This window comes from Flavobacterium bizetiae, assembly GCF_024271895.1.
GTDB lineage: Bacteria > Bacteroidota > Bacteroidia > Flavobacteriales > Flavobacteriaceae > Flavobacterium > Flavobacterium bizetiae.
The window spans coordinates 3,596,102-3,826,787 of sequence record NZ_CP091861.1; the positions used below are offsets into that span (position 1 = coordinate 3,596,102).

A 230,686-nucleotide genomic window follows, 5' to 3' on the forward strand; every position below is an offset into this window, starting at 1 on the left:
GATTTTGCTGCATGAAAAAATACATATCGAGCAAAAACATACTATAGATCTTTTGCTTGCTGAGATCGTTCTTATTTTTCAGTGGTTCAATCCTTTTGCCTGGCAATGGCGAAAAGCACTTGAAATTAATCTTGAATTTTTAACCGATGACCAAATGCTGCAACAGGATACTGTTGAAAGAGAAAGTTATCAGTTTAGCCTGCTAAAAGTAGCAGCACCGCAATTTCCTTTGAGTCTTACAACCAATTATAATCAATCATTACTAAAAAAACGAATCATCATGATGAACTCAAAAAAATCAAACGTAAACACCACGTGGAAATATTTTTTCCTCTTACCATTAATGGTATTGTTTGCCTGCCTTTTTAATCAACCGGCAGCGCAAAGTCAAACGCTGGCATCTTCTACAGAGAAGTCTGCAAAAAAAGCCGCAAAAAAAACGAATCTAAAAAACGGAATACGAACAGAAGGAAATTGGCTGGCGACGATTAAAGGAAATGAAGTATATCTTCAATTAAAAAGCGACGAAAAAGATAATTCTTCAAGCACTTTTCAGTTGAGTGAATTTAAAGATCTGCAAAGAGACAAACAAGGCACCTTTACATTGACACGCGAAGCCGGAACTATGACTTTTACCGGAAAATTTGAAGGCGATAAAGGAACGGGAACGTACAAATTTACCGCCGACAAAAACTATCAGGCAGCGATGCTTAAAGAAGGCATAAAAGTAACAGAAGATGATGACTTAATGGTTTTCTTTATGGTAAATGTCAAACAATCGTATGTGCAAATGGTAAAACAAAAAGGATACAAAAATCCGGACAAAGACCAACTTATTCCACTTGTAGCTTTAGATGTCAATGAAGCCTATATTGCTTCGATGAAACAGGCAATTCCGGATATCGATCTTGATAATCTGGTCCCTTTTAAATCGTTGGGTATCGACAAAGCTTACATCGAAGACATACGCAAATCAGGTTATAAAGACTTGTCTCCGGGAAATATCATAGCATTAAAATCACAAGGAATAGATGGTAAATTTATTGCAGACGTACGCAGTGCTGCAAAGGGAAATAATTCCGGTGACGATACTTCAAACAGCGATGATGACATCCTTGCTTTAAAAGCATTAAATGTTGATAAAGCATTTATTAATTCTTTGAAAGAAGTAGGGTATGACAATCTTTCAAACAGTGATCTTATTGCTATGAAATCATTAAATGTAACAGCAGATTATATTAAAGGTTTTCAAAAAGCGGGTTTTGCAACCATTAAACCTGGTGATATGATTGCATTAAAATCGCAAAATATAACTCCTGCTTTGGTGCAACAATACAAAGACCTTGGTTTTAGTAATCTGGATATGGGCGATGTTGTAGGAGCACAGGCAACAGGGGCTACGCCAACTTTCATTAAATCGATGAAAGAAAAAGGACACGATTTTAAAAATCTTGAAAAGTATATCGAATTAAAAGCGGTGCTACATAATTAAGACAAAGATCAATCACTTTGTCAGTTAGGATTTTTAAAAATCAAACTAGATTGTAAGACTTACAAAAGCCCATTCCTAAAGGAATGGGCTTTTTTTGTTCTTTTGTTTTTGTTCTTTTGTTTTTGGCTATTGGTGGGGATAATTGGAGATATAATTATAGCTTTTCAAAATGACTCTTCAGAAACAGGAAGTTTTTTCGTGCCTTGATATTTAGTACTAGAAAATGAAAAAACTAAAAATGATTTATTTTTCTTACAATTAGATAAAGATTATTATATTTGATTTTATTATTTGTAAATAAATATTTATTTATAAATAATGCGTTTTTATTGTTAATTAAAACAAATCACTATGTCTAGAACAAGAATTGTAAAGGGTAAAGTTACAGAAATAACTGGAGGAACTTATAGAATTTATGGAAACAGAATTATAATTAATTCAGGTGGGCGCATTGACTATTTTGCTAAAAATTATACTTATGGAGATCCTGGGGAACCTCCCGTATCAAAGTATGCAGACTTTGATATTCACTTTGAAATTGATAAAGAAGAAAAAACAATAGTCCCTTTTGGTATAGTAGATTTTGAAAATAAAGCAGAGAACCAATTCTTTAGATTCAAATACACCCTTGAAAAATCTGATATAGATGAGTTTTATTTTGAAATAATAACCGAAAGAGGAGATCAATTGTATGAATATAATTGCCTTAAACCCGCTGTTATTGACAATGAATACAAAGAACCCTTATTTAAAAGCGAAAAAACCTCAAAAATCCCAATGAATTCCGCCCTGATACCTGAAGGAAGTCCTGATTTTGAGCCTAAAGATTATACTGCTATGGGAAGCTACACTTTGAGTTGGGATGGTTTTGATAAAGACGGTATTTACGACAGTACCCGATTTAACAACAAGGACTTAAAAGCCAGGATTACAGCAATAAAAAACGGAAGGCGAAAAAGTATTGTTGTAGATTTCTCTACAAAATACGACCAAGTGGAATGGACAGATGTCAAAATCGATAAAAACACAAAGCGAATTGATTTAAGTTTAAGAGTAAACCTTACGGATGGAGGAGAAAATGGATTAACATGTCAAGCCATAAACGCAAGTGATATATACGGTATGCCAGCAAGGACTGTTTGTGATTGGGATAAGATACCTAAATCTGAGATTAATTCAAATAACCCAATTATTAAAATCAGAACCAGAAGTTTTGAAGAGCTAAAACAATTAGCATTTGCTGGGTTAGAACATTATTGGGGAAGAAACAAATCGAGAGTTATTGGTAATTATGTTAAAATTAATGATAATTACGAAGTTTTCATAAATGCAATTAATAGCAATAAAAATGCCTTAAACTCTTTACCACTAATATATAATACCAATGGAGACTGGATGCGTTCAGGTAATCCAGGAGGTAATTATTTTGATGAAAGTTTAGCAGACAATATAATTGATTCATTTCCTGATGCTGGTGTAATACAAAGATTGTCTTATAATGTTGGATATATAGAATATTCGAATGGTTGGGGATATAGCTTTGAAAAGGATGAAGATGAAGAATTCAAAGAAACTGCTAGCCATGAGTTAGGTCATGAGTTATTGCAAGCTTATAGTGGAACGGCTTTTTCTTATCAACATAAAGGAAGTTCTTACTATTTCCCTCAAGATACTAAACCAACAAAAGGTAATGAAACTGTATGGGATATAATAAAAAGGGATAAAATGCCTGAAAGTTCAGGTGAAAACTATCCTTTAAAAGGTGAAGTTGATTTAATGAAGTATTATAATAATGATAGAATAAAGGATAAATCAAGAACTATTGCAGCAGAAAAAGATGTATTGGGTTTAATATGGCTTACTAAAATAAAAGTGAAATGAGAAAATTTGTTTACTTATTTATTTTTTTACTTACTATATCATGTAATAATTCAAAATATTATGGATATGTATATAATTTCGAAAAGAGAAAACCTTTAGAAGGGGTAAAGGTTTATGATGTGTGTAATAAAAGAGTAATTATAACAGATAAAGATGGATATTTTGAAATTGATCAAACAAAAAATTGCTCAGGCACTTTAGTGTTTCAAAAAACAAAATTTCATAGTGATACTATTCGTTCAATTTCTATTCAAAGTGGAGAGTTTATGAGAGAAGTTTTTAAAGGGGATACTATCTATTTAAGGTTGATAAAGAATTAAAAGCTAAGATTACCACCCCAGCTGGTACGAGATTCTTGCTCGTGAACACAAAGTTATATTTTCAAATTTAATATAAATTCTTTTTAAGATGATTTTTAAAGTGATCATAAACCGCCATGTTCTTACTTTAAATTATGTTTTTCTTTATATACAATCAACAAATAATCCATTATCTTTGATAGAGAATCAAGCATTAAAACTGGATTTTTTTAATGCATTGATTCAATAAAACTTAAGGACTAAAACTAAGTAGACTTTAAGTTTTAAAATGATTTTTAAAAACAAATAGTATGGAAAATTTAAAGAAAGCGTATATAGCCGGAGGTTGTTTTTGGGGTATGGAAGACCTTTTTCGTGTTCGTCCCGGTGTAACTGATACTGAAGTAGGTTACATTGGCGGAGAAAATGATAATCCCACTTATCAAAATCATCCCGGACATGCAGAAGGAATAGAGATTACTTACGATGCCAACATCACTTCTTTTAAGGAATTATTGGATTACTTTTTCAGAATGCACGACCCAACTACGGTAGACAGACAAGGTAATGACAAAGGATCAAGTTACAGATCGGCTATATTTATTCAGAATGAGGAAGAGGAAGAAGCCGCAAAAGAAGTAATTCAACTCGTGGATGATTCAGGAAAATGGCCTGGAAAAGTGGTTACAACGCTTGAACCTATTGCTAAATTTTGGGTAGCCGAAGGTTATCATCAGGATTATCTGGTCAAAAATCCAAACGGGTACACTTGTCATTTTGAACGATTTAATACTTCGTTTTTATAAATGTTATAACAATTCGTTTAAAACATTAAAAATAGAAACCTCTAAAGTCATTGATTTTAGAGGTTTTTTTATGCTAAAGATTTAATGATCTTATCTCAAGTCCAATTAATATCAGAATGATAAAAATCATATCATTTTGATAAGAATATCAATTGATTAAAGTTGTATGTTTTTCGCTTAAGTTGTTGATATATTGGTTTTAATAATTGAAATAAAGAGATCTTAAAGAATTGGTACATAAATTGAAAATTCAGTTTCGTATTTCCAAATGCATTAAAGATTGTATTATTAATAAAATAGGGAATACATCCAACTAAATATGAAAACCCTACAACGTACTATAGAATTTACAGGCAAAGATTTTGTAATGCCTGATCCATTCCCCAATAAACCAGTTCTGGTAAACGATAGCCTAATTGATGAAGCGATACCTAATTTTACGGTTGAAATTGCAAACTCTAAACATGTTTTTTGGGTAAAAGAAATTTGCGACGTTACGCTATCTTCTGCCATAGCACGCGGAACAGGAATTTCAGGTCGTTCGCCTGAATTGCTGGAATCAAAAATACGTAAAGGCGAAGCTATTATCGCCTTTACATCAGAAGGTAAGTGGGCAGGATTCTCTTTTATCTCTTCCTGGGAAAATGGCCAGTATGTTTCTAATTCCGGATTAATTGTAGCGCCTGAATTCAGACATACAGGTTTGGCAAAAACAATCAAAAGAAAAATCTTCGAATTGAGCCGCCAAAAATATCCTGATGCTAAAATATTCAGTCTTACGACTGGTTTGGCGGTAATGAAAATGAATCATGAATTGGGTTTTGAGCCCGTCACATATTCTGAATTAACAAGTGATGATGTTTTCTGGGAGAATTGTAAATCGTGTGTCAATTGCCCAATATTAATGAGTAAAGAAAGAAAAAACTGCTTTTGTACAGCCATGCTTTACGATCCTAAAAACAATAGATCCTTAAACATTAAATAAAAAAAATCAAATTATTTTGAAAATATAGAAGTAAATAATACCCGATATTTGCAACATAAAAAACACTTCAATTTTTATGATAAAAATAAACGAAAACCATTCATATCCTTTCAAAGAGGTACTTTTTACATTTGCCTTAGCTTCTGAAGCAGCCGAAGTGTTTAAAGATCATACAGCGCTTATTACCGGAATTGGAAAAGTCAATGCAGCCTACGAATTGACTAAGGCGATACAATTAAAAAGGCCTTCGGTAATTGTAAATCTGGGTTCGGCGGGAAGTACTCATTTTAAGAAAGGTGATGTAGTTTGCTGTACAAAATTTGTTCAAAGAGATATGGACGTTAGAGGACTTGGTTTTGCTTTATATGAAACACCTTTGTCTGGTTTACCACCAGTTTTGGAATATGGTTTAGAAATGGACGGTCTGCTCTTAGGTATTTGCGGTACGGGAGATAGTTTCGAAATGCAGCATTCTGAAACGATTTATGACGTGGTAGATATGGAATCTTATGCTTTGGCGATGATTGCCATGAAAGAAAATATTCCGTTTTTGTGTTTAAAATACATATCAGATGGTGCCGATGATAATGCAGCTGAAGACTGGAGCGTTCAGGTTCATAAAGCTGCTGTTGCGTATGGCGCTATTTTAAAATTGAATATCAACGAAGCTGCGGCTAATTCTTAGAAGATAACGAATAATATTTATTCTCTCGCAGATTTAGCAGATTTTTTGATAAAGTTTGACAAAGAATAATCCGCTTAATCTGCTAAATCTGCGAGAGTTATTATATCAGCGTATTTTTCAAAATCATTTTAATTTTTTATCCCGATAGCTATCGGGAGTGGCAGAATAAAACTTTACCACTGAGACTTTGAAATAAAAAAAAGGCTGCCTGAATAGATTTCAGACAGCCTCTTATAACTGCAGTTTTTAAGTACTAATTCAAAAATTTACGACCAATTAGTAACTTTAAGATTAATTAATTCCTCCTCCTAAAGCCTTGTACAATAATACCTGCGACTCTGCATTTTTCAATTGAATGTCAACAAAGTCCAGTTCGGCCTGCAGTTTATTTTTCTGAGCATTAATAATTTCCAGGTAATTGGCATAACCGCTCAAATACAAATCATTTGAAACGTTTACGGCGATTTCGAGATGCTCAATTTCCTTCGATTTATATTTTAAAACGTCTACAAAAGATTCCGTTCTGTGCAATAAAGCACTTAATTCATTATACGCCGTTGTAATCGTATTTTGATATTGCAAAAACGAAATTTGCTGTCTTTTATTCGATACAAAAAATTCTTGTTTAATTTGTCCTTTATTGAAAACAGGAGCCGTTAAACCGCCAAGCAATTGCCAGGCAAACGAACCATTATCAAAAAAAGTAGAGAAAGAAAACGAATTAAAACCAGCATAACCTCCCAAATTTAAAGTTGGGAAAAAGGCTGCGCGTGCTGCTTTTGCATCGGCATTTGTGGCACGCAGTTCGTGATAGGCTTCGGAGACATCGGGTCTTTTATGAATAATCGAATCCACGCTAATTTTTTGATTTAAAACCTCCAGATGACCCGAAAGGAAATCAGCGCTTCTTTCGATTTTGCCGCCATATTCACCTAAAAGATTCAATAACGCTTTTTCTGTTTGATCGATGCTTAAGTTTAGTTGTTCGGCTTCCGCCAAAATATTATTATTCTGCGCATTAAACTGCTGAACCGCTAATTCCGTAGCTTTTCCCACAGATCGCTGTGCTGCCACAATATCAAGTGCTTTTTGCTGTGTTTTCAGGTTGTTTTTGTAAATCTCAGCTTGTTTATCTAAAGCAATGAGTTTGTAATACAAGTCAGCAACATCACTTAACAATCGGGTTTGCAGTAATCGCATTCCTTGCTGAGAAGCAAAGAATCGTTCGCGTGCTGCTTTTTTACGATTGCTCAGTTTTCCCCAGATATCGGCTTCCCAGGAAACTTTACCACCTAAAAAAAGGTTGGGAGAAACTTTTTCGTTTATCCTTTGTTTCTCATTAATATTTTGAGAAAAATTAGTGTCAAAATTCCCTACGCCATCCATAGTATATTTTCCATAATGCGTTCCGGAAGCATCTGCAACAAGATCTAAAGACGGAAGCAAAGCCAGTTTTGCCACTTTTAAATGAGAATTGGCTATTAAAATTCTTTCTTGCATAATTAAATAATCAGGATTTTGTGCAATAGCTTTCTTTAAAAGATTTTCGAGTTTGGCATCTTTAAAATACGTTTCTGTTTTTAACGGAATAAAAGTCTGCAGATTATCAGACGTTTTTTTTCTTTTTAAGTCAAAATTTTCAGGCAGTTGTTTTGCAGCCAGATTATCATTGATTTTAGGAGCAGAGCAGGCGGTAAGAAGTACAATACCGCCCAGAATTATATATTGATTTATTTGTTTCATGTTTTATTTTTTATTCATTGCTTTTTCTAATTTGGCAAACAGGATGTAAAGTCCCGGAATTATGATAAGTCCGAAAACAGTTCCTATAAGCATTCCTCCCGCAGCAGCAGTACCAATAGAACGGTTTCCTACTGCTCCGGCTCCGGTTGCAATACACAACGGAATCAATCCTGAGATAAAAGCAAATGAGGTCATAAGAATAGGCCTGAAACGAAGTCTTGCGCCTTGAATCGCAGCCTCGGTAATGTCTCGTCCTAATTTGTTTTGCGCCATGGCAAACTCTACAATCAGGATGGCATTTTTGGCGAGCAGACCAATCAGCATGACGAGTGCCACCTGAGCGTAAATATTATTGTCTAAACCAACCATCAAAAGGGCAAGGTAAGAACCAAAAACACCCACAGGAAGACTTAATAATACCGGAAACGGAAGCAGCAAACTCTCGTACTGCGCCGCAAGGAGCAAATAGACAAACAAAATACACAAGGCAAAAATGTAAATGGTTTGGTTTCCGGACAGGATTTCTTCACGTGTCATTCCCGACCATTCGAGTTCAAAACGGCTTGGGAGTTTTTCTGCGGCAATTTTTTCTACGGCAGCAATGGCATCTCCGGAACTGTAACCTTCGGCAGGTTCTCCGTTAATCATCGCCGACATATACATATTATATCGCGTTAAAACTTCTGGTCCGTAAACGCGTTCCAGTTTTATAAAAGTCGAAAACGGAACCATTTCGCCTGCATCATTTTTCAAGTACATATCCAGAATACTTTCGGGATTTTTTCTAAACTGCGGACTTGCCTGAACCATTACTTTATACATTTGAGAGAAACGAATAAAGTTGGTTGCATAAAACGAACCTAACATGGTCTGTAAAGTTGCCATGGCATTGTCTACAGAAATTCCTTTTTTAGCCGCAAGATCATAATCAATGTGGACTAAATACTGCGGGAAAGTAGCATCAAAACTGGTAAAGGAGTTTTGTATTTCCGGGGAAGCGTTAAGTTCCTTGATAAAGTTTTTAGTTACTTCATCGGTATTATTAATGGTTCCGCCTGATTTGTCGAGCAAACGAAGCTCAAAACCGCTGGTATTACCAAATCCGGGAACCGTTGGTGGCGCGAAAATTTCGATCTGCGCATCGCTAATCCCTCTTGTTTTCTCAGTTAGTTTAGCAATAAATTCGTTTACCGAAATATCACGTTCTTTCCAATCCTTTAAGTTGATCATTCCCATTCCGTAGGATGCTCCCGCGATTTCGGTTACAATACTGTATCCGGCAAGTGTTGTTACGTTGTCAACTCCTTTAATTTCTTTGGCAAGACGCGTTACTTCATCTAATGCTTTTTCGGTACGCTCTACCGTTGCTCCTTGTGGTGTAGTTACGTTTACATACACCATTCCCTGATCTTCAGACGGAATAAATCCGGAAGGTAAAAACTTGCTCGTTCCCCAGGTAAATACGCAGAATAAAACCAATAATCCTACCGTAATCCACGTACGATCGGCAAATTTTACCAATACTTTAATGTATTTAGAAGTGATATTATCAAACCATTTATTGAAGCTGTGGAAGAATTTATCCAATAAAGAAGTCTTTTGTTTATTAGGATCGTGCGCTTTTAGCATAATGGCACATAAAGCCGGAGTAAGCGTAAGAGCGTTGATTCCGGAAATAACAATACTAATCGCCATTGTTAGCGAAAACTGCCTATAGAAAACTCCAACCGGACCGCTAAGAAAAGCTACAGGAATAAATACAGCGGCCATAACAACTGTAATAGCAATAACGGCTCCGGTAATTTCTTTCATGGCGCTGATCGTGGCGGGCAGAGGCTCCATGTGTTCTTCGGAAATTTTTACGTGAACGGCCTCGACGACGACAATAGCGTTATCAACGACAATTCCGATAGAGAGTACTAAAGCAAAAAGCGTTAACAAGTTGATGGAGAATCCCATCATCGACATAAAAGTAAACGAACCAATTAAGGCTACAGGAACGGCCAATACCGGAATTAAAGTCGAACGCCAGTCTTGAAGGAAGATAAAAACCACAAAGGCAACCAGAATAAAGGCTTCGATAAGGGTTTTTAAAACCTCGTCGATAGATGCGTCAAGAAAACGCGAAACGTCATACGCAATATTATAATCCATTCCCGGAGGAAAAGACGTTCCTTTTAGTTCTGCCATTTTTTCTTTTACGCTGGCAATAACTTCAGAAGCATTAGAACCCGGACGTTGTTTCAACATGATTGAAGCCGAAGGTTTTCCATCGGTTTTAGAAACCATTCCGTAGCTCATCGAACCAAATTCAATGTTCGAAATGTCTTTTAATCGTAAGATGGTTCCATCTGAATTGGCTCTCAGCGGAATTTCCTCATATTGTTTTGGCTCAAAGAATTTTCCGCCATATTTAATAACATATTGCAGCTGATTGTCAAGCTGTCCGGATCCTTCGCCCACTTTTCCGGGAGCGGCAGAAATATTTTGTTTTTGAAGAGAATTGATGACTTCATTTGCCGAAATATTATACGAAAGCATCTTTTGCGGATCCAGCCAGACACGCATCGAATATTCTTTCTGACCCATAATTTCAGCACGCCCTACACCATCAATACGTTTTAATTCCTGAAGAATATTAATATCCGTAAAGTTGAAGATAAACTGTTCATCCTGAGTTTTATCGGTACTGGTAATATTCAGGTACATCAGCATACTGTTTACCTCTTTTTCTGTGGTAACTCCGGCACGAATTACTTCTTCGGGAAGCTCGTCGAGTATGGTCGTTACACGGTTCTGAACGTTTACGGCCGCTAAATCGGGATCGGTTCCTACTTCAAAGAAAACCTGAATCAGCGTTAAACCATCGTTAGAAGTTACGGTCGACATATACGTCATTCCGGGAACACCGTTTATGGCACGTTCTAAAGGAAGCGCCACGGCATTGGCAGAAACCTCTGCATTGGCTCCTGTATATTTTGCTGTAACCGTTACAGATGGCGGTACAATATCCGGAAACTGGGTAATAGGAAGCTGAAACAAAGCCAGTAATCCTAAAAGTACTATCATAACCGAGATGATTAATGATAATATTTTTCTTTTGATAAACATTTCTATCATTGTGAAATCTTTTAAATATGTATACTAATTACAAGGTTGCGTTTTGGTTTTCTTTTACATTGATTTTATCTCCGTCACGCAAAGACTGAATGCCTTCCTGAACGATTAAATCGTTGTTTTTTAGCCCTTTGTTTAAAATGTATACATCGTCAAGAGTGCTTTCGATAGTTACGTTGGTCATTTTTACAACGCCTTCTTTGTCTACCAGAAATACGAATTGTTTGTCCTGAATCGAAAAAACGGCTTTTTGCGGAATGATAATCGCATCGGTTTTAGCTTCTGAAATAATCAGTTTTCCTGAAGTTCCGTGTTTGATAAATCCCTGCGGATTATGAAATTTTGCTTTGTATTGAATAGAACCTGTTTGTCTGTCGATATCTCCGTCAGCGGTTTTTAATTCACCTTTTTGGTCGTAAACCATTCCGTTGGGCAATACCAGTTTGATATCGCCTTGTGTATGAAGGGTTTTGTCTTCCATCATCTGGAAATAAGTATTTTCAGGAATAGAGAAATAAGCGTAAACATCGTCTAATTGCGAAACGGTGGTAAGCAACGATCCGTTTTCTACCAGACTTCCTTCCTTAAAAGGAATTCTATCCACAGTACCGTCAAATGGCGCACGGATTGTGGCAAAACTAATTTGTTGGTTGATCGCTTTTCTTTCCGCGGAAGCGTGAGCAACTTTGGCAGAAGCCGCATCATGTTTTGCTTTCGATAATTCTAATTCCTTATCGGCAATTACTTTTTTATTAAAAAGAGTTTGAGCCTGTTCCAGCTCTACGGTTGCGATTCTTAAATCGGCCATACTGCTTTTGTAAACAGCCTGAGCTTTTAAGAGTTGTATTTGAAGTTCTACATCGCTTATCTGAAATAAAATCTGGCCTTTTTTTACTTTTTGGCCTTCACTTACATATACTTTGTCGAGTAATCCGGGAATACGAACGTGAATTTCGACATTGTTTTTGGCGTGTACATCGGCAACAAACCGGTTAGAAACGATGGTATCTTTTAGGGTTACCTTATAAACGGGAAGTGTTTTTATTTTGTCTGCATTCTTTTGGGTTTTATCTCCGCACGAGACTAAAACGAATAAGGATAAAATGGCGATAAAAAATAAATTGTTTTTAATGTTCATGATTAATTTTTAAAAAATGTGTATAAATAGGTTCTCTCCCTGATCATTAACAGACAGGAAGACAAGGGAATAAATAAGGAAAAAGAAAAATGCGCCGGCAGAAGTCACAATGAGCTTTGCCGTGTTTTTTGAGAAATATTTTTATACGTAATGTGTCCTTTATTAAAAATAAAAGACAATAGAACAGTAGTTCTTTACATCAAAAATAAATTGAAATCTAGAAAAGTTGGTACAAATGCAGATGGGTATGACACTGAATTTGATAAAACGTCTTAATACTATAAATGAGTTTATTTTCTAAAATTTTAAAGTGTAAAAGCTTAGAAAAAAAAGGCGTTTTTAATATCGTGCTGTCAGAAGTTACAGCCCTGTGTTTTATTTTGTTTTTTACTATGAAATGAATTTCCAGATTTTTGGATATCGAGAAATAATCTGAAGATAAATATGGAATTTCGTCAGCAGAAACATTATCCGGAGTACAATAATCACTAAGTTCAGGCTGATATCTATTAGGCTCGGTACTTCTTACAAAAGAAAGCGAGAGTAATAAAATAAGACAAAAAAACTTAAAGTGTTTCATTAACAGTATTGTAAACCTGTCGAAAGGCTTTTATTTAAAAAAAAGTATAGAATATAAATTTGATAGTGCGCCAAATATAGTAATTTGAAAAATAAGCAATTCTTAATTTTTTCTAAAAACATTAAAATTTAAAATTTTAGTAACATTAAACAGAGGTTTATTTTTAGGCTTTATAAGACATTCAAAATTATTCTTTTGCAGTTTGGAAACTAAAATTTCGAAAAAAGTTTACGAACATAAATTAAAATCCTGTTCTTTGTCCCGTAAAATTTTATTAAAAAAAGGTAACGAAATCCAAGTCTTGGCGACCAACTTAAAAATACAATATAATTAGATATTTTAAGTTAAGACTAATCATCGTATTTGCGTTTATGGACAACAAGAAGTTTATATTAAGTTTAAAAAAAGGTAATGAGGCTTCTTTCAAAGAAGCTTATCTAAATTACTATGATAAACTAATAAACATTGCCAGACGTTTTGATTTTACGGTTCTTACTCCGCAGGATTTTGTTCAGGAAACTTTTATACGATTATACAATAAAAGAGAACTTCTTAATGAAGAGGTTTTATTCGATAAACAATTGTTTACCATTTGCAAGAATATTATTCTGAATCATGTAAACAGGGAAAATAAAATAATTCAGCTTGATCCGAACTTCGAAAAGATGGAAACTGAGGATACAGAAACCATAATTTTTGAAGAAAGAAGAGAAAAACTGCATAATTTTATAAATCTTCTTCCGGAGCAGCAACAAAAAATATTTACTTTACATAAACTGGAAAACCTTAGCTATAAGGAGATTGCAGCAATTACAGACCTTTCTGAAAAAACAATTGCCAATCATATTTACCTCGCCAGTAAATTTATTCGAAAAAAAATCGAAGAGCATTAGGAACTTTTGTGTTCTCGTTTGTTATACTAATAAACAAGAACATAAAATGCATATCGAATCTTATAAAACAGATGTTACAAGCAAAGAAGATGCAAGCTTTATTGTAGTGCTTCTGCAGTTTATTATTTCTGATTGTATCATGAATTTCGATTTAGAAAATAACAATCATATTCTAAGAATCGAAACCAACAGAGACATAAAAGAAATGGTTTACGGTGTTTTTAATAAACAAGGATTTTATTGTCAAAAAATATAACGCCCCAAAGCAATGGATGAAAAGAAACTAGAAGAAGAATTAAAAAAAATCTGGGACGAAACCCCCATTTCGCATTCTGATACCGAAAAAGAACTTTCCTGGCAGCAATTTCAGGAAAAGGCATTTGCTCCAAAAAAGCAAAAAAATAAGTGGTGGCGTCATTATGCAGCAGCAGCGGCCATTCTGCTTTTTGTTTTGATTGGCAGCGGACTTTATTTTAATAATTCTTCTTTATTAAATAATAGTACTATAAGTATTGCCGGAAATACGATAGAAAATACGAGTTCTATCATCAAAAGTATTGTTTTGCCCGATAGTTCGAAAGTAGAGTTGAGTCCGAATTCTAAAATTGTATACGCCGATAATTTTGCCGTGAACAGAAAAGTAGAAGTTTCCGGAGAAGCTTATTTTAAAGTTAAAAAAGATAAGCAACATCCTTTTCAGGTAATTTGTAACGAAACGACCACTACAGTTTTAGGAACCTCTTTTACCGTTACAGGATACGAGAAAAAAGGAGTAGAGGTAGCTCTTTTTGAAGGAAGTGTCGAGATGAGCGTAAAAGACCAGTCAAAAAAATGGATATTAAAACCGGGAGAAAAATTTACCTACGGAAACGAAACTGCCGTAGTAGCCGAGTTTAACAGATTTGTTGATTTTGATGACGAAAAACTAAGCAACGTAAGCACTTATATAGAGTCGAATTATGGCTATAAAGTAATGCTTCCGGAAGAATATAAAAATCAGAAAATAACAGTGAGAATCAATAAAAAAGAAGAGCTAAAAACGATTCTCGAATTAATATCAGAAATGTATAACCTAAACTTTGAAGTAAATGAAAATTTAAAACAGATTACTTTTCAATAGAAAAGAAAAGGATGCCCTAGCCGCGAAACTAAACATCCTCCTCAGTGTCAGGACAGTATAAAACGATCCTATTTAATAATATTCAAAAATACAAAATTTCATGAAGCATATAATTTCAGCATGCTTTTTTTTATTCAGTTGGTGTATGTTTTCCCAAAACGTAACCGTAACGGTAGACCAGACTGTAACATTAAAAGAATTTTTTAAGCAGATAGAAAATCAAACCGACTTTAAATTTGCCTTTACAGATCAGATTAATACGAGTCAAAAGTATTTTACCCAAAAACGAACATTTAATAATACTGATATAAAAGAATTAATCAGCGAAATCAATAAAAGCGCATCGGTTCAGTTCTCGATTGTAGGCAATAATATCTTTGTAAAACAAAAAGCTACAAAAGGAACATCAGCTAAAAAAAAAAACAAGCTAACAGGTCAGGTTCTCGATGATAACAGAGAGCCGGTTATTGGCGCTAATGTTTATATTAAAGAAACAGCTGCCGGAGCTACGACCGATGCTAATGGTTATTTTTCGATAGAACTAGACAACGGTAGTTATACGGTTCAGATCAGTTATCTTGGTTTAAAAAACAAAGAAAAGCGTATTACGATTTCTGATGATGAAAAAATGAAATTCAATATGGAATCTGACAGTCAGGAGTTAGAGCAGGTTGTGATTACGACCAGCAAGGCAGTTGACGTAAAGAATACTCAAATGAGTGTGAATAAGCTTTCGATGGCCGAGATTAAAAGACTGCCAACTGCTATGGGGGAGGCCGATCCTTTAAAATCATTACTGACTTTGCCGGGAGTTACAAATGCCGGCGAAGCTTCATCAGGATTTAATGTACGTGGAGGTGCCGCTGATCAGAATTTAATTCTTTTAGATGGTGCTCCTGTATATGGCGACTCGCATATGTTTGGTTTCTTTTCTATTTTTAATGCCGATATCGTAAGCGGATTAGATTTATACAAAGGAGGAATTCCGTCTAAATTTGGAGGACGCGTTTCTTCAGTTCTTGATGTAAGTCAGCAAACCGGAGATCTTAATGATTATAAAGTAAACGGAGGTATTGGTCTTATTTCAAGCCGACTTTTAGTACAAGGTCCTTTAAAAAAGGATGTGGGTTCGTTTATTATTGCAGGTCGTGCTTCGTATGCGCATTTGTTTTTAAAACTTACCGATATTAAGAGTTCTGTAATGTTTTATGATATCAACGCCAAGCTTAATTACCGTTTGGGAGCCAATAATACCATTTCGTTTTCAGGATATTTAGGAAATGATTTGTTCGATATTAATAATTTCTTTGCCAGTACATACGGAAATACGATGGGAACGTTTAGCTGGAAACATAAATTTTCAGACAATTTAAACACCAATCTTTCTGTTTTTTACAGTGATTATAAATTCAATCTGCAAATACCATTTCAAAAATTCGAATGGAACAGTAAAATTACCAACTACGGTCTTAAATACAACTGGAACCATACGATATCAGACAATTTTAAACTGAACTATGGTATAGACGGTTTATTTTATGATTTTAATCCGGGAACTGTAAAACCTTATGGTATCGATTCACAGTACAATTATAATCAATTAGATAAAAAATATGCTTTAGAAACTTCTGCCTATTTGGATATTGAGAATCAAATTACAGATAAACTGAATCTTCGTTACGGACTTCGTTATAGTATGTTCAATCGTTTAGGCGGTGAAACTATTAGCACTTACGCAAATGATGAAGCGGTGGTTTATAATCCGTTGTATCACATTTATGAAGAAGCAACGCCAATTGGAAGTACGTATTACGGAAAAGGAAAAACCATCAGCACTTTTACTAATTTTGAGCCAAGACTAGCATTGTCCTACGCTTTTACCGATGAAACTTCTGTAAAAGCAAGTTATAACAGAATGGCACAATATATTCATATGTTGTCGAATACACGTGCGCCATTGCCTATGACGATCTGGACACCAAGCGGACCTTTTACAAAACCGCAAATGTTGGATCAGTACGCGGTAGGATATTTCAAGAATTTTAAAGAACGCGAATACTCTTTTGAAGGAGAATTATTTTATAAAAAAATCAAAAACCGTATTGATTATATCGATGGTGCAAATTTATTGGGTAACAATAATATCGAACAGGATATCCTGAACGGACAAGCCAGATCTTACGGTATGGAGTTATTATTCAGAAAAAATACAGGTCGTTTTACAGGATGGGTAGCTTATACCTTATCTAAAGCAGAACAAAAAACACCGGGAAGAACGCCAAATGAACCAGGGATTGCCAATGGCGATTGGTATTTATCAGGATATGATAAACTGCACAACTTAAATGTTACTGCAAATTACGAATTCAATCCTAAATGGTCTTTTAATGCTAATTTTAGTTTACAATCAGGTCAGCCGGTAACGTATCCAAACGGTTATTATGAATTTGGAGGAAGAAATGTACCCAACTATACCTTGAGAAATTCAGACAGACTTCCTGCATATCATCACCTGGATATTGGTGCAACGTACACACCTAAACCGGACAAAAAGAATGGATGGCAAAGCTATTGGGTATTTAGTATTTATAATCTTTATAATAGACAAAATGCTGCATCGATCACGTTCTCACAAAATGATAATACAGGAGCAAACGAGTCTAAACAATTATCTATTTACGGTTTAGTACCTGGAGTTTCTTATAATTTTAAATTTTAATTAGTATGCTGAGTTTAAAAAAATACAATTTAAAAAGTAAAGCATTTACTTTATTTAGTCTTCTTTTTGTTTTACTTTTTTTGTCTTGCGACAAAGTGGTTGAACTTGATCTAGAAAACGGAGATCCAAAAATTGTGATCGACGCCGAGATCATTTGGGAAAAAGGAACTAGTGGAAACGAACAGACCATAAAAATTACCCGAATGGCGCCTTATTACAGTCCGACTACACCAAAGGTTTCAGGAGCTCAGGTAAGAGTTGAAAATAGTAAAGGAGATATTTTTACATTTAATGAATCTGCACCGGGTTTATATAAGTGTACTAATTTTGTGCCTGAAATTGATATGGAGTACAAATTATTTATGCAAGTTGATGGACAAACTTTAACGGCTACAGAGAAATTAATTCCTGTACCGAAAGTTGAAAGAATAGATCAGGAATTTATGGCCAATCCCACAGGAAAGGAAGATTTTATTGTAGTAACATTTTATTATAAAGATCCAGCCGATCAGGTCAATTATTATTTAACAGATTATAAAACAGATATTTTGCCTTATCCGGAATACACCTCTACAAGTGATGAGTTTGTAAATGGAAACGAAATAAATGAAAAATTTACAGATGAGGATTTAAAACCGGGAAAAGTGCTTGATATCACACATCGCGGTATTTCTAAGAATTTTTATAATTATATGAATTTAATTTTAGAAGTAACAAATTCAAATCCTTTTGGTGCGGTACCGGGCAATATAAGAGGAAATATTATCAATACAACTGATGTGAACAATTTTGCATTAGGTTACTTCAGAGTTTGCGAAGCAAATCGCATGTCGTATACCGTAAAATAAGAATTTAATTGGAGGTTGATTTGTAAATACATCTGGCATATACTAATTATGTCAGATGTATATTTTTTTTATATAAAGAGGAATTTACTCTTTCTTTAAACTCATAATTTCTTCAGCAGAAACCTTTATCACCGTACCATGGCGCGTTCCCGAAGGAAAACTAACCTGATCTGAAATATCCTGCCAGCCTTTTGAAGTTTCTTTTACAGCACCGTATTTTTTCAAGGTATATTTATCAAAATACACCACCCATTGATTGTCTATTTGAATTGCAGTTGGTCCTTCGGCCCAATAATTTCCTGTAATCGGTTCGCTTGCTTTGCCGTAAGGCCCAGTCAGATTTTTGCTGAAAGCAGTTTTTAGATTTTTCTGCACAGGATTACGCGTTTCATCTTTAAGATACATCACATATCCATTACATTGTTTTACAATAGAAGCATCGATAACATTAAAACCCGGTTCATACAATAATTTAGTTTTTTCGAACTTTTTAAAATCCTTTGTTGTCGTATAGTAAATTCGGTGATTGTATCCTTTTTCTTCCTCAGATTTGGTTTCAGGAAACTTCTCGTCAATTGTCGAAGCCCAATAAATCATATAGGTTTTATTTTTTTCGTCGAAAGTAATTTCGGGAGCCCATGTATTTCGTGCTTTTTCTTCATGTGCCATAACCGGAATAAATTCTTGTTTCGACCAATGAATTAAATCCTTTGATGAAGCATATCCAATTCCCTTATCTGTCCAGCTTACCGTCCAGACCATATGATACAAGCCGTCGCCGCCTTTTATAACGCAGGGATCTCTCATCAATTTATCTTTACCAACTTCAGGCGTTAAAAATGAAGTATCATTTTTTAAAGCATACCATTGATAACCATCTTCGCTGTACGCCATATGCAGGCCGTCTTCGCCATTTCCTTTAAAATAAGTAAACACATACCCATCTGATTTTAAAGTGTAATTATTTGCATTAAGCCATTTTTCACAAGCTTTTGGCCATGACGCGTTTGTTCCTTTTACACCTAAACCAAAACCGTGACCGCCATTTTCATACAAATGCATCTCTGCAGATACTTTTTCCTTCTTTAATGCCAGATAGTAATTAATGCTATTCTCAACAGGAACAGCTTTATCATCAGTAGCATGAACCAGAAAAGCTTTAGGTGTTGCAGCATTTATTTGTTTTTCATTCGAATATTTGTCAATGGATTCGCTGTTGGCATTTTTACCTAATAAATTATCTCTTGATCCTTCATGCGTGATGCCGTTTTGCATAGAAATAACCGGATAAATTAAAATAGAAAAATTAGGTTTTGCACTAGTAGTATCAGTTGGCGTATAGACTTTATCATTATAATGCGTACTTAATGTCGCTGCCAAATGACCTCCGGCAGAAAAACCCATAATGCCTATTTTATTAGGATTCAGTTTCCATTGTACTGCATTGCGACGTACCAATCGTACTGCTTCCTGAGCATCCTGCAAAGGTCCGACCGTTTTATTTTTCATAATCAGATCACTTGGCAATCTGTATTTTAAAACAAAAGCAGTAACTCCCAAACTATTAAACCATTCCGCCACTTTATAACCTTCTTTATTAATCGCCAGCATTCCATAACCACCGCCGGGACAAATGATAACAGAAGTTCCGTTCGATTTTTCTGGCGATGCAAAATAAGCCGTAAGAGTGGGTAAAGTAACCATTCGGACACCTTCTGAAATATCACCTTTTCTGTCTGTTACCTCAGAATAACCAGCAGATTGAAGCTGATCAGGAATTTTATCCCACAGCGGAATTTCTTTTTTTTGTGCGAATGTTGCAATGCTCATCCAAAAGGATATAAAAAAGAATAAGGCTTTTGATGGTCTCAAAGTATTTTGTTTTCTCATGAATATAAATCTAACTTCTTTGGATTGAATGATATAATTCTGAATCAAATCCCACGGTTTAAAACAGCATTTTTTATTTCTAGTAAAAGTACCATCAAAAAGCCAAATTGCCATCCTGTAGCATCCTGTTTTGCAGAATTAAATATGCAGTGAATTGTAGTCTTTGTTTTTCAATTCTTAATTTTTTGTATAAATAAATAAGAATAGTAAAAAAATAAATAAATATTTTTTTTGATCTGATATTTCAGTGCATTCCCTTTTAAATATTGGTTGTAAATCAGGTGATTGGAGCATTTTTATATTGAGTTCAATTTGAAAAATTTTATAAGATATTGAAAGCTAACAGGATACTACAGGATACAGAGCAATCGTGTTCTCGATAAATTTGGATTAACTAAATAATTAACCAAATTTTAACTTTTATGAAAAACAAGCTTAATTTTTTGCTGATTTTTGCTCTGTTTGCTTTATTGCATGCTACAGCTTACTCGCAAAACAAAGTGGTAAAAGGAACCATTACAGATATGTCTGGTTTACCAATACCGGGTGCAAATGTACTTGTTAAAGGAACCAAAACAGGAACTACAACTGATTTTGATGGCAAGTTCTCTGTAAATGCAACTCAGGGCCAGGTGTTGATTTTTTCTTCAACAGGTTCTAAAACTCAGGAAATAGCAGTTGGCACAAATTCAGTAATCAATGTAAAACTTGCAGATGATATAGCACAACTTAATGAAGTAGTGGTAGTAGGTTACGGTACGCAGAAGAAATCTGATGTAACAGGAGCCGTGGCAAGTGTAAGTGCAGAGCAATTAATGAACAGGCCTGTTGCTAATGCACTTGAGGCATTGCAAGGAAAAGCTGCCGGAGTTGATATTACCAGCAACGAGCGTCCGGGATCTATTGGTACAGTACGTATTCGTGGGACACGTTCGTTAACAGCAAGTAACAATCCGTTATATGTTGTTGATGGAGTGCCTTTGTTGTCTGATTCATCAATTGAAACGCTGAATCCAAGAGATATTGCGTCTATTGATGTGCTAAAGGATGCATCTGCAACCGCTATTTATGGTTCTCGTGGAGCAAACGGAGTTATCATTGTTACAACCAAACAAGGAAAATCCGGAGTTTTTAGTTTGAACTATGCAGGAACCTTAACAGCTTCTCAAATTGTAGATCGTGCTCCCTCAATGAATGCGGCTGATTTTATCCAGTTCAGACGTTGGGCAGCATACAATCTTAATTCTACAACTTATGCGCATCCGGATTCTCCGACTTTTGCAAATGACAAATTGATTTTTGATAGCGCATTAGATGGCCAGACATCTAGAGATAATGTATTGAAGGGATGGCAGAGTGGTACCTGGGATGCTTCAAAAGTAACTAATACAGACTGGGTTGATCTTGTAACACAAGCAGGAATAAGTAAAGAACACGTTTTAAGTGCCAGTGGCGGATCTGAAAAAGTAAATGCTTACGGATCACTTGGATATCTTGATCAGGAAGGGACTCAAAAAGGACAATGGTACAAACGTTATACGGCGAAATTGAGTACAAACATCAATCCTGTAGAATGGCTTAAATTCAATGCATCGTTAAATGCTTCATGGAGTGAGCAGGATTTTGGTATGTCGACTTTGCAGGCAAGAAGCGGAACAGCGCCTAATGCCATCTTAGGAGCCGCTAAAAGTATTTATAACATTGCAGTTCCTTATGATGCAAATGGTAAATTGATTATTAACCCGGGAGGTGAGTCAGCGATATATACCGTGATGGACGAATGGGATAAAAGCACGCAAAGATCACAGACAATGCGTCTTTTAGGAAATTTTTCAGCCACAATTGATTTAGGTAAATTCGCTTCTCCTTTGGAAGGATTAAGCTATAAAATAAATTTTGGACCGGATTTTCGTCATTGGAGAGAAGGTGTTTATGTTGATGGAACTTCTTCACTTAAAATTAATGCAGACGGAAGTGCCGGTGTAAATTATGCGCGTTTGCAAAACCGTAGAGACCTTTCATGGACTTTAGACAATATGATTACCTATGATCGTACTTTTGCTACTAAACATAAAATAGGAGCAACCCTGCTTCAGACAGCTTCATCGTGGAATGTTGAAAATTCTTCTATGAACGCCAATAATATCCCAAACAAATCTTTTTTATGGAATGCCATGGGAACAGTCGATCTTACCAATCCGGCTAATAATGGCCGTATGAGTTCAGGTCTTACAGAACGTCAGTTAAGTTCTTATATGATCCGTGCTAACTATGGTTTCGATAACCGTTACTTGCTAACGATGTCAGGACGTTGGGATGGTGCATCGCAATTGGCAGAAGGGTATAAATGGGATTTCTTTCCTTCAGCTGCTTTAGCATGGAGAATTAATAATGAAGAATTCCTTAAAGGAGTAAACTGGATCGAAAATCTTAAACTTCGTTTAGGATTCGGTACAACAGGTAACTCATCTGTAGACCCTTATAAAACAAAAGGACTTATCTCTTCTATTTACCTTCCTTTCAATGGAATGAGCAACCAGATTGGTTACACTACAAATGAACCGTATTATACAGATACTCAATTGTCATTGGCTAATAAAGCACTAGGATGGGAAAAAACTACGCAATACAATCTTGGTATCGATTTTAGTTTCTTTAAAAACAGAATTAGTGGAGCTATAGATGTTTATCAATCGTATACAAACGACTTATTAATGTCGGTTAAAATCCCTACGCTAACAGGGTTTCCTTCGACTTTTGCAAATGTGGGAAAAACAAGTAACCGTGGTGTAGAGGTAACGCTTAATTTAATTCCGATTCAGACAAGTGGCGGATTTACCTGGGAAACAAATTTAAATGCGGCCTGGCAGAAAGATAAAATTGAAGAGTTAGCCTATGGTAAAAATGATATGCCGGACAATACATGGTTTATTGGTGAGCAAATCGCTGTTCGTTATGGTTACGATAATTTGGGCTTATGGCAAAACACGCCGGAAGATCTTGCTGAAATGGCAAAATGGGGCGCGAGTTACAACTTTACTCCCGGAAATGTACGTCCGAAAGATCAAAATGGTGACTACAAAATGGATGCTGCAGACCGTGTAGTATTAGGGAACAGTAATCCAACCTGGACAATGGGATGGAATAATAACTTTACCTACAAAGGAATTGAGTTAGGAATCAATATTTACGGACGTGCGGGTTATTTAACTGAGAAAGTAGAAGAAGCTCTAACGTCACATAGTAATCAAAGAGAAATTGATTACTGGAGACCAGACAACACAGGTGCTCAATATCAAAAACCTATTCTGGGTCAGGCATCATCAGGATCAGCAGATAAATTTTCGGGACTTCTTGGTTTTCCAAAAGCCTCTTTTGTAAAAATTCGTAACATTTCATTAGGATATAATTTCTCCAGAGATTTTACAAAAAGTATTGGTTTATCAAACTTTAAACTTTATGTGCAGGCAGTAAATCCAGGTAACATTTACCAATCGCTAGACTTTTATGACTTAGATACAAATTCAACATATTCTAATCGAAGTTTTGTTATGGGTCTTGAAGTTGGATTTTAAAAATAAATGTGTTGTAACGAACGAAGTATAACAAAAAAAGTAAAAAAATGAATACTATAAAAAATATAGGAATAGGACTTTTGATAATGATAGGATTATCTATTTCCTCTTGTTCGAAAGACTTTCTTGACGAAGAACAGAATAGCCAATATTCAACTGATTATTTCGAAACATCAGAAGGTCTTCAAGCCCTGACAGTATCGCTTTACGGAAATATAAGATGGCATTTTGGGTTTGAATGGTCGTATGCCAATACATTGTACGGTACAGATGAGTTTACCAATGCAAACGATCTGACCAACGAAATGTGGAATACTTACGATAATCGTTTTGGACCAATTGGTGCTACGGCAGCTACAGGAGCAGCAAACGGAAATGCAACCAATCCTGCAGCACTTTGGGACGAGATGTACTACGGAATTGCTTCTTGTAATACCATTATTGCCAATGCAGCAAAAATTGATGACATTGCTATTCGTAATCGCTGTCTGGCGCACGCCTATTTTTTACGCGGCTATAATTATTATCGTCTTACGGCTCAATATGGTGGTGTTGTACTGCAAACTGTACCTGCAACAGGAGTAGTGCGTAATTTTACACGTGCTACCGAAGAGCAATGCTGGGAGCAGGTAATATCAGATTTACGTAACTCTTATAATCTTTTTGCAGGTGAAGTTTTTACTTATGGAAAAGGAATTACCTGGACAAAAGCTACTGCAGCGCATTTTCTTGCAAAAGCATTATTGTTCCGTGCTTCAGAACGTAACGATAAATGGAATTCAGCTTATAAAGCAAAAGATCTTGACGAAGCAATTCAGGCTTGTAGTTATGCAATTTCTGCCCGCGGACCATTAACAAACAATTATAGTGATTTGTATGCCAACTGGACAGGAATCGACTGCCCGAACGAACAATTAAGCGAAATTTTAATGGCTGCCGGACACAACGGAGACGCAGCGACAGTAGGTCGTTTTGGAAACCGTACCTACAGTTATTTTGCCCCACAATTTTCTAGTTTTTCAGGCGGATGGGTAAAACGTGGTGTATGGATTGGAAGTATGGATTTTCAGCGTTGTCGCCCAACGGAATATGCTTATGCCGTTTACGATCACGTGAACGATGCCCGTATGTGGAAAACGTTTAGAACGGTTTACGGCGCCAATACAGTGGTAACGGCCAATGCAGGAGTAAAAATTGGAGATCCGGGTATTGTAATGATTTTAAATACTAAAGATGACAATACATATAACAGTGCTAAATTTGGAGCAAGCGTTCAGGCGCCTACATGGACAGATGTAAATGGCCGTTTAGCAGAATGGGCAACAGGAAAAAGACAAACAGCAACGGCAGGAACTTTAGCTGCTGTAAAAGGGCAATACGTTCCTAATTCTTCAGTGTTGTACCAAAACGGAACTTACGTTGCACCTACATTCAAAAATCAGCCTATTTGTAATTTCTTTGCCGGAATCAATAAAACCGAAGACGGTTCAAGAACTGCCGAAAGAGGAGATGCACACCGTGATGTAATTATGGCACGTTTAGGCGAAACTTATTTGATACGCGCAGAATGTTATGCCCGTTTACAGCAATACGGTAATGCAATGCAGGATATCAACGTGATTAGAGCAAGAGCACAATGGAAAAGCGGAGAAAACAGATCGTATTATAACGACGGTTCTCAGGCATTTAAAGCAAATGCTCTGAATACAGGAACAGCTGCAACAAACTTTGCCGCATCAAATTTAGATATGAACACGTATTATTTATCTAATCCAACACTTGCGGTTACAACAGCAGCATCTGATTTAAGATTAACCTCATTTCCTGCTAACCTTCCGGCAGAAGATGAAGCAATTATTGCTAAAGTTGGAGCCGGAAGCGACTACGAACGTGCATTAAACTTTATTCTTAACGAATATACACGTGAATTGTTAGGAGAATGGCAACGTTGGGAAACACTTTCCCGTACAGGAATGTTAATCAAACGTGCTAAAGCTTTTAATGCAGAAGCGGCACCAAATATTACAGTTAACAAACACGAACTTCGTCCAATTCCGCAATCATTTATTGATGGATTATTGAATGATGATGGTTCAAATTTATCGGATGCCCAAAAGAAAGAATGGCAGAATCCCGGATATTAATATTTTTTAATTTTTTGTTTTTGAAACCGTCTCAAAAGAGGCGGTTTTTTTTAGAACAAGCTTTTTTTACTTCTTTAAACAGGAAAGCACAGGATGCCAAAACCGTCTTAGTTTTTTAATTTTAAAAATCTATCATTAGATATTACGTTTTTAATTGTAAATAATTGAATTATAGTGTATTTAATGAAAATTACTTTGATTGATAGTTGAAGAATTAATATGTGATGAAAAAGAAAAAAATCAGCGTCATTTACGGATGTAATCAAATAGAAAAAATGTCACAAGACCATCTCAAAAAGCTTTTATTAAACCTGATAATAATGCTGTTTTCTCTGTCTGTTTTCTCTCAAAACAATTCAGAAAAAGAGAAAAGCCATATTGCAGCTAAACCTTTATATCGGGATCCAATTTTTGATGGAGCTGCCGATCCAACCATTATTTATAATGCTAAAGAAAAAAAATGGTTCATGTTTTATACCAATCGTAGGGCAAAAGATACCACAGCCAAAGGAATAACCTGGGTACACGGAACCCGAATTGGCATCGCTGAATCTGTTGATGGCGCAACCTGGAAATACAGAGGTACCTGCAATATCAACTATAAAATAAAAGACATTACGCATTGGGCACCCGATGTAATTCAACACAAAAAGTTATATCATATGTACCTCACCATAGTTCCCGGAATTTTTAATGATTGGTACCATCCGAGATCTATTGTTCATTTGACCAGTAAGAATTTAATCGACTGGAAATTCGAATCTGAATTGAAACTGGCCTCAGACAGGTGTATCGATGCTTCTGTATTTCGATTGCCAAATGGTACATGGAGAATGTTCTATAATAATGAAAACGACGGAAAATCGATTTATTACGCTGATAGCAAAGATCTTTACAATTGGGTTGACGGCGGAAAGAAAATTGTAAAAGACAGAGGCGAGGGCCCGAAAGTATTTCAGTGGAAAGGTAAAAACTGGATGATATCAGATTCATGGAGAGGGTTGAATGTGTATTCTTCGGATGATTTCCTGAACTGGAATCGTCAGGAAAAAAGTATTCTCCAAATTCCCGGAACAGGAGAAGATGATAAAGTAATAGGAGGACATCCTGATGTTATAGTGAATAACGACAGAGCCTATATTTTTTATTTTACACACCCCGGAAGAACACCGGAAAATAAAGGTATCGATAGTTACAAAACCAAAAGAAGTTCTCTACAAGTAGCTGAATTAGAATACATAAATGGTGAAATTATCTGTAATAGAGATAAGTCAGTTTATATTAATTTAAAGCATTAACTAGATTTGTTTAAATGTCTTGTTTTTAAATATTTAAAAGTTTATAATAGAAAATATCTATCGGGAAAAATTATTAAAAAATAGTCTTAAAATTGAATTTTTACAGTACCTAAAAAAAACAACTATGAACTACAACCTAACCAAAATTATAACAGTTTTCGCTATCGGAATTTGTACCAATATTAATGCCCAGACAAATGATGTGACAACCCCATTACATTTAATGCAACCGGATTATACAACGCCATATATTATTCCTGAAAAAAATAATATCGAAAGTGTATTGAGCAGAGTATATTCTTTTCTTGAAGAGAATACAGCTTCAAAAGCGGTATATGCCAGCGATAACTCAGAAGTAAAAGATTTCAAAAAAGCAAAAGGTAAAATTGCGTTTTCTCCCGGTGCTTTTAGATTAACAAGTTACGAATGGGGCGTTACCTATGCTGGAATGCTTTTGGTAGCCGATGCTACAGGGAAAAAAGAATATGCAGAATACGCCAATAAACGCTTAAAATTAATCGCAGACATTGCCGCTAATTATAAAACCGACAACATCAAAGATTCCCCGGTTCACAGCGTTTTACGGCCAAAAGCTTTAGACGATGCGGGTGCTTTATGTGCGGCGTTTATAAAAGCAAAAAAGAAAGACCCAAATGCTGCTTATGATCCTGTTATTAATAATTTCATTCAATACATCAGTGAAAAGGAACATCGCTTAAAAGACGGAACCCTGGCAAGAAACCGTCCGCAGGACAATTCGCTTTGGTTAGACGATATGTTTATGAGCGTTCCTGCTTTGGCACAAATGGGAAATTATACAGGTGATGTCAAGTATTTTGATGATGCTGTAAAGCAAGTCAATCAGTTTTCTCAGCGAATGTTCAACTCTCAAAACGGACTTTACATGCACGGCTGGGTTGAAGCGATGCAGGTGCATCCGCAGTTTCATTGGGCAAGGGCAAATGGCTGGGCAGTAATGACAATGGTCGAATTACTTGAAGTATTGCCTAAAGATCATCCCGGGTATCCTCAGGTTTTATCCCAACTGCAAAAACACATTGCCGGATTACTGCAATATCAGGATGGTACCGGTTTCTGGCATCAGTTAATAGATCGAAACGATACGTATTTAGAAACTTCGGCTACAGCCATTTATACCTATTCAATTGCCAGAGCAATCAATCGCGGCTATGTAGATAAACTTGCTTATACACCCGCAGTTCTATTGGCGTGGAATGCCGTAGCTTCAAAAGTAAATGCAAAAGGTCAGGTCGAAGGAACCTGTGTTGGAACCGGAATGGGCTTTGATCCCGCTTTTTATTATTATCGTCCCATAAATTTATACGCTGCTCACGGTTATGGTCCTGTTTTATTGGCTGGAGCCGAAATAATTCTGCTGCTGAAAAACAATCAATTCGAAATTAATGACAGTTCGATACAATTGAAGGTTAAGGGTTAGGGTTTATGAGTTATGAATTATGAATTATGAGTGATAAGCTAAATATTTATTCCTCGCAAAGGCGCAGAGTCGCAAAGGAATATTAAAAGCTATAGTAATAAAACTTTGCGGCTCTGCGCCTTTGCGCGATTAATAGACAAAGTGTATAATTAAAAAAACTTAGCGCCTTAGCGGCAAATAAACCAACAGCATATGAAATTAAAACCAACAATAAACACACTTTTCCTGTTATGCACCATAACAGCTTTCAGCCAGATTGGAACGCGATTTCCATCGGAAAAAAAGATTATAAAAGATCCCGTTACAGGTCAGGAATTAATCTTCTTGACCACGAAATCAGCGGGAGATTCTAAAACCTACCCAACACATCCGCAATGGACATCTGATGGGGAATGGCTTATTTTTAGAACTAAAAGAGCCAATGGAGAAGCAGTAGCTGTCCATGAAAAATCGGGTGTAATGGTTCAGGTTACTGAGGGTGGTTATACCGGAACGTTATGCATGGCGCAAAAATCGATGAAATTGTATTTCATGCGCAAAGCACCTGAAGATAAAATGCAAATTATGGAAGTCAATTTAGCCGATGTTTTTAAAGACAGTCAGGCCGGAAAAATGAAATCGGTTTCAGCCTACGAACGCATTTGCGGAATAACGAATCCAGAAATGGGCGCTTCGGGAGATATGGCATTGGATGCGGATGAAGAAAGAATTTATTTTAGAATTGGGAAAGAAGAAGCAGCAAGACATCTGGATCCGAATATTAAAATTGAAAAAAGTTTTGGACCAAGAAACATGGGCGCAGGGCCAGGCGGAATTGGAAGTATGAATTTAAAAACAGGCGAATTCAAACATGTGATTTCTGTGCCTTTTCAGGTAGGACATATTCAGTCGAACATATGGAATCCCGGAGAACTTGTTTTTTGCTGGGAAACGGGCGGAAAATCACCTCAAAGAACGTGGACGGTTATGGCTGACGGATCAGGGCTAAGACCTTTGTATCCAGAATCGGATTATGAATGGGTAACGCATGAAGCTGTAATTTCTAAAGATGAGGTAGCCATGGCTATTATGGGACATCGTAAAATCGATATTCATAAAGAAAAACCTGTAGAAGTTACCACTAGCACTGAAGTACGAAATCCTGAAAATCCAGGGCAGGAAAGCAATTGGGGAAATTCAGGAACGCGTGAAAAACCAACAGGGCTTGCCATTGTAAATCTAAGAACCAGAGAAATGATTATTGCCGGACAAACCAAAAGTGGCAGTGGTTTATGGCATGTACACGGTTCCTCCGACGGAAGATGGGCTGTAGGCGATGATTTCTCAAGAAGTCTGTATTTGATCGACCGAAAAACAAATGAAATGATCATGCTAACCACAGGCCATAAAGAAACAGCCGCAGACCATATTCATCCCACTTTCAACAGAGACGGAACAAAAATTCAGATTCAGTCGGCGATGCTTTCTAAGGATAATCGAACCTTGAATATTTGTATTGTGAATGTGCCTAAGGATTGGCTTAAAAGGATTTAGGGAGGTTCAAAGGTTCAGAGGATTTTCTTTAAAGGTACTAAGTTTCTAAGATGCTGAGGTTCTGAGTTTTTTTTTAAGCTCAACGCGAATTGTAGAGACGCACAGCAGTGCGTCTCCTCGTGAGACATAATAATCTCGCGAAGACGCAAAGGCGCAAAGTTTTTTATGTAAAATCTAATTTGGCTAAAGCCAATCATTTTGCGCTTATTTTATCTCCAGCTAAAGCTGGAGCTTATTCAAAACTTAGCGACTTAGCTCCCGATAGCTATCGGGATTGCGAGATTAAAAGACAACGCAAAACAAAAAAAAAACTTCGTGTCTTAGCGCCTTCGTGGCAAAAGAAACCAGCGTAAATCAGCCAAATCTGTTCCATCCGTGGGCCATTAAAATAATTCAATATGAAGAAAATAACAACATTAATTCTCACCATTTCAACTTTAGTTTCTTATTGCCAAAGTAAGGATAGGGTTGATTTTTCTATTGTAGAGGCTAATAAAACATCTTCAATTCATATCGATAAAAATAACAATGCTATTTATTCCGGAGTTCCCTGGATGGATCAAAACGGAAATGTGGTAAATGCCCATGGCGCCTGTATTATTAAAGAGAAAGATGTTTTCTATCTTTTTGGTGAAGCGCACAGTGATACCAGTAATGCATTTGGCGGTTTTAATTGTTACTCTTCCAAAGATTTGTACAATTGGAAATTTGAGAGCGTCGCACTTCCGGTGCAAAAATCAGGTAAATTAGGACCTAATCGGGTTGGAGAAAGGGTCAAAGTAATGAAAAATCCAAAAACTGGAGAATATGTTATGTACATGCATGCTGATACTTTAACCTATAAAGATCAGTTTGTAGGTTACGCTGTTTCAAAAAAAATAAAAGGTCCTTATGAATTCAAAGGTCCGCTTTTATTTCAGGGAAAACCCATAAAAAAGTGGGATATGGGGACTTTTCAGGATAATGAAGGTTCTGGTTATATATTGGTTCATGGCGGTGAAATTTACAAATTGAATGATGATTATAAATCGGTTACAGAGAAAGTAAACGAAAATATTACAACAGGATTTGAGTCGCCAACAATGTTTAAAAAAGAGGGTTTATATTATTTTATAGGCTCACATCTTACTAGCTGGGAGAAAAACGATAATTATTATTATACTTCAAATTCATTAAAAGGACCGTGGACATCCAGAGGATTAATAGCACCTGAAGGGAGTTTAACGTGGAATTCGCAATCAACATTTGTACTTCCTGTAAAAGGAACAAAAGAAACTGCCTATATATTTATGGGAGATCGTTGGTCTTATCCCAAACAAGGCTCTTCAGCAACTTATGTCTGGCAGCCGCTTTTAATTTCCGGGACATCTGTCTCAATACCAAATTATCAGGAAGTATGGAAAATCAATACATCTACGGGAGTTGTATCGAAAAAAGAAATTGAAGGAACAAGCATAAAGAATTCAGATAGTCAAATTGAATATACAGGAATTTGGGAACATACAACAACGGAAAGTAAATCAAATGAAAAAGAAGCTTCTTTTTCGATTCAATTTACCGGAAAGCAAATTGCACTTTATAGCATTGTAGGGCCTGAAAATGGTTATGCAAAAGTTGTTTTGAACGATGAAAAAAAACATGAAATTATAACAATGGTGATCGATATGTACAGCAAGAATCCTGTTATCACACAAGTATTCAGATCTCCAAATTTAAAAAAAGGTAATTATATTTTAACCGTTTATAATACAGGAGAAAGACCTAATTGGTCCGATAAGAGAAAGTCGAGTTATGGCAGTACGGGAAATTATATTTCTGTAAGCCAATTAAGAATTGAGTAAGAATAAAGGTTTGAAGGTTTAAAGGTGCAGAGGTTCATAGGGACAAAGGGAATCGTAGAGACGCACAGCAGTGCGTCTCCTTGAGAATCATAATCATCTCGCAAAGACGCAAAGTCGCAAAGTTTTTTATGTAAAATCTTATTTGGCTAAAGCCTAACACTTTGGGCATATTTATCTCCAGCTAAAGCTTATTCAAAACTTAGCGACTTAGCTCCCAATAGCTATCGGGATTGTGAGATTTAAAGACAACGCAAAACAAAAAAAACTTCGTGCCTTAGCGCCTTCGTAGCCAAAAAAACCAGCGTAAATCAGCCAAATCTGTTCCATCCGTGGGCCATTAAAATAATTCAATATGAAGAAAATAACAACATTAATTTTCACCATTTCAACTTTAGTTTCTTATTGTCAAAGTAAGGATGTAGTAGATTTTTCTATTATAGAGACTAATAAAACCACTTCTATTTATATCGAAAAAAATAGCGACCCTTTAATTATCTGGGCGGTAAATGAATTGGCAGATGATGTAAAAGAACTTACGGGAAAACGACCTGAAATTGTGGAGACAAATACCATTTCGAAAAAGGGCATTTACATCGGGCAGGCTTCTTCTGATTTTTTTGAATCGAAAACAATCCGAAAAGAACTTTTCAATCAATGGGAGAAATTTTCAATAAAAAAAGAAAAAGATAACCTTTTAATTGCCGGATCGGATGTTAGGGGAACCGTGTACGCAATTTTTGAAATGACAGAACGATTGGGCGTTTCGCCTTGGAAATGGTGGGCAGATGTTCATTCGATAAAAAAAGAAAACTTGACATTCCAACTTCCCCGAAAGGGAATTAATACAGCACCATCCGTACAATATCGCGGTATTTTTTTAAACGATGAAGACTGGGGATTACAACCCTGGGCAGCTAAAACTTTCGAAAAAGAAACGGGAGATATTGGTCCTAAAACGTACGAAAAGATATTTCAGCTTTTATTACGGTTAAAAGCTAATACCATCTGGCCTGCGATGCATCCTTCTACGAAAGGATTTTTTACGATTTCAGGAAATAAGGAAATGGCTCAAAAATACCATATCGTAATTGGATCTTCTCATGCAGAACCCATGCTTCGCAACAATGTAGACGAATGGAAGCCTAAAATTCATGGTGATTATAATTATTTTACCAATAAAACACAGGTCGATCAATACTGGCAGGATCGTTTGGACGAATTAAAACTGGGGCAAAACGAAACCATCATGACATTAGGCATGCGCGGTGTTCACGATAGTAAAATGGAAGGCGCAAAAGATTTGAAGGAATCAATTGCAATGGTCGAAAAAATCATTGTCAATCAGCGTGAAATGCTTTCGAATACTTTCAAAAAGCCTTTAGAAGCGATTCCGCAAGCCTTTGTTCCTTATAAAGAAGTTTTGGAATTGTACGATAACGGACTTAAAATTCCAGAGGATATTACATTGGTCTGGCCGGATGACAATTACGGATATATTCGGCGTTTGAGCAATATCGAAGAGCAAAAAAGGTCGGGTGGAAGCGGAGTGTATTATCATATCAGTTATTGGGGAAGACCGCACGATTATCTTTGGCTCAGCACGACACAGCCCGGTTTGATTTGGTATGAAATGACAAAAGCTTATGAAAATGGTGCTAAAAAAATGTGGATTGTAAATGTGGGCGATATTAAACCGGCAGAATACGATACGGAGCTTTTTCTGGATTTGGCGTGGAATATCAACAGTATAAAATCAGACGGACTTAATAAATATCTGAAAAATTGGATTTCGAGGGAATTCACGCCTGAAATTGCAACCGATTTAAGTGTTGTTTTTGAAGAATATTACCGATTGGCTTCACTAAGAAAACCGGAATATATGGGATGGAGCCAAACGGAACCGACAACGCCAATACAACTTTCTGATTTTTCGCCAGAAGAATCACTGAACAGAATAAAAGCTTATGATAATTTGATTCAGAACGTGCATAGTTTGGGTGTTTTTGTGCCGAACGAACGAAAAGATGCATGGTTTCAGTTGGTGGTATATCCTGTAAAAGGAGCGGCGTATATGAACCATAAATTTTTGTATTGGAATTTATCTGCCACAACTTCAGATGAAAAGCTAAAGAATCAATATGAATTGCTGGCTTCAGAATCGTACCAAAAAATCAAAGATTTGACTGATTTTTATAATACCAAATTGAGCGATGGCAAATGGAATCATATGATGTCGATGCATCCGCGAAATCTGCCTGTTTTCGATTCGGTTAAAAAGAATCCTTTTTCGAAAGAAACTTCGATTAAAACGGACAGAATTTATATTCAGGCCAATCAGTTTAATGCTAAAGAAGATACGAAAGAATATCAATGGAAAACGATAAACGGTTTAGGATACAGCAATAATGCGATCACTTTATTTCCGTTTCATCAGCATATTTTTAAAAGTAAAAAACCTTCAGTTTCCTATGAATTCGAAATCAAAGAATCTGATAATTATACCGTAGAAGTTCGTTTATTGCCAACTCATGCTAATAATTTCGATCATGAAGTAGGAATACAAATCGACAAAAATGCTATTCAGTACTTTAAAATCAATACAAAAGACAGGGAAAAGGCATGGAAAGAAAATGTGTTGCGAAATAGTGCGATTGTAAAACTTCCGGTTGCGAATGTTTCAAAAGGAAAACATACCGTTACAATAGAAGTCAATCAAACCGGAATTGTTCTGGATCAATTGGCGGTGTATAAAACGGCTGAAGGAAGTAGCTATGAAATTCCTGTTAAGTAGACTGATTTATTATTTAACCGCAAAGAACGCTAAGATTTTACGCAAAGTTCGCAAAGCTTTATAAAAATACAGCTTTGTGAACTCTGTGTTTTTATAAAACCAGCTATAAAACACACAGTCCGCAAAACTATATCAACTTATAGCTTTGCGGACTTTGCGTTTGTATAAAATCCTAAAAGTAAAAAAACCTTGCGTGCTTTGCGGTTAAATATCTTCTACCTAGTTTCTAAAATCGAACCACAAATTCATCTTAATCCCATCATCACCGCTTTTAATACGAATGTTGGTGGGCTGACTTTGCGGGCCTTGTTGTTCTAAAGGCTTGAAATCTCTCATGGCCGGAATTTCATACATAAACGAAATATCACCCTCAGGAAATGCTGGTTGAGGATTACTTCCCGGGAAGGCATTTTTAGGTAAATCGGGTGTAAATAATCTTAGAAATAAATTATCAGATTCACTAAAAACTTTAAACGATGAAGTTCCTGCTTTTAAGTTCGCGCCTAATAAATTCGCATGATATCCTTTGAATTCGGGATAGATAAGATTCTCAAAACTTTCGCCTGTAATCGTATTGTTATAATCTTTCTCCCAAATGCCGTAAGTCGTTCCTTTAATTCTATTTTTCCAAACACGATACGGACCTCTTCCAAACCATTTAATTCCCGTAACTTCCTTTTCAGGAAAACTAAAAGTGATGCCAAACGAATTGATTTTATCTTCAAAATAAGCGCCGTCAAAACCATCAAAACCACCGGAAACCTTTTCATTTTTCAATGCAATTAATTCCATTTTAAATCTTCCGTCAGGTTCCATAATCCATTTTATGGAGGATAATCCACCGGAATATTTTACTGTACAAATGGCTTTATCTCCTTCTTGTGTAAGCTGAACATCCTTTAGTTTTACTTTCATTCCAATTGGGCGAGGACCATTAGTAAGCGGAATCGTTGCTGTTTTGTTTTTAATCGTTACAATTTCTCCGGTTGCAGCATCAATAGTTACGGTTACATCATTTCCTTTTAATGTAATTTCGTTACCGGTTTTTATTCCTGAAGCTTTGGCCTTTGTATTTTGAACGGCTAAAAACTTCTCAGCATAAAATTTGGCTTTATGAATAGGCCATGTCCAGGTATAAATTTCCTTATTGAATTGATCATAAGCCGATATAGATAAAATATCTCCTTCGGCAAAATTACCCGGAACATCAAACTTAATTTTGCGTGTTTCACCCGGATTAATACTCGGAATTTCTATTTTACCCGAACTTATTTCCCTGGCATTTCCATTGGTATAAAGCACATCGTTATCTGATTTTAATACTTTAAAATCCATTTTGGAGGTATTCAGATTGCTAAAAAGATAATCGTTGGTAATCAAAAATGAACCGTCAAAAGTGGGAGTAACCTGTTTGGGCTGAAACTGAATAGGCGCCCAAACTTCTTTTACTGTATAATAACTTCCTTCTCTTTCGCGGTGTGGACCCAAAATTCCATCAGCGGCAAGCGAACCTTTCGAGTCAAATTTTACATCTCCCGTCCAGTCAGAGCGTTTTACGGCCTCGTCGAGCATGGCCCACATAAATCCTCCGGCAAACAACGGACTTTCTTTATAGCGATTCCAGAAATCTTCAAGAGCCGCGCCGTGTCCGTTATCGTAAGTTCCGTGCATGAATTCAGTAGGGAAAAATACATTTTCTCCAGCATTAAAACGGTGCATTCCGGTTAAATAAGTAGGATAGTGGTGCGTGTCCCAACCATTAAAATCAGCCCACGGATGAATGACAATTCTTTTTTGCGGATCATTATCTTCAAAAACTTTATCTACATCATAATTCCAGCCGCCTTCATTACCATTATCCCAAATAATTACTGACGGATGATTGACATCGCGCGTGACCATTTCTTTGACCAGTTTTGTTCCTGTTTCGGTATCATACGAGTTTTGCCAGCCCGCCAATTCATTCAAAACAAAAAGTCCTAACGAATCGCAAACCGCCATAAAGTGATCGTCTGGTGGATAATGACCACGAACGGCATTCATATTCATGTCTTTCAGTAATTTACCATCGAGTTCGCTAATGCGTTTGCTCGTGCTTCGTCCGCCTTCGGGCCAGAAAGAATGACGATTGATTCCTTTCATGACAATTTTAGTACCGTTAACATAGATTCCGTCTTGCTTCTTAAACTCTAAAGTTCTAAAACCAATTCGTTTGTTGTATTGATGAAGAATGGTTCCGTTTTGTTTTAAAACCAATTCCAGATTATATAAATTAGGGTTTTCAGGATCCCACGGTTTTACTTTATTCCATTGTGCTGCAATAGTTTCTTTGGTACTTTTTGCTTTAATTGGGAAGGTGAAAGTTTGAAAATTTTCTCCGTTTGAACCTTTTAGTGAAGCTTCGAGAATAGTGTTTTTAGGAATGTTTTTTAGATTCAGATCTACTGTTATCGAACCGTCCATTTTTGGGTTTACGGCAATATTTTCGATATAAGATTTAGGAGCAACTTCTAACCAAACCGGACGATAAATACCACCAAACAGCCACCAGTCGGCTCTTCGTTCTGCTGCATTCACAGATTTATTGGCAGAATGTTTCCAGACATGAACTTCGAGAATATTTTTAGCACCAAATTTTAATAGTGATGAAATATCATATTTAAACTCATAAAAACCTCCCTGATGAATCGCTCCGGCAAGTTTTCCGTTTATTTTTACTTCGGTATCCGTCATTGCACCGCCAAACGCAATTAGAACCTCTTTATTTTTATAATCTGAAGGAACATCAAATTCATATTTATATAAACCTTCTTCTTTGCTTGGTTCTTTTTGGTTGAGTTCTTTGTACCATCTTCCGTAGGTATATTCGCCAAAACCTTCTAATTCCCATTGCGACGGAACATTTATTTTAGACCAGGTCTTACTGTTATTTCCTTCAGTACAATAAAAATCCCATTGTACAGGATGTTCGAAATCTTTTCCCGAAAGATAGATTTTATCAGTTTGCTGTGCGGTATTATTTTGTGCTGAAAAAAGCGTAAACGCAATAATACTAAGCTTTTGAATGGTTTTGTTGAGCATCATAATTGGTTTGAATTCTTTGGTTAGTTGCCATCCGGTTTCGCAATTTCGAAACGCGCACTCATTGGAAGTGTCCAGCTGGAAATATAATTTGGTTGGTTTGGATTATAGTCAGGAGTTTCTTTTTTGATTTGTTTTTGTAACGGAATATCTAATTCACGAATCCCTTTAATAACGCAAAGCGCAATTTCGTTGGCTCCAAAACTATTAAAATGCGTATTGTCATCCAACGCTTTTTCCTGTCCCGGAAAGGTATTCGCAGGATATTGTACAAAAGCTTTTCTTGAGACTTCGTCGCCCCAGGTTTCGTACAATGTAGTCGTCATTTTGGTAATATCAATAAGCGCAATATTATTTTTTTTAGCCACAGCACGCATCGCATCAGGAAATTCGCCGTGAGTTACTTTTAAAGTGCCATTTTCATTAAAAAACCTGCGCTGTGTTGGCGTAACTAAAACCGGAATCGCACCTTTATCTTTTGCCGATTGCACAAATTCTGTCAGTAAATCCGAATAAGATTCCCAGGGACCATTTCCGGCGCCTTTTATTTTTTCGTCGTTATGTCCAAATTCCACAAACAAATAATCTCCTTTTTTAATTTGCGAAAGGATCTTTTTAAGACGGTTTGCCGTTTTAAAAGAACTCAGCGAAGATCCTGAATAAGCATAATTGGCAACCACAACAGTATCATCAAAATAGTTGGTAATAAATTGTCCCCAGGACGCCCATGGTTCTACATCCTGATCGGTAACGGTTGAATCTCCGGCAAGATAAACCACGGTTAAATTATCTTTTGGAGTAATCTTGATACTTTGAACGGTAACTTCTCCTAAAAATTCTAAAGTCAGTTTATCATCCCAATTAAAAATTTCTTTTTCTCTGTCTTTCAGGCTGATGTTGGTTTTATCATCGATTTTAATGTTTCGTACATTGACATTAAAAGTTTTGGTTACTTTTTGTCCTTTTTCTATTGGAAATTCCCTCAGCATCAATCTTCTTGATTCGGCTTTTATGGTTACGTTTGATGCATTATCAGGGCTTCCTAAAACTACTTCAATCTGATAATTTCCTTCCGGCACTTTTACAGAAAAATAAGCGGGTTTTGTAATCGAAAAAGAATTAGCATTGATGTTGACATTTGAGGCTGAATTCACATCAAAACCATAACCCAGCTTAGAATCGTAGGGTAAAGCATTCTTAATTATGGTTGCTTTTGATGTTTTTACTTTAGAACCAAAATAAAACAACAGGGATTTTGCGTCTTTATCATTCGTTGTCAAATTGACTTTCGATAAAGAATTATGATCGTGTAAAGCAACATTCGACGGCACGGCAAATAAAAAAGCCGGCATACAAAAACAAAATAAGAGTGTTCTAAGTTGGATCAATTTTTCGGGATTTTAATTTATTTGATTTTCAAATCTAAAATTTCCGTTTTGATAAAGTATCCTGTACTATGATGTTATGATGAAATTATGAAATCAATTGTAAAAATGGTTATTCCTGAAATAAACTTTTACAATTTGAAGGTTTATTTGATGTAATCTCTAATTTTTAATAAATAATAAAGGATAGTACAGGACAGTTTTCTTTTTTTCATTGTATTATTTTACAAAATCAAATTATCACAGTAAGCCAAATTGCTTTTGTATAAAAGGTACTTTATCAGTAAAAATTACAGCGCCTTATTTATCAATAGGCCATAAAGATAGATTGTTTAAGTTTTTAAGTTTGTTTAAAGCAAAAGTGGTTTTTTGTGGTCTAACGCCCGATATCCTTCGGGCGTTATATTTTTTAGTAAGTGTGATATTTAATTATTCATGTTGATTTTAAAATTAAATAAACATGTTAAATATTTTTTCTCGCAGATTTTGCAGATTTTAAATTTTAATCCTTTATCGGGATATCAACTATAGTTTTGATTTAATACATAGGACCATAGATTCTATGTGTTTAGACAAATAATTAATTAAAAAAAAATAAAACTCCATCATGAAAAAAATAACGTTTTGTTGCTGTCTTTTATTTTCTCTTATTTTTTTATCCTTCAAAAAAGATCCTACTGCTGTAACTCAAACCGAAGTTGTGGTGAAAACTCCTTTTGAAATGCCGGCAATTAAAATCCCTGATTTTAGCAAATGCAAAGAATTTTCGATTATTGATTTTGGAGCTATTAAAGGCAATAAAGAAAAAACTTCAGAAGCGATTAGTAAGGCTATAGCCAAAGCGAATAAAGCAGGAGGAGGCATTGTTGTAATTCCGGAAGGAGAATGGCTTACCAGGAAAATTCATTTTAAAAGCAATGTGAATCTTCATTTAAAAAAAGGGGCAGTTTTATTATTTTCTGAAGATCCCAACGATTATTTGCCTGCCGTTCGCTCTACGTGGGAAGGATATGAATGCTACAATTATTCGCCTTTGATTTATGCCTACCAATGCAAAAACATAGCCATTACGGGAGAAGGTGAACTAAAAGCAAAAATGGACGTTTGGAAAGAATGGTTTGCCCGCCCAAAACCGCACATGGAAAGCCTGAAACGTTTGTATTATCTGGCTTCGTACAATAAACCTATGAAAGAGAGGCAAATGGTCAATGATTCGGCGCATTTTCGTCCGCAGTTTATTCAGTTCAATCGTTGCGAGAATATTTTGATAGATGGCGTTACGATTACCAACAGTCCGTTCTGGACAATTCATCCTTTTTTGTCTAAAGATGTGGTGCTTAGAAATCTAAAAGTATATGCGCACGGACACAATAACGATGGTGTAGATCCTGAAATGAGTCAGAATGTATTAATTGAAAACTGTGTTTTTGATCAGGGCGATGATGCCATTGCTATAAAATCAGGAAGTAATCAGGATGCGTGGCGATTGAATACGCCTTCTAAAAATATTGTAATGCGCAATTGTGTTGTTAAAAATGGACATCAGCTGGTGGCGATTGGAAGCGAACTTTCGGGCGGAATTGAAAATGTATTTATTGATAATTGCACTGTCGTGGATGGCGCAAAACTGAATCATTTGTTATTTATAAAAACCAACGAGCGAAGAGGCGGTTACGTAAAGAATATTTACATGAGCAACATAACGTCAGGCAAAATAGATGAAGGAATTCTGGGAATCGAAACGGATGTTCTATACCAATGGAGAGATTTAGTCCCAACAATTGAACGCCGATTAACGCCAATAAAAAACGTGTATCTCGAAAATATAAAAGCAACGAATGTAAAATTTGTTTCAAGGATTTTAGGACAAAAAGAACTTCCGATAGAAAATATTTTCCTTGCGAACGTTAATGCCGACAAGGTTTCGGGCGAAAAATCCATCCATGAAAATGTGGTAAATTTTGTCGCTAAAAATTGATTGGGTTAGAATTTATATTTTAATAAAACGCTGGAAAAATGAAAATCAAAAGAAAATTTTCTGTAAAAACAATAATGTTTCTGTGTTGTATTATAAACTTCTGTATTGTTTATAATGTTCAGGCACAACTGTTAAATATTAAAAATGATGTTTTTCGTACTACGAAAGATGGAAAACCAATTAATAGTCAGGGTGGAGGTATCTTTAAATTTCCTGATCCTGTTACGGGAAAACAAAAATACTATTGGTACGGCGTTCATTATGCCGAGGCGGATACGTATCGTAACGATCCATCCATGACTTTGCCCAATGCTACTTTTGAATCGGTTACTTGTTATAGTTCTGTTGATTTAGTGAATTGGGTTTTTGAAGCCGATGTTGTATCGAAAGAAAAAGTAAATCAAAACGGTAAAACCTGGGTTGGTCGTTTGGGAGTGGCCTATATCAAAGAATGGAACAAATATGCCATGTTTGTTCAGCATGACAAAGAGGTATTGATAACGGTTTCAGATTCTCCAACGGGTCAGTTCGAATGGCATCAGAAAATAAATATGGAGAAAATGATCGGCACCAGCAATACAGGCGATCAAACGGTATTTACAGATGAAGATACAGGAAAATCATATCTTATTTATTCGTACGGAAGAGGCAGAAACAAGATCTACGTTTCAGAAATTGGTATTAAAGACGGAAAAATCAATTTGCTAGATTGTACGGAGGTTTTTAAAGGTGAAAGCCGTGAAGGAAATTGCCTTTTCAAGTACAATAACAAATATTATATGTTCGCCTCGAATATTTATGGTTGGGATGCTTCGTTTGCGTATTACCTGACGGCGGATGATATTAGAGGACCTTATTTGCCTGTAAACGATATGTTGGTCATGAACGGCGCTTCTGAGGATTTTGCGCATATTTCGCAAACGGGATTTTTCTTTTCGGTAAAAGGAAGCAAGCAGGAAACTATAGTTTTTTGTGGTGATAGATGGGCTAATTTTGCCGGAAACGGATTAGGATATAACCAGTGGTGTCCGCTTTCATTTGATGGGAAAGTGCCTTATTTCAATTCGGTAAGTTCCTGGAATCTCGAAGAAAAAACGGGTATTTGGAAAGTAGCAGATGATAATAATTACATTAAAAATGGTAGTTTCGAAGCTGATCGCAGACACATTCCGAGTCCTGTAAAACCGGTACAAATACAATTAACAGGCTGGGCAAGTGAAGTTCTGGAAGGAAACCCAATAGGGTTGGACAGCATTAATTCGCCGGTTTTAAATCATTTTAATACGCAAAGCGAACGAAAAATTGTTATTGGCGAAAAGAGCCTGAATATTAGTGATAAAATTAATTTTAAACGAAAAACATTTCAAACTATCACTTCGTCGCCTTACGTAAAACTTGAGAATGGCTTGTACACTTTAACCGCCAAAATAAAAAACAGCGAAGGTTTTGCCAATCTTGAAATGTATGTTGTAAGTAATGGAAAAAAGCTGCCATACACGATCAAAGAGAAAAACGATTCCTGGAAAACCATTAGTATTACAAACATTCCTGTAAAAGGAAGAAAGGTCGAAGTTGGTTTTCTGGCCAAAGGAAAAGCCAATGCCTTTTGTTATGTTGATGATGTGAGTTTGGTAAAAATTAAAAATTAAAAATTAAAAATTAAAAATTAAAAGTTAAAAATTAAAAATTAAAAGTTAAAAATGAAATAGATTGAGGTGATCTTTATTTTAAACACATAGAAACATAGCTTTTGTTTGTCTAAAAAAGGCATTTCATTGATATAAAAAAACATAGTTACTATTTGAAGAATGTATTTCTATTTTCTTTCTTTATAAAGTAATCTATGTTTCTATTTGTTTTAATTAGTATATTTTTTATCCCGGCTTTTGCTCCTCATTAAGCTGTAGTCGCAAACTCCGTTTAAGGCATATTCTATTTTAAATTCGGCGAGAAGTTGTGCAACGACTTCCATTGTAGCGGTTTCGTCAAGTCCAATTTGTGCGCCAAGATCTATTACATTATGATGGCCGTTACTTTTTATTAAAGCGTGCAGAAACCGATCTTTATCTCTCATGATTTTTATCTTTTTATGAAATGTAGTCGTCATTTTGACTAAACTGTACATTAGCTGTTTGCTTTTCATGTTACTTGTTTTGCGTTTTAATTTCCATTTGCTTTTTCGAAAATTAAAGAAGAAAAACTTCTGACTCCTGTTTTGATGCATTCTTCATCAATGGCAAAATTTGGAGCGTGATTCATCGCAATGATTCCTTTTTCGAAGTTAGAACCTCCCAGAAAAAAATAAACACCCGGAATTTTTTGCTGGAAATAAGCGAAATCATCATTAAAATAAGGAACCTGACCGTAATCGTTTACCACGAATCCTTTACCATAAATAGTATTAAGCGTTTTTATGGCGCTTTCGGTTAATTTTTTATTATTAAGAACGGTTGGATTTTCCTGTACAAATGAAACCGAAAGCAATTGTTGCTGTAAATTGGCTGATGTTATTACTTGTTTCACTTTCGGAATGATGTTTTTTACGTTCGAGACATTCGTTTCGTACAAATACGCCTCCCAAATAACTTCATTGTTTTTAGAACGGATAGAAAAATTTCCATCTATAAATGAATAATCTTTAAAGATCGTATTCGGATTAGAAAGTCCAATTTTTGGGTCGAGCATGCCTTGTATTTCCCACGGTTTGGTTCCTGCTGCAAATCGCGATAAAGCATCGTGAATACTTTTTGAGAGTTCTTTGGTTTGCTCTTTTGTGAGTTCTTCTTTAAATTTAATTTGTATCATTTTTTGGTAAGCAAACATTTCATTTGGCTTGACCATTATCTGACCTGTTGGTAATGCGGTGATATGAAATCCGTAAATTTCATCCAGATGTATTTTTGCCAGTAAACCGTTGGTGAGCATGTTTTTTGCTCCCACAAATGTTTCTTCTTCTGGCTGAAATATAAAATAAACGGTTCCTTTTAAGTCTTTTTTGTTTTTTGAAAGTACATCGGCGATTCCCAACGCAATTGCCATATGCACGTCGTGACCACAGCCATGCTGAATGCCTTTTGTTTTAGATTTAAAATCAACATTGTCGGCAAAGTCATTTGGGAGAGCATCCATGTCCGCGCGCCAGGCAATGTTTTTTCCTTTTTTGGCACCTTTCAAAATCCCAATAACACCATGACCATAAGTATTGGTTTCGACTTCAAGTCCAAGATCCAGTAAATATTGTTTGATTTTTTGTTGGGTTCTTATTTCATTTCCGGCCAATTCAGGATTTTCATGTAAGTCTCTTCTAATGTCAACGAGCTTGCTAAAAATCTTATCAGTTTCGATTTTTATCGATTCATGAATGAAAGGGGCTTGTATTTGCTGGCAAAAAGCCTTTTGGCAAAGGGCGAGTATGGTTAATATAATGTATAATATAACTTTTGTTTTCATGAATTGCGGTTGGTTTAGCGCCCGGTTAGGTTTTGGTTAAGAGTACAATAGAAGAGACGACATATTTTTATAAATGTTACATAATTTTACTGATTGTTTTTCAACCACTCTAAACGTCTTTGATCCGGAAGGTGCGTAATTTTAAAATCTTCGAATGTTGCTGTAAAACCTTTTCCGTCAGGACTTGCCGCCATCATACCCACTTGTATTGTTTTATGCTCCGGAAAATATACGGTATTGGTCATCGTATAATTGATACCATCGATAGAATAAAAAATTTCTACAGCATCAAGTTTGCGTACGGCTTTCATCCATACATTTTTTGGTTTTTCTTTTAATCCCAATACACTCCACGAACTTTTATCGATGGTATGTACGGTACTAATGTTATAAATTCCGTCTACATATTCAACACCGGTTTTGATGTAATTGTTTTCGTCAATTCGCAGCATCAGGCAAATCTGATCGAATCTGGTTTTGTAAACGGCGCTCATTTTTACAACAGTTTCAAACTCGCCGCTTCTTTCGGTATATAAAAATGGTCCGTCGTTTACTGTAAATCCGTAGTGACTTTTGTTCCAGTAATCAGACTGGGGCGTAACCTGCATGGTGAGTTTATTGTCCTTTATTTCCCATTCTGTCGGCTCATTCAGCCAGTTCATTGCGCTTAATTTTTGAGCATTTCCCTTTATCGTCATAATACCTATAAGGATAAGAGCCAAGTGCATTCTCTTCATGATTTCTTTAATTTTTTTGAATTTTATTAATAATTTACAAAGAAGGCAATTCGTTATTTGTACAGCAATAGTTATTTATAACCATTTTGAGGTTTAACGAAATAATTTTCTACTTTTAACGCACTATGGTAATGCAATGTTATTAGAAAAAATGAATCACTGTTATGAATCCCATTTCCAAATTAGAAGATCAATTTTCATCTGAATTTATAGACGGCCCGGACAAACGCAAACAAGCTTTGGATGAGGCTGTTCAAACCATGAAAGAGTTTGTCAGAATCGATCATTCGGTAGCCGTGTTGTCAGATCTGGCAGATAACAAAAGTTATATTTTTACGGGCGATTTTGGAAGCTTTTTCGAAATGGATACTTCCGGATATTTAACCATTGATTCTATTTGGGAAGAAGATATTTATCAGCGCATTCATCCGGATGATCTTTTTGAAAGGAATCTTTTGGAATTAGAGTTTTTTAATTTCCTAAAAACGGTCGAACCAGACGAAAGACTGCATTATGCCACTAAATGCAAAATCAGAACCCTGAACAGTAAAAAGGAATATCAGCGTATTTTGCACCGCAGTTTTTATCTTAAAAACAGTTCTGAAGGTGGTTTATGGCTGGCGGTTTGTGTCTATAATTATTTATTTGAGAAAAAAGAAACGGTAACAGGCATCGACGGAAAAATTATTAATACTAAAACGGGAGAAAGTGTTTATGTTGATACGTATGTAAATTGTATCAATTTGCTAACGTCGCGCGAAAAGGAAGTTTTGCTATTAATAGGCAAAGGTGTTATTAGCAAAGAAATTGCCGATCAACTCAATATAAGTATTAATACAGTAAACCGACACCGACAGAATATCCTCGAAAAACTGAATGTTAGTAATTCTATCGAAGCAGTACGAACGGCCGATGCCTTGAATTTGTTGTAGATTTTTATATTAACAGGGAGATTTTATAACTTTTAGCAACGATTGTATAAGCCTTGTGGCTGGTCTTTTAAGTAATTTTATGATAACTTAAAAATGCAGCACATGAAAACAAATAATCAAAATCAGAATACTGCTAAGCAAAGTGGTACTGACAATCGAAGTGATACGAGAAAACATCAATATAAGGATCATGATGAAGTTTTAACAAACGATGAAAATTATGATGTTGATACACACAAATTTAAAGGTGAAAAACCGGATTTCGACGATAAGTTGAATAATGAAGAAAAAAAATAAAAAATAAAAACGTCTCAAACCCTAAATTTGAGACGTTTTTATTTGGATTATATTCTGATTCTTAAAACAATTCGAGTTGATTACCAGGATTTAAAGGTTTCTTTTTTGGAGGTTTTGCATCGCCAAAAACAGTTCTTCCGCCGTATTTGTGCGATTCGTCGCGTTCTCTCTGCACGAGCGCATCAAAATTGGTATTGGGCGTAAAGCTTTCTTCGGCTTTTCGTGAGATTTCAGATAATTTACGAATTGCATCTATTTTATCACTATTGCCAATTTTAGCACGATGAATGGCTCTTTGCAAAGTATCGATTGTTTCGTCGTAGATTTTTACGGGAACAGGAAACGGATGTCCGTCTTTTCCTCCGTGCGCAAATGAAAAACGTGCAGGATCTTCAAATCGGGTAGGAGTGCCGTAAATAACTTCGCTCACCAATGCCAGTGATTGCAAAGCTCTTGGTCCCATTCCTTTTAAAAGCAACAGTTCTTCAAAATCTTCCGGTTTGTTTTCATGAGTAGCCCAAAGCATAGCGCCCAGTCTTTTCATATTCACATCTTCCATCCTTACGTCATGATGTGCGGGCATCGAAAGATATTGCATTTCTTTCATGATTTTAGCCGGAGATTCTTTTGCTAATTCTAAAATACCTTCTCTTGATTTTGCAGCTGTCTGAGCAGTAAGATTTAAAATCGTACCTTGATTTTCGCCATATATAAAAGTGTGAGGTTCTTCTACAAAAGACTTTAAATCCTGCGAATGCCAATGGTATCTTCTGGCAGTTTTAGAATTTGGATTCATTCCTTGCTGAATAACAGCCCATTGTCCTTTATTGTCTACAATAAAATTATGTTGATACAATTGAAATCCGTCCTGAATAGCCGTGTTGTCAACTTTAGCCGTAAGTCTGCTGCAATTGGCAAGATTGATGCCGTCAAGTCCCGTTTTTTCTCCCACAAATAAAAGTTCCTGTGGTGTCATCATCGAATGTTTGCCTTTTCCTCCGCAGATATAAATACCAAGTTCTTTCGAATGCGGATTGACAGATTTCTTTAAGGCTCCGAGTACCGAAGTGGTAATTCCGGAGGAATGCCAGTCCATTCCCATTACGGCGCCAAAGCTCTGAAACCAGAAAGGATTGCTTAGTTTGCTTATGACTTCTGAAGTCGAAAATTCCATTGCGATTGTTTCGACAATGGCAAGACCAAGTTTAGACATGCGTTCGGCAAGCCATAAAGGAACATGTCCATAATGTAATGGAAGATCTGCTGTACCGGAACGTTTCATGGGTTAGGATTGAATTGATACAAAAATACGAAAAAATACACGTAAATTATTGTTCGTTGGAGGGGCAAAGCTTTTCATTGAAAATGATATATTATGTTTTAAAGTACTCTAATTTTTGTCATTTCGACCGAAGGGAGAAATCACACTAGAAATTCCGGAAAGAGAATCGCCAATCTTTGTCGATGTACGAGTGTGATCCTTCCTTCGTCAGGATGACAAGATTGTGGTTATTTTGCGATTATTTTGTCAGGAATGAGACGCGGATAAAACGGATTCGCTATGCGAACGCGGATAAAACCATTCTTCTTAATCAGAATTGCCAATTTTGTCATTTCGAGGAACGAGAAATCTCCGTGAGAAGCTCGACAAAGATTGGCGATTCTCTTTGCGGAGTTACTTGCGGAGATTTCTCGTTCCTCGAAATGACAAACTGTACGAAAATATTATAATGAAAATGATGCTCCTAGCCCCGATAGAAGTGGAAATCCTTTTGTGTCCGCCGCGGCGGACACAAAAGATTGTAACGGATAGCGGGATTAGCTCCTGAAAAAAATATTTATTGATCTATCAAAATAACAAAAGAAGATGAAATAAAAACCACGAAATTACCATGAAATCAGGTATTGTATATGGAATAGAGCGTGAGTAAATTTGTTATTAATCAAAACTTATTATAATGAAAAACAACAGAAACAGCAATCGTTCTTTAAAAAATAAAGCTTCAGGAGTACTACAAAATCTATTTTATATATCGGCATTTATCCTTTTGTTTAGTGCTTGTTCAAGTGATGATAATGGCGGATCAAACAAGCAATCTGATTATTATTTCAGAGCAAGTTTAGATGGTAAAAAGATAGATTTTCGTACTGCAAAATTTCAGGGCGGAGGCAATGACAACCGTTTTGAAATGATTGTACTTGGAGGATTTGACGGACCGCATCCTACTAAAGCTGGTGAGCAATTGCCGCCATCATTAGATTTTGAAATCTGGAAAGTAGGCGGCAACATTACACCAGGTACTTATTCGACGCCGGGTGAGTTGGAAATGATTGCGCGATACGCGATTCAGACTCCAGACGGAACGATACTTTACAATACTGCTATTGGTGATGATGTTTTTACGGCAAAAATTGAATCTATAAGCAAAACGGGTATTAAAGGCACATTTGAAGGAACAGTTCGAAATGTATCTTCAGGAAAGACAATAAGTATTACTGAGGGTTCTTTTAATCTTCCGTACGATCAGATTGTCAATCCGTAATTGATTCTGGCTGAAAGGATTCATTGTTCATAGCAACGGCAATTCGGGCACTTTTTATAAATTCGATTAACTCAAATTTGTTCAATTCAAGAGCCAGAGTATTGATCTCGTCTTCTTGTCCTGTGACTTCAAAAACGGTATAGTCTTTTTCGATGATGATGTATCTGGCGTTGTATTTTTTAAACAACCCATCGATATTTTCCGGGTGCATCATTCCCGAAGTTTTTATCTTAAATAATGCCATTTGTTTCCAGACGATTTGATCGTTTGTGCTGTAATAACATTTAAAAACCTCGATTATTTTTTCGATTTGAAGGGCTATGTTTCTCACGATTTCAAAAGTTTCATTGAGAACAAAGGTAAACCGATACATTTGATCGATTTCGCAGGTAGAAATATTAAGCATTATGAGACTTATTTTTCGTCGGGAAAGGATCACGGCGAGTTGATGTATTAATCCCATTTGATCTTCTGTGTAGGCTGTTAAAGTATATTCTTGTTTCATTTGAAAGCTTATTAATTTATTTGAAATATTGATGATTAGTGGTTTTTAGAAATAAAAAAACCTTCCTCGTTTTGACTGAGAAAGGTTTTTGTTATTGCACAATAAAATCCTGTCCCGTCATAAATGAGGAATAATAATAATTGCGCTAATAATAATTTGTACTGAATTTTTCATATCTGTTTTAAACAAAAAAACCTCCCAAATTGGGAGGTTTTATATTGTATCTGTGTACTTATTTATATAACATCCCTGCTCATTATCTAATGATAATAAGGCTAATAATAGAGATGTTAATTATGTTTTTCATTTTGTTTTTGATGAGCGACAAATGTATTGATTTTTATACAACTAAAAAGTTTTTTTTATGAAATGATTTTCTTTATGAAATAATAGTGTTTAATAATCTAACCACAATTTCAGTAAAGAAGCTTTTGTTCTGCTCACAATAACGGCTTCGTCTTTACTGTGTTTTATTTTGAGTTGTAATTTTCCGTTAAAATAATTATTGACTTTTTCGATAGCATTGATATGGATGATATACTGACGATTGGCCCTGAAAAAACTTTTTGGATTTAGTTCCTGTTCAAGTGCTTCGAGCGTATGCGGTACCACAACTTCTTCGCCATTGAATAAATAAGCGTAATTAATATTCAGGTTGGAGTAAAAACAGGCAATATCTTCGACATCAATTTTTCGAAAACCGTCCCGATAAGGTATTAAAAAACGGTTTCTGTATTCTTTGGGCTGTATATAGGCAAGTAGTTCTTCGATCTGAGATTTAGGACTTGCAGATTGTTGTAATGCGTTTTCTAATTTGAGTATCGCTGCTTCAAGTTCGTCTTTTTCAATGGGTTTGAGCAAATAGTCGACACTATTGTATTTAAAGGCTTTAATGGCATATTCGTCATAAGCGGTGGTAAATATAATAGGGCAGGTAAGATTGGTGAGATTGAAAATTTCAAAGCTCAGTCCATCGGCCAGCTGCACATCCATAAGGATAAGATCCGGAGTCTGATTTTGGGATAACCAGGAAACTGTATTTTTAACACTCGCCAGAACGCCAACAATTTCGACGTCGGGTCTTATTTTGAGTATCAAACGTTTGATTCTTTCCGAGTTGAGTTTTTCGTCCTCAAGGATTAATATTTTGTTTATTGTATTCATTTGATGAGCGGTACTTTTATGGTAAAAGTTTCCTTGTTATTTTCTATAGCTACTTTTCGATCGCTTAATAAAGCATAACGATGGATGATATTTTTTAGTCCAATTTGTGTCGAAGGCGCTTTTTTTATGAGTGGTAAAATAGTATTCGAGACGACTAATTCGTCGTTATCATTAGAATAAATCTGAACGACTAATGGGTTTTCTTCTTCGGTACGGTTATGTTTCAGGGCATTTTCGATAAAAAGCTGAAGTGTAATTGGAGGAATCTGCATGTTCAGTTTCGATTTATCAATATCGATATGAAAAGTACAGCCATCACCCATGCGGTTCTCAATTAGAAAAAGATAAGCGTGAAGAAAATGCAATTCTTCGTGTAAATGAACGAGTTTCTTTTTGGAATTGATTAATAAATAACGGTAGACTTTTGCAAAGTTTTCTGTGTATTCGTGCCCTAACTGCTGATCTTTAAGTATCAGTTCTGAAAGCACGCTAAGGTTATTAAAAACAAAATGCGGATCGAGCTGTAATTTAAGGGCTTGCAGTTCTATTTCGGCTGCTATTTGTTTGCTCTCGGCTGCTTTTACTTTGTATTCTGCGGCTTTTATGGTGGCGTTTTTCCAGTTTTTTAATAAAAAATCACCTGTATTAAGTGCGCTTACCATTAATGCCCACAATATGATCGAAATAATGGTATAAAAAGTTTCCCGCAAACCTATTTTAACTGGAGGAGTCACGGTTAAATATTCTCCGTACATATAATAAATAATACATAAACCAATAATTACGAGCAATGCGCCAAGGCTTTGAAATATTATCTGAATGATGAGTCGTTTTACAGGATTTACCATCCAGGATATTTTCCTGTTTAAAACCCTGTCAATAAAAAGGCTTACAATCAATATGATAGCGCAGAAAATGATATTGGTTAATACATCCAACAGCATTAAATGTGATGGTAAGTTAAAATAATCCCGCCAATACGAAAAAGGGAATAAGATAAATAGGGTCGAGTAAGAGCCTAAAAATAAGAACGTAAAAAGAAGCAGACTCTTTTGGTAGCTTTTTTCTACAGGACCAGTTATTTCTTCGGTATGATTCACAAGATTGTTTTTTATGAGAGATCAAAAGTGGGATGATTTCTTTTTGAGTCTGCAAATAAAAGAATTTTGATGGAGTTTTAGCCGAAATAAAAGTTTTTTTTGACTATTGAGTTTTTATTTTTTGTGATGTAAAGTCGCTGTCTATAAGGGTTTTTGATTTGAAACAAGGTTCGGTTTTTAATTCAACAGATCAAATTGACGGTTCACCCTACAGATTCGTCAGTTCACTTAATAAATCCCCGGAAAAGGCACAGATGGAGAATATTTTTGCACCATAATTATAACAAATAATCTAAAACAATGAAAAAAACAATGGTAATGACACAAGAAGATTTCTGTAATGCAAAAACGAATGCGCAATTACAGCAGTATAAAAAAAATGCAGTAATTTTTCTTTTTATGGTGCTTTTTAGTTCTATGGTTTCTGCACAAAAATCGAAGGTATTAGATGCCTTTTTTAAATACGGAATCGATTCCAGCATTTTGAATCCGGAGAAAACAAAACGACCTGATAATCTTGCTTTCGATTTTAAACAAACCATCATAACGAGTGCAAGCGAAGCCGTAACGATTGCTAAATTCGATCCGTCTGCTTCCGGACCAGAGCAATGGAGCGTGGTTTCTATAGACGGAAAATCGCCTTCTAAATCAGCAACAAATTCTTTTAGAAAGAACCAAAGCAAAACTTCGCCAACGCCTCCTACAGATGAGACTAGTTACAAGATTGAAAAAGAAACTCCTGATCAGTTGGTTATTAGTTATAAAGTAGAAACGGGTTCTCTTACTAAAGAAAATGCTTTTGTAAAAGATTGTCGATTTTATATGACCATCAATCTCAAAACTAAGAAACTGGATCAGATCGAAACGCTGAACGAAAAGCCGGTAAAGGTTAATATTCTTACTGCGGATAAATTTGACATTGTGGTAAAATACAAATGGAACGACGATGCAAGACAATATGTTCCTGTAAATGAAAATCTTAATATGGAGGCTAAATTCATAGGACAGGCAACAAACGTAAAAACGATTACAGAATACTCTAATTACGCAAAGAAATAAGGAGAAATGTCAGGTTATAAATCTGTCGTGGCTACAAAAAAACAATAGTACAGGATCGTATTATTCTAAATTAAAAAAGAGATTAAAAAAATGAAAAAAATTATTACAGCTACCGTTTTGTTCCTATCGGTATTAGGTTACAGCCAGGTTCATGTTGGTGTTAAAGGCGGAGTAAATTTGAATAAATTAGATGGTAAAAATTTTGATAGTGATTTTGAGCTGGGTTATCAGTTGGGTGGTTTCGCTTACTACAATTTTACAGATTTTTTAGGGGTTCAGGGAGAAGTATTATTCAATCAGACGAATACTAAAATCACGGATAATTATAAGGATGTTTTTAATGATGCTTTCAAAAAAGACAAAACGCTTAACTATATTAGTGTGCCGGTATTACTGCGTTTAAACAGCGAAGGATTGATTACTGTTGTTGCGGGTCCGCAGTTTAGTTTTCTTGCCAGCGGTAATGAAACGGTTTTGAATAATAGTAAAAAATTGTTTAAGAAAACTGATTTTGCCTTTGTTGCGGGAGCCGAGGTAAATATAAGACCGGTAACTATTTTTGCCAGATATGTATGGGGCTTTTCTGATGTGAGCGATTTTGGATCTAAAGCAAATAGTCAACAAATTCAGGCAGGATTGTCTCTTCGTTTGCTTTAATACAATGGATTTTTATAAAATACTAAAAGGCCTTCTTGTTACATTGGCAATCCTGTTTATCTCGATATGTGTAGTAATTAGCATTGCCATTACTTTTGTTTTAAAAGCGAGAACAGAATTGAACGAAAAGATTAATAGTAGTTTAGGTATTGAAAAATGATCATTTGGTTCGCCAAAAAAATTATTGGTCGTAAATAAAAGAGCTTGGTTAGTTCGAAACAAAAAGTCCTCGGTAAATTCATTTTACTGAGGACTTTTGATTTATAAAAACAGAGAAATTAGAATGCCTGTGCAAAACTAATAGTCAGGCGTGTACCGTTTTCTTTGACATAATTCATATTATTAGACTGCCATTGCGAAATAACAGAATAATAATCTTTGTTGAATAAGTTTTCGACTCCTAAACGAATGGTGCTTTTTTCTCTGAAAGTATAACTTGACGAAAGATTAAAAGCCGTGAATGATTTTACAGGTCCTGTTCCGTACGTATATGCGCCATTAACAGGTTCGAATTTATCTCTTCCTGATGTATTGATCATTTGCAGAAAAACCGACCAGTCTTTAAGAGGTCTGAAAATGGTATAAGCAGTTAGTTTTGGCGGATTGATACGGTCACCTCCTAAATATACTTTTTTGTCTGCAAGTTCACGTTTTCCTTCTGTATACGAATAATTGGCTCCAATATCGAGTTTTGGATGAAGACGATATTTTGCTGATAATTCAAAACCATAAATCTTTTCAGGCGAACGCGAAATCTGTGGATTTCCGTCAATATAAACATACGAAGCGCCTAGTTTTGAAGTACTGTAATAAACAGCTCCTTCATAAGAAAATTTTTCAAAACCTCCCGAGAATCCAAATTCGTAATTATTGGCCGTAACCGCTTTTATCGAAGTATTGTTTACGGTATTTTCTTTTGCAGCACGCAATACCAAACCTAAATCGGCAACGCTAAAACTTTGAGAAAAACTTACAAAAGGTTTAAATAAAGACCATTTTGTATAACGCAATCCTGCATTGAACATTAACGCATTAAAATCAAGCGCTCCACCATTTACAGCAATTCCGCCGCCAACATAGGTTCCGTTTACGTAATTACGAATACCAATAGTCGTATAATCTGGAACATCAATATTAACATTTTCAAGTCTTAAGCCTGTTTTTAATACCAAATTTGGTCCAAACATGTTTTTAATTTGAAAATACGGAGCCAGATTTGTCATACTCATTTCCGGAATTACCAATCTTCCATCAGTAAGATGCGTGTCTGTTATATCCGAAAGAATATCCAACCCGTACGTTATATTACCTGAAATCAGAGAACTAAATTCATACGGCGTATTTAAATTCAAACGAAAACCCAGTTTTTTACTTTGTGTAGCCGGCTGTCCGTTATTTTCAAAAAAGTCACTATAATTAATTAGCGTAAGGTAATCCTGAAAGTAAAGCGTAGCATTAACATCTGTATTTCCAATTAAATTCTCGCCTGTATAACTCAAACTTGCATTATGATTATAAGGTGTTCCTTCCGGTTCTCCCGGGCGTTGTCCTTTAACACCTGTAGTTGGTGAATCAAAGTTGCCGTAAACTCCCGCTTTTGCGATATAATCGGTATGTTGTGTACTATTAAAATAGTTATACATTAACTCTATGCGGTTTTTGCTATTGATATCATATCCAATTTTAGCAAAAGCATTCCAGTTTCTAAGATCGTTCATTCCGTATTCAGGAGAAAGTACGCGTCCTTTCGCATCGCGATACAATCCCGTTTCTTCATAACGTCCGCTTACCACATAATCAAACTTATTTACTTTTCCGGTAAATAATTGCGATACAAAGAAACCTGCCGTTTGCGAAGGTTTTACAAGAGAAAAAGCTGTTCCTGCTTCGGTAGATCCGCTGATGGCTTTGTCAGGATTTGCTTTTTTGGTAATGTAATTAATCAAACCACCATCTGCACCATTACCATAAATAGCAGTGGCGCCTTTAATTACTTCTACACGATCTAAAACCGTAGGATCAAGAGAACGCATATCTTTGGCACCATCTCTAAGCGGCGTCGATTGAGGAATTCCGTCGATCATGACCAATACACGTCGGCCTCGTAAAGTCTGACCTAAATTTTGAGTTCTGTTCGTCGAAAATCCTAAGCCAGGTACAGAGGCGCCCAGGATATCACTAAGATTAGAACTTATACTAAGTTGTTGTTGTAACTGCTTTTTAGATAATATAGTAACCGAAGAAGGAACTTCGTTTAAAACTTCTGCCTGTCTCGATGCAGAAATTACGATTTCTTTTAATTCATTATCATTTGCCGAATTATCAGGCAGAATACTGTCCTGACTTTTGATGTTTTTATCTTTTGTAGTATTTGTACTCGTTTTTGAAACTTGCTGCGCAGAAAGCGAACTTATCATAAAAAACACGATAAGAAAGGAAGAATATTTTATCATTATTATTTAGACTTAATTTAAATAATGCAAATATAGAAAATGAAACAACAAATAAACCCTGCAAATTATCATGTTGTGTGTTATAAAAACTCAATTATATCTGATCGTATTGATAACTAGTGAGATACAAGTCTAAAATTGTTTTCTTAATTTTTGATTAATTTTTTATTGAAATAAGCCTCTAAAGCAAACAGTAAAAAACAATCTTATAATTTTTGATAAAAGTTAAGAATCAAAAAACAACTATGAGTTGATTTTTTATAGATTTGTAAATCTATATATTCGCCAAAAAATCACTGGGGAAACAATTATAAAATCTAAAGACAATGAAATTAGTTACTTCAACATTTTTATTTTTCATTTTTATTTGTTCGACTTCGCATGCACAATTAAGTTCAGATCAAATTTTTGAAAGTTTTAAACAAGGAGAACGCACCAATTGTTCGTCAATTGCTTTTATTAAGGCTTCTTTGAATGTTTACGGATTAGACAATCTATTTGTAACAGAAAAAATAAACGATAATTTACAAAAGATAACTTTAAAGAATGATGCTTCATTTGATCTTAAAAATGAAGAAATAAATAAAGCCAAAATATCTGCAGGTTTTCTATTTATTAAAGACAATTGCGAGAGCGAAAAAATAAGAGATTACGCTGTATTGACTTATGCAGTAATGGCAAAATACAAGCAAATTATTGATAAGGAATCTACTTTTGATGAAGCCTTAGAAGATTTAGAAGATGGAGCCGTTTACACACCAACCATCTATAAATATTTAGGTTTTAAACTGGGCAAACAAATACAAAAATTAAAGCGTCAATCAGGCAGTGAGTATTGTGGGGTAGTGGCGTGGTCAAAAGCACATGCGGTCTTTGTTTGCGAAGAATTTATGGACTATTACGGCAACAAAAAAAGCATCTGGATTAAGTATCCGGGACGTTTTAGAATAATCAAAACATAAAAAAAACAGAAAATAAGGGTAATTTTTCAGATCTCACAAAAATTAATTAAATAGTTAGAATAGAGGTCGATATAATAAGGAATTACCATCATTAAATAAAAAAAGGAATTAATAAAGTTGCAATTTAAGTTAATTTATATATTTTTGTTTTTATCAACAACCAATTACATTTATACAATGAAGAGCAAAATTACTTTATTATTATGCGTACTTTTCTTCTTGACAACTGGTGCAATTTCTGCACAGGCAAAAAATGCGCCAAGAAGTATTATTAGCACAACAGCCCTAATTCGTAAATACCACGATCAAAAAGAATTAAGTGGTATGCAAAAAGGAGAACTTTTAGAACTATACATCGAACGTATTAAAGTTTTAGTAAAAACTCTCCCTTACATCGCTTTGGTTACTAAACCAGGTGTTACTATGGCGGATTTAGGTATTCCAGACGATGGAGTTCACAAAAAAATATTAGAGAACCAGGCAGTGGGTACTACAACTTTCTTAGATACTACAGTAGAGTTTCAAAGAAAAATGATGCCGTACTCAGACAAAGGAAACCTTGTTGCAGCGATCTTATTTTACGAAAACACTTTAAAATCATTACACGAATTCAACGAATTGAACGAAATGTAATCTTCAAATTAAAGCAAGAAAAAAAAGTTTATACTGAAAAGTATAAACTTTTTTTTTGCCCTAAAACCAATTACTCCATCTGTATTGGTTTCTTTCTTCACAACTAATTATCCTTTTTAGTACGTTTCAGAATCATTAGTTTTTAATTTTTACTTCTTTTAAACAGACTTCATTAATGTCTGTTTTTTTTCAATTTCAAGATCATTTCAGATCAATTTTTTCATCTACAGAAAAACACTTTTTTGGCAATTTTTCGGGTATAAATAATCGTCAGGAATAAGGACTAGAAAAGTTAATTTCTCTGTTTTGATGATTTCTGCTTAGAAAAATTCTTACACGCATCAAAAATCTATTTATTGATTAACTGTTTTGTTTTTAGTGGTTTAAAAAAAAGGCTCCATATAATTAACATTTTTTTTGCAAAAAATTAGGCTAAAATTTTGGAACTAATAATTTTAATTTACCTTTGTTCTATCAAATTAGTAGAACTTATAGTGAATTAAGGGTTTAACAGTAATTTACGTAGTTTTTTTTAGAAATATTAGACCTTAATTTTTGAATTAAAATCTTCTAAATCTGACACAAATAATAGTAATCCAAAAAAAAGTAAAAATGAAAAGACGAATGCATAGCTGAAAAAAAAAGACCATTTCTGTTGCAGCAGAAATGGTGAAGCTTAAAGAAATTGTACATCTCTTATAAGGAAGCAGGAGTGGAGTAAATCTATCCTGGGCTTGCCTTATTTATTAAACTAAAACAAAGTAATGAAAAAAAAATTAAATAGATATGCATATTTATGCATTTTGTTGATTTCCATAGGGGTTAAGGCACAAGAGACCAAGCCATTAATTCAATCAAAACTAGAAGGAATAGTAGTTGATGCTGTTACAAAAGAGCCTGTAATTGGTGCTTCGATAAACATTAAAGGTACTACACACGGAGCTGTAACTGATTTTGATGGAAAATTTTATTTCCAAACCGGACAAAAATTACCTTACACACTTATAGTAAGTTATTTGGGATACAAAAAAACGGAAGTTGTAGTTACTGCAAATCCGGTTACTGTTAGTATTGAGCAGGAACAGAACGCATTGTCTGAAGTAGTGGTTACTGCATTGGGTATTACAAAAGAAAAGAAATCTTTAGGATATACTACGCAGGCACTTAAAGGCAAGGAATTGTCTGAGACAAAAGAAACGAATTTCTTAAACAGTCTTAGCGGTAAATTGGCGGGAGTACGTATTACGAATTCACAAGGAGATATGGGATCTTCACGTATTATTATTCGTGGAGAAACTTCGATTTCAGGAAATAACCAGCCGTTATTTGTGGTTGATGGAGTTCCGGTAGATAACTCACAATTAGGAAGTGTTGGTGGAGCTACTCGTGATTTTAGAAATGCAATTGCCGATTTGAACCCTAACGATATTGAAACATTAACGGTATTAAAAGGACCAAATGCTGCAGCTCTTTACGGATCTCGTGCTGCGCATGGTGTGGTACTTATTACGACAAAATCAGGAAGAAGCCAACAAGGACTTGGTATTACGGTTAGTTCTGGCTTAACAATCTCTCAGGTAGCGACTTTACCAAGTTTTCAAAATTCATACGGACAAGGTTCAAAAGGGAAATTTAGTTTTGTAGATGGTAAAGGTGGCGGAGTTAATGATGGTGTTGATGAAAGTTGGGGACCAAGATTAGACGGACGCCTTATTCCTCAGTTTTATTCTAAAGGTGTTGCTGTACCATTTGTAGCACATCCTGATAATGTGAAAAACTTCTTTAATACAGGTCTTACTTACGACAATAGTATCTCTATCGCCAAATCAGATGATAAATCAGATTTCCGTTTAGGGGTAAACAATCAAAAACAATTAGGAACTGTACCTAATAGTGAAATAAACAAAACAAACTTTACAGTTAATACGAATTACCAAATCTCTAAAAACATTAAAATTGGAGTAACTGCAAATTATATTGTTACAACTGCACCAACGTTGCCAGGTGGGCCATCAGGTAACCGTGCAGCGGGTGTAATGCTTCAGTTTCTTTGGTTCGGACGTCAGGTAGATACGGATGAACTTAGAAATAACAGAGACGTAAACTGGAACAACAGTTACTATAGTAACCCGTACTGGAATGCGTATTATAATACTACAAGTCAACAACGTAACCGTTTTATTGGAGACATTCACTTAGAAGCAAAAATCATAGACGGGCTTTTATTTAAATTCCGTACAGGAGTTGATTATTATAATGATCGCAGAAAATACCAGATTAAATATGGTACAAACGGAACTCCTTTCGGATCGTATGCTGAAGATGCTTACACTGTAGACGAAAGAAATACAGAGGGTATCTTGCAATATACTAAGAAAATAAATGACGATTTTAGTATAGACGCTCTTGCCGGATTCAACGTACGTAACCACAGTGATGCAAACAATTACCAAAAAGCACCACGTTTGGCTGTACCGGATTTATATACATTAACGAATTCACGTGATCCGTTGACTTCATCGAATCTATATTCAGAGTTACAGGTTTATAGTGCATATGCTTCGGCTCAATTAGGATATAAAAACTATGCGTTTTTAAACGTAACAGGACGTAACGACTGGTCATCAACATTACCAAGCAGCAACCGTTCTTATTTCTATCCTTCTGTTAGTGGTAGTTTAGTAGTTTCTGATGCTTTAAATATAAAAAGCAATACACTTGATTTCTTAAAATTACGTGGTGGTTGGTCTGAAGTAGGTAATGATGCAGATCCGTACCAATTGAATACAGTTTATAATTTCCAGGCGGCATTTGACGGAAATCCAATTCAGACTTCTTCTAAAAAGAAACTTAACGAGAACCTGAAACCAGAGACAACACGTTCTACTGAATTAGGTTTAGAATCTTCTTTCTGGAGAAACAGATTGCATTTTGATCTTGCTTATTATAACACAAATAGTTTCGACCAAATTCTTGAAATTAAAACAACTACAGCAAGTGGTTATGATTCTCAATTAATTAATGCCGGAAAAATAAACAACCGCGGTATCGAAATTCAATTGGATGGAACTCCTATTCAAACAGAGGATTTTAAATGGAATGTGGGTGTAAATTATTCAAAGAATAAGAGTAAAGTAGAAGTTCTTGATTATGACAGACTGATTAAAAACTATACTATCGCAAGTTCTGGTGGTGTTGATGTATTGGCTTCTGTAGGGCAGGCTTATGGTGCGCTTTACGGTACGGCTTATTTACGTGATGCAAACGGAAACATTGTTGTAGGTGATAACGGATTACCAAAAGCTGATCCGCAAAAGAAAGTATTAGGACATTATACTCCTGACTTTTTAGGAGGAATCACCAATACTTTGACGTATAAGAATTTTGAATTTTCATTCCTTGTGGATGCTAATGTAGGTGGAGAAATTTTCTCAGGAACAAACAGAACAGGTAATTATACTGGAGTATTAGCGCAAACACTTCCGGGTCGTGGTGCTGAAAACGGAGGATTAAATTACTATTATCCAAACAATGATGATACTAAAACAAAAGTATTACTAACAGGTGCTGCTCCAGGCGGAATCGTAGTTTATGATGATGGTATGATATTTAAAGGGGTACATGAAGACGGAACTCCTAATACACAAGTTTTAAGTGCTCAGGAATATTATAAAGCATCATACAACATTAGTGAAGCTTATATCTACAGTTCGACTTTTGTAAAATTAAGAGAAGTAAAACTGAGCTACAACTTTGATAGAAAATTTGTTAAGAAGCTTGGTTTCCAGGCAGCAAGCATTACAGCTACTGGTCGTAACTTGTTTTTTATCTACAAAGACGTGCCAAATATCGATCCGGAATCGGCTTTTAACACCGGAAACGGACAAGGATTGGAGAGTTTAGCTTTACCAACTACAAGAAGTTTTAGCCTTAATGTTAATCTTAAATTTTAATAAAACGAAATCATGCTAAAAAAACTATCATATATAACGCTATTTGCACTGACATTGGTGTCTTGTAGCGACACTCTGGATGATGTAAATAAAAATCCAAATGCAACCGAGACTCCATTAGCACCTTACCTGTTAACAGGATCATTAAAACAGGGCGCTGACTTATACTGGGGTTCAGATAATAACTTTAACTCGTCTTTGTTGTTTGTACAGCATTGGGCTAAAATTCAATACACTGAACCGGACAGATACGATGTATCAAACACGACTTTCACCTCACTGTGGAATACGGGTTACGCTACTTTAATTACAGATTTAAATACTATAATTAATTTTCCGGCAGCACAGGCCAATTCAAATTATAAAGGAATTGCGCTTACATTACGTTCATGGACATTTTTATTATTGACAGATGCTTACGGAAGTATTCCTTATAAAGAAGCAGGAAAAAAAGTAACGCCTTCTTATGATCCTCAATGGGATGTATATACAGGATTACTTGACGACCTGAAAAATGCGCAGTCATTATTAAGTACATCAAACGGTGCAGTAACTGGTGATTTGGTTTATAAAGGAGACATTACAAAATGGAAAAAGTTCGTAAACTCGCTTCGTTTACGTATTGCATTGAGAATTTCAGATCAGGAACCTGCTTTAGCAAAACAAGCTGCTATTGATGCAACAACTGATGCTGCCGGAGTACTTGGCAGTAATAGCGATACTTTTAAGTTTACTTATATCAGTTCGCCACAACAAAATCCGGCTTCGGCGTGGTTTGAAACTCGTGATGATTTCCGTATTTCAAAAACGATGGTGGATAAATTGTATGAGTTAGCAGATCCGCGTTTACCGGTTTTTGCTCAATTACCATCTGATACAAGTGTAGGTAAATATGTAGGAGGTGGTAACGGATTATCAACCAGCGCAGCTAATGACCAGGGATTTGCTAAAACATCAAAACCAGGTACCTACTTCCTTACTTCGTCATCACCGGCTGTAATTGCATCTTATTCTGAAACGTTATTTAACCTTTCTGAGGCAGTAGCACGTGGTTATATCGCAGGAGATGCAGAGCAATTGTATAAAAATGCCATAACAGCATCTTTAAATCAATTTGGTATTACAGATGCAACAGTGATCGCTAACTATCTTAATCAGCCAACCGTAAAGTATGATGCAACAAATTATGCAAAATCGATAGGTACACAAAAATGGATTGCATTTTTTGGTCAGGGACTTGATGCTTTCGCAGAGTGGAGAAGATTGGATTATCCGGTATTGAAAGCTGGTCCGGCTACCGTTTTAGACGGAAAACTTCCTTTGCGTTTCTTTTATCCGGGTACAGAGCAATCCTTAAACGGTGACAATTATAACGCTGCAGTAGCAGGTCAGGGAAAAGATTTACTTACTTCAAGATTATGGTTTGATAAAAAATAAACCAGATTACAAAAAGTTTTGATAGTTCGAAATTAGCTATCCACAAAGGGCTGTCTCAAAAGTTGAGACAGCCCTTTATTATTTAATGAAAATTAAGCTTTTACTCTTTATACCGTTTTATCATTCCATAGGAATGTTTCATCGGTAGAAAAACCGTCAAGCAGGTCTACGTTCCGTAGGAATGTTTGATATATTAGATAAAAAATGGTGATGTCAAAGCAAACGTTCCTACGGAACGTAAAATAACAATAACAATATAATTTCTACCGATGAAATGTTCCTATGGAACATTTTTAGACAACTTCTTTTTTACGGTTTTTTTTCTGATAATGCAATTCAATACATTATACCAGACAATCTTTTATGCGTTCGGTGATTTCTTCAATTGTTCCAAGACCATCAAAAGTCAATACTTTCATTTTCGATTTCATATATTCAATAGCAGGTCTGGTCATTTCTTCAAAAATTTCTATTCGTTTTAAATGAGTTTGCGGACTCTCGTCATCTTTACGATTAGAAGTTTCAGCTCTTTTTTTGGCTCTGATTAATAATTCAGATTTTGGAACATCAATATTGATTACTTTGCCAATTTCCATATTTTTAGACTTAACAAGTTCAAGTAAATCATCAACCTGAGGTTTCGTTCTTGGATAACCATCTAAAATTATTCCGGCTCTTGATCTATTCTCATCAAGTATTTTACTAAAAAGATCTTTTATTATAGCATCAGGTACTAAATCTCCCTTTTCTTCATATTCCGACATTATTTTTCCTAATGCTGTTCCGTTTTGTTTTTCTTCTCTGCATCGGTCTCCGGTCGAGATGTGTTCAAAACCCAGTAATTCTTTTAGTACATTACATTGTGTTCCTTTTCCTGAATAAGGAGGTCCGGTTATTATTAATATTTCCATTTAAGTGTGTTGTTTTTCAATTCGTTTTTCAGACAAGCGAATATAAGAAATATATGCAGCACAATGAATGGCTATTTTTAATAAAGAAATAGAAAATACTTAGCATCATCCTGTTCTGCCTCAATTTCGAAACAATTATTATAAATTAAAAAACCTCCAAAGTCATTTGATTTTGGAGGTTTTTTTATGAAAATATTATTACTTACGATTTTATAAAATCTAAAATATCTTTATTAATAGTAGCAGCTTCTGTTGTTGGCATACCATGAGGGAATCCCGGATACGAAATTAATTTTCCGTGTTTTAATAACTTGGCGGCCTTAGGCGCTTGATTGTAAGGTACAATCTGATCGTCTTCTCCGTGCAAAACAAGAACCGGAATCTCTAAACTCTTAAGATCTTCAGTAAAATCTGATTCAGAGAAAGCTTTTATACCTTCATAATGAGCCAACACAGAACCCATCATTCCCTGACGCCACCAATTGTGTTTAATTCCTTCCTGAACCGTTTTTCCTTCGCGGTTCCATCCATAAAACGGAATAGGAAAATCGTAAAAATATTGTGCTCTGTTAAAACCTGTACCTTCTCTAATTTCATCAAAAACAGATAATGGTACACCATCAGGATTGGCTTCATTTTTTATCATTATTGGCGTTACAGCACTAATGATAATCGCTTTTGCAACGCGCCCTTTCCCATATTTTGCAGCGTAACATATTACTTCTCCGCCTCCTGTAGAATGACCTACGTGAATCGCATCTTTCAGATCCAGAGCCGCTGTTAGTTCCGCCACATCTGCTGCGTAAGTTTCCATATTGTTTCCTTCTGAGCTTTGACCAGAACGACCATGTCCGCGTCTGTCATGAGCAATAACTCTGTATCCTTGCTTCAGGAAAAACATCATTTGTGCATCCCAATCATCACCTGATAAAGGCCATCCATGATGAAAAACTATTGGTTGTCCAGTTCCCCAATCCTTGTAATAAATTTCTGTTCCGTCTTTTACTGTAATTGTACTCATCTTATTTTGGTTTTAGATTAATATATTTTAATGTAATCTAAGTTTTGGTCTTTTTATTTTGACTTAGATTTCTTGTACAAATTTATATGGGATGTGGGGATCTATGCGTTAACCTAGATTAAGTAATGAAGTTTTGAAAATTAAATTACTTAAAAAGAAGTAAATAGCATAGAAATTTTGTCTTTCAAATTTAATACTATTTTTTGTAATTAGTTGTAAATTAAATTATTACAAAATTATTTAATTGTAATGCTTCTGTTTTAAAGCTATTTGAATATAATAGACGAATGAACTCGGTTTTTATTAATTTTACTCTAACCGAATATTTAATTTATATTTTGAAGTATAACTCAATACAATATATAATGAAGAAAAAGTTTCTTTTACTTATTAGTTGTATCATAATGGCAAGTTGCCAAAATGAGAACAAGAAACCTGCAATTGTCAATCCTCCTTTAAAAGTTGAAAAGGAGTCTCTGGAAAAGACTTTATTAAAATATAAAGTTGATGAAAATGACAAGAAAATTTACGGTCCATCATTGGTAGACTCTTTGCCTAAATATCCGGAAGGTATGGATAAGTATCATATTTTCTTAACCAATACTTATGTAAAAACGCAAGAATCAATTGATAACGAAGCAATGGGTGGAGTTTTTGGAACTATTTTAGTTGAAAAAGACGGAACCTTGTCTGATATACAAATCCTTCATGATTTTGGTTATGGATCAGGGGAAGAACTATTGAGGGTTTTGAAATTATCTCCTAACTGGATTCCTGCAATAAAAAACGGAAAACGAGTAAGATGTTTGTACAGCGTTCATTATTATGTTCGTTAGTTATTTTATTTATTCATGGCAATGTACTCAGATGGTGTCATCGAAAAATGCTTTTGAAAGTTTCTGCCAAAACTCGTTTGCGATTTATAGCCCACTTTTTCAGCAATTTCATACATTTTAAAATTCTCATTCAAAAGCAGTTCTGCGGCTCTTTTTAAACGAACAATATTGATGAGTTCGTTTGGGCTTAAGTTCGAAATATCCTTTATTTTTCGATACAAAGTCGAACGGCTCATATTCATAATTTCTGCCAAAGATTCTACACTTAAATCCGAATCTGTGATGTTTTTTAAAATCTCTTCGTCGAGTTTTTTAAGGAACTTTTCATCCGTTTTATTGTGCGCAATACTTTTGATATGCGAAAGTGGAGAACTCGCATAATAATTCATAATCTGTTTTCGGTTTTCGATCAGATTATTCGCCTGAACCTTTAAATAATCCATCGAAAAAGGTTTTGCGATATAAGCATCTGCACCAGATCCAAGTCCGTCAATTTGAGATTTCAGCGAGTTTTTGGCGGTAAGCAAAATCACCGGAATATGACTCGTTTCGAGATTCGCCTTAATTTCTTTACACAACGTAATTCCATCCATAACAGGCATCGAAACATCACTAATGACAAGTTGAATATTCTCATTATGAATGATTTTCAGTGCGTTTTCTCCGTTATCCGCTTTTAAAACCGTGTAAATCGAAGACAATTCGGTTGAAATAAAGTTCAGTAAATCTTCATTGTCTTCTACAATTAAAAGTTGAGGCTTTTCCTGTTTGTTTTCGGTTTCGATAGTTTCAGATTCTGCTTCATTTGCTTCATTTTCCGGTTCATTATAAAACATGAATTCCTCTTCCTGACGCAACGGTACAACAAGTTCAAAAACATTTAGTTTAGCATCCTGAAGTAACTGTAAACTTCCGTTGTGCAATTGCGTCAGCGAATGCGCGAGCGAAAGTCCAATTCCAGTTCCCGAAGTTGCATCCATATTATCAACCCTGAAAAACGGCTCAAAAATCTTATCCTTTAAGTGAAACGGAATCAAATTTCCGTCATTTTTTACGATCAAGGTCAATTTCTTTTCATCCCTAAAAAGCGAAATCGAAACTTTGTCTTTGGAGTATTTAATCGCATTATTCATCAAATTACTTAACACCTTTTTGAAAGCCTCTTTATCTACAAAAGCAAAAATATCTTTATCACCCAATTCCAGTTCAAACTCAATTTCCTTTTCTTCAATTAATTGACTGAATCTTAAATGAAAATTCCTCACCATCGACGAAATATTCGCCTCAACAAAAGTCAGTTTCAATCCGCCAATTTCGGACTTTCTAAAATCCAGTAATTCATTAACCAGCTTCAATAATCTCGAGGTATTTTTTTTCATTATCGAAAGATTTTGAGGCACTTCCGGCAATTGATGATCCATAACCAAAAGCTTTTCTAACGGGCCTTTTATCAACGTTAATGGCGTTCTTATTTCGTGCGCTACATTCGTAAAGAAATCAATTTTAGCCTGATAGATTTCTTTCTCTTTCTCGTCATTTAGATGTTTTATTTTTCGATTGTTTTTAATCTGAGTCAGGTTTTGCGAATAACGAATGATGTAATAAAACGAACCGCAAATCAGTAAAAAATAGAAAAAATACGCATAAGAACTGGCCCAAAACGGAGGCAGAATCCTGATTTTTAATTCAATTTCTTTACTCCAAACCCCAAAACTATTCAATGATTTTACTTTAAAAACATAATCTCCAGGCGCTAATTCGGTAAAGAAAACTTTATTGTTGCGTTCCAGATATACCCATTCATTATTTACATTTTCGAGTTTATACCAATATTCAGTAAGTTCCGGAGCCGTATAATTTAAAGATGCAAACTCCAGATTAAAAGAAGATTGATTGTTGTTGAGTTCCAGTTCATCAATATGCGAGATAGACTGTTTTATAGGCGAATCATCTCCGTTAGCATAAATATCCTTATTATTGATTTGTAGATTGGTAATAAAAATCGAAGGCGTGTATTTATTTTTGGTAAAATTCTTAGGATTAAAGCTAATCATGCCATTAAGATTTCCAAAATACATATCGCCATTTACATCCTTAAAAGCTGAGGCGTAATTAAACTGATCGCTCAGTAAACCATTTGCCGTGGTGTAAATTTTGATGCTTTTATGATCCGGCCCAAACTTCACCAAACCTTTTGAAGTGGTAAGCCATAAGTTTTTAGCATCATCTTCTAAAATCGAATACACAACATTGCTCGGGAATCCGTTTTTGGTGGTGAATTTTTTAAACGTCCTGCTTTTTTTATCGAATAAATTCAAACCGTTTTCGGTCGCAAACCATAAATGATTCGAACTGTCTTCAAAAATATAATTGATCGAATTATTGCTAATGCCATTCGGGTTTTTGTAATCATAAATAAAAACCTCTTTCTTTTTGGTTTTCGGATTATAATAAAACAAACCATCGCGGTAACTTCCTGCCCATAAATTCCCGTCGCGATCCTCTTTATAATTGGTATAATGTGTTGTTTCAGGAAAGGTTTTTAAGGTGTCGAAATTGTCGTTTTGCTCATTATACAAATAAAGTCCCATGGTTGTAATGACAATGAGTTCGTCTTTTTTTGTTTTATAAAAAGAAAAAATAAAATTACTTCGCAATCCAGAAGATGGATTATTGGCGCTGTAATGTTTGATCACCGTACCGGAATTTCGATCCAGAACATCCAGACCATGCTCAAAAGTTCCTACCCAAATTTTGTCTTTTCGGGGCATTAAAGCATGTATATTGTAATAGGAAACACTGTTTTTGCTTCCGTTAGGCAAATACGAAGTAAATTGCTGCGTTTTAGGATTAAACCGATTCAGGCCTGCATCTTCGGTTCCAATCCAGAGATCGCCCTTATCATCTTTATGAATTTCCCTGACAGCGCTTCCGCTAATGGAATTTTGTCCTTTCTGCGGAAAGTATTTCTTGAATTGCGTGTATTGTTTTTGATGGTAATTGATACCGCCAAAATAAGTCCCGATCCAAATTCCGTTTTCCTTATCAATAGTAATAGAATACGCCGCATTATCTGAAATTGCATACGGATCATTATAATTCTTTCTAAGATTTACACTCACTTTGGTTTTTAGGTTGTAGACATAAACACCAGATTCGCTGGCAATCCAGAGTTCGTCATTGCCTTTCTTTTTAAATTGTCGCACATAAACCGGATTTTTAGACGAAAAAACCAGGCTTGACGTGGTTTTGTTCGGAATATTATAGACTAAAACCCCATCATCCTGAGTACCAATTACAACATTATTTTTATCCAAAGCATAAATTACCGTAATTCTAAAATTTGCAGAACCCGCAGGAGGCGTGATCGGAATGTTTTCGAACGAAAGATTTTCTTCAGAATAACGGTAGATTTTATTTAAAGATGAAGCCCAAATCTGACCGTTCGCATCTTGCGTAATCGAAGTAACAATAAAGTATTTATTAGGGTTAAACGTTTTGGTTTCTTTTTTTACCGTAGAATATTTGTACAGGATATTTCCTGAAATAAACCAGATATTCCCGTTTTTATCGTGTTTTATATCGTTTATCCTGTCGTTAATTGCTTCATTTAGAACAGTAAACTCATCTGTTTTTTTATTGTATTGATACAATCCTTTATCAGTACCCACCCAAATTACACCTTTATATTCATGCAGCGACTGAATATAGTTGCTTCCTAAACTATGAATAGGGTTGCCATTACTGCGATAGGTTTTAAAACGATAGCCATCAAATCGGTTTAAACCATCTTTAGTTCCAAACCACATAAAGCCATCATCATCCTGCAAAGAAGTCAAAACAGTGTTGTTTGAAAGTCCTTCTTCGACCTGAAAATGTTTAAAATAATATTCTTGTGCCTGAATAAAATTTATCGAAAAAATCAATAAAAATAAAAAAAGAAAGAATTTACGCATTGTTGTGTTATTTAAGATAAAATCATGTTTTAATCAAATCGTGTCAATGTTCAACAAAATGATGCAAACCAGTGTTTATTGGGCTTATATTCTACAATTTGACTCATTTAAGATAGAAATTGACACAAATGAATCATTTTATTTTGAATTAAAATCATCTACTTTGACTTTTTAAATAAATGATATTGACAATTTTTAGGCTATAAAAATAGAGCATCAATAAAATTAACTTTAAAAAACAACACCATTAATACTTTTGAATTAAAATGAACAGATTATTATCATGTGCCAATTTAAAATGGCGTGCCGTTCGAATAAAAGACGGCTAAAACTTTACCAATTAATTGTAAAACCAACCAAGAAAGAAAACTATCTAAAATGAAAAATCAATGAAAACCAAACTCACTCAAATTTTAAAGCAGAGATATTACCTCTTGTTTTTCTTTAGTTTATTAGTGCAGCAAACGTATGCGCAACAGCAAATAACCATAACGGGAAAAGTAGCTTCTTCGACAGGAGAACCAATTCCGTTTGCTAACGTTGTCATCAAGAATACCAAAAACGGAGCAGTTACCGATTTCGACGGAAGATATAAAATTACTGCAGCTTCAAATCAAACCCTGATTTTTAGTTCGCAGGGATTTAAAACCATCGAAATCGCGATTAATAATGCTACAACAATAGACGCTTCTTTGCCTGAAGATGCGATGAAACTAGACGAAATTGTAGTTGTAGGTTACGGTTCGCAGCAAAAAAAGGATCTTACAGGAGCTGTTTCTCTTGTAAAAGCCGACGAAATTCAAAAGCGTCAGGTTACAACCGTTGCCGATGGACTTCAGGGTTTAGTGACCGGAGTTAAAGTTCGTGGCGGCGGACGTCCGGGACAAGAGGCCAATATCGAAATTCGTGGTTTAAAAAACCTTCAGAGCACCAATCCATTATATGTAATTGATGGCTTGGTTACATCGGCAAACCGCGATTTTAATCCTAATGATATCGAAACGATTCAGGTTTTAAAAGATGCATCTGCTGCAGCAATTTATGGCTCAAGAGCAGCAAATGGTGTAATCATTATTACCACGAAAAAAGGTAAAAAAGGCCCGCTAAAAGTTGAAGCTTCAGCAAAAACGAGTTTTACCACTATGCCAAGATATGATTTAATGGGAACTGAAGAATTCGCAAAATTCAACAATCAGGCTTATGATAATGCAGGAGCTCCAAGACAAAACTTAAATATGGCTGTAGATACAGACTGGCAGGATGTAGTTTTTCAGAACGGAATGATAAACGACTATAATGTAAGTGTTTCCGGAGGAGGAGATAACTCATCATTTTTTATGTCGGGAAATTATTTTGGAAACAAAGGAACTGTAGTAGGAACTGATTTTGACAGAATTTCATTTAGAGTAAATTCGAGCGGTTCTAAAGGAATTTTCAGCATAGGAGAAAACATTGCCATCAGTAATTCTAAAACCGATGAAATGTCAGGAAACCCAATTATCGATGTGTACAGATTAACTCCAACAATTCCGGTTTACGACGCTGCAAATCCTGGAGGTTATGGTTACGGAAAGCAAGGTGTTGCAGATACTTTTGGTACCAACCCTCTTGCATTGGCTGATTTTGCCAATACGATAAACGAAAATTTCAGAATAAGAGGAAACATCTGGTCTGAACTTAAATTCACACCGTGGCTTAAATACCGCTTCAATTTTGGATATGAAACCAGCTTTGACAGCTATAATTTCATGAGAAAATTAGGAAACTGGACATTAAACCAACCGGTAGAAAAATCATTCATCAACCAAAATAAAGGAAGATCAGAAACATTGCTTTACGAAAACACATTGACTTTCAAAAAAGCATTTGGTAAACATGATTTCACGGTTTTGGTAGGTCAAACATTTCAAAAAGACAATTACAACCAGATTTACGGAACAAAAAGAAATCTTTTAATCAATTCAGGAACAGGTTCGTACTATGATGTTCTGGATTTAGGAGATTCACCGGAAGTAGGAGGATTTAGAAACGAAGCGGCGCTAACTTCTTATTTAGGAAGATTAGAATACAATTACGACAACCGTTATTTGATTAATGCAGTGATACGTCGCGATGGATCATCAAGATTTAGCGATGACAACAAATGGGGGAATTTCCCATCAGTTTCTGCGGGATGGAGAATCAACAACGAATCTTTCTTTAAATCTGAATTTATTAAAGATTTAAAACTAAGAGCAAGTTACGGAGAACTGGGTTCAGGAAATATTGGAAACTACGAATACAAAAGTTTCATCAATACGTTTGGAACTGTAGTTTTAGGTAACGGACAAGGTTTGTATCCTGCTGCAACTCAGGTAAGATTATCAAATGCACAATTGCGTTGGGAAAAATTAAAACAAACCAACTTTGGGTTAGATCTTGGTGTGCTTAACAATGATTTACGCTTTACAGCAGATTATTTTGTGGCACGTACAGAAGATGTATTGTTTGGTTTCCCAATTTTATTAACTACAGGTAACGACGGAGGAAATCCAATTTCGAATGCTGCAACGGTAGAAAATAAAGGTCTTGAACTGGAATTGGCTTACAGCAAAAAAATCAATGATTTCTCTTTTAATGCTTCTATCAATTTCACTAAAGTGAATAATAAACTGGTTTCATTAGGTAACGGACAAAACCAAAACATTCAGGATAATACCATCACTCGTGCCGGAAACGCAGTAGGAATGTGGTATGTTTTGCAAACGGACGGATTATTTCAAAACCAGGCTGAAATTAACAACTACAAAAACGCCGATGGTAAAGTAATTATGCCAAATGCAAAACCGGGAGATATTCGTTTTAAAGATATTAACGGCGACGGAGAAATTACAAACGAAGACAAAGACATCGTAGGAAGCCCTTGGCCGGAATTTGAAATGGGTTTAAATGCAGGAGCTGAATACAAAGGTTTTGATTTTTCTATGAACTGGATCGCGTCTCACGGAGCAACAGTTTATGACGGATTTAGAAGTGTTGTAGATCGTTTTGATGACAATAGTAATTACAGAAGAGGAATTCAGCCATGGACTCCGGAAAACCCAAATACCGATTTTCCTAGAATTGTAAAAGGAACAACCTTAAACTCAAGAGGAGATACAGACAGATTCTTAGAAAGTGGTGATTTTATCCGCCTAAAATACATCGGATTTGGATACAACATTCCGGATAGTGTCTTGAAAACGGCAGGAATTACAAGAGCAAGATTAACGATATCGGCACAAAATGTAATTACAATTTCAAAATACAAAGGTTTAGATCCTGAGTTCAGTAACTCTAATATTTTTCAGAGAGGTGTTGATAATGGCGCTTTCCCAAATTTACAGACGTATTCATTTGGTGTTGAATTTAGCTTCTAATTTAAAAAAAATCGCGTAATGAAAAGAATAATAGTTTTAATAGCAATTTTTTCAGGCCTGTTTTTCACATCATCATGTGAAAACGAACTGGACCTGAACAACCCAAATGCTGTAACAGTAGATCAGTATTGGAAGACAGAAAGTGACGCACAGGCAGGAGTAAACTCTATTTATGCCATGTTTTATAAAGATGGATTATGGGCAAGATGGATTTATTTCCGTTTGGATTTAACGTCTGATGAAGGATTCAGTAATAGCCCGTGGACGGAATTAGCAGACTGGACCAGATTTAATTATATCAATTATAATTTTTGGGAAGGGCAGGTAGTAACCTGGAGAGATACGTACAAAGCCGTTTTTAGATGTAATCAGGTATTAGCAAATGTGCCAAATATTACTTTTCAGAATGAAGACGACAAAAAGAAAATTATAGCACAGGCGAAGTTTTTTAGAGCGCTGCATTACTATTATGCTGCCATTCTTTGGGAGAATATTCCAATCGTTTTAGAGCCTTCTACACCTGCAGATTTGCCGGCACAGAAAAATGTAACCGAAGTTTTTGCACAAGTAGAAAAAGATTTGAATGAGGCTTTCGCCGATTTGCCTTCTTCATGGTCAGCAGATCAAACCGGAAGACCTGACAAAGGAGCTGCAAAGGCTTTTTTAGCAAAAGTATACATGCAACAGCACAAATGGGCCGAAGCAAAAACGGCATTAGAATATTTAATTAGCGGTCCGGGTGCCAAATATAATTTGGTAGCCAATTACAGAGACAACTTTACGGATGTAAATGAAAACAATAAAGAATCCGTATTTGAAATTCAGTTTGGAGATCAAAAAAGCGGAGGAACAGATGAAGGTCAGAGTGCTGCAGTTTCAAGCAACCGTGCGCAGTTTTTTGCACCAAGAGGAATTGGATGGTCAGACGGACAAGCTCGTTTTTGGTTAGTAAATGCCTTTAAACAAGAAAAAAACAAAGACGGAAATCTTGACACCAGATTAAGATATACGTTATACTACCCACAATTACAAGCTGATTTTGGAGACAAAGTATACGGTAAAAACTGGGAGTGGGGCAATGACGAAGCGTGGTTTAGAAAAGGAAGCCGTGATTATTACAGAAACAACGAAGATTATTACAGTCAGGTCAACTACAGACTGGTTCGTTATGCTGATATATTATTGCGTTACGCCGAAGTGCTAAACGAAACGGGAAATACAGCTGATGCCTATCAATATGTTGATTTAGTGAGAGCGCGTGTCAACATGAATACTTTGGCAGCAGCGCATCCTGAAATTGGAAACGATCACGATAAATTCTTAGAAAGATTAAAAACAGAACGTGTTTTAGAATTGGCCGGAGAAAGTGTTCGCTGGGAAGATTTAAAACGTTGGGGAGATTTAAACACTCAGGCTTCTGTAGATAAAATTGCACTTCGTGATCCTGATTTTAAAAACTTTGTGGTAGGAAAAAATCAAAGATTACCTATTCCGCAAGTAGAGGTGCAGAACAACCCGAACTTAAAACAACACGCAGAATATTAAACCATTTTTAAAGGGAATCAGATGTATTTGATCTGATTCCCTTATTAAAAGAACGATCGTTCATAATAACAAAAATTATAATGAAAAAAGTAAAATTGTGTCTGACATTAATGTTGGCAGGACTAGTATTGCTTAGTTGCAACAACAAAAAAAACAACACCGAAGAAAGTAAAAGTGAAACCGCTACAATCGAAAAAAGAGAAATCTGGACAAAAGATCAGGCCAATAAATGGTACGCAGAACAACCTTGGTTAGTAGGCGCAAATTATTATCCTAGCACAGCTATAAATCAGTTAGAGATGTGGCAGGAAGATACATTTGATCCCAAAAGAATCGATCAGGAATTGGGTTGGGCAGAAGGTATTGGCATGAATGTCATGCGCGTTTACCTGCACGATTTATTGCACCAGCAAGATGCGGAAGGACTTTACAAACGAATGGACCAATTTTTGGAAATTGCAGATAAACACCACATTAAAACACTATTTGTTTTATTTGATTCCTGTTGGGATCCGTTTCCTGCTTTAGGAAAACAAAGAGCCCCAAAACCTTACACACACAATTCAGGCTGGGTACAAAGTCCGGGACAAAAAGTACTACAGGATAAAACACAATATCCTCGTTTAGAGAAATATGTAAAAGAAACCGTTGCAAAATTCAAAGACGACCAACGTATTTTGGGTTGGGATGTCTGGAACGAACCGGATAATATGACGGGACCGTCTTACGAAAAAATCGAAATCAAAAACAAAGTCGATTTGATTTTACCCCTTTTAAAAGATGTTTTTGCCTGGGCGAGAGAAAGCAATCCGTCACAACCCTTAACTTCCGGAGTTTGGGTAGGCGACTGGAGCGATGAAGCAAAGATGAAACCAATGCACAAAATGCAAATCGAGCAATCTGATGTAGTTTCTTTTCATAATTACAATACTCCGGCAGATTTCGAAAAAGTAATCAAAGAATTACAGCGTTACGGAAAACCATTATTGTGTACAGAATATATGGCAAGACCCAACGGAAGCACTTTTGAAGGCTTTTTACCAATTGCAAAAAAATACAATGTTGGTATGATCAACTGGGGTTTTGTTGACGGAAAATCACAAACCAAATACGCGTGGGACAGCTGGACTAAAAAATACAATTCAGAGCCAAAACTTTGGTTTCACGAAGTACTTAAAAACGACGGAACGCCATACATAAAAGCAGAAACAGATTTGATTAAGAAAATGACATCTGAGGTAAATAAGAAGTAATTAGATAATTAGATAATGTGTCAATTTGATAATTTAATTAGCCACTGATTTTACGGATTAAACGGGTTTTCGCGGAGTATTTTATAACATAAAAAATTAAAAGAAACTGTGAAAATCCGTTTAATCCGTTTAATCTGCGGGCAATAAATAAAAACGTAATAGCAATGAAAAAATACAGCATGAAACAGTTCTTTTTTCTGGCAGCAATTCTGATTGGTTTTTCTGCGAAAGCGCAACAGCCGGATCCACCGGGACAAGTTAAGGGAAATGAAAAACCTAAAAACGAAGCCTACCTTTTTGCGCACATGACGCACAACGATTACGGCAGATTGTATTATTCCGTGAGTCTTGATGGTTTGCATTGGGAAAATTTAAACAGCGGAAAAAGAGTTTTTGAGGATTATAAAGGACATCCGGATATCTGCAAAGGTCCGGACGGAAAATATTATATCGCCGGAAATACTGGCGACGATGCAAAAACGATCAATATTTGGGTTTCGGATGATTTAATTACCTGGAAAAAGCATTCAGATTATACGCCCGATTTAAAAAGCACGCCCGATTACGCTAATGCTTTACAGCGAATTGGTGCACCAAAATTGTATTACGATCAGGATTCTCAAAAGTTTATCATGACCTGGCATACGCCACATCTTGACGGAACAAAAGAAGATCCGGAACGTTACTGGGCAAGTCAGCGAACTTTGTATGTTTTATCTAAAGATTTAAAAACTTTCGAAGGAACACCAAAACGTTTATTCGATTGGGATATGGGAACTATAGATGTTTTCATTCGTAAAATTGGCGATTCGTATTATGCTGTAATTAAAGATGAAACCTATCCAACATTATACTGGACAACAGGAAAAACCGTTCGAATCGCGAAATCAAAATCATTATTAGGACCTTATTCTTTGCCACAACAATCGATCAGTCCAAATTTTAGAGAAGCGCCTATGTTAATTCCTTCTCCTGATGATAAAATATGGTACATGTATTACGAGCAATATCCGGGAGTTTCTTACGGATTATCAATCGCAGATAACCCAAACGGACCATGGTTTCAAGCTTCAGGTTATACCTTTTTTGCCGATTGGGATAAATATAGTTTTCCTGAAAAAGTACGCCACGGATGCATGATTACCATTTCGAAAAAAGAATACGACGGTTTGGTGAAGAAATTTGGCCTTGTTAAAAAGTTATAAGTTATGAATTATGAGTTATGAATGAAGATTTGAGTCAACTTATAATTCATAACTCAAAACTCATAACTCAAAAAAGGATTGGTTAGTTAAGTTAGTGTTTGAAATTACCAGGCTATGTGGATATAGTCTGGTAATTTATTTAGTAAAGAAGAAAATGAAATGGCAATAATTCTTAGAATCGTTGCACAAAACAAGATATAATGAATAGAAAAACAACTGTTGTATTGGCGCTTTTTTTAAGCTGCCTGGTTCATGCACAATGGAAACCTCAGGGAGATAAAATCAAAACAAAATGGGCAAGTCAGGTTGATCCTGCTAAAACATTACCGGAATATCCCCGTCCGATTATGGAGCGTAGCCAATGGAAAAACCTGAATGGATTATGGAATTATGCCATTCAGGAGTTTGGTAAAACGGCGCCTTCAAAATATGACGGGCAAATTTTGGTTCCGTTTGCGGCTGAATCTAGTTTGTCTGGCGTGATGAAAGAAGTTGGCGCAAAAAATGAACTTTGGTACGAAACCAATTTTTCGATCGAATCGAACTGGAACGGAAAAAACATTCTGCTGCATTTTGGTGCTGTCGACTGGAAAACAGAAGTTTATATTAATAATATCAAAGTTGGTTCGCATACAGGTGGTTACACGCCATTTTCATTTGATATTACACCTTTTATCCAAAAAGGGAAAAGTCAAAAACTAGTGGTAAAAGTTTGGGATCCCTCCAATGATGGACCACAGCCAAGAGGAAAACAAGTTAAAAATCCCGAAGGAATCTGGTACACGCCCGTTACCGGAATCTGGCAAACCGTTTGGATAGAACCTGTAAATGCAAAAAGTATTTCAACCTTAAAAACGACACCTAATATTGACCAAAACACGATTAGCATAAAAGCTGATATTACCGGAGCAACAACTGGAGATTTAGTCGAAATAGCTGTTTTTGATGAAGGAAAAGAAATAGCCAAAGCTAAAGCTGTAGTGGGCGAAAGCAATGATATTGTTTTGAATAATCCAAAATTATGGTCGCCGGAAAGTCCATTTTTATATCAGACAAAAATTCGTTTGATTAGTAATAATAAAGTGGTTGACGAAGTGAAAAGTTATTTTGCAATGCGAAAAATTTCATCAAAAAGAGATGAAAGCGGTATCGTGAGAATGCAGCTTAATAACAAAGATTACTTTCAGTTTGGCCCTTTAGATCAGGGTTGGTGGCCAGACGGATTGTATACGGCACCAACTGATGAAGCTTTAAAATATGATATTATAAAAACCAAAGAGTTAGGTTTTAATATGATTCGTAAACATGTAAAAGTCGAGCCGGAACGTTGGTATACGCATTGTGATCAACTGGGCATTTTAGTTTGGCAGGATATGCCAAGCGGAGACGAACAGCCGCTTTGGCAAAACAGAAAATACTTTGAAGGAACTGAATTGCAGCGTACAGCAAAATCAGAAGAAATTTACAGAAAAGAGTGGCGAGAAATAATGGATCATTTGTATTCGTATCCAAGTATTGTGGTTTGGGTTCCGTTTAACGAAGCCTGGGGACAATTTAAAACTGTTGAAATTACAGAATGGACAAAAAATCACGATCCGAGCCGTTTAACGAATTCTTCAAGCGGAGGAAATCATTTTCAAACCGGAGATATTCTTGATTTACACAATTATCCGGGACCGGAAATGTATTTGTATGATGCAAGACGTGTAACCGTTTTAGGCGAATATGGCGGAATTGGTTTGCCACTTGAAGGTCATTTATGGAGAGCAAATGACAATTGGGGATATATTAAATTCAAAAATGAAAACGAAGTAACGGCAGAATATATTAAGTATGCTCAAATCTTAAAGAATTATGTCAAAACAGGTTTTTCAGCAGCAGTTTATACTCAAACTACGGATGTTGAGGGTGAAGTAAACGGTTTCATGACCTACGACAGAAAAGTAGATAAAATGGATTTTAAAGCTGTAAATAAAATCAATACTGAAGTTATTGATGCTTTGAATCATAAATAAGATTTTTGAATCTGAAGCAACTTTGTCAAAGTTTTAAACTTTGAGAAAGTTTATGTGAGCAAACTAAATAACATTTCAAAAACAATTAAACACATAGAAACATAGATTTTTTTGTTCTGAAAATAAGGAAATAGTAGAAACAAGTTTCTAAACATAGCGATAAAGGATAGCCCAAAGTTTCAACTTTGGGGCAATAATGATAAGTAACTCTGCGCATTTTTTGTCATCCCGAGGAACGAGGGATCTCCACAAGAAACTAACGCAAAGTATTTTATCTACATTGTCGAGCTGCTTGCGAAGATCCCTCGTTCCTCGGGATGACAAAATTGTGGTTACTTTATGTGTTTAAACCTGTTTATTTAATTTTTGATAAACTAAACATTCTTATGAAAACGAATGCCCTAGCCCCGATAGTAGAGGAAATCCTTTTGTGCCGGGGTTCGGCACAAAAGATTGAAACGGATAGCGGGATTAGCTCCTGAAAAAATAAATCAGCTTTGACAAAGTTTTCGATAAAAAACAAGCCCAACAACAAAAAATATAAAATGAAAAAATACCTAATACCTTTTTTATTACTGATGGTTTCAGCTGGATATTCGCAGCAAAAAACATTCACAAATCCTATTTTGCCATCGGGCGCAGATCCTTACAGTACGTATTACAACGGATATTATTACTACACTAATACGTTGCAAAACAGATTAGAACTTTGGAAAACAAAAGACTTATCTGATCTTAAAAATGCGCAAAGCAAAGTTATTTGGGAAGCACCAAAAGGAACGGATTATTCATCGGAAATCTGGGCGCCGGAATTTCATATTATAAACGGAAAATGGTATTGCTATTTTGCGGCGGATAATGGTGACAACAACAATCACAGAATGTATGTTTTAGAAAATAAATCGTCAGATCCGTTTAAAGGAAATTTTGAGTTTAAAGGAAAAATTGCTGCCAAAACAGACAAATGGGCGATTGACGGAAATGTTTTTGAACATAAAAAGCAATTGTACATGATTTGGGCAGGATGGGAAGGCGATACTAACGGACAGCAGAATATTTACATTGCAAAAATGAAGAATCCGCTTGAAATAGAAGGAGATCGGGTTATGATTTCGGCGCCAACAAACGATTGGGAAACGCACGGGGCTTTGCATGACGACAAAAATCCGGCGCAGGTAAATGTAAACGAAGGGCCTCAGTTTTTGTCGAGAAATGGTAAAGTTTTTATTGTGTTTTCGGCTAGTGGCTGCTGGACAGATTTCTACGCTTTAGGGTTATTAACTTTTACCGGTGGGGATAATTTATTGGATGCAGCGGCATGGAAAAAATCTTCGGAACCAATATTCAAACAGTCAGATAAAAACAAAGTGTATGCACCGGGACACAATTCATTTTTTAAATCTCCTGACGGAAAAGAAGACTGGATTTTGTACCATGCCAATTCGAATCCGGGTGAAGGATGTGGAAATAAAAGATCGCCAAGAATGCAGAAAATCAATTGGGATGCAAACGGATTTCCGGTTTTAGGTGAACCGGTAAGTGAAACTACAAAGTTGGCGCTGCCTTCGAAATAGAGGAAAGAGAAAAGATAATAGAATAAAGATAATAGAATAAAGATAATAGAATAAAGATAATAGAATAAAGATAATAGAATAAAGATAATAGAATAAAGATAATAGAATAAAGATAATATTAATTGAGGATGATTGGGTTCGTTCCTCGTAATGATATAAAAGATGAAAAACATTCAAATAGCCGCGGTTGTAATGCTGGCACTTTTTCAATTTAGTTGTAAAGACATTAAAAAGGAGAATGCACCATTAAAAGAGAATGCGGATAAGATTGCAGATTCGGCACAAACAGTTTTGGAAACTAAAAATTTTGATACCATAATCGACGGTAAAAAAGTCAATTTGTATTGGATAGGTAACAAAGATATCAAAGCTTCTTTTACTAATTATGGCGGAAGATTGGTGAGTCTTTTGGTGAAAGATAAAAACGGAAAACCAATTGATGTTGTAGTAGGATTTAATAGCGCAAAAGGCTTTAAAAACTCTACAGAGCCTTATTTTGGAGCGACAATTGGAAGAGTCGGAAACCGAATTGCAAAGGGGAAATTTACCTTAGAGGGAAAACAATATCAGGTGCCGCTTAATAACGGGAAAAACGCTTTGCATGGTGGTGTAAAAGGTTTTCAGGATGTAGTTTGGGATGCTGAAAAAACAAACGAAAACACGTTGGTTTTTAGTTATGTTTCGCCAGACGGAGAACAGGGTTTTCCGGGAAATTTAAAGGTAAAAGTAACGTACACGATTACGGATGATAATTCGATTAAAATGGACTACGAAGCAACAACGGATAAAACTACGATTGTAAACTTAACCAATCATGCCTTTTTTAATTTGAATGGAGAGGGAAGCGGTACGATTTTAAATCATCAATTACAGATTTACGCCAATGAATTTACTCCGGTTGATGAAGGTTTGATTCCGAATGGTGAATTAAAATCAGTTAAAAATACGCCATTTGATTTTACATCTCAACATACTATTGGCGAAAGAATCGAAACGAAAGACGAGCAGCTTAAATTCGGGAAAGGATACGACCATAATTATGTGCTAAACGGAACAAAGAAAAACGGACTGAATCATGCCGCGACAATTTCAGGAGATCAATCCGGAATTACGATGGATATTTTTACACAAGAACCTGGATTACAGTTTTACAGCGGTAATTTTATGCAATCAAAAAACACCATGAAATCAGGATCAAAAGACGATTTCAGGACCGCATTTGCGCTTGAAACACAACATTTTCCGGATGCGCCAAACCAGCCAAAATTTGCACCGATTGTTTTAAAACCAGGACAAAAATATCATACTGTTTCTTATTATCAGTTTTCGGTGAAATAAAAAGAGTTTAACCGCAAAGTACGCTAAGAATTACGCCATGAACGCAAAATTATTAGCATGCTTTGTAGTAAAAAATGAAAGGTGTTCAACCACAGAGATCTCAAAGTTATTTCAAAGTACAGCTTTGCGAACTTTGCGTTTTTCAACATTATCTAAACACAAGCTACAAAAACCTTAGCGTACTTTGCGGTTAAAAAAAAGCAAAAAACTAAAACCCAAAATAAAATGAAAAAAATATTAACCTTAATAACATCACTTTGCGTTTTCGCAGCCTGTTCGCAGGAAAAAAACACAGAGAAACCCAAAGAAGTCAAAACCAGTACAATTTTACTGGCCGATCCTACGATTTTTTATCATAACGGAATGTATTATTTATACGGAACCACATCGGGAGATATCCCAAATGGTGAAGGTTTTCAGGTGTATACTTCATCAGATTTAAAGGACTGGAAAGGTCCGGTTGGGGCTCAAAATGGTCTTGCGCTGAAAAAAGGAGATTCTTTTGGCGATAAAGGTTTTTGGGCGCCGCAGGTTCTTTCGTATAAAAACAAATTTTATATGATTTATACTGCCAACGAAAACATTGCAACAGCGGTTAGCGATAGTCCGCTTGGGCCATTTAAAAGTGAGTCAAAAGAACCTATTATTAAAACCGGAAACCAGATCGATCCGTTTGTTTTTATCGATGAGGATGGAAAAAAATATTTGTATTATGTGAGACTAACAAACGGAAATAGAATTTTTGCTGCCGAAATAAACGATGATCTTCAAAGCATTAAATCAGAAACCTTAATCGAATGTATTTCAGGAACCTTAACTTGGGAAAATACTGAAAATACAAATTGGCCTGTGACAGAAGGACCTACGGTTTTAAAACACAATGGTTTGTATTATCTGATTTATTCGGCAAATGATTTCAGAAATATCGATTATGCCGTGGGATATGCCACCAGTAAAAGTCCGTTAGGGCCTTGGGAAAAATCGAAAAACAGTCCGATCATTAGTCGAAAAAATACGAATCAAAACGGAATTGGTCATGGTGATGTCTTTTGGGATAAGAACCAGAAAATGCGTTATGTGTTACATACGCATTTTAATGAAAGTGCTGTTTCTCCGCGAAAAGCGGGCATTATTGATATTGAGTTTGTGGGCAACGAATTGAAGGCAGTCAATAATAGTTTTAACTTTTTGAAGAATTAAGTCCTGTGCATAAAAAAATCCCCTTTCGTAATAAAAGGGGATTTTTGATTTTATATAATATTAAAAAATGATAAGATGTATTTGATTTTTTATAAATGATCCGGTTCGCTTTCTCCCATTTTAGGATCTGCGACTGAATTTTCAATTTCGTTTGCCTCACTGCAATTGGTTAGTATGGCGTTCTCAGGCAAGTCATCCCAATGTCCCCAATCACCATTATATGATTTTCTGTAGATCAAATCGCAATTATCTTTTCCATAGACCATACTTTGATACGGGCACTTATTAAGATTTCCACTGTTGTTAAGGTTTGATTTTTCCATGACGATTATGTTAGGGGTTTGTAGTCTCAAAATTAGTGCTTTAGCTTTAATTTTTGTTTATATGAAAAGCTAAATTTGTTATAAGATTTACAGTTTAACAAATAGAAATGAATAATAAAGCGTCAATATTTGACTTATTTATTGCTTTTTGTAGTCTCAAGTTCAATTTTGAATTTTCCCCAAAAAGGATTATCAGCCATTTGCGAATGTCCCACCACTATTATATAATTCCCTTTTTGTTTAAGAGGAATATTCAAATCCATTCCAAATGGTCCGTCCGAAGTATTATCGGGAAAAATAATCTGATTAAAACGGATATTTCCTTTTCCGGTAGTAGGAACAAGATTTCCTTTTAATTCGCCCAAATCTTCATTTTTGAATTTCACATATATTCTTGGGTGAATAGAATCTATTGCACCTTCTGCGGTAAAAAGCTCTTTTTCATTTCTAAAATTCATGAAAATGGTATCGCCAATCTGTTTGTTTACTTTTTCTTCTTTTTTAGTGATAACAGGCTCTGAAGTTTCAACAGGAGCAACTTTATTTTCTTTTTGCTGGCATGAAAAACAGAAAACGGATAGTAAAAGTAGCAGAGAATTTTTCATAATAATATTTTTAGATACATCTCAAATCTAGCGCTTTTTTAAAAATGTCCGGTTACATAATAACATTTGTATTTTGTAAAATCCGGATAAACCGGAATATTTTAACAGCTGTAATAATATAATTATTTGTAATTTTAAATTATTGTTTATCAGTAAACTATGTTTTTGTATCATAAAAGTATAATAAAAAAGACGTTTTTAAAATTACATGTTGATTGATTTCTTAGATTTGTATAACGCCACCAAAAACATTTCCTATCATGCCAGTAATTGAGCAATCAGAATATGACTTACCTTCTATTATTCATCGCAACAGGCATGTTTCTACCATTTATGCTGCTTTGTTTAAAAAGTTCGATGCGCCCGGATACACGAGAGAGAAAATTGAATTGAATGACGGAGATTTTATCAATATCGATTTTATCCTCAACGATCCTAAAAAAGCGGTTATTTTATGTCATGGTTTAGAAGGAGATTCGCGCAGAACGTATAACAATAGTTGTGCGGTTTATTTTCAGCAGAAAGATTTTTCGGTTTTTGCCTGGAACAATCGTACTTGTGGCGGAGAAATGAATCGTTTGCCCAGACTTTATCACCACGGTGCCGTTGATGATCTTGACGAAGTGGTACAGTTTGTTCTAAAAAAAGGATTCGAAGAAGTTTATTTGATTGGATATTCGATGGGAGGCGTACAGCTTTTGAATTATTTTGGCTGGACCAAAATCGATGAGCGTATAAAAGCCGGAGTTTGCATATCGGTACCTACACATATTGCGACCAGTGCTGAAGTGCTTAAACAAGGTTTTAACAGAGTTTATTTAAAGAATTTTACCATCGATATCAAAAGAAAGCTGAAATACAAAGCAGCACAATTTCCTGATTTTATCAATCGTGATCAAATTGACAGTATTACTTCTTTTGATGAAGTCGATCATTATTTTACTGCGCCTTTGCATGGTTTTGCCAGTCGTGACGATTATTATCAGCAGGTTTCTCCTGAATTTTCCCTTAAAAATATTACTACTCCGGTTTTAATTATTAATTCTCTTGATGATCCTTTTTTAGGCGAAAGATGTTATCCAAGGGCTATAGCTCAGGAAAGTGCTTATGTGTATCTTGAAACTCCAAAATACGGAGGACATTGTGCTTTTCCGTTGCGTGATTCTACTTATTCTTATGCAGAAAAAAGAGCTTATGGCTTTTTTGAATCCTATAAAAGCTAGAAGAAAGCTTCTAAAATCCGATAATAAATTTTTACTATATTTGACCTGAATATTGGTTGAACCGTAGCATTTAATAAGCTGAATTTAAATGGTTTTATCACTATTTGATGGTGCTTTTTATGCTGAATGTTTTATTTTGAAAGAGTAATTTATTCTATTAAAAAGGAAATCAATTATGAACCCCAAATTTTTAAAATGAAAAAAAATCTAGTAACGCTTTTATTTGTATTTACTGCAATTAATATGTTTGGGCAGGCTCCAAGTAATTCAAAGTCAGGCAAAAATAGCTATTCTAATAATAAAGTTTTAACTGCTAATGATATCGTTACCAACAAAGCCATCAATCCGCTTAAAAAAGTTCCGTTAGATCCGCAATCGATTCTAATTTATGATTATGATGGTTCTCTGATGTCGTTCAATTTAGAATCGGAAGCCTTTAACTGGACAGTGAAAGCTACAGATTCGCATACTGAAATGTGTGCCAATCAACTTACGTTACAAGATGGAGTAGTGTATGTTCCTTTTATAAACGGTGAAATTTTTGCGATCAATAACAAAACCGGACAGATTTTCTGGAAATCGAGGTTAGGTACTATTACCGATCAAATTGTACTAAAAAACCAGGCTCCAATTATTAATGACGGGAAACTATTTATCACGACTCAAAGTCCCAATAATAATATTTATGCCCTTGATATAAAGGACGGTAGTTTAATTTGGAATTACAAATTAGATGCTTCAAACAATGATATTCCGGTGCTCTTTTTTGATAATAAAGTGTTTACGCAAAGTGGAAATAATTTTTATAGTTTTGAAGCCAATACAGGAAAACTTCTTTCGCAGAAAACTTTTGAAGAACCAATACACGGAAAAGCGGTAACTGATGGTGAAAATGTATTTGTAGCCAATGAAAAAAATGTGGTTTTTGCCTTAAATCCTAATACGCTGGATATTGTTTGGCAATTTAAATTGGATGAAAATCAAAGTAATATCAAGGATCGTATTTTTAGCAAAGACAAAAAGCTCTATTTTGCAGCAGAAGGTCCGGAAGTTTCGTCGTTATATGCTGTAGATTCAAAAACAGGAACTCAGATCTGGAAAACGGATTTTAAAAATGATATTATCGAATATGTTGTCGAGGAAAGTGATAATGCATGGGGATATACGCGTAAGGGAAAACTTTTTCAGATAGACTTAGCAAATGGTGAAATGGCATTCGATATGAAGCTATCAACACGACCTATTTCTAATCTTGAGTTTGCCGAAGAGAATTATATGTATTATTATTCTGACGCTGCTTTAATTCAGTTTGAATTTAGTACAAAAGACGAAAACGAAGTTTATCTTCGAACTTCTATCAAGGATGATGCCTATAGTGCATATCTAAAAATCCTTCGATAAGAAATAAAAAAGAAGCTGTTTTGTAAGAGACAGCTTCTTTTTTTATGGCTGAATCCTTCATTATAACGCATATAGGAATTGTGCTTTCAGGTGAGGAAAAATATTTTATAGATCGTGATTTCACTCTTTTATTTCGCTGTACTTAGATCATAATGAGGTCACTAATTTTTCTGCTAAAATAAATTTATTGTTTTTTTTAAATCTAATTTACTCTTTTTCAGTATCGTAATGATAAATGTAGTACATTTATGATCAATAAATAATTAATAAGATGCAAGAAGGTACAGTAAAATTCTTCAATGAAGAAAAAGGATTTGGATTTATTACTCCAAAAAACGGTGGAAGTGAAATTTTTGTTCACGTTTCAGGTTTATCAGAAAATATTCGTGAGAACGACGAAGTGCGTTACGAAATAGCAGAAGGCAAAAAAGGGCCAAACGCTGTAAACGTAGTAGTTGTCTAAATATAGGATGAGAAATGATCTAAAGTACTTGCCATGGCAGGTACTTTTTTTTTATAATAAATTCATAGGATCAGGAAGAGAATGTGGTGAACTTTAGATTTACATAAAGTAACCGCAATTATTGTCATCCCGAGGAACGAGGGATCTCCGCAAGAAACTAACACATAGTAAGTCACCAATCTTTGTAGAGCTACTTGTGGAGATCCCTCGTTCCTCGGGATGACAAACTACACGAAAAGCCTGTTATGAAAATGATTGTCCTAGCCCCGATAGAAGAGGAAATCCTTTTGTGGCGGGGTTCGCCACAAAAGATTGGAACGGATAGCGGGATTAGCTCCTGAAAAAAATAGTTTTATCATAAAAATCGGGATGATAAGAATGCACTTACGAGCTTTGAACTTAAGCTTTTGTCATCGAAGATAATTCTAAGTAATCAGCTTCGTACTTATAGACTTGAATTGTCCTTTATAATTTCACTACAATTTTTCCTTATTTCATTACAGATATTGAATTTTGGGTCTTCATTTTTTTAAATTTTAGAATTTACTACAATATATTAGCTTCTAAAATTAAAATAGAATGATGCAGCCAAACTCAAATTCAGACTCATTATGGGGAAGCACGAGAAAAATTTCACTTTTAGAAAAACTCTTCTGGAGAAATAAAAGAGAAAAGAAAGCACTGACCACGCCCGAAATAATTGAAAAAAAATGTGAAGGTATTTTAATAGGAGAACAAAAACTAAAATCGTTTCTCTTTTCTACTGATATGGCCATTATCGAAAACAATGATGCCGATGCCATTTTGGCTGTTTATCCTTTTGCACCATCTTCAAGAATTATAAAATCATTGGTCGATTTTTGCAGTAAACCCGTAATATGTGGTGTAGGCGGAGGAACAACAAGAGGCAAAAAATCCCTTGAAATGGCGCAATATGCAGAAGAAATGGGCGCGGCGGGAATCATTGTGAATATACCTTTTGAGAATCATGACTTACAAAAAATCAGAAAGAAAATAACCATTCCCATAATTGCCAGTATCGCTTCTTCGGATTATAATTTTTTAAAAAGTAAAATAGATGCCGGCGTTGATATTTTTCATGTAACAGGAGGGAAGTACACCAATAAAATCCTGAAAGATATTACTGTTAATTTTCCCGGTTTTCCCATCATGGCGACCGGAGGCACAAGTTTAGGAAATATCGAAGAATCAATATCCTCAGGCTCTAAAGCCATTGTTTTGTCGCCTCCTTCTAATAAAGATTTATTTAAAGTTATGATGGATAAATACAGAAAAAGCCTAAGCCATTTCTAGCCTCTATTACATCTTAGTAATAATAAACTCGCTTCGTCTGTTCATTTGATGTTGTGCTTCGGTACATGGAACTCCGTTAGAACAGTTATTAATAAGCTGCGTTTCTCCGTAACCAATGGCACTTTCGATTCTTTCCGGAGCAATTCCCTGCGAAATAATATAATCTCGGGTTGCTTTGGCACGTCGGTCAGAAAGTTCCAGATTGTATTGATCATTGGCTCTTGAATCGGTATGAGATTCAATTTTAATGACTACACTTGGATATTGGCTCATTAATAAAACGACTTTATTTAATTCGATTGCAGCATCATAACGAACATTTGATTTATCGAGATCAAAGAAAATAATTCCGATTTTAATTTTCAGCAAGCCGTCTTTTCGTTCTATCAGTAACGGATCGAGACCAATAGGAACCTGAGTTATTCCTGAGTTTTCGGGCGTAACAATGGCTTTGGTGCTTGCGGTAAAATTGTCTTTTACCGCTTCAATTGTATAAGGTGTATTACAATTGATGTTTTCGCTGAATTCAAATTTTCCGTCTATTTTAGAAACGGTTTCATCAACTTTTTGATTATCACTGTTTTTGAGTGTTACAATTGCGCCGGGAATTTTGTTGTTGGATATCGCATCAAAAACATAACCTTCAATAGCTTGTGTACAGCTTCTTTCGAAAGAATAAATATCGTCGTCGCCTTTTCCTGTTTTTCGGTTCGAACATACAAAACCTTTGTTGGTTTCTTCGTTTACGATATAACCAAAATCGTCCCGATTACTGTTTAGTGGTGCGCCCAGATTGTTTGGTGCATCGAAAATTCCGTCATTTAATCGGCTTTCGAAGACATCGAGCCCGCCCAGTCCTAGAAATCCATCTGAAGAAAAATACAGGGCTTTATCGGTTATAAACGGAAACATTTCGCGTCCGCTGGTATTTATTTTTTCGCCTAAATTCTTTGGGTTCGAATATTGGTCTTCGCCTAAAATATCGACTACAAAAATATCTGTAGCACCAATTGTGCCGGGCATGTCTGAAACGAAATACAATTTCTTCCCGTCTTTGCTTACAGAAGGCTGTCCAACCGAATAATTGTCGCTGTTGAACGGCAGTTCTTTTACGTTTTCCCATCGAACGGTTCCGTTGCTATTTTCTGTGGCTTTCGCCGAATATATTTTCAGGTTATTGATGCCTTTGCTGTCTCTTTTTAGTTTTCCGTTATAGTTATTTCGGGTAAAATAAATTGTTTTTTCATCTGGCGAAAAAGCAACACAGGCTTCGTGAAATTGAGTTGTAATTTCTTTTCCAAAACGTTCTTTAAAAGTAACATTGGTCTGCGATGGACTTATTTTTCCCAACTGCATGTTTAAATAAGGCTGATCGTTCCAGCCGTATTTTGCTGTTTTTATATAAGAAGAATCTACGGTTGTAGAATATACCAAGTCGCCTTTGTAAAACATAGGTCCAAAATCTGAATAAGCCGAATTGATTTCGAGATTTTCGAGTACAAACTGTGGTTTTATTTTCTTGATATCTTCGAATGTTACGGTTTTAAGCGAAAAATTCTGCGCTCTTGAATCGGTTGTTTTTTGCTTTTCAGAAAAACTTTTCATCCATTTTTTGGCGAGATCATAATTCTGAATTCCTTGCAACGATTGGGCATATCTAAAATAATATTCGGCAGGAACTTCGTTTGGATAATCCGCAAGCAGTTTGCCGTACCATTTACTGGCACTGGTCATTTGTGTATTAAAATAATGTGCGTCGCCAACACGCTGCAAAATTTCTTTAGAAAGGTCTCCATTTTTTATCGACAATTCATACGATTTTGCGGCTTCTATATAATACATTTTATCAAATAGAGCGTCGGCTGTTTTGTTTTTGGTTTGCGAATATATCATTTGCATTGCCAGCAATACCAGTATAGTAATTCTTTTTTTCATATGATATAGTATTAAAAGAATCTAGGAGATTTTAATCCCTTTTTGCGTGATACTAATTCAAATCGAAGCATAATTTCGTGCGTGCCGCTATTATACGTTTGTAATTCTGTTGTCGTATAATCGTAAGCATAACCTACATTAAACTGAGGCGTAATCTGCAAAGAAGCCAATGCACTTACAGAATCTCCGGTACGATAAGATGCTCCCAATGTAAAAGCATTGTTGAACATAAAATTGGCCGAAAAATCAGCAATAAGTGGTGCTCCGGCAACATATTTGACCAAAACAGCGGGTTTAAATTTTGTATGCGCCGAAAGATCAAAAACGATTCCTCCGATAAGGTAAACGTGCATTCTTTCGTTGACAAGATCATCGGCAATATCATCATAATTATATCTTTCGCGGGTCATAAAGTTAGGAACGGCAATCCCGATATAATCTCTTTCGCCATGCCAGTACAATCCTGCACCTACAACGGGCAGAAACTTATTGGTGATGTTTTCACGAAACTGCACATCAGGTTCTCTGTGGCTTCCTTTTGTCCAGTCTATATTGATTACGCGTCCTCCTCCTTTAATACCAAAAGACAATTTATGCGTTAGTCCGGATTGTATAGTATAAGAGAAGTTGGCATCAACATATTGTTCTTCAGAAGGGCCAATTTCCTCGCTTACTACAGACAAACCCAAACCAAGATTTTTGGCAATTGGAGTGTCTAAAGAAAAAGATTGTGTGTTTGGCGCTCCCTCAAGGCCAACCCATTGTGTTCTGTAAATTCCGGTTATCGCCAAATGCCCTAATGAGCCGGCATACGCAGAGTTAACACTAAGCGTATTATACATATACTGCGTGTATTGCGGATCTTGCTGTGCAGCAACACCAAATACAGAAAGCATCGTAATGATTGTGAAAATCTTTTTTATATTTTTAATCATAGCCAATTCTTATTTTGGTTATCCTATTTTATTTTAAATAAAGCCATCCCGATTTTTTAGCCGAACCGTTTCCGAGATCCAGAACGTAGAAATAAGTGCCTTCAGGAAGTGTTTTGGCAGATCCGTCTGCTTTTCCATCCCAGGTGTTATCGTATCCTTTTTTGAAGTAAACTAAATTACCCCAGCGATTGAATATTTCGATCTGATTATCCGGATATTGGGTTATACAATCAATATAGAATGTATCGTTTTGTCCGTCGTCGTTTGGAGAAAACTCATTATAAATTTTCAGACAGTTTGGCGATATGGTGGCAGTATCCTGATTGTTTGACGAATTGGTATCAATCTGATCCATTTTTACAAGATGAGCTGTATTTACATAATCATTAAAATCCTGTACTTTGGCTTTAATGGTTAAGGTTTGAGAACTTCCCACATTTACGGAAGGAATTGTCCAGATTCCTGTTGCACTATTGTAAACTCCCGATGATGCTGTTGCGCTATTTAATGTATATCCTTTCGGAAGAATATCCTGAACCTCAACATTTGTAGCCGTGAGATTTCCTCGATTTTCTGCAGTTATAGTAAAGGTTACTTCGCTGCCCATAGGAACTTCGGTTTGATCGACATCTTTGTTTATCGCAATATCAGTTGACGGAATATTTACAAATTCTGAATCTTCGTCGTCTTCGCTTTGATCGCCGTTATCATTATTAGGTTTACTGTCCGGATCAAATTGATTACTTGCTGTTATCTGGGCAATGTTCAAATAATCGCTACTGTCCAATCCGTGTGGGCTAGCAACAGTTGCCTGATACGTTAACGTAAGACCTCCAACAGGAACAGTTAAGTCGACCCATTTTATAATGCTTTTGCTAAAGATTCCTCCATTATTGATATTGCTGATATTGGTAAATCCTAACGGAATAAGATCTTCAACGGCAACTCCGGTAGCAATACTCGGACCTTCATTGTTGATTTGTATCGTATAGGTTACTACTTCGTTTACATTTGCATTTCTGTTGCTGACTGTTTTCTCTAAACTTAAATCGGCAACAGCCACTTTAATTTGCAAACTATCATAATCGTCTTCTGTAGTAACGCCGTTATTTGGCGTCGAATCCGGATCGGGCAGGTTACTGGCAATAATCTCGGTTGTGTTGACATATTGATTTGGAGCTCCAGATGGCGGATTTACTGTCGTGTAAATATCCAATGACTGATCTGTTCCGGCAACAATAGATCCCACATTCCAGACTCCGGTTACATAATTATAAAGACCGCTTGTAGGACTGCTTGTAAAATAAGTGAATCCCGGCGGCAACAAATCTTTCACCATTACACCGCTTGCATCTGCCGGACCATCGTTGGTAACAGTTACAGTGAAAATAACGGTTGACCCCACATCATGAACGGCATCTTCATTTAAGGCTGTTTTTTTGATCGATAAATCGGCCATGACAATTACCGGAGTTACTGCGATACTGTCGTAATCGTCTTCTGTTATAACACCATTTCCTGGTGTACTGTCAGGGTCAAACTGATTGGAGTTCATGATTTCGGCACTATTGAGGTATTCATTTGCAGATCCGGTTGGACTTTTTACAAATACATTGATCAATAATGTATGGCTGTTGCCCGGTAAAATAACCCCAGGCGACCATAATCCTGTTGTCTGATCATAAGCTCCTGATGTTGAATTGAAAAATATAAAGTCATATCCTGGCGGAAGAATATCTCTAATCGTTACGCCAGTCGCCATACTTGGGCCTGAATTGGTGACCGTAATCGAGAATGAAATCTGTGAGCCAACTGCCGGAGTCAGATTATTGTTGACTACGTTTTTCTCTATCGAAAGATCTGCAACCGCCGGAACAGGAGAAACCACTACAGAAGAAATATCATCTTCGCCGGCTGCGTTATTATTTGGTGTACTATCAGGATCAAATTCGTTTGAAGCATATACTTCGGCCGTATTATGATAGTCACCACTAATACTAACTTTGGCAGATATAAGCAGCGATTCTGAACCTCCATTTGGAATTGTTCCCACATTCCATATTCCGGTTGAATTGAAATATTGTCCTGTTGTAGAACTGTAAACAATATATTCGTAGCCATTTGGCAGAAAATCTTTTACTTGTACTCCGGTTGCTGCTTGAGGTCCGCTATTTTTTACTGTGATTTCAAAAGTAATCGTTGCTCCAAATATTGGACTCAAATTACCACCAACTACTGCTTTTGTAAGCGATAAATCCGCTGTAGCCTGAGTAGGAGTAACGGTTGCCGTTGCGTAATCGTCTTCGGTTGGAACTCCGTTATTTGGTGTTGAATTTGGATCTGGTAAACTGCTTGCCGTAACCTCAGCAATGTTGGTATAATTACCCGTTGCATTAACAGAAGCCGTTATTTGCAATGTTTGAGAATCTCCATTCAAGAGAGAACCAATATTCCATTTTCCGGTTGTTTTATTGTATGTTCCTTTAGTTGCCGTAAAACTGCTATACGTATATCCGGAAGGCAATAAATCGGTTACTTCGACACCTGTAACATTTTGAGGACCGCTGTTGTTTACGACAATTTCAAAAGTAACTAAAGCGCCCACCAATGGCGTTGGATTGCTAACTGTTTTAGTTAAGGATAAATTAGCAGCCTGATTAATTGGCACCGTAATAGCAGATCCGTAATCGTCTTCTGTGGTAACTCCATTGTTTGGAGTAGAATCCGGATCAGGAAGTGCTGCTGCTGTAATTTCGGCTACATTTAAATAATTTCCGGTAAGGTTTACTGTTGCGGTAATTTGCAATGTTTCTGATTTCCCATTAATTAAATTACCAACGTTCCATATTCCCGTTGTCGGATTGTAAGTTCCGGTAGAAATGGTAAAATTATTATACGTATATCCGTTAGGTAATAAATCCGTAACCTGAACTCCTGTATTATTTTGAGGGCCGTTATTGGTTACTACAACTTCAAAAGTAACTTGAGAACCTACCAACGGAGTCGTATTACTTACCGTTTTAGTTAAGGATAAATCCGATGCCTGATTACCTGGTGTTACGGTGGCAGTCGCATAATCATCTTCTGTAGTAACTCCGTTATTTGGCGTTGAATCCGGATCTGGAAGTCCAGCGGCAGTAACCTCAGCAATATTCAAATAATTTCCTGTGGAATTTACCGTTGCGGTTAATTGCAGCGTTTCTGATTTCCCATTAATTAAATTACCAACAGTCCATATTCCTGTTGTTGGATTGTAAGTTCCGGTAGAAATGGTAAAACTGTTGTATGTATATCCGTTAGGCAATAAATCCGTAACCTGAACTCCTGTATTATTTTGAGGGCCATTATTGGTTACAATTACTTCAAAAGTAACCTGAGATCCCACTAATGGCGTTGTATTATTTACGGTTTTAGTTAAAGATAAATCCGATGATTGATTCGTTGGTGTAACCGTTGCAGTTGCATAATCATCTTCCGTAGTAACCCCGTTATTTGGAGTTGAATCCGGATCCGGAAAGGCACTTGCTGTAACTTCGGCAATATTCAGATAATCTCCGGCAGGATTTACAATTGCTGTTATTTGTAAGGTATGAGGAGCTGCAACAGGCAGTAATCCAACATTCCAAAGCCCTGTTGTTGAATTATAAGTTCCGCTTGTGGCGCTGTAGGAAACATAAGTATATCCGGAAGGCAATACATCGGTTACTGTAACACCGCTCGTTCCTTGTGGTCCTGCATTGCTTACTTCTATGCTGAAGGTAACCTGAGAACCAATTAACGGACTGTTATTGCTTACTGTTTTAATAAGTGATAGATCTGCCGATTCCAGAATTGGAGTAGTAGAAGCCTCTGCATAATCGTCTTCGGTTGTGCTTCCGTTATTTGGTGTTGAATCCGGATCCGGAAGATCGCTGGCGTTGACTTCGGCTATATTTGTGTAAACTCCTGTTGGATTTACAGCAGCAACAATCTGCAAGGTTTCAGAGTCTCCGTTGGCTAAATTTCCAACAGTCCAAATTCCGGTTAATGGATTATAAGTTCCTGTAGAAACCGTAAATCCGATGAAAGTATAACCACTTGGCAATTGATCTTTTACCTGAACTCCTGTATTGTTTTGAGGACCGCTGTTGCTTACGACAACTTCAAAGATAAATTGCGAGCCCACAAGTGGGGTCGGGTTGCTTACCGTTTTGGTCAATGATAAATCAGAAGATTGATTCACCGGAGTCGTAACGGCTGATGCATAATCATCTTCTGTTGTAACTCCATTATTTGGTGTTGAATCCGGATCAGTAACATTTGCTGCTGTTATTTCTGCAGTATTAAGATAAGTACCCGTTGCATTTACAGTTGCAGTAACTTGAAGGGTTTCAAATTTTCCATTAACCAAATTACCAACTGTCCAAACTCCTGTATTTGGGTTATACGCTCCTGTTGAAACAGTATAACTATTAAAGGTATATCCTGATGGCAGTAAATCGGTAACCTGAACTCCTGTATTGTCCTGCGGTCCGCTGTTGGTTACAATTATAGCAAAAGTAACTTGTGTACCTACTAATGGCGTGGCATTGCTTACTGTTTTGGTAAGCGATAAATCAGATGATTGTTGTATCGGAACTGTTGCAACTTCTGCATAATCGTCTTCTGTTATAATGCCGTTGTTTGGAGTGGAATCCGGATCAGCAATATTTGCGGCTGATATCTCGGCTTTATTAAGATAATCTCCCGTTGCATTTACAGTTGCGGTAACTTGCAGCGTTTCAAATTTTCCATTTACTAAATTACCAACTGTCCAAACTCCAGTATTTGGGTTATAAGCACCTGTCGAAACGGTATAACTGTTATACGTATATCCGGATGGCAGTAAATCTGTAACCTGAACGCCTGTATTATCCTGAGGCCCGCTATTGGTTACGATAATAGCAAAAGTAACTTGGGTACCTACTACTGGCGTGGCATTGCTTACTGTTTTGCTAAGAGATAAATCAGAGGATTCCTGAACAGGAACTGTTGCAACTTCTGCGTAATCATCTTCTGTTGTAACGCCATTATTTGGAGTTGAATCCGGATCTGGAAGATCGCTCGCCGTTACTTCTGCTTTATTAAGATAATCGCCTGCTGCATTTACGGTTGCCATAATTTGAAGGGTTTCAAATTTGCCATTTACTAAATTACCAACTGTCCAAACTCCTGTTGATGGAACATAAACTCCCGTTGATACGGTAAAACTATTATAAGTATATCCGTTAGGCAATAAATCGGTAACCTGAACTCCTGTATTATCCTGTGGGCCATTATTGGTCACGATAACTTCAAAAGTAACCTGAGAACCTACTAAAGGCGTTGGATTATTGACTGATTTTGTTAATGATAAATCGGCTGATGGCTGAATAGGAGTAATAACCGCATTGTCTTCGTCATCTTCGCTTTGATCTCCATCGTCGTTATTTGGAGTCGAATCCGGATCCGGAAGATTACTGGCCGTAACTTGCGCCACATTAGTATAAATACCCGTTGGCAGTACTTTTGCATCTATAATAAGAGATTCAGAAACACCAACATCTACCGTACCTACGTTCCATAAACCGGTAATATCATTATAAATACCTGCGGATGAGCTGTAATTTATAAATTGAAAACCGGACGGAAGTAAATCCGTAACCTGAACTCCGGTTGCATTATTCGGGCCGCTGTTGGTAATGACCAATTCAAAAGAAACCTGGCTTCCCACAACCGGACTTGTATTTCCGGCTACTACGTTTTTCACTAAAGATAAATCTGCAGATGGGCCGATAAAAGTAATCTCGGCAGTATCCTGATCGTCTTCTGTAGGTACATTATTATTTGGAGTCGAATCCGGATCCGGTAAATCACTTGCCGTTACCTGAGCGACATTTAAATAACTTCCTAACGGATTTACAAATGCGCTGAAAGTTAAGTTGATATTAGCACCGCTGGCTATAACTAAGTTGTTCCAGTCTATTGAGGCATTGGCAACCTGATACAAACCTCCGTTGGATACAGATCCCGGAATCAGTGTATAACCTACCGGAATAATATCCTGAACACTTACTCCCGTAGCATTTCCGGGGCCTTTATTGACAACATTAATGGTAAAATCGACTTGTTGTCCCGCTGCCGCAGAAGTTGGAGTAACAGATTTGGTCAATTCTAAATCAGCTGCTTTTAGAGTAACATTGGCGCTCGCCATGTCATCTTCCGGAAGACCGTTGCCCGGAGTACTATCAGGATCGACCTGATGTGCGGTTTGAATTTCGGCAGTATTGATATAATTGGCTGCTGTGGCAACATTTACTTTTGCTGTAATTTGTAACGTAAGTGAGTTTCCGTTGTTGAGATTTCCAACATTCCAAATGCCTGTTGTATTGTTGTATTTACCCGCTCCATTATCGCTTACATATGTATAACCCGGAGGAAGCTGATCTGAAACGGTAATCCCCGAAGCATTATTTGGTCCGCTATTCGTTACTCTAATGGTAAATACCACGTTGTCATTAATGCTTACTGTGGATGGTGAAACTGTTTTTTGAAGCGATAAATCGGCAACATCTAATATGAAATCGGCATCGTCCTGATCGTCTTCTGATAAAATATTATTATTTGGAGTACTATCAGGATCAAATTGATCAGAAGCAATGACTTCGGCCATATTTAAATACGATCCGGTTGGGAGCACTACAGCTTTAAACGTTAATGTAATTCGCATTCCGTTAGGAACGGTCAGATTGTACCACGATAAGGTATTGTCGCCAATATTGTACTGTCCGCCAAAATTTGCTGAACCCGGAATTATCGTATAACCCGTCGGGATGTAATCTCTTACTGCAACTCCGGTAGCATCTACCGTTCCGCCAAGAGAGTTATTATTGAAAACCTGTATGCTAAAAGTTACGGTATCGCCCGCACTTCCTGTCATAGGTGTAATAGACTTAGTCAATTCAAGATCGGCAACAGATAAAATAGTTAATGTTACCGTATCGGATGAAATAGCACAATTTCCGTTGGTTACGGTCCATCTTAGAACATAGGTTCCGGCAATAGTACCTGTAACGGCTGTTGTAGGGGAAGTTTCATCGGTAAATCCGACTGTGCTAGGCCCTGACACCTGAGTCCATTCTCCTGTGCCTACAGTTGGAGCTGAAGCATTCATATTTACGGGTGAAAACTGCGGAATTGTCTGATCTGGTCCTGCATTTGCTGTTGAGGGAAGATCATAAATGGTCACTTCTACAGAATCCTCCGAAATACATCCATTAAGGTTTAAAGTTGTAACTGTCCATTTGAACAAGTAAGTTCCCGGAATTAAGCCCAGCATTAAAGAGTTTTCACTGTTTGGCGAAGCGATATTGGCATTATTTGGCCCCGAAGTCATAGTCCAGGTTCCAATACCAGAAGTTACGGCTTGGGCTGCCATTACAGCGGTATCTTCGTCGCACAATTCCTGATCTGGTCCTGCATTTGCAATAGAGGGAGGAATATCGTTAAAGGTTATTTCTACGGTATCCGAAGAAGGCTGACATAACGATGGGTTTGTAAAAGGTCCGTTTGTTACTGTCCAGGTTAATCGATACGTTCCTAAAGTTGTAATATTAGACAGCATTGTTACAGGACTATTAGGATTATTGATAACAACGGCACCTCCGGAGGGATCGTCTCCGGGACTGGCAAAAGACCATGTTCCGATACCTACTACAGGCGGAACGGCGTTGGTTTGATAAGTCGTTTGACAGGCTGCTGTATCATCTGGACCTGCATTTGCAGTACTTGGTGCAGCGTTCATTTCAATTCTTACAATGTCTGATAAGGAGCGGCAGGAAGCATTTTCGAATACCCATTCCAGAATATAAAGTCCCGGAACTGTTAATCCTGTAACTGTCGTTAATGGGGCAGAAGGCGTCGTAATTACAGCAACACTTCCTACGGGCTGGTAAACAAAACGCCATTCGGCAACAGAAACATCAGGTGGCGGTATGTTTCCAGTTAAAGTGGCTGTTCCTCCAACATCAGAAATACATAAAATTTGATCTGGTCCTGCGTTTGGATTGATACTGGCACCGCTGAAAACATCAACATTTACCGAATCTGAAGATCCCGTGCAAGTACTGCCGTCAGGATTCGTTACCGTATTGGTTGTATAAGTAAAAACGTAAGTATTTCCCGGAACAACCGTAGCATTGGCTACATAGTTGCCCGGAGGAGACTGCGTAATCACCACATCACTTACATTTCCTGATGTACTGGTTAACGTCCAGGTTCCTTTAGAATTTTCGTTTCCTTTCAGCTGAATACTGGTTACATCACAAAAACTCTGATCGGTGCCGGCATTTGCTGCAGGAGTAACCACAATAGTTACATCATCCTGAGTTCCGTTACATAAAAAGATACTTTTTGCTGTAATTGTCCATCTAAAAGTATAAGTACCGGCAACTAATCCGTTTATTACCGTATTTGGATTGGAAGGATTTACAATATTAGGCTGATTGGGAGCGCCTGTTAAAACAGACCATTGCCCGCTTTCGAAAAAACTGTCATAAGCACTTCCCGCCATTGTAACGCTTGTGCTGTTACAAATGTTTTGATCCGGTCCTGCATTTGCAACAACAGGAGGAATTCCAATCGTTAAGTTGATATCATCAAAAGCAACACCGCAGACTTCGGCATTTATCGTCCATCTAAAAATGTAATAACCGCTATAAGCAAAAGTAAAAACAGCATTAGGATCATGCTCATCGCTTATAGTATAACCACCGGCTCCTGAAATTCTTGTCCAGGTACCAATTCCGCCGCTGCTTGCTGATGCTGCCATGGTTATAGTAGTACCGCATATTTCCTGATCGGGTCCTGCATTGGCTTCCGGAGGCGTATTTGCAATGGTAACCTTTACAGAATTTTTATTAGGATCACATAATCTTGTTGCGGTTTCAATTGCCCATGTAAAGGTATAAGTACCACTCGCGGGTACATTTACCAAGGTATTTGGATTATTTACATCGGCAATAACAACCCCTGCTGAAGGAGTAACTGACCACGTACCAGTTTCAAAAATACCAGGTGTATTTCCGCTTAAATTAAAAGAAGTTGTGCCTGAAGGATAACAGGCGTCAGGACCAGCATCAGAGGTTGATGCGGCATTTGTATTATTTGTTAGAATTGTTACAGTATCAGAAATAGATGCACTGCAAGACGGGCCGGGATGAAGATACGAAATTGTCCATTGTAATTGATAGGATGCAGAATTAGTAGCAAAACCTGTAACTGTGGCATTTGGATCATTAAGGTCAGAAAAAATAAGTGTATTAGGCCCTGGGGTTTGGCTCCATTCGCCAATTTCACCACTTAAAGCAGGGGTTGCTGCAAGGGTAACTTGCGCATTTGCACAAACTACCTGATCCGGACCGGCATCAGTAATTCCTAAAGTACTCGCTGATACATATATAGTTACTGTAGAAACAGAAAAGCCACATTTTGAACCACCACCTTTCGTAATGTATTCAAAAACATAACTTCCGGGGATTAATCCTGTTACTTGCGTATCTACTGAAAAAATATCGGCAATTACAGCATCATTTGGTCCGCTAAGCTGACTCCAGAAGTGTAACCCTTCATCTGTCATAACTCCGGATAAAACTGTGGCCGTATCTCCGCAAGGCAAGCTTACATTTGAACCTGCATTGGAAGGAGTAGGCTCACCGGAAACTAAAATATTCAAAGTATCAAAGCCATAATCACAGCCAATAGGAAGCGATCCGTCTTGTTTTCGTATAAATTCAACTATATATTCGCCAGAAGTAGTGAGGGTAAGTGTCAAGGAATTTCCGATATCAGTCAGGGCAGTAGGGAATGGACCCAACGGAGAAGTACTCGGACCGCTTACAATTCGATATTGATTGTAACCCGTTCCTGTTACTGTTAGCGGAATTGTAAATACCGTGGCATTACAGCTTCCTACCAAATCATCTCCATTATTGGCTAAAATTGTTCTGGTAGCACTGTTAAATTGTACAACATAATCTTTGGTAAAAACGCAGCCTGTATTACTATTTGTTAGTGTATATCTAAAGCGATAAGGATCTCCTGCATCTGAAATATTAGTAACCAATGTGGTCGGATTATTTGGAGAAACTATTACAGCGCTAGGATCTCCTTCAATTCGTGTCCATTGAACGGTTTCACCTGCGTATAATGGTGTTTGTGCAATAAGCGTAACCTGATTAATAGAGCTGTCGCAGAAGAAAATATTTTCATCACCACCAGGCAGAGTCGTCACATCCTGTGTTGCAGGAGGTACTACAATGGTAACAAGATCATTACCGGAAGCACAAGGTCCTGTAACATTCCATCTTAAAGTATAAGTACCTTCTGTTAGGTTAGAGACCTGTGTGTCATTTGCATTTGGATTTGCAATTGTAGGTGTATTAGGTCCGCTTACAAAAGTCCATTGACCATTTTGTCCGTTAAGGCCACAGCCACCATAGGTTCCTGCAAGCTTTGTCGTTTGTGTAGTCGTATAACAATTGCTAAGTGTTTGATCAGGTCCGGCAGAAATGGGTTTAACTCCTCCGTAATTTGTCACGGTAATCTGCGATGTTGTTCTGCATCGTTGTCCGGCTGCATATTCAGGACCTTCTATAACCCATTGAAGCGTAGTCGTACCACAGCTAGTTTGTGGTAAAGTTATGGTTGAGGTAGGCAAATTGGGAAAATTAATCACAACTCCCGCATTATTAGCCCCCACAATTTCCCAATATGCCGTTTCTCCTGTATTTTGAGGCGTATTTGCCGTAATCGTTAAAGTCCCTGAACTATTAGGACAGCTTGTTATATTACCTCCTGCGTTGGCAATAGTGATAGGCTGAACATTTACTACCTTATCCTGATAAGTAAGTACGCCGTCTCCGCAGGTTGCACTATATCTAAAGATATAAGAGTTTCCTCCTGTATAACCGGAAACCGTAGTGCTAGGGTTGTTGGGAGAATTAATTACCACTGTTGGTCCTGATATCTGTGTCCATAAAACATTTCCAATAATGGGAGATGGATTATTTCCGGTGAGCACCAAAGCATCTGTTTCGCAAATAGTAACATTTAAGATACCGGCATTTACAGAACAATTTTGACCATAAGAAGTAGTTGTATATACGAGTAGTATAAATAGGGTACAAAATAGTTTTTTGAAATAATTCTTAATTTGTATAGATCGTTTCATAGGCTACAGGATTGCTTTTTGAGTTCGAACAATTTAAGTATGACTGCTAATTAGTAAATAATTTATAAGCAGAGATAAACAGCATAATTGCTAAGAGTAATTAGGTAAATATCTCTGTGTTCTATTAGAAGTTATTGTATTATTAAAGAATACTATAGACCCGCTTAGACTTTCAAATCAAAAAATTAAAAGCAGGTCTTTATTAGTATTAATGTTATTTTTTATTAGGTAATAGCAGTTTTCAAAAAAATAAAACGGCTATTGAAATTTTAGAACATTTCTTAAAAAAATAGGTTTAAAAAAAATTATTGTTTTAAATCCACCGTAACCTTTTCAATTTTACCCTGAAAAGTAAAAGGGGCATCGTAAGTTCTGTCTACCGGAGTACCAAAATCTTCTCCAACATCAAGAGTTTCATCAGCAGAGAAACGACTCGGAACTGTTTTAGGAATATCTCCGCTTGCTACTTTTTTTCCGTCGACCAATAAGGTTGCTTTTGCCGCTTTACCAACACCTCCGCCGGCATAATCAAAATTTACTACGATGGTATGTTTACCCGCAGTTAAAGCAGTTGGTGATTGTATACGCCATTTATGATTAGGATAATGAGAGAAAGCGTAGGCAAAAGTTGGTTTTCCTTTTTGAAGCATTAAAGCCAATCCCGCAAAATAACCGCCCTGAGTAATAATCATTCCTTCTTGTCCAGCTTTTACCTCTACATCAGCTGTGATACTAAAGGAGGTGTTTTTCATATTAGGCGCCATTCCTTCTGTGATACGTGATGTTCCCTGATAGAAAGTAAATTTTGTTCTTCCTTTGTTTAAATTTGGACGATTTTCAGGATTTACACGGTCAATATAGCGATCATCAAAAGGGAAAACTTTATATTTCTGAGCTTCTTCCATAAAAGCCTTTTGCATTTCTTTTAGCTTTTCAGGATTTTGTGCCGCAATATCATTCGCCTGGCTATAATCTTTAGTAAGATCGTATAATTCCCATTTATAATCTTTTACAGGATCTTCAGAAGGGATTGGATGTCCTTGCCAAGGCAGATTTTTGGGTGTAGTATTCGCCAGCCATCCATCTTTATAAAAACCTCTATTGGCAATTACTTCAAAATATTGAGTTTTGTGCGTTTCTGGAGCATTTGCATTATCAAACGAATACACCAGACTTTTTCCTGCTATAGGTTCTTGCTCAAAACCATCTACTTTTTTAGGCTGAGGTATATTGGCTGCTTCCAGAATCGTTGGCACAATATCTGTAATATGAGCAAACTGACTGCGTATTTGTCCTATTTGTTTGATTCTTGCTGGCCATGAGATTACCATTCCGGTACGGCTTCCGCCTAAATGTGAAGCAATTTTTTTATCCCATTGAAAAGGCGTATTCATAGCATGTGCCCAGCTTTGTGAATAATGTTCTGCCATCCACGGACCTCCAAAATCGTCGAGATGTTTTAGCATAAATTCTTCGGTATCAACTTCGCCATTTACCATGATTCCTATTTCGCTGGTTAAACCCTGACCGGTGGGATCTTCGGCGCTGGCTCCGTTATCTCCCATGATAAAAATGACCATAGTGTTGTCGTATTGCCCTAAATCTTTGATAGATTGCAATATTCTTCCAATCTGGTTGTCGCAATAGGCGAGCATTGCTGCATAAACTTCCATCTCTCTGGCGGCTACTTTTTTCATTCCGGGAGATAAAGCATCCCATTTTTGATATTCCGGCGGAGTAGCGGCCAATAAAGCATCCGAAGGGATAATACCTAATTTCTTTTGATTTTCGTAAGTAGCGATACGTTGTTTGTCAAATCCCTGATCGAATTTTCCTTTAAATTTTGCAATCCATTCTTTTGGTGCCTGATGAGGTGCGTGTGCGGTTCCCGGTGTGTAATAAGCAAAGAAAGGTTTGTTTGGCGAAACATTTTTTTGCGTTTGTATCCAATGAATGGCATGATCGGCTAAATCTCGGTCTAAAATATAGTCAGGATCTACTTTTTCGTCTTTAAAATAAGGATCTACAGGTTTTGTACCTTCAAACAAGGCTGGTCTGAACTGATGTGCATCGGCACCCAAAAATCCATAAAAATATTCGAAACCTAAACCTGTTGGCCATAAATTAAACGGTCCGGCAGGAGTAGATTGCCAATCTGGTACATTGTGATTTTTTCCAAACCATGAAGTACCATAGCCATTATCAGTCAATATTTTACCAATAGTTGCAACGCTGCGCGGCACTAGACTATTATATCCGGGATAAGGCGTAGAGAATTCCATGATAATTCCTGTTGCTGCCGTATGATGGTTTCGTCCTGTAATAAGGGCGGCTCTCGAAGGAGAACAAACTGCTGTAGTATGAAATCGGTTGTATCGTAATCCGTTTTTGGCAAGAGCATCAAAATTAGGTGTTGGTATTGGGCCCCCAAAAGTAGAACTGGCACCAAAACCGACATCATCGATCATAATTAATAATACGTTGGGAGCTCCTTCTGGCGCACTGATTTCTTTAGGCCATTCTATAGGATCAGAATCTTTGATAGTAGGAGCAACTTTTCCCACCTTTTGGTAAGGCTCTATAGGAAGAACAGTTCTATCCGGCCAATTTTGGGCAGATAAATTTTCCTGAACACAGATTAAAGTAATAAAAAGTAAAAACAGTATTCTCAAGGGTAAAAAATTAATTTTCATAATTATTTTTTTTAGTGATTTTGAAAAAAGAACTGAGGATTATAGATGATAAATGCCAACGGCAGCTGAAAATAAAATTTACTCCAGGAATACCTATTTAAGAGGATATATGGGGTTAAAAACTAAAATGTTAAGAAAGTATTAAAATTAGAAAAAAGGGAATGAAAAGGTAAGGTTGAGGAGTGAAAAATGGTTGCAAGTTATAACTTGCAACATCTTTTTTACGATTTTTTCTTACGATTTCAGGTTTTTGCTTTTACCATTAAAATTAAACTAAAACCAAATTTTTGATAATGAAAAACAGGCGTGAGTTAAGCAATAACGGAGCATTACAGAGAAATATAGAAAAGAGTTGAATACTAAAAAAGAATAAAAAAAAATGCTAAACTTGTTACGTTTAGCATTTTGATGCATTAAAAAGGAATAAAATATTTGAAAAATTGTGCTACTTAAAAATTTAAATCATTTTTTTCGCATTTTGCATTGTTTTTTTACTTCGTTATAAATGCGCGAATGATTTTTATTCGTGCATTTTTTGGTTAAAGTAAATTTTGAATTGGCTGAAGATATAAAATCTGAAAATGTTGCAATTAACCTTTCGAAATTGTTTCAGAAATTTTATCTCCTAATGCTTTTAGTTTCTCAAAGGTTTCTTTAGAAACTAATTCTTTATCTATGCTTGCCTTTAGTTTTCCGTCTCTTAAAACAAAAGAATATGCGGTTTGACCGTCACTGTCTTTTTTCCAGATTTTACTGCCGGATTCATGTGATAATAAATCGTTGTCTAAATTATCAGACAATAAATTTTCTACTTTTTTATTTTTATTAGCATCAAAACTTGCCAGTAAAGAATAATAGTTGTCTGAATCAGAAATAGAAACTGATGAAGAAGATTTTGTTGTTCTTGTTTGTGTCGAAGGGGCTTTTGCAACGGCTGTTGTATTTCCCGCTTTAGCTTCTGCTGTTTGTGCCTGAGCCAAAGTTCCTAAAATTAGCATTGTTATAATTAAAATGATTTTCATGTGTATTATTTTTAAATTTTTATTCGTTTTTAGTATTAAATTTAAATCCCAAACCTCTTACGCTGGGAATAGAGATGTCCGGATCTTCGCTAAAATATTTCCTAAGACGACTGATAAAGACATCCATGCTTCGTCCGGAAAAGAAGTCATCATTGCCCCAGATTTCTTTTAAAATATCTTCACGTTTCACCAGCTTGTTTTTATTGGCATATAAAAACCGAATCAGGTGCGCATCCTTTTCGGTTATTTGGTGTGTAATTTTTTCATGAGAAAGCGTATAATTATCGCCATCAAAAACATACGTTCCAATAGAAAGTACGTTAGGTTCCGGCGCATTCGTTACAACAGGTTTTTGACTGCGTCTCAGGATGTTCTGAATTCGTAAAATCAATTCTTCGACTTCAAAAGGTTTTACGACATAATCATCGGCACCAAGACGTAAGCCTTTTATTTTATCTTCCTTAAAGCTTTTTGCTGTTAAAAAGATAAAAGGAGTCTCCGGATGTTTGTCGATAATATTTTCAGCCAGGGTAAAACCATCCATATGGGGCATCATGACATCCAGAATACAAATGTCCGGTTTCGTATCTGAAAAAATCTTCAACGCCTCTTTTCCGTCTTTTGCCCAGGTAACAGTAAAGCCCGAAAATTCAAGATATTGCTTTAATATAGAAGCATAATCAAAATCATCTTCTGCTAATAATATATGGTGTTTCATACCGGAATTGTAATGGTGAATAATGATCCTTTTTGTTCTTCGCTTTTTACGGTAATGGTTCCTTTATAGGTTTTGACCAATTGTTTGATATAGAATAATCCAAGACCAAGCCCTTTGTTGTTGTGAATGTTTCCTTTATCGACCCGATAAAACTTATCAAAAATCGAAGCCTGTTCCCTGATAGGAATACCTTTTCCGTTGTCTTTTACAGAAAGAATAAAATTCCCTGTTGTTATTTTTAAATCTACCTCAATTTTTCGGGCACCATATTTTACGGCATTATCTAATAAGTTGATTAAAATGGTGTTGAGGTGAAAACGATCCATAGCAATAGTAAAAACTTCTTCCTGACTTGTAAATTTGATTGCTACATCAGGTTTAGAAAGTTTAAAATCCTCGATCATATCTTTAATTTCATCACTCGTAACTTCAATATTTTCTTTATTGGCAATAGGCGTTACAGAAGCTTCTCTTACCTGACGAAATAATTTTTGTAATCGTTCATTTTGCCTGTCGATCATAGCCAGCGTATTTTTATAATGTTCCGGGCTCATTTGCTGGTCTTTTCGCTGCAATGTTTTAATAGCAATATCCATCGTAGCAAGCGGCGTTTGAAATTCGTGTGTAATATTGTTGACAAAATCCGTTTTAATATCGGCAATACGTTTTTGAGTAATTAGGTTTTTCAGCGACATATAATACAAGAAAACTACAAAAGCCATTAATAGTACCGAAAAGATCAGCAGTCCGCTCATTTTAGAAATGATAGTACGCTGCAATTCATCAAAACCATAATAACGCTCGCTTTTTATGAGTAGGGTAAGTTGATTATTGCTGTCTTTACTCTCTGAACGCCCCGTAGCAGAGAGGATTTTATTCTTTTTTAAAGTGTCACTGGCCAGGATCAATATTTTTCCTTTAAATAAAGTATCTATTTTTCCATTATTTAACAATGTAATCGAATTCAGGTAGATAGAATAATCAATATCGTAATCATCAGGTTGCCCCATTTTTTTCATGTAAACTTTCGTGGCTTTCGAAAGTGAATCTTTTTTGGCATTCACGTAAGTGGTAAAATTTTGCTTTGTTACCTTTCCTTCGGCATATTCTTTTGCGTATTTTTTTAAGTTTAGCGACCAGGTATCACTTATTTCTTCCCATTCGTCAGTATCTTCCAGACGGGAAATTTGTTTTTTTATAGAAGTGTTTATTTCCTTTTCGTATAGTTTATAAGTATTGTAGATAAAATAGCCCTGAATTGTAGCCAAAGCGATTACTGTAAAGATACAGGCACCAATTAAAAGCATTATTTTTCTTTTCATTTCTTTCAATATTATAATTCGCAATAAGAGAATTAGTTTGTTTTTGTTAAGGCAAAGCTATTGCATTTTAAGCTTTTTTAAATTAAAAATACAAGCGTTAACCCTACGTTAACCAAATTTATAAACTATAATCAGGACAAACCCGCGTCAGGATTAAAAAGCATTCAATAATTTTTTTCAGGTGTTTACATTCTATTTTTTACCTTTTAGTGTTTAACCCTTCGTTAACCCTGTGTTAACCATTTTTAGAAAATGATTTACTGAGTTTTGCATCAAATAAATCATCAATGAAAAAATTAATTATGTTACTGTTGTTGGGTTCTTTTGCGGGATATTCGCAAGAAGTTTCCCTATCTGGAAAGGTACAAGACGGCTCTCATCAAGCCGTACCTTTTGCAGATGCCGTGCTTTTGCAGGCAAAAGATTCTGTGAGTTACAAACAAACACAAACAGATGAGTCAGGAGAATTTCGCTTTCGCGGAATAACAAAAGGCGAATATTTGCTTCAGATGAAAATGATGGGTTTTGAAGAATATTACAAAACGATTAGTATTCAGAAAGATACAGATTTGGGTATACTTTCTTTAAAAGAAATTTCAAACAATCTTGACGGAGTGACCGTTACTTCAAAAAAGCCTATTGTAAAACGATTGACGGACAGGCTTGAGTTTGCTGTAGAAAACTCCTCATTATCATCTAACAATGCCTGGGAAATTTTAAGCAAAACGCCTAGCGTAACGACAAGTGCTACAGGAGCAATTAGTATTCGCGGAAGCCAAAGTATATTGGTAACCATTAATGATAAAAAAGTCTATTTGAGCGGCGACGAACTAAAGCAGTTTTTAGAAAGCACAAGCGGAGAAGAGGTAAAATCGATAGAAGTCATTACCAATCCGCCTGCAAAATATGAAGCGCAGGGAAGTGCTGTTTTAAACATTAAACTAAAAAAGAATCTTTCGTTAGGATATAAAGGTTCTGTCAATTCGGCTTATGTACAATCGATATACCCAAAAGGAGTTGTATCTACGAATCAATTTTATAAAGGAGAAAAACTATCTCTTGCCGGAAGGTATAGTTTTGGATCTGGTGTATATGTGAATGAAGGGACAGATGTTGCGCATTATCTAAAAGACGATGGTGCTATCGACTCGCGTTGGGAAAGTATCATGAGGCGTAAATCAAAATCATTACAACAACATTCGTATCGACTTCAGGCATCTTACGAAATTGATTCGCTTAATACGATTTCTGCCGGAGGTACCGGATTAATGACGCCTAAACAAGTAGGAGATTTTACAGTGCCAACATTTATTTATGACGGTAATGGTGCTTTGGATTCGCTTTATATAACGCAAAATAACCGCAGAACTCCCTTAAAAAATAATGCTTATAATGTGTCTTTTGACCATTTGTTTAGCGAAAAAGAAAAAGTATCTGTAACGGCAGATTATACAAAATACTGGCGTCAGGAACGTCAGGATATTACTTCTGCATTTTCACTGCCTGAAGAAAGTCCGTATCGAATTACTCGTTTTATAAGCGATAATGTACAGGATATTCAGCTTTTTTCTGCGCAGACAGATTATTCGAACGAAAAAAACGGCGTGCTGGAAGCAGGATTAAAATTTGGAAACGTAAAAGCCCAAAGTAATCTTGATTATAAAGACGAAGTTAATGGCGATTTTGTAAACAATCCAAACAGAACGAGTCTTTTTCTGTATGATGAGTCGATAATGGCAGGATATACAAGTTATAGCAAAGAATTTGGAAAGTGGAGCCTAAAAGCCGGTTTACGCGGTGAATATACAAGCCTAAAAGGAAATTCGGTGACAACGGCTGAAATTAATGAACAGCATTATTTTAAGCTTTTTCCAACATTTTACGGTCTTTATAAACCATCAGAAGGGCATGAGATTGGTATTTCGTACGGAAAGCGAATCACGCGCCCACAATACAGCAGGCTAAATCCGTTTCGTTCTTATTACAACTCGTATTCTTATTTTACGGGCGATCCTAAATTGTTGCCTACCATTAGTCATAATCTTAATTTGCTTTATACATTAAAAAATAAGTACAATTTTGATTTGTTTTATCGTCTGGAAAAAGATCCTTCGATGGAAATTTCGTATCAGGATTATGAAACCAATATGCTGGTGTATCATTTTACCAATATTAAAAAAGACTTTGCTTTTGGACTTGAGTTTAATACCAATCTTACTTTGTATGATTTTTGGGAATCCGGAATTCAGACAGGATTGAGTTATGTTGAAGATAGTTTTCAGGGAAGAGACGGGAATTTATATAAAAACGGAAAACCAACTTATAATACCAGTATTAGCAATCGTTTTGTGCTGAGCAAAAAGAAAGAATTAACGGCAGAACTCAACTTTCAGTACAATTCTTCATCTGTGCAAGGTACTTTTGTTTTCAGTGAGACTTCGAATCTTTCGGCTTCTATTCGAAAGAAAATATGGAAAAGCAATGGCGAAGTATATGCAATCCTGTCGGATATTTATCGTGGAGAAAAAGAAAAGGTGGTGACAGATTATGCCAATCAGTACAATTATTTTAAGTCGTATGGCGATACTCAAAGTTTTAGAATAGGGTTTCGTTATAATTTTGGTAACCAAAATTTGGTCAACAAAAAGAAAGAAGGTCAAACTGAAGAGCAGGGGAGATTGTAGATTTTTTAGAAAAGCAAAAAGACTGTTTGAAATTACTTTTCAGACAGTCTTTTTTTTATTCTAAAGAAGAAAATATTCTAACTAAAACTCCCATCTCACAAACGCTTCCATAGCGGCATAGTGCGCCAAACCAAGCTGATTGTACAATTGAGCTGTTTCGCTGTTTCGGTCTTCAGCTCTCTGCCAAAATTCTCTGGCATCAGTTCCCTGGAAAACAACGCCGTCTTTTTGCGATTGATGTTTGAAGATTCCGTGACGTTTCGCCAAAACCTGATCCGGGCTCATTGGTACAGCCATTTCGACTTCGTCAATTCCCCATTCCTGCCATGCGCCTCGGTATAACCATAACCAGCAATCGTCCATAAATGGTTTTGGTTTTAAGGCTTTAACAGCTTCGAAAATAGCATCCAGACAAACTTTATGTGTTCCGTGCGGATCAGCCAAATCTCCTGCAGCGTATATCTGGTGCGGTTTAATTTCCTCAATTAAATCCATTGTAAGCTGAATATCTTCGTTTCCTAAGGGCTTTTTTTCTATAGCTCCGGTTTCATAAAAAGGGAGTTCCATAAAATGGATCTGCTCATCTGGCAAACCTACAAAGTGACTTGTAGAGCGAGCTTCTCCCTTTCTAATTAAACCTTTTATGTATCGCACTTCCGGAATATCAATTTCGCTGTTTTTTTTGTTCTCTAAAAAAGTTTGTGCTTTTTTGTAAATGTTATCGGCTTCTTCGCTTTTGATTCCGAATTTTTCATTGTAATCAATTACGAATCTGGCAAAACGCAGCGCTTCATCATCCGCTACAGCGATATTTCCTGAGGTTTGGTAGGCAACATGAACTTCATGACCTTGTTGCTGTAAACGCATGAAAGTGCCTCCCATACTAATAATGTCATCATCTGGATGCGGACTGAAAATCAACACACGTTTTTTTGCAGGCTCTGCTCTTTCCGGACGATTTGCATCTTCGGCATTTGGTTTTCCGCCCGGCCAGCCTGTAATCGTATTTTGAAGTTTATTGAATATTTTAATATTGATGTCGTATGCCGGACCAGAATCTGCCAATAAATCGCTCATTCCGTTTTCGATATAATCAGCATCAGTAAGCATTAAAATGGGCTTTTTTAAGTCTAATGCCAATCCTAAAACGGCTTTTCGGATTAATTTATCCGTCCAAATAATTTTTTCTACCAGCCAGGGCCTGTTTATTCTGGTAAGTTTTGAAGAAGCTTCTTTATCTAAAATAAAAACAGCGTTGTTATGTTCCTGCAAAAATGAAGCTGGAACTCGGTTGGTGACTTCATCTTCAACCGATTTTTTGATGATATTTGATTTTCCTTCGCCCCAAGCCATTAAAATAACTTGTTTGGCTTCCATTATTTTTTTCACTCCAAGTGTAATGGCAGTTCTTGGCGTATTGCTCAATCCCGAAAAATCACCGCTTGCCGCCACTCTTGTAATATGATCTAAGGCAACTAAACGGGTTTTAGAATTTTGTAATGAACCTGATTCATTAAAACCGATGTGTCCGTTTCCTCCAATTCCGAGAATCTGAAGATCAATTCCGCCCAACGCTTCGATTTTGGCTTCGTAATTGTGGCAATAATCGGCAATTTCTTCTTTAGATAAAGTTCCGTCTGGAATATGATAATTTTCGGGTAAAATATCGACCTGATCCAAAAGCAGTTCTTTCATAAAACGAACATAACTGTTAATAGAATCCGGTTCCATTGGGTAATATTCGTCTAAGTTGAAAGTGATTACATTTTTAAAACTTAGATTTTCTTCTTTATGTAAACGAACTAATTCTGCGTATAATCCTTTTGGCGAAGAACCTGTTGCCAGTCCTAATATGCAGGGTTTGTTTTCTTTTTGTTTGGATTTGATAAGGGATGCGATTTCTTTTGCAACGGCTTTAGAAGCTTCAGTAGAATTTTCGAAAACAACTGTATTGATGTTTTCAAATCGTTTCTCAAATCCTGTTGCTTTATCTAGGGTACTTTTTATCATTTTAATTTCATTTTTTATCCTTAATACTTTGTGTTTTATTTTTCACGCAGATTTGCTTCGCCTGTTCGCTATCGCTCGGGTGGCAGATTGAGCAGATTTTTTCAAATCGTTTTAATCCTTTATCCCGATAGCTATCGGGAGTGGATTTAATATTAAAGTATTATTCGTTAGATGGTTTTCCTATAGTAGCTAAAATACCGCCATCAACATACACAATATGTCCGTTTACAAAGTCGCTTGCTTTTGAACTTAAGAATATTGCGGCACCTTGCAAATCATCTGGATCTCCCCAACGTCCTGCAGGAGTTCGGCCCATAATAAACTCGTTAAAAGGATGTCCGTTTACGCGAATAGGAGCGGTCTGACTTGTTGCGAAATATCCCGGACCAATTCCGTTTGTCTGAATATTAAATTTAGCCCATTCCGTAGCCATGTTTTTGGTCAGCATTTTTAGTCCGCCTTTTGCCGATGCGTAGGCACTAACAGAATCTCTTCCTAATTCGCTCATCATCGAACACATGTTTATGATTTTTCCGCCTCCGCGTTCTATCATTCCTTTAGCCACATTTTTAGAAACGATAAAAGGACCCGTTAAATTTACTTTTATTACCGCTTCAAAATCTGCGACTTCCATTTCGATAATAGGGGTTCTTTTGATGATTCCGGCATTGTTTATTAAAATATCGATTGGGCCAACTTCGGTTTCTATTTTGTTAATAGCGGCAATTACGGCAGCTTCATCGGTTACATCAAATAGATAGGCGTGTGCTTCGATTCCCTCGGCTTTGTATTCGGAAATGGCATTATCTACAGCTTCCTGCGATGAATGATCGTTTACCACAATTTTTGCACCTGCATGCCCAAGTCCTTTGGCCATTGCCATTCCCAGACCATGAACTCCTCCTGTAATAAGCGCTGTTTTTCCCGTTAAATCAAATAAGTTAATTGACATTTTTTAAGTTTTTGGTTATTAGTAATCTTAATTATTTTTGTGTTTTTGATAGTTCGTTTACACTTATTATCAAAGGATTTTGAAGTTCCTGATTAAAGTGATCTAAGTAATCCTGCCATTGTTTTGAATTAGTAATTTGGCCTGCTTTGTCCCATGCTGCACCCGAATAGTATACAATTGGTTCATTATTTCTAACCGAGGTTTTGGCCAATAACTGCTCTTTGTCGACCCACATTTTATTGGCTGGAGTACTTAATATAGAGCCTACAGCCGTAATTCCGTCTTTTTCAGAAGCTGGTTCCCAGTAACTCATAATTCCCTGCTGTTCGTTTAAACCTATTATATCTTGTTTTTCGCGTCTGATAATTCCAACCACAACCGGCATAGGATTGTTATCGTCGAATGTGTAGATGTTTTCGATTCGGCTTAATTGAGAACCTGCATCAAGTGAAATGATTTTTACGGCTTTAACTTTTATACCGCCGGCATTCCAGGTATCATAACTTAATTGAAAAGTAGATCGAAGCGGACCATTGTCTAAAATTTTCCAATGATGATAATTTCCGGAGTAACGAATGGTATCTTTTACAAACGGAGCCATGTTTCCTGCGCCTAACGTAAACCCAACATGATAATAATCTAAACCATCGCCATGATCGATATGATAATCGTCTCGTTTATAGCGGTCGTTTAAAACTAATTTACTGGTGCGTTTTACCCAGACATCGTACCCGTAAGCGTCTCCTTCGGTTTTTTCAAGCGCTTTTCCGTACGTTCTAAAGGCTATTTTATCGTTTTCCCAGGCAAAATCGTCTTTGCGTTCCGGCACATAACGGCAATACGTTTTGGCTGTAAAAAGTTCCGGTTTTCCTTTTTGAATGAAAAGATGCAGCGAAGATTTTGCTTTAATATCGATTTGCACCAATAGATTCTGAATAGCAGTTTGTCCGTGGTGTTCCAGCTGAAAAGGAATTTGTTTTTTTGTAATGCTGTTGATCACGACAAAATTAGCCGTATCAATTTGCGGAAAGGAGGAAAGCACCGTTTTCCATTTTATGGCCACTACCGATTCTTTTCGGTTTACGATTGAATTGTTTTGAATGGTAATAGTTGCTTTTGTTTGTGCCAAAGCGGCTAAAGGCAAAATAAAAGCGAGTAAAAAGTGAAGTTTCATTAATTTCATGACGTGCAATAATTATTGTTTTTTAATGTAATTTTTCTTGAAATCCGTTCAAAAAAGACATAGTTGTGGCTTCCCGGTGCCAAATGTGTTTTGCATTTGTACGAGTTAAGACTTTTCAGAATAAGAAATCAGGATCGTTTTTAGTCCTTTAAAGACTTGGTTTTAAAAGATGTTCATGGAAAGACGATGTAGTTTTTTCATTGTATGTAGTTTGTGTTGTTTTACGTTTTATTCTTCTTTTGGTTCATCAGTCCTCGCTAAATATTCGCTTGGCATACAGCCATAATGCTGTTTGAATGCAGTCGAGAAATAAGATGGCGAATTGAAGCCACACATGTACGTGATCTGCGCAATTGTATAGCGTTTGCTCTGCATGAGTTCGACTGCTTTTTTAAAGCGTATTCTTTTAATGAAATCCATTGCTGATTCGCCTGTTATAGCCTTTAACTTCAAGTAAAGGTTAGAGCGGCTCATTCCGATTTCTTTGCTGAACTGATCTACCGAAAATTCAGAATCGGCGAGGTGATCTTCGACAATTTGAATGGCTTGTTTTAGAAATTCTTCATCGAGGGTATTAAAGGCAATATTCTCCGGAACCATTTCTTTGCCTACCGAATAATATTCTTTTAATCGTTTACGGGAACGAAGCAGATTTGTAATTTTTGCCGCCAATAACGGAGTCGAAAATGGTTTGGTGATATAATCGTCTGCACCCATTTCGAGGCCTTTTATCTGCTGGCTGGTTTCATTTCGCGCGGTTAAAAGCATTAATGGAATATGTGACGTATTGATGTTCTGTTTCACCTTTTTGCAGAAATGCAAACCGTCGAGTTCCGGCATCATAACATCGCTTATAATAAGATCAAAAGGCTGTATTTCTAAAAGATCCAAGGCCATTTGACCATTGTAAGCGGTTGTAACTTCGTATATTTTGCTAAAATAATCCTGAAGATAATCTAAAATCTCTTTATTATCGTCTACAATAAGCAGTTTAACAGGCTGATCTCTTTCGATAATTTCATTTTCTTCTTCTAATGCAGCATCTTCATCAAGCTCATTATCTGATATAATAGACAATTCGTACAAGGAACTTTCTATTTGCTGATCGTTTTTATAAGCCTGATCTGAGGTTGGAATCGTTACGGTAAAAGTGCTTCCTTTTTCCTGTGCGCTTTCGGCAGTAATCTCGCCATGATGCAATTCGACCAAACGCTTTGTAAAGGCCAAACCAACACCGGAGCCCAAATTCATCTCGCGATTGTTTACCTGATAAAAACGATCAAAAACTTTTGATAGATCATCTTCGCTAATTCCGACACCCGTGTCAGCGACCTTTATTTGTACAGTATCATTTTTCTTTATTAACTCAACATGAATGCTTTGCCCCGTTTTGGTATACTTAAAAGCGTTGGATAAAAGATTAAACAGGATTTTTTCCATCGCGTCTTTATCAAAATAAAACAACAGCTGCGGTTCTTCGGAATGATAAGAATATTGAATGCCGTTTTTCTCTGAAAGCGGTTTAAACGATTCAAAAATTTCTTTTGTAAAGCCTACAATGTCGCCTTTGCCAACTTTAAGCTGACGGGTTCCCATTTCGGTTTTTCTAAACTCAAATAATTGATCGACTAAGTTGTAAAGTCTTTTTGCGTTGATAAACATTAATTCATGTTTCTTTTTCGAAATTTTATCTGCAAAAGGCATTTTTAATAATTCTTCTAAAGGAGCTAAAATCAAGGTTAAAGGTGTTCTTAATTCATGCGATACATTAGTAAAGAAATCCATTTTAATCTGGTTGATATAGCTTACTCTTTCTTTGTCTATACGCTCTAGTTTTAATTGCTGAACGGCATTTATTCTTTCTTTTATAATTTTAAAACCAATATATCCGGCTGTACCAATAATCGTTAAAAGCAATAAAGAAAACCAGACGGTTTTGTACCAAGGCGGTAAAATCACAATCTTTAAATTTCTAACGGCGCTGGTTTCGCCATTTGGGCCAATTGCCTTGATCTGGAAATTGTATTTTCCGGCAGGTAGATTACTGTAACTTACTTTGAGTTCATCTGTTCTCTGCCAGTCTTTGTCAATTCCTTCTAACTTATAATAATAGTAAGTCCTATTCGACGAAATGTAGTTGAAAGTATTAAAAAAGATACTGAACTGCTTGTATTCCGGGCCAATTTCCAGTTCGTTTACCTGATCGATATGTTCTTCAAGAATGCCTGTTTCATCCTCAACGGCAACGTTTTTGTTTAAAACTTCTAAAGCCGTAAAACTTAATTTTAAAGGGAGCGGCTGTTGTTTTATCATCGACGGATAGAAATAAGAGATTCCTTTTATTCCTCCAAAAAGCAGCATTCCGTCTTTTGCTTTATAAAAAGCATAATCGTTAAATTGTTTGTTCTGCAAGCCGTCACTTTCGTCAAAAGTTTGAACAGAGCTTTTATCGGGATTAAATTTGATTAGTCCGCTGTTGGTTGAAATCCAAAGATTTCCATCATCATCCGGAACAATTCCGTAAATGGTTTCTTTAACAAAGTCTTTTCCGGCTTTAAAACCAATGAAGGATTCCTGGGTTTCATCATACAATCGTAAACCTTCTCTTGTGCCAAGCCAAATACGATGTTTTGCGTCTTCGGTAATACAATTTACGATATCGTCGCTTAATTTTCCGTGTCCGATGTTTCCAAATAACTGCGTATCCGGATAAAAAAGTGTTACACCATTTGTAGTTCCAATCCAGATTCGGTTTTTACTGTCTTCAAACAAAAACGTAATATCGTCTGAAGTCAGTCGTTTTCCAGCCTTATCTAAATGAATGTGTGTAAAGGTTTTAGTTTCCGGATGAAACTGATCTAACCCTGATCTTGTACCCACCCAAATTCTTCCTTTAGAATCTTTTAATAAACTGTAAACCAAATCTCCGGCAATTGTGTTCGGATTATTTTCGTCGTGGCGAAAGCGCTGTACAGAACCGCTGTTTGGGTTCAATAAATTCAATCCGCCGTTGTGTGTTCCAATTAAGACATTGCCGCTGTCATCAAATGCAATCGCCTTGATATTGTTAGAACTTAAGCTGTTTGGATTATTCTCGCTGTTGGAATAATAGGTAATCGTATTGGCATTTTTGTTCCAGTAATTCAGTCCTTTATCGTTGCTTCCAATCCAGAAATTTCCTTTTGCATCTTGTTTGATAACACCAATTACTTCATCGTTTAAAGAAGGTTTTCCTGAGTTTTGACTCAACAAATTAAACTTAATATCGTTTTTATGATAGTAGTTTAAACCGCCGTAATACGTTCCAAGCCAAATTCCGTTTTGTTTGTCTTTAAAAAAACAGCGAACCGAATTTTGACTAATCGTATAAGGCTGTGATATTTGATGGTAATAATTGGTAAACGAATTGTTTTTTGGATTAAAAATAGTCAATCCTCTAAAAGTTCCCATCCAGATATTTTCCTCCGTATCTTTTCCTATGCATCTAATATTATTATCGGCAATGCTGTTGGTTCCAGTGCTGTGAAGCAGGGAAGAAGTCTGTCCGTTTTGCGCATTGTATTGTATTACGCCTTCGCCTTCGGTAGCCACCCATAATTTTTTGCCCTCAACATAAACATCATTGATATACGGTTTTTTGGCTCCTAAATTTATTTTTATCAGTTGATGTGTGTTTTGATTGAGTTTAAAAAGACCAACATCGGTTCCTAAAATAATTTGCTGCTGCCAAAGCCCGATGTAAGCTATTTTTTTAATTTCATGTGAAGAGGCATTAAACTTTACAGCGGTAAACTTTTCCTCTTTCGGATTCAGTACAAAAACATCGCCTGCAATAGAACTTGCCCAGATTCTGTGCTGTTTGTCTTCGGTTATAGACGAGATGTACCACTCGCCAATATTTCGCGGCAACGGATAATTGGTGAAACTATCGGTGTTGTAATTGTAAACGCTGATGCCTTGATTACCACCCACCCATAATTGCCCTTTATGATCTGTAAATAAACTGCGTATGTAGTACGACTGCAAGCTATTCTTTATGTTCTTTATTGGGCGGTATACTTTAAAACCTTTGCTGTCATAACGATTTAATCCATCCTGAGTTCCTATCCAGATAAAGCCCAGTGTATCCTGCTGAATGGCAAAAACCGAACTTTGCGACAAGCCTTTATCGACCGAAATATTTCGAAAATATCGATCCTGAACTTGTGCATGACTTTTGGCTGCGAAAAGAAGAATGCAGAAAAAGGAAAGGATAGCAATCTTTTTGTTCATGAAAGTGGTATTATAATTATTTTTTGTCGTTGTTTATTTTCTTGTGATGAAAGGAAATTAACCTCTAAATTAAAGAAAAAGCAAGCATCTTCTATTTTTTAATTTTTGTCGTATTTGGCAGCATCCGGCAATTCGTCTATGGCTTCTTGCTGGTTCACCTTATTGTTTTCTATTTCTAACAATACAGAACTTCCTGTAATTTTAGGCAAATAGGCTTTTCCTTCAAATTGAACAGGCAGATTGCCATAGCTGAATAATGATTTTAGGGTTTTACCCGAAACTTGTAAAGCTGCCGTTTTTTCTCCGTCTAACTGGACCTGAATATTCCATTCTCCAACTTGTAAATTAGCTAAACCATTCTTGTTTGAAATAGTTTTGATGACTTCTGTTTTGCCGTCTTTAATTTGAATAATGGTTAAAAACCTGAATTTTTGTTTCGGTTCAGAAGTGATTCCGGCGTGCCATTGATCTTTGAATTCTTTAATCTGGCCTTCGTCATTCGTCACTTTGTTCCAGTTTACCGCAGCTTCGTAAAATTGATTGTGAACTGCCATTTTTAAAGGAGTATTGGCAAAAATGCTCGCATTTACATTTCCTAAATCGGTTTGTACGGTAAAGTTTTGTTGTTTGGCTTTCGCCGAATTTTCTCCTTTGATGGTGTAGTACGGACAATGAAACTGGGTGGTCCATTTTACCGGAGTTTTGGCTTCTAATTCATCATACAAAACAATATAACCGCCTTCTAGCTGTAACATATGTCTGCGGTACAGTGTTACACCAGATTCTCCGTAACCATTTGCTTTGCTTGGCACGACATTAATTTGTTTGAATCTGTTTAACCAAAAATCACTTTTTATTTCTCCGTAAGCATTACTGGCGTCGCCCAATGCATATTGAATGTGTTTTCCCGAAATGGCTCTCGGAATCCATCCGTAACCTTCTTCACCAATTTTCTGATTTGAACTATCGGCTAAAATCGTGTTGTAAGCTTTTGATGATCTGTAGAATAAAAGGTTGTGTTTGTCGCTGAAATTGCTGTAATAACCTGTTCCGCCAAAGATTACTTTGCCTTTATAATTAACAGTAAAAGCATTCTGAGACGCATGTCCATGTCCAGAAGAACCAAACGGACTACTGAATAAATAACTGCTCAGGGTTTTATCGGCTTTAGCCAAATCTTCGTGCATGGCAACTACACCAACATCACCAAATTTGCGGGTTTTAGGCAGGTTTTCAGGCGAAGTTACCGGCAGATTTCTATTGGGTTTATAATTTAATAATCTAAAGAATAGGAAATCATCTGTGCCATGATAATAAGATGGATAGTCTCTTTTTATTTCGTTTACGTACCAGTTTAAATACGGATTGTTCATTTTGTAGGTCAAAGCATCGGCAAACCAGGCTTCGCCTTTTACGATGTACGGAATATTCTCCCACATATCGCCAATTGCGGTGCTTGCCGCTCCGTTTGGATGTGTGTACAGCATATAATACGGCAGGTTTTCCATCCACGGTAATTTAAAATAATCGACTCCGCTAAAATCACCAAACATTTGCGATAAGTAAATGATGGATTTAAAATTAACTCTGAAATAGCCATTTCCTTCATGCCAGCCACCATCAGTAGTGCCTAGAACCGGAAAACGTGCCGACCAGACTTCGTACATGTAGGTCAGCCATTCTTTGGCTTCGGGAACGTCATTGATTACGGCAACGGTTGCAATTGCAAGATTTCGCAAAGTAATCTGCCAAACGTGGTTATCGCTTACATGCAGTTCAAAACGGTTAGGCAAATGATTGTAAATCCTTTTTGCCCTAATGGTAATTATGTTTTTAAATATTTCTTTTTCCTGTGGCGTCAGGAATTGATATCCTGCATCATAAAACCAGCCTAAGGCTTCGAGTACGGCTCCGCTTGTAAAATCATCTCCTGTTGCTAGTCCGTCTGGATTCATGGTTGCAAGGTTTAAGGCTCTGCGTTTGGCATCCTGAATAAAACGTTCGTCTTTAGTAAGCTGATAGGCAATGCATAAATTGCGAACCGGATTACCTACGGCATCACCAAAACCGTGATACATTCTTTCTATAATGATCTTTTTTTCTAATTTGTTTTTGCCAGTAGTATCAATTACTCTTTGTGGTTTTTCAGTTGGAAGCGGGGCCAGCATTAGTTTTTCCGCGAAAGCGATAAACTTTTTCGCTTCGGGATTATTGAGATTGTTTTTGTAGAAATTTTCGCCAATACGATTCATATCCCATAAAAGCGGATGCGATCCTTCGTTGCGTTTTAAAACTTCGCTTACTGGCGGTGACACTTTTTCGTTTGCATATTTAGCATCGACTACAAAATCATAAACTGGAGACCAGGTCCATTGAGTACTGCCTTTTAATGCGTAACCGTATTTCCAGTACCATTTTCCGGGTTTTAAGGCTTCATGAAGAGGATAAACTGCCCAGCGTTGTTCTGCACTCGCGATTAAATCTTTGCTGAAATTGGTATCGCCTGCGAGCATTACTTTATAGCGGACATTGCCAATATTGGGATCTTCGGGTACTTCGCTGCCACTTTCCATTGGTTTAACCATGTCTTTGCCATTTGTTGCAGGCCAAAGCAGGGCAGGAGCATTGGTAGGAACCGTAACTCCGTTTACAGGATAAGGCCATTCTCGGACTCTTGAATGCAGTTTTTCTGCGGTCAGTTTTATTATGGCCGATTGCTGGCTGAAAACCGAAACAGCGGTGAATGATAAAAATAAGGCAATTATATTTTTCATAAAATTTACTTTAAAACTAAATTATATTCCTGATACGAAAGGATCTCCGTTCTTTTTACACCATTGTTTTAAATAAAGACGCAGGGCATTTAATTGTTTTTTATAGGATGGGTTTACCGCCAGATTGGTGATTTCTCCGGGATCTTTTATGAGATCAAAAAGTTGTTCTTTTAAATCTCCTTTGTTATATACGATATATTTATAATCTTTTGTAATTACGGCACGTCCGCTAATGTCTAAAAGTTCTTCGTTATCAGCAAAATCAGTTTCGATTACCAGCGTATCGCGAAGAGTTTGATTTGGATTTTCTATTTTTTTACTGATGTCGATTCCTTTTAAATAAGCGGGTTTTGGTACTCCTGTAAATCCGCAGATTGTAGGGATAATATCGATGCCGTTGCAAACCAGCATATCATCGGTTCGGGGTTTCCATTCGCCAATTTTTGAAATGATAAAAGGTATTTTGGCCGACTCTTCGTATAATATTTGCTTTTGGTTCCAACTGTGTCCTGCATAACCATCGCCGTGATCTGCGGTAAAAATAATAATGGTGTTTTTTTCGATATTGTATTTTTTTAAAGATGCCAAAACCATTTCGATATAACTGTCTACTTTTTCAACCAGGCGATTATACGCCCAGCGGTATTGACGCCATTGATCTGGTGTCCAGTTAACAGTGGGATAGGTTCTAAAACTTACTTTTTGCTGTTCGCGTACAATTTTGGGTTCGTAATCTGGAATTTTCCAATTAGCGGGCAGAGGCGGACATTGATCTGCCGGAGGTGCTTTTTCCAGAATATCCATTTTTAAATCCTCACCGCGTGCCCATTCGCAAATGTCATGCGGATTTAAAAAGGAAGCGACTAATAAAAAAGGTGTGTTTTTATTTTCTTTGATAAAACGAGCGCAAAATGAAGGGGTTGCAGCATCGTTATAATCCTGGAAGCTGGTGTTTTCGATGTATTCAAAACCATGCTGGCTTTTTTTAGAAGTAGGAACGGGTAAGTGCCATTTGCCTACATAACCGGTTTTGTAACCTCCGTTTTGGAGAATTTTTCCCATCATTAAAATATCATCCGGCCATTGACCGTCTTTTTCGGGTGCGTTTCCTATAAAACCGGTTTCATAAGGCATTTTGCCGCTCATAATAGAAGCACGTGATGGCGTGCACAAAGGCTGTGCGCAATAGGCTTTGGTAAACCGAACTCCGTTTTGGGCCAATTTATCCATTGCGGGTGTATGCAGATTTTTGTTTCCTGCGATACTCATGGCATCAGCCGTCTGCTGATCGGTCATGATGATGAGAATATTAGGTCGGTCAGCAGTTTGGGCATTCCCTAAAAAAGGAATGTGCAATACCACGAAAAGCCATATAAAAAATATGTTTTTTTGAAACATCATCTTTAAGATTATAATTTGTTTTGTGAACGCTCTGAATTACAAAACGAATTTAATGATCAATGTTATAAGAAGGTTTTGAATTTGTGTAAAATGATATTAAATTTATCTAAAAGCCTTTAATTTGGTTGGGTTTGTGGGAATTCCCGATGGATTTAACCGCAAAGGGCGCTAAGCTTTACGCAAAGTTCGCTAAGTTTTTTGTTTGTAAAGCTGCGAAGTTTTTTGCTCGCAGATTTGCTTCGCCTGTTCGCTATCGCTCGGGTAGCAGATTTGGCAGATTTTTTAATCAATTTAATCCTTTAATCTGTGGCTAATAAAACTTTCCGAACTTTGCGTAATTTTTTGCTCCCGATAGCTATCGGGATTGCGGTTAAATTCGCCACGAATTCACGAATCTAATGCAAAAAAAATCTGCTAAATCTGCGAGATACAAAAAAACTTTGCGCTTTTGCGACTTTGCGAGATTAATTTTTAAGCAAAGTTATATTACAATGCGTATTCTGTCTTTTTGAATTTTTGGAAGGCATTCGCGCAAGCACCTAATAAACCGGCTTTATTCCCTAAGCTTGCAGCTACTATTTTTGTGTTGGAGAATGAAACCGGAATTGCGGTCTTTTTTACCCGGTGTGTTAATTCATCTATGTAGAATTGACCTGCTTCGCTGATGCCGCCGCCAATAATTACTTTTTGCGGACTAAATATGTTTACGCAGTTTACGATTCCGGCCGCTAAATAATCAAAGTGATGCAGCATTGCATTTACCGCGTGGTTTTCGCCTTCAAGATATTTTTCGATGATGGTTTTTCCGTCGATATGTTCGTTGGCTGCTTTATTTTGAGTTTTGTAGTATTCGATTAAAGCTGTAACTGAAGCATAACTTTCTAAACAGCCTCGTCCGCCGCAAGCACATTGAATTCCGTTTTGCTGAATCACGGTATGACCCAATTCGGTGCCGCGATTTTTGTAACCGCCAAAAAGTTTTTTATTGATCATGATGGCCCCGCCAATTCCGGTTCCGATAGTTAGAAAAATAGCGTCCTCACTGTCTTTGGCCGCACCGTAGATTACTTCGGCAAGTCCCATTAAGTTGGCATCGTTATCAATTACGATATTGTGTCCGGTTCGATCGTTTAGAATTTTTCCTAAAGGTAATTGTTCAAAACCGGGAAGATTAACACCGCCGCCAACGATTACATCATTTTCGATGAGTCCCGGAAAACCAATCCCGATACCCACAATAGGTTCATTTAATTGATCTGTGCATTGTGTAATAGCCTTAACTATTAAATTTATGATTTCTTCTTCTGTTTTTGCCTCTTTGAGAGATACTAAAAAAGAAAACAGGATTTCTCCAAGTTCATTAACAACACCGCATTTGAGTGAAGTTCCACCAATATCGATTCCAATTGCGTATGATTTTGATATTTGTGTGTCGTTTAAGGTATTCATAATGCTGATTTTATTATTGTTTTACTCATTTAGCCCAATTTTTAAACACATAGAAACATAGTTTTACTAAACTTATAAAAGACGTTTCACTTATTTAAACAAACATAGCTATGTGTGAGAAACTAGTTTCTTTTTTATATTCTTTTTATAGAAATAAAATCTATGTCTCTATGTGTTAAAAATAGCAATTCATTAATTGAGTTAAAGACTTTTTATGTTCTGTTAGAAACAATTAATGCAGAACGGCAAGTTCTGCATTAATGTCCAAAAATCGATTAATTTTCTAAAAAATTGTAGCTTATTTTAATCTGATTGCTATTATGATTTAGGTTTATTTAAAGATTTGGCAAAATCTCTCCATATTTGAAACTGTTCGGGAGTAAGGATTGCTTTTTCTTTTGTTGTGATTTCCTTTTTCCAGGCTTCAATTTTTTCTTGCCTCTGATCATAAAACAAGGCGGGATCGTCTTTAATTGCTTTTTGGGCTTTGCCATTTTCGGCAATTAAATCGTGCATTTTTTGTCGGTTTACTGTGCTCAGTTTCATAACCGTAAAAATGGAATCTCTTAGTGTTTTCATGTCTTTCGGTTTGTTTTGGGCAAATGATGCTAAAGTCATTAATATCAAGCTGCAAACTAATAGTATCTTTTTCATAATTTACTTTAAATTTATAAAATGAATATTTTTATTAAACACATAGGAACATAGGTTTCATTTCTAAAAAAGGATACAAAAAAGAAACTCGTTTCTTTCACATAGCTTGTCTATGTTTGTTGCAAATGAGTGAAGCGCCTTTTTTTAACCAAAATAAACTATGATGCTATGTGTTGAAAATTATATTATGCTATTTAATACTTCGGATTCTGACGTGTAATACTCTTGTTTACATCGGTTTCATTTTGCGGATAAGGATATAATTCGTGTTTTCCTGCCACAAAATTGGTAATAGAAGGATAGAAATAAGTAGAACGAATTGCTTTTACAGCAGTACTTGTTTCTGCTAATTTGTCTCCTAAAATTCCCCATCGTATCAAATCGGCTCTGCGCATTCCTTCGCCCGAAAGCTCCCAGGCTCTTTCTTGTTGTATAGCTTTAAGAAAATTCTCTTTACTTAAACCGGTAGGAAGATTGATTACGGCAGCAGTTGGTTTTGCTAATAATTGCGCCGTAGCGGTTGCTCCAGTACCTTTTCCGTCTGTACTTGTTATAGTCACGGTTGGAGCAGAAGTATAACCATCTCCGGAACGTAACATTCCTATTGTTCCAATTCCGCCGCTTGCAAGAGTTATTACCGCTGCCGCTGCGTCTGTACCGCCACCGCCTGTAATTTGTATCACGACATTTGCTGCATTTGTATATCCTGTACCTTTATTCCCTAAAGTAATTCCAATTCTGCTTCCTTGAATGTCAGCTCCAAAAGCTCTTTTTCTCACCTGATTAATAGCATCATAAGCAATAGCATTTGGACCTTCGTTGAGTTCGTTTTCTACTTCGGCACGCATTAAAAGCAAATCAGAATAACGCATGATTACCCAGTTGATGTGTGTGTAAACACGTTCTGCCGTGGCATTGGTTTGGTATTCACGGCTCCATTTTCCAACCGTCCATCTTTCGTCCTGATTGGTGGTTAAAAGCGGCAATTTATTACCCAGATTATTGATAGAGTAGGTCGCAATCGAAAAATCCCTACGCTGATCGGCAGCATTAAAACTAGTATAAAATGGTTTTGGCACTAAACATCTTGAAATGTTCGAAGGGTAAACTCCGTTTGCTGTAGCGGGACCATTAAAATTTCCAACCCAGGAGGCATTGCCTAAAGTTCCTGCCGGATTGTAAAACGCCACCTGAAAAATGTTTTCTGTAGGTTCTAATACGTGCTGACATTGGTTTTTAAATACTTTAGAATAAGAAGGATTTAATTTATAAGGGTTTTGGGCCATTACATCGTTAATCTCTTTTTGCGCCAATTGGTAATATTCTTTGTAGTTAGAAGGGCGTTTTGTCGTTCCGTCTGCACCTAAAGAATAACCTCCGGCAAACATGGCTACTCTTGCCAGCATTGCTTTTGCTGCCCATTTATTGATGCGTTCATCTTTTGGAGTTTCTTCAGGCAATACCAGAGCAGCTTCCTGCATGTCTTTTATAATTTGTTTGTAAATTTCATAACGATCTACCAAACCTACTTTTAAATTATCTCCTGATTGTGAACTTTTGGTTTTAAAAGGAACATCTCCCCATAGTCGAACCAATTCAGAATAGTAAAAACCACGAAGAAATTTAGCCTCGCCAAGCATTCTGTTCAATTGATCTTTTTGTGTCTGTGTTCCATTAGTAAATAAATCCATATTAGGGATTCTTTCGATCACAACATTGGCTCTGTCAACACCTTCGTATAATTTACTCCATGCGGTATAAAAAGTTGTAGTTTGAGAAATTCCCTGATAATGGGCAATCGTTCTCCAGTCATCGGCACCAATTCCGCTCATTTGTTCAATATCGGTATCGGCATCAAAAATTAAAGAAATATTCCAGCCATAACTATCCAGCGATGACATTGATTCGTAAACGCCTAAAGTTGCCATATAAGCTTCATCTGCATTCGAGAAAAAGTTAGCCGTTGTAAAATAGGAGTATGGCGTTACTTCCAGATCTTTATCACAAGAATTTAAAGGTAATAGAAGACAAGTAAGGCTCGCTGCTATAATGGCTCTGCGGGAAAATATATATTTTTTCATCTTATTAAAATTAAATTATAGTGAAAGACTTAAACCTGTTACAAATGATTTGCTTCTTGGATAAGCACTAAAGTCGACTCCTCTGGTAATAGCATTGTTGTACACATTTACTTCAGGATCATATCCGGAATATTTAGTAAACACGTACAAATTGTAGGCTGTAAAGTAAATTCTCAAATTAGAAATTTTTGATTTTTTCAACCATTCTTTAGGCAAAGTATAGCCCAAACTAATGTTGTTGATTCTTAAAAACGAACCATCTTCTATGATATCGCTGTACAAACGTCCGGTAGTATTTCCGTTAAAAGCCGGATTGGTTTTACCAACATTAAGTGCTGCCAATTCTGTAGGATCAGTTACACGTTGTCCTGCGGCATTTATGGTTGTCCATCTGTCGGCATAAATTGCAAGTGTGTTTAGATTGTCTAAATTCAGTCTTGAATTGTTCAGTACATTGGCATTATAAATATCGTTTCCTACGGTAAAATCAAGAAAAACACTTAGATCAATTCCTTTATAGCTAAAAGTATTATTGAAACCTCCTGTATATTTAGGATTCGCATCTCCAATAACAGTTCTGTCTAAATCGTTGATTACTCCGTCAGGCGTTCCGTTTGGTCCGCTAATGTCTTTAAATTTAATAAATCCGGGTTGCACCACAATATTGTCGGTTACTACACCTGTTTTTAGCGTATAGGCTTTTGTTGTTGGATTATAATCAAAATCACTTACCTGATACAAACCGTCTCGAACATAACCGTACATGGTACCAACTGGTTTTCCTACTTGCAGAATGTAATCACTTTTATCTGTGTAACTGTTCGTTATTAATGAGTTTTCACCTTCACTAAGACCCAATACTTTTGTTTTATTAAAAGCAACATTCAAAGTGGTGTTCCAGGTAAAACTGTTGGTTTTAATATTGGTTGTATTCAATGTAAATTCGATACCACGGTTAGAAGTGGCTCCAATATTCTGAAACTGTTTCTTAAATCCTGAACTCGAAGGTACACGAGTGTTATACAATAAATCTTTAGACTTATTATTGTAGATTTCTGTAGTTAATGATATTCTTTGGTTAAAAAATCCTAAATCAATACCAATATTGGTCGACTTGGTAGCTTCCCATTTTAAAAACGGATTTGGAATATTGTTTTGAAACGCTGTAATATTCGTTTGGTTGTTTAACGGATAAGAACCTGAATTAAATATTCCTAAAGCCACATAATTCTCAATTCGGTTATTTCCTGCTTCACCATAGCTTAAACGGAATTTTAAATCAGAGAAAAAAGGCAGCTTTCTCATAAAATCTTCTTCGATTACTCTCCACGCTGCAGATACAGAAGGGAAATATCCCCATTGATTTTCTGTTCCAAACTTAGACGAACCGTCAGCTCTTATACTGGCCGAAAGCAAATACCTATTTTTATAAGAGTACCCTGCTTTACTAAAGAAAGACAGCATTTTATCATCTTCGGCAAACGTTGTCGGAATTCCGGCAATAGTACCCAATTGTAATTTATCCCAACCCAGATTTACATCAGGAAAAGCCGAAGCTGTTGCTGTAAGTCCTTCAGTATAATTGTAGATATATTCCTGACCAAGAGTAACATCAAGTTTATGTTTTTTATTGAAAGTATTGCTATAAGTTAATACGTTATTATAATTCAAACGAGTCGAAATATTGTTTGTTACACCACCATTTGGACCACCACTTCTAATAGCCTGAATACCTCTGTAATCATTAAAATATTTGCTTTTAACGCTTTTGTCATTGTAACTAATTAAACCATTATACGTTAAATGCGGTGTAATGAAATAACGAAGTTGTAAGCTCATATTGATAGCTCGGTTAATAGCCTCTCTTTTTTGACTGTCAATCGTTATCAACGGACTTTGAAATGTTGGCGAGTCCTGATTGTCTAACGGATCTACTTCAAGATTTTTAAGATCTTCATCAGATCCTGTTTTTCCAATTGTAGGTCGGTATTGCAATAAATTTTGCAACATACTTAATCTCGCATTTCCACCATCGCCTGTAGACAATCCTGTTACTTTTTGATTGGAATAATTTACAATGGCGTTTACTGTAAACTTTTTGCTGATATCGTTAACTACATTTAGTTTTACGATATTTTTTACAGAAGCGCTACCCAACATAATTCCCTGATCGTTGTTTACCGAATAAAAAGCATTGTATTTTGTGTCATTTTCACCACCGCTAATGCTTATTTTATGGTATTGACTTTCTACAGCATTCCCAAAAACTTCATCCTGCCAGTTAATTCCTTTTCTGTTTTTGTACAAACCTTCCAGTTCATCATAAGTACCAAAAGTATTGGTAAACTTTTGTAATCTGGCGTCGTCAGTAGCAGCTTCGTACATTAAATGCGTATAATCATACGGATTCATAACCGGAAGCGTTTTTGCTATTGTTTTTATTCCGCCATAAGCATCGTAAGTAATAGTTAGTTTACCGCCCTTTGCTTTTTTCGTAGTAACCAAAACTACTCCGTTAGCCCCCTGAGCACCGTAGATAGAAGTAGAAGCAGCATCTTTTAACACATCCATAGTTTCAATATCCATAGGATCTAGAAAACCTAATCCTCCGGTTTGTGCTACTCCGTCAACCACATACAAAGGTTCGTTGCTTTGCGTGATCGAAGTTCCGCCTCTAATTCTAAGAGAAGGCTCAGATCCCGGAGTTCCGTCAGACATAGTTACCTGCAAACCTGCAATACGACCTTGTAAAGCCTGCGCAACGTTTTGTACCGGAATTTTTGCAAGTTCGCTTCCTTTTACAGAAGATATTGCACCCGTAAGATCTTTTCTGGCTTTTGTACCGTAACCTACTACGACTACCTCATCAAGATTATTGGTATCATCCAGTAGTTTTGTATCGATAGTTGTTCTGCTTTTTACAGCTTCTTCTTTGGTTTTTGTTCCCATAAACGAAAACACCAATATAGCATTTGCTTTTACTTTTATTTGATAGTCACCATCGATAGAAGTACTGGTAGAATTTTTAGTTCCTTTTTCAGAAACTGTTGCTCCGGGAAGTGGCATACTTTGCGCATCCGTTACTTTACCTTTTACAGTAATGATATCCTGCCCATATGTAATTGTATAAGTTGCCAGCAACAAAAATATAAATATAGTCCTTTTCATAATTTTTTTTTAAATCGGAGTAAGTCGCAGACTTATTTCCTATTGATGTTATTTAAGTTGAGTTTTCATCTTGCTAAATAAATCAGCCACTATTTTTGTTGAGCGAAACTTTAAGAATTATTTTCTTTAAATCAAATGCTCAATTATTGTTTGTGGAGAAAATTATAACAATTAATTAACGTGAGAAAGGGGCTGGGGAATTTTGCGCCTGGTAAATAAAAATAGGTTTTCTGGAAGTTGGTTTGTTTCTTTTGGATTAGTCATGTTTTTTTTGGATTTAATTAAAACAAATATAGAAATCGGGTCTACATCACAGTTTTGAATACGTCCAAAATGCTATTGATTTTGATTAATATAACGTTTTCGTTCCCCGTAAACACAGGAAAAATCAATGTTTTATGGTGTTTTATTGCAAAATACTTTTATAATAAAGCACCGTAAATACTAATCATAATTAAAATGTTTTGTGTTCGATAATCGTTAAGTGAAACAGAGCAAAATGTTAAGCAAAATAGTTGCTTTTTGAGGCGATTTTTATCCATTGATTTATCGGCTTAAATATTTAATTCAGATAAAACTTATGAATTTAAAAACAGGGAAGTAGCAATGCGGAAAAAGTTGGTTTAATGGCACGCGGATGACGCTGAAGTCATTGCGAGAAACGAAGCAATCTCATGAAAAAAAGATTTTAAAACTGGATTTAATGGCACGCGGATGACGCGGGTTAAACGGGTTTATTCTTTTATTTGTAGAACTTTGTCAAAGTTTGGAACCAAGGGTATAAGGAACTTTAGTTTCACTCAAAATAACCACAATCATTGTCATAGATGACAAGGTATTAATTCCTATTTTTAAACATAGCCCGTGGTTTTAACCACGGGAAGAAAATATAAGGCGTGATAATATTGTATCCCGTGGTTGAAACCACGGGCTATATTTGACAAGTCAAAGCTTTAAACCAAGAATGTAAAGAGTTTTTATAAAAACTCAATTAAAAAAGCATTCCATAGGAATGTCTCATCGGTAGAACTAAATTTGAATTACGGGTTTACGTTCCGTAGGAACGTTTGATTAATATAGCGATGTATTTTTTTCGTAAAAACAGGTGTTCCTACGGAACACAACGTAAATCGATGTTTTTTTTCTACCGATGAGATATTCCTATGGAATATTTTTTTACTAAGTTTAGTTGCACTTCGCTATTTTAAAGGAAGTTTAATAATTCTGATATCATCATGATAAGCGATACGACTTAGCACATTATCGGTGGTAATTACATTGCCATTGGCATCTTTTCCGGCTTCGCGGTAAACGCCCCATTTTAGATAACCAACATTTCCAACAGCCGGATTGCCTGTGAATGTTACAAAATTAGTACGTTCTAATAACAATTTATAATCTGATTGGTTGGGAAGTTTGGCGTATATTTTCATATATCCGGTATTGTCAAGTGTCCATTTTACTTCAATACGGAACTTAATCCATTGATTAATATAAGGGCGATAATCCGTAATTAGATTGTCCTGATATTGGTAGTCTCTGGCCACGATCGCATTACGTTTGGTAAGAATCCTTAAAGGCAGTAACTGATTGTTGGACATTTTTAACTGAAAAATATTATCTCCGTAAGCAGGATCTGTACCATTCCATGACTGCCAGTCTTTCAATAAAATACTGACTTCATACCGACGTTCGTCACCCGGAGCATAACGATATTTTACCAAAGAAACAGCATCCGATTCACTGCGATATGAACCATCTGAAAAATAAGCATCGTCGCCAAGGGTAACTTTGTGCGCAACAGCATATTTACCAGTACTTCCGGGCGAGGTCATATAAACGGCATCAGCAGCAGTGGCGTGACTACCGGTTATACCCGTAATTCCTGACGTAAATTCGCCTGTTTCGTAATTTATATTTAGAATCGTATCGTTTACAGCTTGAGCTGGTTCTTCAGGTTTTGAATCGTCGTTGTCTTCTTTACTGCAGGCAGTTCCAATTAGAAATGCCATGCTAACAATAATAAGTTTTAGGGAAATATTATTTTTCATAATGCTTTATGATTTATATATAACCAAGTTTTCTTATTTCTAACCGGAATCAGAAATAAGAAAACGTATTGGCATTATGTTTTTGTTATTGTAAAGTCGTTTTGATTTCACTTTTTTTGCCATCAATTGTAATCGTTAAATTGATGTTTCCTTTTTCAAAATCATTGCCTGCATTGGGTTGAAGGCTAATTTCGGGAGTTTTGTTTCCGTCGTACGGATATACAATGCTTATAAATTGCTGTGTAATCGCATCATTTTTTTGTTTCTCAAAAACAAAAGCCGGTCTTGCTATTTCTTTTGCATAAACATAAGATACTTTTCCTTCTTCTTCTTTTAAAACGATTTTATCTGTATTCAAAGATTGAATCAAAAGATTGTTTCCGTCCTCGTAAGTGGTGTAAACGCTGTTGTTTGTCGTATTATAAACTGGTTTGCTGTCTTCTTTTAATTGAAAATGAACGCCTAAATTTCCGGTTGCTTTTCCAGTTGCTTTATCTATAATTAGAAAATATTTTTCGTTGATAAACAGAATGCTGCGCTGATGTTCTAAATCAGTATAACTTGGGTTTGTATAAGTTAAAATGTCGAGATTTTTGCTGGTTTTCCATTTGTTTTGCTGAGCTTTGGTAATGATCATGTTTTCATTATTCAAAGTCAAAGTATTGTGAACTCTGGTCTGGCGGAACCAGTTTCTCATTTTGGTTATTTCGGCATCACCACTGTATAAATAACAGCCCGTATCCGGCATAAAGTTGCGTCCGTTTACCCAAAGTTCAAAAGTTCCGTTATCCGGCTGTGCATGAAATTCGGCAGGAGGTCCGGCTTTTACAATCATTACAGTCGATTTATCGTTCCAGCCGTTTCTAAAAGTATAGAAACCACCAATAGGCAGTTCGTTTGATAAATTGGGCAATTTTCCGTCTACGCCATCTGTTGCAAAATATTTAATAAGTCCGTTATCCGGAAATAGTTTCGACCAGCCTGCAAATTGTTTTATGCGGGCATTTTTTTCGATAGGCCAAGAATCGCCAAACATTGGATTGTTATAATCTGGGAACGATATATTGGCTGTAGCCACAATCATTTTTTCGATTGTTTTGATGTACGTATCCGGAAATTCTTTTTCTACTCCGGCCATTTTTGCCGAATTGTAAGCTTTAAGAAAAATCTCGATACAGGCAACATGGTAAGTAGGAGAGAGTTCCCATTGTACACCATCTTCAAATACCTGCAGTTTTATTTCTCTGTTTAAGATTTCGATGCCGCTTTTGCGCCATTCTTCGGCTTGTTTTAGTTCCGGAAACGAAGCTCCAGCGCCTAAAACACGCTGTGCTTCAAACAATAAATGGTTTCCTTCTTTGCTGGAATGTTTTGGGATATAATCAGTTTGCTTGCTTAAACTGTTTAAAAAATCCATTAAAAAAGCTGGCGTAAAATGAGGAGAAACCACAAATAAATTGAAGATTCCCGGAAAGATTTGTATGCGTTCTGAGACTTCAAGCGGACGCCATGCAATTTGATCGTTTTCGGCAGAACGTCCCAGATAGTTTTTCTTTTTCCAATCGCGGAATTGAAAAATCCATTCTTTGGCATATTTTTCGTCTCCGCTGCTTCGGTATGCCATTCCCATAGACGACCACCAGGTTACGCGGTGCAATTGCCAACGCACTTCATTGTCTTTTACTGGCCAGTAATCCCAATTGATGTCTTTTCCGTAATCGAAAAAGCCATAGCCTTTTTGGGGTTTAAATAAATGAAGTAAAGCATTATCCGCTTTTTCCTGATTGGCTTTTCCGATATCTTTTCCTCTAAATCTCGCTTCGTCACCGATATTAAAATCAGGGTTTTTAATATTTTTTCGATTGCGATAATAGGTGAGCAATGCCTCAGCAGCATCATTGTATTTCCCTGATTTATAAAGCTGATTTACTTTTTCTAAACCCAGATAACTCAGGTTTACAGCATCAAAACTTTCTTTGTTGATGGCAGTTTCCTGTGCATAGCTAAAACAAACTGTTATTAGCAGAAGAAACAAAGCCATTGTTGTTTTTAAATTGATCATCTTATTTTAATTTAAATAAATTCTAATAATTGTACTTTTTTACAATAAACAAGAAGCTATTTAATTGATGTTTTGAATATCAAAAATAGCTTCTTAAATTTTTATTATGGTATTACTTCGATCAAATTGATTGAAAGAGGTATTAAATTTCAATTTTTTTGATTGAAGCGTATCTTTTTAAAGCTTCCAGATAATAATAATCAGCGTAATCAAGCGGTGTATCGATTTCTGAATTGTATAAGAAAGCACCGACGCTGTGTTTTAAAAGAAAATAACTATTCTCGCCCGGTTTGGCCAAATAAGCATCAGATGATAATGATTTTAAAATGTCTTCGGCATAATCGGCATATTTTTTTCCGTCTTTAATCTGAGTACTTAAATCTAATAAAGCAGAAGCAATAACTGCAGCAGCCGACGCGTCTCTTGGCGCCAAAACTTCGGTATCCATAGCATTGTGAACATCAAAATCCCAAACCGGTATTTTATCTTTTGGCATTCTGGGATGGTTCATGATAAAAGAGGCAATATGTTCTGCCTGCTGTAAAAATTTAGGATTTTTGGTATTGGCATAACACATTGTGTATCCGTATAATCCCCATGCTTGTCCACGAGCCCAAGCCGAATCATCTGTGACGCCCTGATGGGTTCCTTTATGGATTACTTTTCCTGTTTTGGCATCATAATCAACCAAATGGTATGAACTATAATCTTTTCTGAAATGATTTTTTATGGTGGTTAAGGCGTGTGTGCTGGCTGCATTTGCATATTCAGGTTTTTTAAACTCATTAGCACTCCAATATAAATATTCGAGATTCATCATATTATCTATGATTACAGGATAGTGTAACCACGCGAAATCCCAAGAACGAATTGTTCCCACAGTTGGATTAAAACGGGCATAAAGATTGGCAGCACCATCAGCCAAAGCAGGAAGATATATTTTGTCGCCCGTAATTCTGTAGGCATTTCCGTAAGAGCAATACAGCATAAAACCTATATCGTGCGTATTTTTGATGTTTCGGATGGAATCCAGCGCAAGTGTGAAATTTTTAGCTTCATCGGCAAGGGTTTTATCTCCTGTAAGTTCATAGCCATACCAAAGACTTCCGGGGAAAAAACCCGTTGTCCAATCTGTTAAACCTGCCAGTCTAACTGTTCCGTCAGGATTTACAGAACGTGGATTTTTCCCGGGTTTATAAGTTTGAGCGGCTTTGTTTAATTGAAAGTGAATTACCTCTGTAGTCTTTTTAAACCAAAGCAAAGACGGATCATCATTTTGAACTGGTTTTGAAAAAGTGCTCAAAGTAATGGTGAAGAGGAGTAGAATCAGGTTGAAGGTTTTTTTCATAGTTTAATCGTTTATGTCTGTATTCTGTTTGATGGAATATTTTATAAAGCGAAGTTAAACGTGAGCTCCAAAACGGTGTTTCAAATTCTATCATAAATGTTTTGAATTTGTGTAAACATGCATTTTAGAACCATCTTATGCTGAGTTTTACTAAAATGAAGTACCGATATAAATGATTCTGATATTTTGTTGAATTTTGTACATCTCAAAAAAAAATGCTAAACGGTTAAGTTTAGCATTTTTTATTTTAATGATTGCGAACAAGAAATCTGTAAATGGTTTGAGAAGTAAAGGTTTCTTTAGGTCGTAGAACAGTATTTGGGAAATTTGGTGTATTGATTGAGTTGGGATAATGCTGTGTTTCGAGACAGAAGGCGCCATTTTTGGTATAAGGAACTCCGTTGCGGCCTTTTACTTTTTCACTTAACCAATTTCCGGAATAAAATACAACTCCCGGCTCGGTGGTATACACTTCTAATGCTCTGCCACTTAATGGTTCAAAAGCTTTTGCAGCCAAAGCCAGTTTGCCAGTTTGGTTTCGCAAAGCAAAAGTCACATCGTAGCCATTGGTATATTGCTGAACTTTTTCGATGTCCTTACCAATAGTTTTAGGCGTAGTAAAATCGAATGGAGTTTGTTTTACATTCAGGATCTTTCCGGTGACCAGACTTCCATCACCGTATTCTAAATATTGATCGGCGAAAACCGTTAATTCTGTGTCCAGTGCTTTAGTACTTTTTCCGCCCGAAAGGTTAAAATAAGTATGATTGGTCAATACAAGTGGTGTCGCTTTATCTGAAGTTGCTTTATAATCAATAACTAAATCATTGTTTTTGAGTGTAAAAGTTACCGTAACCAATAAATTCCCAGGAAAACCTTCTTCGCCATCTTTACTTAAATAAGTCATTTCAACGGCAAGTTCATTCTTTTTTGAGATTTCTTTGGCTTTCCAAACACGTTTATCAAAACCATTTACACCTCCGTGAATATCAGAAGACAACGTATATTCCTGTCCGTCAATTGTAAATTTTTTGTTTGAAATTCGATTCGCCACACGACCTACCGTAGAGCCCATCAATGAATTGTCACTACCTGCATACTGAGAAAGTGAATCAAAACCAAGTACAACGCTGCTCATTTTGCCCTCTTTATCCGGCGTTACAACATTAGTAATTGCTGCACCATACGTAATGAGCTGAACCTGCATTCCGGTTTTATTTTGCAGCGTATATTCGAAAACATCCTGCTCCTGAACCTGCCCGATTTTCTTTTTAGTAATAAAAGATTTTCTGGATTGATCCGGATTCTGAGAAAATACATTCTCAGTAATCAACATTGCCAAAAATAAAAAGGACAAGCAGGTCGTTAATTGTAATTTGTTCATGAGATTTTATTGTATTTCGTTGCGCATTGTAATGACAAGATTGTATTCTTTTTTAATCCATTATAAGAAAATAAAAACTCACAATATTCTTTATCATCAAATACGATTATCAATAAATTTTTTTTGTTTTGCCAAATTATAATGATCTTCAAGATAAGCGAATCGAGCCAGGATTTCGAGCATTCCGCCATGTTCTACTAAATTATATACACCTTCGTTTCCTGTAAATAATCCTTTTTCGTTTTTGTTTTCTTTTAAAGTATTATCCAGACACTTTTTAAATCCCGAAATGTATTTTAGATCCTTATTGTATTTTAAAAGATGCTGATATCCGCGCAATAAAACGGCATTAAACCAGTAACCGTCTCTAAACTTGTCGCCTCCATAAAAATACAGCAAAGAACTGTCTGCTATTTCAATTGCTTTTTTCAGGTATTTTTTATCGCCTGTTAACTCATATAAATATACATTAGACTGAAGCATCGTTCCTGTATTATAAGAGTATATTGTTTTTCCGATACTTCCGTCGTTGACTTTAATATTGTCATAAAATAAGCCATCTGGTGTTTGCAGTTTTTCATTTGTCCAATTGTAGATTTTTAATGCATTATCAAGATAAACTTTTTGTTTTGTGGCTTTGTACATTTTAAGCGCAACAAGAATTCCAGGGCCGTTAGAACACGTATTTTTCGTTTCATAATCATTTTCTCTCCAGTACAATCCGCCACCTAATTTTGTGTCCGATGCTGTCATCATAAAATCATACATCGATTTTCCTAAATCAAAATAAGATTTTTTCCCTGTTCTTTCATAAATATCTAAACTGGTAATTCCTATCCATTGATTATCATCGTAATATCGTTGTCCTTTACTCAGTTTTACAATATATTCGCCATATCCCGGTTTAGGTGGAGCAGGATCGTAGTAAGGCTGCATACTTTTAACAATACCATCTGTAAGATTAGCATTTTTATCTATTTTTTCGATTTCGTTTGTAGCTTCAAACATAGCACAAAGCGCCCATAACCAACTGTATTCTCTTTTATGTCCAAATTTAGTTTCTCTTTTGGCAGGATCTAAATCAACGAAGTAATAGCCGGAAACACGATCATGAAAATTGTTCTCAATGGCGGTATGGAGTTTTTCCATTTCTTCTTTATAAAAATTACTTTTCGAAATGGTATTCTTTTTTATTAATGAAAAACTTGAAAACAGTACAACTGCTGCAACAAGTATTAAACTCTTTTTTTTGTGATTCATAATGGGTAATTATTTGTGGTTATTTTTTTTGATTTTGTATAAGGTATAGTGGTTTATAAAATTGTAAAGCGAACTACGCAAATCTACTAAAACGTTTTAGTATTTAAAACTAAAAAACACATATAACTGCTATTTTTGCCAATATTATTTAGAAAATGTTGTTTTGGTATTTATCTTTTAAGAAACCAGATGATTGTGAAACAAACATTACACATTTGCAAGTAAAAGAGTTTGAATGGAATTATGCTTTACTGTACTGTTTGGGTTTAACTCCGATATGTGCCGCAAAGACTTTCGAAAAATGGCTTAAATTCGTAAATCCTAATTTGTAGCCCACATCAGAAACGGATAAATTTCCTTGTTTGAGAAGTATGGCAGCTTCTTTCATTCTAAATTCCTGATAATAATTGAAAATGCTATTGCCGAATATTTGCTTAAATAAGTTTTTCAGTTTTGTAGGACTCATATTTGCAGCAATGGCGAGATCATTAATCACAGGCGGAATACTTAGATCTTCCAGCATTTGCTGTTTTACTTTATAAATTTTTTCAATATCGCTACTGTTTAAAGTATAGAGTTGTTTGGTATCTCGCTTTTCTAATTCAATTAATAATCTGCAAATTAGTTCTTCGGCTTTTATTCTTAAAAAGAATAGTTTAAAAGTCTTAGAAATAGATTCAGATATTATTTCATCTGCAATTTTCTGTAAAGAAGGATATAACATTTGTTCAAATAACAAAGGCTGCTTGTTTTGTAGAAGATTGTATAAAATGGTTGATTTCTCAGAAATTTCAAATAGTTCGCTCAAATAATCAGCGTCGATCTCAATATTGATAGTGGCAGTATTGGTATGAATGGGAATAACGGTATCGGTATTCAGACTACTGGTTCCAATTAAAACTGAAGGAGGAGTTTTTGACAGCATTTCTCCAGGCAAAGTTTCTGTTGCAGGAAAGATATTCTGAAACTTAAAGAATAAGGTTTTCTTTGAATGATTGAGATCTAAATTTTCGACAATTATATCTTCATTCAATTCATAATTAGAAATAATCATTCTAATATGGGTATTAAATGTAAATCCCATGCAATATCCTCTTCCAAACTTTTCAGGAATTTCCAGTTTCCAATTTTGTATTTCGGTATTCAGTAAATGAGCAAATGCTTTTAGAACATTTGGCACTGTTTGACTTTGAATCATAGAATGTCTTTTAGGGCTATTTTTATGTCTAATTAGATTATTTTACCTCTAATGTACGGAATAGATTTGTACCGTAATTTAAAAAGTATTTAAAATCATGAAATCTAAGAAATATAAATTGTGGATTATTATAGGAATCGTTCTTTTGAATTCCATTGGGTTTTCTATTGTATTACCGCTTCTGCCTTTTTTGATCAGCCAATATTTACTATCTCAACAAGTGGTTGTAGGTATGAGTTTATTAATGTCGATATTCGCTGCCTGTTCCTTTTTCTCTGCACCGGTTTTTGGAGCATTAAGCGATAGATACGGAAGAAAAAACATCCTTTTGATTAGTTTGTTTGGTTCTGTAATTGGCTATGTTTTATTTGGAATTGGCGGCGCATTGTGGATTCTGTTTCTAGGAAGAATCATCGACGGGCTTACAGCAGGAAATATCAGTATTTTATTCGCTTATATAGCCGATACAACTGAACCTAACGAACGGGCGAAATGGTTCGGTTATATTGGTGCTGTTATGGGAATAGGAAAAATAGGAGGGCCCGCATTGGGTGGATTGTTAGGAAGTATTTCTATTGGGTTGCCATTTTTTGTAACTGCAGTTTTAATATTTCTTTCTGGCGTGGCGGTTTATTTTCTTTTGCCTGAATCATTGGCTGCTGAAAAACGAACCAAACATTTATCGGTTTCGAGTTTCAATACTTTCTCTCATTTTAATGAAATTTTCAAACTAAAAAGACTGAAACCTTTATTGATTTTAGGCGTTTTATTCTATATAGGTTTAAGTATTTTTCAGTTTAATTTTACCCTTTTCTTAAAAGATATTTACCAATGGACACCTGGATTTATTGGCGGAATCTTAACTTTTGTTGGAATTTGCGACATTCTCACCAGAGCCGTTTTATTGCCTTGGTTATTGAAACATTTCAACGAGAAAAGTATTGGAACTACGGGATTAATTATCTTGGGAATTGGTTTAGGATTAATTCTGTTAAGCGTTTATGTATATTCGACAGTACTTATTTCGCTTGCTGTAATTTGTATTATTTCGGGCGAAGGTTTGTTTGATCCCACCTACAATGGTAAATTATCACAATCTGTAGAAGAAAGTAAACAAGGGAAATTGCAGGGAGTAAACCAGAGTTTGCAATCGGCAATTAATGTGTTTATTCCTTTATTGGCGGCGGCTATTTATTATTATAGTCCGAGTATATTGTATGCAACTGCGGCATTTATTGTGTTCTTGGCAGCAGTGATTTATGCGAAGTATAGACCTGAAAATTAAAAATTAGAAATTAGAAATTAGAAATTAAAAATTAAAAATTAAAAATAATAGAGGTAAGTACGACGTTAGAATTAGAAGTAAAAAGCCCATTTCGTTAGAAATGGGCTTTTAATTTTGCTATTCTTACTCAAATCCTAATTTCAGGATGAGAAAAGAAATGGTTAGTATTAATTAAAACTATAAAGCATCCCAAGAAGCGCTAGGATAAGTAATAGAACTTGTTACCGGAGCTTTCCAATATTCCTGACTACCACCACGGAAAGTATGAAGACTTACCGCATTTACATTTCGCTTAGCATCATTGGTTACCCAACGAATGGTCTGATTTAATAATTCAGTTCCATTTACATAATATTTTACATAACCGTTTGTATTTGAACCTGTATTTAACTTAACAGATATCTGGCAATTATAGGTAACGTTTTCTTGTATGAAGTATTTTTTTCCAAAATCATTACCAAATTGTCCTGGCTGATCTCTGTAATACACATAAGGCTGAAGATAAGCGCCGCTTCCTTTGGCAGAGTTAGATCCATTTGGACAATACCACATAAATCTCGCACTACCGCCATTTCCGTCCCATCCAGGATCGCCACCAGTATTCTGATCACCAATTAATATTCCGTATCCGCATTTACCGCCGCGGCTCCAATAAAATCCGGAATTAAATCTCATCTGAAACCAAACGGTGTAAACGCCTTCTGACCAAACACCATACGATGTGCACAAACCACCCGGACATGATAATGTGTTGGTTTGCAATGTAATCGTTCTGGATGCAGCACTTCCAGCTAATGCCGCAACAGCTGAGGCGGCTGCTTTTTGAGTATTTTGCTGTACTTCGTTGTTGATGATTTGCGTCTCGTCTTTGTTAACGCTTTGAGGCTCATTTAAATCTTGTTCCTTTTCGCAGGAGTTAAACATTAATGCTGTAATAAATAGCATACTGGTTAATTTTAAAAATTTTCTCATTGTTAAAATTTTAAGGTTAATAATTAATGGTTAGTAAAGAATAGTTTGCAATTACATCATTGACCTTGAAATAAAAGTTTTTTGTTATTATCAAAATCAGTATCAGGTAATTGACATTACAAAGTTGATTAATAACAATTTAGAGAGGGACTAGAAAAGTACGATTTTGGGTACACAAAAATCCTGTAGATGTGTTTTGTGTATATTTTTTGGGTTAAAAAAACAAGATCGTTAAAAAATATGCAAAATAATTGTTTAGAATTTAAATAATTAAGGATTTGTGTTTTGCATTTCTATTTAATAACTTAATTTTAATTAAATTATATTTTTAGAAAAAGTTATAATTTTTCGTTGGCAAGTTGCTTTGGTAAGTGCATTTAGAAAATTCTGCATTGTATGTTTATTCATTAAATGCTGATAAAAAGAATAAAAAAATCCCATTTCGAAAGAAATGGGATTTTGTTTTGTGAATTTTTGCAGGACAATTTATAAAAATATTTGATTTAATGTAATGGCCTGCAATCACTTTTATTCTACTATTATCTGATGGCTTTCATCAATGCCATTTGCAACTATTTTTAATACATATACTCCTTTAGTTAATCCTGAAACCGAAAGAACTGTTTTATTATCTGTAATTTTTACTTTCGATTTTGACTGTGCATTGAGATCAAAAAGTTCCGCCGCTATTCCATTTTCTTGCAGGATCTGGTTGTCCTGATCACGCAGTTCAATGTTTACAATATCTTTTGCAGGATTTGGATATACCGTAAAAAATTTGCCGGCATTTGGATTAGCAGTTCTTAGTGGATCGGCACCACATTTTACAGGAAGTTTTAGTGGCACATAAGAGTCAAGCACTCTTGCTCCACAGGAATTGGAGGCGCTTACCAAAATAGGAGAATTCGAGCCTGCAAAATTAAAATTATAATGTTCTCCCACAGTCTGTCCACCCCTTACCCAGGAATAAGCTGTTACTCCCTGTTCTTCAAGAGTGGCATCGTATGCTGCGCTTACAATCTGTAAAATCGAATTACAGCTTGACGTTGGAGGTTGATAAACTGTGATTTTCGGTTTTCCTATCCATATGCCTTTTTGTAATGTCATGCCGTTTAGTGTTGCTGTAACTGTTTCTTTTCCGTTTACGGCTGTGTTAATGGCTTGTACCGTAATAGCATAATTAGAAGAACTGATAATTTGAAGATTTGATGAAACGCTCCATGAAACTGGGCTATTCTGGGGATTAATAAGATTATATTGCGCAGAATTTTCTGCACAGATATTTCCTGCACCAGCTAAGTTTGCACAAGATGCACTTAAAACAGTTTGTAAAAGTGGGGAAGAGTTAAGCGCATTCCTCATTCTTAATCCTTGTTGGGGGGTGAAATGATCAAGAGTATAAGATGGGTAGTAGGACATATTATTGGTCATATCGGGATTGTACCCTCCGGTGTTTCCTGTTCCAGCGTCAGCAGGAGTATCACACACTTCATCTCCACATGAGGTGCAATTTGACCCGTTTATAAATTCTGCACATCCATCAGTACCGGCCGCAGTTCCTTTAAATGTATGAATTAAATTTAAGCAATGTCCTAATTCATGAGATGCGACTCCAGTTAAACCATAAGAGTTTACCAGAACCAAATTTTTAGAAAGTATCTTCTCTGCTTTTCCTGCCCAATTAGAAGAGGAATTAACCAGATAAAAGTTTATTGCATTTGCATTATTGTTTGTTGCAATCAAAGGATTAAACGAGCTGTTATTCATATCATAATAGGTGGAATTGTTAATGTAGTCAATGCCAGTTTTATTGATGTATATGCCATGGGGATTAAAGTGGCTGTTTAAAAGATCTGTAATCTGATTTACATAGGATTCGCTAACGCCGCCTGTACCGTTGCTATAACGAACAACATGAAATTGTACATTAATACAGGTGAAAGTGCCACTATAAAATTGGGTGTCAGGGCCGGAGAAATTTTGGACTGGGCTTTCAGGTGTGCCGCAGGAAGTTTGTGGATAAATTTTTGTTGCTACAAGCAGTAAAAGTAAAAGAAGTAATTTTTTGATCATGCTAATTATGATTTAAGATACCTACTTTTTTTGATTGAAATCCACTCGGATAATAATCTTTACCATATTCTGGAAGGCTTTGTTTTTCGGTTATTCGAGCCTTGACTTAAGCATAAAGGTTGCAGAGATGCTGCACAGGCGAATATCTTTGAATTTTAACATCTTGGTTCTAGATGGTGTATGTAGGCGGATACTTTAGGTTAATAAGAAACTTTAATGTATTTTTCTTATTTTTTTATATTCTAAAAATAGGTATTTATTTGATAGGTCTACAAAAAAATATAATTATTTTACTACAATTTATTTTTTTTTAAATAGGCGGTTATATTATTGTTTAAATCTAAGTACTGCAAATGAAGGAAAGTAGAGAAGAATTATCTGCGAGTGTACAATTTATAATTCGTCGCATATAATTCACGAAAAAAGGTATGATAAATATGCAAAGGAATTCTAAAAAACAGCAATCTTACCTGTTTGAATCTCACCTGAATTTGTAATTATTTTATAAATATAAACTCCTGAAGCAGTGTTTTTTAGAATGATATTATTGGTTTTAGAAAGTAGCGGAGCGGTAATCGTATTTTGTCCCGCAATATTGTACAAATAGAAAATAGCACTTTCTTCTTTTTTGGCTTCAATACTTAATCCTTCATTTTTACTTAGTAAAGTGGGGTGTACAAAAAACAAATCATTGCCCAGATAATTAGCATCAAAAATTAGAGAGCTTATTGTATTATTGTTTTCTAAAATGATGTTTATTTTATACTTATTACTGCCTTTTGCGGGAGCAGTATCTAAGAAAGAGAATGTTTTTAAATTAATGTCGTTCATGGTATTGATCACACTTTCGACATTATTATTTATTTTAACTAAGTCAATTTTTTTGATATTATACAAACTAAAAAGACTGGCATCAATTTTTATTTTATTCTCCTCAAAAACTTCGGCAAAAGCCAACTCAAAATAACAATTTGAGTTTTGAGCATATTGCAATGTCGATTCGCTTTTTATTCCCTCAATAGTGTCAAATACAGGAACAAAAGTATAAAATTTTTCATCGGCGTAAGCATAAGTATTGTTGCTTGTTTGCTCTTTAAATTCTAAATGATCTCCCGTAAGTTGATAAATATTAAATGAAGTAACATCCGCAGGTTTATCCCAATTAATTTCTGTTGAGCCATCACAAACTAGACTGGTACTGATATTCAAATCATAAGAGATCGTAAAGCTGTCTGAAATATAATCGGTGTTATCAATCGTCATTTTTAATTTTGCTTTTGAGAATTTTTTCTCAGCAGGGACATAAGTAAATTGTTCATTCTCGAGATTTATATCACTGGCTATAATTTCCCAAGTCTGCCCATCATTGTAGCTTATAGACAATTGTCCGGCAATACCAGAAAATGACGAATTCCATTTGAAAGGAGAAATAGCCTTGCCATCATAAGGGAAATTATCATTAGTAACCGGATAATTCCATTCAAATTGATTTTCGAGTTCATAGTCGTAAGCGATGCTATAGTCTTGAGAAGCATTCGATATATATGAACCCATAACATTGATAGTATAAGATCCGGACGCGGGGTTTTCAACAGTTACTTGTTCTATATTGTTAATTTTATCCTTTCCTCTTACGGCTTGTTGTTCAGGAATATCGGGATTAAGAATCCATGGTAAAAAAGCGGAATTGTCAGCCGAAATAACTCCCAGGTCTAAATCGTTCACCAAACTTATATTACTGTTGATTGCAGCGGGCAAATCATTCCAAACCAATGTGATTTTTAGGTTTTTTGCCTTTAGCGGAAGCGTAATACTATGCGAGTTTGTCTGACCAGATATTAAATTGCCTGATATAAATTTGTTTTCGCTGATTGTTTTTAAGCTTTTATCAGCATTAATATTGCCATAACCATATGTAAAATCAGGGCCTTTGTTGCCCAAATCTTTTGCACTATTAATTAGAATTGCTTTTGCCAACGCATTAGACAAAGAACTATCGTTTAAAGTTTTATAATGTTGTTTCATTAAGGTAATAATTCCTGTAGCAATCGCTGAAGAATTTGAAGTTCCTTGTGTGCTAAAAGCCACTAATTCCGGTTTTATACGGCCATCGTAGGCTGGACCTTTTGATGAAAACGGCATAATAACTTCGTTTTGGTTAATGCAACCCACTACAATACTATTTTTAGATTGTTTGAAATTCCCCGTAATAGATTTATAACCCTGAATTCCCGTATTCCCTGACGAAAAGCAATGCGTTACATCAGGATTTGAAAACAATTGAGCATCATAAGCATTTGCCAGCGAACCATATAAATTTTCAATCACTGTTCCGTAGGAATGATTTTGAGTTGTAGCACCTTGCAAAGTGGCTATTTCATCAGGATAAATATTCAAAAAGTCAGATGAAAGTAGCTTAGTCTTTTGAGCAACTCCTTTTCCTAATGTCGAAGTATTGCCTAATCCGGAAACTATAGTTGCCATCGCTGTGGCGTGACTGGACACAATAGAAGATTCAATTGCAGACGGAATGTGTTTATTTAAGAGATCAATATCATTGACATCAAAAAGATCATCTTTGATCGCAACAACTTGATTTTCGCCATTTAAAAGAGGAAAATTAGCAGAGACTTTATTTATCGAATTGATGCTGAAATTTTGATCTATTATTTTAGATTCAGCTTTGGGCTGTAATGCTTCCTGCGAAACAGAAGATACGCTACTCAAATTTATAATGGCATTAAGAATTTTTTCAGAATCGCTTTTTATTAATATAAGATGATCGTTTACTATTTTAATGTCAGATATGTTTAGTGATTGCAAATCAGCAATAAGCGTTTTGATGGCGTCGGTTGCTATTATATAGGTTTTGCCTTCGGTATGATTTGAAAAGTTGGATGGTAATTTCCATAAATCATTAACGGGAGAATTTTTTCTCGAAATAAGATTTGATCTTAAATTTTCATTTTCGACAATACAAAAAGTAGTGTCCAGTTTTTTTACAACCTTGTATTTATTCTGATGTGCATTTTCTAATGTGGTAAAATAGTATTTCTGTGATTTTATTTCGCTTTCTTTTTTGATGTATTGTTTCCATTTGTCAGCATTCTGCGAGAAACCGATTGTTGTAATCATAAAAAAGAAAAAAGTAATTCGTGTCTTCATTTACTATAGATGTTGGGGCAATGGTAAATACTAATTGTCAATCTTATAAAAAAATGACTTCGGCAACTATTTATTACTTCTTAAGAGATAAAAATTAAAAACAAATTATTGATTAATGAATTTGGTTTAAAATATTTATCCAATGTAGGTAAGTCAAAGTTATTAAAATATTTGTAATAAAATTATGAGCTTTTGTTTCGTTTAAAATCTTCAAAGCTTTTATCAGAATGATTTCTTTTATGATTTGAATGGGATAAACGACAAAAGTTGTTTTTTGACATTAGAATAAACAAAATAGTGTCTAAAATCAAATTATTATGCATAACATATTGATTTGTATTTAATTAGCGTATTTGCTGGGCTTAGCGTAAAAATAGGATAATTACTGCATAATGTTTTATGCGATTATCGGGTAAATAGTGTTAAAATATTAAGTTATAAGTATTTTAATACTAAAATTATCTAAATTTGGTCATCAATATTACAAATATTTTGTGAAGACCCAAATTTATCAACTTATTTAAACAACCAAAGAAAACCTATTATGAAAAAAATTAAATCGATTTTAGCCCTGTCATTTATAGCGCTAACGATTGTGTCTTGTAACAAAGAAGATGTTGCAGACCAATCCAATCAGGAATCACTTAAAGTAACACCAGAAGTGTTGAATAAACTTAGTTCACTTTCACTAAATACATCAGATGTGCAGGTAGTTAAGAACACAAAATTAGATGGTACTACAGAGGATGCATTCCTTATAGAGGGAGATATTATTGTGACACAAGAACAATTAAAGAATATGGATCTTCACGGCGGTATTACCACAGAACAATATCGTACTACAAATTTAGTAACAGCTCCAAAAACTATTAAAGTTGTTGGATTGTCAGGAACTGGTACAACAGCTCTGACTACAAATATGCGTGCCGGATTACAGGCTGCTATCAACAGATACAATAGTTTAGGATTGTCTATCAACTTTACGCTAACCTTTAGTTCAAGTACTACGGGTGCAAACATTGTTGTAAGAAGACAAACCGGATCTGCCGGTGGAGTAGCAGGTTTCCCTTCTGGAGGAAATCCTTATAATTCAGTTACATTATATTCAGGATTAGACACTTATTCAACTGGTGTAAATGCACACGTAGCGGCGCACGAAATTGGTCACTGTATTGGTTTACGCCATACAGACTGGTTTAGCCGTCAAAGTTGTGGACAAAATTCTAATGAAGGAACGGCTGGTGTTGGAGCAATCCAGATACCTGGAACACCTTCAGGGTATGATGCAACATCTTACATGAGAGCTTGTTTCGGTTCAAACGAGACAGGAGCTTTTAATGCTAACGATGTTACAGCTCTGAATTATTTATATTAGAAGTTGATTTAGAGTTGTCTTTACAAAATATATGGGGCTGTTTCAAATTTTTTGAAACAGCCTCTTTTTTATTGGATCATTTGTGCTAAACTTGTATTCTATCTGTAAAGCTTCATTTTGATATTCTTGTTTGCCAGCGAACTGCAGCGTAAATTCTCAAAATCAATTCAGCTTTAATAATACACTTTAGAAACAAAACAGAATTTAATGGTAAACGATTATAAAAAACACGATCTGTACGGTAAAACTCTGATTCAGAAAATTGAATTAACACCACCGTTTAAATTTGATTTTCCGGTTACGGAACAAGCTTGTTTTTTATATGTAAAAGGAGGGGACCTCGAATATCAAATAGATGATGAACCAATAAGCATCGCAACTCATTATTCATTATTATTGAATTGTATAAATTCCGGAAAACAAATTTACAATTCAAAGTCAAATTGTAATTGCGAAATTGTGATCGTGACGTTTTATCCGGAAATCTTAAAAAAAATATACGACAGAGAACTTCCTTTGTTGCTTCAGACACCAAAGAATGTAATATCGAATAAATCGAGTGAAAAAATAAACAACGATTTTTTAATTCAAAAGTACATTGAAGGCTTGTTGTTTTATTTTGAAAATCCCTCTCTTATCAATGAAGATATTTTGGTACTGAAAGTAAAAGAAATCATTCTTTTATTATCTCAAACGCAAAATTCAGAATCGGTACAGTTAATATTATCTCAGCTTTTCTCTCCCGCAACCTACACTTTCAAACAAATAATTGAGGCAAACTTATTTTCACAGCTTTCTGTTGAAGAGCTGGCACAACAAAACAATTTAAGTGTTTCATCGTTTAAGCGAGAATTTGTAAAAATATACCAGGATACACCAGCCAATTATATTAAAACTAAAAAGTTAGAAAAAGCAGCTCAGCTTCTTGAGGTTTCGGATCAACGTATTAATGAAATAGCTTTTGATTGTGGTTTTAATGACCTGGCGAATTTTACCAAAAGTTTTACGGGTAAATACAGTGTTAGTCCAACAAATTACCGACAAAGATCGAAGAATCTGTAGTTAAAAAATAACACTCTTTTAAAATTTTCAAGCATCCTGAGTATTTAGATTCAGGATGCTTTTTTTGTGAACGAAATTGCCAAATAGTTGAACTAATTCCCCAAACAATTTTCCCTGATCTACCCGAAGTTTGCGATGTATTTTCAAATCAATTTAAATCATAAAAAATGGGATTATCAAGTTTAGGAATTTTTCACACCATTATAGGTGTTGCTGCAATTGTAGCCGCAGTAGTAGATTTTATCAAATTCGGTAAAATCAATTTGAATACATTATCCGGTAAAATATATTTTTACGGAACAATTATTACGTCGCTAACGTCATTAGGAATCTCCAAACATGGCGGATTCAATCCGGGTCATGTCTTTGCTGTTTTTATCGTATTTTTCGTATTAGGGGCTTATTTTCTCCATACAAAAAGAAAAATTAGTGGAAGAGCTCGCTATTTTGAAAATTTGGGATTGTCGTTTAGTTTCTTTTTATCTCTTGTTCCTACGGTTAATGAAACGTTTACGAGAGTTCCGCTGGGACATCCGCTGGCTAAGGACATTAAAGATCCGGTAATAGCGAACACGCTTCTTGTTTTATTACTGCTTTTTATCATAGGCTCAGTATATCAGTTTAGAAAACAAAGGGGTATTAATAAAGCCTAAAAGAAAGCTCATTTCTGTAGAAATGGGCTTTTTAGATTTTAATCATTTTATTGCACAAGCTTAGTTATTCGTTTTTAAATATTTTGTCCTAAAGTCAAAAATGAAAATTTCACTAGATCTAAGTTTTATACAGATTTAATAAGATGTCATTTAAATATTTTTATATTAGCTTGGAAAATTTAAAAAGATGAAAAAGAAGAGATCTTTTTAAATCTTACTTATATATCTAAAAACTGCATTGATGCAGAATTAGTACAACAGATAAATTTTAAATCAAAATAATATAAAAATTAAAAATGCATCAAAGAGAAGCTGATATAAATTTAATAAAGAGAATTTTAATTGAAAAGGACAGAAAAGGGGTTTATGAAAATGCATTTCATTTTATTCATGTCTATTCACGAGACGAGGAAATTTTATTACTTCTATGTCAGATATTTGAGTCGGATTGGCATGAAAGCCATGAAGATATGGCCAGAGCTTTTCAGGGCGCTTCAAACCCAGTAACCGTAGAAACGCTGTTTAGAGTTGCATTGACAGAATTTGAATATAGTTGGAATGATAACTATCCATTGCAAAGAAAGTGCACATGGGCACTTGCCGATACTGGTACCGAGGAAGCTAAAAACTTTTTAGAGCAAATAAAACAAAAAGCTAATGAAGAAGTAGCTGAGTTTGCTGATAAAAGATTAAGAAATTGGGATTCTGAATGGAGGAGAAAAGGGCAAATATTAAATTGCTATGAGATGCATAGCTTTTTTATACCACTTGAAAAATATTCGGAAAGTTTAAAAACTTCATCTACCGAAGCACAAAAAATTATAGGGAATCTATTCAATAAAAGAAGCCTTGAATATGGTGATTATTATCCTCGGGAACTTGTTGAAGTAATTAGAGAATATGTTTTATTGTATCAGGTACATAAAAATGAAGTAGCAGAACAATCGCTTAAAGATCAAAAGTTTAGTGCCCCTGATGAAAGCGCTTTAACGATAAACCCAATAAAACTTAGCTTTCTTTCTATGATGAATAGTTGTAATTGGCTAAGAGAAGAAAATCAGGAAAGAATGTTTGCTATTTGGATTAGAAAAGAGGCTTTTGCAGAGATTTTAAATGATGCAGTACTTATTTCTGAAAATGAATCTCAAAAAGAAATTGAAAGTAAAAAAGTAACGATTCAATGGCTTCCTGATAATGATTTTCTGGGAACAAAACTGGAAAGAGAAGCAATACAGCTTGATTTGAATGACGAAGCTTTTGAGAAGCTTGTAAATGAAAAAATTGAAGGGATATCAGATATAACGGATTTTGTCTTAGAACAAAGAAATCATATTGATAATGGCGAATTTGATAGATTGTTTATTCCAAAAGAAGGAATAATTCAAATTTAATTTCAAGATAAATTTTTAGCTAAAAAAGCTCTTAATAAGGATGCTTATCTTTTTCAGTTCATATAATTACCTAATTTTGCAACTCCTGAAGTAACCAGCTTCTTTAATTACATTATGAGCAATATATTTTCTGATAACAGCCAAATAGGAATAGCATCTACTTTTTCTGAACTTGTAAATACCGATTTCAAAGGAGAAATGAATGCCTTATGCTGGTACAGAAATTTGAATGGTGATTTTAATGAGATTGTAACCCAATTATCTTTAAAAGAGAATATAACGGAAATTTGTTCTGAAGATTTAATTGCGCTCCAACTTTCAGAAAAGGGAAATATAGCACGGGAAATAATCTTAAATGATTTGCAATTATTAACGGATTTTGGCGCTTCGCCTTCTCTTAATTTACTCAAGTGTTACGAACGTGATGACGAATTTGATTTTATATCAACAGATGTGTATTCTTTTCATGTTGATCGTTCGCCCATTGCCACAGATACTTTTTTATGCACCTATCACGGAGCAGCGAGTGATATTGTAGCAAACTCTCAAGCCGAACAAAAAATTCTGATTCCGGAAATCCGAACAAAACTACAAGAACTGTATGATGGACCTGAAGAAGGATTTGAAGACTTCCTGAAGGAAAATTATTTTGATTTGCATTATCAGGTAAATCAAAATGCAGAACCCATTAATTTAGGATTAGGACATCTTTGGCGCCTGGCTGTAGATCATCCAAAACAACAAGTATTGCCTTGTGTTCATAGAGCCCCAATAGAAAATGAAGGAGAATATCGATTGTTGTTGATTTGCTAAGAATAATCGGTTGACTATTTTAACACATAAAATCGATGCTTCTATGTGTTTAATTTTTTTTATACATTTCAATAATATCCTATTGATACTTACTTAAATCCAGATTAAGAATAGTACCAACTTTGCTAAACTCTTCATTAATCTTTGCATTCAGGATGAGTGGTTCATTGTGTATTGGATGATCAAAAATCAACTGATGAGCATGAAGCATCATTCCTTTCAGGTCAAAATTTTCAAGCCATAATTTATTTTGTTTGTTACAACCATGTGGCCGACTTCCTAAAATGGGATGAAAAATATGTTTGAAATGTTTTCGTAATTGATGCATACGTCCGGTTTCAGGAATCGCTTCTACCAAACAATATCGTGAAGTTGGTTTATTGTTAAATTCTAATTCTACTTCGGCATTTTGCAAACGATGAAAGTAGGTTATTGCGTTTTGTTTGATGTCATCATCATTAACTAAATCGTAATCAATCGTTAGTTCCTCGGGCGACCAGCCACGTAAAATGGCCAAATATTTTTTTTCGACTTCGCGTGTAGCAAAACGATCGTTCATAATTTTCAAAGTTTCCTTGTCTAACGCAAATAACAAGACACCAGATGTTTTGCGGTCTAACCGATGAATAGGATAAACATGTTGTCCTATTTGGTTTCTCAGTTCCTGAATAGCATACACTTTTGCATCGCGTGCGTAAAATGATTTGTGAACCAATAAGCCACTCGGTTTATTAATGGCTATAATATATTCGTCCTGATAAAGAATTTCTAACATTCGGCAAAAGTAACAGAGATTTCGATTGAAATCCCTTTTATGACCTACTTATTTCGGTGCTTTTTCTTTTTTATTTTAAATTGAAAAAACAAGCCAATATTAGCACGAAGTATAAGTAGTAGTTTCTTTTTTACTTAGCGGAATCTTATAATGATCATTTTGCCGAAATCAATTCTAATTTTCCATTTTTATAGGTATAGAAGCATGTATAGCTATCAGAAATATCTTTTTTATTTTCACTTTCTTTTGCATTAAACCTAACATCAATTAAATCTTCAAAAGTTGATTTATCATTAGAATAAAAATAGACAGTCAATTTATCGAGATTAGTTTTTCCTATATAATGCTGATGTTTAAGTCTTTTTGAAGAAAATAAGCCAATACGAATTTCATGATTCTCTTTCCAAAAAGCTACAGAAACAGTATTGTCTGTATTTTTTACTGTATAATGCTTTGCATCTTCGTTAAACCTGAGTATTTTATCTTTTAGATCTATGTTTTTTATTGTAATGTTATTGTCATTATGAACTTTATCACAGGAATAAAATGCCATTATAAGTAGTAAAACAATTATGTTTTTCATAGATTTTAAATTAGGATTACTTTATTTTTAACGAACTTAAAGCGTTGTAATTATGCTTAAAAACAGCTAATTAGAGATAGTAATTGTTTTAGAATAGAACAATAAAATTATTATTATTTTTTATAGAATTGAGAAAATTACCGCTGAAATTTTAATTGTATATTGATTTATTTACAATTAAGATTATTAACTTATCTTCGCTGCCTATACATTTCTGAGTACATTTAACTCATTTTAAAAAACAAATTTGTGAAAGAAAAACAGGAAGACGTACAAGACAATCAGCTTAAACGCGGGCTGACCAATCGTCACATTCAGTTAATCGCCTTAGGCGGATCGATAGGAACAGGTCTTTTCCTTGGTATTGGTCCAGCGGCTGTACTAGCAGGTCCATCTGTTATTTTAGGATATGCTGTTGCCGGAATCATCGCTTTTTTTATTATGAGACAATTGGGCGAAATGGTTGTCGAAGAGCCTGTTTCAGGTAGTTTTAGTCACTTTGCCTATAAATATTGTGGTTCTTTTGCCGGTTTTGCATCGGGTTGGAATTATTGGATTCTGTATATTCTAGTAAGTATGGCTGAACTTACAGCCATTGGTGTTTACGTGCAGTTTTGGTGGCCTGAAATTCCGCTTTGGGCATCGAGTTTATTTTTCTTTCTGGTTATTAATGCTTTGAATTTTGCCTCTGTAAAGGTTTACGGAGAAACTGAATTCTGGTTTTCGATCATAAAAGTGGCCGCAATTATTGCCATGATCCTTTTTGGTACTTATTTACTAATGAGTGGAACAGGAGGGGAGCACGCGACCATTCATAATTTATACAATGATGGAGGATTTTTCCCAAAAGGGATCTTCGAAAAAACTTCTTCGGGTAGTTTTCAGGGTTTATTATCAGCAATGGCGCTTATTATGTTCTCTTTTGGAGGTTTAGAACTTATCGGGATTACCGCTGCCGAAGCCGAAAATCCGGAAAAAAACATTCCAAAAGCAACCAATCAGGTTATTTATAGAATCCTTATCTTTTATGTGGGTGCATTGGTTATTTTATTTGCCTTGTCGCCTTGGAGACAAATTACTACAGATAGCAGTCCGTTTGTAATGGTTTTTCAAAATCTTAACGGAATGGAATTTGAGTTCTTTGGCAACAAAATATATTTTACAAAGCTTATCGCCAATGTACTTAATTTAATCGTTTTAACTGCCGCTTTATCAGTATACAATAGTAGTGTATACAGCAACTCAAGAATGTTATTTGGTTTAGCAGATCAGGGTAGTGCACCTAAATTTTTAAAGAAGCTAAACAAACAATCGGTGCCGGTTAATGCCATTTTAATTTCTTCTTGCTTTGCAGCGATTTGTATTTTAATCAATAAAATAATGCCAGAAGAAGCTTTTAGTATTTTAATGTCTTTAGTCGTGTCTTGCTTAGTGATTAACTGGGTGATGATTTCGTACACGCATCTACAGTTTCGACTTGCGAAAGACAAAGAAAACACAAAAACTAAGTTTCCGTCAATATTTTATCCGCTAAGTAACTACATCTGTTTTGTATTTCTATTGGGTATTCTATCCATCATGTGGATGACCAATATGAAGTTGTCTGTAGAATTAATTCCTATTTGGTTGGGTATTCTTTTTGTATTTTATAAAGTTTTTAAAACTAAGAAATAGGTAGGTTTTGCTACTATTTATTATTTAAATAGAACTAACAATTTATGGTACCGGATCATTTCTTTAAGCTAATACGCTAATGTTATTTATAAAGAATTACACTGAAAAAGTCAGCAATTGATTTAAATAAAGAATTATTAGATGCACTATATTTCAGAATTACAGGACGGAACTAAAGTAAAATTAGTTATACTACTTATTGTTTTATGTTTTAGTTCTTACTATCTTTTTAAGAATTACAAGACAGCAAACTTACAATTGAAAATACTTTCTTTTATAGGGATAGTAGGTTCGGTTTGGCTTATGTATACTGAAATTAATAAAAATAATAATGTTAACCTGTTAAAGCAAAACTTTGAATTAACTACAGGAAAAATCGAAAAATATATTGTTCCTAATATAAAAGGAGCAATTCCTTCAGTAGGAAAAGCTGCAGATCATAACTACATAAAATATTCATATGATGTAAATAATTATAAGTTGACAAATTCATATGAAGAAAATTATTTCATAAAAATACCAGATGTAAAACCAAATTTAGATTTATCTTATTTAGTAATTTACCAAAAGAATAATCCGTCAAATAGTTTTATTCTTGTCAACTATCCTATTAATAATGAAGACGATTTAGGGAAATATAGAAAAATATTTTCTCAAGGTATTCCAGATAACATATTTGAACAAGAATGATTACGGAATAATGCTCAACTGAAAAAATGCGCAAATGTCTCTGACTTTGCGCATTTTTTTTTATTTAAAGTTTTTAAAAATCTCCCCATTTTTTAAATTATAATGCTAGTTCTAAGCCTAAATAAATCTAAAAATAATACTAAAACACCTTGAATAAAGCCACAATAATAATTTTGGCTATTACAAAATAAATAATCTGATTATCAGTGCATAGTGTTTTAATTGTTAAAGAAATAGCGTAATTTAGGGCTGATAAAAAAAAGTTAAAAGCATTCTTTATTTTAAAGTGGCACAGTTCATGCCTGCAAAAAATCATAAATAATCAGAATGCATAATCGGTATTCTAAAAAATTAAAATGATGAAAAGATTGAAATGTATGTATGTTTTTGTGGTAGTGTTATTGTCAACATTTACATATGGTCAGGAAAGTTTAAAAATGTTTGTAAAAGAAAATAAAGTGCCATGTACGGGTGTTGGCCCTATGGAATGCTTGCAGGTAAAGTACGATAAGGACAAAGAATGGCAGTTTTTTTATGATCATATTGAAGGTTTTAATTTTGAAAAAGGAAATCGATATGAGATAATGGTAACCAGAACAAAAAGACCAGCACCTATTCCGGCTGATGCTTCTGCATACCAATATAAACTGAAAAGTGTTATTTCGAAAACTCCTGTAAATGCCGAAAAAGGAATTTATAATACCAAAATGATTTTAACCCAGTTAAACGGAAAAAAGATCAACAACGGAAAAGCTTTTATTACCATTAATGATGAAACTGGTACCATAAGCGGTAAAAACGGATGTAATAATTTTAATGTAAAGTACACGAAGCTTTCTGCAAAAAATCAAATTAAGACCGATTCTCCAATGGGGACTTTAATGGCTTGCGATAGCGAAAGCATGAAATTAGAACAGGATTTTAGCGCAGCAATAACAAAGAAAAAGTTCAAAATTGTAAAGAAAAACAATACAGTACAGTTTAAAAATGCTAAGAACAAAGTAGTGATGGAATTTTCTATACCAACTCAAAATCAATTGTGGACTTTTATTGGAAAAAATAACTGGAAACTAATCGCACTTGAAAATGTTGGGCAGGATTATGGAAAAGCTTCTATTAAATTTAATGTAGCTGAAAAGAAAGTAAGTGGAAATTCAGGCTGCAACAACTTCTTCGGAACTTATGAAACTAGCGGTGATCGTATTTCTTTTGATAAGCTGGCAACTACAGAAATGGCATGTATTGGCGAAGGAAATAAAACAGAGCAAAAAGTATTGTCGTATTTAAACAGTAAAGACCTGCGTTTTGATGTAGCAGATCAAACTCTTAATTTTTATCTTAACGATAAATTGGTCATGATGTTTGGCATTACAAAATAAACCGATTCTATAAGTCGTCTTACAAATAGCTGATGATTTATAAAAAATAATTAAAAAACCAGTGAAGTTTATTCACTGGTTTTTTTATGGTAATTAGTTTTAAATTTTGAGATCCGATGGTTTAAATATGCACAAAGATTGTGTCGAAATATCTTTCCGCATATGTTTCTAATATTAATAAAACCTAGATTTTCCTTTTTTTAATCTACCAATGTACTGTACGGGCATGGATTACAAATCCGCGTGATCGGAATATTGTTGATTTGTTAAACATTTAAAAATAGTAAGGCTTTGTTTGATAAAGGTAAATTTACCTCTATTTTATTGCTTTTTTAAAATATTTTATTAAATTTGTGGTATATTTACCTTTATAATAATATGATAAACGATATTTTAAATAAGAGTTTTCAATATAACGGCCCATCTCTTGAGGATTTATTTAAAGAGAAACTTGATAACTCTGGATTGACTAAAACTCAATTTGAAAAGTTATCAGGAATGGAGCGAAGAAGTTTAGATGCTATTCTTGATAAAACTTCTAAACAAACTGATATTATTAAACTATTAAAACTCACTGAATTTTTAGAATTAGATTTTAATGAAGCTTTAATTGTACATTTTAAAGATCGACCTGTTGAGGAAATAAAAGAACTTCAATCTTCAATGGATATTACATTTATAAATAAATTTTTCGATCTTAAAACTTTAACAAGCTTAGGGTTTATTAGTAAAAACGATTCATTAGAAGTATTAAAGGAAAGGATTTGTAAATTCTTTGATATCTATAGTATTTATGAATACGATCGAGAACTAAATGAAGCATTTTATAGTAGAACAAAAAAATCATTTAGTGATAAAATGAAAGATTTTTGGATTAAATCCAGCTATAAGTATTTTGAATTAATTGACAATCCTAATGAATACAAAAGACAGAATCTGATTGATTTAATTCCAAAAATCAAACCCTATACTCAAAATGTTGAAACAGGTTTACTTACAGTTTTTCAAGCTTTGTATAATATTGGAATTACCATAGTTTTTCAACCATCATTACCTAAGACGCAAATTCGTGGTGCAACATTTTTAATAAAAGACAAGCCTTGCATTGTAATTACGGATTTCAATAAAAATTATTCTACGATTTGGTTTGCGCTTATTCACGAACTTCATCATGTTTTATTTGACTTAGAAACAATTAAAAAAACAAATTACCATCTATCTGGTGAGCCAGATTTGTTTTTAATTCAAGAAGACAAAGCAAATGAATTTGCTTCAGAATACTTATTATCATCAGAGAAAATGAGATACATCGAAAAAATGATTCATAATAAGTTTATGGTAGAGAAATTTGCAAAGGAATGTCAAATTCATCCTTGCATAATTTATTCTCAATACCAATGGAGACAATCTGAAAAAGGAAATGATTACTGGGGTGCATTTAAGGAACATTTTCCAAATATTAAAAGTATTACAAAAAAGCTTAATGTTTCCAATTGGGATATTGATTCAATAAGGGAAACAGCATTAAAAATTAAAGAATTATTAACGGTATAACATTAGTGAAATGAGTGATAAAAATATTGATCAAAATAAGATTGACCGAAAACTTTCCAAAGAAGATTTGGAAAGATTAGAGATATTACAAAAGTCAGATGATATTAAAGGCGAACAGCTTATTATCAATCTTGATTCAGAACTTGTAATCGAAAATCAAGCAGAGCTTCTTCTCGGGCAGAGAATTGATGATCCTGTACAAAAGTTTCAACTGTATTATCATGGACTAACAAAATTATTAAAAGATAATTTGCCAAAAGGCAAAGAATTTGAAGATGTAAGAAGAATTGTTTATGATGAAAAAAATATACTTATAAATAGAGGTGCTAAGAAAGATGAAAAAGGGATTAGAGGAAGTGATGGAAGAATGGCATACATCGAAGATTTAGAAGAAGCTATCAAAATAGTAGCAGACTGGACAAGTAGAAAAGGATCTCCTGCTGAACTCTTTATGGCATTTTGGGACAAAAATGAAGAGTTAGAATATGGGCATCAAGATTAAATAAAGAGAATAGCTTGTTGGAGTACTAAACGTTACCAATTTTAATTGGATAAAAAGGATGAATGCAAAATAGCAGTTTGATAATATAGCTATTTTTAGGTTTTATTTGAAGAGGTTTTATTTGCGAAACGATTTATTAACTAAAGTTTGGGTGTCAACATCTTCAAGCTAAAAATGTTAGAGACAAAAGGCCTGAAGCGTTGAAAAATTAATATTATGGGAAATTTTAAAAATGTAGACACAGAATTTATCGATAGAACTTTAGCAGTTATATCGCAGTATGAAAGTTCAATGCATCAATATGGTTTTGAGAAACAATATAATCATACTTTGCTAATAAACTGTTTGTTAGGGTTAATTGTCTTTCCGAAAGAAAGAAACATTGCATTTATGCCGAAAGCTAATATAACTAAAGAATTAAAAACTCAAATGGGAATTTCAGAATCAACATTTAATACTGATATTACTACTCTCAAAGATTTAATTATTTCGTTACGTCATTCTCTTGCGCATTTTGATATTTCCTTTCAATCTAATAACAGTGACTTCTTAATTGACGATATAATTTTTAAAGATCACAAAAAAGCGGAAAATTATATTGTCGCCACTTTTAAGCCAGCTGAGCTTTTAAGTTTCATTAGATATTACGGTTGGTGGTTAATAAAGAATCTTAAAGAAAATCAACATCGAATTGAAAATAATTTATGACACTAATATACGTTTTAAAGTATTTTCAAATTTAGTAGAATTTTTTATGAAGAATAATATTAAAACAAAAAAGAGACTCTAAAAAGTCTCTTTATATAATTTATATCTCTTTATAATTATTTCCCAATCAATTTTTCAAGCCTCGCCATCATTTCATCTTTCTCTAATTCTAGCGTGGTTCTTTTATGTATTTAATAAAATAAAAAATAGTTCCAAAAATTAAGATTGGTAAAACAAAATAATAATAACTAACAAGTTGATTAGTATTACTATAAATAGCGAAATAATAAAAATCAGCAAAATAAAGATAGGCAAGTAACAAAATACCAAACGCTAGAAATATTATATAGTTTTTGGTTCTTTCTTTAAATTTAAAATAAGAGTTAGGCGCTAGAACAAATAATAAAAACTTTGAGTATTTATCGTTAGATTGCTCTATTCTATTTTTCAATTTATTTGTTGCAATCTTTGTCAAGTAGTATAAAGTGCCCATAATGAAAAGAGGTAGAACAAAATGGAAATAACTTATATGATAATAAGTGTCATACAAATTAATGGTGAAAAAATGCTGATTAAAGTAAAAATACACAAGTAGTAAAGTGTAGACTGCTGCAAAAATTAAATAGTTTTTAGTTGTTTTTTTCATACAGTGATTTTTAAAGATCTCAAACTAAAAGTTGTAAAATAAAAGAAACTAGCTTCTCGATATTGAATATGATTTATTTTACTAATTTAAATATATTAAAGCAAGAAGGACAAAACCAATAAAAATGTTCCTACAGGTATCTATTTCTCAATCAATTTCTCAAGCCTAACCATCATTTCATCTTTCTCTTTCAACATACGCTCGTATAATGCAATTTTCTCTTCATGAAGTTGAATTATCTTGTCGATCGGATCATTGTTGAAAGTTGGATTATAATTTATCAAGCCTTGAGTATCATGAAAAGTATTAGAAATAATATTAATCGCTTGTTCTTCATCAAAATTCTGAAAAGCCTCAACAGGAATTTTTAATACAGCCGAAATTTGTTTCAGCAGATTGTCTTCAATTACATCTTTCTGCTCGAGCATCGAAATTTTCTTTTGGTTCCAGTCTTCGCCCAGATCATAAGCCAATGCTTCCTGCTTTATGTTAAGCATTTCTCTAAAACGTTTTACGTTTCTTCCCTGATGTATTTTCTGTTCCATAACGAATATCAATTTTTCTAAAAGCTCAAAGATAAAGCCATTTCGATTAAAAATCTTGAGTTTCAAAGATAAAAAAATATCCCATACAACATTTCTTTTGTCAGAATATTATAGATGCTTTTCGAATAGTTTATCCTTTATAAAGAACAGAACTTCGCTTGAGAATTTTTAAATTTCATAAGTATGATAAAGAATAAAATATCCTACGATACTGGCTTTTGGGCAAGCTTTGCAACAGGAAATCCCTTTACGGTAATAAACGCCTTTTTTGCTTTTGCCGATCTTGATTATTATAAACAAACTTTAACCGAAACGGTATTTTACAGCTACAAAACAAAAGTTTACGGTAAAGAAAACCCTTCGGATGTTTTTGTTTTTTATACCGCTCTAAGCTATTTTATTAAAGTTTGTTATGCATTAAAAAAGAAAAATAAAAAATGGAAAGTGAAAGCGTCTTTGCATTCTGAAACGGTTTTTGATCTTTCGTCGTTAACGAAGCAGGAATACGAAAATCCTTTTATTGTATTTCAAAAAGCATTCAATAAAAAGACGCCTAAAGAATTCGAATTTTTTCTATGCCAAATCCTCGAGCTTTCTTTGTCTCCAAGTCCCGCAGATCCAGTTTTTGACCTGACAACGCCTTATGTTTATTTAATAAAAATGCTTGATGCAGTGGCATTAATAAGAGAAAGGGGAGTGGGGAAAATCGGGAAAAAGGATCAGATTGATTTTATAGCGGAATAAAATATCCGTATTTCGTTTTACATTCTTTTAGTTTCATCTTTTAGTGATGTAGCTTTTACTTCTTTATTTTTTCCTGATCCAAAATAATAGGTGAGTTGCACATAATAGTTGCGTGTTTCCCAACGATTGGTCCAGTCGGTTGATACATTGTTTATTTTTGTGGTTTCGTTATAAAGGCTTTTTTTAAGCAGGTTGGTACATCCTGCTTCTGCTACCAGTTTTTTGTTCAGCAAGCTTTTTTTGGCGGTAAAACTCATGTCGTAAGTAGCTTGTGTAAAGCCGCTGGGCGTGGTAGAGCGACCGTTGTAGAAACAATTCATGGTAAACTTCCAGTTGTTTTTTAAGTCTACGCTTTGGTAAAAATTAAGATCGTAGCCAAAACCTGTTCCGTTATACGAGAAGTTTTTTATTACTGATTTTTCTCCGGTCAAATAGGTGTCTAAACTCAATTGCATGGTCCACCACTTGAAAGGTTCGTAAGGCATAGAAGCCGAAAAACCAAATCTGTTGCCTTTGGCCGCATTGGCATCATAAGTAATATTATAGTTTTGGTCCCGCTGATAATCTATAACCTGAATAAAGCCATCTTTATAAAGATAACCGTAAAGGTTCAAATTCAATTTACTTTTGTAGACGTAACTCAGTTCGAAACTGTCGTAATATTGCGGTTGTAATGCCGGATTCCCGATGTTTAGCGTATAAGCATCTATATATTCGTAATAGGGGTTTAGCGACAGGTAATTTGGCCTTCCGATACGTTTGCTGTAACTAAACTGGTACTGATTGTTTTCGTTCTTGTAACCAAGGGAAAGAGACGGGAATAAATTAGCATATTCTCCTTTATTTACTTTAAAATTTATTTGAGATGTTGCTGCAAAGTTGTAATACTCCATACGCATTCCCGCCTGAATGTTCCATCGGCCAAATTCACCCGATGCCTGCACATATCCCGAAGCCAGTTTTTCGTCATATTTAAAATCATTGACCAATAAACTATCGGGTATAAACAAAAGTTCTGTATTGTTGGTTTTATAACGGTTGTAATAATCCATTTTTACATAAGAATATTTGGCACCAGCTTCAAAATTGATGTTTTTTTCCAACTTCTGACGAAAATCGGCCTGAAGATTGGCAATCCTATAGGATGTTTTGTTTTCGCCTGCAAGTTCCATAAAACTACCATTGGCATAATCATTAGTCTGCGCTCCGTTTTTCTTTTTACTAAACTGCAAAAAGTTGGCCTGTACATCGAGTTTTGTAGTAAGGCTGTCAGAAGTATAATTATAAAAAACATTACCCGAAACGCGTTTCTCCGGAACTTTAAAAAACTGATTAAGATTAACCGTGTTTTTTAAATTATTGTCAAGATATTCATTGGTATAACCCTGAGTAGTTTCGTCGCTCTTTTCGTTGTAATATTGCCATTCGGTACTTAAAATCTGGTTTTTATTGATTTTCCTCTCAACAGCAAAATTCAGGCTGGATGATGTCGTAACCGGAAGCCAGGTATTGTATTGGTCTATAATTTTTTCGTTTCCGTCGATGCTAATGTTCTGCTTTATATGTCTGTAATTGACAGATTTTCCGTTGTAGTATGATCCATTTGTAGTAATTGTCCAGAGAGAATCATTATAAAATAATCTTCCTCCTTGTCTGCTTTTAAAATAGTCTCCTTTGTAAGCCGCCGTACTTATGTTTCCGGATAAACCCGTGGCGCTGCTTTTTTTCAGGACAATATTTACGATACCTGCTGTTCCTGCCGCTTCATACCTTGACGAAGGCTGCGCGATGATCTCAACTGATTTGATGTCTGAGCCTTTTAAGGAGCGTATGTATTCGCGCAAAGCATCTCCGGAAAGCAGGCTTTTTCGACCGTTAATCATAACCTGTATGTCTTTATTCCCGCGGTAAACAAGGTTTTGGTCTTTATCAAGGCGCATGCCCGGTACTCTGGCTACGGTTTCAAGTCCGTTGTTTCCGTTGCCTATACCGGAGGCATCAACATCAATTATTGTTTTATCGCCTTTTATGGTAATGACATTTTTACGAGCATCGACAACAACTTCATTCAGTTGATTCTGCTCTTTTATTAATGTAATATTTAAAATCTCGGGAAGATTAGGAGCTGTAATTTCTTTATTGTATTGGGTATAACCCATATAAGTTACCGAAAGATTTCCTGATGTAAAGGAAGCGGGAAGCTGTATGGAGAAATGACCCGTTTGATCAGTTGCTGCAGTAACTATTTTATTTTGATTTTCGTCAGTAATAGCTACTGAAGCAAAAGGAATGGCGGTGGCGTTATCCGGATCTTTTACCGTGCCTTTAATCGTGGTTTGTGCTACATTAATGAGCGGTAATAAAAGCGTGGCGAGTATAAGTAATAGTTTTGTCATGTTGGGTGGTTTTATACTGCAATGTTACTGGGCTTATTTTTCTTAAAAATGTATTTAGTATCAATAGGTTCTTTTGTAAAACAAAACCTAAACAGGATTGTGTTTTGTGTTTTGTTGTGCAATTGCGGGTGTTTATCCTGTGATGGATCCTGTTAAACCAGTGAAGTTGGCTTTATAACCGAAAAGAATTACTTTAGCATTATGAGCAGAAAAAAAGAAATACTATACCACATTTTATTCTGGTCCTTATTTGTGGGACTGGACCAACTGCTAATAAGCATAACGGTTCACAAGGATTTAGATACTCCGTGGAGTATTCTGCAAAACATTGGTTTTCTGTTGTTAGAAATGCTGATTTTTTATCTTAACTATCTTGTTATCTGCCCAAAGATCATTCCCTATAAAAAATGGTATCTATTGATTCTGGCGCAACTCAGCCTTATTATACTTTTTCCCGCCTTACGTTTTATTTATGAAGAAGTGTTTCTTTTTAAGATCACAGGCAGGCATAATTATAATATGAGAACGCTGACGCCCATTTATTATATCTATGATAATTCGTATTATTCTGTAAGAGTGCTGTTGTTTAGTCTCGTAGGTTATTTTATGAAATACCTTTGGAATACGAGCGCTCAGGTAAATCAGTTGATTTTAGAGAAGAAATACGCCGAAATGCAGGCTTTAAAAAATCAGCTGAGTCCGCATTTTTTATTCAATTCGCTGAACGGTTTTTATTCTGATTTGTACGACACGAATCCGGAAGTAGCGGCTGATATTATGAAACTATCAGAAATGCTGCGTTATGTTACTTATGAAAGCGAAAATGATATGGCCCTGCTAAAAGATGAAATAGTGTTCCTACAAAATTATATCGATCTCTTTAAAAGACGTTTTGACGGTATGGTAGCAATAGATTTTATACATCCGGATAATTTGGGCCATTACAGAATACCATCGCTAATGTTGATTCATTTTCTTGAAAATGCCCTTAAGCACGGTATCAGCGATGATTTTGAAAATCCGATAATTATAAAGTTAAAAATTGAAAACGGAAGACTTATCTTTACATCAGACAATAAATACCGAATTACCAAAAGCTTTGATGAGCATGGTGTAGGAAACAAAAACATAAGCCAGCGACTGAATTTAATGTATCCTGACAACCATACTCTTATTATTGTAAAGGATGAAAACAGCCATAAAGTAACCCTAAATATGCCATTGAGCTGATGAGCGAATACCTTACTGCCATAATTGTAGATGATGAACCGCCTGCTATACGCTTGCTTCAAAAATATTTCCAGCAGCTTCAGGGAATCAAATGTGTTGCTACGTGTACGCGTGCTGTAGAGGCTCTTGCGCTCATAGAAACGCATAAACCTGATGTGGTGTTTCTTGACATACAAATGCCTGATCTTAACGGTATACAACTTTCGGCAATCATCAAAGACAAGGTGAAAATCGTGTTTACTACAGCGTACCCGCAATTTGCAATAGAAGGATTTGAAGTGAATGCAATAGATTATTTGCTGAAACCGATTCCGTTTGAGCGTTTTATTGTGGCTGTAGAAAAAGTTCGCAAACAACAGACAGAGCACACCGTTGTAAATACAGCTGCGGAAACGAACATTGAGGATTACTTTTTTGTAAAAACGGATGGTAAAAAACGTTATCAGCGCATTGAAGTTAAAGCCATCAATTATTTAGAAAGCATCAAAAATTATGTTGTGCTACACACCGCATCCGAACAGGTGGTAACTTACAATACCTTAAAATATTTTGAAGAAAACCTGCCCGGCAGTCAGTTTGTAAAGATTCATAAATCATTTATCGCAGCGATTGGTAAAATTGAAAAAACAGACAATAATGAAGTCTGGGTTTCAGGAAAATGCCTGCCAATTGGCGATACTTACCGAAATGATTTTTTTGAGAGAATAGAACGATTCGAAATTTAATTTTTTCTGTCCTTGAATATTTTTTTTATACTTAAAATAAGATTACAAGCTCCACAAATGTTTGGAAAGAAGGGAATGCAGATTTAGCCATTTTTTTCCGTTACGGTTATTTTATCAAATATTTCAGTTAATGCATCTTCCATAATTTTGGCGGTATCATTACCACTTTGATTGGTAATAATAAAGGCACCCAGATCATATTTTGGAATTATATAAATATAACATTGAGATCGTGGTACACCACCGTGATGAACGTAAAAAGTGCCCAATTTTTTATTTCCGGTATCGATATTCCAGAAATATCCAATACTAAAATCATTGTCAAATTTTACAATTGTTTTATGTGATTCAGCAACGATTTCATTGTTTTTCAACTGAAACTTGATATACTTCACCATATCAGGTATTGTTGATTTCATATTGCCGGATGCTCCCCACGGTAATTGCGGCATTGGCGACGTGATGACGCTATTATCGCTATGATAGCCTACTGCAAGCTTTTTGGCTTCCTGACTAGAAAGATTGATTTTGGTATTTTGCATTGCAATGTTCTGAGTCACATAATCTGTCAGTAGTTTTTCATACTTAGTCTGGTACACTTTTTCCAGAATAAAAGCTACAAGTTGGCTTCCTGCACTTGAATAAGAATATTTATACCCTGGAACGGTATCAATTTTGACTTTATGAAGGTCTCTTAAAAAATCCTTTTGATTATAGTTTTTGTAAAGTTCATTGATTTTTGCAGGCGTATCATGGTTGGTGAAATCCGCCAGAATTGTATTGGCTTCAAACGGAAGCATATTCGGAAATCCGCTTGTATGAGAAAGCAGGTGTTTTACGAGAATAGGCTGATCGCCATACTTTAGATTTGGATAATTTTCCGGTAAATATTTCTGGATTTCGTCTTCGATATTCAATTTCTTTTCGACGACCGCTTTTGCTGCAAGAGTTCCTGCAAATGTTTTACTTAAAGAGCCAATTTCATAAATGGTTTGATTATCAGGGCAATTCTTTTTTCCTTTTTCTAATTCCCCATAATGACCAATAAATTCTTTTCCCTGATAGACTATTGCGATTGATGCAGAATGAATTAAAGGCTTTTTTATCATTCTGTTTGCCGCGCTGTCCATTAAAATTTTAATGTTTTCCGGTTGTGAGTTCTGCGCCAGGCAAAAAATGGAGGAGAGTAAAAGAATTAAAAGTAATCTGTTTTTCATGTTTTTAAAAGGTTGTTAAGCTCCTTAAATTATTTATCAAGTATGTTTTTATAAACCACACCATCTTTTACAATCAACAATAATGTTTTTTCGTAGTCTTCAAGTACATTCAAATTTGCAATAGGATTTCCGTCTACTAACAAAATATCGGCATAAGCGCCTTCTTCGATAACACCCAATTTATTTGGATAAGGATTACGAGGGCCGCTCATGGCAAGCAATTCTGCATTGGTAGAAGTAGCCATTTTTAGTATTTCATAAGGTTTGTACCAGCGCAATAACTTTACAAGATCTCCAGCTCTTTTGGCTGAATGTTCAGGTTCAAACAAGCAATCTGTTCCAAAAGCAGTTTTAATGTTGTATTTTTTTGCAAAATTATAGGCTTTATCAGTACCGCTCATCATAGCTTGTTGTTTGATACGATTTGGAGAACCCTCTGCATAAAGACTTTTACCTTCGTCTATAAATGGCTGCAGACTTAACCAGGCTTTTTTATCGGCCAACATTTTTGCGGTTGCATCATCAATAAGCTGAGCGTGATCGATACAACGAACTCCTGCACGCAATGCTGTTTGTATGGCTCTTGGTGTATAAGCGTGAACGGTGACATACGTGCCCCAGTTTTCTGCTGCATCAACGGCAGCTTTCATTTCGGCTTCTGTAAATTGAGAAACATCCAAAGGATCATAAGTTGAAGAAACACCACCACCAGCTGCCAGTTTTATTTGTGTAGCACCAAGGCGAAGCTGCTCTCGTACACGTTTCAATACCTGATCTGCGCCATCGGCTATTACTCCAAAATTATTACGTTCGGTAAAATCAAGGCTTGCTGCAATATCTCTCGGAACCGCATTTGGACTAAGGAAATCGCCATGACCTGCAGTTTGCGAAATCATAGCGCCTGAAGGATAAATACGCGGACCAATAATTAAGCCTCTGTCTATCGCTTTTTGTAAACCTGCAGCAGGGCCGGCAAGATCTCTAAAAGTTGTAAAACCCTGCATAAGATCTTTCTCTGCAGATTTAATAGCATTTGCAGTAATGTATTCTATATCACTGTTCATAAGTTCTACGATGTTCATCGACTCCATCATAATATGGGTATGAGCATCAATAAGACCCGGCATCAAAAATTTTCCTTTGCCATCAATAATGATAGTGTTTCCGCTTTTATCTGTTGGGATTGGGGAGGTAGAAATTTTGCTAATCAGATTATTTACAATCAAAAGATTTCCATTGATTGTTTTTTCATCCTTACCATTAAAAATCTGAACATTATTAATGAGAATCGTTTTTTGACCCATTACACAAAATGAACTCAGTAAAATTGCAATTGTCAATAATCTTTGTTTTATAGAGTACATATTTATAAGTGGTATTAAGGTTATAAATTACTAATATAGCAAATGTTAAATTAAGTTATGGCTTTTTAGCAGGCATTTTAGCATTGCTATTTTAATTTTAAAATAAAAATCTTCTTACTTAAAGAACGCGAAGTATAACGAATCCCACAGAATAGGAGAGAAGCGCCATTATACACGTTGCACAGCTAACAGTTTATAATTAATCTTTATATTTGATTATTAAATGAATAAAATGAGCGAAAACACTAAACCGTATGCCTTAATAACCGGAGCCAGCAAAGGCATAGGAAAATCTATTGCTTATGAACTGGCCAAAAAGGGCTATCCGCTATTGCTTGTGGCAAGGAGCGCAGCCGAATTAAAAACACTTTCTGATGATCTTCAGGTTAAATATGGCATCAGTGCTTTTGTTTTATCAATTGATCTTTCGACAAATGGTGCAGCGCTAAAAGTAATCGATTGGATAAAAACGAATAATTATCCGGTTGCCTTTTTAGTGAACAATGCCGGTTATGGTGTTTGGGGCGATTTTAGTAAGTCTTCTTTAACCGATCAGCTTGGGATGATGCAGCTTAACATGAATGTCGTGGTAGAGCTTTCGCATTTATTTGTGCCCATACTTTCGCAACAAAAACAAGCCTACATTTTAAATATATCCAGTACTGCTGCCTATCAGGCTGTACCTACGCTGGCTGTTTATTCGGCTACAAAGGCTTTTGTTTTATCGTTTACACGCGCTTTGCGTTTTGAATTGGCACAAACTTCAATTTCCGTAACTTGTTTTAGTCCGGGTCCGGTTGATACCGGTTTTGCCGAAAGAGCTGGCTTAAATGCTTTTAGCAAAATGGCCGAAAAGTTTAATATGCAGCCTGATGAAGTTGCAAAAATGGCCGTAAAAGCCATGTTCAATAAAAAATCAGAGGTTATTCCGGGTTTTACCAATATTATTTCAGTCTACGCTAATCGCATACTACCAAAGGGATTCGTCGAAAAAATGGCTGCCGGAATTTATAAAATTTAAATTTTTTCGAAAAAAAATAAAAAAAATATTCTTTGTAAAAGAAAATTTATATTAAGTTTGTATTAAATTCTACTAATTCTATAGAGTATGTCAAATAAAAGAGAAAATATGTTTAATTTATCTGGAAACCGAATGCACGCCAACACGTTAATGTCTTGTTGTTGCTGTTGTTGTTATTCTGTTTTAGATAAAATTTCAAACTATATTATTTCATTTATTAAATCTATATTATCATGGTATCTTCTTATAAAACCTTCACCCTTACTGAGCAATTAACTAATGAGCAAATTGCATTTTTTAACGAACATGGTTTCATCCACTTCAAAAAATTTATAAATCCGGAAACTGTTTCATCTATTATTGATGCCTCAAAACAAGTAGAACAAAATTGGATTGAAAACGAACTTCAAAAAGTAAACGGTGTTCCTATTAAATACGGAAAAGATTTAGACGGTTCTGCTATTGTACAACGTTTTGCTTTTATTAATCAGCATCATCAAACCTTAAGCGGTCTTTTACTTGACCCGAGATTTAATGGTTTATTACCATTGGCAGGCGATGGCGCAAGATTAGGAACTGAAGAAAAAGACGGAATGGTTTTTAATCATTATATCAACGGGCCGGAAAGTAAGTTTACTAAAATGGGTTGGCATACAGATGGATTGAGAGACATTTTTTATGGTGCAAAATTAAACCCGATGTTAAATGTTGGCATTCATTTAAGCACTTTAAAACCTGAAAACGGCGGACTTAAGATCATTCCGGGTACTCACAAACAAAGTATTTATCAAATGCTTTTCCGTAAAAAATACTTTTTAGATAATAAAGCCGATCCTGAAGAAGTTTCGATCAATCCGGAAGCGGGAGATTTAACCATTCATGATGGCCGTTTGTGGCACAGAGTGGCAGAATCATCTATTCGTGGCGAAGAAAGCAGAAGAAGGGTTATCTATATTCCGATTATAGCTGGAAAATATGCTCCTAAAAATGAGAATAGCCCAACGGTTTTCTATCAACGTTTTGCAGGTATTGTTAAATAAATATGCTGATTATACTCGCATTTAGTTATCTGGTTAGATCAGGTAAGCTAAAAAGAACCACCGATTTTTTTAAAAATACGCAACGAAAAATAAAATTTAAAATTACAAAAGTAGAACTGGCGATACTGTCAGGCTTACAAATATTGCGCTATTAATGGGAAAAGAAACACAGCCTGAAGATCATACTGCAATTGTACAAAGAACATTCTCTGACCGTAAACGAACTAATATTTTAAAAAGAGCAGAACAATTAACGATTGTATTTTTGCTTCCAAAGGTGCCTAAATTCATTTCGCCAAACGCGCTCACTTTAATCGGTACGCTTGGTTCGGGATTGGTTTTTCTGGCTTTTGTTTTAGGTGCTTATGTCACAAACTGGTATTTGCTTCTGGGTATTGTCGGATTAGGTATCAATTGGTTAGGCGATTCTTTAGACGGAAGATTGGCTTATTATAGAAATATTCCGCGCCGTTGGTACGGTTTTGCACTCGATATTATTGCAGATTGGATTGGTATTGTACTTATAGGTTTTGGCTATTATATTTATGCCCAAAATGGCACACAAATAATAGCCTTTGCTTTTGTTGCATTCTATGGCTGGTCTATCATCATCAGTCAGTTACGCTACAAAATTACGAATGAATATAGTATAGATTCTGGCTTTGTCGGGCCAACAGAACTTCGGTTTATTATTGCTTTCATTTTAATTACCGAAGTTTTGTTTCATGGATCAATTGCCTATCTGGCTGGTTTAATCTCTGTTCTATTGTTTATAATCAATGTTATAGATAGCTTAAAACTTTTAAAATTGGGCGATTTAAGAGATAAAAACCAAGTCTGATATATGTTCAGCAAAAAATCTATTATCACTTTTCTACGGGCACAAGTTGCGGCATTTATAGGCGGCATTACCGATTATGGCTTAATGATTCTGCTAACAGAAGTATGTAAACTGCATTTTACCTTTTCTATTTTAATCTCCGGAACCATTGGTGCCATTATCAATTTTAGCATCAACAGATTTTGGGTGTTTAAAAATCAATCCGGTTACAGCAGCCACATCAATAGTCAGCTTTTTAAATTCGCTTTGGTTGTGTTGGGAAGCATTTCTCTGAAATCATTTGGCACGCTTGTTTTGCAAAAAGCATTTCAAATCGATTACAGAATCGGAAGATTAATCACGGATAGTTTTGTTTCTTATGGATTTAATTATCCGCTGATTAAATATTGGGTTTTTAAAACCAACCAAAAACAGGATATAATCAAATCAAATTGATCTGTTGGGTAAATCAAAAAAAGTAATTAAACACATAGAAACATAGGTTTTAAATGTGTAAAAAGAATATACAAAAGAAACTAGTTTCTTTACACATAGCCCAACTATGATTGTTTAAACAAGTGAAACGCCTTCTTTAAGCGTTCCAAATCTATGTTTCTATGTGTTAAAATAAACGCACCCAACACTTCATACAAATATTTCGTCATGAACAAATTATCATTTAAATACTTTACAAAATCACTAATCGTTATCACGATCTTAGTAAATATATATTCAGGAAATCTGTTGGCACAATCTAAAAATCCATCGCCATTGCATTTTCCAACGCCTAAAAATATAGACAATATGTTATTCTATATTCAGCGCGATCCCAATATAAACACGGCTATTTACGCCATAAACTACCAGGAAAATGGAAAAATAGACAAAAGCAATCCCATAAAAGCCTATTGGATTCGATATGCCGAGAAAGGGGAGAAGAAGGACTTTAATTATCTGCAACGCAAATTTGCCTACGGATTAGAAAGCAAAACCCTGGATAACGAAGAGTTTGAGCTTCAATTTGTATCGTATAAAAAGCTACCCTTAACCTTGAAGAAGATAGATTCAGATCAAAAATATCATGTTTTCGTGAGTGTAAATCAGAAAAGAATACAGGTCGAAAAAATATTTGTGCGCATTGAAGGAGGTTCTTTTTGGCTGCCCAATGTAAAGTATGCCGAAGTTACCGGAATTGAGACTTCTTCGAATAAAATGATTACTGAGAGGATGTTGTTGAAGTAGGATAAATGTATAATTAGACGCATTAATGATAGAAAGGAAATTATTTTCGTGCCTGTTCCTATATTAATAACCGCAACGATAGCGCAGATTTGCAATCTGTGCCCGCAAAGTAATTTCTTCAAAACATAAATAAAAAGATTAAAATTTTCCGTTATACTTTTTATTTTTGTAAGAAAAAAGACGTGTCAACAAAATATAAAGCAACAACAACTGAGGAAGCATATTTTATAACTATAACTGCTGTAGGATGGATAGATATATTTACAAGGCTAAATCAGAAAAATATTTTAGTAAATGCTTTAAAATATTGTCAGGAAAACAAAGGTTTGGAAATTTATGCTTACTGTATTATGAGCAGTCATATTCATTTGATTTGCAAAGGGACGAATGGTTTTGTATTATCTGATATTATTAGAGATTTTAAAAAATTTACATCAAAAAAAATAATACAGACTATAATAAATGAACCTGAAAGCAGAAGAGAATGGATGCTTGAATATTTTCAAAAATCATGTGAGCATTTAAAAAAGGATCAGAATTATAAAGTTTGGCAAAATGGTTACCATGCAGAACATATTTATAGCAATAAGTTTATTAAGCAAAAAATAGATTACATCCATAATAATCCTGTAAAAGATAAAACTGTTAATTCGGCTGAAGATTATTATTTTAGTTCGGCAAGGAATTATTCCAACTTAGAAAATGATTTAGATGTTGTTTTGTTATACTTATTTTAAAATACTCAACTGTTGTCTTTACTTAGCTTTGTGGGCACAGATTGCAAATCTGCGCTAACGGTTAACGGTCGGTTATGCGCAACGATAGCGCGGAAATTCTTTCCGTGCCCGTTCCTATATTAATAAAACAGGATTTTCTTTTTTTTAATCTGTTAAGATATACTTTGCGGGCACGGATTACAAATCCGCGCGATCGGGTACTCCACTTGAAGATTCTGTCACTGAGGCGCTTATTACTCTTGGATATGAAGCTGAAAATTATAACGACGGTGTTCTTGAACTTGACCAAGTAATAATTAGCCCAGAAAAACACAGATTTATCGGAGAGTGTGAAGGGAAAGATACAAAAGATATAAACATAACTAAATTCAGACAATTACTTGAATCATTAAATGCAGATTTTGCAAGAGATGAAGTTCAAGAAAAAGCTTTTGGAATATTATTTGGTAACCCACAACGATTGTTAGAGCCAAAATCAAGAAAATTAGATTTTACTGAAAAATGTAAAATAGGTGCTGAAAGAGAAAAAATTGCACTTGTAAGAACCTCAGATTTATTTATGGTCATCAAATATTTACGAGAAAATGAAAACGATGAATTTAAAAAGAAATGTAGAGACGCAATCTATAATGGACTAGGTAAAATTGTGAAGTTTCCAAACATTCCTAAAAAATAATGCCCTCTGACAGCGTTTTTTTTGGGGAGGGGAATTGTGTTTAACCGAAAAACCCGATCGCTCGGATATGCGCAACGATAGCGCGGAAACCCGATCGCTCGGATATGCATAACGATAGCGCGGAAATTCTTTCCGTGCCCGTTCCTATATTAATAAAATAGGATTTTTTTTTAAGCTGTTAAGATATACTTTGCGGGCACGGATTACAAATCCGCGCGATCGGGAGTGGCTTTTTTTTAGTAAATATATTTTGATTTTAGTGTAGCTGTACGGCGCAGTTATCAACATATTTTAGTTATAACTTGCAAAAATAGGTAACATTGAAGTCTTGCCTACAACGGAAGAAGTTAGTATATTTACCAAATGAGAAAAACCCAATCTCACAAACGTAAGTGGGGTTCTTAAAATCTCTCATCTAAACCGTTATGGACAAGTTGCCCACATCGTGGTTGAAGTGCTGGATCGTTTACCTTGTAGTAGATCTAGCTTGGCAAATGTTTAAATTTGCTTTTAGTATTTAGTAACAGAAATAATGTATTCGTAGTACATTGTTTCTAAAAGAGCCTAGCCATTGTGCTAGGTTTTCTTTTTTACAAATTATGGAAAACCGTAATTTTGATTGTTGTGACAAATATACAACAAATGACGTAATACTGCCAAAATATTTGTATGTTTTATATAAATATTTTATACGTTTTTTATTTCTCGTTAATAATTTTGATATGTGTTGTCAAATAGGATGGTTTAATAAAATGAATCATTTTTAAACCCGAAAACCCTATGAATAATAACAAAGACAGAAGCAGAATTATTAGAATTAACCCGATCGCTCGGATACGCGTAACGATAGCGCGGAAATTCTTTCCGTGCCCGTTCCTAATATTAAATATACTTTGCGGGCACGGATTACAAATCTGCGCGATCGGGCTTTTGCATTTGGTTAACTTATTCCCTATCTAAATATTCCCGTATCTTATTTTCATCTCTTTTCATTAACACAATAAAAGGTTCATTAAATATTGTGTCATGATGATATTGAGTGTTTTCTTTAATTATATATTTTACATTGTTCCGAATCATTGCGCCTTGTGTATTCTCAGAATCGAAATGTAAAGTGACAAACCATTTTTTCGAAATGGTATCTTCAATCTGTTTTGATCCATATGATTCATAAACATCGTTTAACATTTTGTTATAGTATTTATAATTTCGTGGAACTCTAGCTACACCTGTTGATGTCGAATCGTATTTTATAGTAGATGTCGAGTCAGATGTTCTATAATTGTCAGATTTACAAAATTCAAGAATTGAATCCTCAATTAACTTAGGTGTTGTTTTTTCTAGACTGTCTTTGCCTTTAGAATTACATGCAAAAAATAGAAAAGTGATAAATAAGTAAATTATTTTTCTCATATTATTCGATACATTTTAACAGCTCCCTAAATTTATTTGCTCTTTTTTCTTTAATTGGTTTATGGATATATCTTCTAGAAATTATTTACCAATTAATTTCTCAAGCCTCACCATCATTTCATCTTTCTCTTTCAACATACGCTCGTATAAAGCAATTTTTTCTTCGTGAAGTTGGATCAATTTTTCGATCGGATTAACATTAAATGTTGCACTATGACCAGTGTTTAAAAAAGCTCCATTATCAAAAGTATTAGAAATAATATTGATCGCTTGCTCTTCATCAAAATTCTGAAAAGCTTCAACAGGAATTTTTAATACAGCCGAAATTTGTTTCAGCAGGTTGTCTTCAATTACATCTTTCTGCTCCAGCATAGAAATTTTCTTTTGGTTCCAGTCTTCGCCCAGATCATAAGCTAATGCTTCCTGCTTTATGTTAAGCATTTCTCTAAAACGTTTTACGTTTCTTCCCTGATGTATTTTCTGTTCCATAACGAATATCAATTTTTCTAAAGGCTCAAAGATAAAGCCATTTGGATAAAAAATCCTGAATTTCAAAGATAAAAAAATATCCCGTAAAACATCTTTTTTGTCAGATATTATACCACTTATGTTTATATTTTACTCCAAGTGTTTTTTGTTATTATATCCGCTTTTCGAATGAAATAACCATGAAATCAGGTATTGTTTTCCGTATTGCCTCAGAGTAAATTTGTTTGAATCAAACGGCAGATAATGCTGTGTTTAATAATAAACTTGAATTTCTACAAATTATGAAAATAAAAAAAGTACATAGCATCATCATACTTCTGCTTATTTCGCAGCTAAGTTTCGCTCAATATTTTAAACTTACTCCTCAGGGTTTTGTATCCAACGACAATAGTGATTATACAGTTGTGGATGTGCCAAACGTAAAACAAAACAATTTGTACAAGAATGTACTAAATGCTATTAATTCATTATACAGTAATCCACAAAAAGGGCTAAATGTAGTGGAAGGGGAAAGTATTAGTTTGACAGCGTATGAAGAAAATGCGTTAACGATAAAGCATAGCGCTGGAGGCTTTGGAAAAGGAATTTATAAATATGACTTATCTTATACGTTATCTTTTCTTTTTAAAGACGGTAAGATCCGAATAAACAGTCCCACTTTCGAATGCAAACGATGGTACGAAGGAACTTACAGACCTACAAGCGGCTGGGGTAGTAGTGGCTGGTTTACTTTAAAACTTGTAAAAGGAGATAAGGATAGAGTTGCTATTTATGATAAAAACGGAAAACTTCTTCTAGAAGATGCCTCCATTGGATTAGAAAATCATTTCAATTCGGTTTTAAAACAAATTATCGAAAAATCTAAAAAGATAAATAACTGGTAATGTAGTTTGCATCGAATTAAAAATTTTTATAATTCCTGCTAAGAGGATTTATAAAGCGGCATACTAGTATTAGCATGCCGCTTTTTTTAAGTTTAGTGACGTTACAAGGAGTAGGCTTGTAATGTCTTTCTGGCCCATTTTCCCCAGTTTTTTAAAGCTTCTAAAAGTGTTTTGTTTAGTTCTTTATTGTCAGTAGGTTTACCTTTTACCGGAGGAGCTAAATCTTTTTCGGTTACCGGAATTTCAGTAACTTTTGTGGCAAACCATGTCATGTTTTCATGAGGCATGGCCAATCCTAAAATGGTTCCGGGTAATCCTGTAAAAGATTCAGGACCGCCTGAAAACGGAATTTGAATAGTGTAATAGGCAACAACATAAACAGAATCGAGAACTATAGCATTTGCTCTGCGGCATTCATAACCTGCAATATCTCTTGTTTCATCGGTAATTTTCCAGTCAATTTTGCGCAAGCTGTCTTTTACTAAGTATAAATCGTCGTAAACATTTTTTTGGGTAATACTGGTTTGGGTATCCAGATCTGTAGCGATAGTATTTTTTAAATTAGCCATCGGATCGTCAGAAATCCAATTGCTGCTTGTGGGTTGATTTGTTTCTTCCCATTTGTACAAACTCTTGTTTTTTGAAAAACTGAGAGTGCTTTTTGTAGTTTTAAATTGTGTATTGGTTTTTTTATAACTTTCAAAAGCAGCCTGATAATAACTATCAGTTTCTCCTTTTATTTTTTTTGCAATCAAAGCATACATATTCGATTTTTTCTCAAATTCGATTATGCCATTTTGCACAAAGTGCTCATTTTGTGCAAAAGTATTACAGCTTGTCAATACAATTATAAAAATTAAGATGCGATTTAATATTGTTTTCATGGTTTTAGTTTTGTTTAATTTCTCCTCCGCCCATTTTGCTGAAATCCCAGCTTACAGAGAACATAAAGTATCTTTGGATAGTGGTATAAGTACTTTGGTTGATATTTCCATTAAAGGCAGAACGATTAAATCCAACATTTTGGTTCAAGAGATCTCTTCCCGTTATAGAAACTCTTAAATTATCTCCTTTTAAAAATTTCTTGGTGACAGATGCATTCCAGATAAAACGTTCAAAAGATTCCTGAATCACTTGCGTTTTTCCGTTATATTGATAATTACCATCGGTACTAATTTCTAGTTTGAAAGGTAGTTCTACACTGCTCCAGAAATTTCCATTAAAACCCCAGCCATCGCTATCACTATTTTCGTTGATGCTTGCATTAGCAACGTTGTAAGTAGGTCCGAAGCTGGCATTAAAATTGTATTTTTTTTCTCTATACTTTGATAAGTTTAGATTAAAAGAATAACTTGAATTTTTGGTTTGATTCAGTTTTGTATTGATGTAATTATAGTTTACATTTTTGTTGGCACTGAAACCAATTCCTGCATTCATGTCTATAGCCTTGATTGTTTTTCCAAAATTAGTATTCAAAAAATAACCGGTTGTAGCTTTGTCTTTTAGGTTTACAAATTGAGAAATACTTTCTCCTCTGTCATTTGTAATCACATTGCTTATTATTGGATTTACCGTAAAATTGTACGTTGCATTAACCGAAAAATATTGATTGCTAAGTACTTTATACGAATAATAACTTCCTCTGAAATTATTTCTAAAAGAAGGATCTAAATCCGGATTACCCAAAATCGTATTCAACTGATTTTGATTGTTTCGTATGGGTTGTATTTGTTCTAATGTTGGCTGATCGGTGTTTCCGTTATACGACAAACGCAGCGCTTCTCTTTGTTTAAAATTATATTGATAGTTGATCTGAGGCATGTAGTTGACAAATTTTCGCGTAAAATTTTCATCTGTATAAACATTGTACTGTTTAAAGTTGACACCGCTAAATTTAGAACCAAAAGAAAAAACAGTTTTATTTTTTTTGTAATTAAAAATCGCTCCAATTTGGTTTATAGTTTGGTCTAATTCATAATTATTACTAAAAACTGAATCGAGAACATTATAATTCCCATCTGCGGATTGATTAAAAGATTTACGATCCGATTTTCCGTTACTTATATTGAATCCGTAATTAAGAATTAAAGATAAACTTTTAGACAAGGGTTCGGTATAGATTAAATTTGATTTAAAAGCTGTATTGGTAATATTATTGACTTTATTTTGATCGACGACCTTGGTGCTATCCGGACTAATTACGGATGGTGTAAAAAATTCAGCTCTGGAATTTAAATAACCATCACTTTTGCTATTTGTACTGGATTGGCTTAAATTAAGAGATAATGTTCGGCCCGTTTTTTTAAGTCTTTTGGTTAATAAAGTATTTATATTAAATGTTTGATCATCAACATCGTTTGTATTGGTCTGTTTCAAATTATTCAATTGGTTACCTTGTTCGTCAGTACCTTTTCGCATTTCTGCGTCACTTGAATTACTCTTTTTAAACAAGCCATCGATATTTAATTTTAAAGTTAAAGTAGTATCAATTTTAATTTCATAAGCCACATCAAGTTTGTTTTTAGTCATGTTTTTCTCAAAACTCTTGTCTGAAGTATTATAAATGCTGCTGGAACTTAAATTTTGCTGGTTAATATCATTACGATCTCCTGAAAGTTTGATATCGCCAATTTTGTAATTTGCATTGATAGATTCTTTATCGTTGTTCCATTTATTGTCAAAATGTATTCCTCCAGTTTGAGTTACCGGAATTCCTTCACCATTAAATTGACCGTCCCAACTATCAAATTCATCATTTCCGTTGTTTGAAAAATTAATACCGCCGTCATCACTTACCTGATAACTGCTTTGGCCATATTTATCTTTATCTCCCCATCCTAATCCTACTTGTCCTGTGTTGCCTAAAATTCCATAAGCGGCTAATTTTTTCTTATCCCAAAACTTATTAAACATGGCCTGACCTTTGTAAAAATTATCAGTTCCTCCTCCGAGTTCTACTTTCCCGAAATGACCATTTTTTTTGTCTTCTTTAAGTTTAACGTTTAAAGTTTTGGTTTTCTGGCCATCATCAATCCCTGTAAAAGCGGCCTGATCACTTTTTTTGTCATACAATTGTACTTTATCAACCATGTCTGCACGTAGATTTTTTGTAACTAGAGTAGGATCATCACCAAAAAATTCTTCACCATCAACCAAAACTTTGGTTACAGTTTCGCCTTGAGCGGTGATTTTTCCATCCTTATCAATTTGTATTCCCGGGAATTGTTTGATCAAATCTTCCACTTTTGCATTAGGTTCTATTTTAAATGCTTTTGGATCGAATTCTAACGTATCTCCTTTGATTTTCATGGCGGCTCTATTACCTTTTATGATTATTTCGGATAATATTCGTCCTTTATCAGCCAAATTAATTTTACCATAATCTTTGATTAGGTTTGTTGAATCAATAGCAAATTGATCTACAAAATCAGCATATTTGGGATAAGAAACCAGTAATATAAATTTACCGGCTTTAATATTATTCAACTCAAAAGAACCATTTTCTTTAGCTCGTGTATATTTTACTAAAACAGAATCTTTTGCTCTTAACAAAGAGACTGATGCTTTCGTTAAAGTAGATTTGTTTATAGTATCTGCAACATATCCTTTAACTGTACCTGATTTTTGTGCCTGTAAAGCATTTGATAAAAAAAGAAAGCAACATAATAATAGTATTGTTTGTCTCATTAATTGGTTGTGTTTTTTTTTGAAAAAAGGCATTATTGATCTATTATATTCTATTCTATTTTTTGAATAATAGAAAAAAATGCCATTGGTTTTTTAATTTGTTTTTAAGTAAGATTGTAAATTCTAAAATAGAAATTGTAATAGCACCTTTTGGTACAGGTTTGCTGAAGTGTAGCGACTTGATTTTATGAAATTCATAATTTTTTTGTGAGGTTTTGGCGGTTAGTAGTGTGAATTTTAATAATTTTAATTGATAATTATTACTATAATAGTTAAATGTTAATGCGAGCCAAAAATAAATAAAAATACTACAATATTAAAAAGGGTTTAACTTTTTATTATCATGATTAATTAATAATGGACTAATGAAAATAGAAATGAATAAAAAGTATCAGTCAGGTTTAATCGCAAATACTGATCTTCATGCAGGTGGTTTGTTTTTTTGTATCATCTACCAAAATCAACTAGTGTTCTTTGAAAATGGTAAAGTTGAGCTAACAAAAAAGGTCGTGGAAGCCCTTCGTCCTATGGATGAGAACGATGTTAAACATTTACAGAATTTTAAGATTGTTGGAGACTACTTATTTAATGATAGAGGATATTTGGTTTGTAAGTTTGAGGATTTGTTTTGGACATTTACCGGATTGTCTAGCGAAAAAGACAGTTCTATTATTGTCTTTAATATTTATGATAGTCGCTTACAAAATAGGCGGGGAGAGGTTTATAAGCTGGAAGAAATTATTTAGTAACAACAGTTTTTTTAAATATTATTTCGTCTTTTCGCTTTTTTTACAAATCCGATCACTCAGATATATAAAACGATAGCGCGGACTTGTAATCTGTGCCCGCTCCTAATATTACTAAAAATTAGATTTTTAATATGTTAGTGTATACTTTGCGGGCACAGATTATAAATCCGCGCGATCTGGTTATTTAGTAACCGGGAATGAATTTATTTTAGAGCATAATTTATGTAGCCTCCATCTGCTAACAGCTCTGTTCCGGTAATAAAACTTGCATCATCTGAAGCAAGAAACAATACTGTTTTCGCGATTTCTGCCGGGTCGCCTAATCTCTGCATAGCAGTAGCACTGGCCAGAAATTCTTTCGCGCCTTCGGGTACAGCTTTATGAAGACCCGGTGTAGCAACCGGACCCGGACTCACAATATTGACACGAATTTTTCTTCCGGCCAATTCGTTTGCCGCGATCTGAGCAATTTTATTTAATGCTCCCTTTGTAGCCGAATAAATACTACTTCCTAAATTTGCCGCCGTCGCAACGGTTGACGAAGTAAAAATTACGGATGAACCTTCTGCCAGATGAGGAAGCAGTTTTTGAAGTGTAAAGAAGTGACCTTTGACATTGGTATTAAACTGCGCATCAAAATCAGCCTCCGTTACTTCTTCTATTGAACTAAATGTTGCGATTCCTGCATTTAAAAAAAGAGTATCCAATTTATTTCCGCTTTCTGCAAAAGCTTTTTCTAATAGTGAAAGATCAGATAAATTGGCAGTATCAACCACAATAGTTTTCAAATTAGGATTGTTAATTTCGTCAGCTGCATTTTTAAGATTTTCGCTGTTTCTTCCGGTGATCCAAACGTTAGCGCCTGATTTTATGAATTCTTTTGCTGTTGCTAATCCAATTCCTGTAGTTCCGCCTGTTATGAGAACATTTTTATTTGTGAAATTCATTTTTCTAGTATTTTAAATTTATACGAGCAAAGTTAATTCAGTTAAGTTTATTTTTGTTACTTTGTAACCAAAAGTAACAGTAACGTTTGAGTAACAAAGTAACTTATGAGTAACGAATGTCAGGTTGAGCACAGAAAAGAGATAATGGCAGTCCATGATACAATGGATATATTGAATGGAAAATGGAAAATTTCTATAATTTCATCGATCTGTTATCATAACAAGAGAAGATTTACAGATATTTTAAATGACGTAAACGGGATTTCCAATAAAATGTTAAGCAAGGAATTGAGGGATTTGGAAATAAATAAATTAATTAAACGCACAGTTCTCGATACGCAGCCTGTCACAATCCATTATCAGCTGACGGACTATGGATTGACATTAAAAACGATCATAAATGATCTTGCAGAATGGGGATTAAAACACCGAAAAGTTATTATTGATGGTTAACAGGCAAGATAAAAGAAAAAAAATCCCATTTCGTTAGAAATGGGATTTTAATTTTTGTGACAGGAACAGAGCAAATTTCAACATCTTTTATAGATGATTTGAAGTTATTCGCTTATTATATCTAGTTTCTGTCTTTTATGATTTTGTAAACTAATACTATTAGTAAACTTTCGTTATCATTTCATCTATAGGCAAACGAACTTTTTTCGTCGCCGCCATATAGTCTTTTTCGGAATCGCGATATCCTAAAGCGAGGATAACTGTAGAATGCAACCCTTTTTCTTTCAAATCCAAAACGGCATCGATATTGGTAGCATTAAATCCTTCGATAGGAGTGGCATCCACTTTCAATTCTGCCGCAGCAATAAGCGCTGTTCCTAGTGCAATATAAGCCTGTTTGGCCGCCCAATGGGCTTTTTGTTCTGCGTTAATAGTGCTGAAATAGGAATGCAGTCCATTTCTAAATCCTGATAAGGCACCAGCATCAAGACCTCTTTGCTTTTCTGTCATTGCCATATAATCGTCAATGTAAGTCGGAGACATGTCAGTTAGTGCGGCAAAAACCAACAAATGAGAGCAAGAGCTAATCTGTCCGTTATACGAATCAGCACCTAATTTTTTTTGAATTTCCGGATTGCTTACGACAAAAACACGGTAAGATTGCAGACCGCAAGAAGATGCTGAAAGATTTATAGCCTCTAAGATCTGATCGACTTTCTCTTCTGTTACTTTGATGTTATTGTAAGCTTTTGTGGCGTAGCGCCATTTTAAATTTTCTATCAAATTCATTGCTATGTCTGTCTTAATTTTTGGCAAATATAAATGATATTGTTTTCTTTTTCGAGTTTTTAAAGCGCTCTGGGAAGTTCCAGGTCAATTATCTTGGGTCACAAAAGAATATTTATCTGTTTTCCTTCATTATTATAAATGTTTAAAGATTAATAATCTTTTAAAATGTATATTAAAAGAATAATTAACTGAATTTATGTGTAAATAAAAATATTTAATCTTTTATATTCAAATTTGCAGGGTAAAAAAACTAAACATTATCATCAGATGAAAGCGAACATACAAGAAGATAGGGGAATAAACGAAAAGCAAAATATTGAAAACACCCAGAATATAATCCAGAATGATTTTGCATTCACACTAAAGAGCACTTGTTTAGATGAAAACTATCACCCCTCAAGTGAAACGCGTTTGACAACCAATTTTGCAAACCTGGCCAGAGGAGGTAATCGCCAACAAAACTTACGTAATGCATTAAATATGATTAACAATCGATTCAATGCATTGGCTTATGTAAATAATCCAAAAGCTGATCGTTACCTTGTAGAACTTGAAATCATCACAGTAACGATGAGTATTGATGATAAAAATGGTATTAACAATCTGCCGTTGATTGAAGTTTTAAAAACAAATATTTTTGATCGCAAGACTAACCAGCATATCGAAGGTATTGCCGGAAATAATTTTTCGTCTTATGTTCGTGATTATGATTTCAGTATTTTATTGATCGAGCACAATAAAAATAAACCTAATTTTTGTATTCCTGAAGATTTTGGTGATTTGCACGGAAAACTTTATAAGTGCTTTGTCAATTCAACCACTTATAAAGAGCACTTTAAAATGTCGCCGATCATTTGTCTAAGCGTATCGAGCAACAAAACGTATACTCGCACGGAGTATCAGCATCCGGTTTTGGGTTTTGAGTATCTGCAGGATCAGTATTCTATCACTGATGAATATTTCTCTAAAATGGGCCTAAAAGTTCGTTTTTTCATGCCTGCAAATAGTGTGGCACCAATGGCTTTTTATCATTCCGGAGATCTGCTTGCTGATTATACTGATCTTGGATTAATCAGCTCAATTAGTACGATGGAGACTTTCCAAAAGATTTATCGCCCTGAAATTTACAATGCAAATTCAGTGGCTGGGAAAATCTATCAACCAAGTCTTAAACACGAAGATTATTCACTGACTCGTGTGGATTATGACCGCGAAGAGCGCAGCCGATTGGCTGTTGAACAGGGTAAATATGCAGAAGAGCATTTCATTAAGCCTTACAAAAGTCTCCTGGAACAATGGTCTGCTAATTTTACCCTTTAATTGATTACAACGCATTAAAATTATACTATTATGAAGAAATTATTATTACCTACCTCTATTGTTGGAAGTTTACCTAAACCTGCATGGCTTGCACCACCCGAAAAACTTTGGTCACCATGGAAATTAGAAGGCGATCAGCTACTTGAAGGAAAACAAGATGCTTTACGCATTTCTTTGCAGGAACAACAATTGGCAGATCTGGATATTATTTGTGACGGCGAGCAGACACGCCAGCATTTTGTAACGACTTTTATCGAGCATTTAAGCGGTGTAGATTTTGAAAATCGTAAAACAGTAAAAATCCGTAACCGTTATGACGCGAGTGTTCCAGTGGTTGTAGGTGAGGTTGCACGTCAAAAAGCAGTTTTTGTTGAAGACGCTAAATTTTTACGTAAACAAACTAATAAGCCTATAAAATGGGCATTGCCAGGTCCGCTGACAATGGTCGATACTTTATACGATGACCATTATAAAAGCCGTGAAAAATTGGCGTGGGAATTTGCGATAGCACTCAATGAAGAAGCAAGAGAGCTTCAGGACGCAGGGGTAGATATTATCCAGTTTGATGAACCTGCATTTAATGTGTTCTTTGATGAAGTAAACGATTGGGGAATGGCAGCATTAGAAAGAGCTATTGAAGGTTTACACTGTCAAACTACGGTTCATATTTGCTATGGTTATGGAATACAGGCAAATACTGATTGGAAAAAGACATTAGGTTCAGAGTGGCGACAATACGAAGAAATTTTTCCGAAAATTCAAAAATCTAAAATTGATATAGTGTCTTTAGAATGTCACAACTCTAATGTACCTTTAGATTTAATGGAACTTGTTCGCGGTAAAAAAGTAATGGTAGGTGCCATTGATGTAGCAACCAACGCCATTGAAACGCCAGAAGAAGTAGCTGCTACCCTGCGTAAAGCTCTTGAGTTTGTAGATGCCGAAAATCTTTACCCTTCTACAAATTGCGGTATGGCCCCGCTATCCCGAAACATAGCCAGAGGTAAATTAAGTGCTTTAAGCGCAGGAGCAGAAATTATACGCAAAGAACTTGGGATTTAGTCTTAATATATTAATAATGGAGTCCGTGCCTCTACGGAGAAATAATATTTAAAACACATTGAATAAATTATTACAAGTATTAAAAAAAGCAGGTTTCGACGGTTTCCTGTTAATGATCGCGACCATGATTTTGATGGCTTATTTTTTGCCAAAGCCAGGCATGGTCAAGGAACCTGTTTCGCTTGAGGAGATTGCCAATGCCGGTGTTTCCTTTATTTTCTTGTTTTATGGCATGCGACTGAGTGTTGAGAAACTAAAAGCAGGACTTTCTAACTGGAAAATGCACATTGTCGTTCAGTTGACCACCTTTTTATTTTTTCCGCTCATTGTTTTGGCATTTCGCCCGTTGTTTGTCAATAACGGCTTCGAGCTGCTTTGGATGGGTGTATTTTTTCTGGCAGCATTACCGTCTACAGTTTCCTCTTCGGTGGTCATGGTTTCGATCGCTAAAGGAAACATTCCGGCAGCCATTTTCAATGCAAGCATTTCCAGTTTGATTGGGGTAGTCGTTACGCCTCTCTGGGTCGGGCTTTTTATAGCTTCTGCGACAGGCGATTTTGATGTTACTCAAATCGTCACAAAGTTGATTCTTCAGGTCTTGCTGCCTGTCATCATTGGAATAAGCCTTAATTCCCGTTTAGGTGTCATGGCCGAAAAATACAAGAAACAGCTTAAATACTTCGATCAGGCAGTTATTCTAACAATTATTTACACGTCGTTTTGCAAGTCATTTTCCGAACATCTTTTTGAGGGGTTCACCGCCCTTGAACTTGCCGGACTCGCTGCAGGAATGATGGCGTTGTTTTTTGCCGTATTCTTTTGTGTCGGACTACTCAGCCGCCTACTTGGTTTTTCAGATGAAGATCGTATTACTGTGTTATTCTGCGGGTCTAAAAAGTCATTGGTGCATGGCACCGTTATGTCAAAAGTACTTTTTCAACACAGTACCATCACCGGCATCGTATTGCTGCCGCTCATGCTTTACCATGCCTTGCAATTGATTGCTGCCAGTATCATCGCTCAGGGTATGGCCCGACGAAAAGAAGTATAGTTTTTATTTACGGCGTAGCCCTTTATCTTTTTTTGGATAAAGGGCATTAAGAATAACGCTCCCTTTTATAAAAATAATACCTTTTAGATTTTTTATACTGCGAAGATGAAAGCTGCAGTATTTTATGTTTTTAACTTGAGTGAAATAAGATTTTTGTATTGTTTTTGGTTATATTTGAAGAATTTTATTCTGATTCAAAAATAAATTAAACCTGTTTAAAGTAATATTCTATGGAACAAATAGACGATATTGATCTTCAGTTATTAAATATACTGCACGATAATTCTAAATACACTGTAAAAGAGCTTGCTAAAATGGTAAATCTTTCGGCATCGCCTGTTTTTGAGCGGATCAAAAGATTGGAAAACAATGGTTATATTAAAAAATATATAGCACTCCTTGATGCAGAAAAACTAAACAGAGGGTTTATTGTTTTTTGTAATATCAAACTTAAACAGCACGATCGTAATATTGGCCATCAGTTTGTTAGTGATATTATGAAAATAGAAGAAGTTGTAGAATGTTACAATATCTCTGGTGATTACGATTTTTTAATGAAAGTTTCTGCCAAAGACATGAAGCATTATCAGGATTTTGTGTTTAATAAATTGGGATCGGTCGAAAGTATAGGGAGTACCCAAAGCACCTTTGTTATGTCGGAGATAAAAAATCTCTACGGATAGTTCTGCGATGGCTTATGGAAATTGCTATAATTTATTGAGTTTATTTACCAGATAACTTATCATTTGAGCAATACTTTCAGCAGGAATAGCGAAATCATTTTCTATCCAATTTTTGATGACAGCAATACTTCCTTTTTCACCAAATTGGTATGCCATTTCAGCAAAAGGCTTTATTTCGGCAGTAAGTTCTATTTGATTTTCAACCGGAAAATTATTCCGGACGCTTCTCAGTATTCGCGATAGAATTCCGCTTCCATCCGCTTTGGTAAAGACAATTTTACTCATCTGTTTATCGCTTTCTAATAACTGGCAGCTGAGCAGTATTACATCGTCCATATTGGTGCTTTTACGCAAAACCGCTGACAGTTTTTCAAAAACATCTTCTTCTATTTCAAGAAGTATATCTAGTGGAATATTATAATGTCTGTAAAATGTATTGCGGTTAACATCGGCTGTTTTACACAATTCGGAAATGGTAATTTCGCTGAGTTCCTTCTCCTGCAGTAAACTGAATAGTTGCTCACGCAGCACTTTTTTAGTATACTGAACCCTTCTGTCTTTTCTTAAATCCATCACAATTTTTTTTACATACGCTACAAAAGCGCTTGTTTTTGTTCGTTAATACACAGCAATAGCCTTTTTTGAGACAACAAATATATTTCTCTTCAATAGCTTTACATAGTGATCTTTAAAAGAACACAAAGCTAAATATGGAACATATTGTATAACAAATATAGCTCTTCTTTAAAAATTAAAGACAGAAGGATTGACTATTTAAATTAAAAAAAAATGGAAAATAAGACTTTACGAAAAAGAATACTGCTAACTGGCGCATCTGGAACTGTTGGTTTAGAAACCTTGCAGCATTTGGTTCAGCATACAGATTATGAAATAACGGTTTTTGATGTAAAAACCCAAAAAGCGGTCAAAAAACTGGCTCCCTTTAGCTCTCGTATTGAGATTGTGTATGGAGACATCTGCAATAGAGAAGAAGTGTTGAAAGCTACTCACAATAAGGATTTTGCTATTCATTTAGCGGCGGTTATTCCACCTCTTGCGGATATAAATCCAGAGTTAGCTAACAGTGTCAATGTAAAAGGCACAGAAAATCTTATTTATGCCTTAGAGAAAAATTCGCCACATTGTTATTTGATTTTTAGTTCCAGTATTTCGGTTTATGGTGATCGGATGAAAAATCCCGAAATAAGTATCACTGATATTTTACAGCCCAGTCCCGGTGATCAGTATGGGGAAACAAAGTTGCTGTGCGAGTCATTGATTCAACAATCCAAATTATCTTGGAGTATTTTTCGCCTGGCTGCGATTATGGGAAACCATAAAATATCCAAATTGATGTTTCACATGCCACTGGAAACGCCCATTGAAATTTGCACTCCACAAGATACCGGAAGAGCTTTTGCTAAAGCAATTGAACATCATGAAAAATTAGAAAAGCAAATATTCAACTTGGGAGGGGGAGAGGACTGCGTAATTTTATATCAATATTTTCTAGATAAAATGTTTGCTGAATTTGGCTTAGGGAAAGCTGATTTTCCAAAAAAAGCGTTTGCAGAGAAAAATTTTCACTGTGGCATTTTAAAAGATGGTGATGATTTAGATAATATTCTAGGTTTTCGACAACAAAATCTGAAGGATTATTTCGAGATAGTCCGCCAGAAAATTCATCCTTTACAGAAAAAATTCACTTTCCTTTTTAGAAGTATTATAAAAAAATGGCTGCTCTCACAATCAGAACCTTATCACGCTTATAAAAATGGAAATTTCAAAAAGATGAATCACTTTTTTAATCAATCAGATGAAAAGAAATTAGAAAAGGCTTTATTGTAAATCCTAAATAATAATAATAATACTTATGAAAATTAAAATGATAAGCTTGATAATACTGGCAGCAGTTAATTCGTCGCTGTTTGCGCAACATAGTTTAAGTGTTGAAGTAACGGGCGTGGAACCTGGTAAAGGATATGTTTTTTTTGGATTGTATGATAAAGAGAAAGGTTTTCTTGATCATGCGTCACAAATTGCCACTGCAAAAGTAAAAGCTGCGGAAAATAAATTGGTCTATACGTTCAAAAATTTGCCAGATGGTGATTATGCTATTGCTGTGTATCAAGACGTGAATGATAACGGAAAATGCGACCGAAGTATAATTGGTTACCCGACAGAAGGATTTGGATTTTCTAAAAATTATAAGCCAAAACTCTCAGCACCTGATTTTGATGATGTGAAAATTGCAGTTAACCAATATGCTAAAACCAGTATTGCATTGATTGGGAAATAGAAAAACCTTTGTCGGTGATTGGAATTCGAAAGACTGTAAATAAAATTGGAAGCACCTCAAATGAGATAATTCATCCTAAGCCTTCAAGTCTTTAAGTTATTCTTTCTTAATAAGAGAGTAATTATATAATTTCATTTTTGAATCATGTAACTGCTTGCTTACGTGGTTTTTGATATTTGTATTTTATAATTTACAAAAGATAATAATTTTTATATTATCTCATTCAATTATAAATAATTCTGCAGCTTCTGAATTTTTATAATTAAAGTAATAAAATCAAAAAATCAATGGAAACGAAAAGTAAAAAAAAACGCATTGCAATTTTAGGTGGAGGTCCAAGCGGTCTTTTTGTTTATAAGAGATTGGTCGAATCCGGTTCAAATGATTTTGAGATTACAATTTTTGAGAAAAAAAAGGAGCTTGGATCTGGAATGCCTTACAGCACCGAAGGGGCCAATATAGAGCATATCACCAATGTATCCGATAATGAAGTACCGCATATAGTAACTTCCATGTCGGATTGGATTTATACTGCACCTGCTGAATTACTTCAACAATATAATATTAAACCGGATCAATTTAATGAGTATAAAGTCGTACCGAGACTTCTATTTGGAAGTTATCTTGCTGCGCAGTTTGAAATATTGCGTAAAACAGGAAAGAAAGCAGGAATTGCTACAGCTGTGCATTTTGAAAGCACTGTAACAGATATTAATTACGATATTAAAAATCAAACCGTAACGGTGCAAACTATAAACGGTAGTAATCATGAATTTGATTTTGCGGTAATCTGCACAGGACATAACTGGCCGATACGTTATGAAGGTAAAGTTCCCGGTTATTATGATGCGCCATATCCGCCCCGAAAATTAGTACAGCATTTTAATCATCCAGTTGCTATAAAAGGATCTTCTTTGACGGCGATTGATGCCATAAGAACAATGGCAAGGAACAACGGATTATTTGAAAAGGATTCTGAAGACAATCTTAAATTCAAATTAAATCCAGAGAGTGCAGATTTTAAAATTATGATGCATTCCAGAAGCGGTATGCTTCCTGCTGTTCGTTTTCATTTAGAAGATTCACATCTTTCAAACGACTCTTTGTTAACTAAGGAAGAAATAGATCTGCACAGAAAAAGTAATGATGGATTTTTATCCCTTGATTTCATTTTTGAAAAGGATTTTAAAGAAATATTTATTGAAAAAGATCCAGAATTTTATCAGCGAATTAAAGATTTTTCAATTGAAGATTTTGTAACTGATATGATGGAACTGCGTGAACGTCTTGATCCTTTCCGGCTTTTAAGAGCTGAATACGTTCAGGCTGAGAAATCTATCAAAAGACAGGAATCAATTTACTGGAAAGAAATGCTTGCTGTACTCAGTTTTGCGATGAATCATCCCGCTAAATATTTTTCGGCAGAAGACATGCAGCGGCTTCAAAAAGTTCTGATGCCGCTTATTTCCATTGTAATTGCATTTGTTCCCCAAAAATCTTGTGAAGAATTGCTTGCTCTGCATCAGGCTGGTGTTTTGGATCTTGTTCCTGTTGGCGATGACAGTACCGTTGAGCCGCAAAACGAAGGAGGGATTCTATATAATTTTGTGGATACCAATGATAATCAGAGGTCTGTATATTATAAAACATTTGTAGACTGTGTAGGACAGCCTCATTTGTCTTACGATGATTTCCCTTTCAAGAGTCTGCTTGATCAAAAAGCGATTAGTCCGGCGCGTTTAAAATTTAAATCTTCAGAGCTAGGGCAGACTGCGTTTACCACAGATCCTGAGAAAGTTGAGAAAGATGAAAATGGCGATTATTTTTTGAATGTTTCAGGAATAGCCATTAATGACAATTTTCAAATTATGGATCAATATGGAGCATATAATAAAAAATTATACATTATGGCTGTACCTTATATCGGAGGTTTAAATCCCGATTATTCCGGTTTAGATTTTTCCGAAGCTGCATCTCTGCGTATAGTAAAAGATATTTTGAGGGATTAATAAATTATACTTTATTTTTTCTGCATTTATCACTGCAATATTTAACTTCATCCCATACTTTTTCCCATTTCTTCCTCCACAAAAAAGGACGATTGCAAACTGGGGAAATCTTACTGGGCAGATTTTCTTTTTTTACTTTTTGCATTAAAAGGAAAACTGTTTTAAATATTAAACCTTCTGTGTGCTGTTATATCCAAATTATAAATTTATTATGTCTATTAAGATTGTAATACGTTTCAATTTTTGAAAGCTACTAGATTTTGGATAATTGGTTAAAAGTATAGATTAGTCATAAAAAAAAAATCCCATTTCTAACGAAATGGGATTTTAATTTTGTGACGTTAACTTCACAATTTACAAATCATTTTATGAATGATTTGAAGAAATTGGCTTATTTTCAAGTTAATTTGTAAGATAATTATTTTAAAATTTTATTAGTAAGCGGTTTGTATGTATCGTAAGGGTTCGAAGGATAATTTATTTAATTGTTATTAAATTGAGCTGATACTTTTATAAGACTCCCTTTAGGTCTATATTTTCGAACGTACAGGTCTCTTCACTGCTGTATGCGGTGTTGTTTTTAATGCAGAAGATCTCTGTGGCTGACTATAATTTTTTGCAGGTCTGTTTGATGACTGGCTGTGCTTACGGGTCTGTGTTGCTGCTCCCTTATTGTATTTACTGCTTCTCTGTTCTGAACTTGTTGCCTGCTGTCTACTGCTGGAATTCACAGCTGTGCGGTATTTTCCGTTTTCTCTATTGGTAATAACAGTATTCGATCGGCTTCTGTTTATGTTATAGTTATTATATATATTTTTATTATGAATAATTACTGTACCGCCTCCTCCGTAATGACCGCCGTGATAATGATGATGGTGGTGGTAATGATGATGAGCATACACTGCTACAGATATAGCCGCAAAAGGTATATAGTAAGGCGGATAGTATCCATAATAATACGGCGGATAGTAGGGAACATAGGCAGGCGAATAGATATACTGCACCACTGGAACTTTTTCTACCACGACAGCCTGTGAAGCAGGAGCGCTTTTGGCTGGATCTGATCCGCTGTAAGCAGGGTTAGCAGTGACTGCGGCCGTCGCTGTTGTTTTAGGTTCAATGACATAGTTTTTACCGTACAAATCCTCATCACCAACAATCTGCAGGTTTACTTTTCCGGATTTATCCTTGTCCACTAAAATAACGGCAATATGTGTAAATGTTAAAAATAAGTATTTTATTTATTATTTTAAGAAAAAATAATACTTAGGATTTAAACGAAACATAGGTATATAAAACTTATTAAAACCATTTGTAAGTTTCTTACGTAAATGGTAAAAAGTAAGTAAATGTAAATTGTCTTATTAACAGTGTTTCGGTTTTGTTTCTGTGTTATTTGTTAGAATGGGACTGATCGTTTGATGTTTTGTTTAATTTTTGTGATGTACGCATTATATTTAATAATTTCTTTTTAATTTTAGGAAAAACATATGCTTATGAATAAACTATACGCTACTTTAATTTTTCTGATGACCATTCAGATGGCTGTCAGCCAGAATGCTACCGAGGCTAAAATTTATCAGAATTATCCAATAGGCATGCAAATGCTGCAGGGAGGATACCTTCTGCAGACTACCAATTCCACAATCGATGGGGCTATTACAATTCCTAACAGAGATATTGATATTAATGCGCATATAGGTTATGTGCGTTATGCTAATTTTTTTAATCTTGCAGGAAAAACTGCAGGGGTACAGGTCATGCTTCCCTATGTGAATATTGATGCCGATATTTTAGGCTACAATGCCAATAAATCGGGGATGGGTGATATCATGGTTGTTTTGGGCACCAATATTATTGGCGGTGATGCCCTTTCTTTTCCTCAATTTCTGCAGACCAAAAAACAGCTGGCTTTAGCGTGGTCACTTGCGGTCACAATGCCTACAGGATCGTATTCGGACTCTCAGCTTCTCAATCCGGGAGGAAACCGCTGGCAGTTTAAACCTGAAATAGCTTTAACGGTGCCGGTGGATAACTGGGATTTCGAAGCCTATCTAAATGCTAAATTTTTTACCCGAAACAATGCCTTGCCTAATCTTCTTCCCTCAGGCACTCCTTCGGTGCTGGAGCAGAAAGCATTTTACGGATTAACACTGCATGCCGTTTACAATTTCAACCAGAAATTTTGGATCTCTGCTGATGCTGCGGGTCGTGTAGGAGGAGAAACGAAAAAAGACGGGATTGCACAAGAGGACTCACAGTCTGTAGCAGGTGTAGGAGGAACTTTTAATTACAGTCCCTCGCTGTTTCATCAGTTCGGGATTAATTACATTACAGCTGCCGGAGGTAATGATTATGCTCCAAACGGCTCCTTATTCACTGTTAAATACACTTATGTTTTTGGCGGAGGAATGAAAAAAACAATGCTGGCCTTAAAAAATCAGAATCAAAACAACCAATAATTATAGTATGAAAAAAATAATTTTATGCTGTTCGCTTATGCTCGCAGCAGCGGCAGCAGCCCAGAATCAACCAAAAAGTAATCCGCCGACTTCATACACTATAGCGGCTAATAAAGCATTGTACGATTATCTGGATTTTAAGGACCAGACAGATCTGAAAAATGTAAATAAAGGTCTAATTGCTGCTTATCCGCAGGATACTATTGGCAGATTTTATAATTTTAAACAGTTTGATTTCCTTAAAGGTACTGCACCTGAAAGCGTTAATCCGAGTTTATGGAGACAGAGCGGATTTAACGCGACGGCCGGGTTATTTAAAGTAAGCGAAGGAATCTATCAGATCAGAGGATTTGATCTCGCCAATATGTCGGTGATCAGAGGAAAAACAGGATGGATTATCATAGACCCGCTGACAGTTAAAGAAACAGTAGAGGCAGGAATGAGGCTTGTTAGGAAACATTTAGAAGACCTTCCTGTTACTGCCGTGATTGTTACGCACAGCCATATGGATCATTTTGGAGGAATGCGCGGTGTGGTTAATGAAGATGATGTAAAATCGGGCAGAATAAAAATATATGCTCCGGAAGGTTTTCTGGAACACTCAGTAAGCGAAAATCTGATTGCAGGAAACGCCATGACCAGAAGAGCAATGTACATGTACGGCAATCTGCTTCCTAAAAGTGCTACAGGTTCCTTAGGTTCCGGGCTTGGAACTACAACTGCATCGGGAACTGCAGGAATCCTGGACGGAACGGATATTATTTCCTCAAAGGAGGGTGAAACCAAAATAATTGACGGAATTAAATTTGAGTTTGTTTATACACCCGAATCTGAAGCGCCAGCTGAAATGATGTGCTATCTGCCAGATTATAAAGCTTTCATGCAGGCAGAAGTTGTAAATCATACGCTTCATAACCTTTATACTTTAAGGGGGGCGCAGGTGAGAAACGGCCAGAAATGGAGTATGTATATTGATAAGGCTATTGATAAATGGGGAAAAGACGCGCAGTTTTCATTTGGATCGCATCACTGGCCTACCTGGGGAAATGCTGAAGTAGTGGATTTTCTGGAAAACCAGAGAGATCTTTTCAGATTCATACATGACCAGACCGTGAGGCTGGCAAACGAAGGGATGAATCCCGTGGAAATCGCGAACACTTTAAAACTGCCTAAGCAGCTCGATACCCAGTTTTCTAACAGAGGATACTACGGAACGGTAAGCCATAATGCAAGAGCGCAGTACCAGTTGTACTTTGGTTTTTTTGACGGTAATCCCGCTAACTTAAATCCGCTGCCTCCGGTAGAAGAAGGACAGAAGTATGTAGAGTTAATGGGAGGCAGCGAGAATATTCTGAAAAAAGCGAAAGAGTCTTATGATAAAGGAGAATACCGCTGGGTGGCAGAAATAGTAAATCACGTTGTTTTTGCAGATCCTAAAAATCAGAAAGCCAGAAATCTGCTTGCAGATGCTTACGAACAGATGGGATACCAGGCTGAATCAGGACCGTGGCGTAATTTTTATCTGACCGGGGCACAGGAGCTTCGCTATGGTAAGAAAGTTTTTAAAAATTCTTCGGCATCCAACCCGGATATGGTAAACGGGATGTCTTCAGAGATGTTTTTCAACTATCTGGCTATGCGTTACAAAGGGACTGAAGAAAATACAGATAAGTTCAATTTTAATTTTGACTTGACCGACACAAATGAGAATGTAGGGCTTGTAATCAGTAATGGTACGGTGAGCACCAGAGTTGGAAGCCCGATAAAAGATAAAGTTACTGCCACAATTACCGGACCTAGAAAAGCACTTATGGCTCTCACAGGTGAAGCGCAGGATGTAACGGTAGATCAATTGTTATCAAAAGGAGTACTAAAAGTCACAGGTAATAAAGAAGCCTTTAAGAAGTTCATTGGCAACATTGAGAATTTCGATGTATGGTTTAATCTTATCGAACCTTAATCAAAGGCGTTAAATTACTAAGATCAACAGTAAAGCTGGGTTGATAAAACCCAGCTTTTTTATTTTTGTATCTATAATAAATTTTAAAACTTTTTTTTTTGAAAATACATTTAAGATACAGATTTTCAAGGCTCTGTCTGCATTTTAAAATATAATAAGCCGCATGCACCATTAGAAATTTTTTAAACTCAATGATTATGAAAAGTAAATTATTTATCGTTTTATTATTATTAACCGCAGCAGTATCTTATTCGCAGGAACATTATTATGAAACAGCTAAAATTTATGTAAAAAAGGCAGATGGCAACAGTACAGTGGAAAAACATGATGTTGCAGTAGTGCTTAATGAGAACATCAAGCAGTGTACAGTTAGAATAGATTACAAAGAACCGCAGATTTTTAAGATTGTAAGCGAAAAAAAAGATGTACAGACAACAGTTAAGACTTATGAACTGGAGCATGAGGACGGCAGAAAAATAACTTTAGCCATTAAGAAAAAAAGAATGACCGTCACAGCACATACTACAGGAAAGAAGTTCGAAACGGATATAACATATCAGAAATCAGAAAAAGGATAAAAAACTTTATCTATCAGAATAATTTTAGAAACCCAAAAATATACATAAAAAATATTAATCTTTTAAATTCTACGCCATGACTGCGACAAAAATTAAACTCCCAATCATTTTACTGCTGTTAACCGGACTTTTTTACAGCTGTTCGCCTTCTTTAAAAGTTACAACTGATTATGACCGTGACACTAATTTTGGAGAATTAAGAACTTATACTATTTATGATTTAAAAGCTGAGGAAGGGCAGATGAGCCAGCTCAATGTTGACAGAGTTACCAATGCAATCCGCACGGAGATGAATGGGAGAGGTTTTATTGAAACCGCTAAGAATCCTGACGTTAAAGTAAATGCAGTGTCAATCCTTAAAAACAAGACAGAGGTGGTAGCCAATACAACTGGTTCTGCTTATGTTTATGGAGGAAGATACCGCCCGTACAGATACTGGGGAGGAACTGCGATGGTAGCCGGCTCTGCTAACACCACTTATGATACCTACGACTATGTTGACGGGTCCCTTATTATTGATATTGTTTCGACAAAAACAGGTAAACTGGTCTGGCAGGGAATCGGCAATACGCAGATAAGCAGCAAGCCGGGAAATCCGGACGAACTTGTTGCTGCCGCCATTAAAAAAATGTTAGCAGATTTTCCTCCTGGTGAAGGAAAGAAAAAATAAGCAAAAAAAAGGCTATTCCATGAATGGCTTTTTTTTTGCTTAACAAATTAGATAATGTATTTAGATCTGTTAATCGTTACAATGTTTCTAACTAAAAAGCCGTTATAATTCTTTCCAAAAAAGGCATTCAGGCAGATAGAAACTATGCTGAATTTATTTTGGAATTACTTTATTTAGTATCAAAAATTACGATAAACCAAAAGAGAAAAAAATCCTATATCCTTAACGGGACTTCCAACCATCGTCCAGCTCCGATTAAATCTCAGGTAACGCCACTTTTAGACTGTTTATTTCAAACAGACTAAGAATTCCTTTTGAAAAAATCGAACCACAAATTTTAGGTCGTCAAGGCTTGGAAAACCTACATATTTGTATATAAAAAAAGAGACAACTATCATATAGTTGTCTCCTTAAGTGACCTCGACTGGATTCAAACCAGTAACCTTCTGAGCCGTAATCAGATGCGCTATTCAGTTGCGCCACGAGGCCTTTTTGTTATCAATTAGTTATTTTTTTGTAACTTCGTTGATTGCTTATTGCGGGTGCAAAGATAGGCATAAATGTGAGATATACAAGCATAAAATAACATAAAAATAAAAAAAAATGAAGATTGAAAAGTATATACGTGATATTCAAGGATTTCCAAAAAAAGAAATTTTGTTTAAAGATATCACTCCACTGTTAAATGACCCAATTGCGACAAAAAATACCGTTTCTGTTTTAGTTGAATCTTTAAAAGGACAAAAAATAGATAAAGTGGTGGGAGCAGAAAGTAGGGGGTTTTTCTTTGGGATATTACTGGCCCAGGAATTAAATGCAGGTTTTGTTCCGGTTCGAAAGCCTAAAAAGCTACCTTATGATACCATTTCCGCTACTTATGAATTAGAATACGGCACAGATAGCTTAGAAATGCACACAGACGCAATAAAAAAAGGAGACAGGGTTTTGATTCACGATGATGTTTTAGCGACAGGAGGGACGGCTAAAGCGGTTTGCGAACTGGTAGAGAAATTAGGCGGTGTAATTGTACAATGCAATTTCCTGATGGAGCTTACATTTTTAAACGGAAGAGAAAAAATTAAAGAGCATCCTATTTTTGCCGCTATTACTTATTAGTAGTTTTAGACAGAGCAATAGAAATAAAAAAATCCCAATTCTGAAATAATTCAAAATTGGGATTTTTATTTTAGATAAAACGATTTTATCTCAAAGTCGCTCCAAGCTCTGTCTCAAAAGTATGTTGTAATTTCGACATGATTTTATCAATTTGAGCGTCTGTAAGCGTTTTTGTGTTATCCTGAATGGTAAAGCTCAATGCGTATGATTTTTTGCCCTCAGGAAGCTTGCTTCCTTCGTAAACATCAAATAGGTTAACATCTTTCAAAAGCGACTTTTCTGTTTGCTTAGCAAGGTTAAAAATGCTTTCGTAAGTAGTAGTCTTGTCAATTAACAAAGCTAAATCTCTGCGAACTTCAGGATATTTAGGAATTTCAGAATATTTGATTTTTCCTGTAATGATTTTTAAAACCAAATCCCAGTTGAAATCAGCAAAATAAACATCTTGTTTGATTCCGAAATGCTTTAGAATTGATTTCTTAATCACACCCATTTCTACCAATGTATCATTGTTGTAGCAAATAGCAGTTCCTTCTGAGAAAATATCAGATTGTACCGGAGCATTCGAAATTTTATCAATTCCTAAACGAGCTAAAATTCCTTTTACATATCCTTTTAATAAAAAGAAATCAGTAGTTTTTTGCGGAGTCGTCCAGCTTTCTTTGTTTCTGTTTCCGGAAATCAACAATGTCAAATGTTTGTGCTCTTCGTATCCGTTAAGATATTTGTGGTAAGATTTTCCGAATTCGAATAATTTTAAATCAGAATTTCTTCTGTTAATATTATAAGAGATCGCTTCTAAACCTGAGAACAATAAAGATTGACGCATAGTAGACAAATCACTACTAAGCGGATTTAGCATCGTAACATTATGTTCTTCTTTTAAAGCAGTCGACAATTTAGCATAAGCCGCAGTGGTCAAAGAATTCGCCATCATTTCATGAAATCCTTGCGAATTCAATTGAGACGCTATTACATTCTGCACTTTATAATCTTCAGTTCTTGGCGAATTAGAAACCGTTGCATTGAATTTTTTAGAGAAATTAATGTTGTTATAACCGTAAACTCTCAAAATCTCTTCTATAACATCAATTTCGCGCTGTACGTCTACACGATAAGCAGGAATAGTTAATCCTAAACCAGAATCAGAAACACTGTTTACTTTTATATCTAAAGAAACCAGGATTTTCTTGATCGTATCTTTTGGAATTTCCTGTCCGATGATTTTAGACACATGGCTAAAATTCAATAGAACTGAAAAATCTTCTATTTTCTTAGGATAAACTTCTACAACATCAGATGTTATTTTTCCACCTGCAACTTCTAAAATTAATAGTGCTGCACGTTTCAATGCATATTCTGTAATCGTAGGGTCAATTCCTCTTTCAAATCTAAAAGAAGCATCCGTATTCAATTGATGTCTTTTTGCAGTTTTACGAACACTTACAGCATCAAAATAAGCACTTTCTAAGAAAATTGTTGTTGTACCGTCTGATACGCCAGATTTTTTTCCTCCAAAAACTCCTGCAATACAAAGGGGGCCTTTTTCGTCGCAAATCATTAAATCTTCTTTGTGTAATGTTCTTTCAACATCGTCTAAAGTCACAAATTTAGTACCTTCAGGAAGTGTTTTTACAATTACTTTTCCGTTAATCTTCGCAGCATCAAAAGCATGTAAAGGCTGTCCTAATTCATGCAAAACATAATTAGTAACATCGACAATATTATTTTTTGGAGTTAATCCAATCGCTTTTAAACGATCTTGTAACCATGCCGGAGATTCCTGAACAGAAATTCCTGAAATAGTTACACCGCAATATCTTGGTGCTAAAAGAGGCTCTTCGACATTTACATCTATTTTTAAAGTACGCATGTCTACTCTAAAATTACTCACAGATGGTGTGATTAATTCTACGTTTACACCACGCTGAAGCATTCCGGCTCTTAAATCACGTGCAGTTCCAAGATGGCTCATGGCATCCGCACGATTTGGAGTTAAACCAATTTCGAATACTTCATCATTCGCAATTTGAAAAACTTCTGAAGCTGCTGTTCCAGGAACCAGTTTTTCGTCAAGTACCATAATTCCGTCATGGCTTGTACCTAAACCTAATTCATCTTCGGCACAAATCATTCCGTGGCTTTCCTGTCCGCGAATTTTTCCTTTTTTAATGGTGAATTCACCACCGTCTTTATCGTATAAAACAGTCCCTATAGTCGCTACAGGAACTTTTTGTCCGGCTGCAATATTTGCCGCGCCGCAAACAATTTGTATTGGATTTTCAAGACCAATATTTACAGTTGTAATGTTTAATCTATCCGCATCAGGGTGCTTTTCGCAAGTAAGTACGTGCCCTACAACCACTCCTTCTAAACCGCCTTTAACTGATTGGTATTTTTCGACAACTTCTACCTCAAGACCTAAATCTGTAAGTAATTCTGAAGTTTGCTCAGATGTCCAGTCTGTTTTAATAAATTGTTTTAACCAGTTGTAAGATATTTTCATGTTAACTTTTTTATTCTTGTATAAGGATACAAATATAAGGATTGCGTATGGTAGTAAGAAACAATTTATTTGGTTTTTTCGAGCTGTTTTTATTTTGTATAAAACCCTCTGTTATTGTGTAGTTTATAATTTTAATGCTAATATTTTACTAATTAATTATTAAAATAAGCTTATAAAAACGAATGTGTAATTTTTGTGCTACTAGATGAATGAAAAGTGCTATTCTGTTTCGATTTATGAAACTAAATTTGAAATGAATCAAAAAAAACAAATTATGAACACTGCCACACAAAAACCTGAATTTAAGGTAAAACATGATAATTATATCAACGGAAAATTTACAGCTCCGGTAAAAGGAGAATATTTTGATGTTCTTTCTCCAATTGATGGAAAAGTATTTACAAAAGCCGCTCATTCCGGCAAAGAAGATTTAGAGATAGCGGTTGATGCTGCTTACGAAGCCTTTAAAACATGGGGAAAAACCTCTGTAACCGAAAGAAGTATTTTATTAAATAAGATTGCGCAAAAAATAGAAGACAATCTTGAGTATATCGCTACTGTTGAAACCATTGATAACGGAAAACCAATTCGTGAAACACTAGCGGCAGATATTCCGCTGGCAATAGATCATTTTAGATATTTTGCCGGTGTTATTCGTGCCGAAGAAAGCTCAATTGCAGAACTTGATTCTCAAACCGTTTCGATTGCTTTAAGTGAACCTTTAGGGGTTGTTGCACAGATCATTCCGTGGAATTTCCCGATTTTAATGGCGGTTTGGAAAATCGCTCCGGCATTGGCCGCAGGAAATACAATCGTTTTGAAACCGGCAGAAAGCACGCCAATTTCTATTTTAGTTTTAATGGAATTAATAGGTGATATTTTGCCTCCGGGAGTTTTAAATATCGTAAACGGTTTTGGCGCAGAACTTGGCCGTCCGTTAGTAACCAACAAAAAAGTAGCCAAAGCAGCATTTACAGGATCAACTACTACAGGACGTTTGGTAATGCAATACGCTACAGAAAATATTATTCCGGTAACATTAGAATTGGGAGGTAAATCTCCAAATATCTTCTTTCCATCGGTAGCGGATCATGATGATGATTTCTTTGATAAAGCTATTGAAGGCGCAGTATTATTTGCTTTGAATCAGGGTGAAATCTGTACTTGTCCGTCGAGATTGCTAATTCACGAAGATATTTACGACAAGTTTATCGCTAAAGTAATCGAAAGAACTGAGGCTATTATTGCCGGAAATCCTTTGGATAAGTCCACAATGATTGGAGCTCAGACTTCATTGGTTCAGAAAGAAAAAATTATGTCTTATATAAAATTAGGTAAAGAAGAAGGAGCAGAGCTTTTAACAGGAGGAGACGAAAATCATTTAGGCGGAGATCTTGAAGGAGGTTATTACATCAAGCCAACTTTGTTTAAAGGTAATAACAAAATGAGAATTTTTCAGGAAGAAATTTTCGGACCTGTTCTCGCAGTTACCACATTTAAAACTACCGAAGAAGCGATCGAAATCGCGAATGATACCATGTACGGTTTAGGCGCTGGAGTCTGGACGCGTGATGCACATGAAATTTATCAGGTTCCGAGAGCGATTCAGTCAGGTCGTGTCTGGATCAACCAATACCATTCTTATCCTGCCGGTGCTCCTTTTGGAGGATATAAACAATCCGGAATTGGACGCGAAAATCATAAAATGATGTTGGGACAATATCGTCAGACTAAAAACATGCTGATTTCTTACGATAAAAAGAAATTAGGTTTCTTTTAAAGAGTTGTATAAACCAAAGCTCAGTAAGCGAGTCACTTACTGAGCTTGCAAATCAATAAAACTATGTTGCCAAAAACAATGAAAGCCGCAGTTGTAAGAGAATTTGGTTCTCTTTTAAAAATTGAAGAAGTTGAAGTAAAACGCCCGGGTAAAAATGAAATTCTTGTAAAAGTAATTGCAAGTGGAGTTTGCCATACCGATTTACATGCTGTTGAAGGAGATTGGCCCGTAAAACCCAAAATGCCATTAATTCCGGGGCACGAAGCCGTAGGTTATGTGGTAGCAGTTGGTCAGGATGTAAAAAATGTAAAGGAAGGTGATGCAGTTGGCGTGCCATGGCTTTACAGTGCTTGTGGCGGTTGCGACCAATGTATTACCGGTTGGGAAACTTTATGTGACACGCAGCAAAACGGAGGGTATAGCGTAGACGGCGGATTTGCCGAATACGTAATTGCTGATGCCAGATATGTTGGAATTTTGCCATCGAATGTAAATTTTATGGAAATGGCCCCTATACTTTGCGCTGGTGTAACCGTATATAAAGGTCTCAAAGAAACAGAAGTAAAACCGGGGGAATGGGTAGCGATTTCAGGTATTGGAGGTTTAGGACACGTTGCTGTACAATATGCTAAAGCAATGGGAATGCACGTTGCCGCAATAGACGTTGCGGATGACAAACTTGACTTAGCCAAAAGACTTGGTGCCGATTTAGTAGTAAACGCAAAAAATCAAAATCCTGGAGAATTCTTGAAAAAAGAAGTTGGTGGAATGCACGGGGCATTGGTTACAGCTGTTTCGCCTATAGCTTTCAAGCAAGGACTTGAAACTTTAAGACGAAAAGGTACAATGGCATTAAACGGACTACCTCCAGGAAATTTTGATTTATCAATTTTTGATACTGTTTTAAACAGAATAACAATTCGCGGTTCGATTGTAGGTACACGTAAAGACATGAAAGAAGCAATTGAATTTGCTACAGAAGGAAAAGTAAAAGCAACAATTACCCCTGCAAAACTAGAAGATGTAAATGACGTTTTTGATAAAATGAAAAAAGGTCAGATAGAAGGAAGGGTAGTTCTTGAAATTGCAAAGCCTTAAAGTAATCATGAAAGCAACAAACCTAACTCGTTTGTTGCTTTTTTTAATATAAAAGCCATGATAAAAAGAATTGATGCTACTGCCGAAGCGATTGAATTGATAAAAACTCTAAAAGAGAAACACGGCGATTTAATGTTTTATCAAGCCGGAGGCTGTTGCGAAGGAACGCAGCCACAATGTTTTGAAAAAGGAGGATATTATCAGCGAATGGGGGATGTTTGTATTGGAACAATCGAAGACACAGAATTCTGGGTCGATAAAGATTTATTCGAATACTGGAAACATGCTCATTTTACTTTAAAAGTAATTGATGCTTTTGGCGTTGGAGGCTTTTCATTAGAAACACCTTTGAAAAAGACATTCCAAATCGAATATAGAATTTTTACTAAAGAAGAGGAAAAGGATTTGGAGCCTGTTAAGTTTATAGAGTAGGTTTAGAGGTTCAAAGGTTCAGAGTTGCAAAGGGGCAAAGGTTTTCTTTGTATTTTATTATTTTGGAATAGCCCGTGGTTTCAATCACGGGAGTTTGTGGTAATAATTTTGATGACATGCATTACGTTCTCATGGTTGAAACCATGGGCTATGTTGAAGGATGGTGTATTTTAAAGCAACATTTATCGTAGAGACGCGCAGCAGCGTATACGCTGTAATTGTCCACAATCTTATCATCTCGACCGAAAGGAGAGATCACATAAAAAATTCTATTACAGTAATTGTAATCTTTGTCGAGTTAAGAGTGCGATTTCGCTTTTGTCAAAATGACAAAAAATTACCCAAAAATCTCTGTCCCTTTGCAACTCTGAACCTTTGTACCTTTTCTTAGCACCTCAGAACCTTAGCCCCTCAGCCCCTTTAATTAACATATAAAAGCTGATACTGCTTAGGCGTAATTCCCTCATGTTTTTTAAACAATCTGATAAAGTAATTCGCATCTTCAAAACCGGACAGATAACAAACTTCATTAATCTGAATTCCGGGATTTTTTAGTAGTTTTTTTGCGTGTTTTATTTTTTCATTCAAAACATACTCAATCGGACTCATGCCTAGTTCACGTTTGAAGAAGCGATAAAAAGAAGCCGTACTCATACAGGCTTTTTCGCTTAAGCTTTTCAGATTTATATTCTCTTTCAAATTAAGCCTGATGAATTCAGTTACTTCAAAAATTGGATTATTAGAAGAAATAGAAACTCCCTGATCAAGAGATTTTAAAGTTTGTGTTTGTATAATTCTGATTAATAATTCCTGCAAAGTTAAATCAGCCAAAGCATCCTTTGTCATCGAAGTCCCCATGCATTCCTTAATCAGTTTATTGATGGTGTGGGCAAGATCGATATTATTATAAAAAAAGTAGTTTTGGTGATTCAATTGCCAGTAGGAATCGCTTCCTTCTTTAGGATAATGTTCGTTAAGGAAATTTAAAGTATGGTTTATTTTAGATTTGTCAATTGCCAATGCCAGACATTGTGTTGGATTTTCCCTTGAAGCTTCAGGAAAATCAATTTTCATCTCGACATTTGGCGGAATAACTACAGTTTCTCCTGGTAAATAATCAAATCCGGGATCATCAAAAAGATGCATTATTTTTTTACCTCTTAGCATACTGGTTACCACCAAATCATTAAATTTTAACGGAACCAGCTCAGAAGATTCATAAGTTTCAAAAATGTTTAACTCACAATGATTTAATGTATAAACAGTCCTGTTTTCTACAAGTGTTTTTAATGATTTTTCATTCGACAAATGTGGAGGATTTATTAAAGCACGTTGGTTATTCATTGTGATTAAATTTTTAAGTGGAAACTTTAAATTTAATAAAAAAATAAATAACAACCTCAGATTTAACGTTTAATTAAATCAGTTCTTCGACGTGTTTTTTGATATTTTCTGAAATCTTTTTCGTTGGCAAATCATTTTCATCATCACCAAACGGATCTTCGATTTCTTCGGCAATAAGTTCTAAACTCGCCAATACGTAAAAAATAAAAACCACAACAGGAGCTACAAAGTATCCCAAACTAATTGAATAGCCAAAAGGAAGTGTCATCGTATAAAAGAAGATGAACTTTTTAATGAAAGCACTGTAAGAGTAGGGAATAGGCGTGTTTTTTATTCTCTCGCAAGCCCCGCAAATGTCTGTAAAAGCTTGTAATTCTTCGTTTAAGATAATGAGCTGATCTCCGGTAATCTTTTTAGCATCATACAAATCATTGATTTTATGAAACATCATTCTTTTTACCTGATTGGGCTTATGTTTATGATGATCAATTTCTAAATCTACATCATCAAAAAGCTGTTTACTCGTCTCAGAATCATGCAGATGCTTGTGTAAAATTGAAGCATAAGTTGGGATGAATTTTCTAAAGAATTTTCGATCATTTTCATCTTTCAGCATGGCCGAAAGTTTAATAGCAAGATTACGGCTATTATTGACTAAACCACCCCATAATTTTCTTCCTTCCCACCAGCGATCATAAGCAGTATTAGTTCTGAAAACAAGCAAAAGAGAAATTACAAAACCCAACATTCCGTGCATGATCGGAATGTTATGTATGTAATCGTTTTTACCAAATTTAAAATACGCGATTTCCAGATATCCAATGATACAAGAATAAATTCCGATGGCAATCATGATCGGAAACAGTTTTCTTACGGTGTCTGATTTATGAACATGAAAGATAAAAGTAAACCAATCTTTGGTATTATATGAGATCATTTAAGTTTGTTTTGAAACAAATTTACTTTAAAAATTAATATTTCCAGCTAATTCTTTCAAAGCAATTTCAGATAATTTAGCCTCATATTGTGCGTTGCTGTAACGTACTTTTGCATTCACATAATTAAGCTGAGCGGTTCTGAAATCAAGCGTAGTAATCGTTCCAATTCTAAATTTATCCAGCGTAATATCTAAGTTTTGTTTTGCAATAGCCTGATTATCTTCTTCAAGATCAATTAATTCTAAGTTAGTTAAATACGTTTGAAAAGCCGTGCTCAATTGCGTATTCAAAATCATATTTTGCTGGTCAATGGCAATTTGAGAATTTTCTATTTGAAGTTTTGCTACTTTCTCATTGCGATGCTGATTAAATCCATCAAAAATATTCAGCGAAGCATTAAAACCGTATGTAAAACCTTTTGAAGAGTTTTCGCTTGTAAATCCTAAACTCGACTGACTTTCAGAAAAATTATAACCTGAAGTTAAATTTACCGTTGGATAGCGGCTTGCTTTTACTTGTTTAAGCTGTAATTCTGCAATACGTTTATTGATAATTTGCGATTCTAAAGCTGGATTTTGTTTTTTTGCCAAATCCATTAAATCGATCAACACCAGTTTGTTATCTACGGTAACCAAATCCGTTACTGTAAAATCAATTTGAGGATCACGTGCTAAATATTGATTCAATAAAATTTTAGCATTTTTATACGATTCTTTTTGTCTTAATAAAGCAACTTGGTCTGTATTTAAATCAACCTGAGCATTTAAAACTTCTAATTTTGAAGCTTTTCCAATTGTGAAACGATTTTGTGCCAATTGAACTCTTTGTTTAGAAATTACAATTGTAGTATCTAAAGCCGCTAATTGATGTTGTTGCTGCACTAAATCATAGTAAGCAGAATTTACCTGACCAATTTTAACCAAAATAGTTCTTTTTAATTCGGCATCGCCTAATTTTTGAAGCTCTTTTAACTGATCGTATCGCGCAAACATTCTCATTCCGTCAAAAACAGTCCAGCCTAAACTTACTCCATACGTTAAACTATTGTTTTTTGCATTATTTAATGTAGTAGATGTTCCGTCCTGGCGTACCTGTGTAGAGTTTGTGACACTATTGTTGTCTACAATATTAGCTGTTGCCGTTGGCAGAAGACCCGCATTTCCAATGGTAACGTTTGTTTCGCTTATTGTCGAATTATTTTTGGCAATTTTAATTTCGAAATTATTATCTAAAGCTATTTTCATAGCGTCTTCGATAGTCAGTACCTCTTGAGCGCTACTTTTTGTTATACAAAACAAAAATAAAACCAGACTTATTAATGTTGTTTTAGTTTTCATATTATGAATTGGTTAGCAACGAATTACATTTTAGAACGAAATTCGTTGCTTGTATATTATTTCAAATTTTAATTCCTATTTAATACTTTCTCTTTCATATTCTTCGATATGATCAAATTCTGGATAATGTTTTCTTGCTTTAGACCACATAAAATAAATAGCAGGAATTACGAAAAGCGTTAAAGCTAAAGAGAAAATCGTTCCTCCTACAATTACAACTCCCATACCAATTCTACTTGTAGAAGCTGCTCCTAGAGACATTGCAATTGGTAAAGCTCCTAAAGCAATGGCTAAACTCGTCATTAAAATAGGACGCAAACGTGCTTCTGAAGCTTCAAGAATGGCTTCCATTTTTGGCTTGCCTTGTTCTCGTAACTGATTGGCAAATTCTACAATCAAAATACCATTTTTAGTTACCAGACCAATAAGCATTACGGTACCAATCTGACTAAAGATATTCCAGGTTTGATTGAATAACCATAACGAAAATAAAGCCCCTGCAACCGCCATTGGCACGGTTAAAATAATAATAAGCGGATCGATAAAACTCTCAAATTGCGCTGCAAGAATCAGGAATATTAATAATAAAGCCAATCCAAAAGCAAAAGAAGTATTTGAACTACTTTCGACAAAATCTCGTGATTCTCCACTTAAATCTGTTGTAAAACTCTGATCCAGAACTTTTGCTTTAATTCTGTCCATTTCTTCAATACCATCGCTGATACTTTTTCCTGGTGCTAAACCTGCAGAAACGGTTGCCGACATGTATCGGTTATTGTGATACAATTGTGGGGGATTACTTTGTTCTTCGACTTTCACAACGTTATCCATCTGAATCAATTGTCCGTTTTTGCTTTTTACAAAAATTGAAGTCAAATCCAGTGGTTTAGAACGGTCTTTTTGATCAAACTGTCCAATAACCTGATATTGTTTTCCGTTTTTAATGAAATATCCAAAACGCTGTCCGCTTAAAGAAAGTTGCAACGTTTGCGCAATATCCATAATCGAAATCCCTAAACTCTCTGCTTTTGCACGGTCAATACTCACATTGATTTCCGGTTTATTGAATTTCAAATTCACATCAGTAGTTGAGAATACATCACTTTTGCCGACTTCATCCATAAAAACAGGAATTTTTTCTCTCAGTTTTTCAAAAGTAGGAGCCTGAATAATATACTGAATAGGTAAACCTCCACGTCGGTTTACCGAAATTGTAGGTTGTTGAATTACAGATGTTTTAGCATCCGGATATTTTTTAGTCCATTTGGTCAATTGATCAGCAATATCTTTTTGAGATCTGGTTCTTTCATCAGGTTCTTTTAATGAAAGCCTGATAAAACCTGAGTTAGTCGCAGAACCTCCTGAACCTCCGGCTGTAATTACCAGACTTACTTTTTTCTCCGGAATAGAATCATCAACCAATCTTGACATTTCCTGCATAAAACGACTAGTATATTCGTAAGATGAACCTTCAGGAGTAGTCATACGCATCGTTACAGAACTACGGTCATCATACGGAGCTGTTTCTTTTGGTAAAATGGTAAAGAATAAATAGATCAATCCAAAACAAGCAATTAAAATAGGGAAGGAGATCCATTTTTTCTCCATGAAACGTGCTAAAGATTCAGCATATCCGCTATTTAATTTTTCGAAAAACGGTTCGGTTTTAATATAGAATTTCGATTTTTTCTGTTCTCCGCCTTTCATTAAATAAGCGTTCAGCATTGGCGTTAAAGTCAACGATACAAAAGCTGAAATTAATACCGCAGCACCAATGACGACACCAAACTCCCTAAAGAGTCGGCCTACGAAACCTTCTAAGAAAATTACAGGCAAAAATACCGCAGCAAGTGTTACCGAAATCGAGATTACAGCATAGAAAATTTCATTAGAACCTTTGATTGCCGCTTCGATTGGCGACATTCCTTCTTCGACTTTTTTGAAGATATTTTCGGTTACTACAATTCCGTCATCAACCACCAGACCGGTTGCTAAAACAATAGCCAAAAGGGTTAGTACATTTATAGAGAATCCAAAAAGCCACATGATAAAAAATGTCGCGATTAATGATACCGGAATATCAATTAAAGGTCTAAATGCAATTGCCCAGTCTCTAAAAAACAAATAGATAATAATGATTACCAAAACAATCGAAATTCCTAAAGTTTCAGCAACTTCAAGAACTGATTTCTTGACGAATAGCGTATTATCAAGCGCAATATTTAATTTAATGTCTTTTGGAAGATCTTTCTTTAAGGCATCATATTTTTTATAAAATTCTTTTGAAATATCAAGATAATTGGCACCGGGCATTGGTACAATCGCTAACCCGATCATCGGAAGTCCTGATGATGTTAAAGAAGTTTCGATATTTTCAGGTCCTAATTCAGCACCTCCAACATCGCTTAAACGAACAATTTTATCTCCATCTGTTCGAATGATGATATTATTAAATTCTTCAGGTGTAGATAAATTCCCGATTGTTTTTACGGTCAATTCGGTATTGTTTCCGGTTAGTTTCCCCGAAGGCAATTCGACATTTTGAGCGTTTAATGCATCACGAACTTCTGCAACTGTACAGCCGTAAGCGGTTAGTTTTACAGGATCGATCCACAAACGCATTGCATAACGTTTTTGTCCCCAGATCTGAACTCCACTTACTCCCGGAATCGTTTCTAATCGCTGTGAAATTACATTTTCTGCATAATCACTTAATTCCAGAGAACTTCTGGTATCACTCTGAACTGTCATCGAAATAATAGATTCACTATCGGCATCGGCTTTAGAAACTACAGGCGGCGCATCTATATCCTGCGGTAAACTTCGAACGGCTTGCGAAACCTTGTCACGAACATCATTTGCAGCTTCTTCTAAGTTTTTATCCAGATTAAACTCGATTGTAATATTACTGCTTCCCTGATTACTTGATGATGTAATGTTTCGAATTCCGTCAATTGCATTTACTGCTTTTTCAAGGGGTTCTGTAATTTGTGATTCTATAATATCAGAATTGGCTCCTGTATAATTGGTTCTAATAGAAACCTGCGCGGGATCGATCGAAGGAAATTCACGAACACCCAAAAAGGTATAACCAATAAAACCGAATAGAATAATCAAAAGATTCAGTACTATGGTTAAAACAGGTCTTTTTATACTAGTAGTTGATAAACTCATGTTTTGATTTAGGATTTTAGATTTTAGAGTTTAGATTGTTGATTTTTTGAGCTTAGATATTAGATTATAGAATAAAGAAAATAGATTTTCTAAACTCATAATTTATAATTCAAAACTCATAACTCAAAAAATCTATTTTTTTACTTGAACTTTTATTGGCGCTTCATTTTTTAACGACATTACACCGCTGGTAATCAAAGTATCTCCGGCTTTTAATCCTGACAAAATCAAAATAGAAGAATCAGTTCTTGTTGCAGCATCAACCATTACTTCTTTGGCTTTGCCCATATTGGCAATGTATACTTTTTTACCACTTTGTACCGGAATGATAGCTTCAGTTGGAACAACAATAGCGTCTTTGATGATGTTTAATGGTAGTTTTACATCAGCAAACGTTCCCGGGAAAAGTTTTCCGTCAATATTATCTGCAATAGCACGAATTTTTAAAGTACGGGTAGCAACTTCAACTTCTGGTTCGATAGCATAAATTTTAGCATTGTATACTTTATCTGATCCTGAAACCGAAAAATCGATTGTTGAACCTGATTTTACTTGTGCAGCATATTTTTCAGGGATTGAAAATGTAATTTTTAATTTCCCTGTATTTACCAATTTAGCCACCAAAACAGTCGGTGTAATATACGTTCCCGGAGATATAGAGCGCAAACCAATTTTACCTGAGAATGGTGCTTTTACGGAAGTTTTTGCAATTTGGGCTTTTATTAATTGAGTTTGTGCTTTCATCGAAGCATAATCAGCATTTGCGATATCAAATTCTTCCTGACTTATCGCTTCTTTCTGAAGTAGTAATTTTGCTCTTCTTTCGTTTTCAGCAGCCAATCCTTCTTTAGTTACTGCTTGTCTTAATTGTGCTTTAAGTTCGATGTCATTTACCTTAAAAAGAACCTGACCTTTATTTACAAAACTACCTTCAGTAAAATAAATTCCTTCAACAATTCCAGAAACTTCACTGTGAATTTCTATTTGTTCATTTGCCTCAATAGATCCTGAAAGTGACAGGTTATTATCGAAAGTAGCTGTTTTTACAACAATGCCTGTAACTGTAGTTGGCTTATCCTTGCCGCCAAAATTTTTAGATTCTTCGTTTTTCTTTTTATTAGAAACTATTCTATAGGTTATAAATCCTCCGATGCATATAATCAGCAAGGCATAAATAAGGTTTTTTACTTTCATAAAATTGAGGTAAATGTTTATTGGGTATGTGTTTTTAGTAAGCCTACAAATTTAACTTTTTGAAACGAAAACGAAAGATGTTGGGTTTTATTTAACACTTGTATAATATTAATTTTAAATGTCTTTTAACAGCGGTGTTCGCCGTTTTTTTGTAATTAGATATGCTTTCTGTAAAATGGTTTAATCGTGTTGAATTTATTTTATGATTTTTATTTTTTAGAATTTTCGCTAACTATCTTTTAGTGTGTGTTTTAGTGGTTTTTATATGTTTTTGCTTACGTATTTTTACTTGAAAAATTTAGATAAAGTAATCTTATTCTTTCTTTTAAGAAAATTTTAGCATTTTGTCTGATTTTTTTTGCAGTTTATCGATTTTATTCGTAACATTGATATGCTTAAACAAAATGATGATTTTTTTGTACGAATAGTAATGTTTTTGGGTATTAAGCGATAAAATGTGTAGGTTTTTTATTTGTTTTTAAGTTAAAATTATTTCATATTAAAATAAATTATTTAACAATCGTTTAAACATTTTTTTATTGTAACCCTAAAATCTGCCTTTTATGCTAAGAAAATTACTTGTTGGCTTATGGATGTTATTGTTATGCGCTGCGATTTCAGTTTTATTCTGGCAAAACGAATTTAAGTATAGTTTACCTACACCAGTTCCTAAAAACTATCATGATATAGCCATGGGAAGTAAAATTGATCTGAAGTGTTGCTCTACAGACACCAGACCGGTTTTTATTCACTTTTTTAATCCTGACTGCCCTTGTTCCCGTTTTAATATTCCTCATGTAAGCGGTTTGATTAAGAAGTACGGAGATCAGGTAAACTTTAAGATTGTGGTTCTTAATAAACTAAAGAACTTTACGATAGAAGAAATTCAGGAGAAATTTGATGCTAAAATCCCCGTTTATTTTGACGAAGGCATAGCCAAAAGCTGTGGTGTTTTTTCTACGCCTCAGGCCGTTATTATTGATACTTCGGGAGATTTGTATTACCGCGGAAACTACAACAAAACAAGATATTGCACCAATGCAGACAGTAATTATGCGCAAATGGCAATTGATGCTCTATTAAAACAAACCAAGACCCCTTCGTTTGATGCTTTAGCTCTGAGAGCTTATGGATGTTCGCTACCAAAATGCACTAAATAAATCTATTTCTTAACCTAAATCTCTTTAATTTATGAAAACAAAAGCCAGTTTGAATGAACGTGATTATCTGCACAATTTTATGTCTACGATGACACAAAAATCAGATACGATTATCAATTATGTTCTTGCTATCTATTTCCTTCTGGGAATTGCTTTAGCCTTTAAGTACGACACATTTGAAATTGGAGTTGGAGTAGGGACATTGAATCTTTTATTGTACTATTCGGCTAAATTTTTCATTAAAAATTCTAATTTTTATCAATATGTTTTAGCCGTTGTTTTGGCAATATTTATGGCGCAGTATATTTACCAGATGCACGGATTATTCGAAATGCATTTTACGGTTTTTATTGCCAGCACTATTTTAATTATCTATCAAAACTGGAAACTGCAAATTCCGCTTACCCTTTTGGTGGTTTTGCATCACGGTGCTTTGGCGTATATGCAAAACTATATCTACACGGACCCAAAAGGATTACAATTGTATTTTTCGCAAGTCAATTTCGATTTAGAAACTTTTATAATTCATGTCGTTTTAGCCGCTGTTGTTTTCTTTATGAACGGATATTGGGCGTATTATTTTAAAGAACACAGCCAAAATCATATTTCGAAAATTTCTGATGAATATGAATTGGAAAACATCAAACTAGCTTCTGCAAAATACAGTTCGATGAGCGCTACAAAAGATTACAATGATTTCATTCACAGAACCACTCTTGATTTAAAAATGCCTGTAAATTCAGTTTTAAAACTTATTGATGTTTCTAAAGGGCATACAGATAATGATCAGCTTTTGAGTTATCTGGAAATGATGAGAGAAAGTGCTAAAAAAATTGATGATTTAGTGAATGACATTCACGTTAAATCAACTAATAGCCGAGGCCAAAGTTAATCGATAATATAAAACTTAATTATACAATACTTTACAGGCCTCAGTTTATACGCAAAATGCAATTGCATATTAATTTAAAATACAAAAATTATGGATATCAGATTTAATCGCCCGACTCCATCAGACAGAGAAGTTGATTGGAATAAAACTAAAGTATTATTAAGTAAAACAGACACAAAAGGAACTATTTTATATGCTAACGAAAACTTTATTGACGTATCAGGATATGACGAACATGAGCTAATTGGTCAGCCTCACAATGTTATACGTCATCCTGATATGCCTAAAGTGATTTTTAAATTCATGTGGGACAGCATAAAATCGAGTGAGAATATCCATGTAATTATTAAGAACATGTCGAAAACCGGAAGGTATTATTGGGTAGTGACCGATTTTAAAATAATTGCTGATGGCGATGGCGAAATTGCCGGTTATTTTGGTACCCGAAAATCCGTTCCTGAAGAAATTATAACCAAGTTTATCGAGCCTTTATATAAAAAACTGCTTCATATCGAAGAAGTGAGCGGTCTCGGCGCTTCAGAAGATTACTTAATAGGTTTTCTCGAAGAGCGAAAAAAAACGTACAACGAATATGTTGATCATCTGATCGCAACCGGAAAAGATGATAAAAATAAAATAAGCAAAGGCCTTTTTAGCGGATTATTCGAAAAGAAAACCACGCCTAAAAAATAAGCAATACAATACTATATGCTTCATTGCGTAACTGAAAATTCAAACTTAAAATTTGTCCCCCAACAAATCTAAATCACCCTGAAAAAGTTAATGAATGTTTAGATTATTGCAGTGAAGTATATTTTTTTTTCTAAGGCACAAAGTAACAAAGTCTCAAAGGTTCAGAGGGTTAATTTTGTTAGTGTTCGACTTCGCTCAATTAGACAAAAGAATATTTCGTAATTCAAACCTTTGAACCTTTGTCTCTCTGCACCTTTGAACCTTTTTTAACTAATATAATTCCAAATATTTTTTTTCTTCGTGAGTTCGATAAAGACAGCTTTTAGTATCGCGTGTTCTGGTTTTTGCAAAGGACCGTCTTCTTTTAAGATTTTCATGGCGTAGTTTCTGGCGAGGCCTAAAATCTCCCGATCGCGAACAATATCAGCAATTTGAAGATTCAAAACACCACTTTGTTGTGTTCCCATTAAATCTCCCGGGCCACGTAGTTTAAGGTCTACTTCGGCAATTTCGAAACCATCATTGGTTTGTACCATGGTTTGCATTCGGGTTTTACTGTCGTCACTTAATTTGTGGCCTGTCATTAAAATACAATAACTTTGTTCGGCGCCACGACCTACACGGCCACGCAATTGGTGTAGTTGAGACAATCCAAAACGTTCTGCGCTTTCAATAATCATTACACTCGCGTTAGGTACATTTACACCTACTTCAATTACAGTAGTCGCCACCATAATGTTCGTTTTTCCTTCAGAGAAACGTTTCATTTCGGCATCTTTATCAGCAGGTTTCATTTTTCCGTGCAAGATCGAAATCGAATATTGAGGCAAAGGGAAATCACGTGATATACTTTCGTAACCGTCCATTAAATCCTTGTAATCCATTTTTTCAGATTCCTGAATCAGCGGATAAACGATATAAATTTGTCTTCCCAAAGCAATTTCATCCCTTAGGAATTTCCATACCTTCAGGCGGTTACTATCAAAACGATGTACAGTCTGAATGGGTTTTCTGCCCGGCGGCAGCTCATCAATTACCGAAATATCTAAATCTCCGTATAAACTCATTGCTAAAGTTCTCGGAATAGGAGTGGCGGTCATTACCAAAACGTGTGGCGGAATGTCATTTTTCTTCCACAATTTCGATCTTTGTTCTACTCCAAAACGATGTTGTTCGTCAATTACGGCCAAACCTAAATTCTGAAATTTTACTTTGTCTTCAAGCAAAGCATGAGTACCAATAAGGATATGTAAACTTCCGTTTTCGAGTTCCTCGTGAATGATTCTTCGCGCTGCAATTTTAGTAGAGCCGGTTAATATTTTTATATTAAGATTTAAAGTTTGAGCCAATTCAGATAATCCAATAAAATGCTGATTGGCAAGAATTTCTGTTGGCGCCATCAAACAAGCCTGAAAACCATTATCGATAGCCAAAAGCATGCTCAGAAAAGCCACAATTGTTTTTCCTGAACCAACGTCTCCTTGTAGTAATCGGTTCATTTGGGCATTACTACCCATGTCTGAACGAATTTCTTTTACCACTCTCTTTTGAGCGTTTGTAAGTTGAAACGGCAAATGATGCTGGTAAAAATCATTAAAAAACTCACCCACTTTTGTAAAAGGATGACCTTGTATTTTGTGTTTTCTAATGAGGTTTTTAGTAATTAATTGCAATTGAATAAAGAATAATTCTTCAAACTTCAATCGAAATTGGGCTTTCGCCAAAGCGTCAGTACTTTTAGGAAAATGTATGTTGAATAAAGCTGCTCTTTTCGAAATTAGCTTTAATTCTTCGATTAAATAAGGAGGGAAAGTTTCTGTAAATAATGCCTGTGTTTCAAGAAACAATTGCTCCATCATTTTATTAATGGTACGATTTGAAATCCCTCTATTGGTAAGAGTTTCAGTCGAAGGATAAACAGGCTGCATAGCGGAACGAAGGCTTTTTTCGTGCTCGCTCAACAGTTCAATTTCGGGATGTGCCATACTAAATTGACTTCCGTAAAGAGAACATTTTCCAAAAATAACACAAACTTCATTCAGTTTTAAACTCTCCCGAATCCATTTGTGGCCCTGAAACCAGTTTAAGTCAATTTGCCCGGTATCATCCACGAAAGTGGCCACCAGTCTTTTTTTGTTTTTAGCAAATTCGACTGTTTTTATATTGATGATTTTTCCAATAATCTGAACTTCGGCACCGGTATTTTGCAGTTCGTTTATCTTATAATAACGCGTTCTGTCGATATATCGGTTCGGAAAAAAATTAACTAAATCCCTGTATTTATGAATACCCAATTCCTTACGAAGCAATTGACCGCGACTTGGGCCAACACCTTTTAAGTATTCGATTGGGGTTTCCAGGAGATTATTAGACATTAATTATTTTAGATTTTAGAATATAGATAATAGAACAAAGAATATAGAGTGAAGAAAAAAGATTTTGATCTGTATTCTTTCTTCTATTTTCGGTTCTCTTTTAGAAAAGCGAAGATAAATTTAAAATAGGAAATTTGAAAGCCTGAAATAATTGAATAAGTATTTTAACAAATAAAGATAATTATTAGATTTGTTAAATGTTTAAAATATAAGCTCTTGATATGATTAACGAAGAAAAAGTTCCTTTTGAAACCTTAGAGTTTGCCGGCGTTACATTTAAAGTGATTAATCGACACGCAGCTCACGATATTATTGGAAATCTTACCAATTTTAACGACGAAAAAATCTATAATGTCTTTGAAGATACCTGGCGTTTTCCTGACTATGAAGAAAATCCAATTTTTCTGTTAGCAGAAGATGATGTAGAAATGGATTCGTTTGAAATGGATTTTAGCACAGAAGAACATCCTGATGTTTTTATACTAGGATTTATTTTTAAAGGAAATCTCGCGGTTAAGAAACTTATAAGTTCTTTTGATACAGATAATTCGCCCGCTTTAATTGTTTTGGGAGAAACAACAAGCGTAAATATTACTTTGTTTGGAAGCGTGCATTATTTGGGCGGCGGTGTACAATGTGATGCACTTTTAGGAGAATACAATCACGGAGAACTTTTTGTAAAAGGCGATGTTACGGCCTGGTTAATTTACAGTGACGATATGCTCATGCATTTTGAACGTTTTACAGATGTTCAGGCGATCATTAGTGCAAGCCGACCTGATATTTTAATATGCAGTAATGTTGCGGATGAAAATGGAGCAGTGATGACCATTGAAAATTACTTTCCGTCGACTCATAAATTATCAGATATTGTACATGATTCTTTTATCGAAATTTCAGATTATGGTACAGAGATTTTAGGAAATAATTATTACGAGGTCGCCTTTAAACAAGGGCTTTCGATTCTTGATTACGAAAAAACGGAAAAGTATATGTATACTAATTTCCGAGATCAGTTTATAGAAATGATCAACGTTTTGTCTGAACAGGAATTTATAGGCAAAATCAGCAAAGAAAGTGAAGGAAATGAGTATTCGTTTATTCCGTTTGAATACCAAGGAAAGAAATACAGTCAGATTTCTGAAGATATTACAAATGGTTTTAATATTAGATTACGCGCTTTGTGGTGTCATGATAATGAAGAAATCACGCTTATACTGGAATATTTACATGAAGATGGAAATCCAAAATACCAATGGGCTAACGATGAAAAAGCTCCCGGAATTGAAATGTTCTGTGTAAAATGTGCTGTTATTAAAGCTTTTGAAGTACTTACAGCAACAACTTCTGAAGAAGAAGATAATGATGAAGATGAAACAGAATATGCTGAGTATGACAGCAGTTTTTCATTAGAAGATTTTTCTGTTCAGTTTGGTAATTATGCTATACCCGAAGATTTATTAAAGTTATATGAATTCGAACAGGAATTTAGTGCAGAAACCTATTCTCAATGTTTTGGACTTACTATAACAAATGAAAAAACGGGAATAAAAACCTGGTCTGAAAAAGAAGAGTTTTATAATAGTTTTATCGAATTTGCAGGAGCAAATGGTTCCGGAAGCTCCTATGCCTATTGGGTTATAGACAATGATTTAAAGAATTGTCCTATAGTTGTTTTTGGAGATGAAGGTGGTATTCATGTCGTAGCCGAAAACACACGCAAATTAATTCATCTTTTAACTTTAGATACAGAAATTTCAGTTGATTTTGATTCGGCTTATTTTTTTAAAGATGAGGAATATTACGAAGAAAATGAAAATAAAGAAGAATTTCAGGAATGGGTTAAAAAAGAATTTAATCTTGATCCGATAGAAACAAACGAAGGAACGGAAGAGATTGTAAACGAGGCCAAAGCAAAATATAAAAAACGATTAAACGACTTCTTAATCAGTTTTGATATAGAAATTGGAGAAGATGAAGACTAGTTCTTCTATAATGACCAAATGAATTTTTATCTTTGAACAAAACTTAAGTAATGACAACACATTTAGCACTCTTACGCGGAATCAACGTTTCTGGCCACAACATGATGAAAATGGAAGCTTTGAAAACAATGTTAGAAAATATTGGTTTTCAAAATGTCCGCACGTATCTACAATCCGGAAATGTTTTTGTTGACAGCGAAGAAGATGCTGCAAAAGTAGGTTTCATGATCAAACAGGAAATTTTTAAAGTATTTGGACATGAAGTTCCTACGATCGTCATTACCAAAGAAGATCTGGAATTGTGTTTTAAAAACAGTCCTTTTTTAAAGGAAAAAGATATTGATACTAAAAAACTATATGTTGCTTTTGTTTCTGTAGCTTTAAAAAGTGAGAATATAAACGATTTAAAAATCAGCCAGTTCAAGCCAGACGAAGCTAGTATTGACGGAAACAGAATTTTTATTAAATATGCTGTTGGAGCCGGAAAAACAAGATTTGATCAAAAATATATTGAGAAAAAACTAAATGTTACGGCAACAATCAGAAACTGGAATACAGTAACTAATTTGCTTGAATTGTATAACGGTTAATTTGATAATTAGTTAATTAGAAAATGAGATAATTAGATAATTCAAAAATTAAATTACTGATTTTTGAATTCTTAGATAAAAATAACAACATCATTATCTCATTTTCTAATTGCCAAATTTTCTAATTACTAATCTCTTAACCATTTTTGCATTACAGGAAAAGCTTCCTTACCTTCTTTAAGTGCGCGATCATCGCTTAAGGTAAGTCCAATCCATTCTAAAAAGGGTAATCCTATGTAATTTTTATTGCTAAAATTAGAAATAAACCAATCCGAATCGCCTTTGTAACCATTAGGATGAAATACAAAATCTAAAGGCAATTGCAGATGATTTGCCGCAGCAAAAGACCATAGAATCGCCGCTATTTCTTCAGACTGAGTGGGCCATTCTGGTGACATTTCGCTTGAACCAACTAATTTTCTTTCGGAAGAAGTCGTAACTGCCAAATGTCCTGCTTCGTGGAGGATATCGCCAGGATACAACAATTTATCATAATCGATATAAATGCAATTGGAACCCAAACTTAATCCTGGTAAAAAAGTATCTTCAAGCTCTTTTTCAACGACATCAATTCCTATTTCGTTCAGGAAGGATAGCACTTTTTCTATTTTTACATCTTTCTGTTTTGCAGGCATAACACTATGATTTTAAGTAAAAATAATATTTTTATTTTGAAACCAAACATTAGATTAAATCACAATACCAAAACCCAAAATCAAAAGTTTCACTTGTATTGATATCGCAAGCTGTATTTGAAGAATCTTCCGTTTTAGGTTGTTCATATTTGCGATAAACAATCTCTCCAATTTCAAATTGAATAGGTTTTGAAAAGATAGGACCATCAAAAGTAAAGGTATGAAATTCGCCGTTTTCTCCGCAAACATCTACATTATCAGGTAAATCATTTATAAATTCCTGATCGATAATTCTGCCCACAAAACTTTTATCCAGATAACGTTCGTTTACACAAACCACAATCGTTTTAAATCCTAAAGAAATAAACTCCTGAATCAAATCCTTCGTTGGAATTTTCCATAGAGGAAAAACAGCTTCAAAACCAATTTTCAGCAATTGATCTTCGCGGTATTTGCGTAAATCTTCAAGAAAGATATCGCCAAAAACAGAATGTGTGATTCCTTCATTTTTTAATTCGCTTAAAGTTTCGGTCATCACATTTTCATACACTTCCATGGTAGGCATTTCAGGAATTTGCATGATTTTAAGCGGTAAACCAATGCTTTTTGACTGAGCGTCTAACAATTCGACACGAACACCATGCATTGAAATTCGCTGAAATTGCTGATTGACGCTCGTAAGTAAATATTCGATTTTAAAATCAGGATTTTGTAATGTTTTATACAATGCCAGAGCAGAATCTTTTCCGCTGCTCCAGTTAAATATGGCTTTTTGAGGTGTAGGCACGTTGTTGTAATTTTCTAAGGTAAACATACAAATTTCATTCGATTTGTTGATGAAACCTTTGTAACTTTGGATTTTCGCCTTCAAATTTATTTCAATGAAATACATCTTTCTTTTTATCACCAGTTTCGTTTTTGCACAACAAACCCAATTTGTCGATTTTAAATCGGTTTCAGGACAATTGAAATTAAATGCCGTCGAAAAATCAGTTTCAGGAATTGTCGATTATCGTTTTGATGTTCTAAAACCGATTGATACCATTAAAATCGATGCGAAAAACATGGAATTTTCTCATGTTCAGATTGATAATAAAGATGTTCTTTATATCAACACAGACAAGGAATTACAAATTGTGAATCATTTTGAAAAAGGTGAAAATCGTCTAACTTTTGAATATTCGGTTAAACCAAAACAGGCTCTATATTTTGTAAATATTGATAATTCAGAAACTCAAATCTGGACACAAGGTCAGGGAAGATATACCAGTAATTGGTTCCCGAGTTTCGACGATGTAAACGAAAAAGTTATTTTTAGTTTAGGAATTACCTACGAAAATGATTATCAGGTTGTTTCAAACGGAATTTTAAAAGAAAAAAAATCAGAAGGAAATTCAACGCATTGGCAATACCAAATGCAAAATCCTATGAGTTCGTACTTGTTGATGCTTGCCATTGGAAAATATGACAAAAAAGAATTTAAGGCAAAATCTAAAATTCCGCTAGAATATTATCTCGAAAATAAAGATGCAAATCGCTTTGAACCTACTTACAGATACTCAAAACGTATTTTTGATTTTTTAGAAAAAGAAATAGGCGTTAAATATCCGTGGGGAATTTATAGAGAAATTCCGGTTCGTGATTTCTTATACGCAGGAATGGAAAACACCACGACAACACTTTTTGCAACCCGTTATGTTGTAGATTCAATAGGTTTTACAGATAGAAACTATACAAATGTTGACGCTCATGAATTGGCGCATCACTGGTTTGGAGATTTAATTACAGCTGAAAGCAGCAAACATCATTGGCTTCAGGAAGGTTTCGCAACATATTATGCAGCGTTGGCTGAAAAAGAGATTTATGGAGAAGATTTTTTCTATTCAAAATTATACGAAACGGCCCAACAAATCAAATTCGCTTCTAGAAACGATTCGATTCCGGTTCTGAATGCCAAAGCAAGTTCACTTACTTTTTACGAAAAAGGAGCCTGGGCTTTATTCGTTTTGCACGAATCTATTGGGGATAAAGCATTCAAAAAAGCCATAAAAAGTTACTTGAAAAAGTACGCGTATCAAACTGTAAATACCCAAAATTTCTTTGACGAAATAAAAAAAGTATCTGATTTTGATCTTGATCAATTTCAAAAAACCTGGTTAGAATCTACTGTTTTTGATACACCTGCAGCAAATGCTTTATTGAGTAAAAACAAAGCGATTCAAACTCGTTTAGAAGTAGATAAACTAAAGAAGACACCATTGCCGGAGAAAATAGAGTTTTTAAAAAACACATTAGAATCTAATGTTTACGAAACGGTAAAAGAAGCAATTGTGAGTCAGATTGAACCTGAAAAATACGAGGCAAAAAAAGAACTTTTGCTAATAGCGTTACAAACCAATAATGTACAGGTTCGTCAGGCTGTTGCGACTTCATTGTCTAAAATTCCGGAAGATTTCAGAACAAATTATGAAAATTTACTGAACGATAAATCATATCAAACACAGGAAATAGCCTTGTTTTATTTATGGAGAAATTTTCCTGAGCATCGAATAGCATATTTAAATAAATCTAAAGACTGGGTTGGTTTTAATGATTTTAACCTTCGCACTTTGTGGCTTTCATTGGCATTATCAACTCCTAATTATAGCGAAAACTCAGAAGCTTTAGTCAATGAATTAATTTCATTTTCGTCTACAAAATACGAAGCTACCACGAGACAAAATGCACTCGAAAAACTGATCGCTTTTAAAATAATTAACGATCAGGTTTTGAGTAATTTAGTTAGTGCGACGACGCATCATATGTGGCAATTTTCAAAGTACGGAAGAGATACGATACGCGTTTTATTAAAAAATTCAGAAATGCGTGCTTCGTTTGAAAGAATTTTGCCTAATTTGAACCCCGAAGAACAATTTCAATTGAATCGTTTGTTGAAAGAGTAGATTATAGAGAATAGAATAAAGAGAATAGAATATAGAAGCAAGAGAAGAGACGCAAGAGTAAGGTTTGAAGCAAAAACAGGAAGTCTTTACTCTTTATTCCTTCCTCTATTTTCTCAAAAAAGTATCCAAAAACAAAACCTACAATAATATTTATGAGAGCATTGGTTATTTCTGGTGGAGGAAGTAAAGGCGCGTTTGCCGGTGGTGTAGCGCAATATTTAATAGAAGAGAAAAATCACGAATATGATCTTTTTATAGGAACTTCTACAGGTAGCTTACTTATTCCGCATTTGGCGTTAGGCCACATCAAAAAAATTCATTCTGTTTATACCAATGTTACTATGGCAAGTATTTTTAATATTTGTCCGTTTGTAGTTAAAACAAAAGACGGAGTCGATATCGTAACGATAAATCACTTCAATGTACTACGTCAGTTTTTTAAAGGAAAAAGAACCTTTGGAGAAAGTAAAGGATTAAAGAAATACATTAGAAACAACTTCTCTTTATCGGATTTTAATAAACTAAAGAAATTAAAAAACGATGTTGTAATTACTGTTACCAATTTTACTAAAAACGAATCAGAATATAAATCGATAAAAGATTGTACTTACGAAGAGTTTTGCGATTGGTCTTGGATTTCAAGTAATTATGTTCCGTTTATGAGTTTGGTCGAGAAAGATAACTTCGAATATGGCGACGGAGGATTTTCGAGTTTGGTTCCTATTCGTGAAGCGATTAATCGCGGAGCCACCGAAATTGATGTAATTATTCTGGAAACCGAAGTCAATATGAATAAAACTGTTATTGGTAAAAATCCGTTTTCGTTAATGATCGATTTGTTTCGAATTGCATTAGATCAGGTTGAAAAACATGATATTGCTATAGGAAAACTAATGGCAAACAATAAAAATGTAAAACTTAACTTATATTACACACCCACAAAACTAACAGATAATGCTTTGATTTTTAATAAAGAAGTAATGAAGGAATGGTGGGAGCAAGGTTATGAATATGCTCAGAATAAGTCTGAAGTGATGAGTGATAATCGCTAATTTTAGAATTTAGATTTTAGATTGAAATAACCTAAAAATTAAACTAAGAGAATATAAAGAATAGAAAATGAGCAATTTTAGATATAGTATTTGCGAGCCTGTAAATCCTGAAATTATTGAAAAGGGAAGGGTTGATTCTTCGGAAATAGTGCAAATATTTGAGCGTTTTCCGTGGAAGTTGCATTTAGAAAAAATGGAGAATGCAAAAAATGTTTATTACTCTCCTTCGATTGAATTTGAGAATTTAAGCAATAAAAATGCTTTAGCGATTTCTGCTATTGGAACTCCGGATCAATATGAATTTTACATCTTTTTTAAAAGGCCAAAAGTTCAAAAAACCTGGTTTGGTTTTAGCGAAAAATTAAATAATAATTATACCTCTGACTTGCTTGATCAAAGCAAAGAGACAACAATCGAATTATTAAAAGCTTTGGTTGATAATAATCTAAATTATTTAGAAAGCAGGTTTTAATAATTTTATAAATTGATTTTGAAAAATATAATTCTAATCCTTTTATTCTTTTTTACCTTAACTGCATTTAGTCAGGAAAATTTATGCAGGACTTTTATCTGGGATCAATCAGAAGTATTTCAGAAGAATGAATTGGATACATACAGCCGTTACGATTTTTCGAATGTATGGAATACTAATAATGATGTTTATGGCGTAATTGGTGATAATTACCAACGAATATTGATAAAGTTTATTTCGATTAAAAGAAACGAAAAAAATAAAACTGAATATGTTGTTCGGGGTAAATCAAGCGTAAAATCTAATGTTTGCGATTTTACTGGTACTATAACAATCGTAAAAGTTCAGGAACTTAAAAAACCGAAGTTTGGTATTGATGATGAATATAAAAATGCAGGTATAAAAAGCCAGGGATTACTGATCGCCAATTATAAGTTTACTGAAGATAAGAATCAAAAAGATGCAGGAGAATTTCAAGGTACCTTGCAAACCATATTTTATATTGACAAAAATGATTTTATAAAGTACAATAATATCGAAAGCCATAAGGATAGTTACTTTAATAACGCGTTTACAGGCAAATGGAAATCGAACAATTCCGAAAAAGAAAAAATATGCAATTGGGGAGATTACAGAGTTCCGAGTGTAAATTGCAATTTTGATATTGGAGCAGGCGAACTTAGTGTTGCTGAAAAATATCTAAAAAATGGATGGAATGTTAAGCCAAAACAGAAATGGTGGCAATAAAAAAGGTAAATGAAGAACTTGATTTTAGATTCTAGATTAGCAAATGATAATCTAAAATCTAAAATCAGAACTCTGCAATTAGAATGTTACCACAATTCAGATACTTCGTTTTTGATGTATCCTAAAGCAGCATTACTTGGCGATTGTTTCTCTAATAAATCATTCAGGATTACTTCACGTAATTTATCAGCGCTGTCAACGCGATCGCTCATAGCAGCTTTTCGGATAATTTGTATGGTTGAATTTTTAGCAGTTGTAATAATTGTCCAACATTCGTCAGACATATAAATTTGCTGCGTTAAATTATGTTCAAATTCTTGTTCGATCTGGTCGATTACGTAGTTTTCGTAATCATGTTTGTCGTTAGAAACAGGAGTAATTCGTATTAGTAATTTAGTCAGATTAATACGTTCCAAAAATAAAGTCATGCGCTCGTATGCTTGCAAACGTATTGGCAACGATTGTTTTTGATATTCTCTGTTTAATAAAAAGTTACGTTTTTTATCGTTGTTTTTGATGTGCAATTCAAAAAAGCTATAAGCCACAAATCCGGTAACAATGGCTGGTAAAGTATAACTGGCTAATTCTATAATTCTTGTATAATCCATTTGGTTCAAATTTTCAACAAAAATATACTTTTTGAGGAGAAATCCGATTTAATTTTTATTGTAATAAATAAAATGGAAGTCTACTTTTGTATACTTGTTTTAAAACCTCCTGAAATACAATATTAATGGATTTATATATTATATTTTTTCTTTGTTTAGCGGCTTTTGCTGCCGGATTTATTGATGCAATTGTTGGAGGAGGAGGATTGATTCAAACCCCAATGGGATTGATTTTATTGCCCAATTTACCGGTTTCTACAGTTATAGGAACTTTGAAAATTCCGGCTTTTAGTGGAACTGCTTTTGCTGCTTTTCAATACATGAAAAAAGTCGTGATTCAGTGGCGATTGCTTTTGATTATGATGTGTCTGGCGGTTCCGTCAGCTTTTCTGGGATCGACATTATTAACGATGGTAAGCAATGATTTTATGAAGCCGCTTTTGCTTGTGGTTTTGTCTTTATTGTTCATATACACTTATGCAAAAAAGAATTTTGGGCAGCATGAAGCAAAAGATCACTCGGCTACAACACAGGTAATTTACGCCGTAGTTATAAGTATAATTGTTGGTTTTTACGACGGATTTATTGGTCCGGGAACGGGAAGTTTTTTTGTGGTTGCTTTTATAGCTCTTTTAGGTTTTGACTTTTTGCACGCTTCTGCAAATGCTAAAATGGTCAATCTGGCTACTAATTTTGGTTCGATTTGTTTGTTTATGATCAAAGGAAAAATCATTTGGTCAATTGCAATTCCTATGGCGATTAGCAACGGACTTGGCGGATGGCTGGGCGCAAAACTGGCAATTAATAAAGGAAATGGTTTTATTCGAATTTTCTTTTTGATTGTCGTTGTAGGAACGTTGATTCGGTTTGCTTACGACGTATTCTACAAATAGTTTTTTTTTGAACCATATAAGTTATTTAAGAAATTATAAGCGTATCTTCAATAAGATTTTTTTTAAATCATATAAGATTATTAGCGTTTGTAAATAAGAATTAAATGATATTCCTTACATGGTTCAAAATGTTTCTAAAAAAGCCAATTCTTCTAATCTAGCCCCGATAGAGGCGGTATCCTCGCAGTGAAACGGAGAGATATAGCCGAAAGCGGGAACTATCTTTCATGAAAAGCCTATTGTTCTGCTTCAAATTATAGATAGTTAATTAATTTTTAATGGTTTTTATGATTGCAACTTTATCTTCGGTGTGAATTTTTACAAAATACAATCCTGAGTTTAAAGCAGTAAAATCAATTTTTACATTGTTGCTATTATAAGTATTACTCAATAAAAGCTGTCCTAATAAGTTGTAAATTTCTACTTTGTTTATTTCTTCGTTATTTGAGATATTATAAAAGTCCTTAACGGGATTTGGGTGTGTTATTAAGTTTGGTAAATCATATTTGTTAGTGCTCAGTGTTGTAGAATAAACGGTAATAGGTAGTCTGTAGCTGCTTTCTGTACCATTGATAGTTTGTGACGCATAATAGGTCGTTCCGTTTACCAGTAGGGTAGATAAAGGAAGTAAAGTTTCAGAAGCATCGCTTCCTTTTTTTGTAATGGTATTATTTATACCACAAGGACTCTGAGCGGCGTACCAATTTATATTAGTTCCTTCAATTTTAAGATCAGCCAAAGTTTGTCCGTTTGTAAAGGGCTGAAATATTTCGCCGGAAGGATTTGGATTTGAAGTTGTATTTGATGTTTTAAAACGAACAATGCCATTTCTGTTTACATCAGCAATTTTAGTTATATATCCATAAAACAACAGGTCTTCGCAATTTTGAATTTCAAAGTCGTTGGTGGTATTGTAATTTACCGTGTTTAGAAGTGTTCCTTCTGAGCTAAAAGTCAGTTTTGATGTTGATGCTGTTGAATTTGAGGATAAAAACAAATTAATCTGTCCATTTTCATAGTAATTAAAGTTATTAAAATTTCCTTTAGCAAATGAATAAGTTGTAAATGAAGCATCTGGAGACCCGTCAGAATTTAATCTGGTTAATAAAAGGTTGTTGTTTATCGCTAATATTTTACCATCATTTAGTTCTTTTATTCTGTGCAGAAGCAAATTACCTGATTTAAAAGAGGAATCTGTAGTTCCGTTCTCGTTTAATTTTAAAACAGGAAAATAAGTGTAGTCATAAGTATTCTGTAAAAAAGTAATTAAGACTTTATTATTTGATAAAGTGGAGATTTTTATTGGCTTATGAAAAAAACTAGCTTTGTAATTGGTGTCTACAGAACCATCGGAATTAAGCTGAATAACATTGTATGAGTAATAATTTCCTATCTTTTTTGTGAAAAAACCGCTTTCTCCTACAAGTAAAAATTTTCCATTATTTAAAATTTTTATATCTTTTATAACAGCCGTTCCGATATTATCAAAAGTATTATCGTAAGAATTGAAATTGAAACTATTATCAATACTTCCGTTGCTATTTAATCTAATGATACTAGTGGATTTGTCATTTGCTGTAATACCGCCGTTGTGGAGTAAGATTATTTTGCCATCATTTTGCGGAATAATTACG

165 protein-coding genes and 1 tRNA gene (2 of these 166 cut by a window edge) are annotated in these 230,686 nt (G+C 35.2%); 93 read left to right on the top strand and 73 right to left on the bottom strand.

All coding sequences use genetic code 11. The features are described from left to right. The 6 genes from L0669_RS15415 to L0669_RS15440 form a co-directional block, all read left to right on the top strand. Nucleotides 1-1,492 carry the 3' portion of a M56 family metallopeptidase gene (locus L0669_RS15415; RefSeq protein WP_263758641.1) on the top strand. Its footprint begins 527 nt before the window's first position, so the window shows 1,492 of its 2,019 coding nt (coding positions 528-2,019); its start codon lies beyond the left edge, outside the window; it ends in the stop codon at nucleotides 1,490-1,492. A gap of 351 nt (nucleotides 1,493-1,843) precedes the next feature. Then, the gene (locus L0669_RS15420; protein WP_263758642.1) at nucleotides 1,844-3,373 is read left to right on the top strand and encodes a hypothetical protein; all 1,530 of its coding nucleotides are present in this window, start codon (nucleotides 1,844-1,846) and stop codon (nucleotides 3,371-3,373) included. After that, nucleotides 3,370-3,693, top strand: a complete 324-nt coding sequence (locus L0669_RS15425; RefSeq protein WP_263758643.1) for a carboxypeptidase-like regulatory domain-containing protein — start codon at nucleotides 3,370-3,372, stop codon at nucleotides 3,691-3,693. Before L0669_RS15420 ends, L0669_RS15425 begins: the two co-directional genes overlap by 4 nt. Nucleotides 3,694-3,983: 290 nt before the next feature. Then, nucleotides 3,984-4,478 carry a peptide-methionine (S)-S-oxide reductase MsrA gene (gene msrA / locus L0669_RS15430; protein WP_263758645.1) on the top strand — a complete coding sequence of 165 codons (495 nt, stop codon included), beginning with the start codon at nucleotides 3,984-3,986 and terminating at the stop codon, nucleotides 4,476-4,478. A gap of 319 nt (nucleotides 4,479-4,797) precedes the next feature. Further along, nucleotides 4,798-5,463, top strand: a complete 666-nt coding sequence (locus L0669_RS15435; protein WP_263758646.1) for a GNAT family N-acetyltransferase — start codon at nucleotides 4,798-4,800, stop codon at nucleotides 5,461-5,463. A 76-nt stretch (nucleotides 5,464-5,539) separates the two neighbouring features. Next, on the top strand, nucleotides 5,540-6,148 hold the full coding sequence (locus L0669_RS15440) for a 5'-methylthioadenosine/S-adenosylhomocysteine nucleosidase family protein (protein ID WP_263758647.1): 609 nt from the start codon (nucleotides 5,540-5,542) through the stop codon (nucleotides 6,146-6,148). Nucleotides 6,149-6,439: 291 nt separating this feature from the next. Here L0669_RS15440 and L0669_RS15445 read toward each other — a convergent pair whose 3' ends face one another. The 3 genes from L0669_RS15445 to L0669_RS15455 are packed head-to-tail and all read right to left on the bottom strand — an operon-like array spanning nucleotide 6,440 to nucleotide 12,146. Beyond that, the gene (locus L0669_RS15445) at nucleotides 6,440-7,891 is read right to left on the bottom strand and encodes a TolC family protein (protein ID WP_263758648.1); all 1,452 of its coding nucleotides are present in this window, start codon (nucleotides 7,889-7,891) and stop codon (nucleotides 6,440-6,442) included. Nucleotides 7,892-7,894: 3 nt separating this feature from the next. Further along, nucleotides 7,895-11,011 (bottom strand): efflux RND transporter permease subunit, encoded by a 3,117-nt coding sequence (locus L0669_RS15450; protein WP_263758649.1) that lies wholly within the window; start codon nucleotides 11,009-11,011, stop codon nucleotides 7,895-7,897. A gap of 28 nt (nucleotides 11,012-11,039) precedes the next feature. Further along, the gene (locus L0669_RS15455) at nucleotides 11,040-12,146 is read right to left on the bottom strand and encodes an efflux RND transporter periplasmic adaptor subunit (protein WP_263758650.1); all 1,107 of its coding nucleotides are present in this window, start codon (nucleotides 12,144-12,146) and stop codon (nucleotides 11,040-11,042) included. Between the two features lie 951 nt (nucleotides 12,147-13,097). On the opposite strand from L0669_RS15455, the gene L0669_RS15460 reads away from it, so the two are divergent. From L0669_RS15460 to L0669_RS15480, 5 genes are all read left to right on the top strand, one after another. After that, nucleotides 13,098-13,619: an RNA polymerase sigma factor gene (locus L0669_RS15460; protein WP_263758651.1), complete on the top strand. Its 522-nt coding sequence runs from the start codon at nucleotides 13,098-13,100 to the stop codon at nucleotides 13,617-13,619. Nucleotides 13,620-13,665: 46 nt separating this feature from the next. Next, nucleotides 13,666-13,875 (top strand): hypothetical protein, encoded by a 210-nt coding sequence (locus L0669_RS15465; protein ID WP_173969113.1) that lies wholly within the window; start codon nucleotides 13,666-13,668, stop codon nucleotides 13,873-13,875. Between the two features lie 12 nt (nucleotides 13,876-13,887). Further along, nucleotides 13,888-14,739, top strand: a complete 852-nt coding sequence (locus L0669_RS15470) for a FecR family protein (protein WP_263758652.1) — start codon at nucleotides 13,888-13,890, stop codon at nucleotides 14,737-14,739. Nucleotides 14,740-14,839: 100 nt separating this feature from the next. After that, the gene (locus tag L0669_RS15475; RefSeq protein WP_263758653.1) at nucleotides 14,840-17,458 is read left to right on the top strand and encodes a TonB-dependent receptor; all 2,619 of its coding nucleotides are present in this window, start codon (nucleotides 14,840-14,842) and stop codon (nucleotides 17,456-17,458) included. Nucleotides 17,459-17,463: 5 nt separating this feature from the next. After that, nucleotides 17,464-18,306: a DUF4249 domain-containing protein gene (locus tag L0669_RS15480; RefSeq protein ID WP_263758654.1), complete on the top strand. Its 843-nt coding sequence runs from the start codon at nucleotides 17,464-17,466 to the stop codon at nucleotides 18,304-18,306. Between the two features lie 84 nt (nucleotides 18,307-18,390). Here the strand turns inward: L0669_RS15480 and L0669_RS15485 are convergent, their stop codons facing one another. After that, nucleotides 18,391-20,310: an alpha/beta hydrolase fold domain-containing protein gene (locus tag L0669_RS15485; protein ID WP_263758655.1), complete on the bottom strand. Its 1,920-nt coding sequence runs from the start codon at nucleotides 20,308-20,310 to the stop codon at nucleotides 18,391-18,393. 308 nt (nucleotides 20,311-20,618) lie between these two features. Here L0669_RS15485 and L0669_RS15490 point away from each other — a divergent pair, with 308 nt between their 5' ends. The 7 genes from L0669_RS15490 (at nucleotide 20,619) to L0669_RS15520 (ending at nucleotide 34,837) form a co-directional block, all read left to right on the top strand. Next, nucleotides 20,619-23,771 carry a SusC/RagA family TonB-linked outer membrane protein gene (locus tag L0669_RS15490; protein WP_263758656.1) on the top strand — a complete coding sequence of 1,051 codons (3,153 nt, stop codon included), beginning with the start codon at nucleotides 20,619-20,621 and terminating at the stop codon, nucleotides 23,769-23,771. A gap of 47 nt (nucleotides 23,772-23,818) precedes the next feature. After that, entirely contained in the window at nucleotides 23,819-25,915 is a 2,097-nt protein-coding gene (locus tag L0669_RS15495) for a RagB/SusD family nutrient uptake outer membrane protein (RefSeq protein ID WP_263758657.1), read from the top strand. Between the two features lie 224 nt (nucleotides 25,916-26,139). Continuing rightward, entirely contained in the window at nucleotides 26,140-27,213 is a 1,074-nt protein-coding gene (locus tag L0669_RS15500) for a family 43 glycosylhydrolase (RefSeq protein ID WP_263758658.1), read from the top strand. A 124-nt stretch (nucleotides 27,214-27,337) separates the two neighbouring features. Beyond that, complete coding sequence (locus L0669_RS15505; protein WP_263758659.1) at nucleotides 27,338-28,672, top strand: glycoside hydrolase family 88/105 protein; 1,335 nt, start codon at nucleotides 27,338-27,340, stop codon at nucleotides 28,670-28,672. A 192-nt stretch (nucleotides 28,673-28,864) separates the two neighbouring features. Beyond that, nucleotides 28,865-30,205, top strand: coding sequence for a hypothetical protein (locus tag L0669_RS15510; RefSeq protein WP_263758660.1), 1,341 nt, complete (start codon nucleotides 28,865-28,867; stop codon nucleotides 30,203-30,205). A 398-nt stretch (nucleotides 30,206-30,603) separates the two neighbouring features. Further along, a complete protein-coding gene (locus L0669_RS15515) occupies nucleotides 30,604-32,046 on the top strand; it encodes a family 43 glycosylhydrolase (RefSeq protein WP_263758661.1) in 1,443 nt (480 codons plus the stop codon). Nucleotides 32,047-32,398: 352 nt separating this feature from the next. Next, on the top strand, nucleotides 32,399-34,837 hold the full coding sequence (locus L0669_RS15520) for a glycosyl hydrolase 115 family protein (protein ID WP_263758662.1): 2,439 nt from the start codon (nucleotides 32,399-32,401) through the stop codon (nucleotides 34,835-34,837). A gap of 219 nt (nucleotides 34,838-35,056) precedes the next feature. Here L0669_RS15520 and L0669_RS15525 read toward each other — a convergent pair whose 3' ends face one another. After that, nucleotides 35,057-37,921 carry a glycoside hydrolase family 2 protein gene (locus tag L0669_RS15525; RefSeq protein WP_263758663.1) on the bottom strand — a complete coding sequence of 955 codons (2,865 nt, stop codon included), beginning with the start codon at nucleotides 37,919-37,921 and terminating at the stop codon, nucleotides 35,057-35,059. Between the two features lie 20 nt (nucleotides 37,922-37,941). Beyond that, a complete protein-coding gene (locus L0669_RS15530) occupies nucleotides 37,942-39,270 on the bottom strand; it encodes a rhamnogalacturonan acetylesterase (RefSeq protein ID WP_263758664.1) in 1,329 nt (442 codons plus the stop codon). A gap of 640 nt (nucleotides 39,271-39,910) precedes the next feature. Between L0669_RS15530 and L0669_RS15535 the strand changes: the two genes are divergently transcribed. Both L0669_RS15535 and L0669_RS15540 read left to right on the top strand, forming a co-directional pair. After that, nucleotides 39,911-41,281, top strand: coding sequence for a glycoside hydrolase family 28 protein (locus L0669_RS15535; RefSeq protein WP_263758665.1), 1,371 nt, complete (start codon nucleotides 39,911-39,913; stop codon nucleotides 41,279-41,281). Nucleotides 41,282-41,319: 38 nt separating this feature from the next. Beyond that, entirely contained in the window at nucleotides 41,320-42,930 is a 1,611-nt protein-coding gene (locus L0669_RS15540; protein ID WP_263758666.1) for a family 43 glycosylhydrolase, read from the top strand. Between the two features lie 209 nt (nucleotides 42,931-43,139). On the opposite strand, the gene L0669_RS15545 is transcribed toward L0669_RS15540, so the two are convergent. From L0669_RS15545 to L0669_RS15555, 3 genes are all read right to left on the bottom strand, one after another. Next, on the bottom strand, nucleotides 43,140-43,424 hold the full coding sequence (locus L0669_RS15545; protein WP_263758668.1) for a hypothetical protein: 285 nt from the start codon (nucleotides 43,422-43,424) through the stop codon (nucleotides 43,140-43,142). A gap of 17 nt (nucleotides 43,425-43,441) precedes the next feature. After that, on the bottom strand, nucleotides 43,442-44,731 hold the full coding sequence (locus L0669_RS15550) for a M20 metallopeptidase family protein (protein WP_263758669.1): 1,290 nt from the start codon (nucleotides 44,729-44,731) through the stop codon (nucleotides 43,442-43,444). Nucleotides 44,732-44,817: 86 nt separating this feature from the next. Further along, nucleotides 44,818-45,468: a DUF1349 domain-containing protein gene (locus L0669_RS15555; RefSeq protein WP_263758670.1), complete on the bottom strand. Its 651-nt coding sequence runs from the start codon at nucleotides 45,466-45,468 to the stop codon at nucleotides 44,818-44,820. Nucleotides 45,469-45,632: 164 nt separating this feature from the next. Here L0669_RS15555 and L0669_RS15560 point away from each other — a divergent pair, with 164 nt between their 5' ends. Beyond that, entirely contained in the window at nucleotides 45,633-46,400 is a 768-nt protein-coding gene (locus L0669_RS15560) for a helix-turn-helix transcriptional regulator (RefSeq protein ID WP_263758671.1), read from the top strand. A gap of 102 nt (nucleotides 46,401-46,502) precedes the next feature. Next, entirely contained in the window at nucleotides 46,503-46,697 is a 195-nt protein-coding gene (locus L0669_RS15565; protein WP_263758672.1) for a hypothetical protein, read from the top strand. 61 nt (nucleotides 46,698-46,758) lie between these two features. On the opposite strand, the gene L0669_RS15570 is transcribed toward L0669_RS15565, so the two are convergent. Further along, the gene (locus L0669_RS15570; RefSeq protein ID WP_263758673.1) at nucleotides 46,759-47,979 is read right to left on the bottom strand and encodes a DUF763 domain-containing protein; all 1,221 of its coding nucleotides are present in this window, start codon (nucleotides 47,977-47,979) and stop codon (nucleotides 46,759-46,761) included. Between the two features lie 676 nt (nucleotides 47,980-48,655). Here L0669_RS15570 and L0669_RS15575 point away from each other — a divergent pair. Further along, the gene (locus L0669_RS15575; RefSeq protein ID WP_263758674.1) at nucleotides 48,656-49,240 is read left to right on the top strand and encodes a hypothetical protein; all 585 of its coding nucleotides are present in this window, start codon (nucleotides 48,656-48,658) and stop codon (nucleotides 49,238-49,240) included. Here the strand turns inward: L0669_RS15575 and ilvN are convergent. From ilvN to L0669_RS15590, 3 genes are all read right to left on the bottom strand, one after another. Continuing rightward, complete coding sequence (gene ilvN / locus L0669_RS15580; RefSeq protein WP_263758675.1) at nucleotides 49,230-49,745, bottom strand: acetolactate synthase small subunit; 516 nt, start codon at nucleotides 49,743-49,745, stop codon at nucleotides 49,230-49,232. The two genes, L0669_RS15575 and ilvN, sit on opposite strands and share 11 nt — an antisense overlap. A gap of 396 nt (nucleotides 49,746-50,141) precedes the next feature. Then, nucleotides 50,142-50,909 carry a LytR/AlgR family response regulator transcription factor gene (locus L0669_RS15585; RefSeq protein WP_263758676.1) on the bottom strand — a complete coding sequence of 256 codons (768 nt, stop codon included), beginning with the start codon at nucleotides 50,907-50,909 and terminating at the stop codon, nucleotides 50,142-50,144. Next, nucleotides 50,906-52,009: a sensor histidine kinase gene (locus L0669_RS15590; RefSeq protein WP_263758677.1), complete on the bottom strand. Its 1,104-nt coding sequence runs from the start codon at nucleotides 52,007-52,009 to the stop codon at nucleotides 50,906-50,908. The genes L0669_RS15585 and L0669_RS15590 overlap by 4 nt, the downstream gene beginning before the upstream one ends. A 300-nt stretch (nucleotides 52,010-52,309) precedes the next feature. Between L0669_RS15590 and L0669_RS15595 the strand changes: the two genes are divergently transcribed. Continuing rightward, on the top strand, nucleotides 52,310-53,068 hold the full coding sequence (locus L0669_RS15595) for a hypothetical protein (protein WP_263758678.1): 759 nt from the start codon (nucleotides 52,310-52,312) through the stop codon (nucleotides 53,066-53,068). A 90-nt stretch (nucleotides 53,069-53,158) separates the two neighbouring features. Next, nucleotides 53,159-53,725: a porin family protein gene (locus L0669_RS15600; protein WP_263758679.1), complete on the top strand. Its 567-nt coding sequence runs from the start codon at nucleotides 53,159-53,161 to the stop codon at nucleotides 53,723-53,725. A 278-nt stretch (nucleotides 53,726-54,003) separates the two neighbouring features. On the opposite strand, the gene L0669_RS15605 is transcribed toward L0669_RS15600, so the two are convergent. Then, the gene (locus tag L0669_RS15605; protein WP_263758680.1) at nucleotides 54,004-56,142 is read right to left on the bottom strand and encodes a TonB-dependent receptor; all 2,139 of its coding nucleotides are present in this window, start codon (nucleotides 56,140-56,142) and stop codon (nucleotides 54,004-54,006) included. Nucleotides 56,143-56,504: 362 nt separating this feature from the next. On the opposite strand from L0669_RS15605, the gene L0669_RS15610 reads away from it, so the two are divergent. From L0669_RS15610 to L0669_RS15625, 4 genes are all read left to right on the top strand, one after another. Continuing rightward, nucleotides 56,505-57,140, top strand: coding sequence for a hypothetical protein (locus L0669_RS15610; RefSeq protein WP_173973331.1), 636 nt, complete (start codon nucleotides 56,505-56,507; stop codon nucleotides 57,138-57,140). Nucleotides 57,141-57,317: 177 nt separating this feature from the next. Beyond that, nucleotides 57,318-57,773, top strand: coding sequence for a hypothetical protein (locus L0669_RS15615; RefSeq protein WP_173973332.1), 456 nt, complete (start codon nucleotides 57,318-57,320; stop codon nucleotides 57,771-57,773). Between the two features lie 764 nt (nucleotides 57,774-58,537). Beyond that, nucleotides 58,538-61,726, top strand: a complete 3,189-nt coding sequence (locus L0669_RS15620) for a SusC/RagA family TonB-linked outer membrane protein (RefSeq protein ID WP_263758681.1) — start codon at nucleotides 58,538-58,540, stop codon at nucleotides 61,724-61,726. A gap of 12 nt (nucleotides 61,727-61,738) precedes the next feature. Next, a complete protein-coding gene (locus L0669_RS15625; protein WP_263758682.1) occupies nucleotides 61,739-63,163 on the top strand; it encodes a SusD/RagB family nutrient-binding outer membrane lipoprotein in 1,425 nt (474 codons plus the stop codon). A 344-nt stretch (nucleotides 63,164-63,507) separates the two neighbouring features. Here L0669_RS15625 and L0669_RS15630 read toward each other — a convergent pair whose 3' ends face one another. Next, entirely contained in the window at nucleotides 63,508-64,074 is a 567-nt protein-coding gene (locus L0669_RS15630) for an adenylate kinase family protein (RefSeq protein WP_263758683.1), read from the bottom strand. Nucleotides 64,075-64,276: 202 nt separating this feature from the next. Next, nucleotides 64,277-65,095, bottom strand: coding sequence for an alpha/beta fold hydrolase (locus L0669_RS15635; protein WP_263758684.1), 819 nt, complete (start codon nucleotides 65,093-65,095; stop codon nucleotides 64,277-64,279). 365 nt (nucleotides 65,096-65,460) lie between these two features. Here L0669_RS15635 and L0669_RS15640 point away from each other — a divergent pair, with 365 nt between their 5' ends. After that, entirely contained in the window at nucleotides 65,461-65,931 is a 471-nt protein-coding gene (locus tag L0669_RS15640) for an energy transducer TonB (protein WP_263758685.1), read from the top strand. Between the two features lie 5 nt (nucleotides 65,932-65,936). Here L0669_RS15640 and L0669_RS15645 read toward each other — a convergent pair whose 3' ends face one another. Then, the gene (locus L0669_RS15645; protein WP_263758686.1) at nucleotides 65,937-69,887 is read right to left on the bottom strand and encodes a hybrid sensor histidine kinase/response regulator transcription factor; all 3,951 of its coding nucleotides are present in this window, start codon (nucleotides 69,885-69,887) and stop codon (nucleotides 65,937-65,939) included. Nucleotides 69,888-70,276: 389 nt separating this feature from the next. Between L0669_RS15645 and L0669_RS15650 the strand changes: the two genes are divergently transcribed. From L0669_RS15650 to L0669_RS15685, 8 genes are all read left to right on the top strand, one after another. Beyond that, on the top strand, nucleotides 70,277-73,285 hold the full coding sequence (locus L0669_RS15650; RefSeq protein ID WP_263758687.1) for a SusC/RagA family TonB-linked outer membrane protein: 3,009 nt from the start codon (nucleotides 70,277-70,279) through the stop codon (nucleotides 73,283-73,285). Nucleotides 73,286-73,303: 18 nt separating this feature from the next. Continuing rightward, on the top strand, nucleotides 73,304-74,830 hold the full coding sequence (locus L0669_RS15655) for a RagB/SusD family nutrient uptake outer membrane protein (RefSeq protein WP_173969630.1): 1,527 nt from the start codon (nucleotides 73,304-73,306) through the stop codon (nucleotides 74,828-74,830). An 80-nt stretch (nucleotides 74,831-74,910) separates the two neighbouring features. Beyond that, complete coding sequence (locus L0669_RS15660) at nucleotides 74,911-76,083, top strand: glycoside hydrolase 5 family protein (protein ID WP_263758689.1); 1,173 nt, start codon at nucleotides 74,911-74,913, stop codon at nucleotides 76,081-76,083. A 164-nt stretch (nucleotides 76,084-76,247) separates the two neighbouring features. Next, nucleotides 76,248-77,288: a glycoside hydrolase family 43 protein gene (locus L0669_RS15665; protein ID WP_263758690.1), complete on the top strand. Its 1,041-nt coding sequence runs from the start codon at nucleotides 76,248-76,250 to the stop codon at nucleotides 77,286-77,288. A gap of 200 nt (nucleotides 77,289-77,488) precedes the next feature. Then, nucleotides 77,489-79,303, top strand: a complete 1,815-nt coding sequence (locus L0669_RS15670; RefSeq protein ID WP_263758691.1) for a glycoside hydrolase family 2 protein — start codon at nucleotides 77,489-77,491, stop codon at nucleotides 79,301-79,303. 545 nt (nucleotides 79,304-79,848) lie between these two features. After that, nucleotides 79,849-80,877 (top strand): glycoside hydrolase family 43 protein, encoded by a 1,029-nt coding sequence (locus L0669_RS15675; protein ID WP_263758692.1) that lies wholly within the window; start codon nucleotides 79,849-79,851, stop codon nucleotides 80,875-80,877. 162 nt (nucleotides 80,878-81,039) lie between these two features. Beyond that, the gene (locus L0669_RS15680) at nucleotides 81,040-82,215 is read left to right on the top strand and encodes an aldose epimerase family protein (protein ID WP_263758693.1); all 1,176 of its coding nucleotides are present in this window, start codon (nucleotides 81,040-81,042) and stop codon (nucleotides 82,213-82,215) included. A gap of 225 nt (nucleotides 82,216-82,440) precedes the next feature. Continuing rightward, a complete protein-coding gene (locus L0669_RS15685; protein ID WP_263758694.1) occupies nucleotides 82,441-83,415 on the top strand; it encodes a glycoside hydrolase family 43 protein in 975 nt (324 codons plus the stop codon). An 89-nt stretch (nucleotides 83,416-83,504) separates the two neighbouring features. On the opposite strand, the gene L0669_RS15690 is transcribed toward L0669_RS15685, so the two are convergent. Then, nucleotides 83,505-83,738, bottom strand: a complete 234-nt coding sequence (locus L0669_RS15690; RefSeq protein WP_263758695.1) for a hypothetical protein — start codon at nucleotides 83,736-83,738, stop codon at nucleotides 83,505-83,507. A gap of 134 nt (nucleotides 83,739-83,872) precedes the next feature. Then, entirely contained in the window at nucleotides 83,873-84,343 is a 471-nt protein-coding gene (locus L0669_RS15695) for a hypothetical protein (protein ID WP_263758696.1), read from the bottom strand. 260 nt (nucleotides 84,344-84,603) lie between these two features. On the opposite strand from L0669_RS15695, the gene L0669_RS15700 reads away from it, so the two are divergent. The 4 genes from L0669_RS15700 (at nucleotide 84,604) to L0669_RS15715 (ending at nucleotide 88,744) form a co-directional block, all read left to right on the top strand. Next, on the top strand, nucleotides 84,604-85,566 hold the full coding sequence (locus L0669_RS15700; RefSeq protein WP_263758697.1) for a YheT family hydrolase: 963 nt from the start codon (nucleotides 84,604-84,606) through the stop codon (nucleotides 85,564-85,566). A 195-nt stretch (nucleotides 85,567-85,761) separates the two neighbouring features. Further along, nucleotides 85,762-86,967 carry an outer membrane protein assembly factor BamB gene (locus L0669_RS15705; RefSeq protein ID WP_263758698.1) on the top strand — a complete coding sequence of 402 codons (1,206 nt, stop codon included), beginning with the start codon at nucleotides 85,762-85,764 and terminating at the stop codon, nucleotides 86,965-86,967. A gap of 271 nt (nucleotides 86,968-87,238) precedes the next feature. Beyond that, complete coding sequence (locus L0669_RS15710) at nucleotides 87,239-87,430, top strand: cold-shock protein (RefSeq protein WP_173969619.1); 192 nt, start codon at nucleotides 87,239-87,241, stop codon at nucleotides 87,428-87,430. Nucleotides 87,431-88,009: 579 nt separating this feature from the next. Continuing rightward, nucleotides 88,010-88,744, top strand: a complete 735-nt coding sequence (locus tag L0669_RS15715; RefSeq protein WP_263758699.1) for a protease-associated domain-containing protein — start codon at nucleotides 88,010-88,012, stop codon at nucleotides 88,742-88,744. A 6-nt stretch (nucleotides 88,745-88,750) separates the two neighbouring features. On the opposite strand, the gene L0669_RS15720 is transcribed toward L0669_RS15715, so the two are convergent. The 7 genes from L0669_RS15720 to L0669_RS15750 all read right to left on the bottom strand — a co-directional run bounded on the left by L0669_RS15720 (nucleotide 88,751) and on the right by L0669_RS15750 (nucleotide 108,596). Further along, nucleotides 88,751-90,679 carry an OmpA family protein gene (locus L0669_RS15720; RefSeq protein ID WP_263758701.1) on the bottom strand — a complete coding sequence of 643 codons (1,929 nt, stop codon included), beginning with the start codon at nucleotides 90,677-90,679 and terminating at the stop codon, nucleotides 88,751-88,753. An 11-nt stretch (nucleotides 90,680-90,690) separates the two neighbouring features. Continuing rightward, entirely contained in the window at nucleotides 90,691-91,614 is a 924-nt protein-coding gene (locus L0669_RS15725; protein WP_263758702.1) for a PorP/SprF family type IX secretion system membrane protein, read from the bottom strand. Between the two features lie 28 nt (nucleotides 91,615-91,642). Beyond that, the gene (locus L0669_RS15730) at nucleotides 91,643-102,841 is read right to left on the bottom strand and encodes a PKD domain-containing protein (RefSeq protein WP_263758703.1); all 11,199 of its coding nucleotides are present in this window, start codon (nucleotides 102,839-102,841) and stop codon (nucleotides 91,643-91,645) included. A gap of 305 nt (nucleotides 102,842-103,146) precedes the next feature. Beyond that, on the bottom strand, nucleotides 103,147-105,534 hold the full coding sequence (locus L0669_RS15735) for an arylsulfatase (RefSeq protein ID WP_263758704.1): 2,388 nt from the start codon (nucleotides 105,532-105,534) through the stop codon (nucleotides 103,147-103,149). A gap of 590 nt (nucleotides 105,535-106,124) precedes the next feature. Continuing rightward, entirely contained in the window at nucleotides 106,125-106,556 is a 432-nt protein-coding gene (locus L0669_RS15740; RefSeq protein WP_263758705.1) for a hypothetical protein, read from the bottom strand. 19 nt (nucleotides 106,557-106,575) lie between these two features. Then, the gene (locus L0669_RS15745; protein ID WP_263758706.1) at nucleotides 106,576-107,274 is read right to left on the bottom strand and encodes a response regulator transcription factor; all 699 of its coding nucleotides are present in this window, start codon (nucleotides 107,272-107,274) and stop codon (nucleotides 106,576-106,578) included. Then, nucleotides 107,271-108,596 carry a sensor histidine kinase gene (locus L0669_RS15750; protein ID WP_263758707.1) on the bottom strand — a complete coding sequence of 442 codons (1,326 nt, stop codon included), beginning with the start codon at nucleotides 108,594-108,596 and terminating at the stop codon, nucleotides 107,271-107,273. The genes L0669_RS15745 and L0669_RS15750 overlap by 4 nt, the downstream gene beginning before the upstream one ends. 287 nt (nucleotides 108,597-108,883) lie before the next feature. Here L0669_RS15750 and L0669_RS15755 point away from each other — a divergent pair, with 287 nt between their 5' ends. Further along, on the top strand, nucleotides 108,884-111,280 hold the full coding sequence (locus tag L0669_RS15755; protein WP_263758708.1) for an outer membrane beta-barrel family protein: 2,397 nt from the start codon (nucleotides 108,884-108,886) through the stop codon (nucleotides 111,278-111,280). An 81-nt stretch (nucleotides 111,281-111,361) separates the two neighbouring features. Here L0669_RS15755 and nagB read toward each other — a convergent pair whose 3' ends face one another. The 16 genes from nagB to L0669_RS15835 all read right to left on the bottom strand — a co-directional run bounded on the left by nagB (nucleotide 111,362) and on the right by L0669_RS15835 (nucleotide 140,527). Beyond that, on the bottom strand, nucleotides 111,362-113,290 hold the full coding sequence (gene nagB / locus L0669_RS15760) for a glucosamine-6-phosphate deaminase (RefSeq protein WP_263758710.1): 1,929 nt from the start codon (nucleotides 113,288-113,290) through the stop codon (nucleotides 111,362-111,364). A gap of 160 nt (nucleotides 113,291-113,450) precedes the next feature. Continuing rightward, on the bottom strand, nucleotides 113,451-114,242 hold the full coding sequence (locus L0669_RS15765; RefSeq protein ID WP_263758711.1) for a gluconate 5-dehydrogenase: 792 nt from the start codon (nucleotides 114,240-114,242) through the stop codon (nucleotides 113,451-113,453). Nucleotides 114,243-114,273: 31 nt separating this feature from the next. Beyond that, nucleotides 114,274-115,425, bottom strand: coding sequence for a DUF4861 domain-containing protein (locus L0669_RS15770; protein ID WP_263758713.1), 1,152 nt, complete (start codon nucleotides 115,423-115,425; stop codon nucleotides 114,274-114,276). A gap of 228 nt (nucleotides 115,426-115,653) precedes the next feature. After that, nucleotides 115,654-119,697 (bottom strand): hybrid sensor histidine kinase/response regulator transcription factor, encoded by a 4,044-nt coding sequence (locus tag L0669_RS15775; RefSeq protein WP_263758714.1) that lies wholly within the window; start codon nucleotides 119,695-119,697, stop codon nucleotides 115,654-115,656. 98 nt (nucleotides 119,698-119,795) lie between these two features. After that, nucleotides 119,796-122,471 carry a DUF4962 domain-containing protein gene (locus L0669_RS15780; protein WP_263758715.1) on the bottom strand — a complete coding sequence of 892 codons (2,676 nt, stop codon included), beginning with the start codon at nucleotides 122,469-122,471 and terminating at the stop codon, nucleotides 119,796-119,798. 21 nt (nucleotides 122,472-122,492) lie between these two features. Beyond that, a complete protein-coding gene (locus L0669_RS15785; RefSeq protein ID WP_263758716.1) occupies nucleotides 122,493-123,872 on the bottom strand; it encodes a sulfatase family protein in 1,380 nt (459 codons plus the stop codon). 486 nt (nucleotides 123,873-124,358) lie between these two features. Then, entirely contained in the window at nucleotides 124,359-125,321 is a 963-nt protein-coding gene (locus L0669_RS15790; protein ID WP_263758717.1) for an ROK family protein, read from the bottom strand. 318 nt (nucleotides 125,322-125,639) lie between these two features. Then, nucleotides 125,640-125,975: a hypothetical protein gene (locus L0669_RS15795; protein ID WP_263758719.1), complete on the bottom strand. Its 336-nt coding sequence runs from the start codon at nucleotides 125,973-125,975 to the stop codon at nucleotides 125,640-125,642. Between the two features lie 194 nt (nucleotides 125,976-126,169). Further along, nucleotides 126,170-128,056 (bottom strand): RagB/SusD family nutrient uptake outer membrane protein, encoded by a 1,887-nt coding sequence (locus L0669_RS15800; RefSeq protein WP_263758720.1) that lies wholly within the window; start codon nucleotides 128,054-128,056, stop codon nucleotides 126,170-126,172. Nucleotides 128,057-128,071: 15 nt separating this feature from the next. Beyond that, entirely contained in the window at nucleotides 128,072-131,224 is a 3,153-nt protein-coding gene (locus L0669_RS15805) for a SusC/RagA family TonB-linked outer membrane protein (RefSeq protein WP_263758721.1), read from the bottom strand. A gap of 1,199 nt (nucleotides 131,225-132,423) precedes the next feature. After that, entirely contained in the window at nucleotides 132,424-133,275 is an 852-nt protein-coding gene (locus tag L0669_RS15810; RefSeq protein ID WP_263758722.1) for a heparin lyase I family protein, read from the bottom strand. An 85-nt stretch (nucleotides 133,276-133,360) separates the two neighbouring features. Then, complete coding sequence (hepC, locus tag L0669_RS15815) at nucleotides 133,361-135,337, bottom strand: heparin-sulfate lyase HepC (protein ID WP_263758723.1); 1,977 nt, start codon at nucleotides 135,335-135,337, stop codon at nucleotides 133,361-133,363. Between the two features lie 142 nt (nucleotides 135,338-135,479). Further along, nucleotides 135,480-136,685 (bottom strand): glycoside hydrolase family 88 protein, encoded by a 1,206-nt coding sequence (locus L0669_RS15820; RefSeq protein WP_263758725.1) that lies wholly within the window; start codon nucleotides 136,683-136,685, stop codon nucleotides 135,480-135,482. A 247-nt stretch (nucleotides 136,686-136,932) separates the two neighbouring features. Beyond that, nucleotides 136,933-138,069, bottom strand: coding sequence for an aldose epimerase family protein (locus L0669_RS15825; RefSeq protein ID WP_263758726.1), 1,137 nt, complete (start codon nucleotides 138,067-138,069; stop codon nucleotides 136,933-136,935). 96 nt (nucleotides 138,070-138,165) lie between these two features. After that, complete coding sequence (locus tag L0669_RS15830) at nucleotides 138,166-139,329, bottom strand: glycoside hydrolase family 76 protein (RefSeq protein ID WP_263758727.1); 1,164 nt, start codon at nucleotides 139,327-139,329, stop codon at nucleotides 138,166-138,168. A gap of 241 nt (nucleotides 139,330-139,570) precedes the next feature. Then, complete coding sequence (locus L0669_RS15835; RefSeq protein ID WP_263758728.1) at nucleotides 139,571-140,527, bottom strand: helix-turn-helix domain-containing protein; 957 nt, start codon at nucleotides 140,525-140,527, stop codon at nucleotides 139,571-139,573. Between the two features lie 97 nt (nucleotides 140,528-140,624). On the opposite strand from L0669_RS15835, the gene L0669_RS15840 reads away from it, so the two are divergent. After that, nucleotides 140,625-141,812 (top strand): MFS transporter, encoded by a 1,188-nt coding sequence (locus tag L0669_RS15840; RefSeq protein WP_263758729.1) that lies wholly within the window; start codon nucleotides 140,625-140,627, stop codon nucleotides 141,810-141,812. A 177-nt stretch (nucleotides 141,813-141,989) separates the two neighbouring features. On the opposite strand, the gene L0669_RS15845 is transcribed toward L0669_RS15840, so the two are convergent. From L0669_RS15845 to L0669_RS15855, 3 genes are all read right to left on the bottom strand, one after another. Beyond that, the gene (locus tag L0669_RS15845) at nucleotides 141,990-142,784 is read right to left on the bottom strand and encodes a polysaccharide lyase (protein ID WP_263758730.1); all 795 of its coding nucleotides are present in this window, start codon (nucleotides 142,782-142,784) and stop codon (nucleotides 141,990-141,992) included. Between the two features lie 528 nt (nucleotides 142,785-143,312). After that, nucleotides 143,313-144,551, bottom strand: coding sequence for a zinc-dependent metalloprotease (locus tag L0669_RS15850; protein WP_263758731.1), 1,239 nt, complete (start codon nucleotides 144,549-144,551; stop codon nucleotides 143,313-143,315). Nucleotides 144,552-145,307: 756 nt separating this feature from the next. After that, nucleotides 145,308-148,022, bottom strand: coding sequence for a S8 family serine peptidase (locus L0669_RS15855; RefSeq protein ID WP_263758732.1), 2,715 nt, complete (start codon nucleotides 148,020-148,022; stop codon nucleotides 145,308-145,310). 544 nt (nucleotides 148,023-148,566) lie between these two features. Between L0669_RS15855 and L0669_RS15860 the strand changes: the two genes are divergently transcribed. The 5 genes from L0669_RS15860 (at nucleotide 148,567) to L0669_RS15880 (ending at nucleotide 153,316) form a co-directional block, all read left to right on the top strand. Further along, entirely contained in the window at nucleotides 148,567-149,397 is an 831-nt protein-coding gene (locus tag L0669_RS15860; RefSeq protein ID WP_173973262.1) for a M57 family metalloprotease, read from the top strand. Nucleotides 149,398-149,604: 207 nt separating this feature from the next. Then, a complete protein-coding gene (locus tag L0669_RS15865) occupies nucleotides 149,605-150,459 on the top strand; it encodes an AraC family transcriptional regulator (RefSeq protein WP_263758734.1) in 855 nt (284 codons plus the stop codon). Nucleotides 150,460-150,626: 167 nt separating this feature from the next. Next, on the top strand, nucleotides 150,627-151,112 hold the full coding sequence (locus L0669_RS15870) for a hypothetical protein (protein WP_263758737.1): 486 nt from the start codon (nucleotides 150,627-150,629) through the stop codon (nucleotides 151,110-151,112). Between the two features lie 296 nt (nucleotides 151,113-151,408). Further along, complete coding sequence (locus tag L0669_RS15875) at nucleotides 151,409-152,503, top strand: DUF4291 domain-containing protein (protein ID WP_263758739.1); 1,095 nt, start codon at nucleotides 151,409-151,411, stop codon at nucleotides 152,501-152,503. A gap of 114 nt (nucleotides 152,504-152,617) precedes the next feature. After that, nucleotides 152,618-153,316, top strand: a complete 699-nt coding sequence (locus tag L0669_RS15880) for a DUF1826 domain-containing protein (protein ID WP_263758741.1) — start codon at nucleotides 152,618-152,620, stop codon at nucleotides 153,314-153,316. A 79-nt stretch (nucleotides 153,317-153,395) separates the two neighbouring features. On the opposite strand, the gene L0669_RS15885 is transcribed toward L0669_RS15880, so the two are convergent. After that, complete coding sequence (locus L0669_RS15885; RefSeq protein ID WP_263758742.1) at nucleotides 153,396-154,091, bottom strand: pseudouridine synthase; 696 nt, start codon at nucleotides 154,089-154,091, stop codon at nucleotides 153,396-153,398. 154 nt (nucleotides 154,092-154,245) lie between these two features. Beyond that, nucleotides 154,246-154,674: a hypothetical protein gene (locus L0669_RS15890; RefSeq protein ID WP_263758744.1), complete on the bottom strand. Its 429-nt coding sequence runs from the start codon at nucleotides 154,672-154,674 to the stop codon at nucleotides 154,246-154,248. A gap of 249 nt (nucleotides 154,675-154,923) precedes the next feature. Here L0669_RS15890 and L0669_RS15895 point away from each other — a divergent pair, with 249 nt between their 5' ends. From L0669_RS15895 to L0669_RS15920, 6 genes are all read left to right on the top strand, one after another. After that, entirely contained in the window at nucleotides 154,924-156,348 is a 1,425-nt protein-coding gene (locus tag L0669_RS15895) for an amino acid permease (RefSeq protein WP_263758745.1), read from the top strand. A gap of 141 nt (nucleotides 156,349-156,489) precedes the next feature. Continuing rightward, a complete protein-coding gene (locus L0669_RS15900; RefSeq protein WP_263758746.1) occupies nucleotides 156,490-157,038 on the top strand; it encodes a hypothetical protein in 549 nt (182 codons plus the stop codon). Between the two features lie 359 nt (nucleotides 157,039-157,397). Then, nucleotides 157,398-158,417: an META domain-containing protein gene (locus L0669_RS15905; protein ID WP_263758747.1), complete on the top strand. Its 1,020-nt coding sequence runs from the start codon at nucleotides 157,398-157,400 to the stop codon at nucleotides 158,415-158,417. Between the two features lie 378 nt (nucleotides 158,418-158,795). Then, nucleotides 158,796-159,971: an ImmA/IrrE family metallo-endopeptidase gene (locus L0669_RS15910; protein WP_263758749.1), complete on the top strand. Its 1,176-nt coding sequence runs from the start codon at nucleotides 158,796-158,798 to the stop codon at nucleotides 159,969-159,971. Between the two features lie 10 nt (nucleotides 159,972-159,981). Beyond that, nucleotides 159,982-160,473 (top strand): hypothetical protein, encoded by a 492-nt coding sequence (locus L0669_RS15915; RefSeq protein ID WP_263758751.1) that lies wholly within the window; start codon nucleotides 159,982-159,984, stop codon nucleotides 160,471-160,473. Between the two features lie 216 nt (nucleotides 160,474-160,689). Continuing rightward, on the top strand, nucleotides 160,690-161,181 hold the full coding sequence (locus tag L0669_RS15920; protein WP_263758752.1) for a HEPN family nuclease: 492 nt from the start codon (nucleotides 160,690-160,692) through the stop codon (nucleotides 161,179-161,181). Between the two features lie 169 nt (nucleotides 161,182-161,350). On the opposite strand, the gene L0669_RS15925 is transcribed toward L0669_RS15920, so the two are convergent. Both L0669_RS15925 and L0669_RS15930 read right to left on the bottom strand, forming a co-directional pair. After that, nucleotides 161,351-161,827: a hypothetical protein gene (locus L0669_RS15925; protein ID WP_263758753.1), complete on the bottom strand. Its 477-nt coding sequence runs from the start codon at nucleotides 161,825-161,827 to the stop codon at nucleotides 161,351-161,353. A gap of 140 nt (nucleotides 161,828-161,967) precedes the next feature. Then, complete coding sequence (locus L0669_RS15930) at nucleotides 161,968-162,372, bottom strand: helix-turn-helix domain-containing protein (RefSeq protein ID WP_263758755.1); 405 nt, start codon at nucleotides 162,370-162,372, stop codon at nucleotides 161,968-161,970. A 183-nt stretch (nucleotides 162,373-162,555) separates the two neighbouring features. Here L0669_RS15930 and L0669_RS15935 point away from each other — a divergent pair, with 183 nt between their 5' ends. Then, complete coding sequence (locus L0669_RS15935; protein WP_263758756.1) at nucleotides 162,556-163,116, top strand: hypothetical protein; 561 nt, start codon at nucleotides 162,556-162,558, stop codon at nucleotides 163,114-163,116. A 17-nt stretch (nucleotides 163,117-163,133) separates the two neighbouring features. On the opposite strand, the gene L0669_RS15940 is transcribed toward L0669_RS15935, so the two are convergent. After that, nucleotides 163,134-165,512, bottom strand: a complete 2,379-nt coding sequence (locus L0669_RS15940) for a TonB-dependent receptor family protein (protein ID WP_263758757.1) — start codon at nucleotides 165,510-165,512, stop codon at nucleotides 163,134-163,136. A gap of 201 nt (nucleotides 165,513-165,713) precedes the next feature. Here L0669_RS15940 and L0669_RS15945 point away from each other — a divergent pair, with 201 nt between their 5' ends. Both L0669_RS15945 and L0669_RS15950 read left to right on the top strand, forming a co-directional pair. Next, nucleotides 165,714-166,742, top strand: a complete 1,029-nt coding sequence (locus tag L0669_RS15945; RefSeq protein WP_263758758.1) for a sensor histidine kinase — start codon at nucleotides 165,714-165,716, stop codon at nucleotides 166,740-166,742. Continuing rightward, nucleotides 166,742-167,467 (top strand): LytR/AlgR family response regulator transcription factor, encoded by a 726-nt coding sequence (locus tag L0669_RS15950; protein ID WP_263758761.1) that lies wholly within the window; start codon nucleotides 166,742-166,744, stop codon nucleotides 167,465-167,467. Before L0669_RS15945 ends, L0669_RS15950 begins: the two co-directional genes overlap by 1 nt. Before the next feature lie 83 nt (nucleotides 167,468-167,550). Here the strand turns inward: L0669_RS15950 and L0669_RS15955 are convergent, their stop codons facing one another. Both L0669_RS15955 and L0669_RS15960 read right to left on the bottom strand, forming a co-directional pair. Beyond that, on the bottom strand, nucleotides 167,551-168,684 hold the full coding sequence (locus L0669_RS15955) for a serine hydrolase domain-containing protein (RefSeq protein ID WP_263758763.1): 1,134 nt from the start codon (nucleotides 168,682-168,684) through the stop codon (nucleotides 167,551-167,553). A 29-nt stretch (nucleotides 168,685-168,713) separates the two neighbouring features. Then, nucleotides 168,714-170,048 (bottom strand): metal-dependent hydrolase family protein, encoded by a 1,335-nt coding sequence (locus tag L0669_RS15960; RefSeq protein WP_263758764.1) that lies wholly within the window; start codon nucleotides 170,046-170,048, stop codon nucleotides 168,714-168,716. A 232-nt stretch (nucleotides 170,049-170,280) separates the two neighbouring features. Between L0669_RS15960 and L0669_RS15965 the strand changes: the two genes are divergently transcribed. The 7 genes from L0669_RS15965 (at nucleotide 170,281) to L0669_RS15995 (ending at nucleotide 175,584) form a co-directional block, all read left to right on the top strand. Beyond that, entirely contained in the window at nucleotides 170,281-171,069 is a 789-nt protein-coding gene (locus L0669_RS15965) for an SDR family NAD(P)-dependent oxidoreductase (protein ID WP_263758766.1), read from the top strand. Between the two features lie 233 nt (nucleotides 171,070-171,302). After that, entirely contained in the window at nucleotides 171,303-172,109 is an 807-nt protein-coding gene (locus L0669_RS15970; protein ID WP_263758767.1) for a phytanoyl-CoA dioxygenase family protein, read from the top strand. Between the two features lie 154 nt (nucleotides 172,110-172,263). Beyond that, complete coding sequence (locus L0669_RS15975; protein WP_263758769.1) at nucleotides 172,264-172,950, top strand: CDP-alcohol phosphatidyltransferase family protein; 687 nt, start codon at nucleotides 172,264-172,266, stop codon at nucleotides 172,948-172,950. Between the two features lie 3 nt (nucleotides 172,951-172,953). Further along, on the top strand, nucleotides 172,954-173,385 hold the full coding sequence (locus L0669_RS15980; protein WP_263758770.1) for a GtrA family protein: 432 nt from the start codon (nucleotides 172,954-172,956) through the stop codon (nucleotides 173,383-173,385). Nucleotides 173,386-173,592: 207 nt separating this feature from the next. Beyond that, the gene (locus L0669_RS15985) at nucleotides 173,593-174,171 is read left to right on the top strand and encodes a DUF4833 domain-containing protein (protein WP_263758771.1); all 579 of its coding nucleotides are present in this window, start codon (nucleotides 173,593-173,595) and stop codon (nucleotides 174,169-174,171) included. A gap of 182 nt (nucleotides 174,172-174,353) precedes the next feature. Next, nucleotides 174,354-174,908, top strand: coding sequence for an REP-associated tyrosine transposase (locus L0669_RS15990; RefSeq protein ID WP_263758772.1), 555 nt, complete (start codon nucleotides 174,354-174,356; stop codon nucleotides 174,906-174,908). Between the two features lie 460 nt (nucleotides 174,909-175,368). Then, on the top strand, nucleotides 175,369-175,584 hold the full coding sequence (locus L0669_RS15995) for a hypothetical protein (protein WP_263758773.1): 216 nt from the start codon (nucleotides 175,369-175,371) through the stop codon (nucleotides 175,582-175,584). A gap of 945 nt (nucleotides 175,585-176,529) precedes the next feature. Here the strand turns inward: L0669_RS15995 and L0669_RS16000 are convergent. Together L0669_RS16000 and L0669_RS16005 are read right to left on the bottom strand one after the other, a co-directional pair. Continuing rightward, complete coding sequence (locus tag L0669_RS16000) at nucleotides 176,530-176,997, bottom strand: hypothetical protein (RefSeq protein ID WP_263758775.1); 468 nt, start codon at nucleotides 176,995-176,997, stop codon at nucleotides 176,530-176,532. Between the two features lie 81 nt (nucleotides 176,998-177,078). Further along, nucleotides 177,079-177,486 carry a helix-turn-helix domain-containing protein gene (locus L0669_RS16005; protein ID WP_263758776.1) on the bottom strand — a complete coding sequence of 136 codons (408 nt, stop codon included), beginning with the start codon at nucleotides 177,484-177,486 and terminating at the stop codon, nucleotides 177,079-177,081. Nucleotides 177,487-177,767: 281 nt separating this feature from the next. Here L0669_RS16005 and L0669_RS16010 point away from each other — a divergent pair, with 281 nt between their 5' ends. Continuing rightward, a complete protein-coding gene (locus L0669_RS16010) occupies nucleotides 177,768-178,370 on the top strand; it encodes a DUF4468 domain-containing protein (RefSeq protein ID WP_263758779.1) in 603 nt (200 codons plus the stop codon). Nucleotides 178,371-178,471: 101 nt separating this feature from the next. Here the strand turns inward: L0669_RS16010 and L0669_RS16015 are convergent, their stop codons facing one another. Together L0669_RS16015 and L0669_RS16020 are read right to left on the bottom strand one after the other, a co-directional pair. Next, a complete protein-coding gene (locus tag L0669_RS16015; protein WP_263758780.1) occupies nucleotides 178,472-179,254 on the bottom strand; it encodes a GLPGLI family protein in 783 nt (260 codons plus the stop codon). 4 nt (nucleotides 179,255-179,258) lie between these two features. Continuing rightward, complete coding sequence (locus L0669_RS16020) at nucleotides 179,259-182,057, bottom strand: outer membrane beta-barrel family protein (protein WP_263758781.1); 2,799 nt, start codon at nucleotides 182,055-182,057, stop codon at nucleotides 179,259-179,261. A 365-nt stretch (nucleotides 182,058-182,422) separates the two neighbouring features. Between L0669_RS16020 and L0669_RS16025 the strand changes: the two genes are divergently transcribed. Then, entirely contained in the window at nucleotides 182,423-182,803 is a 381-nt protein-coding gene (locus L0669_RS16025; RefSeq protein ID WP_263758782.1) for a hypothetical protein, read from the top strand. Nucleotides 182,804-183,009: 206 nt separating this feature from the next. Here L0669_RS16025 and L0669_RS16030 read toward each other — a convergent pair whose 3' ends face one another. Beyond that, the gene (locus L0669_RS16030; protein WP_263758784.1) at nucleotides 183,010-183,753 is read right to left on the bottom strand and encodes an SDR family oxidoreductase; all 744 of its coding nucleotides are present in this window, start codon (nucleotides 183,751-183,753) and stop codon (nucleotides 183,010-183,012) included. A 105-nt stretch (nucleotides 183,754-183,858) separates the two neighbouring features. Here L0669_RS16030 and L0669_RS16035 point away from each other — a divergent pair, with 105 nt between their 5' ends. Continuing rightward, on the top strand, nucleotides 183,859-184,206 hold the full coding sequence (locus L0669_RS16035) for a winged helix-turn-helix transcriptional regulator (protein ID WP_263758785.1): 348 nt from the start codon (nucleotides 183,859-183,861) through the stop codon (nucleotides 184,204-184,206). A 159-nt stretch (nucleotides 184,207-184,365) separates the two neighbouring features. Here L0669_RS16035 and L0669_RS16040 read toward each other — a convergent pair whose 3' ends face one another. Beyond that, nucleotides 184,366-184,995: a nitroreductase family protein gene (locus tag L0669_RS16040; protein WP_263758786.1), complete on the bottom strand. Its 630-nt coding sequence runs from the start codon at nucleotides 184,993-184,995 to the stop codon at nucleotides 184,366-184,368. A gap of 267 nt (nucleotides 184,996-185,262) precedes the next feature. On the opposite strand from L0669_RS16040, the gene L0669_RS16045 reads away from it, so the two are divergent. From L0669_RS16045 to L0669_RS16060, 4 genes are all read left to right on the top strand, one after another. Beyond that, nucleotides 185,263-186,315 carry a DUF1852 domain-containing protein gene (locus L0669_RS16045; RefSeq protein ID WP_263758788.1) on the top strand — a complete coding sequence of 351 codons (1,053 nt, stop codon included), beginning with the start codon at nucleotides 185,263-185,265 and terminating at the stop codon, nucleotides 186,313-186,315. A 30-nt stretch (nucleotides 186,316-186,345) separates the two neighbouring features. After that, nucleotides 186,346-187,377, top strand: coding sequence for a methionine synthase (locus L0669_RS16050; protein WP_263758789.1), 1,032 nt, complete (start codon nucleotides 186,346-186,348; stop codon nucleotides 187,375-187,377). 58 nt (nucleotides 187,378-187,435) lie between these two features. Then, nucleotides 187,436-188,428, top strand: coding sequence for a bile acid:sodium symporter family protein (locus tag L0669_RS16055; RefSeq protein ID WP_263758790.1), 993 nt, complete (start codon nucleotides 187,436-187,438; stop codon nucleotides 188,426-188,428). Nucleotides 188,429-188,658: 230 nt separating this feature from the next. Beyond that, nucleotides 188,659-189,111 carry an Lrp/AsnC family transcriptional regulator gene (locus tag L0669_RS16060; protein ID WP_173970314.1) on the top strand — a complete coding sequence of 151 codons (453 nt, stop codon included), beginning with the start codon at nucleotides 188,659-188,661 and terminating at the stop codon, nucleotides 189,109-189,111. Between the two features lie 24 nt (nucleotides 189,112-189,135). Here L0669_RS16060 and L0669_RS16065 read toward each other — a convergent pair whose 3' ends face one another. Beyond that, entirely contained in the window at nucleotides 189,136-189,684 is a 549-nt protein-coding gene (locus tag L0669_RS16065; protein ID WP_263758791.1) for a TetR/AcrR family transcriptional regulator, read from the bottom strand. A 216-nt stretch (nucleotides 189,685-189,900) separates the two neighbouring features. Here L0669_RS16065 and L0669_RS16070 point away from each other — a divergent pair, with 216 nt between their 5' ends. The 3 genes from L0669_RS16070 (at nucleotide 189,901) to L0669_RS16080 (ending at nucleotide 193,419) form a co-directional block, all read left to right on the top strand. Continuing rightward, complete coding sequence (locus tag L0669_RS16070; protein ID WP_263758792.1) at nucleotides 189,901-190,959, top strand: NAD-dependent epimerase/dehydratase family protein; 1,059 nt, start codon at nucleotides 189,901-189,903, stop codon at nucleotides 190,957-190,959. Nucleotides 190,960-190,984: 25 nt separating this feature from the next. Then, on the top strand, nucleotides 190,985-191,410 hold the full coding sequence (locus tag L0669_RS16075) for a DUF2141 domain-containing protein (RefSeq protein ID WP_263758794.1): 426 nt from the start codon (nucleotides 190,985-190,987) through the stop codon (nucleotides 191,408-191,410). A gap of 287 nt (nucleotides 191,411-191,697) precedes the next feature. Then, nucleotides 191,698-193,419: an FAD/NAD(P)-binding protein gene (locus L0669_RS16080; RefSeq protein WP_263758795.1), complete on the top strand. Its 1,722-nt coding sequence runs from the start codon at nucleotides 191,698-191,700 to the stop codon at nucleotides 193,417-193,419. A gap of 4 nt (nucleotides 193,420-193,423) precedes the next feature. Here the strand turns inward: L0669_RS16080 and L0669_RS16085 are convergent, their stop codons facing one another. Together L0669_RS16085 and L0669_RS16090 are read right to left on the bottom strand one after the other, a co-directional pair. Beyond that, the gene (locus L0669_RS16085; RefSeq protein WP_263758796.1) at nucleotides 193,424-193,564 is read right to left on the bottom strand and encodes a DUF2256 domain-containing protein; all 141 of its coding nucleotides are present in this window, start codon (nucleotides 193,562-193,564) and stop codon (nucleotides 193,424-193,426) included. Nucleotides 193,565-193,949: 385 nt separating this feature from the next. Continuing rightward, nucleotides 193,950-194,426: a hypothetical protein gene (locus L0669_RS16090; RefSeq protein ID WP_263758797.1), complete on the bottom strand. Its 477-nt coding sequence runs from the start codon at nucleotides 194,424-194,426 to the stop codon at nucleotides 193,950-193,952. Nucleotides 194,427-194,915: 489 nt separating this feature from the next. Between L0669_RS16090 and L0669_RS16095 the strand changes: the two genes are divergently transcribed. The 4 genes from L0669_RS16095 to L0669_RS16110 all read left to right on the top strand — a co-directional run bounded on the left by L0669_RS16095 (nucleotide 194,916) and on the right by L0669_RS16110 (nucleotide 199,089). Next, entirely contained in the window at nucleotides 194,916-195,881 is a 966-nt protein-coding gene (locus L0669_RS16095) for a transporter (protein ID WP_263758799.1), read from the top strand. Between the two features lie 7 nt (nucleotides 195,882-195,888). Further along, a complete protein-coding gene (locus tag L0669_RS16100) occupies nucleotides 195,889-197,841 on the top strand; it encodes an alkyl/aryl-sulfatase (RefSeq protein ID WP_263758800.1) in 1,953 nt (650 codons plus the stop codon). 197 nt (nucleotides 197,842-198,038) lie between these two features. Further along, complete coding sequence (locus L0669_RS16105; RefSeq protein ID WP_263758802.1) at nucleotides 198,039-198,419, top strand: hypothetical protein; 381 nt, start codon at nucleotides 198,039-198,041, stop codon at nucleotides 198,417-198,419. A 76-nt stretch (nucleotides 198,420-198,495) separates the two neighbouring features. Beyond that, nucleotides 198,496-199,089 (top strand): DUF4136 domain-containing protein, encoded by a 594-nt coding sequence (locus L0669_RS16110; RefSeq protein ID WP_263758803.1) that lies wholly within the window; start codon nucleotides 198,496-198,498, stop codon nucleotides 199,087-199,089. 415 nt (nucleotides 199,090-199,504) lie between these two features. Here the strand turns inward: L0669_RS16110 and L0669_RS16115 are convergent. Further along, a tRNA-Arg gene (locus L0669_RS16115) sits at nucleotides 199,505-199,578 on the bottom strand. A gap of 114 nt (nucleotides 199,579-199,692) precedes the next feature. Between L0669_RS16115 and L0669_RS16120 the strand changes: the two genes are divergently transcribed. Beyond that, nucleotides 199,693-200,205 carry an adenine phosphoribosyltransferase gene (locus L0669_RS16120; protein WP_263758804.1) on the top strand — a complete coding sequence of 171 codons (513 nt, stop codon included), beginning with the start codon at nucleotides 199,693-199,695 and terminating at the stop codon, nucleotides 200,203-200,205. A gap of 85 nt (nucleotides 200,206-200,290) precedes the next feature. Here the strand turns inward: L0669_RS16120 and pheT are convergent, their stop codons facing one another. Then, entirely contained in the window at nucleotides 200,291-202,711 is a 2,421-nt protein-coding gene (gene pheT / locus L0669_RS16125) for a phenylalanine--tRNA ligase subunit beta (protein ID WP_263758805.1), read from the bottom strand. Nucleotides 202,712-202,985: 274 nt separating this feature from the next. Here pheT and L0669_RS16130 point away from each other — a divergent pair, with 274 nt between their 5' ends. The 3 genes from L0669_RS16130 (at nucleotide 202,986) to L0669_RS16140 (ending at nucleotide 206,021) form a co-directional block, all read left to right on the top strand. Continuing rightward, a complete protein-coding gene (locus L0669_RS16130) occupies nucleotides 202,986-204,491 on the top strand; it encodes an aldehyde dehydrogenase family protein (RefSeq protein ID WP_425250457.1) in 1,506 nt (501 codons plus the stop codon). 63 nt (nucleotides 204,492-204,554) lie between these two features. Then, entirely contained in the window at nucleotides 204,555-205,589 is a 1,035-nt protein-coding gene (adhP, locus tag L0669_RS16135) for an alcohol dehydrogenase AdhP (RefSeq protein WP_173971122.1), read from the top strand. A gap of 57 nt (nucleotides 205,590-205,646) precedes the next feature. After that, nucleotides 205,647-206,021, top strand: a complete 375-nt coding sequence (locus tag L0669_RS16140) for a DUF779 domain-containing protein (protein ID WP_263758809.1) — start codon at nucleotides 205,647-205,649, stop codon at nucleotides 206,019-206,021. Nucleotides 206,022-206,441: 420 nt separating this feature from the next. On the opposite strand, the gene L0669_RS16145 is transcribed toward L0669_RS16140, so the two are convergent. The 5 genes from L0669_RS16145 to L0669_RS16165 all read right to left on the bottom strand — a co-directional run bounded on the left by L0669_RS16145 (nucleotide 206,442) and on the right by L0669_RS16165 (nucleotide 214,008). Beyond that, nucleotides 206,442-207,365 carry an AraC family transcriptional regulator gene (locus L0669_RS16145; RefSeq protein WP_263758810.1) on the bottom strand — a complete coding sequence of 308 codons (924 nt, stop codon included), beginning with the start codon at nucleotides 207,363-207,365 and terminating at the stop codon, nucleotides 206,442-206,444. Between the two features lie 73 nt (nucleotides 207,366-207,438). Next, nucleotides 207,439-208,302 carry a bestrophin family protein gene (locus tag L0669_RS16150; RefSeq protein WP_173971119.1) on the bottom strand — a complete coding sequence of 288 codons (864 nt, stop codon included), beginning with the start codon at nucleotides 208,300-208,302 and terminating at the stop codon, nucleotides 207,439-207,441. Nucleotides 208,303-208,329: 27 nt separating this feature from the next. Next, nucleotides 208,330-209,640 (bottom strand): TolC family protein, encoded by a 1,311-nt coding sequence (locus L0669_RS16155; protein WP_263758811.1) that lies wholly within the window; start codon nucleotides 209,638-209,640, stop codon nucleotides 208,330-208,332. A 75-nt stretch (nucleotides 209,641-209,715) separates the two neighbouring features. After that, complete coding sequence (locus L0669_RS16160; RefSeq protein ID WP_263758813.1) at nucleotides 209,716-212,814, bottom strand: efflux RND transporter permease subunit; 3,099 nt, start codon at nucleotides 212,812-212,814, stop codon at nucleotides 209,716-209,718. 132 nt (nucleotides 212,815-212,946) lie between these two features. After that, the gene (locus tag L0669_RS16165; RefSeq protein WP_173971116.1) at nucleotides 212,947-214,008 is read right to left on the bottom strand and encodes an efflux RND transporter periplasmic adaptor subunit; all 1,062 of its coding nucleotides are present in this window, start codon (nucleotides 214,006-214,008) and stop codon (nucleotides 212,947-212,949) included. A 563-nt stretch (nucleotides 214,009-214,571) separates the two neighbouring features. On the opposite strand from L0669_RS16165, the gene L0669_RS16170 reads away from it, so the two are divergent. The 3 genes from L0669_RS16170 to L0669_RS16180 all read left to right on the top strand — a co-directional run bounded on the left by L0669_RS16170 (nucleotide 214,572) and on the right by L0669_RS16180 (nucleotide 216,753). Continuing rightward, nucleotides 214,572-215,168 carry a peroxiredoxin family protein gene (locus tag L0669_RS16170; RefSeq protein ID WP_263758815.1) on the top strand — a complete coding sequence of 199 codons (597 nt, stop codon included), beginning with the start codon at nucleotides 214,572-214,574 and terminating at the stop codon, nucleotides 215,166-215,168. Nucleotides 215,169-215,199: 31 nt separating this feature from the next. Beyond that, the gene (locus L0669_RS16175; RefSeq protein WP_173971114.1) at nucleotides 215,200-216,060 is read left to right on the top strand and encodes a histidine kinase; all 861 of its coding nucleotides are present in this window, start codon (nucleotides 215,200-215,202) and stop codon (nucleotides 216,058-216,060) included. Between the two features lie 90 nt (nucleotides 216,061-216,150). Beyond that, a complete protein-coding gene (locus L0669_RS16180) occupies nucleotides 216,151-216,753 on the top strand; it encodes a PAS domain-containing protein (RefSeq protein WP_173971113.1) in 603 nt (200 codons plus the stop codon). A gap of 266 nt (nucleotides 216,754-217,019) precedes the next feature. Here the strand turns inward: L0669_RS16180 and recG are convergent, their stop codons facing one another. Next, on the bottom strand, nucleotides 217,020-219,128 hold the full coding sequence (gene recG / locus L0669_RS16185) for an ATP-dependent DNA helicase RecG (RefSeq protein ID WP_263758816.1): 2,109 nt from the start codon (nucleotides 219,126-219,128) through the stop codon (nucleotides 217,020-217,022). 221 nt (nucleotides 219,129-219,349) lie between these two features. On the opposite strand from recG, the gene L0669_RS16190 reads away from it, so the two are divergent. Next, a complete protein-coding gene (locus L0669_RS16190) occupies nucleotides 219,350-221,113 on the top strand; it encodes a hypothetical protein (RefSeq protein WP_263758817.1) in 1,764 nt (587 codons plus the stop codon). A 50-nt stretch (nucleotides 221,114-221,163) separates the two neighbouring features. Further along, nucleotides 221,164-221,703, top strand: coding sequence for a DUF1697 domain-containing protein (locus L0669_RS16195; RefSeq protein WP_263758819.1), 540 nt, complete (start codon nucleotides 221,164-221,166; stop codon nucleotides 221,701-221,703). A 128-nt stretch (nucleotides 221,704-221,831) separates the two neighbouring features. On the opposite strand, the gene L0669_RS16200 is transcribed toward L0669_RS16195, so the two are convergent. Both L0669_RS16200 and L0669_RS16205 read right to left on the bottom strand, forming a co-directional pair. Then, a complete protein-coding gene (locus L0669_RS16200; protein ID WP_263758820.1) occupies nucleotides 221,832-222,338 on the bottom strand; it encodes an MBL fold metallo-hydrolase in 507 nt (168 codons plus the stop codon). A gap of 49 nt (nucleotides 222,339-222,387) precedes the next feature. Further along, nucleotides 222,388-223,152 carry a Dph6-related ATP pyrophosphatase gene (locus L0669_RS16205; protein WP_263758822.1) on the bottom strand — a complete coding sequence of 255 codons (765 nt, stop codon included), beginning with the start codon at nucleotides 223,150-223,152 and terminating at the stop codon, nucleotides 222,388-222,390. Between the two features lie 67 nt (nucleotides 223,153-223,219). On the opposite strand from L0669_RS16205, the gene L0669_RS16210 reads away from it, so the two are divergent. The 4 genes from L0669_RS16210 (at nucleotide 223,220) to L0669_RS16225 (ending at nucleotide 227,551) form a co-directional block, all read left to right on the top strand. Further along, entirely contained in the window at nucleotides 223,220-225,280 is a 2,061-nt protein-coding gene (locus tag L0669_RS16210) for a M1 family metallopeptidase (protein WP_263758823.1), read from the top strand. A 152-nt stretch (nucleotides 225,281-225,432) separates the two neighbouring features. Continuing rightward, nucleotides 225,433-226,332: a patatin-like phospholipase family protein gene (locus L0669_RS16215; protein ID WP_173971106.1), complete on the top strand. Its 900-nt coding sequence runs from the start codon at nucleotides 225,433-225,435 to the stop codon at nucleotides 226,330-226,332. A 67-nt stretch (nucleotides 226,333-226,399) separates the two neighbouring features. Beyond that, the gene (locus L0669_RS16220; RefSeq protein WP_263758824.1) at nucleotides 226,400-226,804 is read left to right on the top strand and encodes a hypothetical protein; all 405 of its coding nucleotides are present in this window, start codon (nucleotides 226,400-226,402) and stop codon (nucleotides 226,802-226,804) included. Between the two features lie 18 nt (nucleotides 226,805-226,822). Then, the gene (locus L0669_RS16225) at nucleotides 226,823-227,551 is read left to right on the top strand and encodes a hypothetical protein (RefSeq protein ID WP_263758825.1); all 729 of its coding nucleotides are present in this window, start codon (nucleotides 226,823-226,825) and stop codon (nucleotides 227,549-227,551) included. Between the two features lie 86 nt (nucleotides 227,552-227,637). Here the strand turns inward: L0669_RS16225 and L0669_RS16230 are convergent, their stop codons facing one another. Then, nucleotides 227,638-228,159: a DUF7935 family protein gene (locus tag L0669_RS16230; protein ID WP_263758826.1), complete on the bottom strand. Its 522-nt coding sequence runs from the start codon at nucleotides 228,157-228,159 to the stop codon at nucleotides 227,638-227,640. A gap of 125 nt (nucleotides 228,160-228,284) precedes the next feature. On the opposite strand from L0669_RS16230, the gene L0669_RS16235 reads away from it, so the two are divergent. After that, nucleotides 228,285-229,052 (top strand): sulfite exporter TauE/SafE family protein, encoded by a 768-nt coding sequence (locus tag L0669_RS16235; RefSeq protein WP_263758827.1) that lies wholly within the window; start codon nucleotides 228,285-228,287, stop codon nucleotides 229,050-229,052. Nucleotides 229,053-229,320: 268 nt separating this feature from the next. On the opposite strand, the gene L0669_RS16240 is transcribed toward L0669_RS16235, so the two are convergent. Further along, nucleotides 229,321-230,686, bottom strand: the 3' portion of a protein-coding gene (locus L0669_RS16240; protein ID WP_263758829.1) for a T9SS type A sorting domain-containing protein. The gene runs 1,358 nt beyond the window's last position; 1,366 of the gene's 2,724 nt are visible here — the last part of the coding sequence; its start codon lies off the right edge, out of view; its stop codon occupies nucleotides 229,321-229,323.

Bases quoted from the DNA above. Each gene is read 5' to 3' on its own strand.
- L0669_RS15520 (WP_263758662.1), top strand. From the start codon at position 32,399: ATGAAGAAAATAACAACATTAATTTTCACCATTTCAACTTTAGTTTCT.
- L0669_RS15530 (WP_263758664.1), bottom strand. From the start codon at position 39,270: ATGCCGGCTTTTTTATTTGCCGTGCCGTCGAATGTTGCTTTACACGAT.
- L0669_RS16110 (WP_263758803.1), top strand. From the start codon at position 198,496: ATGACTGCGACAAAAATTAAACTCCCAATCATTTTACTGCTGTTAACC.
- recG (WP_263758816.1), bottom strand. From the start codon at position 219,128: ATGTCTAATAATCTCCTGGAAACCCCAATCGAATACTTAAAAGGTGTT.
- L0669_RS15700 (WP_263758697.1), top strand. From the start codon at position 84,604: ATGCCAGTAATTGAGCAATCAGAATATGACTTACCTTCTATTATTCAT.
- L0669_RS16000 (WP_263758775.1), bottom strand. From the start codon at position 176,997: ATGAGAAAAATAATTTACTTATTTATCACTTTTCTATTTTTTGCATGT.
- L0669_RS15725 (WP_263758702.1), bottom strand. From the start codon at position 91,614: ATGATTAAAAATATAAAAAAGATTTTCACAATCATTACGATGCTTTCT.
- L0669_RS15980 (WP_263758770.1), top strand. From the start codon at position 172,954: ATGTTCAGCAAAAAATCTATTATCACTTTTCTACGGGCACAAGTTGCG.
- ilvN (WP_263758675.1), bottom strand. From the start codon at position 49,745: ATGAAACAAGAATATACTTTAACAGCCTACACAGAAGATCAAATGGGA.
- L0669_RS15455 (WP_263758650.1), bottom strand. From the start codon at position 12,146: ATGAACATTAAAAACAATTTATTTTTTATCGCCATTTTATCCTTATTC.
- L0669_RS15685 (WP_263758694.1), top strand. From the start codon at position 82,441: ATGAAAAAAATATTAACCTTAATAACATCACTTTGCGTTTTCGCAGCC.
- L0669_RS16015 (WP_263758780.1), bottom strand. From the start codon at position 179,254: ATGAAAACAATATTAAATCGCATCTTAATTTTTATAATTGTATTGACA.
- L0669_RS16035 (WP_263758785.1), top strand. From the start codon at position 183,859: ATGAGTAACGAATGTCAGGTTGAGCACAGAAAAGAGATAATGGCAGTC.
- hepC (WP_263758723.1), bottom strand. From the start codon at position 135,337: ATGATCAATTTAAAAACAACAATGGCTTTGTTTCTTCTGCTAATAACA.
- L0669_RS15860 (WP_173973262.1), top strand. From the start codon at position 148,567: ATGAAAAAAATTAAATCGATTTTAGCCCTGTCATTTATAGCGCTAACG.
- L0669_RS15490 (WP_263758656.1), top strand. From the start codon at position 20,619: ATGAAAAACAAGCTTAATTTTTTGCTGATTTTTGCTCTGTTTGCTTTA.
- L0669_RS15735 (WP_263758704.1), bottom strand. From the start codon at position 105,534: ATGAAAATTAATTTTTTACCCTTGAGAATACTGTTTTTACTTTTTATT.
- nagB (WP_263758710.1), bottom strand. From the start codon at position 113,290: ATGATAAAAAGTACCCTAGATAAAGCAACAGGATTTGAGAAACGATTT.
- L0669_RS16195 (WP_263758819.1), top strand. From the start codon at position 221,164: ATGACAACACATTTAGCACTCTTACGCGGAATCAACGTTTCTGGCCAC.
- L0669_RS15640 (WP_263758685.1), top strand. From the start codon at position 65,461: ATGAAGAAAAAGTTTCTTTTACTTATTAGTTGTATCATAATGGCAAGT.
- L0669_RS15625 (WP_263758682.1), top strand. From the start codon at position 61,739: ATGCTAAAAAAACTATCATATATAACGCTATTTGCACTGACATTGGTG.
- L0669_RS15440 (WP_263758647.1), top strand. From the start codon at position 5,540: ATGATAAAAATAAACGAAAACCATTCATATCCTTTCAAAGAGGTACTT.
- msrA (WP_263758645.1), top strand. From the start codon at position 3,984: ATGGAAAATTTAAAGAAAGCGTATATAGCCGGAGGTTGTTTTTGGGGT.
- L0669_RS15800 (WP_263758720.1), bottom strand. From the start codon at position 128,056: ATGAAAAAATATATATTTTCCCGCAGAGCCATTATAGCAGCGAGCCTT.
- L0669_RS15755 (WP_263758708.1), top strand. From the start codon at position 108,884: ATGAAAAAATTAATTATGTTACTGTTGTTGGGTTCTTTTGCGGGATAT.
- L0669_RS15855 (WP_263758732.1), bottom strand. From the start codon at position 148,022: ATGAAGACACGAATTACTTTTTTCTTTTTTATGATTACAACAATCGGT.
- L0669_RS15920 (WP_263758752.1), top strand. From the start codon at position 160,690: ATGGGAAATTTTAAAAATGTAGACACAGAATTTATCGATAGAACTTTA.
- L0669_RS15495 (WP_263758657.1), top strand. From the start codon at position 23,819: ATGAATACTATAAAAAATATAGGAATAGGACTTTTGATAATGATAGGA.
- L0669_RS15715 (WP_263758699.1), top strand. From the start codon at position 88,010: ATGATGCAGCCAAACTCAAATTCAGACTCATTATGGGGAAGCACGAGA.
- L0669_RS16180 (WP_173971113.1), top strand. From the start codon at position 216,151: ATGGATATCAGATTTAATCGCCCGACTCCATCAGACAGAGAAGTTGAT.
- L0669_RS15540 (WP_263758666.1), top strand. From the start codon at position 41,320: ATGAAAATCAAAAGAAAATTTTCTGTAAAAACAATAATGTTTCTGTGT.
- L0669_RS15720 (WP_263758701.1), bottom strand. From the start codon at position 90,679: ATGAAAAAAAGAATTACTATACTGGTATTGCTGGCAATGCAAATGATA.
- L0669_RS15705 (WP_263758698.1), top strand. From the start codon at position 85,762: ATGAAAAAAAATCTAGTAACGCTTTTATTTGTATTTACTGCAATTAAT.
- L0669_RS15915 (WP_263758751.1), top strand. From the start codon at position 159,982: ATGAGTGATAAAAATATTGATCAAAATAAGATTGACCGAAAACTTTCC.
- L0669_RS16165 (WP_173971116.1), bottom strand. From the start codon at position 214,008: ATGAAAGTAAAAAACCTTATTTATGCCTTGCTGATTATATGCATCGGA.
- L0669_RS15660 (WP_263758689.1), top strand. From the start codon at position 74,911: ATGAAAAAAGTAAAATTGTGTCTGACATTAATGTTGGCAGGACTAGTA.
- L0669_RS15875 (WP_263758739.1), top strand. From the start codon at position 151,409: ATGCATCAAAGAGAAGCTGATATAAATTTAATAAAGAGAATTTTAATT.
- L0669_RS16040 (WP_263758786.1), bottom strand. From the start codon at position 184,995: ATGAATTTGATAGAAAATTTAAAATGGCGCTACGCCACAAAAGCTTAC.
- L0669_RS15680 (WP_263758693.1), top strand. From the start codon at position 81,040: ATGAAAAACATTCAAATAGCCGCGGTTGTAATGCTGGCACTTTTTCAA.
- L0669_RS16065 (WP_263758791.1), bottom strand. From the start codon at position 189,684: ATGGATTTAAGAAAAGACAGAAGGGTTCAGTATACTAAAAAAGTGCTG.
- L0669_RS16210 (WP_263758823.1), top strand. From the start codon at position 223,220: ATGAAATACATCTTTCTTTTTATCACCAGTTTCGTTTTTGCACAACAA.
- L0669_RS15830 (WP_263758727.1), bottom strand. From the start codon at position 139,329: ATGAATCACAAAAAAAAGAGTTTAATACTTGTTGCAGCAGTTGTACTG.
- L0669_RS15740 (WP_263758705.1), bottom strand. From the start codon at position 106,556: ATGAAAATCATTTTAATTATAACAATGCTAATTTTAGGAACTTTGGCT.
- L0669_RS16130 (WP_425250457.1), top strand. From the start codon at position 202,986: ATGAACACTGCCACACAAAAACCTGAATTTAAGGTAAAACATGATAAT.
- L0669_RS15670 (WP_263758691.1), top strand. From the start codon at position 77,489: ATGAATAGAAAAACAACTGTTGTATTGGCGCTTTTTTTAAGCTGCCTG.
- L0669_RS15825 (WP_263758726.1), bottom strand. From the start codon at position 138,069: ATGAACAAATTACAATTAACGACCTGCTTGTCCTTTTTATTTTTGGCA.
- L0669_RS15525 (WP_263758663.1), bottom strand. From the start codon at position 37,921: ATGATGCTCAACAAAACCATTCAAAAGCTTAGTATTATTGCGTTTACG.
- L0669_RS15535 (WP_263758665.1), top strand. From the start codon at position 39,911: ATGAAAAAAATAACGTTTTGTTGCTGTCTTTTATTTTCTCTTATTTTT.
- L0669_RS16220 (WP_263758824.1), top strand. From the start codon at position 226,400: ATGAGCAATTTTAGATATAGTATTTGCGAGCCTGTAAATCCTGAAATT.
- L0669_RS15865 (WP_263758734.1), top strand. From the start codon at position 149,605: ATGGTAAACGATTATAAAAAACACGATCTGTACGGTAAAACTCTGATT.
- L0669_RS16235 (WP_263758827.1), top strand. From the start codon at position 228,285: ATGGATTTATATATTATATTTTTTCTTTGTTTAGCGGCTTTTGCTGCC.
- L0669_RS15650 (WP_263758687.1), top strand. From the start codon at position 70,277: ATGAAAACCAAACTCACTCAAATTTTAAAGCAGAGATATTACCTCTTG.
- L0669_RS16045 (WP_263758788.1), top strand. From the start codon at position 185,263: ATGAAAGCGAACATACAAGAAGATAGGGGAATAAACGAAAAGCAAAAT.
- L0669_RS15635 (WP_263758684.1), bottom strand. From the start codon at position 65,095: ATGAGTACAATTACAGTAAAAGACGGAACAGAAATTTATTACAAGGAT.
- L0669_RS15620 (WP_263758681.1), top strand. From the start codon at position 58,538: ATGAAAAAAAAATTAAATAGATATGCATATTTATGCATTTTGTTGATT.
- L0669_RS16205 (WP_263758822.1), bottom strand. From the start codon at position 223,152: ATGTTTACCTTAGAAAATTACAACAACGTGCCTACACCTCAAAAAGCC.
- L0669_RS15445 (WP_263758648.1), bottom strand. From the start codon at position 7,891: ATGAAACAAATAAATCAATATATAATTCTGGGCGGTATTGTACTTCTT.
- L0669_RS15935 (WP_263758756.1), top strand. From the start codon at position 162,556: ATGATAAAGAATAAAATATCCTACGATACTGGCTTTTGGGCAAGCTTT.
- L0669_RS15940 (WP_263758757.1), bottom strand. From the start codon at position 165,512: ATGACAAAACTATTACTTATACTCGCCACGCTTTTATTACCGCTCATT.
- L0669_RS16095 (WP_263758799.1), top strand. From the start codon at position 194,916: ATGAATAAACTATACGCTACTTTAATTTTTCTGATGACCATTCAGATG.
- L0669_RS15840 (WP_263758729.1), top strand. From the start codon at position 140,625: ATGAAATCTAAGAAATATAAATTGTGGATTATTATAGGAATCGTTCTT.
- L0669_RS16075 (WP_263758794.1), top strand. From the start codon at position 190,985: ATGAAAATTAAAATGATAAGCTTGATAATACTGGCAGCAGTTAATTCG.
- L0669_RS16010 (WP_263758779.1), top strand. From the start codon at position 177,768: ATGAAAATAAAAAAAGTACATAGCATCATCATACTTCTGCTTATTTCG.
- L0669_RS15585 (WP_263758676.1), bottom strand. From the start codon at position 50,909: ATGAATACAATAAACAAAATATTAATCCTTGAGGACGAAAAACTCAAC.
- L0669_RS15765 (WP_263758711.1), bottom strand. From the start codon at position 114,242: ATGTCAATTAACTTATTTGATTTAACGGGAAAAACAGCGCTTATTACA.
- L0669_RS15465 (WP_173969113.1), top strand. From the start codon at position 13,666: ATGCATATCGAATCTTATAAAACAGATGTTACAAGCAAAGAAGATGCA.
- L0669_RS15770 (WP_263758713.1), bottom strand. From the start codon at position 115,425: ATGAAATTAATGAAACTTCACTTTTTACTCGCTTTTATTTTGCCTTTA.
- pheT (WP_263758805.1), bottom strand. From the start codon at position 202,711: ATGAAAATATCTTACAACTGGTTAAAACAATTTATTAAAACAGACTGG.
- L0669_RS15930 (WP_263758755.1), bottom strand. From the start codon at position 162,372: ATGGAACAGAAAATACATCAGGGAAGAAACGTAAAACGTTTTAGAGAA.
- L0669_RS15885 (WP_263758742.1), bottom strand. From the start codon at position 154,091: ATGTTAGAAATTCTTTATCAGGACGAATATATTATAGCCATTAATAAA.
- L0669_RS15570 (WP_263758673.1), bottom strand. From the start codon at position 47,979: ATGAAACGTTCCGGTACAGCAGATCTTCCATTACATTATGGACATGTT.
- L0669_RS15500 (WP_263758658.1), top strand. From the start codon at position 26,140: ATGAAAAAGAAAAAAATCAGCGTCATTTACGGATGTAATCAAATAGAA.
- L0669_RS16140 (WP_263758809.1), top strand. From the start codon at position 205,647: ATGATAAAAAGAATTGATGCTACTGCCGAAGCGATTGAATTGATAAAA.
- L0669_RS16230 (WP_263758826.1), bottom strand. From the start codon at position 228,159: ATGGATTATACAAGAATTATAGAATTAGCCAGTTATACTTTACCAGCC.
- L0669_RS15925 (WP_263758753.1), bottom strand. From the start codon at position 161,827: ATGAAAAAAACAACTAAAAACTATTTAATTTTTGCAGCAGTCTACACT.
- L0669_RS15675 (WP_263758692.1), top strand. From the start codon at position 79,849: ATGAAAAAATACCTAATACCTTTTTTATTACTGATGGTTTCAGCTGGA.
- L0669_RS15515 (WP_263758661.1), top strand. From the start codon at position 30,604: ATGAAGAAAATAACAACATTAATTCTCACCATTTCAACTTTAGTTTCT.
- L0669_RS15730 (WP_263758703.1), bottom strand. From the start codon at position 102,841: ATGAAACGATCTATACAAATTAAGAATTATTTCAAAAAACTATTTTGT.
- L0669_RS16120 (WP_263758804.1), top strand. From the start codon at position 199,693: ATGAAGATTGAAAAGTATATACGTGATATTCAAGGATTTCCAAAAAAA.
- L0669_RS15780 (WP_263758715.1), bottom strand. From the start codon at position 122,471: ATGAAAAATATAATTGCCTTATTTTTATCATTCACCGCTGTTTCGGTT.
- L0669_RS15575 (WP_263758674.1), top strand. From the start codon at position 48,656: ATGAAAAACAACAGAAACAGCAATCGTTCTTTAAAAAATAAAGCTTCA.
- L0669_RS15785 (WP_263758716.1), bottom strand. From the start codon at position 123,872: ATGATGTTTCAAAAAAACATATTTTTTATATGGCTTTTCGTGGTATTG.
- adhP (WP_173971122.1), top strand. From the start codon at position 204,555: ATGTTGCCAAAAACAATGAAAGCCGCAGTTGTAAGAGAATTTGGTTCT.
- L0669_RS15565 (WP_263758672.1), top strand. From the start codon at position 46,503: ATGAAAACAAATAATCAAAATCAGAATACTGCTAAGCAAAGTGGTACT.
- L0669_RS15845 (WP_263758730.1), bottom strand. From the start codon at position 142,784: ATGAGAAAATTTTTAAAATTAACCAGTATGCTATTTATTACAGCATTA.
- L0669_RS15655 (WP_173969630.1), top strand. From the start codon at position 73,304: ATGAAAAGAATAATAGTTTTAATAGCAATTTTTTCAGGCCTGTTTTTC.
- L0669_RS16150 (WP_173971119.1), bottom strand. From the start codon at position 208,302: ATGATCTCATATAATACCAAAGATTGGTTTACTTTTATCTTTCATGTT.
- L0669_RS15970 (WP_263758767.1), top strand. From the start codon at position 171,303: ATGGTATCTTCTTATAAAACCTTCACCCTTACTGAGCAATTAACTAAT.
- L0669_RS15975 (WP_263758769.1), top strand. From the start codon at position 172,264: ATGGGAAAAGAAACACAGCCTGAAGATCATACTGCAATTGTACAAAGA.
- L0669_RS15630 (WP_263758683.1), bottom strand. From the start codon at position 64,074: ATGGAAATATTAATAATAACCGGACCTCCTTATTCAGGAAAAGGAACA.
- L0669_RS16020 (WP_263758781.1), bottom strand. From the start codon at position 182,057: ATGAGACAAACAATACTATTATTATGTTGCTTTCTTTTTTTATCAAAT.
- L0669_RS16030 (WP_263758784.1), bottom strand. From the start codon at position 183,753: ATGAATTTCACAAATAAAAATGTTCTCATAACAGGCGGAACTACAGGA.
- L0669_RS16005 (WP_263758776.1), bottom strand. From the start codon at position 177,486: ATGGAACAGAAAATACATCAGGGAAGAAACGTAAAACGTTTTAGAGAA.
- L0669_RS16155 (WP_263758811.1), bottom strand. From the start codon at position 209,640: ATGAAAACTAAAACAACATTAATAAGTCTGGTTTTATTTTTGTTTTGT.
- L0669_RS15645 (WP_263758686.1), bottom strand. From the start codon at position 69,887: ATGCGTAAATTCTTTCTTTTTTTATTTTTATTGATTTTTTCGATAAAT.
- L0669_RS15795 (WP_263758719.1), bottom strand. From the start codon at position 125,975: ATGAAAAAGATACTATTAGTTTGCAGCTTGATATTAATGACTTTAGCA.
- L0669_RS15690 (WP_263758695.1), bottom strand. From the start codon at position 83,738: ATGGAAAAATCAAACCTTAACAACAGTGGAAATCTTAATAAGTGCCCG.
- L0669_RS16060 (WP_173970314.1), top strand. From the start codon at position 188,659: ATGGAACAAATAGACGATATTGATCTTCAGTTATTAAATATACTGCAC.
- L0669_RS15545 (WP_263758668.1), bottom strand. From the start codon at position 43,424: ATGAAAAGCAAACAGCTAATGTACAGTTTAGTCAAAATGACGACTACA.
- L0669_RS16085 (WP_263758796.1), bottom strand. From the start codon at position 193,564: ATGCAAAAAGTAAAAAAAGAAAATCTGCCCAGTAAGATTTCCCCAGTT.
- L0669_RS15475 (WP_263758653.1), top strand. From the start codon at position 14,840: ATGAAGCATATAATTTCAGCATGCTTTTTTTTATTCAGTTGGTGTATG.
- L0669_RS15745 (WP_263758706.1), bottom strand. From the start codon at position 107,274: ATGAAACACCATATATTATTAGCAGAAGATGATTTTGATTATGCTTCT.
- L0669_RS15805 (WP_263758721.1), bottom strand. From the start codon at position 131,224: ATGAAAAGGACTATATTTATATTTTTGTTGCTGGCAACTTATACAATT.
- L0669_RS15460 (WP_263758651.1), top strand. From the start codon at position 13,098: ATGGACAACAAGAAGTTTATATTAAGTTTAAAAAAAGGTAATGAGGCT.
- L0669_RS15910 (WP_263758749.1), top strand. From the start codon at position 158,796: ATGATAAACGATATTTTAAATAAGAGTTTTCAATATAACGGCCCATCT.
- L0669_RS15960 (WP_263758764.1), bottom strand. From the start codon at position 170,048: ATGTACTCTATAAAACAAAGATTATTGACAATTGCAATTTTACTGAGT.
- L0669_RS15820 (WP_263758725.1), bottom strand. From the start codon at position 136,685: ATGAAAAAAACCTTCAACCTGATTCTACTCCTCTTCACCATTACTTTG.
- L0669_RS15505 (WP_263758659.1), top strand. From the start codon at position 27,338: ATGAACTACAACCTAACCAAAATTATAACAGTTTTCGCTATCGGAATT.
- L0669_RS15480 (WP_263758654.1), top strand. From the start codon at position 17,464: ATGCTGAGTTTAAAAAAATACAATTTAAAAAGTAAAGCATTTACTTTA.
- L0669_RS16215 (WP_173971106.1), top strand. From the start codon at position 225,433: ATGAGAGCATTGGTTATTTCTGGTGGAGGAAGTAAAGGCGCGTTTGCC.
- L0669_RS15750 (WP_263758707.1), bottom strand. From the start codon at position 108,596: ATGAAAAGAAAAATAATGCTTTTAATTGGTGCCTGTATCTTTACAGTA.
- L0669_RS15955 (WP_263758763.1), bottom strand. From the start codon at position 168,684: ATGAAAAACAGATTACTTTTAATTCTTTTACTCTCCTCCATTTTTTGC.
- L0669_RS16070 (WP_263758792.1), top strand. From the start codon at position 189,901: ATGGAAAATAAGACTTTACGAAAAAGAATACTGCTAACTGGCGCATCT.
- L0669_RS15965 (WP_263758766.1), top strand. From the start codon at position 170,281: ATGAGCGAAAACACTAAACCGTATGCCTTAATAACCGGAGCCAGCAAA.
- L0669_RS15710 (WP_173969619.1), top strand. From the start codon at position 87,239: ATGCAAGAAGGTACAGTAAAATTCTTCAATGAAGAAAAAGGATTTGGA.
- L0669_RS15880 (WP_263758741.1), top strand. From the start codon at position 152,618: ATGAGCAATATATTTTCTGATAACAGCCAAATAGGAATAGCATCTACT.
- L0669_RS15985 (WP_263758771.1), top strand. From the start codon at position 173,593: ATGAACAAATTATCATTTAAATACTTTACAAAATCACTAATCGTTATC.
- L0669_RS15835 (WP_263758728.1), bottom strand. From the start codon at position 140,527: ATGATTCAAAGTCAAACAGTGCCAAATGTTCTAAAAGCATTTGCTCAT.
- L0669_RS15695 (WP_263758696.1), bottom strand. From the start codon at position 84,343: ATGAAAAATTCTCTGCTACTTTTACTATCCGTTTTCTGTTTTTCATGC.
- L0669_RS15850 (WP_263758731.1), bottom strand. From the start codon at position 144,551: ATGAATAACAGCTCGTTTAATCCTTTGATTGCAACAAACAATAATGCA.
- L0669_RS15665 (WP_263758690.1), top strand. From the start codon at position 76,248: ATGAAAAAATACAGCATGAAACAGTTCTTTTTTCTGGCAGCAATTCTG.
- L0669_RS16160 (WP_263758813.1), bottom strand. From the start codon at position 212,814: ATGAGTTTATCAACTACTAGTATAAAAAGACCTGTTTTAACCATAGTA.
- L0669_RS16025 (WP_263758782.1), top strand. From the start codon at position 182,423: ATGAAAATAGAAATGAATAAAAAGTATCAGTCAGGTTTAATCGCAAAT.
- L0669_RS16170 (WP_263758815.1), top strand. From the start codon at position 214,572: ATGCTAAGAAAATTACTTGTTGGCTTATGGATGTTATTGTTATGCGCT.
- L0669_RS16190 (WP_263758817.1), top strand. From the start codon at position 219,350: ATGATTAACGAAGAAAAAGTTCCTTTTGAAACCTTAGAGTTTGCCGGC.
- L0669_RS16145 (WP_263758810.1), bottom strand. From the start codon at position 207,365: ATGAATAACCAACGTGCTTTAATAAATCCTCCACATTTGTCGAATGAA.
- L0669_RS15550 (WP_263758669.1), bottom strand. From the start codon at position 44,731: ATGAAAACAAAAGTTATATTATACATTATATTAACCATACTCGCCCTT.
- L0669_RS16100 (WP_263758800.1), top strand. From the start codon at position 195,889: ATGAAAAAAATAATTTTATGCTGTTCGCTTATGCTCGCAGCAGCGGCA.
- L0669_RS15425 (WP_263758643.1), top strand. From the start codon at position 3,370: ATGAGAAAATTTGTTTACTTATTTATTTTTTTACTTACTATATCATGT.
- L0669_RS15470 (WP_263758652.1), top strand. From the start codon at position 13,888: ATGGATGAAAAGAAACTAGAAGAAGAATTAAAAAAAATCTGGGACGAA.
- L0669_RS16200 (WP_263758820.1), bottom strand. From the start codon at position 222,338: ATGCCTGCAAAACAGAAAGATGTAAAAATAGAAAAAGTGCTATCCTTC.
- L0669_RS15485 (WP_263758655.1), bottom strand. From the start codon at position 20,310: ATGGCAATTTGGCTTTTTGATGGTACTTTTACTAGAAATAAAAAATGC.
- L0669_RS15595 (WP_263758678.1), top strand. From the start codon at position 52,310: ATGAAAAAAACAATGGTAATGACACAAGAAGATTTCTGTAATGCAAAA.
- L0669_RS15510 (WP_263758660.1), top strand. From the start codon at position 28,865: ATGAAATTAAAACCAACAATAAACACACTTTTCCTGTTATGCACCATA.
- L0669_RS15610 (WP_173973331.1), top strand. From the start codon at position 56,505: ATGAAATTAGTTACTTCAACATTTTTATTTTTCATTTTTATTTGTTCG.
- L0669_RS15945 (WP_263758758.1), top strand. From the start codon at position 165,714: ATGAGCAGAAAAAAAGAAATACTATACCACATTTTATTCTGGTCCTTA.
- L0669_RS15900 (WP_263758746.1), top strand. From the start codon at position 156,490: ATGCACTATATTTCAGAATTACAGGACGGAACTAAAGTAAAATTAGTT.
- L0669_RS15555 (WP_263758670.1), bottom strand. From the start codon at position 45,468: ATGAAGAGAATGCACTTGGCTCTTATCCTTATAGGTATTATGACGATA.
- L0669_RS15615 (WP_173973332.1), top strand. From the start codon at position 57,318: ATGAAGAGCAAAATTACTTTATTATTATGCGTACTTTTCTTCTTGACA.
- L0669_RS15905 (WP_263758747.1), top strand. From the start codon at position 157,398: ATGAAAAGATTGAAATGTATGTATGTTTTTGTGGTAGTGTTATTGTCA.
- L0669_RS15450 (WP_263758649.1), bottom strand. From the start codon at position 11,011: ATGATAGAAATGTTTATCAAAAGAAAAATATTATCATTAATCATCTCG.
- L0669_RS15890 (WP_263758744.1), bottom strand. From the start codon at position 154,674: ATGAAAAACATAATTGTTTTACTACTTATAATGGCATTTTATTCCTGT.
- L0669_RS15560 (WP_263758671.1), top strand. From the start codon at position 45,633: ATGAATCCCATTTCCAAATTAGAAGATCAATTTTCATCTGAATTTATA.
- L0669_RS16175 (WP_173971114.1), top strand. From the start codon at position 215,200: ATGAAAACAAAAGCCAGTTTGAATGAACGTGATTATCTGCACAATTTT.
- L0669_RS15950 (WP_263758761.1), top strand. From the start codon at position 166,742: ATGAGCGAATACCTTACTGCCATAATTGTAGATGATGAACCGCCTGCT.
- L0669_RS16050 (WP_263758789.1), top strand. From the start codon at position 186,346: ATGAAGAAATTATTATTACCTACCTCTATTGTTGGAAGTTTACCTAAA.
- L0669_RS15870 (WP_263758737.1), top strand. From the start codon at position 150,627: ATGGGATTATCAAGTTTAGGAATTTTTCACACCATTATAGGTGTTGCT.
- L0669_RS15600 (WP_263758679.1), top strand. From the start codon at position 53,159: ATGAAAAAAATTATTACAGCTACCGTTTTGTTCCTATCGGTATTAGGT.
- L0669_RS15435 (WP_263758646.1), top strand. From the start codon at position 4,798: ATGAAAACCCTACAACGTACTATAGAATTTACAGGCAAAGATTTTGTA.
- L0669_RS15790 (WP_263758717.1), bottom strand. From the start codon at position 125,321: ATGAATACCTTAAACGACACACAAATATCAAAATCATACGCAATTGGA.
- L0669_RS15775 (WP_263758714.1), bottom strand. From the start codon at position 119,697: ATGAACAAAAAGATTGCTATCCTTTCCTTTTTCTGCATTCTTCTTTTC.
- L0669_RS15420 (WP_263758642.1), top strand. From the start codon at position 1,844: ATGTCTAGAACAAGAATTGTAAAGGGTAAAGTTACAGAAATAACTGGA.
- L0669_RS16105 (WP_263758802.1), top strand. From the start codon at position 198,039: ATGAAAAGTAAATTATTTATCGTTTTATTATTATTAACCGCAGCAGTA.
- L0669_RS16080 (WP_263758795.1), top strand. From the start codon at position 191,698: ATGGAAACGAAAAGTAAAAAAAAACGCATTGCAATTTTAGGTGGAGGT.
- L0669_RS15605 (WP_263758680.1), bottom strand. From the start codon at position 56,142: ATGATAAGTTCGCTTTCTGCGCAGCAAGTTTCAAAAACGAGTACAAAT.
- L0669_RS15810 (WP_263758722.1), bottom strand. From the start codon at position 133,275: ATGAAAAATAATATTTCCCTAAAACTTATTATTGTTAGCATGGCATTT.